The sequence below is a fragment of the Mucilaginibacter sp. FW306-07-L genome (assembly GCF_058782065.1).
This window is the reverse complement of the sequence record NZ_JBYSXI010000001.1, coordinates 1670541-1901226: the sequence shown is the minus strand read 5'-3', so window position 1 is coordinate 1901226 and position 230686 is coordinate 1670541. Positions and strand designations below refer to the sequence as shown.

Below are 230686 nucleotides of genomic sequence, written 5' to 3'. Positions count from 1 at the left end.
GCGGCAATTCGTGGCAATACTTGCCAATGCAGCCTGGTATGGGTATACCTTCGCTATTAACGTTGTGCGGATATTTAAATGCCCACATCCAATCAGGTGCCCAACTGAGCCAGTCTGGTTTTGGTGCAAGGTTGGTGATACCCCAGTCGCCATCACCAGCCATCTGGCAGCCAATACGGCCTACCGCGTAAGATAGCATCATGCCGGGGCCGCCAATATCAAGCATGGTTAGCGGTTTAATGCCATTTTTGTTGGCGATATATAGTACCGCTGCGCCGCCGCAAATTAACCCGCCATAAAAAGTTAATCCGCTGGTACCGATAAGCATCCCTACCGGATCGGCCATGAAAGCATCCCAATTTTCGAGCGCGTTAAACAGCTTGGCACCTGCAAAACCGAAAACTGCAGCCCAAAGCAAAATGTTACCCATTAACTCATGCGGATGCACCAATACCTGCTGCTGTACAGGTTGAGGCAGGCGTTGCTTTTTATTTTCGGCATAAGCCCAATAAACAAATACAGCGGCAAGTACTATACCCCCAAGCAAATTGCCGCGGGTAGAGAGCAGAAAGGTTTGCGTATCATTTACCAGGTCATGATAATTCAATATGGCATCTAAAACCTTGTAGCCGATAATAAAACCAAACACGCCATTCCCTACCATCTCCGCTAACGAAAGTGGTTCACCAACGGTTATTGTTTTTTGTATGGGATGTATCTGGCCAAGCGCTTCGCGGCGCTTAAATTCCTGAACAAAAGCCCAGTATGCAGCCATAAAGGCTATCGCTACAAAAAAACCAAAAGTTTGTATAGGTAATGGTGGTACGTTTAACCCGGTAAGATATTGTATCAGCTCGGATATGGTAGGAAACATAAGCAGTATTTTGAGGACGAATATATGCTTTTAATGCACTAATACCTCAACAGCTTCTGTAATTTCTACATCACCGTCCGGTGATATATTTGTTAAATGCACGGTTTTAAGTTCGTTAACCAATACAGGATCATACTTGGCCTTTACCTTTACATAGTTACGGGTAAAACCATGCATAAAGCCGTCCTTAATATCACCCTCAAACAATACCTCTTCGGTTTTATTGAGCTGGCCTTCGTAGAAGGCACGGCGTTTCTTGTCAGACAGGATATGCAGCATCTTGCTTCTGTCGGTACGGGTTGAGCCGGGTACAGCGCCTGTCATTTCGGCGGCAAGTGTGTTTTCACGTTCCGAATAGGTAAACACGTGCAGATATGAAATATCCATACCATTCAAAAAGTTATAGGTATCTACAAAATCCTCTCGGCTTTCGCCGGGAAAGCCCACAATAACATCTACACCTATGCAGCAGTCGGGCATTATGGCCTTGATCTTCGCTACCCTATCAGCATACAAAGCACGCTTGTAACGGCGGCGCATCAAGCCTAATATTTTATCAGAGCCCGATTGCAGCGGAATATGAAAATGCGGCACAAACCTTTTAGAGGTATATACAAACTTAATGATCTCGTCGGTAAGCAAATTGGGTTCGATGGATGAGATGCGTATCCTGTCAATCCCTTCAACCTCATCAAGCGCTTTTACCAGGTCAAAAAATTTATCTTCGCGCTGGCCATTACGGATACCAAAATCGCCAAGGTTCACGCCGGTAAGGACGATCTCCTTAACGCCTGACGCAGCAATTTGCCTTGCCTGCTCCAGTACATTCTTAATGGTATCGCTGCGGCTGGCACCACGAGCTAAAGGTATGGTACAAAAGGTGCATGAGTAATCGCAACCGTCCTGAACTTTAAGGAAAGTACGGGTACGGTCACCAAATGAATACGCCGGAACAAACTCATTAGCCTCAGAAACCGGCTGGTTATATACCAGCGCCTTCGGCTGCTTGGTAAGATCAGTAATATGATCGATGATCTGGAATTTCTCAGCAGCGCCAAGCACCATATCAACACCCGGTATTTCGGCTATCTCTTTGGGCTTTAACTGGGCGTAGCAGCCAACAATAGTTATGTAAGCGTTAGGTGAAACTTTTAAGGCCTCCTTAACTATTTTCTTACATTTTTTATCAGCATTTTCAGTTACAGAACAGGTGTTGATCACATAAACATCGGGCGTATCAGTAAAATCAACGGTATCATAACCCGCCTGGTTAAATAACCTGCCGATACTCGAAGTTTCCGAATAATTAAGCTTACAGCCCAGTGTATAAAATGCTACTTTCCTGTTCATTGTCAATCCGCAAAGATAATTATTCCTGATCAGAAATTACAGAATTAGGCAATTATCAGAATTTGATGACATGAATTACAAAAGCACTATTCCGTTCTCAAACTTTTTACCGGATTAGCCAAAGCCGCTTTTATAGCGTGCGAACTGATGGTAAGCAAGGCGAATAAAACAGCCACCCCACCTGCGATGATGAAAGCCCATACGTTAATACTTATCCGATAACTGAAAGACATCAGCCATTTATTCATGGCGTACCAGGCCAATGGCGAGGCGATAAGGATAGATATGATTACGAGTTTCAGGAAATCGCCTGTCAATAACGTAGTAATACCTGATACGCTTGCACCAAGCACTTTGCGAATGCCGATCTCCTTAGTACGCTGCTCTGCAACAAAGGCAGCCAGGCCAAACAAACCCAAACAGGCAACAAAAATGGCCAGTAATGAAAACGCCGTAATGGTGCTGGCGGTATTCCGTTCAGATACGTATAGATTTTGAATATAGCTATCCACAAACTGGTAATCAAAACTCGAATTAGGCATATCGGCTTTAAAAGCACGTTGTACCTGCTGCATAAAACCGGATAGGTTTTTAGCATCGTACCTGATCAGCAAGTTCTGTTGTGATTCGGGTGCTTTATTCATGCTATAGTACACATAACCGCCTATTTCGTTTTTTAAGGATTGGTAATTAAAGTTCTGAACAACGCCGGTTACTATAGCCCTTTTAAGCATTTCGGTACCAATATGTTTGCCGATAGCCTCCTGCGGAGATTTGAAACCAAGATATTTTAGCACGGCCTCATTGATCAGTACATAGCAATTGGTGTCGTCCTTAGCAAGCGTTTGCGGTAACGAACTACCGGCCAGCAGCTTTAATTGCATCGTATTCACTATCGATCCATCGGTATTACAGGTTTTTACCGGCAGGCTTTCTTTATCTGTAGATAATCTTTTGATACTTCTGCCACTCTCACCATCACCCGGAATAGCTTGAACCGCCGAAACGCTCTGAACACCTGACATACCGCGAAGGTCATTCATAAAGGCGGTTACCTGCTGTTTGTTCTCTGCTGATTTGATACTGACAGATACAATACCGTTAGGATTGTAACCCAGATCCTTATTGCGGATATATTGCATTTGCTGTAAGATCACGATCACCGAAATAATCAGCACGATGGATGATGCGAACTGAAACACCACTAACGAGCGGCGAAGTAAATCAGCGAAGGAGTTTTTTAGTTTTAGCTTATTCATTAAAACCAGCGGCGATATGCCCGACATAGAAAAAGCCGGATAACTACCTGCTATTAAAGTGACAAACAACCATATAGTTAACAAACTAAGTAAAACAGGTAGCGTTAAAAACGCTGCTGCACCCAGCTCAATACCGGTAATATGGGTTATAACCGGTGCCAGCACAACAGCCAGCAAGTAACCTATCACAATGGCAATTAAGGATAGCAAAGCTGTTTCAGTATAAAACAAGGCCAGCAAATGTTGCTTGTTGGCACCTAAAACCTTATTTACACCTACGCCCTTCGCGCGCTTTTGCGAGCGGGCAGTAGCTAAGTTCATGTAGTTTATACAAGCTATAAGCAGTACCAGCAATGACAAGAATATCAATGCCTTTACCGTAGTAATACTCCCCATACGGGATGAATAACCTTCTCTTGTATCACCGGAATAAAGGTGAATGTCAGCTAATGGCTGTAGTATAAATCGGCTAAAATATTTGTTATCCTTCTCAACATTTTTATCTATCAGCGCGGTAGCGGCGGCCTGTACCTGTGCAACGTTAGCTTTGGGTTGCAGCAGGCAATAAGTTTCGTAACTGGCATTGCTCCAGTACACATCTTTACCGGCCCACGTATCCATAATGTTATAGATCATGTCGCAATCAATAGTACTGTTATTTGGCAGGTTGGCATAAACGCCTGATACATGCAGTGTATCGCGATTATTTACGTAGATCAGTTTGCCAAAGGCCGCCTCTTTACCGTACAAGCGGTCTTTAGCCGCTTGCGAAATAACAATTGATTTAGGCTGTGCGAATGCCGTAACTGCATTCCCTTCAACAAAATTGATATCAAATATATTGAACACTGTTGAGTCGGCCATGTACAGCCCCTTTTCCGTAAAATTCTTATTATCTGTTTTGATAGAAACTGAGGCACCAAAATCGTGCTTGATAAGACGGGTAGCCGCTTTTACCTGCGGTATAGCTTGCGCAATGGCCGGCCCAACCGCATTAGGTATCTGCGCCCATACCTGGAAGTTGTAGGGCTCGGTGGTTTGCATGTTTACCCGGTAAATATTCTTTGAATTTTTAAACATGCGGTCGAAACTCAACTCATAGTTAATGCAGGCAAAAAGAGAGATACAAACACACATGCCTATGGCCAGGCCGGCTATGTTAAGCATGGTAAACAACTTATTGCTCAAAATGCTGCGCCAGGCCATTTTAAAATAATTCTGTATCATATCTCAATCAATATTAGTTTGTGTTTACTTGCAACTCAATTAAAGCTTCAAGCTATATATGCGGAATTTTCAAAATATATGCCGATTAAGCAAAAGTCTGTATCACATGCAGTTGCAAATTAATTATTTCAATACAGTGTTCGCTTTCGATACAGAGGATGTTCGGTTTTAAAAGTTATAATAAGTCAATTCATCAATAAAAAGCCCTTACCAGTTAGCTAATAAGGGCTTTTTATTAGATCAGAAAACGATCAATAGGTTTACTGTAATCAATGATAACGGTAAACATTGTTAAGCATGGATACGCCGTTATGGGTTTCAAAAGCATTGCGTACACCTGTATCAGGTGTGCGTACACCCCACTTGCCCCACATTATTCCGTTTGAGTTACGTACCGACCATGCCGCGGTAGCGTTATTATCCAGCCATTGGCCAAAGGTGCTTTGCAGGTTTGCGGACTCCACATAGATACATGCCCAACGTACAAAAATACCCTTAAAGCCCTGCGTATCGCCCGTGTCGTATTCATCAGGCAATATACCTGCCGAATTACACATGTTGTTCTTGGTGTGGTTCATCACATTATTAGCCATGGTAAGGTAGTTAACCGAGGGATAATCGTTGCGCAACACATCGCACGCGCCGATAAATGTACCCTGGGTATAAGTGCGCGTACCTTCAGTTATTACATTGGCAGCATTAACAGCACCCTTAACCTCACCGTTGGAGTTATAAAACTTACCTACCATCCAGTCCATAATCATTTTGGCCTTGTTTTTATAATCAACATTACCGGTAGCCTGATAGATCTTCATGGCGCAAATAACAGCCGGGGCGTTTACGCAAACGTTTTTAGATTGCTTGTCTGTTTTCCACCACAGGCCGCCACCAAGCTGGGTATCCCAGGCACGGTTCCAAACCAAATCAAAATTAGCTTTGGCCATATCCAGCATACCGCCATCATTAGTTATGGCATAAGCGCGTACACACATTAATGCTCCCCAAATAACATCGTCGTTAAATTCGTTATTAGCCCAGTTGGTGCCATAACCGTCGCGCATGCCGTTGTACAGGTAATGAATCTTATTCTTAAAGTCCTGACTTGGGTTGGCATCATAAGCATCAATAAACATTTCGATAGCCTCAGCCTGCGTCCAAAAGTCCATGCGGCCGGTATGGTTCTGATCTTTCCAGTAATAGGCTTTGAATGATGATCCGTAAGTGCCGTATTGGTTGTAAAAATTATTATTGTACACCTGCATTGCCACAAGTGCCTCGCTGAGTGTAGGTATAGCGTCAACACGTTTGTTTCCGTTCAAAGCTGATATATCCTCTTTGGCTAACGGTTCATTTTTCTTACAACCGACGGCGAATATAATGATTAATGCAAAACAAGATAACAGCAGTAAGATAGTTTGCTTTTTCATAGTTAGTAAATAATTGGTTGGTTGATAGAAGATCAAAGCCTTTCTGATAACCAAAAAGGCTTTGATCTAAAGTAATTATTGAATTTTTACAGATGTTACCAGATCGTTAGCGTTCGGCGAAATGGCTGTAAAATTGGAGTTGTTGGATGTAAGTGTCCATGATTGGCCTGTGGAATTATTATCCGCATACATGGTTACCGTCCAACCGCTTGGAATTTTTATGGATGATGCCCAGTCATTCACAAAACCAAATTTTTCAAGTTGGGTAAGTGAGTAGGTTCCTTTCGGAATTATACCTGTACCATAGCCACCGTAATTGGCATCCGCAAAAAAGCGCACACCGGTACCGATGCTGGTATCGTACACCGTAGCTTTGCCATATAACGGATTAGAGAAGCTTGACAGATAGGTATGCACATCAGTATTAGGCAAATTATACGCAAGGTAAATACCATAGCCATTGTTAACGGTTTGCGTTGCCAGGTTAGCGGCAACAGTTGAGCTGGTTTGTTGAATATCAATAGCTGCAGGGCCAAGGTTTGCTGTGCTTAAGCCCGGTACGTTTGGTACCGAATAAGTGCCATACATGGCATTCCAGCTATAGTTTATTTTTGAACCTACGGTAACACCATTGTATGACAAGCGTGATGCTGCCGGCCCGTAATAGTAAAACGAGATTATTTTGTTAGGCAACAATTGGCGCAATGCGGTTACCAGGTAAACAAATGAACTTGAGTTGGGTTGGCCAGTTCCGTTTGCTCCATAATCTGAATATTCGTCGTCAAAGTCAATACCATCTAAATTATAGGTATTAACTGCGTTGGCTAACTGCTGGGCAAATGCCTGAGCGGCTGCCTGGTTTGGAAAATTACAGATACCCGCCCCCTGGTGATTACCTAAGATGGATAGCAGCACTTTTATACCCCTGTCCTGCAAAGGCTGTACGTAGGTATTACGGTTGGCAAGTACATTGGTAACCTGCGGATTAAAGTAAAGCTGTGCAGTTTGGGTTGAGGTGTTGTAATTGATATTTGCAGCGAAGATGATACCAATATCAAACAACTGTTCGCCGGTTGATAGCTTGTAGTAACCTACGTTGCGCAGGTCATTATAATTCACTTCAACATAACATACACTTTTAGGGCCGCTGGCACCTAAAGCATCGGCACGTTTGGTTGGCTTGGTTTTAATTTGATCGGCTACGGGTGCAGCATCCTTTTTACAGGCAGAAATTAAGAGCATAAAAGCTCCTGATGCCGCGATCGCAGCACTTCTCAGCATTAAATTTGTTTTCATAATTTGGTTTTTAGGATTAATTGGTTTTTGTTACTAAAGAAGAGAACACGGTTTATCCATAGGCAAATTGATTTAGCGAACAATGCATAGCTATCCACCATAAGGGCGGATACAAAAAAAGAAGCACATCAACAGTTTAGGTGCCGGGCACCATAAGGAAGTACAAGTAAGTCCCCGGTTAAGAGAAACTTAATATTTAAATAATTGGTTATACCAAATATATAAAAGTTAATTGAAAAGCAATACCACTGCTGATTTTTAAAAAAAGAATGGCCGCTTGTTTTTTGACAAGCAGCCATTCTTTTTATAGATAGTCTTATTATTACAGTTCCCTAACCCATATATTACGATAGCTGATAGGCTCACTTGGATCGCCGTGCGATTGTAGTTTGATAGGTGCCGCGCCATGCGCCTTGTAGGCCGGCTGCCCGATGTAAGGTGTGTCACCTTTTAACGTGTAATTATTTTGCACCAATACGCCATTATGTATGGCCGTAACCCGAGCGGGAGATTTAAGGCTGCCATCATCGTTAAAACGGGGAGCCGTCCATACTACATCATAAGTTTGCCATTCGCCGGGTTTACGGGCGGCATTAGCCAGCGGGATAGATTGTTTGTAAATACTCCCCACTTGTCCGTTTACATAGGTTTTGTTTTGGTAATTATCCAAAACCTGCAATTCATAACCACCCGCGCCCCATGGCAAAGCCGCTAAAAAGATGCCGCTGTTGCCCCTGCCCTGCCCGTTACCATATATAACGGTTGGTATGCGGTATTCAATATGCAACTGGTAATCAGTAAACTTACGTTTGGTGCACAAATCGCCCAGCTTTTTATCAACCGTCATGGCACCGTCGGCCAGTTTCCATTTTTGGGTAGAGGTGCTGTCGTTTTGTAATATCCATTCGTCCAGGTTTTTGCCATCAAACAAAACAATGGCATCTGATGGGGCGCCGCCTAATACTTTGGCAGGCGTGATCACCTTTGGCTCAGGCGACCATACCTCGGTATCTTCCGGTTTTGCATTCTGCGCATTTACGGTTAACGCACACAGGCTGATAGCGCTCGCTATATAAAATATCTTCATGGCTTATCGTTATTATCAAGAGAGTTTATCCATAAGGCAATTTTGCGGGCATCTTCTTTAGGCACCTGCGGCATAGGCGGCATAGGTGTTGAATAATCCGGCCAATGCTCCGGTTTAGGCTCATGGATCAGGGCTATGATCTGCTCAACACTATATTTGCGTTTGGCTACATCAACATAAGCCGGCCCTACCTGGCGGGTATTAGCGTTATGGCAAGCCAAACAGGTGTTTTTGGTCAGTATTCCCTTTACATCGGCATAAGTAGGTACTTTATTTGAAGCAGCTTTGGTAGTCCCCGGATTAGCGGCGCTGCCTTTTGTAGCTTTTTTGGAAGCAACAGTTACTTTTTTAGCGGCTGTATTTTTAGTACTTACCCCGGCCATGCTTAATTTTTGGCCTTCGGGTATATTATTTAAAGTATAATATCCTGTAGGATGAACGAGTGAAAATGAATTTTCCACATCGCGCACGCCATCAATGGTAATTGTGTGAATGTAATAGCGGCGCAGTTTACTTACAATTAACCTGGCCTTCAACCCATCGGCGGAGACTTTAACGCCGAGTATAGGGCACTTTTGCTCGTTAACCGGCGGACTGCCATAAACGCTGTGATACTTGTAGATATAGCTTTCTACCGAGTATGAGGCAATATCCTCCGCGGTTTTCTTATCAACCGGTTTGGTGAATTCAATCTCGAAACCATCAGGCATGGCGCGGATGGCACGCATTTCAAAAGGCACTTTATTATTCCACACCAGGCGTTGTAAACCTTCAGTAGCTTCGCCGGCCGAACCCCAGCCGCGGTTGGTTTCACCCGCGAACAGCGAACCATCCTTACCCCAGGCCAGGCGTACCACACCCGATTGAAAACCGCTGCGGAAAGGCCATGCCGCTCCCTGGTATTCGCCGTTTATTTTTTCCATAAACACACGGCTTACCATGCTTTGGCCCTGATCGCCTACCAAAAGCTGGCCTTCAAACGGACCGAAAACACCTTGCGGTATTTTAACTATTTCGGAGTTTGATATACCCAGTATGCCATGAGGCAGCCAAACAGCAGGCAATTGCAATTGCGGAAAGCTCTGCTTCATTTCAAACTCGGTATTAAATTTTTCGTTAACGATGTTTTGGGGTTTAACCGGTTTGCCTGCCTTGTCAAACTCCTCACGCAATTTGTTTTTAGCAAAGAATTGTTCTGAGGTAATATTAACCGGTGAACCGGGTAAACCGGCCCATACCAAACTGGCCGGATGCCCCATGAAGGAGCCTTTTTTAACCGGCATTATACTGCCAGAGCCAACCCAATCACCTTGATTATCAGTATAAAAAAGTTCATCATCTATCATACTGATACCGCATGGCGAACGCATGCCCGCCGCCCATGGCTCTACGCGGCCATCCTCAAAAATATGCAGTGCCCAGCCACGCCATGGCACCATGCTTTTAGGTATCCACCAGGTTGGCGGAAAACCCAGGTTAAGCGTAACAAAGAAAGATCCGTCGGCAGCCAGTTTTGGCCCGAAGCTGTACTCATGATAATTACCCGATAGCGGCCAGGCGTAAATGGTTTTAAAGTCATCGGCAACGCCATCCATGTCGGTATCGGTCATTTTGGTAAGCTCGCCGCGCTGCACGCAGTATAGCGAGCCATTTTTGTAAGCCACACCCAGCACCTCGTGCAAACCCGATGCGAATTTGCGAAAGAACGGGCGCTGGCTTGATGGATTCTCCACTATAAAAATGTCGCCGCGGCGGGTTGATACGGCAAGGTTGCCGTTAGGCATCATGCAAAGGCCACCAACTTCCAGTATATTACCTTCCGGGGCAGGTACACGCATGATCTTAAAGTAATCATCTTCCTTGGCTGATTCTGCCTGAGCGAAACAGGTGGCCGGCACCATAAGGCTTAATAAACCTAATGAATGTATGGCTGTTACCTGCTTAATATATTTAAAAATACGGTTCATGTTCAGTTATTAAAATAGTATGGAATAGGTTACTTTTTTAGTGACAGGTACTATCAGCTCCTTTTTGCTACCGCTATCGCGGATGATGGGTTTACTGCTTTCATCATTTAAATGCAGGTAATAACCTTTGTCGTTAATTAAATACCAGCCTTTCCCCATGTCGTCTATTTTATTGGCTGTTAAAACTTTTAAATAAAGTTTGTCTTTGGGATCTGATACCTCAACAGTCCGTTCAATACCATGACCTTCCGCCAAAACGGTTGTTGCATCAGTAACCTGACTGCCATAGGTAGTGTACCTAAAAGTTGGCTTTTTATCTTTGTCCAGCGTGTAGCCACCGGGTTTATAACCGCTACCGGCCGTATCTGTACGCCAGGCCGCATCGGGTTTATCCAGCCGTTCAATAGCGGGCATGGCACTGCCAAATTGCAGCGCGTACCCAATAGCGCGAGATGAACCGTCGCCGCGCTCATGCCACATTGGGGTAGCATCTAAAAAGCCGCCGCGCCATAGCTGTACCAGCATGCCGTTATCGGCGTCATAAGTATAATGCACCTGTGCGCTGCTGCCTATATTAATGGCGTGGGTAACCCGCTTGCCATCTTCCAGGTCAATAAAACAACGCAGTAATGAATTTTTGCCGGTTACGTTGATCAGTATCGGGTCGATCATATCCGAAGAGGTAACATTTGCATCGCTGATGAGGTACTCGCGTACACCCGGCCCGGCTACTGCAAGCCCCAGCGCCGGTTTAGCCCAGTCAACCACCTTTGAGTAATACAGGTCAAACGGGGTTACGCCTGCTTTTAGCGTTACCTTACCTGTGCTGCGGTTATCGTTTAAAGGCACAACCACATTATTGGCAATGCGCATAACGCCGCTGCCGCCCGGAATGCTCAGGTTAAAGGTATATTCGCCGGGTTCAGCAACTTTTATATCGCCAGTGTAATGGATCAGGAAATCGTTTTGCAGCGTGCTTACGTTTGATGATAGTAAAACCGAAGTCCCTTTTGCTTCTGGCGCGGCTGTTTTATAATCAGGCTCGTTATCAAACCTGCCCTTGTAAACGGTGTAAGCAAGGTTTTGTAGTTCGGGCCGTGGTTTATCAAACACAGTGTAGCTAATATTTCGAAAAGCCACCGAACCATGATCGCCCTGCAAGCGTAAAGGCCCTGTAGCCGTTTCCTGGTTGCTTAAAGCGCCGCGCGTAGGCCCTGAAAGCTCTACATCCTCTTGTATCTTTATACCATTAAGCTCAACCGCTATTATTCGTGCGTTCTCTGTTTTTTTGCCGGAGGCATCAAACCGGGGTGCCTGGAATGATATTTTGATGTGCTGCCATAAACCCGGTGCACGGGTAACATTTTGGCGCGGCGCATGCCCCTCAAAACCTTTTTGCCCTTCGGGTTTAGCATCGTCCCAACGTTCGTAAATACCGCCGTTATCACCGGCTTTAACATCCGTAACGCCCCAACTGTCGGTAAGTTGTATCTCATATAATCCTTGCAGATAGATCCCTGAGTTTGATCCACGAGCCATCATGTAATCCATCTCCAGGTCAAGGTCGCCATGCTGAAGGTTGAATAACAGATCTTCCCCCTGTTTTTTGTCATTGGATGTATTAACGAGGATGCCTGATCCTTTTACTATACGTATATTATTTGGCTTATCGGGCTCCATAAATACATCGCCCGCTATTTGCCAGCTTTTGGCAGGCTTGAACGCCGAAAGATCACTCAACGGCAATTTGTTGAGTTGCCCGTTGGACTGGGCTTTAACAGCGAATGTGCCGCATAACCACACGGCCATGTGCACGCTAAATATAATGCGTTTGCTTTTATTCATTTGGTTTATAATAGTTTGTGCCGGAGGCTTACTGCAATCGATTGCTTTATATTACAAAGCAATTCAAGTGCTATAAAAGTGATTTTAATTATTCAAAACAAATTGTATTATTTTAACCTTTATCAATATTATATTAACAAATGTAACTATTTTAAAATGCGACTATCATCATATTGATTTATATGCATTTAGTACACATCTTAAATATTTATTGAGCAATAAATACCTGCTTGTTAGTATTTACGTTTTGGTAACAAATACATATATTTGAACTTACATCTAATCATTTAAAAAAGACAATGGTCAAACTATTTATTGGCGGGCATCCGCCGAATATGGATGAGCTGCAACTGGTGCAGCTTGTTAGCCCCTATGGCCAGGTTGCTACCATAAAAATGGTACGAGACAGGCAAACCAAAAAATCAAAAGGATATTCGTTTTTAGAGATTACAGATATTGAAGGTGCTGAACGTATTATGGAAGCACTACAAGGTACTGCCTACGGCGATAAGGAATTAAAGATAAATATTGTACCGCCTGAAGAAGCCGCGCCTGTTAGAAAACCACAAAGGCCGGGAGGTTTCAGGCCACCTACGTATGCCAAGGTGGAGCGCCATGGATCATCATCATACAGCAATGATGGTAACAAGCCAAAACGGCCACGCAAGCAGTTTTAAAAATCTTAAATAAAAAGAAATAGCCGCAATACAAATTGCGGCTATTTCTTTTTAATATTCAACCAATACATTAAAACCTAAGCCTCCAATACCTACCCTTTCCCATCTGGCCTGGCTGGTTTCGCGCCATATAAAGGGACCGCTCAAAAAGCTTGATGAAAACATGATGCCACCGCGTGCGGATTGTATCCACTCGAGGCTAACAAAAAAGTCGTCTTCTACATAAATATTGTATTGCTCCAAATCAATGCTGACCTGCTCATCATTTTTATGTACAGTAATAAATATGTTTTGATGCTGAAGTATCTGATCGGGCAAGCCATTTTTAATACTGTAAAAGTTAAGCCGTAGCTTTACTGAGTCTGCCGGGCCTGATGATATGGCGGCATTAAAACCTTTAATATAAGTTGGTGAACGCTTTATTTTTATAATTCGACCTAACTCGTGGCCCAACCTGCTACTTGAAAAACCGGAATTTGATGATTTTGACTTGGTTGTGTTACCTAATATGGCTGTCTTCCATTTTTTGGGCTTAATGGTGACTTCTTTGAGTTTGATATTGTCCGGCTCAAGTTGAAGAGATTTCCCCTGGTAGCCTGATGCAAACGAGGAGGATAATAACATTTTTGGTTGATAGCCGATCATTGATATCTTGACCGAATCATTCGTGCTGCCATTCAGGTCTATTTTATAATGGCCATTGTCATCAGTAACCGTACCTGCTGATTTGCCTATGATACCGACATTAACGTAGGCCAGTGGCTGCCCGGTTTTTGAATCGGCAACTGTACCCTCTACAACTTGTGCATAGGTAGCACTATAAATTAACAATGCCAATAAAAAGGTAAGGCTACATTTCATTAGTACAAATATGCATTAGTGCAATCCCTTGCGTTTTAATAAACCGCCGGTAGTATCCTCAATGCTTTGTAATACAATAAACGCTTTCGGATCGATCTCTAAAATAACCTGTTTAATAGAAGGTACTTCGAGGCGGGTGGCTACAGTAAAAACAATATCACGTGTATCGTTCATCTCGCCATCCTTACCATAACCGCTTTTACCCTGGTAAATGGTGACGCCACGGCCAAGCTGGTTGGTTATAATACGGCGGATCAGTTCGCTTTTGGTAGATATAACCGTAATGCCGGTGTATTGCTCCAAACCATTCAATATTACATCAATCATTTTTGATGCTGCAAGGTAAGTTAGGATAGAATACAGTGCCGACTCTACGCCCAAGAATTTAGCGGCTGTCAGGAAGATAACCACATTAAAGATCAGAATAACATCATTTACCTTAACTACCTGTGCTTTTTTACTTACCAGCAGGGCGGCGATTTCGGTACCGTCCAGCACTGCCCCGCCCCTGATTGCCAATGCGATACCCACGCCAATAAACAAACCGCCGAATACCGCTGTAAGTAATTTATCTGAAGTAACATCGGGCACATTGATAAAAGCCAACGCTAATGAAAGGCCGGCAATGGCAGCCGTACTTTTTATGGCGAAAAGCGTACCCAGTTTGTTATAGCCCAGCCATAAAAAAGGCACATTGATAACAAATATGAGTATGGCTATCGGTATGCCAAAAATATTGGAAAGCAACATGGAAATACCGGTAACGCCGCCATCAATAAAATGACTGGAAAGCAGAAAACCCTTTAGTCCGAATGTTGCTGAAAGTATACCGAGTGTAATGAGAATAGTGTTGGTGATAATGGTCCTTTTAGAGAAGGTTGACATTTTCTTCATTCTCAAATATACCTTTTTTGACCCTAAAAGCCATCCGGAATTTTTATTACCTTTGTATTAAACTACATATTAGGTACTTATGAAAGCATTGTTTTTAATTGCCGCCAGCTTGTTTATTACGATGGCAAGTTTCGCGCAAGACGAAATTATACCTGCCGCGCCGGGCGTTACTTATGGTGACAAAATTACTGCCGCCAACTCCATAGCCTTAACAGAATTGAATACCAAACTGGCTAAAGACTCGGTTTACAAAGGTAAAATTACAGGCAAGGTGGTTGAAGTTTGTAAAAAGAAAGGCTGTTTCATGACGCTTACCCAGACTAACGGTGGCTCTATAATGGTGCGCTTTACCGACTATGCCTTTTTTATGCCGCAAAACATAGTAGGCAAGACCGTTGTGGTTGATGGCACCGCAAAAGTAAAAACAGTAAGCGTTGAGCGCCTGCAGCATTTTGCAGCAGATGCAGGCAAAAGCAAACAGGAAATAGCTAAGATAACACAACCTAAAAAGGATATTCAAATAATGGCCGACGGAGTGTTGGTGATGGACTAATTGACATAAACACGTTAAACAAAATATGCCCGGTAATAATTACCGGGCATATTTTGTTTAACGAAGTACGTACTGTGCCGTATTCCGGCTTTGCTGCTCAAGCAATACTTCTTTTCCGTTGATGTATTGCTCTACAGAAAAGGCTTTGTAATGCCTTAATGTAAGTAAGCTTAGGCCATCGTTATATTTTACTTTGAATTGCTGATTCAGATCGTTTAATAATCGCTCTAATCGTTCGGCATTAAGATCAATACAAACAGAAAAACTTAACGCCGATGTTTGCAGCACATTGGTTTTTACGTGATGCTTGGCAAGCAAAGCAAATATACCGCTCAGGTGATCTTCGGTAATAAATGAGTAATCCTTAGTGGCGATAGAGATCAGCACCTGATCCTTTTTTACAATAACAACCGGCCTGGTGAAAATGGGTATTACACCTTCTTTTATAACTGTGCCCGGTTCACCAGGCTGATTAAATGATTTGACCAGCAACGGAATATCCGCGTTTTGCAGGGGTTTAATGGTTTTTGGGTGGATAACCGAAGCGCCATAATAAGTCATCTCAATGGCTTCATTATAGCTTAGTTCATCAAACTTAACAGTATCTGCAAACAGCTTCGGGTCGGCATTCAATATGCCGGGCACGTCCTTCCACGTTGTAACCGACTCAGCCTTTAGGCATGAGGCGAATATGGATGCGGTATAATCAGATCCCTCACGGCCGAGTGTGGTCGTGAAATTTTCAGACGTTCCACCCAAAAAGCCTTGTGTAACCACTATGCCTTTTTGCAATAATGGCGGTATGCCCTGCTCAACTGCTTCGCAGGTTTTTTGCCAGTCAACCACGCCCTCGCGGTAGGTATTATCCGTATGTACATAACTGCGTACATCCACCCATTTGCCGGCTATGTCTATTTGATTTAAATAAGCGCTTACTATCCTTGTTGATACGAGTTCACCGATAGAGACGATCTGATCATAAATAAAATCATAATCATCGTGCGGCTCATCCTCAATCATCCAGTCTATCTCTACAAAAGTATTCTGAATATCATCATAAACCGGATGCCCCGGCTCAAAAAGCCGGTTAATAATATTAAAATGATAGCTTTTGATATCGTCATAAATAGCATGCATATCATCATGCTGTTCAACATAGGCAAGGGTAAGTGCTTCGAGCGCATTGGTTGTTTTGCCCATAGCCGAAACTACAATAACCAATTGCCGGCCGGTATATTGTTTAACTATGTCGCCCAGATTAATGATACCCTCAGCATCCTTTACAGAAGCACCCCCGAATTTAAATACAAGCATTTACTATTTAACGTATTGTGTTATTACGGTATTAGGCCGTAACAGTGATTTGATTTGCGCGTATGGTATCAGCAATTCCGTTTGCCCTGCTGCATAAGGCTTTATCTCATATTGGTTATACAAAAACTTTAAGCCTATTGGTGTTGCTAAAAAATTGCTGTTAAGGGCGAATTTATTTCCGTCAAAAAAGTAATTAGTAGCCAATGATGACGTATCACTCAGTTTTTCCTCCTTACGGAATATCTTTTCGGCTATGGCAGTAAGCTTGCTGCTGTAACCATCAATAAGCAGATCATCCAATTTCAGATCCTTATTCGCTTTTGTATCCCAATTAATGTAAACCGTTGTACTGGCACCATGTGCCCCACCCTGAAATACATAACCCGCAACCTCGATAGCAACCAGGTTCGAGTCCTGGTGAACTACATTGGCGTGGCTATCCAGCTCAAAGTACATTTTGGTATCCGGGTTCTCCTTTTTAAAGGTTTCATATTCGCCTAAAAAGCGTTTAGCATACGCGGTTAAGCTACTATCAGCCTTACCATCATAAGCAAAAAGCACCAATAGTTTGTGTGCTATACTGTCGTTCAGTTTTTGCTGGCTTTCAAACTCCGGGTACTTTACCTCAAAATGTGTGCAGGTGCTGTCGGCTTTCTCGCCGCAGTCCTCCGCGCGTTGTTTTATGGTTTTGTAGGTATACTTCAGCGTATCCCTATAAACAGCGTCTTTGTTCTCAACATGATTATCCCCCCATTGGCATGATGCCAAAGTGGTTAGCAGGGCAGTAATTACAGTAAGGTAGCGTAATGTTTTCATGCTGATTATAACTTTAAAAACGCGTTAATTGTTCTTTACTTAACGATGCATTCAACCAGCCCGCCTCAATGGCGGCGTTATATTTATTGTAAAAATTAATAGCCGGTTCGTTCCAGTCAAGCACCTGCCAGCTCATGCCGTTAAAGCCAAGCTCCCGGGCTTCCTGCACTATGCGGTCAAACAATAGTTTGCCAAGTCCACGGCCGCGCATGGTTTCAGTTACATAAAAATCTTCCAGGTAAAGCCGGCAACCTTTCCAGGTCGAAAAACGAACATAATAAAGCGCGAAGCCAACAACCAATCCGTCAATCTCGGCTACAAAGGCCTTCCATACCGGTTTTACGCCAAAGCCTGCTTCCTCCAACTCCTGCAAGGTAATGGTTACCTCCTGCGGGGCACGCTCGTAAAGGGCAAGTTCATTAATCAGCTCTAAAATGCGGCGGCAATCATCCTTAACGGCAACTCTTAAATGCAGGTTCATAGCTTAATTGTTTTTCCAGTGTTTAATAACCCGGCTGCCAAATATGGTACTGCCTAAGCGCACCAGGTTACTACCCTGTTCAATAGCGATCTTATAGTCGGACGACATACCCATTGACAGTACGTTAAAGCTATCCTCTTTACGGAAAAAAGTCAGCTTAATACCATCAAACAGCGTGTGCAACTCATAAAATTCTTCCTTGATCTGCTTCTCACTGTCTGTATTGGTAGCTATACCCATTAAGCCACGAATGCGAATATTGCTCAATTCGGCAAACTCGGGCGACCGTAATAACTCTATCAGCTCTTCATACTGCAGGCCGAACTTGGTTTCCTCATCGGCAATATATACTTGCAGCAGGCAATCAATAACACGTTCATTTTTTAAAGCGTGTTTGTTGATCTCCTGCAAAAGTTTCAGGCTGTCAACCGCTTCAATCATGCTGATAAATGGCGCTATATATTTAACCTTGTTGGTTTGCAGGTGTCCGATCAGGTGCCACTCAATATCTTTAGGCAGTTGTTCATACTTCTCTGCAAGCTCCTGCACGTTATTCTCGCCAAACAAACGCTGCCCTGCATTATATGCCTCCATAATATCTTCAACAGGTTTTGTTTTTGATACGGCCAGCAATGCAACATTTATGGCATCCGTTTCGTTTTTTAAAGCGCGTATGTTATCTGCAATGCTCATATTTATACGTAATTTTGCTCAATTAAGCCGCTAAATTAAATAATGCGTAAATATATAGTCCTGTTTTTTTCAGCTTTAGCTGTTTTTTGTTCCTGCGGTGATAATAAACCCAACGGTATATTGGACGAAAAACAAATGGCCGATGTGCTGATCGATGTGCATAATGTTAATGGAACCATGTTTATGGTACCAAGTATACCGGATAGTTTGTATAAGTACGGACTTGGCAAATACCTGCTGGTATTTAAAAAACATGGCATAGATTCGGCGCAATTTACCCGCAGCTATAAGTACTACACCCGCGATGTTGAAAAACTGGTGGCTATTTATGATGAGGTAGGCAAAGGCCTGCAAAAAAGATCAGACTCGCTGAACAAGCTACTTATAAAGCAGAAAAAGAAACCACAAAAACTAAAACCGGTAAACCCTAAGCCGGTACAAACTTCCGACTCTGCCAGGCTACGCTCTCGCGGGTTGGTAAAAGATACAGTAAAAAGGATAAAGAGGAATGTTATACCCAAATAACAGTGCTGATAAACTCGGATTTAACGAGATTAAAGAACTGATAAAAGCACATTGCCTAAGTACCATGGGCCGCCAAATGGTGGACAAGATACAGGTGATGAACAATTATGATAATATCAAAAAGTTTTTAAGCCAGGCCGCTGAGTTTAAAAATATACTTACCAATGATGCCGCCCTGCCTATTCAGCATTTTTTTGATATAAAAACGCTGGCCAACAAGGCACGTATCGAGGGCACATTTTTAAGTGAGGAGGAGTTTTACCAGGTACAGGCATCCCTGTCAACCGTGTTCGCGGTGATCGCTTATTTTAATGAGCGTGAGGGGCAATACCCCAACCTGGAAGCCCTGTTTGAGCACTTGCCTATCGAGAAATCAATATTGAAAAAGATAAGCCAGGTAATTGACGAAAAGGGAAAGATAAGGCCTAACGCTTCACGAGATTTGATGGACATAACCAGCTCCATAACCAAAGCCGAGCAGGAAGCACGCCGCAAAATTGACCAGATATTTAAAAGCGCCGCCGCCAATAACTGGACGGCCGACGGATCACTCACCGTGCGCGACGGTCGCTTATGTATACCGCTATTAGCTGAAAATAAACGTAAGCTTAAAGGTTTTGTGCATGATGAATCGGCATCCGGGCAAACCGTTTATATGGAGCCCGAAGAGGTATTTACGTTAAACAACCGTGTTCGCGACCTTGAATTTGAGCGCCGCAGGGAAATTGTGAAGATACTTACGCAGCTAACCGACGAGCTTCGTCCCTATGTGCCGTTACTGCTATCCTATCACGGCCTGCTCACCAAGCTCGATTTTGTCCGGGCTAAGGCCTTGTTCGCTATTGATATTGACGGCTCGCTGCCTGAGTTAACTAACGATGCTTCTCTAAATCTCATAAACGCGCGCCACCCGTTACTCTACCTCAGTTTTAAAAAGGAACAGCGTACGGTAGTGCCGCTTAACGTTAACATTGATGAAAACTCCAGGGTGATCGTGGTATCAGGCCCTAATGCCGGTGGCAAATCGGTTTGTATGAAAACTGTTGGTTTGCTGTTGATGATGGTACAGGCCGGTTTACTTATCCCTGCTGATAGCAACAGCCGCATGGGGGTGTTTAAACAGTTGTTTGTGGATATTGGCGACGATCAGTCTATCGAAAGTGACCTGAGTACCTACAGCGCCCACCTCTCAAAAATGAAATACTTTGCCGAAAATGCCAACGGCAAAACCATGATACTGATTGATGAGTTTGGTACCGGTACCGACCCGCAATTCGGCGGCCCGATTGCCGAGGCTGTATTGGAATCACTCAACCATAAAAAGGTAAAAGGTATGGTTACCACCCACTACTCCAACCTTAAAATATTTGCCAGCAATACCGAAGGTTTAGAGAATGCTTCCATGTTGTTTAATAACGTGGAGATGAAACCGCTTTATATACTGGAAGTTGGCAAACCAGGTAGCTCCTACGCTTTTGAGATAGCTCAAAAGATCGGCCTGCCAACCAATGTGCTCAACCTGGCAAAAAACAAAATAAGCGCCGGGCAAAAAAAGGTGGATACCTTATTGGTTGATCTGGAGCGTGAGAAAAAAGAGATCTACGATACCCGTATCAAGCTGAACAGTCAGCAACAGAAGGTGAACACCTTATTGGCTGAGAATGCTAAACTTAAAGACTATCTTGAAGAAAACAAAAAGAACCTGATACGCGAAGCCAAGCAGCAGGCGCAAAGCATTATCCTTAACGCCAATAAACTGGTGGAAAATACCATTGCCGAAATTAAAAGCAGCAATGCTGATAAGGAAAAAACCAAAGCGCTGCGTGATAATTTAACTGTTGAGCTTAAAAAGAACACCGTTAAAACCGAACCAATTAAACCGGCCGTTAACAGTGAGGATATACAAAAAGGCGATTGGGTGAAATTTACCGACTCAGAAACTACCGGACAGGTTATCGAAATTAATAAAGATAACGTGGTGATTGCTATTGGTGATCTGCGTACGGTTGCCAAACGTAAGCGGGTGCAAAAGGTATCAAGTTCATCAATACCTAAAGAAGTTAAGCGCAGGTCGGCATCCAGCGTGGGCGATTATTCGAGTTTTAGTCCGGAAATTGATGTGCGTGGCATGCGCGGCGAAGAAGCATTGTATACGATAGAAAAAATGCTCGACCGTGCCCTGATGATGAGCGTTAACAGCATCAAGATACTCCACGGCAAAGGCGATGGTATTTTAAGAAAACTAATTCGCGATTACCTCAAAAAGTACGACCAGGTTGACCGCATGGAAGATGAACATGCCGACCGAGGCGGCGATGGCATTACTTATGTGTACTTGAGATAGATATTGTTTATGATGTCATTTCGACGAAGGAGAAATCTGCCCGCGTTCATTAGCAATACGACAGATCTATCCTAGTCACACGTTGAAATGACATGCATTTTATAAATTATCTGTTATAAGTATAGTTACCTGCTGATACATTGTAAGTTTTATAATCATTACCTGCAGCATTGGGTACGTTTACTATGGCTGTAGTTCCTTTTGGTACGGTTACCTTTAGGCTAAGCTTGCCGTTATCGATCTTCCAATCGCTGCTGATGGTGCCGTACACACTGTTAAAGCTGGCTTTCGCCCAAGTAAGGTTGCCCCCAATAATTGGTTTGATGATGATCTTTTTATAGCCCGGTTCGGCAGGTTGTATACCGGTGATGTTTTTATACATCCAGTTGCCAATAGCCCCGTAAGCATAATGGTTAAAGCTGTTCATTACCGGGGTTTGAAAGTTACCATCAGGCTTTATACCATCCCAGCGCTCCCAAATGGTTGTAGCACCCATTTTTACAGGGTATAGCCAGCTCGGAAAAGTATCCTGCAAAAGCAACGTATAAGCTAAATCAGCATAGCCATTATTGCTTAATACATGGCACAGATATGGCGTACCCACAAAGCCCGTAGTTAAATGGTTGTTGTATAATTTAACGTTTTCGGCAAGGTAAGCTGCCGCTTTTTTACGTGGTTCACCCTCCGGCAGCATATCAAATTGCAGCGCCAGTACGTAAGCGGTTTGCGTGTTTGACATCAGCCTGCCGTTACCAGTAACATACTCCTTATTAAAAGCGTCCTTTAGTCTTTTTAAAAGTGCTTCATAACGGGTAACATCATCCGTTTTACCCAATACCTTAGCCGCGTTTATCAATAGCTGTGTTGAGTAGGCAAAAAAGCATTGCGCTATCTGGTATTTATCAGTAATAGCCTCGGTACCATCGTCGTTACCCGGGCGATAGCTCAGCCAATCGCCGTAGTGAGTGCCGTAATGGTACAGGTTATCTTTATTGGTATGGCTTTCCATATATCCAACCCATTTCTTCATGCTTTCGTACTGGTTAACCAATATTTGTTTATCACCATATACCTCATACATTTCCCAAGGCACAATGGTAGCTACATCCCCCCACCCGGCTGAGCCAAACTCCCAGTTGCCTAATACGTTTGGTACTACGTGTGCTATAGCCCCATCCTCACGCTGATCGGCGGCGACATCCTTTAACCATTTGGTAAAAAATGGTTTAACGTTATAATTATACGCAGCCGTGCTGAAAAACGCCTGTGCGTCACCCGTCCAACCCAGGCGTTCATCGCGCTGTGGGCAATCTGTAGGTACATCTAAAAAGTTGCCGCGCTGCCCCCAGGTAATATTATGCTGCAACTGGTTCAGCAATGGGTTTGAGCACTCAAAGGTACCGGTGGGTTTCATGTCCGAATACAGGGCCACCGCCGTAAAATTTTCCGGCGTTATTTCGCCCGGATATCCTTCTACTTTAATGTATCTGAAACCATAAAAAGTAAAATGTGGTTCAAAACTCTCGCCGGCCGCATCGCCACTTAAAGTATATGTAGCTGTAGCTTTAGCGGCACGCAGGTTATCGGTATAAAAATTACCATCCCTGTCCAGTACCTCGGCATGTTTTATGGCTATACGGTCGCCTGCTTTACCTTTGGCCTTAACTACTACCCAGCCCACCAGGTTCTGCCCAAAATCAAGCACCTTTTCTCCTTTTGGGGTAGTGATTACCTTTAACGGCTTAAACGTTTCATGCTTTTTAACCGGCTCGTTATCTGTAGGAATCAAATTTTTATTATCGAACGTGGCCACCACAACCGGTTTCCAGGCAGCATCATTAAACGTCGCGCTGTGCCAGTTTTTTTGAGTCAGGGTATGATCTACCGCCTCTCCATCATATATTTCGTTACCCTGAATTTCTCCGTTAGCGGTTTTCCAACTGTTGTTCGTGCTAATGGTTTCTTTACTGCCATCGGTATAAACTACCTGTAGCTCGGCCAATAAGCCTAATTTTTTACCCCATCGATCTTTATTATCACCCCAGGCTAAACTGCTTCTGCTCCAGCCATTGCCTATAGCTACGCCAATAGCATTTTTACCTTTGGCAATCAGTGGCTTAACATCATATTGCTGATACTGTAGGCGTTTGTAATAGCTTGTCCAACCTGGGGTTAAGTAACTATCGCCAACACGTTTACCGTTAATACGCGCTTCGTATATACCATGCGAGGTAATGAATAAAGTAGCAGACTTTATTTTCTTTTTAAGATCAAAATTAGTACGGTAATATTGTGCCGGACGGTTAGGGGCTTCATCGGTCGACGTTTCAATCCAACTGGCTGTCCAGTTTACCTGTTTTTGCTGCGCGTGTAATACCTGTTGCGAGCCAAGCATTAATAACAATGCAGCTAAAGTTTTTCTCATCGGTTTATATCAAGGTTTATAATCCGCTAATTTATGTGATCTGAAAAAATAACTATCACGAACTGTCTGATGAATGGCAGGAATGAAAAAGCCCGAAGTAATGTTACTCCGGGCTCATCAATAATCTTATCGTCTATTTATCAAAGTCAACCCTGAAATTATCAAACTCCGCATTAGCTGCTGATGAACCTTTGTAATGCAGGCCAACACGCGGGCTCCTGTCCCATTGCGGCAAATTACTTGCTGATACTGATTTGGTTAACGGTAAAGCCAGCCAGTCTTTAGCACCTGTTTTATAGTAAAAAGTGCATTTGTGTTTTGCATCCACCCTCATCTGCACACCTGTTACTTTGGCAGCGGCTACTTGTACACCACCAGTTTTTTCCCATTTGTTATCATTAACTGTCCAACAAATTATACTGTCCCCTTTTACCCCAATGCCCAATGCCTCGTTAGCATCGCCATAGTAAGCCAGGCCTTTTAATTCATTGTTTTGGTTAACTACATCTACCGATGCATGGAATGCTGCCGAGTATGGACGCAAGGCTAATACTGTGCCCGTGTTATTGTCCGGCGTTACAGTACCGCTTAATTGCAGTTTACCATTGGATTGATTGTAACTCGGCACGCTATGCCTGAAATCCCACTGCCAGTATTGTGCAATATCATTGCCTGAAAAACTATCAGTAATGAATTTATTAACCGCGGTTACACCGGACATATTTTTAAAAATAGGCCATCCTGATTGTTTATCAAACTCAACAATTGATATTAAACCTTCTCTTCCGCTGAATGCTGTACTATATTTATTATAAGCATGATGTATGTAAATATATTTACCTGCCGGATCAGTAACGAATGTACCATGACCCATACATTTCCAATCGGTATTTTCATATAGTACCGGGTTTTTGGTGTATAACTCATAGGGCCCCTGTAGTGTGGTTGAACGTGCTACCCGAACATTATAGCTGCAATCAATTCCACAGCAATTGCCTGCCGAGTAAAATAGATAATAGTATTTACCAACCTTTAGTATGCTTTGTCCCTCAAGCCCGATACGCGCCGTATCTTTCAACATTGAGAAAGGCTCCCCTTCTAACTTTAAGCCATCGGCAGATATCTTGCTTCCTAATATTTCAATTGGCCTGTTATCTAAACCGTAAGCCTTAAAAGTGATATAAAGCTGACCTTTGTCTTTAAACAAAAACGCGTCTATCACCTCTTTACCAAAGCTCATTAACACGCCGTGATCCCTAAATCCACGGTCGGGGTATTTTGAGGTAGCCACACCGATACAGGAGATACCATCGGATTTACGGCGTGCAGTATAATAAATATAATAGGTGTCTTTTATCTTATAATATTCCGGTGCCCAAAACGAGCCGGATATCCATTCAGGTGTTTTATCAAACACATAGCCGGTTTGTTTCCAGTCCTTTAAGTTTGTGGATTGATAGATGGGATAATGCGGTGCCCATTCGGATGATGTAGCAACCGAATAATAAATATCGCCCACCCTGATAATGGAAGGATCAGCATAATCACCCGGTATAGCAGCCGGAATTTGCGCCACGCAAACGGTAGCGATACATAGCCGGAGCGTAAGCAACAGCCATGCCTTTTTTAAGTAAGTATAGTTCATTGGTAATTGGTATTACTGCCAAAAATAGCATTATACCTTGTTGATGCCACAAAAACATCGCAAAAACTATTTAATGCTAAAAACCAAAGGAGGCTTGCGGCCTCCTTTGGTAAACAAACTATATAACTAAACTGAACTATTCCCAACCGCCGCCTAAAGCCTGGTAAATATTTATCCGGGCATTTATTTGCTGCTTTTTGGTTTCTATCAATTCAAATCTGGCCTCTAACGCGTCGCGTTGGGTTAGCAGCACTTCCATGTAATCGGCACGGGTTGATTTAAACAAGTCGTTTGATATATTGACCGATTGCGCCAGCGCCTGCACCTGTTTTGATTTTAGGCTGTAGCTTTTCTCCAGGTTATCCATTTTTGATAACTGATTGGCAACCTCAATGTAAGCATTCAACACGGTGCGCTCATAATCATAAACCGCTTGTATTTGCTTGGCATTAGCGTTAACATATTCCGCTTTTATAGCATTCCTGTTAACTAATGGCGCCACTATATCGCCGCCAATTGAATACAATAACGATTCAGGCGTGTTTAGCAGGAACGATGGATTAAACGCCTGATAGCCTATTGAAGCCGAAATGCCCAATGACGGATAAAACCTTGCCTTTGCTGATTTTACATCGAGCTTTGCCGCGGCTATGTTTAATTCTGCCTGGCGGATATCGGGCCTGTTAACCAACAGTTGAGATGGCAAGCCTGACTGAACAGCCAGTGGCGGCAAAGTTTCAAAACCTTCGCTGCTGCGTGCTATAGGCTGCGGGTAGCGGCCCAGCAAAAAGTTAATGCGGTTTTGCGTTTCGACGATCTGCTGCTGAATATCATACTGTAAGCTCTGGGTGCTAAGCACCTGTGCCTCAAAACGGCGAACGGCCAGTTCAGTAACACGAGCGGCTTCCTTTTGCATACGCACTATTTTAAGCGCGTTTTGCTGTATAGCGATATTTTGCTTTACTATGCTTAACTGGTTATCAAGTGCCAGTAACTCGTAGTATGAATCAGCAATTTCGGTGATCAGGTGAGTCACCATAAAGTTACGGCCTTCAACCGATGCCAGGTAGCGTGATACCGCCGCTTTTTTGGCGTTACGCAGCTTGTGCCACACATCCAGCTCCCAGTTGGCATAGGCGGCAACCACATAATCCGGTAGTGGATCGGGCATTTCCTTTCCAGGTTTGATCTCGGTGGTTGCTTCGGATGCGCCGCGGCTGGTATAGCGTGCTACCTTATCTAACCCGGCACCGGCTTTAACACCCACAAACGGCAGGTATTCACCTTTACGGGCCTTGATCTCGTTACGGCTCATCTCAATTTCCTGAATGGTGATATTCAGCTCCTGGTTGTTTTTAAGCGCTGTATCAATCAGGTTTTTGAGGTATTGATCTTGAAAAAAGTTTCTCCATACCACCTTTGCCGTATTGGTGGTATCACTTAATGTATCCGTACCGAAAGCCGCAGGTACATTTTTATTGACTGCCCTCTCTGCTAACGGCGGTATGCGGCAGGCCGCGTAAATTAACGACAGCCCTGCAATACCTATATATCTGTATATTTTGCGTCTGCTACTCATGGTTATCATTATTTACTATTGCTGGTTGATCATTTTTTGATTTCAAGAACCATTTTTTCTTTTTGCGTTTGGAGTGTGTAAAGTCCTCGCTAAGCGGCACTTCATCCTCATCCCTTATCAGTTTACGGCCGGCGGCTATGCTGCCGAAAATATAGTATAGGCCCGGTACTATAATTACCCCGAACACGGTACCTAAAAGCATACCCCCTGCTGATGACGCGCCGATGGTACGGTTACCCAAGGCACCCGGCCCGGTAGCAAACAACAGCGGTATCAAACCGGCAATAAACGCGAAAGAGGTCATTAATATCGGGCGGAAACGCACTTTAGCACCCTCGATAGCGGCCTCCAATATGGTTGCGCCCTGCTCGTGCTTCTGAGCGGCAAACTCCACAATCAGTACCGCGTTTTTACCCAGCAAACCTACAAGCATTACCAAACCAACCTGGGCATATATATCATTAGAGAGCCCCATGATCTTGAGCAGCATGAATGCCCCAAATACACCTACCGGCAGTGATAATATTACCGACAGCGGTATAATAAAGCTCTCATACTGCGCGGCTAACACAAAGTACACGAATACCAGTACCACCAGGAAGATGTACAGCGCTTCATTACCGCGCCCAACCTCATCTTTTGACAAACCGATCCAGTCGATGCCATAACCGCGTGGTAAGGTTTGGGCTACTTCTTCAATAGCTTTAATGGCCTCACCACTGCTATAACCCGCCGCCGGCGCACCGTTAATGGCAGACGCAGTGTACATATTAAACCTCGTGATCTCATTCAGGCCCTGCTTTTTGACAATCTTCATAAAGGCTGAATATGGCACCATCTCGTCACGGTCATTTTTAACATATAACCTGAGCACATCGTCTGGCAACGCCCGGTATTCGGGCAAGGCTTGTACGTATACCTTAAAAAAGTTACCAAACCTCACAAAGCCCTGCTCATAGGTACTACCTATCAGGATGGAAAGGTTATTCATCGCTTTTTCAATACTCACGCCTTTTTGCATGGCGGCTTTGTTATCTATCTCCAGCTCATATTGCGGGTAGTTGGCCGCAAAGAAGGTGAACAAACCCGTAAGTTCCTTGCGTTTGCGCAGGGCAGCCATAAACTCGTCGTTCACTTTGCCGAACGCTTTATAATCTGAAGAGTTGGTTTGATCGAGCAAACGCAGCGAGAAACCACCCGCCGCACCATAGCCAGGCACTGCCGGCGGTTCAAAAAACTCAATGGTAGCACCCGGTATAACACGGGCTTTATCTTCCAGTTCTTCTACTATTTCTTTAGCCGTATGCTCCCTGTCCGACCAGTTTTTTAAGTTTATTAAACAGGTACCGGCGTTTGAGCCACGGCCCTCGGTAAGTACCTCATAACCGGCCAATGCAGAAACAGATTGTACCCCCTCAACATGCTCGGCTATTTTTTGTAGCTGTCGCGATACATCATTAGTACGTTCTAATGTCGATCCCGGAGGCGTTTGGATGATGGCATAAACCTGTCCCTGATCCTCATTCGGGATAAAGCCGGTTGGTAAACTGGTTGAGAGCAGCCAGGTACCCACACAAAACGCGATCAACATTCCAAAAGTTATCAGCCTGCGGCTAACTATGCGGCGTAGCAGATTGGTATAACTGCCAGTAACCCTTTCAAACCAGGCATTAAAAGCATCAATAACACGGTTTACCGGGGTACGTTTACGCGGCTGACCATGGGTGTTTCTTAATATCATGGCGCACAATACCGGGGTAAGCGTTAACGCTACTAAGCCCGATATAACGATTGATGTAGCCATGGTGATGGAGAACTGCCGGTAAAATATACCCACCGGCCCGGTCATAAAGGCAACCGGTACAAATACCGCCGTCATCAAAAAGGTAATGGCGATGATGGCCCCGCTGATCTCTTGCAATACCTGTTTGGTGGCTTTAAATGGTGACAGATGTTCCTCTGCCATTTTGGTGTGAACAGCCTCTACTACCACAATAGCGTTATCTACCACGATACCTATGGCCAATACCAGCGCGAATAGGGTGATCAGGTTAATGGTTAGCCCGAACAACTGCATAAAAAAGAATGCCCCGATAAGCGATACCGGAACCGCCAGCGTTGGTATAAGCGTTGACCGCCAATCGCCCAAAAACAAGAATACCACAATAGCCACCAGCACAAATGCCTCAACCAATGTGTGTATAACTTTTTCCATTGATGCATCAAGAAAGCTGGATACGTCATAACTGATCTGGTAATCCATGCCCGGCGCGAAAGATGATTTTTTGATCTCTTCCAGCTTTTCTTTTACTTCTTTAATTACATCGCTGGCATTACTGCCGTAGGTTTGTTTTAAGGTAATAGCCGCTGATGGATGGCCATCCATGTTTGAGTAAATATCATAAAACTCACTGCCCAGTTCAACATCGGCTATATCCTTCAGGTAGAGTAATTCGCCTTCCTTATTGGCACGTACAATTACATTTTTGTACTCTTCGGGCTTGTTGTAACGGCCTTTGTAGGTAAGCACATACTCTAATGACTGAGAGCGTTTACCCGTACTTTGCCCCAGCCTGCCCGGCGAGCCGATAACACTTTGCTGTGCCAGCGCTTCCATCACTTCATCGGTTGAAATGTTGTAGGCACGCATCCTGTCGGGCTTTAGCCATATACGCATGGCGTACTGGCGGCTACCTAATATCTTGGCGCTACCTACACCCTTTAAGCGGCTTAGCTCGGGTATAATGTTTACACCGGCAAAGTTGTATAAAAAGTTCTCGTTGGCTTTTGGGTCCTTACTGTAAAGGTTAACGTACATCAGCATGTTTGGCGAGGTGTAACTCACCACCAAACCTTCACGCTGTACCAGCTCCGGCAGCCTGTTGGTTACCTGCTCAATACGGTTTTTTACGTTAACTACCGCCTGGTTAGGGTCGGTACCTAAATCAAATACCACCTGGATGGTAGCCTCACCGGCGCTGGTCGCGTCGGAGGTCATGTACTTCATGCCGGGCGCGCCGTTAATGGCTTTTTCCATCGGGATGAGCACGGAGTTTACCAATACATCGGCACTCGCGCCCGGGTAGGCTACATTCACCACCACCATCGGCGGCGCGATGGATGGGAACTGCGACACGGGCAGCGTTTCGATAGCGATAGCCCCCATGAACATGATGACCAGTGACAGCACTATGGCAAGCACCGGCCTTTGAATAAATTTATTAAACATCTTTCTTAGTTTTTAATTGTTAAACTATTCTGACGGTAATCTTAACTGAGAAATGATCGATCTGAGGTTTTGATAGTTGTAAACTATTTTATCGTTGTTTTTTACCTTACGTAAACCTTCCAGCAGTATCTTATCATCTGCGGTAAGGCCTGCGGTAACTTCATACAGATCGTTCATCTCGGCACCGGTAGTAATTTCGCGTGCCTGTACACGGTTATCCTTGCCAACTATGTACACATACTTTTTCTCAAGCACCTCAAAGGTTGCCTTTTGCGGTATGATGAGCGCGCCTTTTAGCGGAACCTCAATTTGAACATTACCTGTTTCGCCGTGCCTTAACAAGCCCTGCGGGTTTGGAAAAGTAGCACGGAATGGAATATTACCGGTTTCGTTATCAAAATCAGCCTCAATGGTTTCAACCTTGCCTGGGTAGTTAAATACCTTATGGTTAGCCATCAGCAGGTTTACTTTGGATGCTTCTTTATTAGCTTGGGTTTGGTAATCCAGGTATTCAGCCTCAGGTACGTTGAAATATACCCACATCTTGCTATTATCAGCAAGGGTGGTAATCAAATCGCCCTCGTCAATAAGGCTACCCAGCCTAACCTGCAAGCGGTCAATTATGCCATCAAAGGGGGCACGTATCTCGGTAAATTGTAAGTGTGCCTTGCTTAAAGCAAGTTCGGCCTTTGCCTTTTTAAGTTTAGCTTTTGCCATGGCCAACTCGTTAGGAGCTACCACGTTGCTATCGGCGAGCTTTTTGGTGTTTTGATATTCTATCTCTGTGAAATTTACTTCGGCAGCGGCTTTGTCCTGCTCGGCACCATAAATTTTAGGCATTATTTTGAAAAGCAACTGGCCTTTTTTTACACGCTGGCCCTCGTCAACAAAGCTGCCTTCAAGGTAACCTTTTTCCTGCGCCCTAAGTTCAATATGGCGTATGGAGCGTATCTGGCCCACATAATCGTTAACTACGGTTGTATCCATTTTTAGCGGACTGGTAACCAATAGCTTTTCTTCTGTTTCTTGTTTTTCATTGTGAGATTTGCAGCTTGTATAGCACAACAAGGCACACAAACCCATAAGCATGAGTTTCATCTTCATGATAGTTTTGATATTACTGGGTGTGATTTATATGTTTAATTTTTGAGTAAATGATATGCAAGCAGAACATGCATCAACTGCCTGGAACCACACACGGAGCACCATAGCAGTAATTAGTAAAGAAGTTTATTGGAATGAAGATAGCAGAGGCTAACTGCCGTTGGAAAAATCACAGCCTGAATACCTTGAGGCTAAGGTATAGTTTGTTATCAGGAGAAAAGGAAAGGCACTTACCGGTATGTAAGCGCTTTGTTATGTATTGTAGGGATACAGCGTAATGGTAAGTTTGAAAAACGGCGGCCAAAAGATCCACCTGATCGGAAAGCTTTTCATGCCCAACCGATTCATCTATTTCTTCATCAGCCTCAACAATATAAACCTTGTGGCTGCCGGCCGGTTTGTGTTTGGTGGCAAACCGGGGTTGAATATGGGTGCCGGTATGATCTTTTTGTGTGGTTTGGCGTTGATGTACGGTGCCGGTAAGGTCAATATGCTTACTCCCGAACAGGGATGCAGCATGCGCAACATCGTGTCCGAAAGACACTAAGAATGTAAGCGACAGAAATAACCTAAATAACCACCTCATTTGCCGGGGCTAAAGTAAATAAAAAAGTGAATTACAAGTACAGGTTGCTATAAAAGTTAATGCTTAACTTTTTAATACTCTAACTATAACTCAATTATAATTATAATATTTTTAACAATCAGTAATTTTTATTAAAAAATTGATTGCAGAAATGAATAACAGGCAAATAATGAAAGTTATAAGTCACACTTAAACTATTCAATTTCAGATGCATATAGTGTATATCTTACAGTGTGAATTATAGTATCGGTTTAATTCAAAAATCTATGTGATATTTTCAAGATACTTGTAACCACTACCGGTATTTAGCAAAAGCACCCGCTCACCCGGTTTTACCCAGCCTGATGCACTTAGTTTTTTAAAAGCCACCCATAATGCTGCGCCTTCAGGTGCTATCAGCATACCTTCTTTGGCTGCTATGAGTTTAACGGCTGCGTTCATTTCCTCATCATTAACAGCAATAGCGTTGCCATGGCTTTGATACAATGCTTTTAATATTTCCTTATCGGCATAAGGCTTAGGTACACGTAAACCATTGGCTATGGTAAACCCGCTATCCTTAAATTCTGAAAACGATTGCCTGCCGTGAAACGCGGATACAATGCCATCACAACTTGTGGATTGTACGGCAACCATGCGCGGCCGCTCTTTGCCTATCCAGCCCATTTGCTCCATCTCGTTAAAAGCTTTCCATATACCTATAAGGCCGGTACCGCCGCCGGTAGGATAAAAAATTACATCAGGTAATTGCCAGTTGAGCTGCTCAGCAATTTCATAGCCCATTGTTTTTTTGCCGTCAAGCCGGTAAGGTTCTTTTAAGGTTGATACCTGAAACCAGCCGTTTTGCAGCGCGTGTTCGTTAGCCAATTTACCGCAATCGGCTATATTTCCGTCAACCTCAATTAGGTCGGCACCGTACAAACGGCATTCATCCTTAAATACTTTTGGGGTGAGTACCGGCATATATACTGATGCCTTTATCCCCGCCCTGGCACAGTAAGCAGCTAATGCGCCGCCCGCGTTACCCGCAGTTGGCGTAACAATATGTTTTATGCCCAGTTCCTTCGCCTTTGATACCGCCATACCTATGCCCCTTGCCTTAAATGATCCTGTTGGATTACCTGATTCATCTTTCCAGAATACTTCATTATCAGCCGCTTCATGTTTTAAATTGGCCAGCGGTAACAGCGGTGTAAAGCCTTCACCTAATGAAACAATGTTGACCGGGTCGATTATCGGCAGAAACTCATGGTAACGCCACATATTTGCCGGCCGACCAACTAAAAACTCGGTGGGTTTTAAATTACGAGGCAGTTCATATTCCGCAAAAAGGGTCGACTTGCAGGCATCGTTGCTGCATACGGTATTGATCTGCCCGGCATCATGTATTAAACCGCATTCGGGGCAGCGTAAATGTTTTAATAACGAGAATTTATGATTGTGATCAGTTGATAATAGCATGATAAATTTATTGCAGCATGAATTTAAGCCTAGCGGCCAAATTAGCTTATTTAGTAAAACTGATGTATTGAAAAATTATTATTTTTGCAGGGACAGATGAATACGGAATTTTTTATCAGCCTACTTACATTCTCTTGATCTGCCTTTCCACATTGATTTTGTTACACCGATTAATGGTTTAACGTAAAATCTCACCTTTAATATTTACTTACTCACTCACTAATGAGCAAATCTTCTATCCCGTTTTTCGACTTCTCTCAAAAAATAAACTATAAAAACGAAATCTTTGCCGGACTAACCGTCGCTATGACGATGATGCCCGAGTCGCTTTCGTTCGCTATACTTGCCGGGTTCCCCCCGTTAATGGGCTTGTACGCCGCATTTATTATGGGATTGGTTACCGCTATATTTGGCGGCAGGCCGGGTTTGGTATCAGGCGGGGCGGGTGCTACCGTGGTGGTGTTAATAGCATTGATGAAGAGCAACGGCTTGGAGTACGTTTTCGCAGCCGTAGCTTTAGCGGGTGTTTTTCAGATATTGGTTGGTGTTTTTAAACTGGGCAAATTTGTAAGGCTGGTACCTCAGCCGGTAATGTATGGCTTTGTTAATGGCCTGGCCATCATAATTTTTATGGCACAACTTAACCAGTTTAAAACCATGGTAAACGGCCATGAAACCTGGTTAAGCGGCACCCAACTGTATACAATGGCCGGCTTGGTTGCTTTAACCATAGCCATAGTTTTTATTTGGCCACGCATAACCAAAGCAGTGCCACCCTCGTTAGTAGCCATTATTATTGTTTTTGCTATAGTGTTAGGCTGTGGTATTGAAACCAAAACCGTACGAGATATTGCCGCGGTAAGCGGTGGCTTCCCCCCTTTCCATATCCCTAAATTTCCGCTGAATTTGGGTACACTGGAAATTATTTTCCCTTATGCGTTAATTATGGCAGGCGTTGGCTTAACTGAAGGATTGCTTACCCTTAACCTGGTTGATGAAATTACAGCTACACGCGGCAACGGCAACCGCGAATGTATTGCCCAGGGCAGCGCTAATATTTTAAACGGCTTTTTCTTTGGGATGGGCGGCTGCCCCATGATCGCGCAAACACTGGTAAACCTGTCTGCCGGTGCAAGGGCAAGGCTTTCAGGCATTATCGCCGCGCTTACTATATTGATGATCATTCTATTCGGCGCGCCGGTAATTGAGCGGCTGCCGATGGCCGCGCTCACAGGGGTAATGATCATGGTGGCCATTGGTACCTTTGAGTGGGTTAGCCTGCGCATAATTAACAAAATGCCCAAACAGGATATATTTGTTGGAATGCTGGTTGCCGTAATTACGGTTTGGTTGCATAACCTGGCATTGGCTGTGCTGATAGGTGTAATTATATCGGCATTGGTATTTGCCTGGGAAAGCGCCAAGCGCATACGCGCCCGTAAATACATTGACGAGAACGGAACCAAAAATTACGAAATATATGGCCCGCTGTTCTTTGGTTCGGTAATGGCATTTACTGAAAAGTTTGATGTAGATACCGATCCGGAGAAAGTTGTAATCAGTTTTAAAGAAAGCAGGGTTGCAGACATGTCGGGAATCGAAGCATTGAATAAACTTACCCAACGCTACCTCAAAGCGGGGAAAATACTCCACATAAAACATTTAAGCCAGGATTGCCAAAAACTATTAAAGAACGCCGAAAGTGTTATCCAGGTAAATATTTTGGAAGATCCGGCCTATCATGTAGCTACCGAAAAAGTCTGATTCGCAATAATTAATGACACAAAAAAAGGCATACCAAAACGGTATGCCCAAAATTAACTGACCATTAACGCAGGTGTATCGCACACCTGTTAGTGCAAGGCAAACGCTAAAAAGGCTTATTTAGCCAATTGAGTGGGATCGCCGATTAAAAAGATGGTACCCATTGAGAAGCTTAAACAGATAGTAACAATGATAGCGACATCGAATCCGTTCATTTCATTGTTCATAACGCGAAAGCTAAAACGGTTGATTGTTGTTGATAAATTTTTCATGTTGTATTGGAGTTTAATCAAGTTTAAGGTGATTGCAAAAAGCAATAATACCGGCCAGGGGAAACCGATGTTATCAGGCATACTTCAAAAAGCAAGCCATCAGTATAAACGGTAAATAGTTTAAATTTTTAGCAGCCCGGAAATTAGGTTAACAGGCTTTTGATCGCTCATGATGAGCGCTTTGCGAGGCGATAAAAGCCTCGTAATAATTCGCTATCCGTTCAATAATGCCATTTGATTAGGATAATGGCTATTAGCGTAAAATATGTTTTTGATAGCGATTTGAGTAACCGGTTTTATGATGTAATCCTTAACAAAAGCATACCCTTTTGAACGGTTTATATCCTCCGGATCAATCGAGGATGAAATAACGTACACCTCAATATGTTTCATAAACCTTTGGCTTAATTTTTTAAATCGCTCTAAAAAATCAAAGCCGCTTATGTCTGCCATGTGGATATCTAAAAATATCATATCAGGCAGGGCTTTGGTATTGTCGCTGTTTTGCTTTAAAAACTCAAGCGCCTTTACACCATTGTAACTGTGCATGGTATGCGATGACGCATCGGGCACATAAATATCCAGCATCTTATCATAAATAAGATGCTGGATAGGTTCGTCGTCAATAATAAGTAAGTTCATAACGTTATTATTTGATTTTTGAGGGGTTTGATTATTCGTACTGGTTCTTGATCTCATAACCAAGTTCTTTCAGTATGCGCTCTTTCTTGAACAGCGCCACGTCAGATTGTACCATGTCGCTTACCAGCATATCCAGGGTATATTTTATCTCCCAGCCTAATTTTTCTTTGGCTTTTGTCGGGTCGCCTATCAGTAGTTCTACTTCAGTTGGGCGGAAGTAAGCCGGATCAACAGCAACTACCTCTTTACCTACCTCAACCAGGTAATCAACGTTGCTGCAAGCTACTACGTAACCACGCTCGTTAACACCTTCACCTTTAAACTCAACCTCAATACCCAATTCAGAAAAGGCCATTTTAATAAAATCACGCACGGTAGTGGTTACACCAGTGGCAATAACATAATCTTCAGGCGTGTCCTGTTGTAAAATGCGCCACATAGCCTCCACATAATCCTTGGCGTGGCCCCAATCGCGGCGAGCATCAAGGTTACCCAGGTATAATTTGTTTTGCAGGCCTAAAGCTATTTTAGATACGCCACGGGTTATTTTACGCGTAACAAAAGTTTCGCCGCGCAGCGGGCTTTCATGGTTAAAAAGTATACCGTTACAAGCAAACATGCCATAAGCTTCGCGATAGTTAACGGTGATCCAGTAAGCATACATTTTTGCTACCGCATAAGGGGAGCGCGGGTAAAAAGGCGTAGTTTCTGATTGTGGTACAGCTTGTACCAAACCATATAATTCAGATGTTGATGCCTGGTATATCTTGGTCTTTTTATTAAGGCCGAGTATGCGGATAGCTTCCAGCAAACGCAGGGTGCCTATACCATCGGCATTGGCGGTGTATTCAGGCGTATCAAAGCTCACTTTAACATGGCTCATGGCACCCAGGTTATAAATCTCGTCAGGCTGTACCTGCTGAATAATACGTATGAGGTTGGTAGAATCGCTCAGGTCACCATAATGCATAATAAAATTTCTGTTTTCATCATGCGGATCCTGGTAAAGATGGTCAATACGCTCGGTATTGAACAATGAGCTACGTCTTTTTATACCATGAACCTCATAGTTTTTTGACAATAATAATTCAGCAAGGTATGCACCGTCCTGGCCGGTGATACCCGTGATAAGGGCCTTTTTTTTCATAATGTTTTAGTATTGTTAATGTATCAGAGCGCATGCATTAAAGCCGTACAGGCGTGCGGCAAGCAAATGCAAGTTTGGCATAGCCTAAGTAGCCATGCAGTATTTAAATAATTGAATGATTTTTTGTTAAGCCGCCTCGATATGCAGGGCTTTTTTAGGCCGTGTAAAAGATATTTCAGGCAAGCTGTACAAGTAGTTTGATGATTCGTACTCGTAAACTTTAACATCAGTGAGTACAACTTCCATGTTGTTATTTACTTCTGTTAATTTGCTAACTACACCATAAAAGGTCAGGTTCCGCTCTAAATCGGTTAAATAAACTTTAGTTAACTGAGCTTCGTCCATCGCCGTTAGCATAATATGGGGTATTGGTGTTACCCTGTTTTACGCATAAAGCTACAAAATGTTGGTATAGTTAGTTAAAAATTTGATCGCTGTATTTTACCGGTGCATAAGCTACGTTATATATGGTTTTCAAGCTCGTAATATTCAATGTGCTTGGTGGTAACTTGTGCCGGTTCAAAGCTTTCGTTACCTATTAACCCCATGATCTTGGTTAGGATATTATTTTTATCCAGATGGGTTTCAGCATAATTACGGCCGTTGATCTTTTCGGTAGTGGTATCAATTGTGCAGCATCTCAATATGGCCATCTCCAGCGATTGCAGATTTTCTGAAGGTATTACCACACCCATTTGGTTATCGTTAATTATTTCAAAAAGGTTGGTACCCGGCTCAGCAGTAATTAAGGCTAACCCACCTACCGCGAGTATGGTAGTTAGCTTTGATGGCATCACCAGGTCACTGGCATTCTTTTTTTGCAATACCAGGTGAACATCGGCCATGTTTAAAAAGTTATTAAACAAGTGCGGCTCCTGCAAAGGCAAAAAGTGCACGTTGTTCAGCTTTTGCTCTTTAGCACTGCGTATCAGTTTTTCCTTATACGGGCCGGTACCACATATCACAAATTTAATAAACGGTGAGGCTTCCAGATGCCTTGCAACACTCAATATACCGTCCAGTCCCTGCTTTTCGCCAATACTGCCTGAGTATAGTACGATCTTGTCATCTTCATGAAAACCCCATAGCTTTTTAAGTTCAGCGCTGTCATACAGCGGGCAGTAAGCTTCGGTATCTACCCAATTAGGGAAAAACAGCACTTCTTTGTCTGCTTTTTTAGATACCTTTTTCAGCATACCACTTGATATGGTGCTTACAAAATCAACACGTTGCAATATTTGCCTTTCCAAACCGAACAATACTTTAAAGGCCTTGTCTGATTTCAGCATTTGCAGTTCACGAGCTGCTTCAATCTGCAGATCCTGGATATGATACAATATTTTTCCGCCTTTAAAAAAACGGTATATCAATCCTAAAAAACCGATATGGAACGGCGGGGCAACGCAAAAGATATAATCCTTTTTAGGCTTAAATAACAGGTAAATTACCATTAGCAATGCCGAGCAAAAAAAGGTGAACTCATGGATCAGCCTTTTCATGCCGCTGGGTTGAGCCGGTACATACATCGGGCAGCGGTAAATGTTTATTTTACCATTTTTTAAGGTTTCCCTGGTATGAAACTTATTTTTATAAGGCTTTTGCACCTGCCAGTAAGGATAATACGGAAAACCCGTGACCATGCTGCAGTTAAAATTGTTTTCAACCAGCCAGTCAACCATCTCGCCCGTATACTTCCCTATTCCGGTAAGTTCAGGTGAAAAATTGATCCCAATCAGTAAAATGCTCTTCGACGGAGGTTCAATTTTACGCCGTTCGATCTCATGTAAGTTTTTTGCCATAGTATTGGTTTAATTAGCACACCCGGCAAGGTGTTAACAGTTAAATTAGAAGAGGATTTTTATTTAGATGCCTGCAACGTTAATGCTGCGGCCTGTTTATCAGTTGTTATCAGTGTATCGATAGATGGTACACTTGTTTTTTTGTACACATTGATCTCCCTCATTTTCATGATGATCATGTACTCGTAGTAGGATATATTGATACAATATGTTAAACCCTGTACACCCTCGGTAAAGCCAAGACTAAAAATATAAGTTTGTATAAACCTTAGGAGCGGCCAGCCCGGTACCCTGCTTAACCACGATTTTAAGGCCGGGTTACGTGTACTGCCATGTTTGCTGAATATATTTTTAAACGGCGGACGGTGGTTTAAACGAGCTACAGCCTCAAGCGTTGAGTAGCGATTATGGCGTTCTATCCAATGCGACCAGCCTTTTGAAAAGCCGTAATGCAGGTAGGGTTCTTTTAAGTATTCAGCTTTGCCTAATACGTGATCTTCTTTTTGCCCGTGCCCAAAATCGGTATAGGTTACTCTGCCCTTGCGCAACAGGCGTAACTGCCATTTCGGAAAATTGTCGCACCTTTTTAGCCAGCGGCCCTCAAGCATCATTTTCCAGCAGCAATAATATCCTGCCACACCATCCTGGGCAATACTTGTCGCTTTTAATACCGCATCCTTAAATTCAGGTGTTGCTACCTCATCAGCATCTAAAAACAGTATCCAATTATATTTAAGGCTGATGTTTTGTAAGGCGAAGTTGCGTTGCTTGCCAAAACTTTCAAAGGCGTTGGTAGTAACCGTTGCCCCGTGTTGACGGGCAACTTCAACCGTACGGTCGGTACTAAACGAATCAAGCACATGTACATCATCCGTCCATTGCAATGAGCGCAGGCACACCGGAAGATCGGCTTCTTCGTTTTTAGTAAGTATTATTACTGAGATCATTATTTAATTGATGTTAACAGGCTTAACTGCCTGTAACTGTTTCTTGAATGCTATTTTATTCGGCTTTTTGGTATGGCTCAGATGCCTTGAAAGCCTTACAGCACATGCGCCCAACATAAATGTTGGATTTGCCTGCCCTGATGTTGGAAATACCGAACTGCTGCATACATATACATTACGGGTACCCCAAACTTTTAAATCACGGTCAACCACGCCATCCTCTGGTGCATCTGCCATACGGGTTGTGCCGCATTGGTGCAATCCATCTTTCGACATGTTTTTTATAGCCTCAGGTAACTCCTCTTTGGTAAACCAGTATTTAAGCTCACCGCAGCCCGTGGCACGCAGCCATTTATCAAGTACATCATGCAGCTTAATAACTGATGATATGTCCGCATCAGTAAGCGAATAGTTGATGATCAGGCGCTCGCCATCTGCTCCGAGTTTCATGCTGTTGCCTTCAAAAGGTATTTGTTCGGCATGAAAATGCAGCGCGTATGTATTTTTAGGGCTGTATAAAAACACACCCGGTAACTTGCGTTTACTGATGTACCTTTTATAAAATATAGTAGCCGGTTTAGTGAACGACTTTGGTAAACCACGCGCTATATTGCTTAAATGCGCAGGTATGTTATTAACCCGGCCTTTGGTAATGGAATGCGCTATAGCAGGCGGTGCCAGTTTTTTACCTAAAACGGGCGTTATCATGGCTAAATACATAAATGACATAGCCCCGCTGCGATGTTTAGGATCAAAGTACAAAGGGTTATCTAACCAAAGCGCTGTGTTAAGTAAGTTGTTATTTTTTAAAAATTCATTGCTGAACTGAAAGCGCCTGCGGGTATATACCCCATCGGCATCTTTGATAAAGCCATAATCAGTTTTTTTAGGATCGCCATTAAACTGAACGGATGCTATTTTGCCTGATAAGTGCCCCTGGTAATATTTGCCCAAGGCATCAGGCACGCCGCCTATTTTGGTAAACAACTGCTTGTTACGCAATAGTATGCGGGTACTCTCCTGTGCCCCGGCTGCAAGTACAAACTTGTCTGCCGTTACTATTACCTGTTTTTGTGTGGCAACGTGGCGAAGTGTTAAAAATGATACATGATTTTTAGCGTTTGGCTTTTCAAAATCACGAGCTTCATAACCTTCAATCAGTGTAATATTTTTTTGTGCCGCTATATCGGCAGCGTACCTTTCGCCAAAGCGGGTAGGCATGCTGTAACGCTCCAACCGGCTATCAGTAACTATGCCTTGTTTAAAGCCTTCGGCTATAGGTTTTATTGAACCGTTGGTTATGGCTGAAAGATCAAAATCTGGCTCGCCGCATTCAAAGTATTCAGCAGCCGAGTGGGTATGCTCCTTTACATCTGCTAATACCGCTTTATCCCAGGTGCAATTGCCGTTCAGTACAGGCCTGTCTTCAAAATCAACGTCATCATACATTACACATCGGCCGCCCCAGGTTGCAGAGGTACCGCCTAAACCTTTATTGGTACACTCGTTAGGCTGATGGTGGTTAATGTTATTAGTTATCTCTATGGTGTTATCAAGTTGATTATCTTTCGGTTGTGATGAGCTTCCATATTCAACCAGCAACACCCTTTTATGCGGATTAAGCCGGGCATAATCCAGCGCCAGGATTATACCGGCGGGACCACTGCCTACAACACAGAGGTCATAAGCAGATGCTTCGTTATCAGTTAAAGGCATGGTTCAGGTTATTTATTATTTAGAAAATCGTTACGCTTTTTAAGTGGTTTAGCCGGATGCCCACCATACACCGTCCATGCCTCCAGGTTTGAGGATGTTACAGATGAGGCTCCCAAAACACTGCCTTGTTTACAATGAACACCCGGCAAAACAACTGCCTTTGAGCAAATCCATACATAAGGCTCAAGCACAATCTTTTTCATGATATAGGTAAAATCAGCCGTATTATAATCATGTGTGGCGCCGCATAAAAATGAGTATTGCGACAAGATAACATGGTGCGATAAATACACACCACCCGGATTATAGATCTCCACACCCGGCCCTATGGTAACTATCTCTTCCGTTTCAAGCAGCCATGGAGCCCATATTTTGCAATCAGGATAAATAATATTCTTATCCCCGATCTTTCCACCAAACATGCGAACCACAAATACACGCCAGCGGTGCAACGGATTAGGTGTCCACCGGCAAAGAATAAGCCAGGTCATGTTCCAGCAAAAGCGCCGTAATTTATTGGTAAAAGAAAATACCGGTCGTAAATAACCATCAGAACTATTAGCACTATGATATGAAAGCATACTGATCTATCAGTTTATGTTTTTGAGTTTTTGTTGAATTTGTATTGAGCAATACCTGAGTGAATGCATTGATGTTGGCTTGTACCGAGAAGTGTTCCTGGTAACATTCCAGCGCTTTTGCACTCATATTTTGCTTTTGGTTAACAGGTAGTTTGAACCACCTGTTAAGTGTGTTGAAAGTGCCTTCGGCTGTGTCGTCAGCAACCAATGCGGCACCGGCATTGTCAATTTCGCGCCAGATGTTTACCTGGTTTGATATCAGTACGGGTTTGCCGCAGGCCAAAGACTCAACAACGGCAATACCAAAATTTTCCTGATGGCTTGGCAGTATAAACGCCTCACATCCATAAAATGCTCCCCACTTGGCATCACCTGCAAGCATACCCGGGAAATACACCAAGCCTTTTAATACATCCGCCTGGTCAGCCATTTGCTGCAATTGCATACCGTAAGCAGTTTCGGCACCCGGCCCGGCAATTACTAAGTGTGGCAATGGTGTTATGTTGCCGGTACTTGCTACACGCTCCGCTAAACTTTTGTAAGCCTGAATTAACAGCTCGACACCTTTTTTTTCGTGAAGGCGGCTTAAAAAAAGCCAATATGGTTGTTGTTGTACGTCAGGTAGTTTTTCGGCAAATGCCACTGTCATTGCCTGTGTGTAAGCCGGAGGTGATTGCACCCCCAGCCCTACAACAGTTTCCCTTTTTGGTTTATATGGATTGAAAGGCTCTCGTGCAAGCAGCAATTCGGTTTCGCAGGTAAACAATAATTCATCTGCATTATTAATAACATTTTTTTCTATCAGCGCCCAGTAGGCTATGTTACGCAGCGCCTTTAAACGGCGGCCTTTTGCCCGTTGAAAATAAGGATCGAGCATACCATGCGGCATAACCATGAAACGAGGCAGCACTCCTTCGGCGTTTCGAGCTAACTGTTTAAGCGCTTTGTTAACAGCATAACCATGATACAACCACAAGCCATGTACAATAACAACATCAAACCGGGTTAAATTTTGCAATAACCATGGCAGCAGGTGTTTGCTGTGATACCACGGCCCTTTTTTAGGCCCCAGGGCATGCTGTGTAACCGCACTGCTGGTATGAAATATTTGGTCGTCAACACTTGCAATTTCGTTGTGGAAACCCGCTTCCGTTAATCCTTCAGCCAGTAAGCGTACCGCTTCGCACACTCCCCCGGTTTCGGGGTTCATGCTACTGATAACGTGAAGAACCTTCATTATTGAAATTGGGTTATAAGTGGTAATGACTGATCCTCGTGATTATTTGTAGCGACAATATCAAACAAGGCTTGCTTTACTTCCTGCACATTGATTGAGAGGATGCATTTTTTACGTTCCTCAACACACACTTCCAAACCGCAACCGGCACATTCAGGCAAGCGGTAAATTATACGGTTGTTACTGCCCCGCGGAAACCATTGCCCCGGCATGTTACGTGCCGAATAGATACCTATAGCGGGCGTGCCTACGCAGGCTGCCAGGTGCATTGGGCCGCTATCGTGCCCGATGAACACGGTAGCTTTTTTTAGAAGTGCCGCTGATACCCTTGGTGATGTTTGGCCGCAAAAATTAACGCCCTCTTTACCCCATACCTCAATGCACTGATCACCTGTTTGTTTTTCATCTGCCGCGCCGATCACCATCAGCATCCAGCCATTTAATCTGGCTGAAAGCTGCTGTAATAAAAGCTGCCAGTTATCCATACCCCAATCGTTAGCCGGGTTTTTAGTACCCAGCGAAATGGCCAGTATAGGTGCTGCTCCCGGTGTTAATGCTTCACTAAAGCAATTCGCTGTATTTATCTCTTTATTAGTTAGTTTAAGATCCCAGTATCGGTCATCATTAAGCGGTAATGAACCAAGTGAACTTATGCGGCGTGCCAGGCGTTTCGCCTCCCATTCGTTTATTCCGGTAGCCGGATCTTCGCATACCTCAAAATCTTCTTTTTGAGCATCGAAACCTATCAATTTTTTAACACCGGCGGCTTTAAAAAACAGGTAGTCGCGCAGTAATGACATCCTTGAGCGTGCAGGGTTGATGTTGACTACGGTATCAATTTTCAACAACCGTATCTGCATAATCAAATCCAACAATATGCGTGGATTTCGCGTGGCAACCGGGTAGTTAATAATACGGTTGTAAAAGTAATCACTGCCTAAAACAGCTTCAGCGGCGGCTGCTTTGGCCATTACCGGCTTATTAGTAAGCAGGGTTATATCAGCATCGGCAAAGCTTTCTTTTATTTTATGAAAGCAGGGTAACGCCATAATGGTATCGCCCAGGCTGCCCAGCCTGTAAATAAGTACATTTTTACCCGATGCCATGTTATTGTACATTGTGATAAGCCATATCTGCCTTTAACAGCCAGTCTTCCAACTCGTGTGCTAAAACCGGTGCGGTACCTAAATGGGCTACTACACAACCGGCCGCCGCATTAGCTAAACGTGCCGCTTCGGCAGAGCTGGCACCGCAGGCCAGGGCTGCTGTAAGTGTGGCTATTACCGTATCTCCCGCTCCTGATACATCGAATATCTGCCTGGCTACGGTTGGTAAATGTTCAACTACTTCGCCCTGCTGGCTGATAGCCATACCGTCGGCACCAAGGGTAACTATCAATGTTTCGGGATGATACATTTGGTGTATACGGCGACAAACTTCTTCGAGCGGGTATTTCTCACCCAATACAGGAGCAGGCAGTTCCGCGAGTTCCAGCGCTTCGTTACGGTTAGGTGTTAACAAACCTACGCCGCTAAATGATAGCCTGCGTGCCGGTTTAGGGTCTACCGCTACCAGCAAGCCAGGTATGTTTTTAGCGATCTTTAATACCGAGTCTAACAATGACTGGGTAATTACACCCTTTGCATAGTCGGACACAATAACGGCATGAACATCACTCATGGCTTTTTCAAGCACCTTTTCAAAATCAGGAGATGAATCAATAGCGTAAAACTCGCGCTGGCCTTCCCTGTCAATACGGCAAAGCTGCTGCGATTGTATAACCACACGGGTTTTTACAATGGTTGGCGATTGAAATAATACTTCGGGACACAAGTATTGCACTTGCTTCTCGGATAATATGTTTTGCAGGCGCTCACCGGCTTCATCCTTTATGCAATGCCCCATAATGCTGGTTTTTACACCAAGATTGGTCAGGTTTAGAGCCACATTAGCCGCACCGCCAGCGGTATAGCTATCATTAGCCACATGCACAACCGGTACCGGTGCTTCCGGTGATATGCGTGTTACGTTGCCCCACACATAATGGTCGAGCATCATATCACCGATCACCATAACTTTTACAGATCCCAGTTTTTTAAGCAAAAAGGTCAGGTTCATAAATTATTGTTTTAAACCGCTCCAGTCGGTAGTATCTAAATCCTCTAACCATTGGTGCAGTATAACGGTATGTACTTCCTGTACACGGGCTGTAATATTGCTTGGTACAATCAGTTCAATATCACAGGTATCTTTAATAGCACCGCCATCTTTACCCCCTAAAAATATAGTGGTTATGCCCAGGCGGGTAGCGTATTCAAATGCTTTTTTGATGTTCGGGCTGTTACCGCTGGTGCTAAAACCTACCAATACATCGCCTGGTTTACCGAGGCCTTCTAACTGGCGGGAATAGATCTGATCGAAACCATAATCATTACCTATACAGGTTATAGCGGTAACATCCGAATTAAGGCATATAGCGGGTAAACTGCGGCGTTCCGCTTTGTAGCGTCCAACCAATTCTTCCGAAAGGTGCAACGCGTCTGCCGCGCTGCCGCCGTTGCCACAGGTTATTAGTTTACCGCCATTCATTATTGAATGTTTTATTGCGGCAGATGCAGCCTCTATGCTTTCTTCAAGCTGAACGCTTGCGGATAAAACCTTTATTAGTTCATCAACCGATTGCTGGTACGATACCGCACCTGCTTCGGCAGCATAAACGCTTTGATTGTATAATGATTGGATCATGATGTTTTATTGAAATGTGAAGGGCTATTTGTTGCGTACCGGTGCTTTAAGCATTTTAGGGTCGGTATCGTCAAGTGTTTTTACGAGCCATAATTTGCGGTTTGGCTTACGCAGCGCCGCTACAATTAAACCACCGAGTATAATATCAAAACCTAACGAAGTTGGTTGCGCCCATTGGCCCTGCATAATAGCCAGTATACCTATACTGCAAATCATCCAAGGTAAAAAGTCGTTATCAGAGACGCGTTTAAAACTATCCCAGCCTATATCAATTACAAATATTACCCGGATGATAATAACAGCGAACCCCATGATAATACCCATTTCACCGATCAACCGCCCCCATTCACCTTCGGATATCAGGTATACGGTATGATCGCCCGCTATCAGCATACTGCCGACACTGGTGCCCATGCCGATGCCATACCCAAAAAACGGTTTCTCGGCCGACTCGATAATGGCGCCAATCATACCGCCCAGAAAGCGATCTACAAAAACACCGCTCACACCGCCCTCAGTTTCGTTAGCATTGGTAAACCTGTCGGTAAAAGCCGCTAAAGGCGTAGCCACAAATTTGGTTTGACTTAATAAGGCTATAGCGATAACCAACACCACGGCAGCCATAATGATCTTACCGATGTATTTTGGATTGCGTGACATGGCTATGATTGTAAATAGTATACAAGCCAGCACCAGCGACAGTAAGCTACGGCTGATTGACAAAGGAATAGCCATTAACAAACCCAGTGTTGCGCCTATAAGTACAAGGCGGTTAATGCTTTTTGGCGTTAGCCAGAAATAAAATATATAGGCCGATGCAAAACCGAAAAACAAGGCCGTTCCGTTAGTGAACGAGAAGGTTGCCGGTGGCCTGAAGAAGCCCATAGCTCCATCAAAACCGCCGCCTTTGGCATCCCCACCTATACCACGGTTTACCCACGCTGATTGCGGACTGTAAAATTGCATGGCTATCAGTATGGCCATGGGTATGGTAAGCCAGACCGTAAACTTACCTATCTTAATCACATCATCACGGTCAAACACCCGCCCAATCACAAATATCAGCGGGAAGTGAAACATAAGTATCCGGGCACCGTATATGGCTACGGCTATGTTTCCGTGCCCGAATGCCAGGGCGGTAATCACACCCAGAGCACCTACGATCATGATAACGGTTACATACAAGTTCGCCGGTAATAAATTACGTTTCCAGGCCATCAGTACCAGCCAAAGCGCTATCGGATCGCGCACTACAAGTAACGGTGTAGCTAAACCCGGCAGCACCCATTTACGCAACGCTCCTTCAAATATCAGTAGCAGAAAGTAAGCCCATATACCCCGTTTAAGCATAAGGTTGGCATCTTTCTCTTTTACCGGCTGCAACAGGTGCGTTTTGGTAAGATCAAGGCTATTGTACACACCCGCTAAAACTGAATTGTTAAATTGATTCATAGCTTAATGTGTATTGTTGGTTAGCGCGTGTATAATATTGTCGCCATAGTTTTCCCAGGTGTAGCCTGCTGCTTTGGATTGTGCGGCTTTACCCATTTCTGCCAATTTTTCCCGGTTTTCAGCAAACCAGCTTATCTTTTCGGCAATGGCTTGTGGTGAACGGATATCTACCAAAAAGCCTGTTTTGCCTTCATCTACCAAATCAGCACCGCCTGTATTAGCGGTTATAATAATAGGTAAGCCCTGGCTCATAGCCTCCTGCATTACTAAAGCCCGGCCCTCTACTATTGATGGCAAGCAAAATACATCGCATGAACGCATTAGTTCTAAAACCTGGTCATGTGAACGGCCGGGCTCATAAGTAAATTCAGCAAGCTGTTCCTTATAAAAATCCATAGGCGCGAGTAATGATCCCATTACTACCAGTTCAACATTTTTATTATTGAGTAACTTGATAGCCTTAAATAAGTCGCCAAGACCTTTACGCTGCCCCATTGATCCGGCAAACAATACACGTAGCGGCGCATTGGTGCTTTTTAAGGTATTTTCAATATTTTTAACCTCCGGCGAACCAAAAGGCGATACGATGATCTGTTTATTTTCAGCCCATTGAGGCAACGAATTCATTACAAATGAACCCGGGCCTACCACAACGTCCGCTAATTCTAACTCACGAGTTTTGCGTTCAAGTTTAGCTTCCGAATCATTAATGCCTCCGCCTAATGTAACTGCCCATTCGGGCATGCGCATAGCTTCTTCACTTAACAATTTTTGCGCTGTTTCCCAATAAGCTATCGGCAGATCATATATACATTTTAAGCCTAAGCGTTTAGCTTCTTTAAAGGTTGCCAAAGCGCCATCTTCATAGGCATAAACCGCGGTAACGTCCTTGCCTTTGGTAAACCATTGCAAGCGTTTAGCAGTAGCTTTATCCAGATCGTGATATATAGCATCAATGCTTGCCCATCCCTTTTCGTGCTCGGTACAACCTGCCATTCCCAACTTTGGCAAAGCCATGCGGGCCAGTTCAAGCATAGGGCGGGTGTACAAACTACCTACGGGTACCTCATACGACCTGCGCATCAGTCCTGCACGAACTTTTGCCGGCAGCAATTTTAACCAGGCCGAATTTTGATGTGTAGCCAGCGTAGTATTAAACGCGGCCAGCATATCTGTTTTGGCAAGGCTGGCTATAACTGCACGCACATTGCGGTTACCTGTTGGATGGGATATAACTATCTTCATCTTATTGTTTTATCCAGCTATACATGTCCAAAGCGATAGCTTCCCAACTGCGGGTAAGCCAAAACCATTGGTGTAATAATTGGCGGCGTTTTTCGCCTTCGGCGGTATTAACCAGTTTGTAATTTTCCATCAATTCCTGCGGACGGAACAGCGCATAACCCGGCGGTTCATCCAGTGAAAGTGGTGCTTCGCAAATTACCGGTACAGCGTGCGCGGATAACGCCGCGAACGTACCTGATTTACGCAGGCTATCAGCCGTTTGGCCAACTAACGCAGCCTCGGCAGAGAACATTAGAGCTGAAACTTGTTCGGGTTTTAAAACCCCCATCTGCACTAAAACATCCTCACCAATTTCTGTATTAGCCAGGTTGATCTCATTTTCTGCAAAAGCGTTATCATTTGGGCCGATGGCGTAAATTTTACTGATACCACCCTTTTGATACAACTGTTTTATCAGCGGCAAATGCTGCTGTAAAGTCCATAAGCGGGTATGCGCCAGCCCGAATATGATCCATTCGCCCTGGTTACGTGTACTTTTTAAACCATAAGCCTTATCGAACGGTAATATGTTGGCACCAACCATGCTTAAATGCACTTTTGGATTAACCAATACCGATTCCAGCTTTTGCTTCTGTTCATTGGTTACCACCGTAATACCATCAGCTTGTTTGCTGAGTTGCTTTACGGTGTATTTGGTGAATGCATCTATCAATTTATGATGTGGCTTCAGGTTTTTACCCCCATCCCATGTTTCATGGAAATACACAAATAATCTGTTTGATGGTGATGCCTTTTTAAATTTTCGCAGTGCCGACAAAAGCTTGAAAGGCAACGCGAATTTGGAATAACTTTTAGGGGTATAATTCAGCAATATGTCTGTTGGGTAATTGCCGTTGGTGCTATCAGTTACGAATTGCTGCCAATGATTTGTGCTGAGTTCAAGCGGTTTTTCGGGCTTTTGTTCAGAAAAATATTCAACCCCGATTTTTATATCAAGATAGTACTTTTTTAATGCCATCGCCGTGCGGAAAGCGTGATCGCTAACACCGCAAACACCCGGCGGGCAAGTTGGGGCAATTATAAGTAACTGCCTGTGGCTATCATTTATCATTTTAGTTGTTAGATTCTTGTAATTGAAGAGCCATGTTGTTATTAGCAACTTTTTTTACCGGCTCTTTATGAATTGGTGCAGCCTGCTTGGGCTTTCGCTTGGTTAAAAATTTCTTTTCAAACTTTTCGTAGGACAGATGCGCGATGGCTATTGTTATCAGTATTACTACGATCAGCTCTAATGCTGTTTTACCCGGAAAAGCGGGTATTTTGTCGCTGAAATTCAGCATAGCGAAAATCACTATTGGGTGGTATACATATATACCATAGGATATTTTGCCCAGATATTGCAGTATGAATGATCGTGACAGCGATAGTATACGGGCATTGCCTTTTTCAATAATTCCGGCTATAATAGCGGCACTGGTAAAGTTAAGCAGTGAATAACCCCAAACCCACTGATAGGCGTATGGTAAGTTGCTTGGCCAGCCCATGGATGCCAGGCGGTATGATGGTACAGATGCAACTAATATCAAGCCTGTGATTACCACAAGCGCCATTGAGGTGTAGATAACCTGTGGCTGACTTAAAAACCTGCGCACTTTTACCTTGCAAAGTAGTGCGCCAAATACAAACGCGTCAATGTGCGAAAATGGCAGCACATAAGGTGCGAGGGCTTTAGCGGTAGCATCGCCATTGTAACCTACCAGGTACGGCAGGTGCTCTGCTATCTCGTATCCGAAGATCCGGATAGCCATACTTAATGGCAGCAACCACAATAGTATAGTAGTGATACGCTTTTGAGGTACAAACCATAAAAAGAAAGGCCATACCATATAAAACTGCCACTCAAGCGCCAAGCTCCACAAATGCCCATAAACCATGTGGAAGGTGTAACCCTGAAATAACCATCTAAAGTTGAGGGTATAAGTTACTAACCACGGCCATTCAACATTGAACGTTTCAGGTTTGCCTGCAAAAAAGTTAAAAAGTGCAAGTATAGCTATATACCCAAAGTACAGTGGGAATAAACGTAAGGCCCGGCGTTTATAAAAATCCTTGAAAAACGCACTGGCTTGCTTACCTGCCGAAGCGGCGCGGTATTTTATTACAATGCCCGATATTAAAAAACCCGACAATACGAAAAAGAACTGTACCCCTATCCAACCGCACGGAAAAAGTGTGTAATGGTATGCTATAATGGCCAGTGCGGCAATTGCGCGCATGGCATCAAGCTGGTAATTATGTTTCATGTATCGGCTTGTGTGTAAAGTATCTGTCGGCTATAATTTATACAGTTACCTTTGCCCACTGCGCTACTTCCTTCAATCCCTCTCTCAATGTATAAACAGAATTAAACCCTATATTTTCCAGCTTGCTCACGTCTGCTCGCCAGTTAGCCGGATCACCTGTTGGTACCCTGCCATCAAATGTTATTTCTAAATCAATATTTAAACTTTCTATCAGGCAACGGGCTACATCAGCTACGGTACTTTCAATGCCCGATGCCAGGTTATACACCGCGTATTTCTCATCCTGCGACTGGCCAATGATGCTAGTAACAGCCCTGCACACATCCTGTACATACATAAAGTCGCGGCTTTCGGTACCTGTGCCAAAAAGCTGTATACATTTCTCACCTAACGCGGCAGCCTGAATAGCACGTTGTGTAACATCGTAAATTAACTGCTTACGCAAACCCGGCCCATAAACCGAAAATATGCGGAAGATAACCACCTGTATACCCAAAGCACGTGAGTAGTTCATCAGCAGGGTTTCGGCAGTAGCTTTGTGTATACCATAAGGCGATATAGGCATAACCGGTGTTGCCTCGGTTATCGGCAATGTTTTAGGATTACCATAAACTGCCGCGCTGGAAAAGAAAAGCATTTTAGCGGCAGGTTGTGCTTTAGCAATATATAGTGCCAAACGCGCGGTACCAGGTAAAAGGCTTGAAAAATCTCCGTAAGGATCATTAACAGAAGCAGCCACAGATGCCCCCCCTGCTAAATGACAAACAGCATCTATCTGATAACCTTTCAGAAGCTGATCCAAATCAACTGTTTCTAATGATGAGGTAGCGAACTTCTCCCACAAAGCAGGGCGAAGCGGTGCGCGCATATCAATACCTATCAGCTTATACCCTTGTTCGGCAGCTTCATCAGCCAGCCAGGTACCCAAAAAACCGGATGCTCCTGTTATTAGAATAGTTTTATTATGCTTCATTAAAAAATTGTTTAGGGTTGTTAAAACAGGTTCTCCAGCGATCGGCCATTACTTTATGCGAAAAGTTTTGATCGTAATAGTTTTTAAGCCTTGCCGGATCAAACGCTCCGGTTTTTATGTTTTCGATCAGCTTGGCTAAGCCTTCGCTTATGGCCTGTTGATTAGGCTCAACTAAAACGGTATCAGGATTATCTATACAGCAATCGCGTATCGCGCCAATATTAGTTGCCATAAACGGCAGGCCATAGGCCATTGATTCAAGCAGTACCAGCGGCAAGCCTTCCATTTCTGTTGAGGTAAGCACTAACCCATCATACGATGCCATTAGTTCCGCGCCCTCCCTATCAGCAGGGTAACCTCCTTTAAAACTTACTATAGATTGGATGTTTAATTTTTTTGCAAGGTTTTTAAGATTACCTTCTTCTTCACCCTTTCCCCACAGATCGAGTATTATATTCTGGCGGTCAGGCAATGTAGCCAGTGTATTGAATAATAACGGCAGCCCTTTATTACCTGCCAGCCTGCCAAAATAGGCTAACCTGATCTGCTGTTTGCCGCCATCATTTTGCTTGCGCAAAACACCGCTTACCGGCGGAGCCGGAAAACATGGCAACCAATTTACACCCGATGCATCGGTTAGGTTAGTTTTCCAATAATCGAGCATTGATGGTGCCTGTACCGCGATACCGTTAAAGCTGTCACGGCTTTTATTCCATATCTCTTCTTCTTTTGAGCGGTTGGCTATAAAATCCTGCGCTATCTTAAAACAATCGTTGCTTAAATAACGGGTTATAAAGTTTGATGAATTTGATAAACCGATGCTTACAAATACATCCGGATTAAAGCGCTTTGCCTGGCGTGCGGTGGTAAATAACGATTTGTATTTTTTTACCTTATCAACCAGTCCGGGGGTTTTGTGCTCAATACGGCCCAACACCAAAGCGGCATCGGCTGCACGGCCACCGTTTTCATCGTCTGTTATGTTGATCACTTTCAGGTTATGGCCTTCCGCCTTAACAAAGTCTATGAGTTCGCGGTAAGCAATTTGCGCACCGCCAAGGCCATCAACATGCCCCATCAGTAAAATATTTTTTTTATGGTTTGAACCCATTGGTTTAGATTAATAAAAGTTGATCCTGGTAAGTGGATCTATATACATTCGAGGTATGCCTTTGCAGCCTTATTCAGGTTATTCTGTGGAGTGATCTTACTCTTTGCGTTAAGTGCTTCCATCACATCATTTACTGATGTTGCCTGGAAGATGCCCAGCTTTTTCATTTCGGATTCCTGATAAGTTTTGTCAAATGCCGAGATCAAAACCGGGATGCCGCGCTCCATCCAGGCTATGGCGGCACCGCTTTTATTTATGCCATCAACAGGACTAGTAACTACGCCTATGTCAACTAATTGCATGCAACGGTTTATCATAGGTGCCGGTATAGAGCCGGTTTGCCAGTAAACGGCACCGGGGATGTTCTTCACAATGTCGGCAACGTTTTGTATGCGGCTGTGGCCTATCAGTAAAACACCCAGCTTTAAACCTGCTTGCTTGGCGGCCAGGTTGATGGTTTCCATCATCTCGGTTAAACCGGGACTATTATAACTGGTGCCAAAAAAACCGATGGTAAGCCAGCTTTCCGCAGTACCCGATAGCAGGGAGATATGTTTTTCAGAAGCAAGTTTTTGCCACTCCTTTTCATCTCCAAACTCATTAACGGGTATATTTCCAAAAATGGGTACAACATCAGCCTCCACATTTATCTCTTTCAGGTATTCGTGGTAAGGGTTTATGCTGGTGAAAATGCGCTGTGGTTTTAGGGTTGTGATCAGCGTTTTTAAAAAACGCTTTTGCAGGTTGCCTAAAACACGCTCTTTAATGCCGGCATTGGCAGCCATACCACACCAAAGCTCATGCAGCATAATGTGCAATGCCGCGCCACCCAATGCCTTACTAAAGTTTGATAGTATCTCAAACGGCAGCCCATACTTTTGAAAGCCAAAGCCAACGTATTGTAGGCTTACAATATCAGGTGCAAAGGCTTTTACCTTTTTGCTCAGCAATTCGTAACGCTCATGGCTGCTTAACGTTGCCGGTAACCTTAATACCGGTAATTGAATGCCGTTCAATTCCTGAACATCCTCTTCATATACCGTTATATGCTGATCTTTCAATGCCACAGCATTTACCTGATGGCCACTGGCTATCAGCATACATGCTAAGCGGCGCACATAATCACCCACCCCATCACTGCCCGTTTGCAGCGATCCGCATATAAAAAAGAACTTCATGTTGATTTAATATTTACCGGCTATACACCGGGAATATGTTTAAAGTACGCTGCGTTTAAGCTTAGTAAAGTAATGGCGCGTGCGTAACAAGCCTGGGTATTTAAACAGCAATGCAAAGTAGCTCGACAACCTGTTGTAAAGCCGCTCGCCCACATTCTCATACTCCCATTGGCTGATGTGTTTTTCGGGCAGCAATTGGTAGTAAAGTGCCGATTGCAATTCCTTTTTGTAGTTATTGTAAGCGGGGTTATTAAGCATTAAGTTGTAATGCTCTATCAATTCATCGGCCTTGCTATCACGTATTACTATTGTTTTTGAACTTGAATGATACCTGAAATGTACCAGCACATTCTGGTTATATATTACCTGCGGAAATTGCAGGAAGTATTTGGTGAAAAATATCCTGTCGAAATAATAGGAAGAACTCTCAGAGAACTTACCTGCCTGGCGGATGTTATTCATATCGCACCATATACCCGGCTGGTGAAAGGTGTCTTTCAGCGACAGAAAGTTATCTATAGAAAGGTCGCTGTTTTGAATGATATCCTTAAAAGCAGGATTGTCGTTATAAAAGTTGTGTACTTTACCGGCTACTGTAGCTCCTTTGGTAAAAGCGCGCGCTATATAAAATAACGACATTGGTGCCAGGTAATCATCACTGTTTATCCAGTTAAAAATATCACCGGTACATAACTCTATGCCTTTGTTTATCGCGTTAGCCTGTCCTTTATCTTTTTCGCTAACCCAATGGGTGATCCATTTATCGTATTTTTTGAGTATCTCAACACTCTCATCATTGCTACCCCCATCCATCACAATGTACTCCAGGTTAGGATAGTTTTGCAACAGGATAGAACGTATGGTTTCCTCTAAAAAAACACCCTGATTATAGCTTGGAGTAACTATGGATATTTTAGGCCAGTGCTTTTGTATACTATATATACCGGCATCAACCTCTTCTGCCCACGGCCAGCTTTTTTTATTGGCTACCGGTGGTAATTGCGCTAACAATGACATGGATTAATTTGTAGGTGTAACTTTATTTATCATCAGCACGCTAAATATCATGTGCATTACGGCTTCAAAACCAGCCACACATATATTCAGCATTAAAATGCCGCGTAGTGTTGATATATCTAAAAAATAGGCCGACAGGGCAACCGCTGCTATACTTAATGGTATGAGTATGATCGGCTTAATGGCCCAGCCACGGTGTGTGTATAGCGAGAATGATGAGCCGGCTATCAGCCCCAGGCAACTGCCTGTTATGTTTAAAAATAACTCGGTATGCAGGTTGGCGTAAGCCGGGCCCAGCGCCCATAAAATTTGTGTCGGAAACAACCATACTACAGCCAGCAGCAAACTCAGTATAAATAACATGCCCGCCGTAATCCGCAGGTAGTGGCCAAGTAGTATTCGTTTATCATTTGGCAGCCTTGCAAATCGCGGCGCTATTAAGGTTGAAAACAGTACGTTAAATATACTTAACACCATTACCAGCCTGCCTAAGGCCCCAACCTGTGCTACCGCGGTGGTTGAACCGAATATGGAGATCAACCAAATGGTTATCTGCCCTGATGCGCAGTAATATATAGCTCCGGGTAAAATACGTTTAACAAAAGTCAGTATCTCTTTGCTAATAACCGGATCAGGCTTTTGGTCAGTATCCGCGTAGCGTGATGATGTTTTGCGTAACTGCCAGTTTGCCCAAACCGGTGGCAAGCCCGAGGCAAGGATAGCCACATACGCCCACGGAAATGTAAATATGGTAAGCGACGTTAATATTAACCTTATTATATTGGTGTTGACCTGTATTTTTTGTAGCGGCGCTATGTCCTGCGTTAACTTTGGAGCTACCTCAAGCAATGTGCTTGATAGTGATGAAAAGAAGGCCGGTACAAGTGCCAGTGTAAGCAATGATGCCATGAGCCAGCTTGCACCATGATGAACCAGCAGGTAAAGCAACACGGGTACCGCTACAAGTAAACTGCCTACTGCGAATTTTCTACGCAGATCTAAACCGGTGGCTATTACCAGGCCCAGCTTGTGTTTGTCCTGCCAAACCTTGCCCCCTTGCGACATTACACCGGTAGATATGCCGCCATCGGCTAACAATATCATGGTACCCAACATGGTGTTTACCAGTGTATATAAGGCGTACTCTTGTGTAGGTAATAACCGGATAACAATTACGGCGCTAACAAAACCAATTAATTGTATAATTAACTGGGCGGCACCAGTAATCGTTACCAGTTTCCCTAATTGAATTAATTTTGAATATTTTGAAACCGGCAATGCCGTAGTCGTATCGGTTTTCATGTATAATAAGCACTTTAGAATATAGAAATGGCGTTTAAGCTAATTTCTTTTTGTGCTTTGTACTGATGTAATAGCTATCATCATAATTATAACCATAGCCGTATTTAGTACGCTGTATACCGTTAAACACAATGTTCAGGTTCGGTAACTGATCTTCCTGAATTACCTGTTTTATAAATTTCAGTTCAGATTTATCAGTGTAACCTTGTTTGATCAAGTATAAAGTAGCATCACAAACACGTGCCAATATGGAAGCATCAGTAACTAAGTGTAACGGCGGCGTATCTATCAATATATCATCGTACTCCTTACGCAGATTGCGTATCAATACATCCAGTTCATCGCCAATTAACAGCTCTGATGGGTTTTCAGGGATAGTTCCTGCTCCTATCACCGTGATGTTACTATGAACGGGTGATGATTGAATAATTTTATCAAGCGTAGCCTCACCTTTAAAGTAATCGCTTAAACCAGGCTTATTTGTATCAAATTTTAAGGTTTCTACTAACTTAGGCCTGCGCATATCCAATTCTAACACAATCACCCTGCGGTTTGTGGCTGCTAATACCGCCGCCATGTTACTGGTTACAAAGCTTTTGCCCTCGCCGCCAACGCTTGATGTGCACATTATTACACGGCCGGTTTTGTTTGTAAGCAACATTTGCAGATTGGTACGTAATACCCTGAACTGCTCGGCAATTACATAGCCTTTTTTATCAAACATCACTATGCCGTTACCCGCTTTTTCCTGGTTGATTTCAGCAATAACGGGTGCGGTTAAGGCCTTTTCTATCTCAGCACGGTTAACAACCTTGTTTTTGATCATATCCCTGCCGTATATAAACGCTGCCGGTAAACCTAAACCCAGTAAAAAAGCTAATACATAAGGTACTTGTTTTTTTGATTTTGGCGATATATAGTAAGGCTCCTCAACAGTGTGTATACCGGTAAGTGTAGAAGCATAACTTAATGATACTTCTTCCTTTTTTTGTAGTAGATAGATGTAAAGGTTTTCCTTGATACTTTGCTGCCTTTTTATGCTGATGTACTGGCGCTCCTGACCCGGAATATCCTTAATAGATGCCTCGAAACCTGAGTTGTTATTTTGTAACTCGCGCTGTATAGATACCAATGAAGATTTTATGCCCTTGATATTTTCCTTTACAGCTAATTTGGTAGCGGTAATCTGCCTGTTTATAGGTTCAAATATAGGGTTCTCCTCGGGTGTGGTAGCCAATAAACGGTCGCGCTGTAATTGCAGTTTTGATAACTGGTCAACCAAACTAATCAACCCCGGGTCTGAAATACCTAAAGTGGCCGGTACCGCGCCATCATTACTGGCTGAATTTACGTAACGCTCAATACCGTTAATAACATTCAGTTGTACATTCACTTCGCTAAGGCGTGTATCATTGCTCTGAACATTATCCAGGTAAAATTTTGATTTGGATGAAATATCAGTCAACCCGCGGCTGCTTTTAAAGCCTTCCACATCTTTCTCAACCGAGGTAAGTTCGCCACTTAATGATGATAACCTTACGTCTATAAATTTCAGTGTGCTTTGTGTAGCGCGTTTTTTATCCTCAATGCTTGATAGCTTATAGGCTTTTATCAATTGGTTTAAAAATGCTTTGCCGCGTTCGGGCACACCATCTTCAAGCTCCATCTCGATGATCGGCGCATCTTTATTTAATGATACCAATACCGTATTTTGATAATAAGTTATTACATCCTCGGGGCTTTGGGTGTTGATGCTGATCTTTTTTCCAATATAATCAGCCACATAAGGCGTAGCGGAAAGGCTCCATTTACCAAAGTTACTTTTAAGCGGGGTATTAAATTTATACGGGCCTGATTCCTCATCGCCGTTTATCAGCATAAAGCTATTGGCATCTTTTATCTGTATAGTAACGGATTGGTAAGTCGGGCCGTTTTTAGTAGCCAATAAATTTAAACGTACCGGTGTGGTAGCATAAATATCATCGTCACTATAGCTTTCTGCGGCTTTATAGTTTGTCCACAATTGCAGGTCATCCACCACCTGGCGTATCAATGGCCTTGAGCGTATAACCTCTAATTCGCTTTCAATATCCTTAGGCTGCCCGGCAAGGTCAATCTTTTCAAGCGCTGCTTGTTCGGCCGATGCGCTTTTATCATCCTTGATAGCCAGTTTAGCCTTTACATCATAAACGGGCTTGGTATTGCTTACATGTATGTAGGCTGCTACAAAAGCAAGCACCAGGCATGCTACAAAATATGGCCAGCTATGCAGGTACTTGGCAAACAGACCACGTAAATCCTTTGACGAATCGTCGCCGTTATCTACACTCGCTGTGGTTAAAAATAAACGATCGTTTTTCATCAGTATTAATTGTTAATGCTTGTAAGGATTATGGTTATTACCGATGCGGCGGAAAGTATTAAACTCGCGTTGCGGTAATTTCTGTCGCCTGAGTTTGATTTTGATTTATCAGGCTGTACATACAACACATCATTATTTTTAAGGTAGTAGTATGGCGATTTAAACAGATCGGCTGAAGTAAGGTCAAGGTTATAATACTGACGCTTACCATCATTTTCACGGATCAACAGCACATTGTTACGAATACCGGTTATGTTAAGGTCTCCGGCTAAACCTAATGCCTCAGGCACGGTAACCCGCTCATTTGGTATCTGATAAACATTTGGGCGTGCCACATCACCGATTACTGATATTTTAAAATTCAGTATCCTTACGTTTACTGAAGGCTGTTTAAGATAGGTAGTAAGTTTTTTCTGTATTTCCTTGCTAATCATCTCGGTAGTTAAACCAACTACCTTTAGCGAGCCAACAAGCGGCAATTGTATCTCACCACTTTGGTCAACACGGTAGCCTGATGTTTTATTACTTGAATCGCCCCAGGCTTCAGGGTTAAGGCTGCTTACAGTTATACCCAATATATCCTCGCGTTGTATAGTTAGCGGAGAAAAGTTATCTATACTTTCATTCAAATTGCTTCCGCGATTCACATTTTGAAAGTAAGGTATGTTCTTGTACGAATTGCACGATGTGCATAGAACGACCATAATTAGGACAAGGCATTTAAAAATTGTAGAATATTTCATCATTAAACAGAAGATTTCAGTACTTAAAAAATCGGGGAGAGAATTTTATTGATGTTAAAACCGAATGCAGAATCGGGTTCTCTTGTTGGGCTGCTGGTATAGCTTCGCCATTTCACTTACAGTGAGTTTATTCAAATAATTGATTCTTTTGAATTATTAGCGTCTTAAAAAAGACACTGTTTCTTTATTGAATCTTCAGCAAAAGTATGGTTTACAGTAGGTTAATTTTAATATCAATGGCTTGTTGTTACAAAATTGATACTTTATACAATAGTCACATGTGTATCAAAAACAAATGTGCATTTAAGTAAAGTAATGAGAAATAGTAAAGCTAATTGTGCGCAACTAAGCATGAATCGATGCTTCACACTTGGTTCTCGTTCTTGATATAAAATACTAGCCAATGTGAAACTCAGCTTCTCTATTGTGTTACATCAAATGTGTAGCTGATTGTAGTTTTCAATTTTTATTTTTAAAAGAAGTAATTATTATCAATGTCGCAGCACAATAACTCAATATTTAAATTTTATATAATATATTTTATATATATTCCATAAAGTTGTAAGTAGTTATTATTTAGTGTAGTTATATCATTAAAGATATGTGATGATATATAAAGGCACTAAAATGTGGTATGATAATTATATTATATATAGTCCCATGAAAAATACTTTAATCAAACCTACTAACACTTCTAAGCGATGGATGGTGGTATACACACGATCCAGATTTGAGAAGAAAGTTGATAAAAACCTTAATCAGCAGGGCATATATTCATTTTGCCCAATAGTTAAATCACAACATCAATGGGCAGACCGTGTTAAAACAGTAGATACCCCTCTTTTTTCCTCTTACATATTTGTTAATATCTCATTATCCGAAATTGAACGTGTCAAGCAAACATCGGGTGTAATCAGTTTTGTAGTTAACAATAACAAACCCGTAACACTGCATGATCACGAAATTTCGCGTATCGAGGAAATTGTTAAGAGCTATCAAAATATAGAGATTGTAAATGTTAACAGGCTTAATATTGGCGACAAAGTGCGCATTACCAACGGCCTGTTATATGATACCCATGGGATAGTACATACCATCTCCGGTAAATCAGTAGTTATGGCAATTGATCAGCTTAACTGTGTACTTATGGTAAAAGTTAAATCAGAGCACGTAGTGCCGGTATCAAGTATAGTAAATACTCTTTTATTAGCGTTTACATTGTTACATATCTTCATAATAGCCTCATTAACAGCGCAATTAATCTAATAAATTAACAAACTGTAAATCTTTGGCATTTTATGTAATTGCATAATTATGGAGGTACACCACGGTCAGATAATTGAGAGGGTAATAAGGCGGGAAGGATATAGCATCAGCGAAATTGCCAGGCTGACTAATGTAAACAGGCGTTCTGTTTATAATTGGTTCAACCAGCAGTTTTTAAAATCAGAGATTATATACAAAATTGGTGTCTGCATTAACCACGACTTTTCAGTTGAGTTTCCGCACTTATTTAAAAGCGACGATTTTAAGCGGAATACACAATCAAATAATAACGCACAGTATACACCACAAAATACTGAACAAAACAACAATCCACAGAACGCCGAATCGTACTGGAAAGACAAATACATAGCGCTTTTAGAAAAGTATAATGATGTATTAATAAGAAATGTTGAGCGAAACTCAGTTAAAATATCTGTTGAGGGCACTCTTAACCAATAATTTATTTATTGGTTATCAATACTTCTGTCCTTTCGATAAAATGCCTTGTATATAAAAGACTCCCAATTCATCATAGGGTAAATTTCTTTGGACTCTTTGAACCCCTTTAATGAATTTCTAAATGGCGATACAACTACTAATTGTAAATAAATATAGTATTGATTAATGAGATCGAAAAATATGGGCAATATACACCCCGAAATGGCGAATTAAATCCCCATAAAGAGAACATGATTCCACAATAATTCGTATAGGTTAATTTAACTGCTTTTAAAGGATTGCAACAGGAAAATTACCTAACAGTAATTTAGCTTCAACGGGCTAAGCAAAAGCTAAATATCATAAAATATTAAAAATAATATAGAATTAGCCCCCATTTAGCATTTCTATACAACCTAATATTTAGCTTATACGGGAACACCCTGAGCTATGTTTCAAAAAACTGAAAATATTTTAGATTGTTTTTTACTGACGGATTAAGATTCACAGCATCTACCACCTGGCGCATTGAGATGCGTTAAATACTTTTATTGGCGTTCAAGATACTACAATGAAGGCAATCTCCACCGCTTTCTGTATGCTATTATCCGTAAGGTAGAAATAATGATGATAGCTATAACCTGCGCTACCTCTTCACTTATTTGGTTAAGTAGAGCTATATATGTTATTCCGCCAATTATGCAAGGTGTAGCGTATAACTCTTTGTGAAAAAGCGCGGGTATGCGGTTTAGTAAAATATCTCTGATAACGCCGCCAAAACAACCGGTAATAGTACCCAATGTAATACAAATACCAGGCGACAGATCAATCGCTAAACCTTTTTTTATACCTATAATGGTAAAAAGCCCCAAGCCAAGGCCATCAAATAGTAACAATGTATTTTGCCAGTTACCAATACGGTTGCGAAAAAGCATAGCGATAACAACGGTGCCTAATATAATTAACAGGGTATTGATATCCTTTATCCAGGCAACAGGTGTTGCGCCAATTAATAGATCCCTAACCGTACCGCCACCAATAGCCGTAACAAAAGCGACAATGGTAATGCCAAAAACATCCAACTTTCTTTCCATTGAAGCGAATACCCCGGATATGGCAAAAGCCATGGTACCCAATATCTCTACAATTTGCGAAAAAGTTGACAGTGAAATATTCATGATCTATTCGTCATCAAAAATATAATAAAGCGACCGCTATTTTGCGAGGTAATTGAAATTGAGTCAGATCAATATATACTTACTGTTTTCGCGCCTGAGCCATTTGCCACTCACGGCCTGCTTCATCAACCCTAAAGGTTTCTATATTACCCTGATCCTGCAAGGTTACATACATGGTTTTACCATCCGGCCCGCCAAAGGCAACATTGGTTGGTTTTTGCCCGATGAGTTTAATTTCCTGCAATAGCTTACCCTTTGGCGAAACTTTAGCGACGGTACCTTTTCCGTAACGAGCCTGATAAATATTCCCTTTTACGTCGCAGCGCATTCCATCCATACCAAAATCAGTAAACTCAATCAGCAATCGTTTATGGCTTAACTCTCCTTTTTTTGATAGATCGTAAGCCCATATTTTTCTGAGTTCATTAACATACAATGTTTTATTATCCGGGCTAACATCAATACCGTTAACGGTTGCCATGCTATCCAACAGCAACGTTACTTTACCGTCAGTATCAATACGCCATACCCTGCCGGTACCGGCTTTCCAGTTCGGGTCGCTGGCATATAGCCTGTCGTATTTATCAATGGCGATATCATTGGGTTGAGTCATATTATCTTCATGAGCGAATATCTGCTGCTTTTTGGTAGCCATATCTACCTTAATAATATTATGGTGCGTATAATCGGCTATCAGCATATGGCCATGGCTGTTAAAGCGGATACCATTACCTATACTTCCGGCAGGCAATTCAATAAATACACTTGTTTTACCATCGGGGATAACTTTACCTATGGTACCGTTGTGATCAAAGTTGACAGCATAAAGGCTACCATCCTTATCAACAGCCGGCCCTTCTACCCCGGTAGTAAAACTATTAGGTGGTGTAAAAACTGAAGAAGTGAAAAGCGAATCCTTGTTCTGCGCGTTTACGGTAAAAACTGTAGCTATAAGTACCGGGGTAAATAATGTTTTTAGTAAGTAATTATGTTTTGAGAGCATGTTATTTCTTGTTAGGGCCCATTTTACGTACCATGGCAACTTCTGCCGGAGTTACAATTTCGGGTGTATTATTAAAGTTTGATTTGATATAGGTAAGTACCTCTGCTATCTGCGCATCGGTTAAAAAGCTGCCATGCGCAGGCATTACCTCGTTGTAAGGTAAGCCTTTTACGACAATTGGCCCTTGCAAGCCATTTAAAACAATATTAATCAGCCTGAACTTATCCCAATTTACCCATTCCGATTGCTCAAGCGGCGGAAAACGGTTGCCGTCTCCTTTACCATCGCGTTGATGGCATCCCACACAATAAGTTGCATAAACCGGCGAAGTTTTAGGGAGATCCTTAAACAGATTATCCTTCACCTCATCAGGCGTTTTTATGTTTGCCGCGGTTTGCTTACGCTTTTGCATACCCGCTAACTGCGCCGCGCCGAATGCTTTTTTGTCACCGGTATAGATCACGCGCCAGATCCTGCCTTTTTCGGTATCGCCAATATACAGCGAACCATCCGGGCCTTCGGCAAGCCCCATTGGCCGGTAAACCGCGTCACGTACACTTACTATCGGTTCGGTTTTAGCAAATCCATCCGCAAAAACCTCCCACTCGCCGGATGGTTTACCATTTTTAAACGGCACAAAGGCTATTATATAACCTGCCTGCGGATATGGTGAACGGTTGGTTGCACCATGAAAAGCGATAAAAGCCCCATTTTTATACCGTTCCGGAAATTGCTTGCCTTTATAAAAAAGCAGGTCATTAGGCGCGAAATGCCCCGGGAAACCAACTAAAGGCTTTTGCAGTTTAGCACCATTACCCTCTTTAATTTTATCACCGCCAAATTCAGGGTTCAGCAGCTTTTTACCTTTCATCTGGTCGTAATAATAATATGGCCAGCCACCATCAAGCCCTTTATTCACTTTAAAAAACTCTTCAGCCGGTAGCATAGCACTCTCCCAAGGCGAATAGATATCCGGCCATAACAACCGAAAATCGTCGCGGCCATGGTTTACGGTGTAAAGCGACTTGCTTTTCGGATCCCAATCCAGCGCGACAATACTGCGCAGGCCGGTTGCATATCGTGTACCATCCAACTGTGTTTGGTTCAGCTTATTGGCGTCAAACCGCCAGATGCCGCCGTGATCTTTTAATAACGGATTGCCGTTATCCGGCGAATATGGATCACCCACACCCTTTGAGCCGGGCACACGATTTTTTTCTTGCCCCGCGTTTGACCCTGCTCCCCATCCTACATAAATATGACCATCGTTATCAAAAGCTATGGGTTTGGTTTGATGCTCGTGGTAAGGCGGTACATCGGCAATTATGGTGTCTATCTTCTCTTCCGGAACCAAAGTTTTAGGATCGAGTTTCATACGGTACACTACCAGTTCCGAACTAAAATACAGGTAGCCTTTATGTACACGCATAGCTGTACCGTACGAACGCCCGTCGTATTTACCAAAAGGTTTCACCACATCCATCCGGCCATCGCCGTTCGTATCGCGCAGCGCTATATTGCCATAACCATCATTTAGATTATGAAAGCGGGCTTTTACGTAAACATCACCATTAGTATTTACCGCGATATGCCTGGCCTTTGCCTTTAAGCTATCCACCACCACTAAAGCCCTGAAGCCATCGGGTAAAAAAAGGCCGCCGTTATCAGCATCAGGCTGTGGTGTTTTATCATGATCTTGATACCATGTAAACGCCGTAAATATAAGCAGGCAACCCGTACCTATTACCTTCAATAAATTGCGGTTTAAAAACTTAAAATTACCCTGCACTCCCAAACCTGGTTTTAAAAGCTTCATTATATATTAGCGGTGGTTAGTAAATGGTTTATTGTAGAAATAGCAAAACTAAAATTGCTTTATATATAGACACACCAGCTACGCTAAACGACTAATCACAACAGGAAAAAATTACAACAATTATTTAGCGAGATAAAATTTCACATCACTATATACACTATAGGTTATATACCATTTTAAAAAATAGTATGTAAACACGCCTAATGTTTTAAAACAACATATTAATAGCTTATATTGGTAAGTTGAATATGCATACCAAAAGCTTATATAGTGCCGATGATAAGGAGCTGCTTGAACTGCTTGGCCAGGGCAGCAAGCATGCTTTTGATATTTTGTACGATAAATACTGGAAAAAGGTATACAACGCCGCTTATAAACGCCTTAATGATACCGTTTATGCACAGGATATAGCACAGGATGTTTTCGTTCAGTTATGGACTCGCGCCAGCAAAGCCCCGATTGATAACTTACCAGCATATTTGGCCGTATCTGCACGTAACGGGGTTTTTAAGCACATGGAGAAACAAAGCCGCTTTGCTGATCTGCCAGAAGCGCCGGTGCATATTCAAGGTATTGATAAAGCTGATGAGAGGATTCTATTTAGTGAATTTAACACAGCTTTTCGTCAATTGATCGAATCCCTGCCCTCTCAGCAACAAATAATTTTTAAAATGCGCTTTGAGGAAGACCTTTCCAGCACCGAAATTGCGCAGATACTTAACATTTCACCAAAAACCGTACGCAATCAAATAGGCAAAGCGCTTATAACTATAAAATCGTCGCTGTTAATATTGCAGATTGTAGTATTATTTTACCAACAGCGTTAAAATATTACCAATAAATTACTATTAAAACAAGTAATATTACACTAATTTAAATTTTTTGTATAAAAAATTTAAATAGAGATGGGCTATTTCAATTTTCGGGACTCATATCAATATAGATTTATTTAATGAACGATTTAGAGAAACGGTATTTCACCGATCTGTTAAAAAAATACCGTACCGGGCAGGCAACTGATGAGGAAGTAAACTTTTTAATTGCCTACTACAATGTATTTGAGATTAATGAAGATATTGTTGATGAAAGCAACGAAAAGGATTACCTGTCTGTAAAAGCAACTATTAAAAGCAATATTGATAAACGGATAGGATTTAAAGATAAAAACCATTTAAAATCGGTATGGTTGAGGTATGCCGCCGCGGCCGTTATTTTAATCGGTATAATGGCCGGCGGCTATGCCTTGCTGCTAAACAAACCAAACACGCAAACAGCCGGTGTTGTGCATGATGTAGCACCCGGCAGTAATAAAGCTGTACTTACCCTGGCTAACGGCCAGCGCATTGTGCTTGATGATAGCCGCAAAGGCGAAATTGCCAAACAGCCCGGCATCAGCATAACCAAAACCGCCGATGGGCAAATTGTTTATCAAATATCCGCTAAACCAGGTGATCGGGCTGTGCAAAATACCTTCAGTACGCCTAACGGCGGCCAATACAATGTTGTGCTGCCTGATGGTACAAAGGTATTTTTAAACGCGGCTTCTACCCTAACCTATCCTTCGTACTTTTCGGGTAATGAGCGTTTGGTCAATTTAACTGGCGAAGCTTATTTTGAAGTGGCTAAAAATAAAGCTATGCCTTTCAGGGTACGTTCAAACAATCAAACTGTTGAAGTATTGGGAACTCATTTTAATGTGAATGCCTATAACGATGAAAACACTATAAAAACCACCTTGCTTGAAGGTTCGGTAAAAGTGTTGAACAGCAAGTCATCAATAGTTATTGCACCGGGCCAGCAGGCTGTGGTAACGGGTGAAAGCATAACCAGGCAAAACGTAAATACATCCGGTGAAACCGCCTGGAAAGACGGCGTATTTGAATTTGAAAACGCCGACCTGAAATCAGTAATGCGGCAAATATCGCGGTGGTATGATGTGGATGTTGTATATAACGATAATTTACCTGACGATAAGTTTTACGGTGAAATATCCCGGCAAAGCAAACTATCAGAAGTATTTAAAATACTGGAACTTAATAACTTTAAATTCAGCATAAACGGCAAAACGGTAACCGTATCATATGCCGGTAAAAGCACTGTAAACTAAACCCTACATTAATTTAATTAACTGATTTTTTAACCCCAAACTAATCTGAATGAAAATACGGCTACATAAGCGATGTTAAACCCGATATGACATAAAAAAGCCGGAAGCCTCTCACCGCTCCCGGCTATAAAAAGGTCAGCAGCTATAGTTTACGCCATGCTGCTTTTATTAACCCTATTCTATTCAAAAGTATGAAATTAAAATTTCTTTACGGCTCCGTATTGCCCATACGGTGGGTAAAGTACAAACTATTATTGGTGATGAAACTCACTACTATATTGCTACTTATCGGAACATTACACCTCTCGGCGGCATCGTATTCGCAAACGGTTAACCTATCGAGGCAAAACACCACGCTTGAAACAATTTTTAAGGACATAAAGAAACAAACGGGCTATTTGTTTTTCTATAACGGAAAAATAAATACCAAAAGCCCCCGCCTTGATGTCGATCTTAAGAACGTAACACTTGACGAGGCACTTAGCTTCTGCCTTTCGCGCTACAACCTTACCTACACCATAGTTGATAAAACTATAGTAGTACGTAATAAAACACCCGAAGCTGCTGAACAGACAACCATAGCGGTTAAAGCAAAATTTCAGTTATCAGGCCGGGTAATTGCCGCGGACAATAAGGAAGGCTTACCGGGTGTAAACATTGTTGTAAAAGGCAACAACGCCGTCTGGGCACAAACCAACAACAAAGGCGAATTTAAAATAATGGCCGATGCCGGTGATATTTTAGTTTTTAGCTTTATAGGCTTTAAAACTAAAGAAGTTACAGTTACCGACGGCAAACCGGTCACCGTGTCGCTCGAAACACAGGTAAATACGGTAAGCGATGTAGTTGTAACCGGTTATCAAACTTTAAAAAAGGATACCTATACCGGTAATGCCATCACTATCACCGGCGAGGATCTGCGTAAATTTAACTCACAGAATTTACTTAAAGGCGTGGCCGCGTCTGATCCTTCATTCCGGATTTTAGATAACAATCTTGCCGGCTCAAATCCGAATAACCTGCCAAGAATTAATATTCGGGGCGCTACGGCCCTGCCATCAATAACCGATCAGATAGACCGGAATAACCTGTCGAGCACGTATAACCTGCCAACCTTTATTCTGGATGGTTTTGAAGTTTCGCTGCAAAAGGTAACCGACCTGGATATCAACCGTATTGAAAGTGTAACCCTGTTAAAGGATGCCGCTGCCACAGCCATATATGGTTCACGCGCCGCCAACGGCGTTATGGTAATTACTACCAAGGCACCGGTACCGGGCAGACTACAACTAACTTACAACTACGAGCTGAACGCTACCGCCCCTGACCTGAGCGGCTACCATGTACTTAACGCCGCGGATAAGCTGCGTTACGAGGAACTCTCGGGCTTATACATTAGCGGTGGTATATCAGGCGGATCGCAGGATGAACTGACAAATCAATATTACAACCGCCTTAAAAATGTGGTAAGCGGTGTTGACACTTACTGGCTATCGCAGCCACTACGCAATACTTATGGCCAAAAGCATGGTGTTTACGCGCAAGGCGGCGATTCAACCTTCAGGTATGGTGTCGACTTGCGTTACCAAACCAATCCGGGGGTAATGAAAGGATCAAACCGCGACCGCTATAGCGGCGGCATGAGCTTTACCTACAATCCATCTAAAAAACTGATCTTTCGTAATGATTTGACCATAACACAGGTTAGCGCTCAAAATTCAAAATACGGCGATTTTTCTACCTATGTGTACATGAACCCTTACTACCCTATTTATGGCGATAACGGGCAAATAATCCGTGAACTGGCTAACTGGAACGTAAATACCGGTGGAAAGGGTGAAGATCAGTATAAAAACAGGCCGGTTTTTAACCCGTTATACGAATCTACTTTGGGCAACTTTGATAAATCGTCTTACCTGGAAATTGTGGATGCGATGTCTGTTGACTGGTTTATTAATAAATCTTTACGGTTAAAAGGCCTTGTTAGTTTAAATAAGACAAAAAGCACGGCCGATAAATTCGCCTCTCCGCTTAATAACGAATTTTATCAGGGACCGATCAGCGAAATTAAAGACCGCGGACGCTACAATTATTCAAGTAATGATTTGCTGGGTATTGATGGTAACGTAAGGTTATTATATAACAAACTGATCGGCGACCATGCCATTAACTTTAACCTGGGTATCAACGTAACGTCTGACGATTATGATAACAAGAGTTTTGAAGCCCGCGGTTTTACAAATGACCGGTTTACTAACATCGGTTTCGCAAGAACTTACACACCGAACGCGGCACCGTTCGGCAGCATATCAACCAGTAGGCTGATCGGCTCATTCGCCTCATTAAATTACTCGTACAAAAACAAGTATTTGCTTGATGCCAGTTACCGTTTAGATGGTTCATCCGCCTTTGGCAGCGAACGTCGCTTCGCCCCTTTCTGGAGCGCCGGTTTGGGCTGGAATATTCACCGCGAAAGCTTTTTAGAAGGCAGTGTTATATCAAGGCTAAAAATAACGGGTACCGCCGGTTTAACAGGTTCGGTTGAGTTTCCGCCGTACCTTGCAAAATCTATCTATAGCTACCAAAGTTCAAACTGGTATTCAACAGGTATAGGTGCCGTTGTAAACGGTTATGGCAATGAGGGCCTGGAGTGGCAACGTACCAACGAGTACCAGGCACGCCTTGAACTGGGCTTGTTCAATGATAAACTGGTTGTTACACCTATATATTATTACAAGCTAACCAAAGGCTTGCTTACTGATATTAACCTGGCACCATCAACCGGTTTTAGTACCTATAAGGAAAACCTGGGTAACATGGCCAATGAAGGTTACGAGGTTTATCTGACCATGAACGCCTATAAAGCTAAAGACTGGAATGTTAACGTGGTTGGTAACCTGGCCCACAATACCAACAAGATTGTAAAAATAGCCAACTCGCTAAAAGCCTATAACCAGTCCATCGATGATTTTCAGCAAAACCCGGATAACAAACTGCAGGGCACGCCATTGCTGCGCTACAACGAGGGGCAATCGCTCAATACCATTTACGCCGTAAAATCATTAGGGATCGATCCGGAGAACGGTAAAGAGATCTATGTAAAAAAAGATGGCTCGCTTACCTATATCTACGATGTTAAGGATACCCAGCCTGTAGCGGATGCTACTCCTACCGTATCCGGCAATTTTGGTGGTAATGTAACCTATAAGCAATTTCAACTAAGCTTTAGCCTGTATTATACGCTTGGCGGACAGATCTACAACCAAACACTGGTTGACCGTGTAGAAAATGCCGACCCGCGCTTTAATGTTGACCGCCGCGCGCTTGAACAACGCTGGGTTAAACCGGGCGATGTTACCTTTTACAAAAACATTGCCGACTACAGCGTAACGCAGGCATCATCCCGCTTTATACAAAAGGAAAATCGCATTGAGCTGCAATCGGTATATCTGTCTTATGATATGAAGAAGGAAGTTGCCCGTAAGATCGGGTTGCAAAGCCTGCGCCCGTCAATCACTATGAATGATATTTTCAGGGCATCGTCTATCGAGATAGAACGCGGTATCAGTTATCCCTTCGCGCGTAATATCACCTTTGCATTATTAGCCACATTTTAATGATGAGTAAATGAAAAAATTGATCTATATATTAACCCTGCTCGCGCTAACATCTTGCAACAAATTTCTGGATGTAAAGCCCGAATCGCAAATAGACAGGGAGGAGCTTTTCACCACCGAAGAAGGCTATAAAGAAGCACTTAACGGTGTATATACTTTATGCGCGTCGCAATCTTTATACGGCGAAAACCTTACCTACGGAAACCTGGATATCATGGCCCAAAACTATGAATTTACTGATCTGGGGCTGCGCCGTATAGCCAACTTTGATTACCAATATCAGGATATGGTTAATTTCCGTAATACGGTATGGGCCAGCGCTTACCGTGCTATTGCAAATTGCAATTATATATTACAGGATATTGATGCCCGTAAATCGCTTTTTCGGGATAATAATTACCAACTGATAAAAGGCGAGGCACTTATCCTGCGTGCTTACCTGCATTTTGATATGTTGCGCCTGTTCGCGCCCTCATACAAAAGTAATCCGGCGGCTAAGGGCATCCCTTACGTTATAAAAGTATCAACCCAAAGCACACCGTTTTCAACAGTTAGCGAGGCGGCTGATAAGATCATAGCCGACCTTAACGAGGCGAAGGCATTGTTAAAAGATAGCGACCCGATCGTCTCCGGCTACCAGGTTGGCTATCCGGAAGACTTAGGTAACCCTGAGGTTAACACACCCGACCTGTTTATGCAAAACCGCAGGCACCGCATGAATTATTTTACCGCCTGCGGCGAGTTAGCCCGCGTGTATCTGTACAAAAACGATATGGTTAACACCTTGGCTAACACCCGTATCATTATGAATGCCAACCGTTTTCCGTGGACGGCGGAAGGTGATTTTTTTGAGCAGGATGTTACTAAGCGCGACCGCATTTTTTACAAAGAGCTGTTAAGCGCCTGGTATGTTAGTGATAATAATAGCATAAGAAGTAGGTTGATCTTTTTATTCTCCAACAAAAACCCCGCTTACGCACCCACTACAGAATTGATAGATGACATCTATCAAAAAGCACAAGCCGGGGCGCTTGACTGGAGGTACAAACAGTGGTATTTCCGTACTAAGATTGAATCCGGCGGCAATACGGAAAGATCGTTGCTGCAAAAATATGTAACCAATACCACCCCAACGCCAAACAGGCACCCGCTGGTAATGCCTGCGCTGCGTTTGAGTGAGATATACTACATAGCCGCTGAAGCAAGTTTTGACAGCGACCCCACCCAGGCGATAGCCTACTTTAACACCGTGCGGCGCAACAGAGGTATTGATGAAGCTATTAGCCCCCAAATAAACAAGGATGATTTTTTAAGCGAACTTGTAATAGACGCCCGCAAGGAATTTTATGGGGAAAGCCAACTATTTTATATGTATAAACGCCTTAACCGCGCGGTTAAAGTATCGGCAACTATAAACATTCCACCTTCTGACAGGATATTCGTATTGCCATTACCAACTGATGAGGAAGCTTACCGCAATAACTAATTTAACAATGATGAAAAAGAACTTACTGTTAATATTATTTGTCTGCCTTGCGTTTGCAGCCTGTAAAAAGGATGGAAAACTCACCTACAACTCGGCTGATAATATCTACCTGAATTATAAAACAACTGATCCGGATACGATAACCTACTCCTTCGCCTATGTACAGGGTGTTGACCGCGATACGGTATGGATTCCTGTAATTGTATCCGGCCATCGTGTAAACCACAACCGCAGTTTTGTGCTTAGTGTGGTTGATACCGCTACTACGGCTGTACCGGCTTTACATTACGAACCACTTAAAGACACCTATACCATGCCGGCTGATTCGGGCACGGTACGTGTACCGGTAATTATTAAGAATACAGATAAAGAACTGGAAAGCAAATCGGTTACGCTTACAGTGCGTGTAACCGGCGGACAAGATTTTGGTACTAATCTGCCGGATACCATCCGTAAAAAAACCATCATGTTCTCCAACCGTTTGGAACGGCCGCAATGGTGGAACTTTTGGGAGGGCGAACTTAAAACCTACAGCCGCAGCAAACACCAGCTATTTTTGATAACCTCCGGCACGCGGGATTTGGTTGACTTTACTACACCTGAATACTATCTGTATATACCACGCTGCCTGTTCTACATTGAAAATACCCGTACCTTTTTAAAGTATCCGTTTGATTGGGTAAGGCAACACCCGGATGCCGGCTATGTACTCACCAAAAGGAATGATAACAGCGGCGATTACGACTTTTACAGCGTTAACGCGCCTGATAAAAAGTTTTTGCTCAAGTATTTTAAAAGCGTAGATCAATACAAGTTTGTTGATGAGAACAACAAGGAAATAACCATGTAATCACCTTTTACTGATCAATAACATGAAATTTAAATATATTATATACATACTGGCGCTTACGGTGTTTGCCTCCTGTAAAAAGGATTTGGGTAATTATAATTACTCGCCGCCATCTGAGCCTGTACTGGTTAATTTTACCGATCGTACATTTGATGCACTGGTTGGTGATTCACTGATACTGCAACCTTATGTTGAACTGGATAGCGCCGACCCTTATAAGGACTTGATATTTGACTGGGAAATATTTGTTGACGAGGAAGCGCGTACGGATAAATACACCGGTTATCCGCTTAAAATAGTTTACAACCTTAGCCCTAAAACGCGCACGGCCAAACTAACCGTTACCGATAAGCGTAACCAAATGAAATACTTTTATCCTTTTAAAATCGCGGGTAATACGCAATTCACTAAGGGAATAACCGTATTAAGCGTTGATGCAGGAGTTACTAAACTATCATTCATAAAACCGGATAGCACGAGTATTTTAAGCAACCTGTACTTTTCGCTGCATAACGAAAACCTGCCCAATAACCCGGTGCAGTTATTTGCCAAACCCTACGCCTACCAGCCCGGCACTGCTGAAGACTATTGGGTAATAGCCAAGGATGGCGAAAAAAGCAGCGTTATAATTGATGGTAATACCATGCTGCGCAAAAGGTTTTTTCCGGAGCAGTTCTTTAGTCCGCCGGCAAATATAGTTACCGAGCGTTTCGAGGCTTCAAAAGGTTTTGCTACAGGCGTTATTAATGGTAAACTTTACCTGGCTGTTACCACCACCGCTCCTTTCGCGCCGGATTGGGGTAAATTTGCCAGTCCGCAAGATGGTGATTATACGCTTGCGCCATATTTTGGTAACACCAATAATTTCTATTTCGGGTTTGATACCAAAACCAAGGCGTTTGTATCATTCAGCAACACAGGCGGCTATACGGGTACCGAATACCAGGTAGATGGTAATGCTTTTAACCCCAAAAGCATCGGCATGAGCAATCTGCTGTTTATGCAGCCGTTGCCGGGCACCACTTACGCTTTTTTTAAGGATGATGCCGGTGTGGTTTATGAGCTAACATTCGGTATTGATATGAACGACTATTATACTAAGCGGATCATCAAACCATCTGCTAAAAAAGTATTTAAAGGTGCCTCAATGATCAATGCCGACACCAAATGGCAACGCTCCGGTACCGATCTTTTCTACTTTAGCTCAAATGATAAAATATACCGCTACAACCCGATCAATGAAGAGTTAAGATTATTAGACGCTAATTTATCAGGCAAAAAAATCAGTATGCTGAAGCTAAATGGCAACGTGCTTACCGCAGGTGTTGATGGGGCGCTGATATTTTTAGATGTAAGTGTTGGCAGCAACGGAAAACACATAAAAACTATTGAGGGTATACCTGGTGCACCGGTTGATTTTATTTCAAAAAACCTTTAAACCTTAACCAACATGAAACTCATTAAACATATAGCCACAGTAGCAGCCATCACCATCGCCATTGCCGCGGCATCGTGTAAAAAGTCTACAGTTAATAGTGAACCTAAACCTGACCCCGAAGGTGCTCCTCCAAAAACATGGAAGGAGCACTGGGGGTATCACCACCAAGTGCTTAACCGTGTTTATTATGATGACCATGTAGCCGTTTACTATGATAACCTGATGGACCCGTCGGTTACTTGGTTAAACAAAGCCATGTCCGACTCGTGGGCGTACGTAAAAAAGAATTATAGTGAATTTGGCCCCGACCAACGCCTGTATGTAATATGCCACCGCACAGTTGATACCACTAATAACCTTGGTGGCGGGCACCCGGCATCATGGCGTGACAGTACGCATGATAACCGTAACGTGATAGACAACGGCCTCGGCAGTTGGACTTACCCTACCGGTGAGCAAATCGGCTTACCTATCCATGAGATAGGCCACATTGTTGCTAATGCATCGCACGGGCGCAGTCATGAGGACGGCAATCTTTGGGGCGACAGTAAGTTTGCGGAGATATTTGTTTATGATGTGCTGTTGAACATTGGCCGTCAGGATGAAGCATCAAGGGTATATTATGAGTTGCAAAACGTGTCCGACGATTTTCCGCGGCCGGGCAGCCAGTGGTTCAAAAACTGGTTTTTCCCTATCTATAACAAATATGGTAAAGGCCAGGTGTTAAGCAAATACTTCGCATTAAAGGCTAAATACGAAACTCAAAACCGCGATATTAACTGGGGCGAATTTGTACATTTTTGGAGCGGTGCCGCCGGCGTTAATCTGAAAGAGCAGGCAACCATAGCCTTTGGCTGGCCTGACGAATGGGAGCAGCAGTTTAAAAAAGCACAAAAGGATTTTCCTGAAGTTAAATACCATTATTGATAAACAGAATTTACTACTAAATAAAAAAATGAAAAAAATCTTAGTTATTGCCGCGTTATTGCCGGTTATGGCATCGGCACAAAGCGCTAAATTTACTGTTACCGGTAAAATAGGCAACCTGAACAAGCCAGCCAAAGTTTACTTTGACTATATGGATAGCAATGGTGCCGGGCACGAGGACTCAGCCGCGGTGATTGATGGCAACTTTAAATTTACAGGTACACTTACAGGCATCGGCAACACCCGTATGTCACTTGATCATACCGGCGAAGGTAAACCGCACTCTATATACGCACCTGGTGCTGATGTTATTTATTTTTATTTTGGCAAGGAGAACATTGTTATCAGCTCAAAAGACTCATTAAGCAATGCCAAGTTCAGCGGCTCAAAGGTTTATGATGAGTTTCAGGCCTACAACAAAGTAATTGGCGGCACCATTATGGATCTGACAAAGGCGGCCAACAATGCCTTTTCAAAGGCAACCCCTGAGCAGCAAAAGGACAGTATATTTATGGCAGGGCTTAATGCCAGCTTCCGGAAGAATATTGATGCCCGTTCAGAAAAACAATATCAATTCGCCAAGAGCAATCCTAAATCCTACTTCGCGCTGGTTGGCTTATCAGAATCGGCCGGCAGTAGCGTAAACGTTAAAAAGATACAACCGGTATTCGCCTCCCTTGATCCAAAACTTAAACAACTGGATATGGGTAAAGAATTGCAGCAACGCATTGAAGCGGCGGGCTTAACCTCCATTGGTTCAGTAGCTCCGGCCTTTACACAAAATGATGTTAACGGTAAGCCGGTTTCATTAGCTGATTATAAAGGCAAGGTAGTATTGGTAGAGTTTTGGGCAAGCTGGTGTGTACCCTGCCGTGCGGAAAACCCTAACCTGGTAGAGCAATATAAAACGTATAAGGGTAAAGGGTTTGAAATACTATCAGTATCATTAGATAACAATAAAGCTGCCTGGCTTGCCGCTATTGAAAAAGACGGATTGCCATGGACACAGGTATCTGACCTGAAAGGCTGGAATAATGCTGTTGGCCGCTTATACGGTGTAAGGGCTGTGCCGCAAAGCTTTTTGGTTGACCGTGATGGCAAAGTGATAGGCAATACCTTGCGCGGCGAAACGCTTAATAAAAAGCTGGCCGAGTTAATGAACTAAGCACCAATTACAATACACTATACTTGCACCACCTTAAATGGTTAAACCATTTGGGTGGTGTTTTTTACTTATGAAGAAGATATTAATTGCCTGTTATATCATATTATTCACATCAACAGCATGGGCACAAAAGGTTGATGTAAAAAAGCTGGAATCAACCCTGCAAAAAGCTATCAGCAGCGCATACCTGCCCAGTGTACGTATGTGGGGTTATGACACCGCCGCACGCCAGCGAATGAGCGCGCAGTTTAGCGGCGTAGTAGTTACTGGCGATGGTTATATATTAACAGCCGCGCACGTAACCATACCAGGCAAAACATACAAGGTAATGTTTGCTGATGGCAAAGAAGCCATAGCTACCGCGCTTGGTAAAATTGAAATGGCTGCTGACCGTGCCATCCCGGATGTGGCATTGATGAAGATAATTACCCCGGGCAAGTGGCCATTCGCGCCTATGGCTACATCATCTGCCATAAAAGTTAACGAGCCATGCCTTAGCATAGCTTATCCAGAAACCCTGAACCAGTCTAAGCCTTCCGTACGTTTTGGACGGATAGCGGTTGTTAAAAACGACCGTGGCTTTATCCAGTCAACCTGTAAAATGGAACCAGGCGATTCCGGCGGGCCATTGTTTGATTATCTGGGCCGGGTTATCGGCATACATAGTGCCATAAATACCGACGAGGATAGCAATTTTGAAATCCCGGTTGACCTGTACCAAAAATACTGGCCGGCATTACAAAAGCAAGAGGTTTATACCGCATTACCCGCTGACAGCCAGTCTGTAAAATCAGACAATATAAAAGAGATATTAACCATACCAGGATTGGCGAATATGCCGGTTACAGCGGTTAGCCTTTTTAAAAAACTGAAACTTGATGGCACATTAGTAGAAATTGTAAGCACTGTTGATACGCCAAATACAAAGATATATGGAACTCTTTTAAACGTTAACGGCAATGCCACTTATATCGTTAGCAAAAGCTCGATGGTGGGCAATACCCCTACGTTAATTACTAATGGTAATAAAAGTGTTGCCGCGAAAATTATTGCAAGAGACAGGCCGAATGATCTTGTTTTATTACAGATAGCAGCACCCGCTTCAAAAGGCGTTAATCTATCCATTACCGCAAATAATGCCCCTGTAATGGGTCGCTTATTGATTACTCCATTACAAAACCAGCAAGGCATTGTAAGCATAACAGGCAGCGAAAATTTTAAATTAACACGCTTTTGGAGCCTGGGTTACCTGGGTGCGGCAATTGGCTACAGCGGAGAGCCGCCGGTACTTACTTACGTACAGCCCAACTCCCCTGCCGCTAAGAGCGACCTGCAGGTTGACGATCAGGTAATAAAGATCAACGATACTGAGCTTAAAAGAAATGAAGATTTTGGCCCGGTAATGCAGCAATACTGGCCGGGCGATACGTTGTCGTTTAAAATTATCCGCAATGGTACGCAATACACCAAAAGCGTGGTTTTAGGAAAAAAGCAATCCGGCGCGGCTAAACACCCGGCTGATATGTTTAAAGGCGGTAAAAGCAGCCGGAGAGATGGTTTTGATAATGTATTTACGCATGATGCAGCGTTATTGCCGGAGCAGTGCGGCAGCCCGGTTTTTGATATTGAGGGCAATTTTGCAGGTATTAATATAGCACGTTTCAGCCGTACTTCTACCCTTGTAATGCCTGTTGATATCATCAGTGAATTTGTATCAAAATACATATCCAATAAATAATATTAAGAGACTCTCTTAAACGAACAAAGTCCCGGCTGACCGGGACTTTGTTCGTTTTTAAAGCTTTATTGTAACTTAAATAAAATATAATTATTTAAGTTCAAACACCTGCTGGTCGCCTTCAAGTCCGTTAGCAGATGCCTTTAGGGTTGCTTTACCGGCTTGCTTACCTGCTTGAAGTATAACCTGGCAATGCCCGTTAAATAGCTTACGCTTCCAGTTGCCGTCCATTATCTTGTCTCCCTCGTGGCTGCTTGGGTCGCCGTTACCTACACCTATAATGGCTAAATTATCACTATTATTAAAGCTGATCTCGTTCATGGCATCAGGCACTTCAAGGCCTTTTTTATCCACTACGGATACATTAACCACAACCGCGTCCCTGCCATCAGCCAACAATATTTTTTTTGATGGCGTAAGCTTAATTTTATAGGCGGTGCCTGTTGTTTTAACTTCGCTTACCAGCTTTTTTTCGTTACGATAGCCGATGGCCTTTAAGGTTCCGGGGCGGTAAGCTACATTCCATTGCAAATGCCCATTGCGTGGCATATCTTTTTTACCTAAGCTCTTTCCATTTAAAAAAAGTTCAACATTGTCGGCATTAGCGTTTACCCATACATCAATGTTCTTGCCTTCCATACCTTTCCAGTTCCAATGCGGCGACACGTGCAGCACATCAGCATCGCTCCACCATGATTGGTAGTAATAGTAAATATTTTTAGGAAAGCCGCACACATCCATCATCCCAAAATGCGAGCTGATGTTTGGCCATTTGTAAGGGGTTGGCTCGCCACGGTAATCAAAACCTGTCCATATAAATCCACCCAGCCAGTAATCATTCACCGCGGCAAGCGGCCACCATTGCTCGGCACGGCTGGCCCACCACGGGGCGGTAATATCCTGATCGGGCAGGTAAGCCCTAACTGTATCCTTAACATAAATTCCGCGTGTAGTTACGGTGCTGCCCATCTCTGTACCAATAATGGGCTGCTGCGGATGATCCCGGTGATAGTCTGCCACGGCAAACTGCCGGTAATTAAAACCACGAACCGGTATTACCTCATTTACGCCGGTAAATACATTAGCCAGATCGGCCGCATACGTGCTTGTACGTGTTGGGTCGAGTTGTTTTTGTTTGGCAAGCAGCGTTTGCGCGATGCGCCTACCAAATCCGTTGGTTTGCGCATAACCTTCTTCATTACCAATCGACCACAGGAAAACACTCGGATGGTTACGGTCACGCTTAATGAGCCGCTCAAACTGATCCATATATTCCGGGCTGCTGTTAAGCAGGCGTTGCTCGTCAAGCACCAGCATACCCAGGCTATCACAGGCCTCTAACAATTCAGGCGTTGGCGCATGGTGGCTGGCGCGGTAAGCGTTTGATCCCATTTGTTTAAGCAAACCTACACGGTAGTATTGCAGGTAATCGGGCAGTGCGCTACCCACTCCTGCATGATCCTGATGATTGTTAGTGCCTTTTATTTTAATGTGCTTACCATTGAGGTAAACACCATCAGCTTTAATGTCAACAGTACGCACACCAAAGCGGATATCGCGCTTATCAACAACGGCGCTTCCTTGTTTTAGCACAGGCTCAATATGATAAAGGTATGGCTCCTCTAACGACCAAAGCATGGCCTTATTTAAAACAACCTGTTGTTTAATCAGCGTTGATGAATGGTTAGCTACAGTTACCTGTTGCTCCTCGGTTTTAGCCACAACTTTACCCGAACGGTCTTTTACTACCGCGTAAAAAACCGTGTTAGCAGGTTGTAAGCCATCATTGTTTACATTTGCTTCAATGTTAATAGCGGCCTTACTATCAGGCTGTACATGAGTATAAACAAACACGTCGTCAGCAATATGCATATTATCGTAGGTGTTAAGCCAAACATTACGGTAAATGCCGGCACCCTCATAAAACCATCCTTCTGATTGGGTGGCATCGGCTCTTACAACCAGTACGTTTTCTTTTTTAAAGTTGATATAATCTGTCACATCAACCGTAAAGCCTACGTAGCCACTTTGATTAGCTGCGATGTAAAAACCGTTAAGCCACAATTTCGCATCTCTGAAAATGCCATCAAATGTTATGCTGAAACGCTTGCCCGAATCGCTCGCGACAATGCTAAACTTTTTACGGTACCAGCCGATACTGTTTTCAGGGAATAAACCACCGAGGGCTTTGTAGCCATGATCTTTCAGGTCATCGTTATCCTTGAAAGCAAAGGGCAGTTCTACTGCCCAATCATGTGGTATTTGTACGGTTCGCCAGGCCGCATCATTAAAATCAACAGCTATAGCTGTTTTTTCAGCCTTACCTGTTTTCGCGTAAATGTTGGCTATGCCATAATTAAAATCCTTTTCGGCGTTAGCCGCATGGCCAATATGGAATTTCCAGTCATCGTTCAATAACTCACGCTTGCGCGGTTGCTGGGCAAACACCTGCGATGAGTAGAAAAGTATGATAAGGCAGATAATGCCGCGGTGCAAATGGTTCATTAATTTTAACATTATTTAGTTTCAAGGCTGATGCTTTCAATAGTCACTGTACTTTCTTTGGATGCATCGCCGGTAAGTAAAAGCTGTACTCTTTCTATGTTTTTTAAGGACATGCCCGCATTTTTTCCTGACGAAAACCCGAGCGCCTGGAAACCCGGATATGGCCGCGGTAACAATATCATCGAATCAGGCTTGAAAGCACTAAGCGGCATCGTAGCCTTGCCATCTGATAAATTAAACGTGGCACTCCACGAGTTGGCATCAGCATCAATCAGTACCAGTTTGGCGGCAAGGTTTCCTCCGGCTGTTACGGTGACATTTTTGCAGGCATCAAGTACCGCGCTATGGGCTATTAACTTATTTTTAATGTAAAGTTCCAGCCCACCCATCCGGTTATTTGTAGTTGGCTGATGGTTTAAACTGATGGCTAACCGGCCAGCCTGGTTAGTAACATATTCGTAGCTGTCGGTTTTCCATTCGGGCGAGTAAATGATTACATTATCCCTGTCATCGGCAGCGTTGTAAAGTTCAACCGGACTTTGCGGAGCCGCAATTAAGGTTTGATAATGATCCTGTGTAACATTATCCCAGCCAAACGGATCACCCTTGTGATTGCCTGGAAAGGCTATTTGTTTCTCACTTGGTTTGGCTATCACAATGCGATAATTCAACAGACCCGGTTTCAATAGTTCTGCCGGGACAGTGGCCTGATAAGTGTAAGCGCTTATAGCTTCCATTTTTAACGTGAGGTAAGCCCCTGTTAACCGGTTAAGCAATACAGATACACTATCCCCCTCGCCAAGCCCTGCTATGGTTGCCGTTATGGTAAAAGGCGTGTTAGCGGCAACACTTTTATAAGGCTGATGATTTACTTCTATTTTCAAACTATCATCCTGCGGAGCCACAAATTCAGCAATCTTAATGTTTCCGTTAACCAGCTCGTTGGCTTTATTGTAAGGCTTTGCAGATGCCGCGATACGATAGGTACCCGGCTTAATGATAAAGGAGCCTGCTGTAACTTTAGGTGTGTATTGATTACCTGCATTAAGCGGTGTAATGGTAAGTCCGTTATTTAAGCCAGGAAGATTCACGGTCATCTGCCTTTCGTTGCTAAAAATGCGCGTAACGTGTTTGGCCAATGATGCTTTAGCGAACGGATCGCTTACCATAACCGCGTCGGGCATTACCTCAAGCCGCCAACTGCCGTCGGCCAGTTTATCTAAAAAGTAGGCACCGCTTCCGTTATAGCTAACAATCGGCGACGAGCCTACCCCTGCTATATGCTGTAAAGCGGCCGGCTTAACCGGCTTTGTGCCGGTGGAGTTTGAATAATAAAACTCATTAGCACTGTTCATTTCGCTAAGCTGCTGTTTATAGCTTAACCTGAATGGCCCAAATATGGTATCAGCCGGAAAAGTGCCGTACGATTTAAATACCGGCACCGTTTTGAACACCTTGCCCGCGATCAATAAACTGATGGCTTTTGAGGGTGTGTAAGCCAGGTTCAGATAGTGCGTTTGATATTCTGTATTAGCGAACGCGTTGCCCAGCGGATCATAAGCGAACTGGGTAGCCCATTGAAAGCCTGCTCTCTTGAAGCTGCGTGCCATAGCCGGGTACATATATGGCTGCATTACATCGCCCGCGTCAAACTCATAAACCATACGGGCTTTGTTTTTAAACTCAGGGATGGTATCAAAAGGGATAACATAATGATCAACCTGCGGCAGTAAATTCCCTTTATGCTGATGCCCGGCAACTAAGCCCGTAGGGTACCATTGAAAGCTAAACCCATCAGCAACGGACTTAGCTACCGCGTCGGCATACCAGGGAGATTCGCTGATGTTGTAAAATACCGGCTTGTTCCATCCTGTGCTTTTTATAGCAGCAGCCATACGGTTTACATATTCGGTTGTGCGTGCTTTAGGGCCGCTATGGTGCGGCTCATTGTTAACCTCGGTAGCTACAACAAAAGCATCATTTACATAGGTTTTACCGGTGTAAGGGTTTACATGACTAAAAAATTGCTTCAGATAACGCTCCTGGGCAATGTAGGCCTTTTCCTGCACAAGTGCCCCGTCTTTTCCATAAACATCGCTAAAGCTGCCGGTGCGTTCATCCCGCTCCGGATAACCATTACCCCAAAAAGCTATCGGGGTAATGATAATGCGTATGCCCCGCTCCTCTAACCTGGCCAGCAAATAATCAAACAAGCGCAGATGCTCATTTTGTTTCAGGTTACCCAATGAATCGCTGATCTCGGTATCCCATACATGCACACGGAAAGCGTTAACACCAAGCCGCGCCAAGTGATATACATCTCTATCAATAGCCTGCTCTATATTAATACCCTGCGCCTGGTGCGAACGGTAACCATAGGCAAAAGGCAAGGTGTAATTTACACCGAAGTATGCCGCCTCTTTTTTATTCTTACTATAACGGATAATACCTTTCGCGTCAATATATATTTCATTGGCTGATTTTGTGGTGGCCTTGCGTTGGGCAAAGCCGGGCAAAACCACCAGCAGCATCAGGCTGATAAACAGGTCTATTCTCATCAATTAGTACTTTTCTATTAAAAATGCATCTAAAGCTATAGTCGGTTTTCCTTCAGTATCGAACGCGCCTAACCTATAGTTTTGCCAGTCGTTATAGGCTTGTGGTTCCCAATAGAATACACCCAACCCTTTTTTGCCATCCACACTATTGGTTTTTAAAATAATGTCGGTTAAAAACGCCTTCGAGGCAGCGGCATCTGTAGCCGGCATGCCAACCTCGCACAGCATAACTTCGCTGCCGTAACGGGCAACCATATCGTTCATGTTGGCAAGGCACTGCTTGTTCAGGTTTTGCCAGGTTGATGCCGTTGGATAAAGCGACATACCGATCACATCCCATTTGGCACCATTAGCTTTAAGGCCGTCAAACATCCAGCGGTATAAATCATTATCGTACCCGTTTGACAGGTGGACGATAACTTTACTGCTACTGCTGACGGATTTTACCGCATCGTACCCGGCGGTTACCAGTTCGGCAAAATTCTTCATACTTACTGATGCCTTACCATCATTCCATAGCATACCATCATTAGTTTCGTTGCCTACCTGTACCCATTCGGGAGTAATGCCTTTATCTTTCAGCGCATTCATTACGGCAACGGTATATGTGCCAACGGTGGTTTTAAGCGCTGCAAAACTCAGGTTAGCCCAGGCGGCAGGTTTGTTTTGGTTACCCGGATCAGCCCAGATATCGCTGTAGTGCAGATCGAGCATAACGCGGTAACCCGCGTTTTTAGCACGTACTGCTTTTTCGACCATATCAGCCGTGTTGTTATAGCCGTTCGTTGGATTTACCCAGGCACGTAAACGGATCGAGTTCATGCCTTTGCCTTTCAGGATGGTAAACAGATCCTGAGCGGCACCGGCGTTATTATAGAACTTGATACCGTCATCTTCCATTTCACTTACCCAGCTCACATCAGCACCTTTGGCAAAACCCGCGTTTATCGGCTCATCCGGAAACTGCGGCGCGCTTATATCCTTGGTACAACCCGCCAGTAAACCGGCACATATTAGGGCGGTCAGTATATAATTCTTTTTCATCTCGATTTTATAGTTTGGTGATAGAATAGGTATAGTTACCGGCTATGCTGAGGTTTAAAACAACGGTATACCTACCCGCTGAAGTAATCGGAATATCTTCGCCGTTTAATTTAAGGAAACCATTTGCAGGCTTGTTATCGCCGTAATTAATAGTCCAGTTTCCGTTAGCCCTGAATTTTAATTTACCTACCGCTAAATTCGCTGTTACCGTCCACTCCTTAGTTGTCGCGTTAAAGCTCATGTTGGTATCGTTATCCCATCCGCCCGGCGTAGCATCACCCACAATACCGAAGGTAGTTTTCTGCGCTTCCCAGGTATTATCTTTGGTATTGGCTTTTAACAGGTAATACCCTGTTGAAGGTACAAAAAGATTACCGTTCGCTCCGGCTGCAAAGGTACCACCTGCATAGCTATCGGTATTGGTGCTGCTTGCCCAGCCGTATGTAGTTGTCCAGTTTACATCGGTTGTAAATTTAAATATCAGGTTAGCGGCATCAGCAAAATTCACATAGCCTTCGTACTCTTTATTATCCAACACAGAGGCAACCTTTTCGGCAGTCGCAGGCGACCAGCCCTGGTAAGCAGCAGGTACATACAACGATGGATAATTTACAATAACCGCGTAAGGCGTAGCATTAACTTCGATCACGTTTGAGAACAGCGTATCTACATTGGTGCGCAGTTCTGATTTTACCCTTACTTCCAGCTCGGCACTTGCGCCCGGCGTAAAACCCATCAGCACAAGCGAATTATTAAGATCGCCAACGGTAAATTTTTGCTCGAGCGCCGCGGTGCCATCAAGCGCGTACTCGCGGGCAGCGGCAAACTTGTTGCCTTTTTTGTCTATCTGCAAAGTGTATTGCACAGCGGCGTTGTAGCCATAATCCGCCTTGTTCCAGGTAAAGGTTACGGCGTTATCATTAGCCGTTTCGCTGCTTAATTGCACATCGATAGTACTGGCTTTAAGGGTCGGCGCGGTACCCCCGGCTGCCGACCTTACTGTCACCGTATCCTTTTTGCAGGCCTGCAGTACCAGCACGGCCATCGCTATAAATAAGCTCTTGATTATATAGGTTCTCATTTAATTAAGGTTTAATAGCCTTGGTTTTGCACAAGGTTAGGGTTAGCATTTACATCAGATGAAGGTAGTGGAAAAAGTGCACGGAACGCCTCAACCGCGCGGCCGTTGCGTGCGCCGCCCTTCCATGGCCACAGGTAGCTGCTGCCGGTAAACCTGCCGTAACGGATCAGGTCACTCCTGCGGAAACCCTCCCAGTAAAGCTCGCGGGCACGCTCATTAAGCACATCGTTAAGTGTGTAGCTGCTTATATTACCGCTGTTGTTACCGTAGGCACGCTGGCGAAGCAAATTGATATAGCCGATTGCCGTAGCCTCCGAGCCGGAGCCGCCGCGTTTAACCGCTTCGGCATATACCAGGTACATTTCGGCAAGGCGAAACAACGGAAAATCGGTAGAAGTATATACACCATTGGGCGATGCCGGCGTAGCACCGGTTGACGTAATGTTACTAAACTTAGCTACCGCTAAACCATCAGTAAATACTGTAATGTCATCCATTTCGATTTTATTACCCGCAAACATGGCGCGCCTGTCGGTATTACCGCTGTAGTCGCCAAAGGTTTCGGGCAGGTTACGCGTACTGCGCATACCGCTCCAGCCGCCATTGGGTACACCAAAAGAGGCGGGGCCCATCGCGCCGCTCACAGCGGCATTGATCAGGTAAGTGGTACCGCCATAGGTTTGTGAGTTTACGCCATCATAGTTAATAGCGAAAATGGTTTCGGTATTATTAAGGTTATTATTACCCAAAAACAAACTACGGTATGAAGCATTAAGTGAATAAGCAGAGTTAATTACCCTCTCCGCGTAAGTTATCGCATCGTTATACTTATTGTTACCTGATCCAAGGTATACTTCGGCATTCAGGTAGATCCGGGCAAGCAGCGCCTGGGCGGCAGCCTGATCCACACGTCCATACTCGTTTTGTTTAGCCGCCACCAATTCCGGTTCAATCGCTTTTAATTCGCTTTCGATATAATTGAACAGGTTGGCGCGGGTAGTTTGGGGCGGGGTGAACTTACCAATCGGGTCATTCTCGGTTACAAACGGCGGATTGCCAAACAGATCCATCAGTACCCAATACTCAAACGCACGCAAAAAACGCGCTTCGGCACGGTAGCGGCGAATATTATCAGCTTCGGTGCCGCTGATATTGCGCGAGGCGATCTTTTCGTCGGTTGATTCACGGATAAACTCGTTACACGCTGTGATATGATACAAACAACGGCTGTATAATCCGCGGATCATTACGTTGGTTGATGTCCAGTTCATTACATGGAAATCCTGCAATCCCGGGTCGTTCCATACAATGGCGGCTTCATCGGTAGTAAGCTCCTGCAGGTTCCAGAACAATCGTAAAAAGTCCGACGTGCCCTGGTCAATACCGGCTATATCTCCTTCACCGGCATCGGGGCCGCCGTTACCGGTAAGCGCGAATGCTCCGTAAATTTTCGCAAGCGATTGCTTGTAGCCTTCAGGCGTGCTGTACACCTTATCGGCAGTGAGTGCGTTTGTGGGCACCCGGTCCAGATCCTTATGGCAACTGCTTATTATTGCTGCCAGCATCAATAAACCTGTAATATATTTAAATGCTTTCATGTTCGTAATTAAAAATCAAGGTTAACACCTAAAACGAATGTGCGCGGGCGCGGATAAAAGTTATTATCGATACCGTTAGCAATTTCCGGGTCGAGGCCGGTGTAATTGGTTATTACAAAAACGTTCTGGCAATTGGCATTAATACGTAAACCTACCTTATCACCAAATATTTTACCGGCATTGTAGCCTAACCCCAGGTTATCCATCCGCAGGAATGAGGCATTCTCCAGATAGTAATCGCTCAGGTACTGGTTATTATCAAAACCCGATTTGAATATCTCGGTACTGGCATTACCCAAATAACCGGCAGGGTTAAGTATACCACGTGTTACACCAACATTAGCTTTAGTGTTGTTGTAAACATAGTTGCCCAGGTTTGAGCGCAGCACGGTTGAAAGTGACCATTTTTTATAATTAAGCTGCGTGCTGAAGCCGAGTATGAAATTCGGCATGGCTGCTTTTACACGGTACAAATCCTTTTCGTTAATGATGTTATCTCCGTTAAGATCCTCATAAATACCTTCCTTTGGTTTGCCGCTGGCATCATAAACCTGGCGGTACAGGTAAAACGTTTGCGGCCTGTAACCAACCGAGTTGATCTGCACGGTATTTCCTGTTCCACCTGAAATGCCGCCTACCTGGTCGCCCGGATAGGTTGGATTGTTAACCGCGGTAAGGTTGGTGATACGGGTATTATTATAGGTAAAGTTGAAACCCATATCCCAACTAAACACCTTATTTTTTATAGGTGATGCATTGATGCTGAACTCAACACCCTTGTTTTCGATATTACCCACGTTGGTGGTAATAAAGTTGCTGAAGTTTGAACCAAGCGGAGACGGGATCCTATTCAAAAGATCTTTGGTTTTTTTGAAATACACATCAACCGCGCCACTGATACGCCCGTTCAGGAAACCGAAATCAACACCGGCGTTATAGGTTGCGGTTTGCTCCCATTTTAACGATCTGTCATAAGCGGCCGGGGCGTACATGTTGTAAAATGTATCACCTAACTGATATTTGGCCGATGCAACACTAAGCGCGTAAGTTGGCAGGTATGAATAAAACGGAATGCCATCCTGCTGGCCGGTGATACCGTAGCTCAGGCGTAACTTCAGATCGCTTAACGTATTTGACTCTTTCAGGAACGACTCCTGGTTGATGCGCCAGGTTAATGCCACCGATGGGAAAACACCCCAGCGATTTTCGGGCGCGAATTTAGATGATCCGTCTGTACGTACCGATGCCGCTAAAATATACTTATCGGCAAGGGTATAAATTAAACGGCCGTAGTATGATATCAATGTATTCTGAGGCTTATCAAACGGAAACAATGGCTGCGAACCGGCAACAACCTGCCCATTTGCATTTAAACTTGGATAGTAGTATATCTTAGTTAAAAAATCGTAGTAACCATAACCGGCCGTAGCGTTGATATTACTGTTGATGGATTTCAGATCCTTGGTATAGTTCAGGTAAAACTCCGCCACCTTATTGGTTACATCCTGCTGGTAACGATTATCAACACCCCCTACGGCAAAACTTTGAGCCGCAATGGCAGGCACATTGGTTGTTCCCTTACCGTTTGATATATCGTAACCGAGGTTCAGGTTAGCGTGCAATTCAGGTAAAAAATGCATACTATAATCAAACTGGGCATTGCCATAGCTCCTTTTCACCTGGCTTTTACCCGTATTTTGCGCCAGTAACGCTACCGGGTTGCGAGGCGCGTTGGGGTTTGGAATGGCGTTGCCCACATTATCAACATTAGTCCACTCAAAGTAGTTACCAAACGTATTTTTAGTATATACCGGTTGGGTGGGATCAAAAAACACCGCCGAACCAATTGCGCCCTGGTTAGCAAAGCGGGTATCGGTTAGCGCGCCTTTAAGGTTAACATCAACCTTTAAATGGTTATCCAAAAACTTAGGGTTAAGTGTTATGGCACCGGTTGTACGCTGCAAATTATCAGTAACCAATATACCTACTTGTTTAAGATAACCTGCAGACACGCGGTAAGGAATATTTTTGTATGAACCTGCTACACTGATATTGTTATCAGTACCCAATGAGGTTTGGTAAATTTCGTCCTGCCAGTTAGTATTGGCCTTGCCCAGCAACGCTTTCTGATCGGCATTGCCTTTCTCATTTACGTAAGCCCTGAACTGGTCGGCAGTGAGTACATCAACCTTTTTACCAACTTTATAAGCGGATAGCTGCGAGCTGAAATTGACTTTAGGTGCACCCGATGCACCTTTTTTGGTGGTGATCAGGATAACACCGTTTGACGCACGCGAACCATAAATAGCCGTTGCCGATGCATCTTTCAGCACCGTGAATGATTCAATATCATTCGGGTTGATCAGGCTTAGTGGGTTTGAAGCGCCGGATATAGCATTATTACTCAACGGCACCCCGTCAATAACAATCAGCGGATCATTACTCGCGGTAAGTGAAGCACCGCCCCTTATGCGGATTGTGCTACCCGCGCCTGGCGCGCCGCCATTTGGTGTTATGGTAACACCCGGTACCTTGCCTGCAATTAACTGCTCGGGCGTGGTAATGCTACCTTTCTGAAAATCCTTTGAAGTAACGGTAGAAATAGCACCTGTTACACTCTTTTTTTGCTGGCTGCCGTAACCTATGATTACCACCTCGTTTAAAGCTGAGGCAGCGGCGGGTTTCAGGTTAAGGGTTACGCCTTCGCTACCGGCGTTAAAGCTTTGCGATAGTTGCTGGTAACCTAAAAAGGTAACGGTAACGGTGGTAGCACCGGCGGGCAAACCTGTAAGTTTAAACTTACCGTTTACATCAGTAGCTGTTGAGCGTGTGCCGGCCGTAACAGAAGCGCCCGGCAGCGGCTGGCCTTTTTCATCAAGCACCTGCCCGCTAATACTGCCGGTTTGCGCAAACGCAAAATTTACGGCCATAGCAAACAAGAGCAACAGAGTTGTTCGTAAATAAAAATTTCTCATTTAATAATGGTTTATTGGTAACGCGACGTTTATAATCGGGTTACAATAATAGGTTATAGCAGGCTTTAAGCGTTTGTTCAATTCATCATATTAGTTGTTCAATTCAACATATTTTATGCTAAAACAGCGCAATAAGCTATTATTTTAAAATTCTCACACATCACTCCCGCCTATGCGCTATTTATATTAAGATAATGTTACTTACTTTAGGCCCGTTATAAATCCATGCCATTATTCGTATCAAAAAAATTGCTGATTAATACTGCACGCTGCGCTTATGTGTGGGTGGCTTTTACTATAGCCGTTGGTACGGCTAACGCGCAGGATATGGCCTTTAACCACATCGGCAATAACGAAGGGTTATCAAATAGTACCATCCAGGCTATTACCCAGGATCACCGTGGATTTATTTGGATAGGCACACGCGACGGGCTTAATTTATATGATGGGCGACAGATCTCGGTTTTCAGGAACATACCCGGCAGGCTGAACTCTATAAGCGATAATTATATTACCTGCCTGTATACCGACCGTGCTAACAACCTATGGGTTGGTACCAGCAACGGGCTAAACAGGTATAATGCACCAACACGAACCTTTACCAACTATACAAGCCGAAGCCAGTCGGCCATCGCGTTACACGGCAATCAGGTTAATTGTATTTTTGAGGATGCACAGTCGCGTATTTGGGTAGGAACCAACATCGGGCTCAACCTGATGAATACTACCGATGGTACTTTTAAGCTGGTTTACGCGGCAAGCGCGGTTAACAGCATTTATCAGGATAAAAGCAAAAATATTTGGTTAGGTACAGACAAGGGGCTTGACACCTACCCCACCCAAAACACCCCGCTTTTTAAAACCCCCATAAGCCAGATACAGCAGGATGATGCAGGAAACCTGTGGCTCGCTACAAAAAGTAAGGGACTGATAAGTTATAACCCCGGCACACGCTCCACAGTAACTTACCGGCATAACGATGCTGACGCGAAAAGCCTGGGCAGCGACCTGGTATTAGCTTTACTTGCCGACCGCAAAGGCCATATATGGGCAGGCACTATCAACGGCGGACTTAATATTTTCGATCCGGCGAAAAATGGCTTTAAAAAATACACCTACATGGCCGGGTTTAATGATGGCCTGTCGCAACGTACAATCAGCGCCTTATTTCAGGATAAGCAAGGCAATTATTGGATAGGCACACACCGCGGCGGCATTAACATATACTCTCCCATAGCGCGCAAGTTTAATGTATACCGACAGAAGCCCGCAGTCGGTGGTTTAAGTTATAATGATGTAAAGTGCTTTGAGCAAGATCATGACGGCCGGATATGGATAGGCACGGATGGCGGCGGGTTAAACCTGTTCGATAAAAAACGTAATAATTTTACCGTATACCAAAACCGGGTAAACGATAAAGCCAGCCTGGGATCTGACGCGGTGCTTGACCTGACCGAAGACGACCAAAAGCGCCTCTGGATCGCTACCTGGGGCGGCGGATTAAACTTATTAAATAATACCGCGGGCAGCTTTACCCGGTTTGTAAATATTCCGGGTGATAGTACATCCTTGTCGTCAAACTATGTGCAAAACGTATTTCAGGATAGAAAAGGCACGTTGTGGGTAGGCACCTATTTTGGCGGCCTTAACCGTTTTGATGCCGGCACGAAAAAATTCAGCCGTATTATTAAAGGCAGCGGTTCGGCATTCAGAGGAAACAATGTGGTGGCTATTAATGAGGATGCGGATGATAATTTATGGATCGGCACTGATGATGGTGGGCTTAACCGTTATAACCGGCGTAACAACAGCTTTAAGCATTATTTTACCGCTGAAGCCAGGATGCCGGATATACGGGTGATTTTTACCGACAGCCGCAAAAATTTGTGGGTTGGCCATGCCGGGCTTTATCAATACAACAAAAAAGCGGACACATTTGCCCTCGTCACTAAAAAGGCGGGGCTCGACCACCTGTTCATCAAGGGCATTACTGAAGACAGGCAAGGCCGCCTTTGGATATCCACCTCGAACGGATTGATCCGTTATAATCCTGTTAACAGCCAAGTAAAAACTTACAATACGGCAGACGGGTTGCAGGCGATGGAATTTGAGGTAAACGCCTTTATGAAAACCCGCGATGGCGAGATGTATTTTGGCGGCATTAACGGCTTTAACACATTTTATCCCGATGAGATAAAGGCTAACCCTTACAAACCGCCTGTGTATATAACCGGGTTTCAAATTTTTAACAAGGATGTAGCTATAGGCGCAGCCGGTGCCCCGCTAAAGTCAGATATCAGTATAACAAAAAAGGTGGTGCTCAATTATCAGCAATCCAGCATCTCTTTCACCTTTGCGGCACTTAATTATATAGCTCCGCAAAATAACCGTTACGCCTACCAACTTTCAGGTTTTGACAAAACCTACGTTTACACCCCAAACAACAAAGCGGTATATACCAACCTCGACCCGGGAGAATACACCTTTACCGTTAAGGCTGCCAATAATGATGGTTTATGGAATAACAAAGGCGCAAGCGTAATTATTGTTATTACCCCCCCATGGTGGCAAACCTGGTGGTTTAAAATATTAGCGGCACTATGTGCCGTTGGCGCTGTATATGCTTATGTAGTATATCGGCATAACCGGCAACTCAAGGTGCTTGAAGAGGAGAAAAAAGAAGAAATACATCAAACCCAGTTGCAGTTTTTTACCAATATATCTCACGAGTTTCGTACCCCGCTAAGCCTGATACTGGGGCCTTTGGAAAGGATCATGACAGGAAGCACTGCGCAGCAGCCTGATGAGGTAGAACATGCACACCATACCATTTACCGCAATGCCAAACGCCTGATGCACCTGGTTAGCGAACTGATGGATTTTAGAAAAGCCGAAGCCGGAGCCTTAAAACTTAAAGTAGCACAGGGCAATATCAACCTATTTTTAGATGAGATGGCCGGTGAGTTTTCGGCATGGGCACAACAAAAAGGTATTACTTTTAAAGTGGAAGCTGCCGCCAGTGATCAACTGGTGTTTTTTGACCGGCAGGTACTCGAAAAAATATTGCTTAACCTGATTAATAACGCGCTGAAATATACCCACGCCGGGGGCGAGGTGGTTGTCAGCCTGTATTTTGACAAGTCTGCTTTCACCCCCCGCTACGCTTATGAACTGAATATTGAAAGTGATTTTACAGGTGACAGGTATATGTTTATTGTAGTATCAGACACAGGTATAGGTATTACGGCCGAATCAATGCCTAATTTGTTTCAGCGCTTTTACCGCATTACATCATCTCACCTGGGCTCCGGCATTGGGTTAGCTTTTGTAAAAACGCTTACGCTGTTGCACAAGGGCTACATCAAGGTTTACAGCGAACGCAATAAAGGGACTGATATATTGGTAGCCCTGCCTGTTTCGCCGGAAGATTATACAGTAACCGAACGCTGGGATAGCGGCAATAACGAAGCGGCCGATATATTCAGCAACGATAACTATTACCAGTACACCGAAGAAACTATTACAGATTCAGCTACACCCGTACCGGCAAAACAGTTCAACAAAAACATATTGCTGGTTGATGATAATATTGAACTTCGGAATTTCCTAAAGGACTCTTTACAAAACAGCTACAACATTAAGGTAGCCAATAACGGCCAGGAAGGCTTGCAAATGGTTAAAGCCCATCACCCTGATTTAATAATAAGCGATGTGATGATGCCCGTAATGGATGGCATTGAGTTTTGCCGGCAGATCAAACAAGATGAACATCTCCAGCATATCCCGTTTATTATGCTCACTGCCCGCAATGCCCTCGAAGCGCAGTTAGAAGGTGTAGGTTCAGGCGCTGATACCTATCTTCCGAAACCGGTAAGTATCAATTTGCTTACGCTAACTATCAATAATATTTTTAACAGGCAGCAAAGCCTCAAACAACGCTACATGGGCGATTATGAGATTGATGCCAAGGATGCCGCCCGTACCGAAAAGGATAAGCAATTTATTGAAGACCTGATCAGGATCATTGAAGATAAAATTGCCGACCCCATGCTGGATGTACAATATGTGTGCGACAGGCTGAATATGAGTCGTACCAAACTTTACGAACTCATAAAACAGCTTACAGGGCAATCCATTATCGAATTTATACGTACCGTTCGCCTTAACCGTGCCCGCCAGATCATGGCTAACGAGGATGTATCTATTGCTGAGGTGATTCTACGGGTAGGTATACAAACTCAGGCTTACTTTACAAAGGCGTTTAAAAAGGAGTTCGGCAAAACACCATCACAATACTTGAACGAGCTGAGCAAAAAACAATAAAGCGATGATCATCTTTTTATGAATGCTTGGTCCGCCGGCACCGTTCCGAACAATACTTAACCTCGTCCCAAACGGCCTCCCATTTTTTGCGCCAGGTAAACGATTTGTGGCAAACCACACATAGCTTTTGTGGCAGGTGCTGCTTTTTAACGCCCTTCATTTAGTTCAATACCTGAATGCTATACCGATGAAGTAATTATCGCCTGCATCTTTTTGCAGGCCATGGTTTAAGCCCGCGTCAATCTTTAAATCTTTCACTAATTCATATTCCAAAGCGGCATCAACATAGTTGTGCATCAAGTGGTGCTTAACATCATAAGCGTAATACGTTTCGCCCATAATTTCCAGTTTGTCAAACAAAACCTTACTTAATACTAAGGATTGTAATAGCTCGCCATGCCGCCCCGGTTCCTCATCATTACGCAAATAGTCGGCTGCTACCTGAAAGCCGATCTTCCAATCGTTAGGTAATTTAACTGTTGCCGGTATCATTAAACCGGTTTCGTACAACCGGTTATCACTGTACCGGTTGGTGGGAAAAGTTACATAAGGCATCAACGCGATACTGAAATTACCCTGGTAATTACCATACAGAGATTGTTTTAACCGAAGCGTTAAATCACCGAACCCATGGGTACTAACAGACGGCTCCCCTTTTTGAACCAGGGTTTGCACACCATAGCTTTCAAATATAATATGCAAACTGGTGTTGGGCAGTAAACCCAGTTTCAGGTTAGCATGATTAACCAGCCAGGTACGCTGCAATCCTGTTTCTGTTTGTTTACGCTCCAGGTTAACTAGTGATGCTTCATATTGTATATGCCCAGCATCTACCGTATAGGGCGTTTCTGTTACATTCGGCCTGTCGGTTTCCATTTCTTCACGAAGGCTATCTTTAGGTACCGGGTGAAAAAGCGAGTAATGGGAGTTTTGCGCGTAAACGCCAAAAGGTATAATAAGGGCAAAAATTGATGTAAATAATTTTCTCATAGATGTGATTGAGTTGTTGGAATAAAACCTTGCAACATCAGGTTAAGCAAAAGGTTTACATCGGGAGTGTTTTCACATCTGAGAAATACAACTTACACCTCCTTTTGAAAGAATAATTGCCGGCGATATTGACCGGGCGTTAAATCCGTCAGCTTTTTAAATATTTTAAACAAATGCGGGGCGTTACAAAAACCTGTTTTCTCCGCTATCTCTGTAAAAGACAGGCGTGTGGTCATGATAAAGAATTGAGCTCGCTCCACCCTTTTTCTGTTAATATAGGTCGATGGCCGCTCTCCCGTTAGCTGCAAAAAAAGTTTAGAAAAATGATCCGGATGCAGGTTTACCCGAGTGGCCAGTTCAGCGATAGACAGGTCGTTACTTAAATTGAGCTGGATATGTTCAATTACATCCACAATGCGAGATGATTTGACATCGTGATTTTTATGATCAAAATTTTCGGCCGCCAAAAACCGCGAAACCAGTTGCATAATAATCCCCTGGGTTTCCATAAAAGTACTTACATCCTGTTTATTGTTCAGGTTTTCATATTCCTTGTAAAATATAGCCTTCTCATACATTTTAGGGTTATCTGAACGATTGATCTTCCGGTCAGGGTTCAGTTCAAGCAGCCGCTTAAAATTGGATAGATCCCTGTCAGCCGCCTTAACTTTAAGTACTGTTTTATGGTTCTGAAAAAGCGAAGTGCCGTTATTCGTATTTTCAAAAAAATGCAAAAAGTATTGCCTCATGTAGGTTTCGCAACGCAGATCACACAAAGTGAAACTTGGTATTATATACAGGTATCCGGGTTTAAGCTCCCATTTACCCTGGGATGTTACAATAGTACCGCCACCATCATCAATCAAGTACAAACGAAAGTAAGGACTTAGCACATTTTGATAGTTCCATCGCTCACCTAGATGAACGTGATCCACGTTCATCAATGTAAAAGCATAATTCAGCAGCCGCCTGTTCATAATGCCAACAATGTACCATTATTAATAACGGATTTATATAATATAAAGTCGCTTTTAAATAAAAAAAGCATATCAACGCATAATACCTTTGGCATAACCAGTCACTCATCATGGGGGTGGTTATTGTAAAAGCTCTAATAAACTATATTATAAATGAACAGAAGAGATTTGATTAAAAGCACAGCATTGGCTACACTGTCCGTTGTGTTAAAAAACCAATCTGTATTTGCTGCGTCAGCTTTGAGCAGTAACGAATTGAAAGGCCCGTTTAAACCAACATGGGATTCATTGCAGCAATACCAAACGCCTGATTGGTATAAGAACGCGAAATTCGGTATCTGGGCACACTGGAGCGCGCAATGTGAGCCCGAGTATGGCGACTGGTATGCAAGGGGCATGTACCAGGAAGGCAGCGATCAATATAAATATCACGTTGAAAAATATGGGCATCCGTCAAAATTTGGTTTTAAGGATGTAATTAATGAATGGAAAGCCACCAACTGGAACCCCGAAGAGCTTTTGGGCTTATATAAAGAAGCCGGTGCGAAATACTTTGTAGCCCTGGCTAACCATCATGATAACTTTGATAATTACAAGAGTTCTTACCAGCCGTGGAACTCGGTGAATATGGGCCCTAAAAAGGATATTATTGGCGGCTGGGCAAAGGCCGCTAAAAATCAGGGCCTGCATTTTGGCGTAAGCGTACATGCCGCGCATACCTGGCGATGGATGGAAGTTGCTCAAAGGAGCGATAAAAACGGCAGCATGAAAGGTATTCCGTATGATGGAAAGCTTACCAAAGCAAACGGTAATGGCAAGTGGTGGAATGGCTATGACCCGCAGGACTTGTACGCTCAAAATCACCCGCTTAGCGCGAACAGCCTTGACGACGGATCAATACACGGGCAATGGGACTGGGCAAATGGCGCAACGCTGCCTTCAAAAGCCTATTGCGAAAAGTTTTATAACAGAACCGTTGAACTCATTGACAAATACAAGCCAGACCTGATCTATTTTGATGATACCGTTTTACCGCTCTACCCTATAAGTGATGCTGGCCTGCGCATTGCGGCACACATGTATAATAGCAGCATTAAGCGCCATGGTAAGCTGCAAGCGGTTATTAATGGCAAAATACTGAATGAGCAACAGCGTAAATGCATGGTATGGGATATTGAGCGCGGGCAAAGCAATAACATTGAGCCCGAAACATGGCAAACCGATACTTGTTTAGGTAACTGGCATTATGATAAACGCGTATTGGAAAGGCACCAATATAAAACCGCAAAAACGGTTATACATACATTGGTTGACGTAGTGAGTAAAAACGGCAACCTGCTGTTAAGCATCCCGGTTAAAGGTGATGGTAGTATTGATAACGATGAAAGAGAGATATTGGCCGGTATTACCAAGTGGATGAAGGTTAATAGTGAAAGCATTTATGATACAAGGCCTTATGATGTTTTAGGTGAAGGCCCCGCTATGCAGGCAACCGCGGCTTTAAGCGCCCAGGGCTTTAACGAAGGCAAAGGCAAACCCTTTACCGCAGAAGATATCAGGTTTAACAAAAAGGGAAATACGCTGTACGCTACAACAATGGGCATCCCAACCAGCGAAGTGCTTATAAAAACCTTGAAAGGAAAAAAAGTGACATCAGTAAACTTATTGGGTTATAACGATAACCTGAAGTGGACGAACACAGAGAATGGCTTATTGATCAATTTACCGGAGCGTATGCCTACTGATATTGCCTCTGTGTTCAGCATTAATGGCGTTATATAATCTGTTAAAATTATATACATGAAAATACTGACCTGCTTAGAGCCCGGAACTTTGGTTTATGGCGAAGCTCCGATGCCTGCTGTTACTGAAAACCGGGCGATTATAAAAATAAAGCGTATTGGTGTTTGCGGTACCGACCTGCATGCCTACCAGGGTAACCAACCCTATTTTCAATATCCGAGAGTGTTGGGCCATGAGCTTTCGGGAGAATTGGTTGATAATACCTATGCGCCCGGTTTTGAAAACGGAGAAGCCGTTACCTTTTTACCCTACTTTAACTGTGGTAACTGTATTGCCTGCCGTAGGCAATTACCTAATTGCTGCGCGCAATTAAAGGTATTTGGCGTACATATAGACGGAGGAATGGCCGAATATATTTCGGTACCTGCCGATAAGCTGGTGCATGGCTGCGGACTAAGTTTTGATGAATTGGCTATAGTTGAACCGCTCGCTATCAGCGCGCATGCGGTGCAGCGTGCACAAATAGATGCTGGCGAGTTTGTTGTAGTAATGGGTGCCGGCCCTATTGGTTTGGGCATAATGGAATTTGCACAATTAGCCGGAGCGACAGTTATAGCTGTAGATGTGAGTGATACACGGCTTGAGTTTTGTGCTGGCCAGGTTGGCGTTAAACATACTATAAATGCCGGTAAAGAAGATGTGGCGGAACGAGTTAAGGCTATCACTAATGGTGATTACGCTACCGTTGTGTTTGATGCCACCGGCAACCTGAACGCCATAAACAACGGCATAAATTACCTTGCCCATGGCGGGCGCTATGTGTTGGTTGGCTTGCAAAAGAATGACTTCAGCTTTAATCACCCTGAATTTCACAAGCGTGAAACCAGCCTGCTAAGCAGCCGTAATGCTACCCGTCAAGATTTTGAGGCGGTTATTCATGCTATTAAAACCGGCTCCATTTCACCGGGAAAATATATTACACACAGGGTTGCTTTTGATGAAGTGAAAGACAATTTCAATCAGTGGATCAATCCTGCAAATGGGGTAATAAAAGCGATGATCAACGTTGACTGATAAACACGATATTTATTACTCCGTACGGGCTAACTGATAATTATGAACTGTTTTGCCCGTGTTTGATACCACCAATACGCCATGTACATAATCAGCTTCCTCACCCTTGCGGTATTCAATAGCAAAGCCCTGCCTGCATTTGGTAACATAATATAAATAGGCCTTATCAGGCGGTAAAGCCCATAATATTTTGCCGGTATTAACATCAATACGCTGAATACTCGTCGGCGGGTCAGGAGCCGCGGTTGTATTCACCACGATCAGCAGGTTATCATCATCCTGGTAAAGTATCGCCGGGCTAAAGTATTTTCTGCCCGGAGTAAGATCCCGCTTCACTTGCTCACCGGATCCTTTAACATACTTTACCTCAATTAACTGGTTTACTTTATCCTGATTAAAATAATCGCCCAGGTAGCCAAATTCAAAATACTTGTCTCTGGTAAACGCCTGCTTCCATAGCGTATTCACTTCATCTTCCGTTTTGGCGAGTTTTTTAAGGGTCGGAAAATAATTATAACTTTCCCCCTCGTTATTCATCACATTGATCATCGGCTTGCTATAATCAAAATCAAGCTTAGCTATGCCCGAGCTAAGTTGCGGAAAGTCCTTAAAAACGCTTTTAGTAACATCATTCAACTTGTTATTTCTGGTATCTACCTCAAGTAAAATGCTGTTACAGCCTATGGCGTAGATCATCTCGGCAGAATAGGTTTTGAAAGATAATGAGCAACGGTTTTTACTCATCACATCTTCCGTAATAATATGATCCGCTAATAGTTTACCGTTTAAAGCATTGTTAAACTGTGCATGCAATTCCTGTTCAGATACATTGTTGCCTTTATCAATATAATCCGTACCCATCCGCAAATAAACCGGATCGCCGGTTGCACTGTTGGTATACACAAAACTGCTGTAATATGAGCGTGGTGGCTTATAAGTGGCAAAAGTATTGTTGTATGATGTTTTTTTAGGTTGAAATAAATTAGATACCAAATAAACAACTACGATGAACGCGACAGCACCTAACAGAATATAAACGGGCAGCTTGGTATTGCCCGGCGGCGCTGAACTTTGCACCGGCACTACCCGCTCATGGTGATGAAAAACATGCACATCATCACTATCTATAAAATATTCAGTTCCACAGCTTTCGCATTTATAATAGTCAGGCTTAATTTCATGCTTATCTGTACTGCCGCACTTTGGGCACTGTATCGCTTTAATATTTTTAGCCATTTGGTGTGTTAAACATTTAGCAGGCAACTCTGTTTGGTTTGCATGAAATCACAATTAAATAAATACACCTTAATTGGGGCGTTAACCTTGTTAATAGTTAGTTTTGCCAGCCAGTTTTCGTCAGCCCAATCGCAAACGGCGCTTAATATGAAAGCTTACGGCGACTACCAAAAGGCCGACAAGGAACTTAATGTAGTATACGGTAAAATTTTAAAGGAGTATGCCGACCAGCCTCTGTTTGTTAAAAAACTTAAAGTTGCCCAACGCTTGTGGGTACAGTTAAGAGATGCTGAATTAGCCGCAAAATACCCGGAAAGCGGAACCTACGGATCAGCCGCCCCGATGTGTGAATCTATTTACCTGGAAACACTGACCCGTGAAAGAACTAAGTTTTTGAAAGTATGGTTAACCGGTATTGCCGAAGGAGACATATGTATCGGTTCTGTAAAATCCAGCTAAATACAATTATGGTTGCTTGACAATATATATAATAGAAGTGCTTAATCTCAATAACTATTTAAGCACTTCTACTACATATTTATTCCACAACAACTTGGCATGTTGACTAAAAACAACGGTGGCTTTGTCAAAATCGTTACTTGTTATAACGCCGCCATCCGGTTGTAATCTATTACTGATTTTTAGTTTGCCCTCACCTCGCATCGCGTATTTTGTTGATCCCTCGTGCATGATAATTTTAAGCTCACTCGGGCTTACATCGCCCTTACAGGCCAGGCGGTAAGCTAACCATACTTCTGCCCTGCCATTTTTATCCAGATCGGTAAACGTAAGTGAGCCGGGCACAAATTCTGTGGTCATATCCAGGTTGCACTCGGTTACAAAATCATGCAACTGCCATACCAGGGCAGGCGCTCTATTTTCGCCTAACTGATAAACGTAGGCATAAAGATGGGCTTGCTTAAATTCCTCATCATCACCTTGCGGCTGTTCGCCTGTTTGGGTGCTGAGCGCCAGGTAATTCCCCGTTTTGTCCTGAAACTTTACTGCATGTACCGGTTTACCTTTATACGTGATATTTTTAGGCAAAGCCGTGTTTGCAATTAACTGGCTTTTCACCTGCGCATTTACTGACAGGCTGGTCAGGAAAAAAATTATACAGAACCCTAAATTTCGCATAATACATGGATTATAATTGAAGTGATAAACAATTGATCGGAAAAATGTTTGGTACAGCGGCAAACCAAATAATTTTAAAACAGAAAATTACATACGCTGTTGGTAATGCAACTTTACTTTATACACTATGTCGTTAAAAAGCCTTTCCAAAACCCGGTGGAAGATCGAGCCTGATCGTGTAACTGTTTATCCTTTTGGCGTATTTTATGTATTTACCGGCATTGTAGCCGTAATATTTGCCGGCCTGTTACTGGTTTACCTGCGCTATCAAAATACTACGATTGCAGATTCGTTGCCTATCGTACTTTTCTACCTGTTTATGGTGGTCTTGTTTTGGGGATATGCCGGTACTTATATAGAGTTTGATAACCGTAAAGGCCGGATGCGTAAAATGCTGATGGGTTTTATTCCTACATCAAATATTCCTTTTTCAAAGCTTCAGGGAATTAATGTGATCAGCAATACTGCCGGCACTTACAACTATCGCCTTTTTCAAAAGGATGCCAGGTATGGTAAAGGCATAATAGTTTCATCCAGCTATACAAAAAACAACGACCCTAACGCTATTGCTTTTGTAGAAGAAGCGGTACCCATTATACACGGTTATTTTGACCTGCATGATTCACCGGCCGACAACATCATCGCTCCTATAACATCATACAAATTTTTTACTGAAGATACTACCGGTGTTTATAGTATTAAAAGCAAAAAAGTGGGCGCTATTATTTTTGGTTTGATATTCTTAGTGATAGGATTTTTTTTATTAACGATGGAAGGCAATAGCCTGGTAGCCAAAGTGACTATAGTGGCGATTGTTGTTTTTTTAGCGCTTGTATTTTTTAACGCGGCATATACCAAAATCACTTTTGATACCCATACGCAAACCATACAGAGAACGGGCGTGTTAAAGTTTCTTAACCGTCAGTATAACTTTGGTGCTTTTGTGGGTATACAAACGCTGCGCAGGTCAATCAACTTTGTGTACGCGGGTACTGATATTAATATGTACTTTGAGGTACCCGGCAAAAACGGTAAGCAAGACCTTTTTACGGTTTCATCCCTAAAAAAGAGCAGCGACATTGAGCGTTTTATACAGGAGCTATATCAAATTATGGGTATTTAATATTATTACATGCACTGTGTAAGCAGCCTGGCTAATTACACAGCGCACCGGCAAAATCCTTAGTTTGATATGCTTTATAAATTTTAGTACCGGCAGCCTGCTTTTCAGTTGCCTTACTATCCGCCGGGATGATCTTGTTATCCTCCATCTCTCTTAATAAACGGTTGTTTTTGAAATTGTAACGGTACTTTGTGGTGGTAACCTTACCTATAGCAGGCCCGCCTACAATGGTTTCAAAACAAAACACTAATTGCCCGGCTTTATAATAATATTCATTTGACCAACTACCATCACCTATTGATCCTGACTCGGTGATCTTAACGATCTCCTTATTATTCAAAAAGTAATTCACCACACCTTCTTCCACGCAGCCCGAACTCTCATATTTAAACTGCTGTTTGGTTAACTTGAGCTTATTAATATCCTGATAAATCGTCCGGATAACAGTAATATCATCCTCAACCGCTTTTTGATTTGAAGGCTTTAAACTGCCTGATTGCGCAAATATTTGACCTGTTAACAGCAAAAAAAACAGAATTGAATAAGTACTTTTAAGGTAATTCATAAGTATTCAGGATATATGAGTTAGCAACTTTGAATAGCCTAATTTACATATTTAAAGCATCAGCCAATATTTTATATGATTTAAGCCGCGCATCCTGATCATAAATGTGTGATGATGCCATGATCTCCTGAACTCCGGTTCTGTGAATAAAATCAGCCAGTTGTGATTGAATAGTATTCTTGCTGCCGATGAAGGAATAAGCGAGCATTTGCATGGCTGCCTCACGTTCGTAGGCGCTCCAAATACCATCCATACTTTCAACAGGCGGTGGCAAAAGCTGGCGTTTGCCGGTAATTATACCACGAAATAGTTGCTTTAATGATGTTGCCAAACGTTGTGCTTCACTATCGGTATCAGCGGCTACCACGTTTACACATGCCAGTACGTAAGGCTCCTTTAAATGGATGGATGGTTTAAAGTTGTTACGATACAGCTCAATAGCCTGTAAAAAATAAGCCGGTGCAAAATGGCTCGCGAAGGCATACGGTAATCCCTTAGCAGCGGCAAGCTTGGCACTATCCAGGCTTGAACCCAGTATCCATATCGGGATATCCAAACCCTCACCCGGTACAGCGCTCACTCCGTTAGGATGGTCGCCTTTAAAATAACGTTGTAATGATTCTACATCCTGAGGAAAATGAAAGGCGGCATTCATATTTTCGCCGCGGATAGCCAGTGCAGTAGTTTGATCGCTGCCCGGCGCACGCCCTAAACCTAAATCAATACGACCGGGGAAAAGTGTTTCCAGCGTGCCAAATTGTTCGGCAATAACCAGCGGGGAATGATTAGGCAGCATAATACCGCCGGAACCTACGCGTATTTTTGATGTATGTGCCGCAACATAACCAATAACCAAACTGGTTGCAGAACTGGCTACGTTGATCATGTTATGATGCTCGGCAAACCAGTAGCGGGTGTAACCCAATGCCTCGGCCTGCTGCGCGTTTTTAACGCTGCTGTTAAAACTATCTGCTATGGTGTGCCCTTCAACAACGGTTGCAAGGTCGAGTACTGAATATTTAATAGATGCCATAACTCAAAGGTACATCCCTTAAAAACTATTAACTGTCAGCATAAACCCATTTTAAATTGATGTTGACAAGCATAAACTTTAATTAAATGAGGTAATATTTAATTATGATGTGAAAATATACTGAGAAAAATGAGGCGTATAATCAGTTTACTTTGAAAAAGTATTCTGACCATGCATAATTATTAAGCGAAGATTTATTCATGAAAACTATTGCTAAAAGTCTTAATGTAATCGCATTTATCAGCCTGTTACTGGTATGCTATCAGAGTGCTTCGGGTCACCTTATATCTGTTGATTCAATAAAACCGGTATCCAAAAAGCAGTTATTGCTTCCTGAAAAAATCTGGCGTGTTCCGGCCGGCAATAATTTCAGTAGCGATACCAGCGAATTCAGCTACAAGCGCATGGTACAGAATGACAACTTGGCTATCTTCTGGTCTAAAAGCTTTGGTGCAGACCCCATGTCGAACACAAACATATCCGATCGGTTTGACGTAAATGACGTGCTTAAACAGTGTGAACGCTTTTATAATTTCTATGTCGATTCATTAAAATTTGTAGAAAAAGGCAAATCAGTAACTGATAAATACAAAATATTGATTTTTATAGTAAGCGGGAATGATGGCACTGCTTATGGCGGCGGCGAGGATAATAAGATCGGTATATTATGGGCACCGCCTTCGCGCATCAACAAGCCGCCGTACGGTGCAATAGCGCATGAGTTAGGCCACTCATTCCAGTACCTTGTACATGCAAACGGTTCACAGGCTTTTAGTTCATCGCCAAAAGGCGGCGGCGGGCAGTCTATTTATGAAATGACCTCACAATACATGCTATGGCAGGTAGAGCTGAAGTGGATCATATTTGAGAATTACCATCTAAAGGATTTTTTAAAGCAAACACATTACGCCTTTTTGCACGAGATCAATCAGTATCACTCGCCATTTGTGTTAGAATACTGGTCTGAAAAACATGGGCTGGATTTTATAGGCAAGTTGTGGAATCAGGCTCAGGCCGGAGAAGATATAGTTATGGCTTACAAGCGTATAACCGCAACATCTCAACAAAAATTCAATGATGAAATATTTGATGCCGCAAGGCGGTTTGTTACTTGGGATTTAAAGCGGGTGCAAAATATTGCTTCGCAGTATGCAAACCAGCATGCAGCTAAATTAGATAAAATAAATGCTGGCGAGTACCGGATAGCGGCAAACAATTGCCCGCAAAATTACGGCTACAACGCTATCAAACTAAATGTACCGGCATCCGGCAGCAAAGTAAAACTACATTTTGAAGGTATCGCAGGTACGAAGGGATTTCGGCATATCAATACCGAAAGTGCCGGCTGGCGTTATGGTTTTGTAGCAGTAAAAAAGGATGGCGGCAGGCTGTATAGTAAAACATGGTCGAAAGCTAAAAACGATGTTCGTTTTACCGTACCTGCCAATACGAATATTTGTGGTTGGTAGTTAGCGGCGCGCCTGACAAGCACTGGCAGCATATCAGTGATGGTAATGCCGATAATGATGAACAGTGGCCTTATCAAATTAAGCTTACCGGCACTTCGCCCGATGAAAGTTTTATCAGCAAATAGTTTTGTAGAGAAATCAATTGATTCTTACAATCAACAGTAAGCGGTGCGGCGAACAGTGTATTTTTCTGAAAAAATGCCTTACTTTGAGGCATGAAACATGAAGACGTTGTTGCGGCATTAAAAATAGTTGCCGAAAAAGGTACGGCTGCTAACATAAGCGCGGATGACCAGCAAAACCTGATACAGTTTAATCTGATAAGCATTAGCACTACCGAAAAAAAAGCAGGTCAGCCTGTTGTTGAATTGACCAAAAAAGGGCGTGTAATGCTTAAAGCTAACTCCAAATCATAATTCGATAAGGCTCCATGATTTATTGAGCGAACGCAGGCTCGTCGCCTGTTCATTTATTCCTGAACTATAGTGTAAAACCCTACTGATAGGGTTTTTGTATTTTACGGGTATTTCCCTACAGCATTAATAACGAATGAAAATTCATCATTCAGTTAATTACGGGTAACTTTTATTGCTTATATTGTTCGCAACCATAAATTAAACAATGTAACTCAAGGGTTTGCCTGGCAAAGCCATGTATGCATGTTGCAACAATCTGACCATGAACAATTATTTTAAACCGCTCCTGCTGACGTTAACCATCGTCGCGAACTTCAATTTCTCATCTTTTTCGCAATCTGCAAAGCTGCCCACACAGTGGACAAAACAGGCTATGGATGCAACCGTACCTTTTCCGGAATATCCGAGGCCGCAGTTAGCGAGGGATGAATGGCTGTGTTTAAACGGCAAATGGGATTACCAGGGTGGGAAGAACGAGGTTAACGCGCTTAATCCGGCAAAGCCTGTATCCTTTAATGGCAAGGTTGATAAAATACTGGTGCCGTATTGCCCGGAGTCGGTTATATCAGGTATTCAACGTAACCAGGAAATTAACATGTGGTACAGGCGCACTTTTGAGGTGCCTGCTAAATGGAACAATAAACAGATAATTATCCACTTTGACGGTGTCGATCATGATGCCACCGTTTTTATTAACGGACAAAAAGCAGGTTCACACGCGGGCGGGTATGATGCGTTCAGCTTTGATGTTACCCCCTATCTTAAAAAGGGAATAAACACTATTATTGTCGCCGCTTATGACCCTAACGATGGCAAGGCACCTTCAGGTAAGAACGGCCCGCGTGGCGATTATACCTTTTCATCAGGTATATGGCAAACTGTATGGCTGGAGCCGGTTAACAAAAACCACATTAAAAGCATTAAGCTATTGCCTGATGTCGCCAATAGCCGCTTAATAATTACCGTGAACGCCGATGCGAATGCCAAAGTTTTGGCTACAGCGCTTGATGGCGGCAAAGTAGTTTCGCAGGCGAATGGCATTGGTGGCAAAACATTTTATCTGCCGATTAAAAACCCCAAACTATGGTGGCCCGATGAACCGTTTTTATACAATTTGAAACTGACACTTAACAACGCTGATGGCAGTGTAACTGATGAGGTAGCCAGTTACTTTGGAATGCGAGATATTAAACTGGGCAAGGTTGATGGCGTGGTGCGCCCGCTGATCAATGGTAAGTTTGTGATGCAGATAGGCCTGCTCGATCAGGGTTACTGGCCGGACGGCATCCTGACCGCCCCTACCGAAGCCGCCTTGAAGTTTGATGTAGAATACACCAAAAAGGCCGGCTTTAACCTCATCCGAAAACACATGAAAACCGAGCCCCAAAGGTTTTATTACTGGGCTGATAAACTTGGCCTATTGGTTTGGCAGGATATGCCCGCTATATGGTATCAAAATGAAGATACATTGAAAACGCGCAAGGTTTTCCGCAAGGAGTTAAAAGCGATCATGGACGATCATTACAATTCACCATCCATCATTACCTGGGTGCCGTTTAATGAAAACTGGGGAGCGTTTGATGTTAAGAGCATTACCAATTGGGTTAAACAGTATGACCCTTCGCGACTGGTTAACGGCAATTCCGGTTTCAATAATAATCCATCCTACCAAAAAGCTTATGGCGATCCGCTCAATGGCGATTATGTAGATACCCACATTTACGTTGGCCCGCGAGATGCTTCGGTACCCGACCATCGCGCGGCATCATTAGGCGAGTTTGGCGGTGTGGGATTATTTGTGCGCGACCACATGTGGCCGGTTGAAAATAATGCCTACGATTACGAACCTACCAAAGCGGCACTTACCGACCGCTACATATTTTTGCTTGACCAGGTTGAACAACTGATGAAATATAAAGGCCTGAGCGTAGCGGTGTACACGCAAACTACTGATGTTGAACACGAAGTAAACGGTGTATTAACCTATGACCGTGCCGTAGAAAAAATGGACACCGAACGTGTAAAAGCTGTAAATGAAGCGGTATTAAAAGCAGGCAATGAATTGAATAAATAACTTTGCATAAAGATCAAAAAATAGTCCCGGAGTAAATTACCCCTGGACTATTTTTAGTATTATAAGTTCATATCAAACATTCCATATTATCAGCAACTATGGAATCAACCGCTCATCCCGAAGGTTGTTAAATAGATCAAAAAAGGATGCACGCGTATCCTGGTAAACCATGAAGCCCAACTTGCGGCTTTTGGTCATGTCGGTCATAACTTCAACCGGCCGCCCAAGGTCAAGATCAGTGTGCCAGGCAGAGGCAAGCCGGTTAATATCCGGTTCCTTTAAATTGTATTTTTCGGCTATGTCGCGCCACAAGCCTTCGCAACCGCTTAATTCCATTTCAAGCGATCGGATCGTTCCGTCAAAGCCCTCAGCTTCAACACCAAACCAATCGGCCAGTTTATACCATAACCATTTCCACCTGAACACTTCTCCATTGGTAATATTAAATGCCTGGTTACGGGCAGCCTCTGTAGTGGAAGCCCAAATGAGTTGCGCTGCCAGCACGCGCGCATCGGTTACATCGGATAAGCCATTCCATTGCGCTTCTGAACCCGGAAACCGAAAAGCTTTGCCGGTTTCCTTACATATACTGGCATACACGGCAAGCGTTGTACCCATATTCATCATATTACCAACTGCTTTGCCAATTACGGTATGTGGCCGGTGAATGCTCCACGTAAAGCCGTCACGTGCTGCCGCATTGTACACTTCGTCCTCCTGCGCGTAATAAAAATTCTCTATCTCAAGTCGGGGATGCTCTTCCCTAACCGGTGTTTCGGGCAATGTACCCGCCTGTGCATAAGCTTCAAACGGGCCGAGGTAATGTTTTAAACCGGTAACCAGCGCAACATGCTCAACACTCTTTTTTGGCGATAGTACATCCAACAGGTTGCGTACCATCAGGCTGTTTACCCGGATGTTCTCCGCCTCTGTATCATTGCGCATCCAACTGGTAATGTACACATGGGTCGGGTTAATATCCGCTAACGCGGCATTCAGGTTTTCAATATTTAATAAATCAGCCGCAACAGGCTCTAATTCTTCAATTTCCTTATTGGGCTTTCGTGCCAAACCGTACATTCTCCAGCCTTTCGCTATCAGCGCTTCAGCCAGATTGCTTCCGGTAATCCCGCTTGCCCCTACCACTAATGCTATCTTTTCCATACCCAACTAATATAAATATGGCCTAAATGTTTGCATTAGGGTTATAGCTGTTTGTAATACCTAACATAACAGCTATAAGCATCACAAAAAAATAGTTCATGCTTCGCTATTTCAACTCATTACTTTTAAAAAGTATACCTGGCCCCTATTTGCATTTGCCATCTTGAAGCCAGCGGATCTACAGAATATGGTTTGCCCGGATCAACAAACCGGTACAGTGGATAACCTTGCGAAGATTTAGCCGGTATGTAAGGCACCAAGCCTACACTCGAAGTTGAATTGTAGGTATTTGGCGAGAAATATACCTTGCCCCAGTTTTTATTGATCAGGTTAGTTACATTCATAATATCTAAACTGATAGTAAGGGTATGTACCGCTGATGACTTTTTACCGGCATTAAAGATAATATCCTGCCCGAAATGAAAATCGGCATTGTTATTCCATGGTGTGCGGGCCGCGTTGCGCTCGGTAAAGCCTCCCCTGCGCGAACTTAAATAGCTGTTCGCGTCAATAAAACTATCAAAAATATCAGCCTGCTGCTGCGCGGTTTGAGTTGCTGTAGAAGTAAAAAAGTTTACCGTTTCGCCCTTCGCGGGTATATAAGCCAGGCCTACTTGTTGTGGCGTGTTTTGCGGCGTGTAGTTAACAAAGCCATAAGTAAACGGACTACCTGACTGGGCGGTTATAAATAACGAAAAACTGCTTATCCACTTGTCATTCCAGGCTTTACGATAGTTTGCACTAAGCACAATGCGGTTACGAATATCAAAGTTGGAGTTTGCCAATTGCGGATCATTAGGATTGAGTGCCTGGTTTAACTGCCAGTTTGATTCAAAAGAATTGCGGATGCCGTTTGATACATCCTTTGATTTACCATAAGTGTAAGCCGCGGAAAAACCAAAGCCATTATCAAAATTCCGGGCTACCTGGCCGGTTATACTGTACCTGTAACCCTTTGAGGTATTAGCCATTTGGTAAGCATTGGCAAATTGCGGGTTACGTGAGTTTTGCCCGGCAAAAACCGGCTGTTTACGGTTGGTGGCCGCAGTGTCATAAGCATAATACGTTGGGTTATCGGTAAGGTTTACCTGCCTGAACATTACATCCTTTATGGTTTTGGTATAGATGCCCTCAATGGTGTATTTAAAACCCTGCTGATCTTTATAATCCAACGCCAGGCTTCCGCGCAAAACCTGGGGCATCACAAAATCATTGTCAATCACATCAACCTGTGTTTTACCCGCATTAACATTGTTGGTGATCTGTCCGTTTTGGCCTGCAAAGCCGCCTATGCCGGTACCCGGCTGATGTTTAAGCGGATCACCGTTAAAAATATAAGGCTGGCTGCCGTCCGTCCTTTGGTCATACGCGCCAAAAGTATCGCCGTTGTTGTAAAAAGCATAACCCAGCCATGCGAACGGGATGCGTGAGGTGAACATACCTAACCCACCGCGCAAAACTAATGTTTGATCGTTATAGGCATCAAAGCGAAAACCAAAACGCGGAGATATCTGAACCTTGCCAAGATAATTCCCTGTTATTTGATTTAGCGGTGTATAGGTATAAGTTGTGCCAAAATATGGGTCGGTAAACGCGTTACGTGTTTTATCACTCAGTGGTTGTTTATTAGGTACATCCTGATAATCAAACCTCAAACCAGGTGTGATCCTGAACCTGTCCGTAACCTGTATCTCATCCTGAATGTAAGCGCTGTAAAAATTTATATTGAACTTAGCGCCAGGGTTTGACAGTAAATAATCACGGCTGTTATCGGTATAATTATAACTGCCCTGCACTCTTTGCGGCTTATTGCTTAAAAAGTCTTCAATATTTTGGTAAGTAACCCGGCCGTTCCAGGCGTTTACAAAACCATAATTAATTTTATAAAGCTCATTATGCGTACCAACCGTTAACGTATGCTTACCCAAATTCCACACCAGGTTATCTGTGATCTCAATAGTGCTTTGCTTCATGTTGAATATGGATGCTTCACGGTCTGTACCAAAAAATATGGTACTCCCCGGCGTACGGCCAACTATTTGCACCTGCGGAAAAGATGGATCTCCGGTTGGGGTACGATAATCATGTATGGTACTATAACCGATGAGCGCGCTGTTTGAAAAATTATTGTTAAACCTTGTCTTCAGTTCAGCAACCGTAGAATTCTGGTTATTATTTTGCTTGTACGCAATGCTGCCAAACCTGAAATTCAACTGGTCTCGCTCCATATTGACAGCGTTTGACCGGATGTAATTGTTGCGGATAGCCAGTTGATTCTTGTCGTTAATATTCCAATCCAACCGGTTAAAAAACTTTACTGAGTTTGATGATGCGCTGTACTGCCCTGCAGTACCGGGATCAAAACTGTAATTAGCTATTGAATAGTCCATTATTTTTTGCGCATCAGCCGCGCTGAGTATGCCCGAAGCCGCGGGGCTGCCCGCTACCTGTAAAACCGGATCACGGCGGCGGGTAATCTCTTCATTGGTAAAAAAAAACAATTTATTCCTTATCAACGGAAAACCCAGCCTGAAACCCGACTGATAATCGTAAAATGCTGAGGGTAGTTTTTTGGTCAGTTCGGTACCTGTATGGTCAGGTCCAACCAATGCGGCGTTTCTCCCAAAACCATAAACCGAGCCATGTACGGCGTTGGTACCTGAACGGGTAACGGCGTTAACACTGCCGCCGGTAAAGTTACCTATCTTAACATCATAAGGAGCCAGGTATACCTGGATATCCTCGATCGCGTCTAACGATACCGGGTTGGTACGTGTTGAGGAGCCGGGCATACCCGAAGCACCTGTTTGCCCGCCGGCCGACGGACTAAAACCAATGGCATCATTATTTACAGCACCATCAATAGTTACGTTATTGTACCTGAAGTTAGTGCCTGCAAATGAGTTATCCTTTGATCCTTGGGGTACCAACTTGGTAATATCGGTAATGCTGCGGCTTATGGTAGGCTGATTGCGGATCTGCCCGCGCGAAATGTTTTGCCCCGTACCATAAGTATTTGTTTTAGGCCCTGACCGCTGCGCCTTAACTACCACTTCGTTAAGTGTTTTTGTGTTGTTGCTTAATATAAAATTAAGGGTTAAGGCTTCACCCAGGCTTATTTTTTCGATAGACCTGTTTTCGGTAACCATGCCTAAAAATTTAACTTCTACAGCGTAGGGTCCCCCTATACGCAAACCGGGTAAATTATAGCGCCCATCAGCTCCCGTTGATGTTGAATAACGCGTACCGGATGATGTATGAATAGCCGTAACCGTAGCACCCGGCAAAGTTTGGTTTTGTGCATCCAAAACCTGCCCGCGCAGTCCACCGCTTGTTTCCTGGGCATTAACATTCAAGGTAACAAGGCAGGCCATTGCCCATACTAAAAGCACAAAAAGCCCCCTGTAAGTAAATGTATATTTCATTTAAGTATTTATTTAAGTGCCTTTTATAGCATCTGATGAATCAAATTATTAACTGATTACAGCACAAAAGCCTGGTCAACTATATGCAAAACGCCGTTAGCCGCCATAATGTCCGGCTGTGTAATAAAAGTTGGTGCAACATTGCCGCGCGTGATGATAGATATGCCATCGGCCCTTACATAAGCCATATCGCCGAACAAAGCGTACCCGCCTTTAAAATCGGCCGTGAACTTTACATCCCTACTGATGTACTGGCCAAGCCAATTTTGCAGTTTCGCCGGATCTTCGTTGTAGATATCCGCAGTTGAGCGATAACCCATTTTATGCCAGGCCTCATCATCCGGGGCAAATACGGTAAATGGCCGCCCGTCGGCAGATAAGGTAGTAAGCATAGCATCATTACCGGTATGTTTTAGCACTGCTGTAAAAAGCGAAAGGCTTGGTGTGCCGGCAATGGTTTCAAACAGGTTGCCCGCAGGTACCAATGGCAGGCGTTGCAATTCGTGCACTATGCCATCATTTAAACTGATGCTTCCACTTGCCAAAACAGGTATACCATTAAAAAATATACCATAATAATTTTTAGTTATCGTAGGCTTATATGCAGGGTTAAGGCCGTTTACTGACTGACTGTAAAAGCCCAGCAGGCTGGTGCTGCTAAGTTTGCCATACACTATACTGTACTTCAAAATTCCGGCTAACTGGGCCGGATCATATTTTTCAATAACGGCCAAACTTAACCCCGCTTTAATAAAAGCGCTGTCAAGCGGAATAAAAACAGTAAATGGCCCGTCGTCACTAAAAGTTGCGGCAGTATACATATCCGCACGCTTTAATGCCGCACGGTATAAGCCAAAATGCTTGCTGGTATCAATATACTGGTAAAGCGTTGGCGTTGCCTGGTTAAAGCCTTCGGGTGAATTTTTTTTACAGCCCGCTAATAACGCCAGTAAACACACCAGGCTGATACATGCCTGATATACATTAAGCGGTTTATATATATTTGATATGCTTTTCATATTCAGATAGTTATTGGATTAGTACCCTGTCAATAATATGTACAACACCGTTGCCACAGGTAATATTTACATTGATAGTTGTTGGGTTTGATGGTGATGGCGGCATGATTTGAGCAGCCTGGGCATTTGCCATTGTAGCGGTAAATGTTATTGATTTGAAACCACCTTGCAAGCCGCCAATACTTACTTTACCGCCGTTAAGCATACTGACTGCTCCGTTGCTATTGTTTAAGCGAAACAGGTCATTATCAAAATACCGGCCTTTAAGCAGGTGGTACCTTAATAGCGTGGCGAGTTTGGCTGGTTGAGCATGTGTTATACTATCAAGCGTACTTACACCCAGGTTTAACCCCAGCTTAGCCGATTGTTGGAATGCCTGATTTGAAGGAGCAATCACCGTATATGCATCATTGCTGTTAAGCAGATCGGCGCTTAAACCTGAGCGTTCCATAGCCGCGTTAAACAGCGTAAGTGATGTATCGGCCCTTAAACAGGCGGCTACTTTGGTATATACTTCCGGATTTACTAACTGAGGTATAACCTGTATAAGGCCATTTGATGCCGGGTTATCCATGCTAACTACCTTTACCCCGTTAATTGTGATAACGGTATCAGCCCCGGTTACATATTTACTGATGTATGCATTACCCCCGCTCAGCGTTTTTACAACTTTATTATCTGTTAAGGGCAATTGTTTAAGCTCCAGTTTTTCATTAACAATGCCGTATTTCATCAAAGCGGAAAGTTGGCTGTTAGTATATAGCGACAGCCTGGAGATATCATAAATATTAACTAATAAAAAGGCGTTGTTATTAGGTACAAACATCGTATACGGGCCTTTTTCAGCTAATATATTATTTGTGCCGGTATTATTAACCGCGGCATAGGCCGTGCTGAAATTGAAATTATCACCCAATACAAAATTTAGTGTACTGCCGTCCTCATCGGTTTTTTGTGTGTCGGTTGAATCTTTTTTACAACCTGTTATAACTGTGAAAAGCATTATCGCCAGCAGAATATTTATCCCGGCGGCTATGTGAGATACAGATAGTTTTTTCATATAATATTACTTAGCGGCCGGATAAAAAAGTTTATCAACTTTTATGAGTGTACCGTTTAATAAATTGAGGCTGTTAACTGGTTGGCTGCCCGTAGCGTTATGTGGAATGCGATATAGCGGCTCCGCCGGATCGTCTGTCCATTTTACGTAAGCATCGCTACCGTTTTTTGAAAACAAAAGCGGCTCGCTGAATTTTAATTCATAATCATTTAATGGCCCGCCCGGACCGAAGTACGTATTATACTTTCCGTTATTGACCGATGGATTAAGCAGGTCACTGTAAAAAACCCGTACATTAGCTGCAAGATCATATCTTGTATATAATACATGCCTCTTGATTACGCTATCAAGCTTTGAATAAATAAAATAGGTGAAAGTTTCCAGGTCATAACCTACGTAACCGCTTGTAGCAAAATTTCTTATATCATCCGCATTATGAAATCCGGCATCATTAAATGCCTTATTGGTTGGTGCGAAAACTGTTGGATTAAAGCTTGATACGTTGTCGAATGTATATACATCGGTTATCAACTTATCATTATAGCCGAGACCGGCCTGGCGTACACTATCACCAATCAGCAGCGACTCATAATAAAGGCTTAGATCCGGATCTGATTTAATTACCTGCAGCAATGTGCGGCCGTTAAATGGCTTAACTATTCCGCCAATCGGATAGATGTAACCGTTTGATGCTTTAATGATGGTTTTACTTATTCCTTTGGCATCCCCATTCAGGTAAACAGAACCGCTTATCCGGGCAAAAATCTGGTTATTACGTATGGTTGTTCCATTGTTAGCCGTTGGTATGGTATCCTTGTTCAGGGTATTAAGGCTTATGCCTGTAACCGCGTTTTCGAGCGATGCCTTGTCAACCGCGCCAATCGCTATATGCATCGTGATCAATCTGCGCAGATCACTCGCCGACATACTGCTAATGGCTTGTGCGGTAATACCGGCCGCATTGAACGCCGAATCGGTTGGCGCAAAAATGGTGTAGCCTGTATTTGCATCTAACTGGCCGGCCAGGGATAACCGGTTGAATGCCTGGTTGAAGATGGTCAGATTACTTTCGGCTGCCAATGCGCCTGTCAACTCTTTATCCTCATACCTGATAGGCATCGATGGAGCGATAACGGCATCGGTAGATTTAATACAGCCGCTCAACACCATCAAACTACCAACAAGTATGGTTAGTTTAAAAAACATTGCTTTTGTGTTCATTTTGTATTGATTAAGGCTTGAGTGCATAATCGGGTGTGATAAGCAAATTATTTATCCCATGCACTATACCATTTGTGGCCAAATGGTCGGGAGTTGTAAACTGTATCGTATTCGGAAAATAAAAAGGGTCAACCTTATCAGGTATTAGCTGAAAGCTGAAAGAATAATAATCTATCTGCAGCAGGTAATCATCCCCCCTTACACCCCTGGGCCCGTTAGCGGTTAACGGCGCGTCGTCCATGTCAGACTTGAAGAAAAACTTGCCGGGCAACACATAAGGCGCGAAAAGAAACTTCTGATAAGTGAGTGTATCAAGCGCGGCTATAGTGCTTTCATCTATGCCATTTTGCATAAATACGTCATTAGTGGGGGCAAGTACTACAAAAGGGCCTGTTTTATCTAATTGATCAAATAACCCAAACTGCTTTAACGCCTGCACAAACAAACTATACTCGGGATTATCACTCAACATTGATTTAACTGACACGGTTGGTTGTGCCAGCACATTTTCCATTACGTGTATTACTCCGTTGGATGCGATCACATCTGTTTTTTTCGCGGTAACGCCATTAACATGCAACAACTGCGGCCTGTTGGGCCTGAATAAGTCGGGCAGGGTAACTGAAAAATAAATTGGCTGATCGGTTAAAGTGGTAAACTGATAATCCACCGTTTGCGGAATTTTATTGTAGGGCAACAGGTTTTTGATGATATGATATCCGATCATCTTTCTCAGTGTAGCCGTATCCATTGTTGATATGCTTTGGGTAGTTATACCCGCCTTTGCGAAGGCATCATTATCAGGCACAAGCAAGGTGTAATTTCCGCCACTGCTTATCTCCTTATCTAAGCCGAGCCGTTTAAGCGCCTGGTTAAAAAGACTAAAGCTGTAGTTATTATCCAATAGGGTTGTCAGAGGCCTTTGCTCAGTAGCAGGCTCAGGCTGGTTAGTAACATTCTTTACGCAGGAGGCCAGCATGAAAGGTATCAGAACCACGAGGAGTAAAATATTATATTTCGCGTTTTTCATGATTAATTAATTTTGAGGTACCTGGTCGATACCGCGTTTAATCTGCATCAGGTAAACTCGGTTGTAAACCATTTCAAAAATGTTGAGTGTGCTGTATACCTTGAATTGGTTGCCGCTGTTTATGGCCAGGTTTAAATTGGGTGTATTATTAACATCAACCGGATCGCCAAAGCAGCGCACTGTGTAACTTGGCGTAGTAAGCGGCAGTTCCGCATCTAACAGGCTAAAAGAAAAATAAGGCATCGTACCTCCTCCATTATCCGGTTTGGAGTAGGTGCGTAATGCTCCCTGATAAAAAAACTCGCTTTGCGGCAACATCGGCAAGGGTAAATAAGATACCGACTGATCAAACTTTGAATCGAGCGTGGTATAATAAGTATTATTGTAGCCATCAAGCGGGAAATAGTATGTATTGCCGGCATTTGATGCCGGGTCATTATGGATATTATACGTACAGTTGATCCGCACCTTTTCAGGGAAGTAGTAACCTGTGCCGTATTTGCTTTGCTCCGGCTTTTTACCCGATAAATTTACAAAGCCTGCATAGATCTTATTTTCATCATAAGCCTGGTGTATAAATTCTTCCTGGCGAATATATAGCCCGTACTTATCATTATCCAGGTCACGCGATACTACCTGGAGTGTGTACACCTCTCCTTTTTCAAGGTTGATAGTGGTATCCAACAATATACTGCCGCGCTGTACCTCACCCAGATCCTTAAACGCGGTATTGCTTTGCGGCCTTACCACAAAAACAAACCGGTGCTTACCCGAGGGTATTTGCGCCCATGACGAAAGATCGAACCCATTAATGACCGGTGCCGTTAGCACATGCGCGTTGCCCGGATATTCATAATTTACCGGATATCCCAGCGGCTGACCAGTCTGGCCGCCAGTCTGGTTACCTGTACCGTTACCAACCGAGCTGTTACCGGCGTTAATAGGGTATGAAATACTGTATAGCTGCCTCGTGCCTAAATAATCACCAATTATGGCCGCGTTATTGGGTACCCCATTACCATCAACCTGCGGGTCCATTAAAAAGGTAAGAAAAGGTGGTTTTTGCTTGTTATTTAAAAAATCTACCGAGAAGGTGAGATTATTAAATACCCTGATATAGGCCGCATCCTGAACAAGCGGTTTAAGCTCATATTTTTTGCATCCCGAAACTAACATGTTTAACAGGAGAGGCAGTAAAAAAAACAATCTGTATAATTTCATCGTTTTTTACTTATTATGTTTTATTACGATCAGTTTTGCCCTGTTTTCATTTGCCGAGCCGGTTAGCGCACCAACAAGCGCTACCGTGTATACACCTGTTTCGGCGCTTATAAATTGCGGAAATATATATAGCGCCTTGTTAGCGATGAATGCATCATTTACCCGGATAGGCACTACCCGGGTTTCAAGGCTGCCGGGCACTTCGGCCGCCGGCGTGGGTTTAGAGCTGTAAACCCGCAATAAGTCTGGCAGAAATTGTTTCTCGGTATTGCCAAACGCAACAACTGTACTTGCCGGTGAATAATTTGGCAGCGAATAAATAACAGATGCATTTCTTAACGGCATACTACCCGGCGATAAGTTTACATAAGCGCTGAAATACCTGATCGAATCCTGAAGGTTAGGCCCGAATGCCGGTAAAAGCAACTGATGGTCATTAGTAAAGGTTGCGTATGGCAGATCAGCACACAGGTTTATAAACCGTGATTGCAGCGCGTAAGGAAACTTTATAAGCCGTGCCGGACCATTTGTACCATCATCAGGGATAAAGGGGCCGTTAGGGTGATAGGTGCTGGAGTACAACGTGCCCGACATATCATTAGGTTGAAACGCCAGTTGGTATTTACCCTTGTTATTATATAACCAAATGGTATAGTTATCATACGGATATAGCGTAAGATCAGCCTCGGCAAGCACGCTGCCGTTTTCATCCTTAGCCACAACATGGTGTTTTCCCTGTACGTAGATCTGGTAAGCGGCCTGATATGCTGTAGTACCTGTATTTTTTCCAATGTAAGGATGTGTGCCCCCAAGTGCCTGCCCGTCAACATTAACCGATATGGTTTTACCCGGAACAGCGTTTATGGCTTGCATACGGGCAAAGGTGCTGTTAACGCCGGGGTTCAGTTCAGTAATTACACGGTACGAATTCGCATAGATACCCGAAGGCAATACCCTGTCACAATCTTTAAACAAACTGTGCAGATTTTCAGAAACCAACAGCGTATATACTCCGCCCGGTTTAAAGGTTCGTACCCGAGTATTTATACCTTGCTGCGGATGAAAAGAAGGGTTACAGGGGTCATAATAAGCTGTGGTAGGCACATCTGCAAGTTGCCTGGCAACGTCTATACCGGCACCATTGCCAATAAACATCTTAAACTGGTAAGTGCCATAAGGGATCTCAATATAATCAGACGATCCGCCTGGCGCGATGTTGCTTAAACGCTGATCTACTATGCTGCCATCGGCATACGTTAGCGTCACAGGCCCCTGCAGATCCAAAAGGTTACCTTGTGCAATGCTGCCCAGGTTTAGAATACGTATCTTAAAGTTTTGCGGGGTAGCCGGCTGAATGTTGTTACGTTCAACCACACGCAGATGGCCATTGGCTAAACGGTAATAATCTTTAGGGTGTTCTACATCATTAACAATTGTAGTATCCAATGAACCGATTATAAAATGGGCTTTACCGTTTTTATCAAGCAAGCTGTTGGGTAAGGTAAAAGGGCTGCCGTCTTCACCGGCTAACCATTTGCCCGATGGAAATATGGCCAGGCCAATATCAGTATTAACCTGGTTTTGACTATTGGTTTGCCGGCTCGTTAACGGAATATTGTTAACCGTTACATCAGTTGAGCTATACAGGTTAAACAGGCGTATGGATGATGCGGACGCATTACTCACCTCGGTTTGAAGAGGCTTGCCATCCAGCTTATCCTTTTTACAGGCAACAAGGCATGCCATAGCACCCAGCAGCGTAAAAAAGAGCCTGGTATATTTTGTTGAGAAGTTTTGTTTCATAACGATCAGAATAATTTATAAGTAAGCCCCAGTGAAAACTCCGCCCCTCTATGATAGCTGCGGTATATGTATTCGCTGCCATAATATTTTCCGTTTTGGCCGGGGCTGGTGTATACCTGTTTATATGCCGGGTCAAAAAGATTTTTGGCAAAACCTTTAATGATCCATTTAACACCAACCTTTTGACTAAAAACCAGGTCCATGGTCGGTGCAGGCCGGTCATACAGATCGGGTGTGCCATCCAACTGAACCTGGATAAGCCTTGGCCCTACTACATTGAAACTCGCTGTAATATTGGTACCGCTGCGTGTATTGGCATAATCAAGATAGGTGTTAATGGCGTATGGAGCCTGCTCAAACACAGGGCTGTTTTCGGGCGAACGGCGGTCGATAATGCGGGCGGCATCCAAACGTTCAGGGTTTTTTTGGATACTGCTTACATTAAATAACAGGTTGGTTCCAAAGAAAAGGTATTTAAGCGGCTCGTATATTTTACCGAGATCGCGCCTGGCTTCTAACTCAACACCGTACACCTTACCGTTATTCGGGTCATTTTCATAAATAATCAACGGAAACTCCGGCGCGGTTGACAGGTTACCCTGTGAAGCGTACCTGAATACCCTTTGCAGCGGGTTCTCAATTATCTTATTAAAAAACGAGGCCGAAAGTATCTCTCCAGGAGCATCAAACCACTCCCACCTTAGATCAGCACTTCTGGTTAACTGGTTGATCAGGTTTGGATTACCACCTATAACCGCGAACTGAAACGGATCAAACTCAAAGATATTGGTTAGCTCACGCAACTCCGGCCTAGCCAGCGACGTACTGTAAGCCAGCCTGAAATTCATGTTCTTTATTTTTGAGTAGGTAATATTTACCGAATAATAAGGCCGGTAATTTTGGGAATAACGGGTATTAGGCATCGTAGTATTATAACCTACCTTTTCTGTCGGAAGCCCGGTAATGGTATTCAGGTTAAGTGGCACAAATACATTGGCCGTATCAACCTGCGCCCTGATGTCGGTAGACTCGAAACGAACGCCACCAGCTATACGTAGCGCTTTAATTACCTCACCATCATACATTCCGTAAAAAGCACGTGTTTCATACGAGCCTGTATAATTGTTGGGCGCTTTTCTGATCTGGTATAAAAACCCACCTACAAGCGGCTGGCCTTCGTTATCATACTGCGACGGTGGCAATAGCCCGATGTTAGCCGGAGATACTAACTGGTTAATATCGCCTTTTACATTATTAAGCAACTGCGCGTTGCCGCCGGTAAGTGTTGAGCCCGGTAATCCTAAAATATTCTGGGTAAAATCCCTGTCGCGTTTTAAATAATTTACGCCCGCTTTAAAAGCCTGCTGCAGTTTGCCCAGTTTAAATGGCTGGGTTACATCAACTTTTAAATTGTAGTTGGTTTCATCAAGTTTACGGTACTGGCGGCCATTGGGGTCGGCAACAATAACATTGTTTACATCGGCCCCGGCGCCATGTACCAAGCCACTTACAAACGAATAGGTGTTGGTACCTATACCCACTCCGTTCGGGTCCTGGTATTGTATGGTACGCAGATTGGCTACGTTGGTTGAGCGAAAATCCGGATCGTTTTGAGAGCTGTTTGAACTGCTGAAATTGTAGTTGATCTTTGGCGACCATGCCTCATCAACCAATTTATGTTCACCCTGCAAATTAAAGGTATTGAACGTGCGGTAAGTATTACGCAATTGGTTTACAGTATTGTAAACCGGGTAGTTCAACCCTGTATTTTGCCAGGCTCCAGTCAGGGTACTCCCTTCGGCTTCAGCACCCCTACTGCCAATGTATTGGAATTGTATTTCGTTACGTTTGTTAAACTGATAGGTTAGCCCGATCAACCCGCCATAGCTCAGTGTTTTGTTGCCAGTATTTTCATTATAAGTAATGTATTTACCTAACCGCGGATAATTAGGGCTGATGGTACCCGGTATACGCAACGAGTTATAAATTAACGGCGAACCGGTAACTACGCCCTGGTACAGGCTGTACTGATTGCGTTCACCGTTATAAATATCAGTTGTGCGCTGGTAGTAGTTGGCGTTAACAATTACGCCCAGCGTATGGCCACCAAGCACCTTGTACGAGTTACCGAATGATACCGTATAAACCTGGTTTGGCAATGCTGTACGGTATCCGGTAGTAAGTACAGGGTCAAGGCTTTGCATTACCTTGCTTACCCGCAACGCCTCTGCCATTAAGGCCGGGCTGTTACGGCTTTGAATAAACAAATCCTGAATTTGTACTAAACCACCGGGATACTGCTTGCTTAGGTTGAGAAAATCTTTACTTAGGTTATGTTTGTTAACGTTTTCACCAAAAAATCCCGGATCGCCGTTGTAAAAACTGTTGTACCGCCCGCCTAAGCCAACGTTTGAGTTGAAACCGGTTTGCGCGGTAATATCAAACACCAGATGCTCGGGCACTGATTTTGTTTTTAACTCTATTAAACCGGCAGAAGCATCTGCGGGCCTGTCCGGACTGGCGGTTTTATAGATATTAATATTATCCAGCAGTGCGGCAGGCACAAGGTCAAGCGGCACGGTACTCCGCTCGGGGTTGGCTGATGATAGCCTCGCACCGTTTAATTGCGCAATAACACTACGATCACCCAGGCCTCTGATGGCCACATATTTATCATCAGTAATGGTAACACCGGTTACACGCTGCAAAGCCTGTGTGGTGGTTATACTTGCCGTTTTTTCAATGTTTTGTGCTGATATACCATCTGTTACCGAGGCTGAATTTTTACGGTCATTCAATAAAACAACTTCATTACCGGCCCTGCGCCTGGCTTCAATTTTAACTTCGCCAAGTGCTGTTGATGATGCCTGTAACGATACATTTAAAGTGGTTACCGTGGCTGATTTTACAACTACACCATTTATGGTTTTAGGATCATAGCCGATATACCTCGTTTCAACAATGTAAGTACCCGGCTCAATGCTTATTTTGTAATGGCCGTTAGCATCTGTTGGGTATGAGCGGCCGGCAACAATTACAATCGCTCCTATAAGGGTTTCCTTAGTTTTGGCATCATAGACGGAGCCTTCTATAACGCCGGGCGGCGGGGGGATGGGTTTCCGGTCAATAGTTACAAAGCCATTAACTATCCGGTACCGTAAAACAGTATTTTTCAAGATGGATTCAAGCGCGTCCTTAATAGTGACGTTATTGCTGTTGATTGATATTTTTTTATCCACCGATTTTAAAAGGCCGTCATCAAATAAAAAATTGATGTCGCTCAATTGCTGTATCTTTTTCAGGCTTTCCTTTACGCTAACGTTTTCTAAGTGAAGATTGATTTTTTGATCAAGGGTTTGACTTTTGGCTGTAGCAGCATAAAGCATACTCAAAAAAGTAAGTTGAACAACAAATACAATTAGCGAACATTTCATAAAAAACAGGATACATTTAGCAGGTTGTGATCCTTTTTTGATAATTTTACATCGGTTATGGTCTATTTTCATTTTGGACATAGGCTGTTACTTCCATAAGTTTTCACTTAGGGATTAATTCGTGAATAAGCCAAACAGGGGTTCCAATCCAAAGGCTTTAATTAAAGAATTGCCGTCCTGTTAATAGCAGGGCGGTTTTTTTGTAAGTATCTTTTACATAAATTCCCTTTCGTTTTTTTATTTAATAGTGATTTGCCGGCCCTCAATTGTATAAGCAAAATGCTCCATAGTACTTAAAGCCTGCAGTATTGAGGTAATAGATGTAGTGGCCGCGTTAAGCCGGGTAGTTACTTTTAAACGCTTTTTTGCATTGCCGTTAATGTTGATCTTTACGTTATACCATCGTTCTAAAACCGCTGTTAATTCGCTCAGGGCAACGCCGTCAAATACCAGGCGGCCATCTTTCCAACCTGAAATATCATTAACCGGTACAGTACTTGTCACCAGTTTATCGTTCTTCCATTCAGATTGCTGGCCGGGCAGTAAACGGGCTAACACACGCATCTTTTTACCTTCCGGATGTTCAATGCTTACTTCGCCGGTTGCCAGGGCAACGGTTACGCTGCGGTTTTTAAAAGCGGTGATCTTAAATGAGGTACCAATGTCCCGTGTTTGCAGGTTCCCGGTATGCACTATAAATGCCTGGCGCGGATTATGCTTAACATCAAAAAAAGCCTCACCTTCAAGGGTAATATCCCTTTTGTTATCTGCAAAATTTTCCGGAAAACTGATCTTACTGCCTGCACCCAAATAAACAACAGAACTATCGGGCAAAGTAATAATTGACCTTTTTCCATGCGGATTAATTATCTCACGCATCGCTATGGCTTGGTGTGTATTAATTTGTTTTTTCTGTGTTAAAAAAATCGCCAGCCCGGCAACAACCGCTATGGATATACCGGCATACCGAAACAAGTTTGACCGGAAAAGGTTAATCACCCTATTTCTGCCCGTTTTATCAATTCGTTGGTAAAGCTCCGTATTAAATTGAGCCAGTTGTATTTCAGTTAACTCATTTTCGCCTGTGGTAGCGTTCCACTGTTCCTGTAACACTTCATCAAAGAGGCGCTTACCCTGATCCGTATTTAAAGCCGCTATAACCAGTTGCTTTTCAGCCTCGGTACATTTATCGGCTAAAAATTTAATGATTAATGTTTTGATTATAGTTTGTTGCATAGCTTGCCTCTTATTCAGGTAAACAACTATTACAGGCAGCAGTACTAATGCAAATCAAAAAAAATTTCAATTCAGTAAAATAAAGGGGGATGAGTAAGCTTGATCCGCCTACCAGTGCTTTAAGGCAGTTAAAAAAGAAAGAAGCGGAAGCAATAAGATAGTTAATTCATTCAAATGCTCACGAAAATATTGTATAGACGCGCTGATATGGTTCCTGACCGTGTTGACAGAGAGATTTAAACGGTCGGCAATTTCAGCGTATGACATATCCTGCTCCCTGCTCATGCGGAATACCTGTTTACGCTGCGGGCTTAGTTTATTAAGTTTATACTGATATAGCTGCTGAAGCTCCTTATAAGCGATCTCACTATCGGTTGACAGGGCGGATGGCTCTGAAGCATCTGCTATATCATCAATTGATCCGGTAACAATCTGTTTGCGTTTCCAATGGTTGTATAAAGCGTTTCTGATGGATTGATACAGGTACGGCGAAAGATCACCGGTTACCTCAACCCTGCCCCTGTTTTGCCAAAGCCGGATCATAACATCCATGGCAAGCTCCTTAGCAACATCACTATCATGCACAGAGGATTTAGCAAAGGCGTAAATTTTACGGAAATAGCGAAAGAAAAGCGCATCATAAGCTTTTGTATCGTTATCACGAAATTTTTCAATAAGAATATGATCCGGGAGATCTGTATGCGCCATTGCTGTTGCTTTATGCGCTATAAAAGTATACAGCCTATGATACCTTTACATTAGGCTAATATTAAGCAATTATAAACACACATTAAGCTGAGCAACACTAATGCTAATTAGCATTTTAATAACAAGAATTACATAGTTTAATAATTGAAACGTTTATCAGAATAACCAAAATATCATCAATTATTTTCCTCTCTGCAATATGCTAAGACGGGCGTAGAGCTCTGCTATACAGGCTTCATCTAAAAGCCATTTAGGTTTACTCAGTTCATCAGCCTTAGGTAGCCAGCTATGCGTTGTTAAGCCGTATTTATCACGAGAGTTTTTCCAGGCATAGTTAAGGTCATGTTCTATGGCGGCAATGTATTTGTAATTGCCGTCAATTTTATACAAAGCCTCGTAACCCCTAAACAGCACAGTTACAAACCATGGCAAATCAATATGCAATACTAAATTTTTATCGTGCGAAACCGTAGTGTAATACTTATAACTATCTGCCGCTAACTGCTGCGCCTGTTGCAGGTATTGTTTATTGCCGGTAAACTGGTAAAGCATAACGGCCGCCTCTAACAACGACCCGGTATTATAGGTCCAAAATGTACGATTTTGCTTACCATCCAGCTTCACATCATTGGTGATGATGCCGGTGGTGCTATCACGCAAAGCGTTATACATCCAGGTGTAAAACCGCATACCTTGCTGCAAATAGTACTTATCGCCACTGCCTTGATAAATTTTAAGTGCGGTTAGTGTGGCCATACCGTTTGTACAAGCCGGTTTTTGATCGTTATGCCCTTCAAGCCAGGTAACACCGCCGCCCACATCCTCATTCCATCCGCTTAAAATAAATTTAAATACAGCTTTGGCGCGTTGCAGGTAAAGCGCGTTTTTAGTATTCAGGTACGATTCCATATAGTCAATACCTACCAAACCATTATCGTCATAATACCGGTCGGCCTTTTCAAACTTTACCGGGTAAGCCTGGTACCCTGCTGGTTTGCGCACCGTATCCTTGTATTGTTCAATGCCAATTACCAAAGTATCCTGATAAGTTTTGTATTTGGCCTTTGGCCCGGGCACCCGAATCAAAACATTAGTAGCCGAAAATACGCCGGAAAAGGGCCATAAAAAGCTCACCTCTTTCTCTTTAACACCATCGCCCTGAAAATAATTGAGCGTATCTTTTTTATTGGATGGATAATTTTCGGCGAATAAGCCTTTATGTGCCGGTACCCGGTAACGCTTCCATATATTGGCATACATCTGTTCAGCACGTTGCCTGTAAACGGTGGCATTAGCTTTTTGCTGCGCGATACATGGCTGTAGTAATCCCGTAAAAAGCGCGATAAAAAGCCCAAACCGTAAATAGCTATTCCTATAATTCATCTTAGTTATTTATTTCAGCCGTTTATTGTGCTGATGGTGGTGGTGTTTTTACCCCCCAATTGGTGTTTGGCTGGCTACCCATTGTAAACGTTAGCTTGCCGCCTTTCATCAGTTCATCGCGGTACAGCCAGCAGTTATCAAGCAGTGCTCCATTAAATTCTGCGGATTGAATGTAAAGATTATCTTTTGAATTATTTATGGTTTGGATGATGAGCGTTTTGCCGTTACCCAAAGTAATGGTGGCTTTATCAAACAATGGGCTGCCGAGTTGAATGATCGGCCGCAGGTCAGTAAAGCCCTTTACATCAAACAAGCCAAGGGCATTAATTACGTACCACGAGCCTAACTGGCCCTGGTCTTCATCCTGCCCGTAACCATAACCGTGTATAGGCTCGGTACCGTAAAAGTCTCTGCCGATAAGCCTTGTCCATTTTTGGGTTAACCATGGCTTGCCCGAGAAGTTGAATAACCAACTGATATGCAAGTTAGGCTGATTACCGTGATTATAAATAGAGTTGATACCTGCAAATGCATCAATGGTTTTGCCACCGCCAAATCCCAGTTTTTCAGATACGGTGAAGATACTATCCAGCCGCTTGTTAAAATTATCCTTACCTATCGCTTCTATTAAACCTGCGGGATTTTGGGGCACATAAAACGTGTATTGCACCGCGTTGCCTTCCTGAAAGCCTCTCCATGGCTGATATGGATCAAATTTTTCAATGAATTGGCCGTTAGCCCGCTTAGGCTGCATCAGCTTATTTAGCGGATTAAACATCTGCCGCCAGCCATTTGATAGTTTTATGAGCTGATTATAATCCTGAACCTTACCCATTGCTTTGGCCATCTGCGCGGCGGCAAATGCACTGTAACTGTATTCAAGCGTATGCGAACCTGCAAAGTTTGAACCAGTAGAATCGGTTACAAAATCACGACCTGTCTGATCAAAAAACGGCACATAACCGTGGTCGACAAATGCCTTGGTATCCAGCTTGCCTGATCCTATTAAACGGTTTTTGTAGCTTAACTCATTGGCTTTTACCGCCTCGTAAGCCAAGTTAACATCATAATTGCGGATGCCTGCATTATAGGCTGCGGCAACCGTAAGCCCAACAAAATTGGTACCTACACCGGAAACATATTCACTGTTGGCAATACCATCGCCAAACCAGCCCCTGTCCTTATACAACTGCAATTGTGTATTAACAAAGCTGCCATACCATTCCGGGTACGATAACGACCATAGTTGGGTAATATTCCAAAACCCGCCCCATATCGCATCGGTATTAATAAATTCGGCTTTAATGTTTTTGTCTGTTTGTGCAGGTAGGCGGCCGGTTTGACCACCATGTTTAGGATAATCGCCATTAACATCGCTGGCTATGCCCCTGCCTAATAACGCGTGGAACAAACCGGTATAAAACTTGGTCTTATTCTGCACATCCGTATCCTCAACCGCTATTTTGCTTAATTGCTCCTCCCATATTTTTTGAGCCTGCGCTTTAGCTTTTTCAAATGATAAGCCGTTTGCTTCGGCATCAAAGTTTTTCCTGGCGTTGGCGTTTGATGTGTAAGACAGGCCTGTTTTTACCTCGATAGTTTCATGATCAGTTGTTTGGTAATTGAGCACGAGGCCTGCCCCTTTGCCGGAGGCATTGTTTTCATTTTCGATTGTATTATCTGCTGTAAACGCGGTAACGGTTGCCGGCTTTTTACTAAGCTCGCCGTAAAAATACATGGCTACTTTACCCTCCGGATCATAGATCTTAACATATTTAGGGTAGGTTATTACATAACCTTCAAAGTGCGTATCGTCCAGCATTTTTATACCGGCATCAGTAACAATATCGCTTTCGCCCTGCTTGTTGCCAATATCTAATACGATGTGCGATTGCGCATTCTTTGGGAAGGTATAACGCTGGAAGCCTACCCTTTTAGTCGCGGTAAGTTCGGCTGTAATACCATAATCATCAAGTAATACTTTATAGTATCCCGGTTCGGCAACCTGGTTCTTGCGGTCAAATTTTGATCGATAGCCGGTATTAGTCCCTTCCAGGTCACCCGGTTTGGTTTTTACAGTGCCGGTAGTTGGCATGTAACTTACACCACCCACCTGCCACTCATGAAAGTGTACAAAACCCTCTATTGAGTTTTGCCTTGTATCATACCCAACAGCCTCCCAGCCGGATGGATTACCATAGTGCCCGTTTGTTGAAGGTGCCAGTTTAGCCATACCATAAGGTACCGCGGCAGGCGTATAAAAAAACCAGCGACTATGCGCTGTGCCTATATTGGGGTCAACAAATTTTGAAACACTTTCGCGCTTAACGCTACACCCGGCTATGGTTACAGCCAGTAAGGCAGCGCCTAAACTTATCTTGATTTTTGTGTACATGTTTATAATAGTAGTTTGAGCCTGCGGCTATTTTTTGTCATACATCGCCATCATTGCCTGCACACGCTGCATCCAGGCCTGATCTACGCCCTCAATTTCGGGCGAACGGTTTGAGCCATCAAAACTCGCGAAAAAATAGTACGCCTTTGAATCGGCGTTACGAGTTGCTTTATTTAACGCCGCAATGTTATTACGGGCAAAAGTAAGCCACTTTTCATCCTTATCCTCCTGGTGTAGCCTGATCATACCCTGCGTACCCCAACCGCACCAGGCCGGATTAACACGTGTTTGCGTAGGGTCGGTATTAAAAATATATCCTTTGTATTGTGAATTCCATAACACGGCATTCATGGCATTACCAATGGCTTGTGCCTTGGTTAGGTAGCTAGCATCATTAACAGCCTTACCATATAGAATATCGGCCTCTAACATTACAGCGTTATCATAAGTAAATTTTTCAAAATGTTTTGTACCTGCACCCGAGCCATCAATTTTCCAAATGTACAGGCCGCTGGCCGAATCGTACATGGTATTACGTAACCAATTATTAGTTTTTGTAGCCCAATCGCGGTAAGTAGTTTCGCCGGTGATGGTGTATAATTTGGCAAAGAGCTGCATAGCCACACCGTTTGATTGCGTTGGTTTATCGGGCTTTGCCGTGTTCCACCAAAAGCCGCCGCCATAGGTATTATCCCACAGGTCGCTGTTGATCAGCCAGTCCGCACATGCTTTTGCTTTGGCTAAATAAGCCGCTTTATCCGCACCGCTGGTAACTTCATAAGCCTCCAGGTAAACCATACCGGTTAAACCGTTATCATCAACATATTTATCACCACCCGCGCCTGTACCATTCAGATTTACGGATGCGAAGTAACCGCCCCGCAAATCGGCTTTATCCCAAAAGCCTTCCATAAACTTAAAGGTATTATTCATGTAAGGCAGTGCCGATGCATCACCCGCGGCTATTAAAGCAGCATCAGCATATATCTGGCTAACGTTATACCACTCGTAACAGGCATTTGCGCCTGTGGTTGTATTTGCCCGGTAACTAAAGCTTGAGGTAAGCAGGTTGTTACTGATAAAATTACGCGTCTCTTTGGCTAACTGTAAATAATTTACGGTAGTTACAGGAGGCACTACCGGTGGCTTGGTGCCACCACCTCCCCCATCATCCGGTGTTACATCTTTACTCTTACTGCACGATGCCGCCATTATAGTAGCAACGGCCATCAACCCTAATAATATTTTTTTCATGATGATGATGATTTAAAACAGCACCCGTAGCATACCACGGGTGCTTAGTTTGCAACGATTATAAAACCGTTACTTTATGTGTATAAGCATTAGGCTGGAACATAACATCAACCTTAACATTCTTTCTATCGGCCGACGGATCAAATTTGTAGGTGTTGTTCCATTGATCGTTAGTAACTGTTAACAGGTAGAAATATGATGCCGGTTTACCCGCCGGCTGATCGTTATTAACTGCGCTGCTACCCATATATTCAAGGCCTGCCGCTGTATGCACAATAAATTTATAACGTTCGTCACGGCCCCAATCAAACTGGTAAAACTCTACTGCTACTTTTGGTGCTTCAAACACACCGTTACCAATGTAATTCAGCGTACCTATCTCTTTACCATAAGCGGACATATATAAACTTACCGACTGGATCTCCAAAGATTTAGAGGTAGCCGATGTAAAATCAAAATTTAAACGGTAGGTTTTTTCTGAACCGCTTACAGTTACCGGTGTAGATCCTTCTTTAATGATGCCGTTATCAATGTAATATTGTTTACCGCCATCGGTATTTTTATCGGTGATGATATAATTGCCTGCTTTTAAAGAGGTATACACTTCAAATAAGCCTTCTTCGTTCTTTTTAAACTTAACCGCTTTGCTCAGGTCGGTACCGCCCTCGGTGGCTGTACCGGTGATAAACAATTCGGCAGGGTTTTCGGCAAAACCGGCAGGCCGCTCCAGTTGTAACATGCGCGATGCCGATGCCGGTTTGGCATTGGTACCTTTTGATGCGATAACGGTCCATTTTAGTTTACCGGTGCTTGATGCACTAATGCCCGCGGCATTGGCGATCTTGTTCAGATCCTTATGCGTTAGTGTAACTTGTGTTTGTACGCCTGCACCGTTTGACATTACTTTATAAACCGGTTTACTAAAATCACCGTTTTCTTTATCAAAGGCAACTTCGTACAATATAACACCGCCATCATCAGTAGATGCGGCATCCCATTTAAACAGCACATCTGCTGAACTGGTTGGGTCAAGCTTTACATCGGCATTATCATTAGGCGTTGCCAACGCACCCACCGGGTTAAAGTTGAGATCTATCGAGCGGGTATCTTTTTTGCAGGAACTTACTGCAACTACAGCCAGCAGCATTACAACTGCCAGCCTGATTATCTTTTTCATATCGTTATAATTTAAATTGGTTTTAATTGGTATAACCAGGGTTTTGCTTGAGATTTTTATTCAGGTCAATATCATGCGCCGGTATGGCCCACAAGTAATCTCTGCCAGGGTTAAACTTGCGCAACTGCACCCTGATGTAACCATTATCTGTACTTTGATCTGATGAGAATTTTGCACCGTGGATATAGCCGTTCATTACTGTTTCAGCAACTTTCCACCGGCGGATGTCATCAGGACGAATGCCTTCCATGGCCAACTCTACCCTTCTTTCGCGGCGAATGATGTTCGTCATATCACCTGAGCCCGGGTAGTTTAAGGCACCGGCTTCAGTAAAACCGGCCCTTGCACGTAACGCGCCAATAGTTTTGGCCCATACGGTTGCATCCATTTGCCCCAGGCTTTGTTTGGCTTCGGCATAATCAAGCAATACCTCGGCATATCTTATTAAGTACAGGTTATTGCCTGATACAAAATTGGCCAGTGCGCTTGGGTCATAATATTTACGCCAGTAATAAGCGGTTGCCGATGCAGCCTGCGAACCGGCGTTATACTCATCCAAACCCGGCTGAACAGGATCAGTACCCGGCTTGATATAAATGGTTTTGGTTGAATTATTTGCATTTACCCAGGTATAACGATCGTACACAATGGTAGCGGTTAAACGCGGATCGCGGTTTACATAAGGGTTGTTTTCTACATACCCGGAACCGCTTTCCTTAATGCCTTTTCCGTTCAGCATAATGTAATCATCAACCAATTCCTGGGTTGGTGCCATATTGCTTACACGGCCGCCCACTGTGCGGGGGGCAAAATCCCAAAAATTTTGCCAGGTGCGCAGCGTTGGTACATACTGTAAAGAAAGGATACTTTCGTTGGTATTTTTATTCACATTCGGATCGCTGAACAAGGCGCTGTAACTGCTCTCAAGACTATAAGTTCCGTTAGTGCTTTGTTCATTCATCAACTTTTCGCACAGGCTCACTACATCTGCCATGCGGTCGCCTTCATATAATAACACCCGTGCTTCTAATGCCAGGGCGGCACCTTTAGTAATACGGCCGTTTTCTGAAGCGGGTATAGCATTTTTAGATGGCAGACCGTTAGCGGCAGCTTCTAATTCATCCACCACAAATTTGATGACCTCGGCTTTAGGCGAACGGGCTATGGTTTGTGCTTCTTCAGGTGTAGCGTCATGGTCAACTATAGGCACATCACCATACCATTTAGCCAGGTTAAAGTGCTCAAAAGCGCGTATAAAGCGGGTTTCGGCAATCAGCCTGTTTTTTGTTTCGGCCGGCAGTGTGGTATTCTTATCAATATTCGCTAAAAATATATTGCATGATTTTATGGCCGAGTAGTAGTTATTCCAGTCGCCGGCAAATTTGCCTGTTTGCGATGTGGCATTACCACTGGCAATAAGATTCAGATCGCCTGTTGGCGAGTAAGCATTATCAGATATCGCCTCGGCATCAAAATATAATCCGCTGTTATATATCAGGCTGTAGTTGTTGTAAAGGGCATTGTAAACGTTCGCGTCAACCTGCCAAAAAGTAAGGTCAGAGAATCGGTCTGTTGGCGCAATATCGAGTTTTTTACACCCCGATGCTGCCACAACAGTAACAGATACGATCAAAAGCTTTTTTAAAAATTTCATTGCTGTATGTTTTAAATATTATCTGTTTAAAAGGTTACATCAAGGCCTGCACCGTAAAATACCGGCAGCGGATATTGCCTTGCACTGTTTGAAGCCGAACCCGGGCTCAGGTTATTACCAAATTCCGAAGTTTCAGGATCGATAAATTTCAGCTTGGTTAGCGTAGCCAGGTTTTGGCCGATAAGCGAAATTCTGAGGCGCTGTATACCCAGTTTTTTAGTGATGTTACTGTTAAAGCTGTAGCCTATGTTTACATTTTTTAACCGCGCGTAAGCCGCATCATATTTATAAAGGTCAGAACCGGTGCGCCAGTTGTTGGTGTTTGATGCCGAACCAATGTTTGCCAGTATCGGGTACCTTGCATCCGGGTTGTTTGGCGACCATATATCGGTTTGATGATCGTAAACAGTGGCACCGTAACCGTAGTGGAAAGGCTCCACCAACTCGCCGCGTAAAAACTGATCGCGCTTGCCAACACCTTGTATAAATAACGACATATCAAAGCCTTTATAAGCTACACGGTATGTAAAACCAAAGGTGTAACGCGGGAAAGGGTTACCTAATACGGTTTTATCCTTTTCATCAACAAAGCCATCGCCGTTGCGGTCTTTAAATTTAAGATCACCGGGCTGCACGCTGTTGCCTGCAATTTTTGGAGAGTTATCAATATCCTGCTGGTTTTGGAAATAACCATTGGTTTCATAGCCATAATACTGAGTAATTGGCTCACCTACCCGCCTGATGAGTTGGAATACATCCTGGTTGTAAATAGTTTCAGTAGCGCTGCCTGTTAACTTTAACAGTTTATTTTGGTTATCGGCAATGTTTACGCTAAAGCTTTGGCTAACCTCTTTGCCTTTCAGGTTATAAGTTACTGATGCTTCCCAACCGGTGTTGCGTACTTTAGCTACGTTATAGTCCGGAGATCCTGCGCCGAATATAAACGGCACATCGGCCCGTGGCGCCAGTATATTACTGGTTGTAGCACGGAAGTAATCAAACGTGGCGGTTACCTTATCGTTAAACAAGCCTGCATCAAAACCAATGTTTAATTTAGCCGACTTCTCCCAGGTAATATCACGGTTAGATATATTGGTGCCTGCGCCGCCAACAATATTATTTCCAAACCCGTAGGCATTGGCATAATTAAAGTAAGTTGTTTGATATTGATAATTACCCACATTTTGGTTACCTACCACACCGTATGATGCCCTTAATTTAAAAGTGCTCAACGTGTATTTAAGAGGCTCCATAAATTCTTCCTGCGTTACAATCCAGCCAACGCTTGCTGATGGAAAGAAACTGCCCCTGTTGCCTGCGGCGAATTTTGAGGAGGCATCTTGCCTGAACATAGCTTCAAAAATATACTTATCCTTGTAGGAATAGTTAGCACGACCAAAAGCAGACAGCAAGCTTGTTGAGTTAACCGCTATACTGTTATTTGAATTTTGGGTATCTACAATAGTACCCGTAGTAGGTGTTCCTAATAAAGGATCGGTTAAGGTTTTTTGTAACTGAAAACCGCGCTGGTTATAGCTTTCGCTTGATACACCTAACTGAACTTTAAAGTTATGATCGCTTATTTTTTTACTGTATTCAGCATAAACCTTAGTATTTAATAATAATGATTTGCTGTTACCATCTAAAACCGTCAGGTCATTACCGTACACTCCTGCCGGCAAATAATCAACCCGGGTACGGCGAAAAAAGGTACCGTTGTTTTGGATGGTACCGCCAAACTCGCCGGTTAGTTTCAAATCCTTAGTGACATTTAACTGGCCGCTGAATGCGCCAAATATTTCATCATTATCAGCCTGGTTAAAACCACCTTTTTCAAGTACACCATACTCGTTATACTGCGATGCTACGGGATTGGTTAAATAATTACCATTCTCATCTTTCCAGTTATAATTGTGCGGTACACGGTTAGCATCGGCAAATATGTTGTTATCGCCAACGCTGTTGGTTTTATTGCGTGTTTTAGTATAGTTTAAAATAATGTTGGTTCTGAATTTACCTATAAGCGAAGTTTGGTTTAATCTTAAATTGTATTTCTGATAACCAAAATCGGCGCCTGAGCCACCATTACCTATCAGGTTACTACCTTGGTTTTGATAACCGGCTGATATATAGTATGAGTTGGTTTCGCTGCCACCGGTTATGCTGAGGTTGTGCGATTGCAGCGGTGCTGTTTTTAGTAAATGCTCAATATCCCAAGTACCATTACCCGCGTCCTTCAATGCCTGTATCTGATCCGGCGTATAGGCCGGTGGCAAACCGGAATTTATTAACGACTGATTTTTGTAATAGGCATTATCCCAGGCATCAACTTTATGTACTAATACCTTAGCATCCTGCAAACCATAGCTGCCATTATAGCTAACCGTAGGTTTTCCGTTAAATTTACCGGCCTTGGTAGTAACTAAAATTACACCATTAGCGGCGCGTGATCCATAAATGGCAGCCGAACCTGCATCCTTTAATATGGATACGCTCGCTATATCATTCGGGTTGATGGTGTTTAAGTTTCCACCAATAATTCCGTCAACAACAACGAGCGGGGTATTATCGCCAAGGCTGTTGATACCACGAATATTAACTACCACATCACTACCCGGATTAAGGTTAGTTTGTTGTATAATTAAGTTTGGCGATTCGCCTTGCAGCGCCTGGTAGGTGTTTAATACCGGTTTATTTTCAATATTTTTCGAGCTGATCGTACCAACCGCCCCGGTAATATTAATACGCTTTTGAGTGCCGTAACCTACTACTACCACCTCATTAAGGCTGGTATTGTTAGCTTTAAGGCTCACATTAATTTCGGTTTGGCCGGCAATGGCTACATCCTGTTTTAAAAAACCTATGAATGTGAAACTTAAACTGCGGCTTGCATATTCTTCGGGTATATTAAGTTTGTAACGGCCATCAGCATCAGTAACAGTGCCGATAGTGGTGCCTGCTATACTAACGTTAACTCCGGGTAAGGGTTGGTTGGTATCATCCAATACCCTACCGGTAATGCTTATATCAAACGTTTTGGTAATTAAATCATGATTTAAATTTGCAACCGCGGCATAAGCAGTTGTGTTTAACGCGGCAACGCCGAGCATACCGGCTACCAACGGCCTGCTGTAAAGCCGTTTTAGTTTTTTTAACTTGTGTAATAGTTTTAATCTCATAATTACGGGTTCTATTGGTTTTATTTTTGGTTTTTTATTGGTTAATGGGCTGCATAAGGCTATGCTTTGGATTTGTAGGTTTCTTTCCAGTAATTCTCTATATTTTCGAGCGAGCGGCCCTTGGTTTCGGGTATCAACTTCCAGGTGAGCCACAAGGCAGGCGAACAGCAGATGGCGAACAGCCAGAAAGTCCATGATGAGCCAAGGCCTTCCAGCATAACGGGTGTTAACTGCCCTACTAAAAAGTTACCGATCCAAAGAGACAGTGTTGCCAATGCCATGGCTTTGCCACGTACCGCATTCGGGAATATTTCGCCCACTACAACCCAGCATACCGGACCGAATGAAAAGGCGAAACACGCGATAAAGGCTAAAATAAACATGAGTATCCACGGGCCTGATGTAACGCCTAATGAAAATAGCGCGCCTATAATAATAAGCGAAACAACTGCACCGCCTACGCCCACGTAAAGCAGTGGCTTACGGCCCCATTTATCAATGGTGAAAATGGCTACAAAGGTAAACACTACGTTTACCAAGCCTATGGTTACCTGGCCGCCAAGGGCATTGTTAAGCGTAAAGCCTGCCTGCTCTAATATGCGGGGGCCGTAGTAAATTACCGCGTTTATACCGCACACCTGCGACAGGAACGGCAACAGCAAACCTATCCACAAGGCTTTGCGATAAACCGGTTTAAATAATTCCTTTAACGAGGTATCATCGCTGTCGGCCTGCTCCTTAAATGCTTTAACTTCAGCATCGGCGGCATCTTCTCCATCAATTTTAACAAGGATGGCATGTGCTTTATTTTCATTACCCTTTAGCATCAGCCACCTTGGCGACTCGGGCACCATAAATAATGATACCAGAAAGATAGCCGCAGGTACCGCGCCCAGGCCAAGCATAGCACGCCACACCTCGTTTGAGAATATCACCTGTAAAGTGCCAGACGCATAAGCATCATTAGCATGATTGGCTAAATAAGCGTTAGAAAAATACGCCAGTACAATACCTATTGTTAAAGCAAGCTGGTAAAGTGAAACCATCATGCCCCGGTAGCGTGAAGGAGAAAATTCTGAGATGTATAATGGCGATACCATTGATGCCACGCCTATACCCAAGCCACCTATCAACCTAAAAATAATTAATTCAGTAAATGAGCTTGTAAGCATGCATCCTAATGCCGATGCTAAAAACAATACTGCCGAAATAATCAAAACTATTTTTCGGCCGTATTTATCGCTCAGCTTACCCGAAAAGCTTACACCGATAATGCAGCCTAACAGCGCGCAGCTTACAAACCAACCTTCGCTTACGGCGTTAAGGGTGAAATCATTTTTCACCAAGCTTACCGTACCGGAAATTACCGCCGTATCAAACCCGAATAAAAATCCGCCTAGGGCGGCCACCAGGCAAACCAGGTACAGGTAGGTGCTGCTTTTTTTAATGCCGGTATAATTTGTTGTGTCCGTCATATCCATTATTTTAAGAATGCTTTAACAACTTTTGCACGCCCCTTACCCAGGTTAGTAAGTGTGTATGAACCGGCAGCGGCAGGTATTACAAATGTTTCGGCATAAGCGAACTGCTGTTTGGTACCGTCGGCGGTTTCCAGTAATACTGATTCGCCTTCAACCAGCATCATCACATGGCATACGTTGTTAGTTTCAACAGATGCCTTGCTATCAAATTCAATACGGTGCACATCGTAAAAATGCTCGGCGTGGGTTGGCACATGTACCAGTTGGTAGCCCTCAACCTGTTCAATTACCTGCGGTTTAGAGATCAGTTCCTTTTGAACCTGTTCGCCTTTGCGGTTAAAATCGAGATTATTAAAGGCATGGTCGATATTGATAGGCCGTGGGTTGCCCTCAAGGTCAAGGCGAACCCAATCATACATTTTAAAGGTAAATATGTACGGCGTGGCACTTATCTCAAGCACTAAACTGCCCGCGCCGGCACTGTGTACGGTACTGTTAGGTATTAAAAACAGATCGTGTTTATTAGCTTGGTGAGATTGTACGTATTGCTCAATATCTATCTCCCGGCCTGTTTCCTGGCTGTTTTCCAAAGCGGTTCTAAAACCATCAGGATCAACACAATCCTGAAAACCCAGGTAAACGCGCGCGTTGTCGTCGCAATCTAAAATGTAATAAGTTTCATCCTGCGTAATGTTCTCTCCAAAATTCTCCTGTATATATTTTAATTTGGGATGGCATTGAATGGACAGGTTTCCTCCTTCGTAGGTGTCTAAAAAATCAAACCGTATAGGAAACTCGTCACCAAACCTATCAGCATGTTTACCCAGGATATTTTGATTGTGGGCGAACATCAGGGTATCAAATGATACTTCTAACAGGTTGCCATCACTTTCAAAAACCAATCCATTTTCAGGCACGATCAGCTCAAACGACCAGGCAAGATTAACTACATCAGTATTTAAGTTTTTGATGTGTTTTTTCATCCATTGCCCGCCCCAGGCACCGGGTTCAAACCACGGGCGTACACGCAGTACCGATTGGCTTAGTTTATGAAGGGCAGCTTGCAGATCAGCCTTATACATCCAGTTAATGGTATCAGGCCATTGGCCATCAGCCATAACGGTTATCTTATTCAGCAGGGCTTTTTTATGGTTGTTGAGCATTACCCAATCCACAAAATAAAAGCGCTTATACATTTGGAATGGTTCGTTCACCCCATCAACACCCAAATTGGTAATGCTACCAGCCCGCATCCTGAACTGGATCTCATTTTTAGGGATGTCAAAATAAATTACCGGTGCATCCCAGCCGCATAACGCCGCGCCGGTACCAATAATTATATTGATGTCGCTGTTTTCATCAGTAACCTGGGTAGTTAATTTTTCGTCATACAGGTCAATTAACGACAGGCTTGTTTTTGTACCCCATACAGATGAGTACTCACCTAAAAAAGGCTGAACAAGCGCTTCTATTTCATCAGCGGGCTTTAACAGTTCACTGGTTTTAATCCAGTTAACGCTCACGTTTGCTTCAGCAAAGCAATCTTGCAGGCCGGTTTGTATCCTGTCCCATAATATGCCTACGTAACCATCAATCACAACAGTTTTTTTAGTGATGATGTACCTGGCAAGTGAATCAAACCCGTTAAATATTTTACCACTACCAATTGATTCAGCAGGATATATATTATAACCCTCGGTGCTAATAGTATCATCTAAATGCGCTGGCATTATAAATTGTGAGGTCTTCCTGATTTCAGTATTGATGCTTGTTGACGGCATAAAAGTTTTGTTATCAATCTTCATTTATATTGTAGTAATGTATGTACATATTAACTGCGACATAAATATACCTATGTATAGTTTTTATTGGCGCTAAGTATTAATTTGTAAGTGGTTGATTGGTTATATAATGTACAAACATATTAACAATAAATACAAAAGCAAATTTTTTATAAAATATATTTAACACAGTGTAAAGCATACACAGTTAGGCTAATTATGGAATTTGCATCGAAACACATGTGTATACAATTGCTGTAATCAATGTAAACGCTTATTATTGCATTTATAACAACCTTATGAAATATTCTATCGATCATAAAAGCCCGATCCCCCTGCACATACAGGCCGAAGAACTTTTAAGAAAGTTAATTGCTGAAGAAGAATTTCAGAATGGTAAATTGCTGCCTAACGAGGTTGACCTGGCCAAAATATTGGCTATATCACGTACTACCCTGCGCCAGGCTATCAACAAACTGGTTTACGAGGGCCTGCTCATCCGTAAAAAACGCACCGGTACTAAAGTGAACCAGGCTACAGTAAGTTCAAAATCAAACAACTGGCTCAGCTTTTCGCAGGAAATGAAACTGCGCGGTATCACCATTAACAATTTTGAGTTACATGTTACCTGGGTTTATCCGGATGAAATATTGGCTAATTTTTTTGAGATAAAGACTGATAGAAAGGTTTTAAAGATGGAACGCGTGCGCGGCAAGCCTAACGAGCCGTTTGTTTACTTTATCTCCTACTTCCACCCGCGGATAGGGTTAACGGGCGATGAGGATTTTAAACGCCCGCTTTATGAATTACTGGAGTCAGATTATTCTACGGTGGCTACCTTATCAAAAGAAGAGATCAGTGCTCATGCTGCTGACGATGAAATTGCCGATAAGTTGCGCATTAAAAACGGCGACCCGGTATTGTTTCGGAAACGTTTTGTATTTGACCAGGGCGAGCGCCCGCTCGAATACAATTTAGGGTATTACAAGGCTGATAGCTTTATATATACAGTAGAAAGCAGGCGATAAACAAAAACGCCCCGTTAATTAAAACGAGGCGTTATTTATAATCTTATTTATTCGATCGGATCAGGCAGCGAAGGTTTGGCCGGGTCATAAACCGCTACACACACCCTTGAATCGGCTGCACCATAATACAAATACCATTTCTTTTTAAAGTAAACAAGTCCTTCTAAAAAAACGGTTCCGGCTGGGTACTGGCCACTTTTTTCAAATGATGCCATCGGGCGCATAAACGGTACGTCCAGCCTTTCCTTAAAATTCAGCGGATCGTTTTTATCAAACAAGGCCTGCCCTGCACAATAGCTATTCAAGGTAAAGCGCGAATCACCATCGCCGTTACTTTTATTTTTTCCGTTATAGAGTAATACAATGCCTTTATCTGTCATTACCGCGGGCGGACCGCATTCCGTAAGTTCACTATCAAAGTAGCCCTTGCGTGGCGAAAAAAGCGCTTTCAGGGTTCCATCACTGTTCACTACAGGTGTCCAGTCAACCAGGTTGGTAGAGGTTGCGGCATACACACTCAACTCCCCCCAATACATCCAGTATTTACCTTTTATTTTGGCAATTACCTGTTTGCCGTTAACCAGTTTAGTTATTATTGAGGCTGATTTATGCGGAATATTTACAAACTTACCTTTATAGGCATCCTCAAATATAGGCCCGTGTTTAGTCCACTTTTTCAGATCCTTTGAGGTTGCCACGCCAAGCCTGGGTGTATGCCTGTTCCATTGCGTGTAAAAAACCACGTAAGTACCGTTTGCTGTAACCGCTACCCGCGGATCTTCACAACCGCCCGGCCATTCATACTTTTTCTGACTATCGTTAGCCGGATAAAACACCGGTACCTTGCTGCGGGTAAAATGCAACCCGTCGGTACTGGCCGCGTAGCCCAGGCGCGAGGTACGGTAGCCGATCCCTACGCCTGATTTATCTTCGGAACGGTAAAGCACCACTATTTTTCCGTTATGTACGGCAGCCCCGGGGTTAAAAGTATCGTTAGACTCCCACCCTACCAGTTTCTTTAAAACCGGATCAAAAAACCGTGTAGTGGTGTCCGGCGAAATAATAGGGTTAGTATTTTCGGGCCGGGCAAAGCCTCCCAAAGCCCAGTCGGGCAAGCGGCTAACTTTGTCCTGCGCAAAAATATAATTAGCTGATAATAAAAGTATAAAAGCGAGTTTTATTTTGATGAGCGTATTTTTCATTTATAAAATTTATAAGTTAATCAGGCTTTTCCATAGTGTAAATTGACAGAACTTCCGCATCAGATAACGCTTTATTGTAGAAACGGATATCATCCATATCTCCCTTAAAATAAGCCGGCCCCCAGTAATAAAACGGACTGCTTTGATCACTGAAGTTGAGAATGCCTTTCGGAAGGCTTTGACCAATCACCAAATTAACAGGAGTACTTAATGTTACCGGTGTACCGGTTACCTGCGCGGTTTTTACCAGCTTATCGTTAACATAAAACTTCATAGTACCGTTGGTATAAGACACCGTGGCAAATGTCCATACATCTTGCGGAATAACACCCGGATTACTGTCAACATCTTTGTAACCGTTATCAGCATGTATGGTCAGGAATAAGAAGTTGTTACCCTGCAATTGAAATTTGAATCCATTGTAAGTATTTAACGAGAACATGTAGTTATCATTGAAGGTTACCCTCCTTCTGATCCATAGACTGATGGTAAAAGCCTTAGGATTAAGATCAGCGGTATAAGGCACCTCAACATAAGCGCCGTTATCAAACTCCAGGGCGCTGTTTGGCTCATTAAAACGATCGGTAATTAACCGGGGCAGTGTTTTACCGTCAACCGGGGCGGTACCGGGGCCAATTATGCCGGTCATCAATGTACCATTGTGGCCATTGCCCGATGCATCATCGGCATTACCGGTAAAGCGCCATTGCGCGATCAGGTTTTCGGCGGATACATCCTGAATTAAGCGGGACTGAAAGGCCGTCATAGCACGTGTAAGGTTAGCTGTCGCGTTATCTATCTCACGCTGTGTATAAGTACCGGCGTTCTTTACCGCTGTGGCCAGGTCTATAGCCTTTTTCAGTTCGGCTTTTGAGCCTACCGCGTAATTGCCCGCCATTTTGCCTTCAACAGCGCCATCATAAAGTTGCGTGGCTGAGGTTATGGCCTCTGTAACCGTAGTTACACTGCCAGGTGTGGTATCCCGCTTTTCGTCCTTTTTACAGCCTGATATAATTAGTAGTACAGCCATTATCCAAACGGCTATATTTAAGTTGCTTTTAACTGTTGTCATCATCTTATAATTATCTGCCTAACAATTTATTGGTTTGACGTTCGCTTTCCGGTATCGGGAAAAACTTATGCTGTTCATAGCTAAAATTAGGGATATCCTTTAACGCGTTGGTAGCATAAGCGCTGCCATAACGAATGATATCGAAGAAACGCCCGAATTCAAGCGCCAATTCTGAGCGGCGCTCCCTGCGGATAATAGCACGTAAATCTGACTGACCAGTAGTAGTAACGTCAGGAAGCAAACCGGCCGGAACAGTGGTACTGCCCAAAGTGCTGTCAAACAAATAACTTTCACGGGCACGTTTGCGAACTTTGTTTAACGGCACTAATGCCTGCGCGCTTTTGCCCGACTCGTTCAATGCTTCTGCCTTAATCAACAACACATCAGCAAAACGCAGCACTTCGGTGTTCAGGTCGGCATCGCCTTTGGTAGCTAACGGAATTTCAGACAACGGCTGAATTTGTTTTTTAGTAAGATAACCGGTAGCCGTCCAGCTTGGGTCAAACGTTGAATCAAAGTATGGATGACCTTCGCGCGCTACGGTATAATCCAACCGTGGATCAACAACACCATCGGGTGATTTTTCAAAATTATCAACCAGGCTTTGTGTGGGTTGAAAGAACCCGTAACCATTAAGCGCGCCACGTGGCGCAAAGGCCTGGTTTAAACCGTTGCCTTGTTTAGGGCTTAAACCGGCAACATGCTGAACGGCGAATATTACCTCTGTATTATTCTCTGTTTTAGCATTAAAGTTATCGGTAAATTTTTCTGTTAACTGATAGCCAAGTGCCTCAACCTGCTCTGCGGCGGTTACTGCGTCGTTATATTTTTTCTCGAATAAATATACTTTTGAAAGTAATGCCAGCGCGGCCCCTTTGGTAGCCCTGCCCTGATCAACTCCTGACCACGTTTGCGGCAAAGCCTCAGCGGCCTCTTTGCAATCCTTCTCAATCTGTGCATATATCTGTGCCTGGGCAACGGCCGGCGACTGTAAATTATCAGCAGTTGCAACCTCCAGCCTTAGCGGAATATCGCCATAGCTATTGGTAAGTATAAAATAGTAGTAAGCCCTTAAAAATTTAGCCTGCCCAATAATGGTCGCCTTATCAGCATCAGGCACTGCCTTATTATCGGCGGTAAGCCCTTGTATAACAAAATTCGCTTTTGATATGCCATCGTAATAACGTGCCCAAACACTCTCAACAGCAGCATTATTAGTGAGAATGTTAAAATTATTTATAGCGTCTATATCGGCCTGATCGCCGGGTAGACCACCTTTTACGGCATCATCTGAAGCAACATCGCCCAAAACCCAAAGTTGGTTTGAGAAAGCATCGCCAAAATTAAGTGGCACATAGGCCGCATTTACAGCCGCCTTAGCGTTGGCTACCGAATTAAAATAGTTATCAAATTCGTAGTTGCCTAAAATTTCCTGATCAAGCACTTTATTACAACCAGCAGCCGGCAACAACAACCCTGCTGCCAATGCTATGTATATATATTTTTTCAACATGATTGTTTTGAATTAAAAGTTAGCATTTATACCTACAGTGAAAGTGCGTGCAGACGGATAGGTTCCCCAATCGATACCCACTGCCCTTACACCATCGCCCTGTGAGTTGCTATTGGTATATATTTCCGGATCGATGCCGGTGTATTTGGTGATAGTGAACACGTTTTGCGCACTTACAAATAAACGTACGGATGATAATTTGATGCTTTTCAGCACACGATCATTAAAGGAGTATCCTAATTGTACATTCTTTAAACGCAGGTACGAACCACTCTCCAGAAACCGGGTTGAAGGACGCTTGTTATTTGCTGCCCCATCCCATGATAAACGCGGAAACTCATTGGTTGAGCCTTCACCATTCCAGCTTTGTGTCGCAACCCGTTCAGTAATATTAAAAGCACGGTAAAAGCCTTCAATATCTGTGTTTATCTGGTTATACAATTTATTACCCTGTACACCCTGGAAGAATAAGCTTAAATCAAAGCCACTATATGATAAATTAGCTGTTAAACCGTAAGTAAATTTAGGTATTGAACTGCCCGAATAGGTACGGTCATACTCATCAATTACGCCATCCGGTGTTCCGTTAGGGCCGCTGATGTCCTTATATTTCACGTCGCCGGGTTTAATGCCGGGGCCTTGATAAGCATGTGTAAAAATTTCCTGCTCATTTTGAAATATTCCATCTTTTTGCAACAGGTAAAACTCTCCTACCGAATGCCCGACAGCGGTACTGGTAGCAAAGTAGTTATTATCAATACGGCCGCCAACCAGCGCAGCACCGCCCGCAAGCGAGGTTACTTCGTTTTTGTTTATGGTAAAATTACCAATCAATTCGTATTTGAATTTTTGTTTAGCCGGGCTACGGTAACTCAACTCAAATTCAAAACCCTGATTACGCATTTTACCTGCATTTATATAGCCAACAGCAGCGCCACCTGCACTGTTTGGCCGCTCTGGTCGTAACAACATACCAGAGGTGTTTTTAATATAGTAATCAACCGTGATATTAAACGCGTTATCAAATAAACCCAGATCGATGCCAGCATCAGTTTGCGTACTGGTTTCCCAGCGGACTTTAGGGTTACCCAACTCCCCTATGGAATTACCCACGTTGCTCATTCCTCCAAAAGGATAATAGCCGGATGGGCCAACAAGTGTGGCATAATTGAAATTACCAATCTCCTGATTACCTAACTGACCTATACCTGCCCTAAGCTTTAGGGCGCTGATCGGGCCTGAATTTTTCATGAATTCTTCCTGGTCAATACGCCATCCTAATGATCCGCCATAAAAACTACCGTAACGGTTTGACGGGATCAGCCTTGATGAGCCATCACGCCGGAAATTAAACGTAGCCAAGTATTTACTATCGTAGCTATAATTAACCCTGCCAAAGAGTGACAATAATGACCAATGGGTTTGGCCGCCGCCATTTTGCATAATACCTAAACCATTATCGAGATATTGAAAAGACTCTCCCTGATCAGAAAACAGTGTGCGTGAGGCACCTAAAGTACGTACGTCAGTTTTCACAATCTCTGTACCGGCAAGAAATGTAAATGCATGCTTATCCAGTTTAAGATCATACGTGGCAGTGTTAGTCCAGTTGTAATTAAATTGATTGGTATTTGATTGCGCCAAACTATTAGGCGTATTTAAAAAACGATCAACACCCCAGGTAGCAAAAAACTGTTTGTAATCGGTTATCAAAAAATTGGTGCCAAAGTCGGTACGCAGTTTCAGGTTCTTAACCGGCCGCACTTCCAGAAACACATTGCCTAAAACGGAGTAATCATAAAAATTTCGATTATAGTTGTCGGCGAAACCAACCGGGTTTAAACCATCACCAAAAAATTCAGGGTTTTGCGGAATATCAACAAACTGCCCGTCCGGACGGTACACCGGTGTTGCCGGTGTACGGAACAGCGCATAACGTAAAACACTTGCCCCCGGATTACCCGCGCCAAAGCCATCGCCCGAAGTACCTACCTGCCGGTTTTTTGAATAACCCAGGTTGACGTTGGTACCTACCGTTACATAGTTTGACAGATTACTGTTAATGCTGGTGCGCAGGTTAAGGCGGTCAAACGATGAGTTTTTGATCAGGCCATTTTGTTTAAAATAATTGGCTGATACAATGTAGGTAGTATTATCGCTGCCGCCGCTTATTGATGCCTGTATATTACTTATAGGAGCAGGTTTCAAAACCTCCTTCTGCCAGTTTACATCAGCCAAACCGCCGTCAATAATACTTTGAGGGATAGGTGTTCTGCCATCTGCCGCGGCAGCGGTATTGTAAGCTGCAACATACTGGCTGGTATTGGCCATCTTTATTAAATGCTGAGAAGTTTGCACCCCTGTGTAAGCGTTAACGTTTACTTTCGGCTTGCCGTTTTTACCTTTTTTAGTAGTAACGATCACCACACCGTTTGATGCCCGTGCGCCATATATAGCGGCAGATGATGCATCTTTAAGCACGCTGATGTTTTCTATGTCATTAGGCGAAATTTGGTTGATACCATCCTTAGTAGGTATTCCATCAATTATATACAGCGGACTGTTATCATTAATGGTACCTATACCACGAATACGCACATTGATACCATCACCCGGCGCACCTGTTGATTGCGTAACAGTTACACCCGCGGATTTGCCCTGCAATATCTGGTCGGCACCGCCTACGGGTAAATTGGCAATATCACTGCTTTTAACGCTGGATACCGCTCCGGTGAGATCAGCCTTTTTTTGAGTGGCATAACCCACAACCAATACTTCGGTAAGCGCGCTGCTTGTGGGTTGCAGCTTTACTACCAATGGTTGCCCGGCTACTGGCGTAACCGTTTGTGTAGCGTAACCAATACTCTTAACCTCAAGTACCGCGCCCGGCGTAACCGATAGTGTGAACTTGCCATCAATATCAGTAGCAACGCCCGTGGTAGTACCTTTAACCTGTACCGTTGCGCCTACCAGGGTTTCGCCTGTATTGTTATCAGTTACAGTACCGGTTATTGATACATTTTGCGCATAGCCGGGCAGGCACGCGCAAAACAGAAGCAGGATGCTGCACAGGGCAGCCCTTCGCCAGATTGTTTTTGTAAAATTTGTCATAATAGGTATAATAATTTTTTTGGTTTTTAATGGCGTGATAATGCCGCCCGAACATAGAAACTCATCATAATATCCTTTCCATAGGCAAAAAAGATTTAAAACATAAATAGATGATAATGAATAATATTCCACACCATTGCTTAGCCTTTAAACAGAATAAGCAAGCCATTGGTTTATAATTGTCCGTCAAACCTATTAAAACTAAACGGGTTTAGCAAATTATTTTTAAATTTTGATTAGCACTACACTATATTTGCAACGCACCATTTCACTATTAACCAAAGGCTTTATGAGGAAAAAGATATCAATGGACGATATTGCCCGGGATCTTAATATCTCTAAATCAACTATTTCCTTTATTATAAATGGTAAAGCCAAGGAGATGCGTATCAGCGAAACCCTTACCAACAGGGTGCTTGATTATGTAAAGGAAAAGAACTATAACCGCAATACACTTGCGCAAAGCCTGCGAACGGGCAAATCAAATATTATAGGTTTAATTGTTGAGGATATAGCGGATGCCTTTTTTTCGAGTGTGGCGCGCCTGATCGAGGAAAGGGCTTACAAGAAGGGTTACAAAATAATTTATTGCAGCACTGAGGATGACCCTGAAAAGACCGCTGAACTTATTAACATGTTTAAAAGCCGCCATGTAGATGGCTATATTATTACCGCCCCGAAAGGCATTGACCAGGATGTGGCTTTGCTTTTAAATGAAGAAACACCCTTTGTATTATTTGACCGGTATTTACCTGAAATACCAACCGACTATGTAGGTATAGATAATTACTGGGGTGCAAAAATAGCGATAGAGCACCTCGCCGCGCAGGGGTTTAAGCAAATTGCCTTTGTAACGCTTGACTCGGATCAAACGCAGATGATTGACCGGCTGAACGGTTACCAGGCCGCTGTTACTGAGGCATCCCTCCTGCCCTATGTACTAAAAATACCTTTCGCGCTAACCCCGGCGCAGGTGGTACAAAATATTAAAAAATTCCTGAAGGATAATCCGTCAGTCGACGCGATATTATTTGCAACCAACTACCTGGCTCTACAGGGCTTTGAAGCGTTGCACAAACTAAAACTGCGCATTCCGGCTGATGTGGCCGTGATCGGTTTTGATGACCATGCCTTTTTTAAAGTTTTTAACCCGCCTATAACCGCGGTTGCCCAACCCATGAAAGCCCTATCTGAAAAACTGATCAGCATACTGTTTAAACGCATGGGTGACGAAGACCGTAAACGCACCAAGCATTTTCGCGAAGTATTAAAACCTGAACTGATCATTCGGGAATCATCAAAACGCACGCGGTCAGCCTAAGTCCCCCGCATCCGGCTGACTGATTTGTTAAGATCTATATTCAAATAAGTTCGCTCGTCCAACTGTGTTACCTGGTTTAAGCGATGTGCGACAGCGCTTAACAAAGCAACATACTTTTTACACCACTATATTTTTACTTGGGTTATATTTAGGGCACTTAAAATAACCAATATGATTAAACAAATTACCAGCATCATTTTGTTCGCGATGCTTTGTGTGGAGGTAACTGCTCAAACCACTCCGCCGGCATCAAAACGTCAGAACACCCAGCGCAGGCGTAACCAGCCACGTGCTTTTACTTTGACCGTTAACGACATAGCCAACACTAAAATTGATACCGCAAAATTAGGCGCGGCTTTCAGAAACGCTTACCCGCCTTTTGCCTATGCGGACGGCTACCGTACCCAGCGCGAAGTAACCATGCGAATAATAGATACGGCCAAAGGATTTACCCTGAAAGCTGTTCCGGGCGAAATTGTAGCGAACGGCAAATGGTTAAAAAATAAAAAGAACCTCGCCGGTTTTGAGCAAGCTTTGAATGATGCGCTGCATAAAAACTGGTCATCAGTTGATACCATTAAAAAAGATGGCTATTCGTTGGTATTCATCAATAAAAATTCACAGTTTGATGCTACCATCCAAAAAAATCTGATTGAAACTTACTTTGAAGTTTATCCTAAACTGGTGGGTATGTTCAATAACAAAGCGACCCATGACGTAGTATTTGTTACCGACACAGCGTACAATGGTGTAGCCGAGGCATCAGGCAACCGCATTTTATTTGCTACCAAATACATGAACAAGTTCCCCTACGATGTGGATGTGGTAACCCATGAAGGTATGCACATTGTACAGGGTTATGGCTACAACTATGGCCGCGACCTAATTTGGCTAACCGAAGGCATTGCCGATTTTATACGCTATAAATATGGTGTGGATAATGTAGGCTCAAAATGGTTTCTGCCGAATTTCCATGCAAAAGATCAGGGGTATAAAGACAGCTACCGTGTAACCGCCCGCTTTTTTGAGTGGATAGATCAAAAAGTTAAACCCGGTGTTATTGTACAGATTGATAAAGAACTAAGAAACGGCACATTTAAAGAAAGTACCTGGGTTGATTTATCCGGAAAAACACTGGATGAACTTTGGGCCGCCTATTCAGCCGCGCCTGCGCTTCATTTGGTATACAGCAGCAAGAATTTTTAATATACTATTTGTAAGTATGTGGCTGTACCTAATGGTATAGCCACATCTTAGTAAAATCTATATCCTGATTAACAATAATATATCCGCGATTGCTTAAACTATAACAAACCTTTTTGCAGCATTTGCGCTAACCAGGCTATTTTTTCCTCGCTTTGCGGAAACTTGCCGAATATCAATACCTCCTGCTCAAAGCTTCTGAAAGCGGCATTCAGTGTTTCGGCCAAAAACTGCACATCCTCATCCGGTAGTTCGGCAATATCTTTATTTTCTATTCCCCATTTAATGATCTGTTTCACGATGTTTACTTCCTCACCTGTATAACGCCTAAATTTGAACATAAAACCCGATGGATCTAAACGCAGATCATCAATAGCAAGTTTATATTTAGAAACCACCTGCCGCAGATTTTTCAGCTTGGTGCTATTAAATGACTCAATATTAGCCGAAAACGACCGCCTTTTGCTAATAGTGGCCTCGCTTTCTTTCAGGCAATGGCTAAACAACCGGTAGCAAACGGCATCTAAAACCTCTTCCTTGTTTTTAAAATAATGATAGAGCGTGCTCCTGCCTTTTTTGCATTCGTTAGAAATATCCTGCATGGATACGCGCAGATAACCATAACGTTCAAATATCGTATCAGATGCTTCAACTATCTCATCCCTCACTTTATCATCCTCTATTTTTTTCATAGTTCGACAAAAATACAAAAATTGTTCACCAACTAAACTCTTCTTTAAAGCTTTTTTGTACAACACAGACGAATCATTAACAGTTTGTGACAATCAGATTAGAAAATATGTAAAAACAAATAATGTATATTTGTCGAAAAAATATTTTTGATCTGATTATAATATACATGCAACTATAAATCAGGTTCATTTAATAATATAAAGAATTAAACGACTTGCGTTGCAATTCGACAAAAAAACAATAAATGTTCAATAAATAAGATGAAAACAACGATCACCCTGGCCGGAGCAGTAGTAACTGCCTTATGCATTACCGGCTGCTCAAGCAATTCAAAGTTTAAGCCCGGTACAGATACACTGGCAGTAAAGGTATTTAACTTAAACGCTGAAACCGTAGCGGATAATGATCATATAATTTATGATGGTACCCTTGAAGCTGAGAAAACCATCGACCTGAGCTTCCAGGTTTCAGGCACCATCTTATCGTTCCCGGTACAAACTGGCGATTACGTAAAAAAAGGCCAGTTGGTTGCCGCGGTTGATGAAACCACCTATCGCAACCAATATAATGCGCAGCTTGCGCAAGCCAAACTGGCACAGGAAAACTATACTCGGGTAAACGAAGTATTTAAAAAAGGCAGCGTGGCCGAAATAAAAATGCTGGAAGCAAAATCAAATTATGAGCAAGCCAGCGCCGCCGCCCGTGCCACTTACCAAAATATAGCCCATACGCACCTCTACGCCCCTGTCAGCGGCTACATTGGTGATAAAAAAGCTGAAGCCGGGGCGGTTGCCAATCCCGGGCAGCCTGTATTGCAACTGTTAGATACACGATCTGTAAAGGTATTGGTTGCCGTACCAGAAAGTGAAATTAACCGGTACAAGGCTGGTACGCCGGCAATGGTTAAAATTGATGCCTTGAGCAATCAGCCCTTACAGGGTAAAGTTACTGAAGTAGGTGTTATCGCGTTAAACGGTAGCGCTAATTACAATTTAAAAATAGCCTTGCCTAATACCGGTATGATGCTGAGGCCGGGTATGCTTTGTAAAGTTTCCTTTAACACATCAGCCAACCAAACCGCCAAAAACGATACTGTAAAACAAATTATTGTTCCAGTACAGGCCGTACAGGTGGACGAAAAAGGAATTAACTTTTTATACATAGTTAACAGCCAAAACAAGGCTGTAAGAAAAGAGGTAACTACCGGCCAGCTTTACAGCAACGGTATTACGATCAAACAAGGCCTGTCGGGTAACGAGCAGGTAATTACCTCCGGCTACCAAAAGCTTGCCGACCAAACGCCTGTAGTTATCAGTAAATAAGCGCTCCCATCATGAAAAAGAATTCCAACTTAATTGAATGGGCCATGGAGTACCATGTGTTCCCGCTCGCGCTATCGGCCATATTTGTGTTGCTTGGGCTGTTCGGGCTTTTTAATATGCCCCGTAATGAATTTCCGGACTTTACCATCAGGCAGGGCCTTATTGTAGGGCAATACCCGGGTGCATCCTCAAAACAGGTAGAGGAACAGCTAACCAAAAAGGTAGAAGAATACCTGTTCAGTAACAACGAGGTGAACAAGAAAAAAACCTATTCCTTTTCGCGGGATGGTGTGATGTACATTTTTGTAGAAGTAGCCGATAACCAAAATGCGATACAAACCAAAGCATTTTGGAACAAGATAAAGAACGGCATGATTATACTTCAAAGCCAACTCCCTAAGGAAGTAAAAGGCTTTTATATTGACAGTGATTTTGGTAATACCTCTGCATTGTTAATGGCGGTTGAATCAAAAACACGCCCTTATAAAGAACTTTTGCGTAATGTGGAAGATATTGAGGCCGAGTTAAGGCAAGTACAGGATGTTGCCAAAATATCGCACACCGGCAACCTTAACGAGCAGATCACGGTTTATGTAGATAATAACAAGCTACTGCAAAAAGGGGTATCGGTTAGCAATGTAATGCAGGTGCTGCAAAACGAGGGTGCCATAAACGCTACCGGTAAGGAAGAAGGTGCTGTTGTGGATCAGCCGATACATTTAAGCACTTACTATAAAACTGAAGCCGAACTTGCCGATCAGATCATCAGGCAGGATGTTAACGGTAACTCTGTTCGCTTACGCGATGTGGCTACGATTAAACGCGAATACGATGAACCCGACAGCTATGTTACCTCTAACGGAACAAAGTCTATTGTGATATCGCTGGAGATGATCACCGGCAAAAATATTGTACAGTTCGGCAAAGAGCTGGAAGAACATATTGAGAAAGTAAAAGAACACCTGCCGCCGGATATCCAACTGGTCAAACTGGCCGATCAGCCGGAAGTAGTGGATGATTCCATTAGCCATTTTATGAAGGAGTTTGCCTTCGCGCTTATCGGCGTGGTATGTGTGGCCTTGTTACTTCTGCCTTTCAGGGTTGCAGCGGTAGCGGCAGCAACTATACCTATCACTATAGCCGCAACGCTGGGGATCATGTACATGGCCGGTATTGAACTGGACACCGTTACCCTTGCAGCGCTTATTGTGGTTTTAGGTATTGTGGTAGATGACCCTATTGTGGTTATTGATAACCATGTAGAAAAACTGGATCACGGCATGTCTGTTTGGGATGCGGCCATCAGCAGCGCTAAAGAATTATTTCCTTCTGTTTTTACAGCTACGCTGGCTATTTCGGCGACCTTTGTGCCGCTCGCCTTTTTCATGACCGGTACCGCCAAGGATTTTATCCGCCTGTTCCCGGTAACCATAATGATAGCGCTCACGCTGTCGTTGATCATCTCTATGATGATCGTGCCTTTTTTCAATACCCTTTTTATCAAAAAAGGCCTGTTGCACAATAAAAAAGAAGAAAAGCGATCTTTTTTGGACCGCCTGCAGGATTTTTTTAACAGCCACATCGGCAACGCTATGAAACACTATAAGCTCACCGTATTTTTCGCGGTAATGGCGGTGGTGCTTGGTATAGCCATTATGGGTTTATTGCCGCAGCAATTGTTCCCTAAGGTTGAGCGTAACCAGTTTGCGATGGAGATCTACTTACCTTCGGGCTACCGTTTATCACAAACTGACAGTGTGGTAAAAGGCATGGAAAAAATACTAAAACAAGACAAACGGATACTTAACTATACCAGCTTTATCGGTAGCAGTTCACCGCGTTTCCATTCAGTATACGCCCCTAACCTTCCGTCAAAAAATTACGCGCAAATACTGATCAAAACCGAATCAGAAGATGCGACCGCGGAAGTAATTGTTGATTACCAGCACAAATACAGCAATATTTTTCCGTCTGCCTATGTGCGGATGAAACAGTTGAACATGATCAATGCGCTGGCACCCATCGAAGTAAGAATCAGTGGGAATGACATTCCGGCTTTAAAGCAAGTGGCCAACCAGGTGTTAGCCATCGGCAAAAAACATAAGGAGGTAACCTGGGCCCGTACTGATTACAATGAGATACAGCCCACGCTTAAACTGGATATAAAAACGGCAGAAGCCTCGCGCCTCAGCTTATCCAAAAGCGATATTGCCAACGCCGTAGCCATGCATGCCGAAGGCATTACAGCTACCCAACTTTGGGAAGACACCTATGCGGTTGATGTGAAGATTAAATCACCAAAAGAATCCAGAAGTGATATTGCCGCACTGCGCGACCTGAATATCGTTTCGCCGCAAACCAAATCTGTTATACCGTTAAGGCAGGTGGCTGATATTACTACGGACTGGAATGACGGCCAGATTACCCGCAGAAACAGCGTACGCACATTAACCGTACGCATGGATGTTACCCAGGAAGCGGTAGCTAACGCGGTTTTGGCAGACCTGCAACCCGCTATCGAAAAAATAAAACTACCCGCGGGTGTTGAACTTCGTTACGGCGGGGAACTGGAACTGCAAGGCGAAAACCAGGGGCCGATGGGTACAGCGCTTGGCGTAAGTATCATCCTGATATTCCTGATCTTACTGTGGCACTTTAAACATCTTAAACATGCCCTATTGAGTATTACCACCATGCCGCTGAGTTTGCTTGGCGCATCATTCGGCCTTTTCATTATGGGCTATCCGTTTGGGTTTACCTCATTTTTAGGGTTGCTTGCACTTTGCGGTATTGTGGTGCGTAATGGTATCATCCTGATAGATTTTGCCGAAGAGTTGCGTTTGCACGAAGGTAAATCAGTATTTGAAGCGGCTAAACTTTCTGCCGAGCGCAGGATGCGGCCTATCTTCTTAACATCTGCGGCGGCAGCGGTAGGTGTTATCCCGATGGTGATCAGCCGGTCGTCGCTATGGGGGCCGTTAGGTACGGTGATCTGTTTCGGTTTACTGGTATCTATGTTACTTACCCTATTTGTGTTACCCACTTTATACTGGTTGTTCTTCCGTAAAGAAGATCATAACAAACCGGATAGTGATAATAAAACTGCGGAACCTGTAACCGCATAAGCTTGAGATCATGAAATCATTTATCATATTTATATGTGTTTTAGCTTGTATACAGGCTAAGGCGCAACAACACGTAATATCATTAGACGAAAGTAAAAAAGCCGCCCTTGCTTACAGTTATGCCATCAAAAACGGCGAACTGCGGGTAAACTCGGCAAAAGCAGGTGTATCAGCCGCAAAATCCGATTACTTGCCGTCTGTTAGTGGCACAGGTATCGGCCTGTTAGGTTTTAAAGACTTTGTACCCGCCATACCCAATGTTTTAGAAAAAGGCATCAACAATGTTTACATGCTGGGCGTAACCGGCACCCAGACAGTTTATGCCGGCGGCAAAATAAAAACAGGCAACCAACTGGCAAGTTTACAATTAGAGGTAAACCAGATCAGAAAAAAGCAGTCGGCAGATTCTGTGATACTGCTTACCGAGCAAAAGTACTGGAACCTGGTTAACATACAGGAACAGCAAAAAACCTTACTGGTTAACGAGGCATTGCTTAACTCTGTGCTTAAAATGCAAAAGGATATGCTGGCATCGGGCTTAATTGCCCGTAATGATCTGCTTAAAGTTAAAGTGCAGCTAAGCCAGTTGCTGGTTAACAAGAGCAAACTGCAAAATGGCCGCCGGGTTGCCCTGCTTGATTTTTCGGTTTACACAGGTATGCCGTTTGACTCGTTGATGGTGATGCAGGATACACTTAACCAAAAAGGTACGCCAGTATTGCCCGCCATGCAGCCCGATACCTCACTCAACAGCAATGCCGATTACCTGCTGTTAACCAAACGCATGGCAGGTGAGAATTTGCAAACACGCCTGGCCAATGGGGACAACCTTCCAAGTTTAGCCGTTGGATTGAGCGCGGCACAAGTGGGCTCGTTTAACAGCGGCATAGGCAGCACCTTTTCGCCGGCCGGCTTTGTAACGCTGAGCATACCGATATCAAACGGATTGTGGGGCCGCAACAAACACAAAATAAGCCAGCGGAAGATAAGCGAGGAGATAGCCCGTAATGATTACCGCGACGGCCATAACCAGTTAAGGGTAGGCATTTTGCGTTACTGGTATGATATGCAGGATCAGCTTACACAGATCCGCTACGCTAAAGAGAATATGGAACAGGCTACCGAAAATTTAAAAGTAAACCGGGATAACTACAAGGCAGGCTTAGCCACCATATCCGAAGTACTGGATGCACAGGCGGCTTATCAGCAGGCATCAAGTACGTTAACAACGGCATTTGCTGATTTTAATGTACGGGCAGCTATTTACCGTTACGTTACCGCCAAGGCTGATATTCAGAAGTAGGTGGATACTATACATCAGCAATACCGGTAATGATTGATAAAAAAGATCAGCTTATTGAACAGGCGACTGAATTATTTTCAAGGCATGGTGTCATCAGTGTAACCATGGATGACCTGGCCAGGTTTGGCGGTGTTTCAAAAAAAACGGTATACCAGTATTTTGAGAACAAGGCTGTAGTTGTTGAAGCAGTGGTTGACGTAATCATTGCGAGGTGGAAGTCAATTATAACGGCTAATGAGCAAGCGGCAAGTAACCCCGTTGAGGAACTGTTATTACACCGAAACCTTTTTAAGGAATGGATAGCGCTGCGAATTATTTTTAACGATACGATGCTGAAGCGCTTTCCACGGGCACACCGAACCTTTTTGGATTTTAAAACCGGTTATTTTAAAACCGCAATAAAAACCAACCTGGAGGAAGGCATAGCCGGGGGCTTTTATTTACCTGCACTGGATTTACAGAGCGTTGCAGATATATACCTATCCGTAACGGATGATTTTATATTTCATAGTTTAAAAACTTACCATGAAGTATATACAGCGTTACGGTTATTTATCAACGGCATTACGGTGGCGGCTGCACGCAGCCTGGTGGATAAGTATAGTGAAGATACAGAATCCCAGGAGTTCCGATAGGATCTTCTAATGATCTACATTCGAAAGGATAAACATAAAGCGGCACCATTAAATTTAACGGTGCCGCTTTTACGTTTACAAGATTTTTACTCAGCGTATTTACTTCGGGATAATTGCTTTAAAAAGTACTATCTTACACTATCTAAATTAAAATACTTTGCAACCATTTTTATTTATAATACGCTGCACGGCTGCCTTGATATTGCTTGCGGTAAGCCCTTACGTAGTTTTCGCTCAGGGTTTAAAGGAATTCGATAACAAGCAATGCGTTGTGGTTTTAACTTATGATGATGCTATTGATATCGACCTTGATAACGTAATACCCGCGCTTGATTCGGTAAAACTTAAAGGAACATTTTATCTTATCGGCTCCTCTCCTGTTGTTAATAACCGATTAAATGAATGGCGGCTCGCGGCAAAAAACGGCCATGAGTTGGGCAATCATGGCCTGTTTCACCCTTGCGATGGCAGCCTACCCGGCCGCAGCTTTGTTAACCCCGACCATGATCTGAGCAAATACACCGTTAACCGCGCGGTAGATGAAATACGGCTTAATAACGTGCTTTTAAAAGCTATTGATGGCAAAAATAAACGTACCTATGCCTACCCTTGCGGAGATATGACCATTGATGGCATAAAGTTCTATGATAAGCTGCGTAACGATTTCGCAGGCGCGCGCGGTGTTACCCCTATCCCTCAAAAACCGGGCGAGGTAGACCTCGACAATATCAGTGGTTTTCCGATAATGGATAATTCAGGCGAACAGATGATCCAATTAGTTAAGGATGCACAGAAAAAGCATACGGTGCTGGTTTTCCTGTTTCATGGTGTAGGTGGCGGCCATAATATCAATGTGGGATTAAATGAACACAGGCTATTGCTTAAATACCTCAAAGCCAATCAAAAAGATATTTATATCTCCACCATGGTAGATGTTGCCGAACGGATAAAAGCCTCACGGCCTGCCGGTAATAAACATTGATAAACAGCTCAGTCTCCTATTAGCGAACTACAATACTTAATACCAATGATAAGTATTGATGCGCAACATTTTGGGCTGAACCGTTGTTCTTATTAATGATGGCTGAGGCAAAAAATAATATCCTGTTTTATTTCGCGATCGTACTGTTGATCCCGCTATGTTTTGTAGTATGGGCCTCGACAGCAAAAATACTGGCAGTTTTTTCAACTCACCGGGATGATTACGTTGTTACTAATGCTACCCTGATTGAAAATGTTAACCGCAAATATGGCGACCGTGCAACTTTCCGCATTAACTATAACGGACAAAGCATTACAGGCCGGGATCAAAGCTTATTTTGGGCATCTCCGGGTGATGTGGTAAAGGTTTACTTCAATAAAAAGGATGTTTATGATAACGGTATCATCCGGCAACTCATTACATTCACTATCGGCCAATGGCTGTTCTTTATAGCTTTGGTCGCCTACATCACAGTGAAAGTAAAAAACAATTACCGTAAAAACACCCTTCAGTAATTATGAAACGATCTATCTTAACAATCATCATTTTAGCAATGCTGTGCTTGGCTCACCAGGCTAAAGCCCAGCAAGCCAAGGCCTACGAAACTATCCGTTACATTGCCAAAGCAGAGCAGGTGGTTTACAGGCTTGATTATGCCGATGGATATATTGGTGCAAGCGTAATTAAGTTTAAGCCTAACAAACAAACGGTTACATTAACACCAACAAGCGGCACTACAGAAACAAATGGCGAACTTATTTTTCGAGGACCTGATAAACATGAGATCGTTCTAAAAAACATCAATGAAGAAAAAACTGCGCCAGAAAAGATCATGGGTATTTATAAAATAAAAGGAGGCTCCGTTAAATTATCGTTTTCTCAACAACATTAAGATCATCTAACTATTGGGTTGAACCCTGCTTGCCGGTATGTATAAATTCGCGCCAATGCCTTGTAAGGTGCGCCATTTATTCTTATTGAAAAATTGCAGATTTAGGCGCTTTATTGCCGCGTTAAAAAATTGCTTTAGCATTTGCTGCTTCTCTTTGTCTTCCTTTAAAAACAAATCGCCATCTGTAAGATTGATCTTCCTACCGTGCGTTAATATGATGGTTAATAATACTTGCGATTTTTTGCTTGTATTGTAATCATGCATATAAATGCCTGCTATATCTTTTTGCAACAGTCTTTCAAATTGGCCATCGGTTTTAGTAATAAACATCGATTTTTGGTCAAAATAAATTACCACAGTTTTAGTTTGTGTTTTGATGATAAGCATCATCACCAATATCATAACACCCAGGGAAACCGGCAGGCCGCCACGAAAAAACAACGGACGTATTACCCCAATAAAAAACAAACCGGCAACAACCGCGGCAACAGCAGCAATCAAATAAATGCTGTAATAGGGGCGCATCATCACCTTGCTAAATACAAAGTCCTGCGTGCAATACTTACGGTTGCTGTCCATCTACCTTAATTTCATATTGCAGATAACTCATCTAACACTTGTCGTATCTGCTGGTTTACTTTCTGTACCGCCGCTTTATCCGCGGATATATCCTGCTGAACGGCATCCTGCATTAACTGATAGCTTTTTACACGCAGCCTGCAGTACTTTATCAACAATCCATTTCTTTGATGTATACTTTGCGATAGCTCCAGTCGGTCTAATTCCCGCATCAGGTTAACCCCTTGTTCCCAATACGCCATGCCTTGTTTTAAAGCAGGGAGTGATTCGGCAGCCGGAGCGTTCTGTTTATCTTCTACTACCTTAATCGCTTTCTCCTCCAGCTTATAAAAGCTTTCCATACGTTTAAAGTACACAACACGGTCATTACCGGCCATAACAGCGCAAGCAAATATTGAACCTATGACAACTATGACGATTGTTCCGGCAATCGTAAGATTGTTGAGTTTACCGTTATCCGGCTTTCTTAACGCCGGTAAAAACATAAAACCGACAACAATACCGCTCAAAAGCCCGCCAATATGTGCCGCGTTATCAATACCATGTTTCATGCTGCCGTAAACCAGGTTATAGATCACGAACATGCCAATGTTGGCTAAAAGCCCGTTGCGCATGGAACGTTCAATATGGTTGGTACTTAGTATTGCCAAAAACACGCCATATAGCCCGAATATAGCGCCCGATGCCCCCGCGCTAACCGTATAATCATGCCACCAAAGACTGATAATACTGGCGGCTATACCCGTTAAAATATAAGCTACTATAAACTTGGTTTTACCTACAAAAGGCTCTAATAAAAAACCTACGAACACGAGCGCGTACATGTTAAGTAACAGGTGAATGAGGCCAAAGTGGATAAAACAACTGGTGAGCAGCCGCCACCATTGCCCGGTAAGGGTAGTAATAGTTGAGTTAGCGCCCCAGCCCAACATGCTTTCGGCATCCGGGTCAAATACGGACATGCCGCTGCAAACCATGATGATATAGATCAGTACATTGATCAAAACAATGATCGGCGTAAAGAAATAATTTTTTGAAGGTTTGAAATACGACCAAAAACTGGTGAGGTTACTAAATTCGGGCCGAGTGTTGGGTTTTAAGGTATCTTCATACGGGTGCATAAAGTCCTTTTCGTAATCCTTATACAGTTGGCGTATTTCATCATCAGTAAAACTGCCTTTAACTTCTTGAAAAGTTGTTACGTATTGCTTAACCGCGTTATCGGCATGCCCAAAATCATTTACCATGGCCGACAACGGAACGCATTTTATACTGGCTGCTTCGCCTTTTATGGTTACTGTAACTTCGCCGTTCCATGAAAATTCGCCATTATCAGTATAGGCGATCAAACCGGCATCAGATATAAAACGGATACGCCATCCCAAGGTTTTCGCTGTTTCAAATAGATATACTACAGCTTCTTTAGAACTTAATCCTGTTAAGGAGATGGTGGTCAATGGTTTATCCATGTTATAGGTTACAGGTGTGTAAGGGCCTTGTTGTTATCAACACTTAACATCATACACTGATAAGTTGTTTAACGTTATGTGCACAACTTACAAACCGTTTCGGGCTATGCCCGTTATAGTACAACAAAACCAATGAGCACCTACCAGAAAACCAGCCTGATATCAGTTGATGAAGCCATAGCCAAAGGCCGCCAGATGCTGTTGTTGCCACGTATATTTATGATAGTCGGCCTGTTCTTTTTTTTGTTTCCTATAGCGCTTTTCGTGATGGCGCTGATGGACGGGCCGCCGTTTACACGTGGGGTATGGCTGGTGTTTGGCGGAGTTATGCTGTTTTGCTTTGTGGTGTTCTTTTTTCTTCCGTTTTTATTCTGGAGCAAACGCACTATACGGTGGAAGCTATGGGCCTTTGATAATGTTGATAATGTGCATGAATTAAAGATAATGGCTTCAGAAACCAACCTATGCCCTGCCTATGGCACCGTAATGGACAAGCTGCAGATCCATTCAGCCGCAGAAAGGGAACAATGGCGTGAATTGCAGAACCGCTTTGATTTTCCGGAAGTATTTATTGACGACCCCACTATTTCGGCTGAAACTATCATCTATTTCTCAAAAGCGCAACAGATCGCCGGAATAATCTTCGGTCTGTTTTTAATTGGCACAGGCATCATGCTGGTTTATTTTGTAAGCAAAGGAGATCATTCCGCATACCTGTATATTGTAGGCTTAGTAATCGCCTTAGCTCCTACGGCCATGATCTTCATCGCTGTTAAACGTATGATAAACAAAGAGCCGCAATTAATTCTTAATAACAAAGGCTTTTACAGTAAAGCAACCGGCTTTCTTAACTGGGATGTTATATACAATGTAAAGGTAAAAAGTATTGTTCGGCCGCGCAGGGGCACCCAGTACATACTCAATTTTCAACATCCGGGCGGGTTGGAGAACATTGATATAACTGAATTTAATATTAATAAAGGGCCGTTAGAAAGACTGATACGGTTTTACAAGGGGCGGTATAATACGCGGTCGATATAAAAATAATATACAGGCAAAGTTTTTATGGCTTTTTAACCGATCTAAACATCTTTCTTAAAAAGTTTGATTGACTCCATTTCAAACTTTAACTTACGCCATTATAAACTCAACCTGATTGCTATGATCAAAACATACTATGCCATAGTTTTATGCTGCGCGCTTTTTTGTGGTTGTTCGGGCGGAGCCAAAATGGCGGGCTCTGATAATAACGGATGGAAAACATTATTTAATGGTAAGGATACCAAAGATTGGATAGTTAAAATTCATCATCACGATGTAAATGTTAATTATGGTAACACCTTTCGTGTTGAGGATGGGATCATTAAAATAAGGTACGACCAGTATGGCGATTTTAACGATCAGTTTGGCCATTTGTACTATAAAACGCCCTATTCACATTACCATTTGCGGTTTGAGTACCGGTTTGTTGGCAAGCTGCAAAAGGGAGCGCCTGATTACACGCTGCTTAACAGCGGCGTAATGTTTCACTCACAGGACCCGCGAACGATTTTAAAGGAACAGGATTGGCCAATATCCATTGAAATGCAACTTTTAGGCGGCTTAGGCGATGGAAGATCAAGGCCAACGGGCAACATGTGTTCGCCGGGTACTGATGTGGTTTACAAAGGCGAAGTTTCCCGCGATCATTGCATCAGCTCAAGCTCAAAAACATACGATGGCGACCAATGGGTAAAAGGAGAACTGATTGTTGAGGGCAATAAAAAGATAACGCATGTTATTAACGGCGATACGGTGCTACAATATTCAAACCCGACCATTGGCGGCGGCGTTGCCAATGGCTATGATAAAAAATACAAGCAGGATGGCAAAGCGTTAACCAGCGGTTTTATCGCTTTACAAAGCGAAGGCCAACCTGTAGATTTCAGAAACATTGAAATAAAGGTACTGCCGGGTAATAAATAATCCGCGTATGCAGATGTACCGTTGAATATTCAGATAAAAAAAGGCACAGAATATCGAAATATTCTGTGCCGTGATCAGTTTAAAAATCTATTTCTTTTGGAGGCCTTCAATTACGCCTATATAAGCCGGTTTCCTGATGTACCCTTCCGTCCACAAGCCTATAGGTTCGCCTGCACGCCAGGATGAACTGGTCGGACTATCCAGCGGGCTCCAGATAGTAATACCGTATTGCTGCGCTTTCGGAATGATCTCAAAATATTTATCGATCACGAATTTATACATATCCTTTTGCGCGGCATAATCCGCCGGGGTTGCCTGTGGGGTTTTAACACCACCGGCTATGCCCATATCCAGCTCAGATACTTTGATGAGTTTGCCGGTTGCGGCGAGTAAATTAAACATTTCAACAATTTTATTTCTGTCGGCATCAGCATTAATGTGCATTTGCGTACCAATGCCATCAACTTTAGCACCCTGGTTTTCAATGTATTTAACATATCCTATTAAACCACGGCATTTATCCAGGCTGTATTCAAGGTTATAATCGTTAATAAAATGAATATCAGTAGCATTGCCATATTGCCGGGCCAGTTGAAAAGCTTTAACCGCGTAGTCTTTACCCATATAATCCTGCCAATAAAATTCATCGGCAGCCAGCGTACGCCCGATACCGGTTTTTAACTCGTATAGTTTGCCATCGTCCATAGGTTCATTTACCACGTCCCAAACCTTTACATGGTCTTTAGTAGCGGTAACTATCCCTTTGATCCAGTTTTCCATAGCCTGCGTTATAAGGGTTCGCTTTTCTTCGGGCGTTTTTTCTACGATGATCTCGCCCCCTTTTTCGTTGTATTTTTTTAGCGTTATGTTATCAAAATAATAAGTAGTTGCGTTTTTGCCCATGTTAAAGGCGATGGCTCCGCTGGTTGCCATATCTTTAGTAATTGTTATTCGCCTGGTATAGGTTGTCCATGTGGTTGTTGCCTCAATGGTACCAAAAAACTCCCAATGCTTATAGCTATAGGGCACTGTATGCGCCTGTGTACCAAATGATGCCGCTGCATCAGCACGCACCTGCATACTCAGTTCATACTGTTCGCCCTCAACCACCGCCGGAGAAAATTTCAGGAAAAACTGCGCTTCCCAATCATTAGCACGAACAGTTTCATTGGTAAGCTTTATTGCCCTGCCGGTTCCGTTAGCCCCCTGGCCCGCTGCTGTAAAACCGGCGGTTAATGTTGTGGTGTACTGGTAATTTGGTGCATTATCTGTTTCAAAATCAGCACCGGTAACCAGCTCCCAGCCCGGCTGGCCGGTTGATGGTATAACCGTTGGTGCTATTAACCCCCTTAAATAAGCGGCATTTTGGTTAGTATGCCAGGCCAGCGTATGCCCGTATACAGTAATACCCGCTTTTGTAGCGATGTCTATCAGGTTGGTTACCGGCTTTAAGGATAGCTCGCCGTTAGCCTGAACTACTGCACCATGTTTCATCTCGTAACCAAGAGTTATCTCATCAAAATTTGAGTTTACCAGGCGGTACATAACGCCTTTACTGCTATAATCGTTCAATGACACGGCCGCTCCTAATTTAAAACCCGGATTAGCTGCCCTGTTGATGTATGATTTTAGAGGTTCATAAGCATCTATCTGCTCCTGCCCGACAAATGAGGCAGGCTTTGCAACCTGATATTCCAGTGCTTCATATTTTGTACATGAACTCCATATTACCGACCCGGCAAAGATCAGTGTTAGTTTAAAAAACTGTTTCATTATGTTTTGATCTAAGGGTAAGTGTTATTTAACGGGGTTAAAGGTTTCCATTTTAACCCCACGGTCACGCAATACCAGCGTATCAGTAGTAGTAACCCGCATATCACTTAACTCTACACGGTAGTTTAAGTACAGCGCATCGCGGTCAGTAGCACCCCAGCTATTCTTTTCGCCTTTTTTAATAAACTTGCCGGTGCCGGTGGCCGTAAAGCCACTTGCCGCTGCTGATATGGTACTATTACCTTCATCATCAAAAGTTAACAGTAACGGGCAATTTACATCAACGTTACCTGCCCCCTTATACACCACCTGGAAAACACTTTGCTTGAGCGATTGAGTGGTTAATGCCTTTACTTCATCCCGTTCAACATATTGATTATGTCTTAAAGTAGTTTTGTTCAGCTCGGTATTGCCATTTTTGGCTTCCATTATATCCTTACCCCTGCGCAGGTAGTTGCCTGTCCACATATTAATATATTTTATGGCATATAAGGTGTAATTCTTCGCTCTTAAAATGGAGTCGGCATTGGCTACGTTTGTCATAGTTATCGGGATAACATAGGTAACTTTTGTAGATAGCGGATCAGCAAAATAAGCGTCGGTAAGCTGTACCTCAACGCCGCCGGCAATTTTACCTTTTGGAATAATTATTCTATCCGATGCCAGGCGGTAATAACTGGAAGGCATGGGTAAAACATCGCCGCTATAATCGGGCGGGTTAAACTTCAGCCCATCAGTGAGTGAATTATTTACAATAACCCCTATCATTACATCATGCTCGTTTGAATAAACGCCCCCTGTAGTAGCCATTATCTGGCATTTGTGCTGATTGTCAAGCGAGGTATCAAAAATATCTTCGCCCAACGTAATGGTACGTACCGGATACTGATAGGCAAAATATACTGCCTGTACACCATAATCCGGAAAATCCCAATCACTGTTTTTGCACGAGGTAAATGCAAGCAGTGTGATAAGAGATATATTTATTAATTTTTTCATGTTCAATTTTTTAAAATAATGTTATAAGCCTTTGTTTACCATCCGTTATTTTGCTGCAGGGCTCTGAACTTTAATATTTCGCTGTACGGCACCGGGCCATAATGCATGAAATCTGCAAATGCACGGGGCTCAACCGTAATTGGCGTATAGGTGTTTTGCGTAATATTTACACCCGTTGCGGGTTCGTTCAAATTAGCATTCCAACGGCGCAGATCCCAAAATCTGAAACCTTCAAAACAAAGCTCCAATCTTCTTTCATTCCGGATGAGCGTACGCATGGCCGCTTTGTCACCTTTTATTGATTCGAGATAAGCATCTCCATTATTTAAACCCACACCCGCTCTCTGCCTTATTTTTTTGATAACATCATACGCTGAATAGGTGTGCCCGCCCGTAGCCAGCGGCCCCCATGCTTCGTTGGCTGCCTCGGCATAAATAAGGTATAGTTCTGTATACCGTATGTGTGGTACATAGTGTTTTTGGTTACTGATAGAACTTGAGTTACGGTTAACATCCTGCCGTAAAAGCTTGCGCATGTAGTAACCGGTACGTGTTGATGTTTCTACCTTGTTAAGCCCGTCATTGGTGTTCCTGTCCGGCGCGGTATATATAACAGATGATGAAGGCCCTGCCGTGCTGCCATTAACTATAATGTAGGCAGTTAAACGTGGATCGCGGTTAGTATAAGGGTTTGCCTCGGTGTAATTACTGTTCGCATCTGATATCGGATAACCATTTAAAGCAGGGAAAGCGTTAACCAGGTTTTGAGTGGGATTAAGTCTGCCCCTGCCCGATAAGGTAGGCGGAAAATGATCCAGTTCAAGATCACTGTTTTGCCCAATGGACGTACGCCACATAACTTCGGCCGGGTTAGCGCCTGAGGCTAAGCCATCAATCTGGTTTCCGCTGCCGCCGGCATACCATGTAAATCCGTTTGTTGCAATACCATTAACACCACCGTTCAAATCCAGTACATCAGCAGCGTAATTAGCGGCGTTTTCCCAGGTTGTGGTTGAACCTTCGGCAAAGGCAGGGCTTGCCGCCATTAAAGCCGCCCTGGCACGTATGGCCTTCGCAATGCGCCTTGTCATCCGCTGGGCAAATAATTTACCAAACACCCTGTTGTAGGTTTCGGTAGCTACTCCGTTGTATTTCACCGGAATATCAGATGTTGATGAAATATCCTTGTAATCAAGCGGAAGCAGCTCTTCTGCCTGGTCAAGGTCGTTGTATACCTGCTTCATGCAGTTCTCAAACGTTGCCCTGGGTTGGTCAAAGTCTGAAGTTGGGGTTTCTGGTTGTAAAACCAACGGAAAACCATATAACTCTCCCCCGGCCTTACCGCCATGCGCCTGTAGCATGTAAAACATAAAAAGCGCACGTAAACCATAGGCTTCGCCTTTCAGGCGGTCTTTAAACATGGTGTTTAACAAAGGGTCGGCCGTGTCAAATGTTACCTTATCAGCCTCTGTCAAAAACATATTCAGGTACTGAATGGCGGCCTTTGAGTTTGTCCACTGGTCAAGCGGGTTAAAGCTGGCCGTCCATTGCCCGGTTGCAATTTTTGATAGCCCGCTATTTACATCATTGGTAACGGCGTTATCAGTAGCCACATCGCTAAAAGACCATCCGTTAGTCGGGATACGTGTATAGCCATTTAGCAGCAGCCCATGCGCCAAAAGCGGCTCATCGTATATATTTTCAAACTTGCCGTTGTTTTGAGGCGCGGGCTCCACAAACTTTTTGCAGCCACACAAGGCAAGAAGCGTTATAAATAGTAGTGAAATTTTTTTCATGTCGTTAATCATTTATCAACCTTAAAATCCTGCTTTTACACCGAGGTTGTAAAACCTGGTTTGGGGCGCGCCACCTATTACCATTTCCATCAATCTTCTTTCCTTGGCAACAGTGAGCAGGTTGAAACCTGCCACATACATACCTATGTTTTTAAGCAGCTTACCCTTCAGTATCTCTTCCGGAAGGTTGTATGATATCTGCACTTTTGTTAAATCCAGCCGGTTGGTACTGAATATCCAAAAATCAGAATTGCGAAAGTTGTTATCGCTGGTAAGCGTTGTCAGCCTTGGGAATGTGGCGGAATTTTTGGTTTCCTCTGTCCAGCGCCCGCGTACCACCTCTGAGTATTTATCCTGACCGTCTACCCAGAAATAAGAGTTATTTTTGATCGCCTTTGCACCAAACCGCCCGGTACCCAGTACAAAAAATGTAAAACCCTTCCATTTTGCAGTGAGGTTAAGGCCAAGCGTTAGCGGAGAGCCATACCAGCCGCCTTTACCCAGGTAAACCTCATCCTGCGTGTTAATAATACCATCGCCATTGATGTCCTTATACTTAATGTCGCCGGGTTTAACCTGCCCAAAAGCGGGCTGAGGCACACCATTTCCGCTATTGGCGGCGGCGGCTTCGGCAGCGTCCATATAAAAGCCATTACTTTGTAAACCCCACAGCGCGTCAAGCGGCTTTCCCTGGCGATACTGATATTGGTCGGTATAATATTCCGCACGTTTGGTAGCCTTTGTGCTATAGTAAGTAGCAATGGCACCAATTGTCCAGTTTACTTCTCCTGTACGCTGGTTGAGGTGCAGATCCAGATCAAAGCCGGTACGCTGATCGCCATTAAAATTAACGTACGGAATGAACGATGAGTTAAACACCGAAAAATAACTGGGGAATAACGAGGTACTTTGGGTAGCCATATCAACCAGCTCGTTTCTGAACACATTGGCTGATAATTGTATTTTGTTACCGAAAAAAGCGCCATCAATACCCAGGGCTATTTCTTTACGCCTGGCAAATGTCAAATTAGGATTGCTTCCTCGGCGCGAATCAGTTGTTTGGGCCAGCGTTCCATCATTCCAACTGTAGTATGAACCTTCGCGTTGGGTATATATACTCTGATAAAGATAATAGTCAGCAACATCCAGGTCAGTAACCAATATACCTGCCGATGCGGTTAATTTTAAATTATCAATAAACGAAGCATTTTTCAGGAATCCCTCTTCGCTGAGCCTCCAGCCGAGTGATACGGTTGGCGAAACACCGTAACTTTTATCATCCAAAAATTTAGGAGAATATACCAGCGCGCCGGTAAAATCAGCATAGTATTTTTGCTTATAATTATAGGATAGCTGTAACCCTGAGTTTGAATTGGTTACATTTTGATAGATCTCCGATTGTGACTGGCGGTAAGCGGCACCCATAAGAATGGCTGAGATGTTGTGGTTTTCCCTGATGGTTGTACGGTAATTAAGCTGGCCGGAAAAGGATATGGTTTGCCTGTACCAGCTATCTGATATATTTTCGATGCCTGACCGGGTATCGGTACCAAACGGTGTTAACGAGCTTATTACATCTTTACCATTATATGTTGTCCAGTTGGGCTGATAAATAGTATAACCGTTATTATAACCCTGGTTGTACCTGTTCAGGTAATCAATACCCATGCTGGCATTAAAGGTCAGCCCCTTCAACAAGCCTTTTAGGTCAGCCTCTATACCCGTTGTGAACTGAAACTGGCGGCTTACGAATTTGGTGTTGCCACCGGCATATATTGCCGCGAAGGGATTGGTTTGATCAAGTTGTGTGCCACCCAATAGGTACTTGCCGTCAATAATGTTGGCACTGCTGTTCGCTATTATTTGCGATGGCTCATCGCTCTGCTCAATAAAACTTAAAGGGATAAGCGGCGTAAAGCGGTTAGGCCTGATGGTTGAGGCACTTGCCCAATAATCGGTATTTACACCCTGGCCGCTGTAGAATACAGCGCTTGCATCAACAGTGGCTTTAAGTATGCTATTAAGCTTAACGTCAACATTACCACGTATGTTAAACCTATCATTAGTATTATTATTTTTAGCCATGCCAAAGTTAAGCAGTGAACCGGCAGACCAAAAGCCCAGGTTAGTATAGTAGCGCGCACGCTCATTGCCGCCCGTAATTTCGGTGGTTACATCATATCGCGCATAGCTGCTTTTTAAATAGTCTGCCGAGTAAAAATCAACATTAGGATAACGGTACGGGTTAGTACCTGATGCATGGTTGTAAATGGTTTCATCGGAGTATAAAACCCCCAATCCGTCATTCTGCCGGGCTTCGTTATACAAGGTCATATACTCCGCCGAGCCCAGATATTTTGGATACCCTTTCGGAACATTTAGACCGGCATTGGCGCGTACTTTTATTTGCTGCCCGCTGTTATTGCCACGCTTGGTAGTTATTAATAATACGCCTTTTGCACCGCGGCTGCCATAAAGCGCTACGGCCGAGGCGCTTTTTAAAAATGTAACCTGATCTATTTCTGAAGGCATAACATTATCTACCTCGCGGGGTACACCATCAATCAGCACCAGGTAGCTGTCCATACCCCATATATTACCGTGAAAGCCTGGTGCCAGCGCCTCCATCCCGTCCAAGGCATAGGTTAAATAGTTTTTTTCAAATACCGATTTAAGATCAACGGTTGAAACACCGCCAAGCAGATCCTTTTCAGAAACCTTTTTAAAGGCGACCTGTACCAGTTGCTCATCCTCTGCAAGGTTTAATGTTTTTAAGGTATCAGTAACAATTACCGGCAGTGGTTTATACCCGTCTGCTGTTACTGTAAGCAATGTAAGGGGTGCAACCTCCATTGAAAACTCGCCCGCGCTATTGGTGCTGGTTGTTTTGGTGCCCGCTTTATTATTTACTTTAGCTCCTTTAACAGGCGCGTTGCGCAATCCGCGTACGGTTACGTTTATTTTTATGGCGGCTGTATCCTGTGCCCTTATGGTGCTTGTAATAAGCGCAAACAGAGCACACAATACCATTCCTATTTTTGAATACTTCATTGTCAATGTGTTTAATAATGTGCAGATCAATGCGCTACCAACCCGGGTTTTGTTTAAATTCAGCATACATGCTTACATCAGCACGCTTTAAAGGGAGCCAGTAGTGTTTCTCGCTAAATGGCCTTTGCAATATGGTTCGCTCTCGCAGGTTAACTACCCTATTATCCTTAGGGTCCTTTGACGGATCAAGCACCGCAGCCCTGTCAAACTCTAATGATGTTTTTAAGGTATAGGGTAGCTCGATGAGTTGTAACCAACGGCGCAGGTCAGTAAACCGGTGCCCCTCGAACGATAGCTCAACCGCGCGTTCCCGCCTTACTTCTTTCATAAACTCATCCGCCGAGCCTAAAAACCTTGCGGCTACATGGCCTACTCCTGCCCTGTCACGTATCACATTGATCGCGTCAACCGCTGATTTGGCATACGCCGGATCTTTTGCAGCGGCTGAACCATAGCCGGCGGTAACCGCTTCGGCATACATCAGGTAAATATCAGCCAGCCTCATATAAGGCACTTTGATGTTAAGGTTTTGGCCGTAAGCATAGCCCTGATCAAATTTATTAGAGGTTATCGGCGTGAATTTGTATAACAGGTAGCCTGTTCTGCTGCCCACACGTTCGTCGCGGCAACTGCCGCCGGTATACAGGTTAGCATACCTGTTAAATTCCGGAACGCTTGAAGGCAGTGAGCCTTTAACCAATTTTATCCCGTCAAACACAATGTCGTTATAAAACCGGGGGTCCCTGTTGCGCCATGGATACTGCGGATCGTAGCCTGACTCCGCATCGGCTTGCGTCGCGTTGGTTATTGGTAAGCCATTCTTCATCCCGTAATTGTTTACGTAGTTGGCTGTAGGCGTAAATACCACGTTTCCCTCTTCAATAACCGGCCCTGGGGTGTATTGCTTCGCGGTACCGTAGGTTGAGCCATGTGCATCCCAATACGGCCCCCTGAATATGGCCTCCAAACCATCTGATCCGCTGCCGCCGGGCATTTGCCAGTTTTGGCCGAAGGTGTAAAAATTGGTATAGTATTTAGCAAATGGCAGCAGCCTGTAAGGCGTTTGGCCGCTTTCGCTCAGGCTTAACAGTTCGGCAAAGGCGGCAGCCGCTTTTTTACTAAGCTCAACGTTATAAGTACGGCTGCCGGTTGACTCATAGTTCATTAGCGGACTGGCCGCCCACAGGTAATTTTTACCCAGGTAACCCAGCGCCATAGTTTTATCAATCCGCAACTGGTTTTTGCCTGGCGTTCTGCCACCAGGGCCGGTATTGTCCCAATTTAGAGGCAACAGGTTGGCGGCCTCCCTAAAGTCGGCAGCAGCCTTTTCGGCGCACTCCTGATACTTTAGCCTTGGCGATCTCAAGTCCTGATCTGCCGGTAATACCTGATCAATATAAGGTAAGCCACCAAAGTATTGCATCAATTGAAAATGAAACCACCCCCTGAAAAACAATAGTTGCCCCTTTATCAGGTTGCGCTCTTCATCAGTAGCATTAGTTAAAAGGTTCATGTTTTCCAGCCCGAGGTTAGCCTTTCGGATGCCGTACCAGGCCAATGGCCATAGGCCCTTGCTAAAACGGTCGTCATTGGTATTGGCGTTATTCACATCCATCCACCCTGCTCCCCAGCCGTCAAACTCGCGTTGCCAGCCCCAAAAGTCACCATTATCAATTTTGTTTACAAAGTGAAAGTTAAGTGCCGATGACTGTATCTCATCATCACCCCAGTTCCAGCTATTTGTCCAGTAGCGGTTGGTAAAATCTGGGATGCAGTTATAAAGTTCCTCTGTATAACCCTGAAAGTTGGTAAAATCTTTAAATGCTGTTTTTTCGGATATGATGGATTCAGGACTTTTATCTAAATATTTTTTGCAAGAAAGCGTTCCGCTCACAAACGAAATTGTTCCCCATAACACTATATTTCTTATTATTCTTTTCATAACAATTTGCAATTAGAAGGTGATGTTTGCGCCGATGTTATAGCGCTTGATGGTTGGATAAGCCCCCTGCGAAGCCCAGGCCTGGCCACCCGCACTCTGAAAGTTTGATTCACGGTCATCGGGCATCTTTGTCCAAACAAAAAGGTTATTACCGTTGAGAAATAGACGCAGGCTTGACATGCCCGCACGCTTTACCCAGCTTTGATTAAATGTATAGGCTATCTCCGCATTTTTAAGCCTGATGTACGAGGCATCAAACATATACCTGTCAGCAGCCTGGTAGCCGCTTGGCGTTGATGCCCAGCGTGGTATAGGCACATCACCGTTAATATTGGTTTTTGACCAGTAGCTACCCTCGTTAAACGCTATAGTATTTTGCGAGCCAAATGTGGTGAGCACAACCTGGCGTGTTACATTGTTTACCCCATAGAACTGAGCAAAAACACTAAAGTTCTTCCAGTCGAAACCGATGGTAGCGTTATACGTATTTTGCGGATTGCCTGTGTGGCCGTATGGTATATTATCGCTTGCATCAATTACACCATCGGCATTATAATCTATCAGGTAATAATTGCCCGGTAGTTTTTGGTTATCATTATCGGCATGCGCGGTGCTGGCATATAATTCATCCCAGGTATTATAATAGCCGGCGCTAACGTAAGAGTTGGTTTGAAAGATCTGCTTACCTGTTGTTTTTTGATAATCAGGCAATAGTTCAGGTATATCTGCTTCAATTACCTTATTCTCGGCATGTGTAAAGTTTATGTTCGTCCATAAACGTAAATTGGGCGATAAACGCTTGTTAAACCTCAGGTCAACCTCGTAGCCGCTGGCATTTACTTTACCCTTGTTAGCTGTTGGTGCCACAGCACCGTAATATGACGGGATCGCGCGGTTTGCGCCTGAGCTCAAAATATCAGTACGTTTATCACGGAAAAAATCAACGCTACCAGTCAGCATATCGTTAAATAAACTAAAGTCTACCGCGATATTTGACTTTTCAACCTTTTCCCAACGTACATTGGGGTTTCCAACGGTTGTTTGCCTATACCAGTTATATATGCTCTGCTCAGCAGGTATGCCTGATGTTCCGAGGCGGGTTCTGCCGCCAAATGCCCACTCAGAAAGGTAGGCAAACCTCGGCGAACCGCTGTCATCGCCTATGGTTCCGTATGAACCGCGGAGTTTAAGCATGCTTATAAACCCTAAAGGTTTCATAAACTTTTCTTCAGACAACATCCAGCTTAACCCGGCTGATGAAAAATATGCGAACCGGTAATCAGGTGCAAATTTTTCAGACCCGTTATAAGCACCGTTATATTCAAAGTTGTACTTACCGGCATAGCTATACGTGGTTCTGAAAACCCACTCTTCACGGTATGATGGTATTACGCTGCCCCTGGCTGTCTGGTCGCGATTCCAGAGCCCCATAGCGGTAACATCGTGCTTAGTGCCTATTTTGGCAAGATAATTCAGTTGTACCTGCGAAAACATCCTGCGCTGTGTGGCACCATCGTCAACAGCGCCCGCGCTGGCAAGCCAGCGTTCGCTCTCCTGAAAGGCGAATTGTGTACTCGGGTCCTTATCAACCGCGTAACTTACGTTTCCGGTAAGCGGATCTATGTATTTTCTCTGCGTAGGATTATTAGCATCATTAATACCCCTGTTATTTTCAATAAAGGTATTATCAATTGATAAGGTTCCCTTTACGCTGAGGCCTTTAAGCAACGCGCCCAGGTTTTGCTCAAGGGTAAAATCAGTAGTTATCCTGGAGGTTGTCAGTATCTCTGATCCGCTTGTTGCTAATATCTGTGCCGAGTTGGTACCCTGCCCGGTGTTGGGGGCGTAATAGCCCCATGTGCCATCACTATATTGAGGCAAAAAAAGGTTAGGTGCGGTGTAATAAGCAGCCCCCCAGGTATTATATTCGTTTATATTGATCCAGGGCCTTTGGCGTACCCCTCTTGAACCGGCTATATTAGCACGCAGTGTTGTAGATGGGGTTATTTGAAAATCAAGGTTGCTGCGTATGTTAAGGCGATTAAAGCCATAACCCGCGGTATAGCCCCTGTTACTGTTAAAGGTTTTAAAAAGGTCACCTTCTGTCTGATAATCGGCACTGGTAAAATATTTAACAAATTTGGTACCGCCTGCAATGTTCAGGTTAGCGTTATATGACAGTGCCTCATCCCGGAACAGGGTGCTCACCCAGTCAACATTAGGATAACGCTCACGCTCCATCTCATTTTCCGGAAAGCGATATTTTGAAATGATGTCTTGCGGCATGTAATCGTTCCATGCGGTTGGCCTTAACGACAGTTCGTTCTCAATAGCCAGGTTACGTATCTTGAACATGTCATACGAATCGTATTTATTAGGCAGTTTTGATACCGATTTCATCACTGTGTTTACAGATGCCCTTATTTCGGCCTTGCCCTCTTTACCTCTTTTAGTAGTAACCAATATTACCCCGTTGGCACCACGCACACCGAAAACCGCTGTTGCTGATGCGTCCTTGAGTACGGATACTGAGGCTACTGAACCGATGTCGATATTGTTGATGGAGCGCTCAACACCATCCACTAATATCAGCGGGCTGGCGTTGTTCCAGGTGCTGCGTGCGCGTATTAAAATCTGTGGGTCTTCTTCGCCGGGCATACCGGTACTTGCAGTAGTAACCACACCGGGCAGGTTACCGGTTAAAGCGGCACCTAAACTTGAAACACCACCCGTACGTTCAAGCGTTTTACTATCGGTTTGCACAATGGCACCTACAACGCTTTGTTTACGTTGCTGCCCGTAAGCTACGTTTACAATAACTTCGCTAAGCTGTGAAACGTTGTCCTTCAGGTTAACTACAACGTAATCCCGGTCTGCAACATTTACCTCCTCGGTAAGCATGCCTACTACGTTGATCACCAAAATTGGCGAATTGCCGCTTACCTTAATGGTAAACTCTCCCTTGGCGTTGGTTTGTGTACCTGTTTTAGTGCCCTTAACTGTTACGCTTGCACCTATTACAGTATTTTTTTGCTGGTCAAACACTTGCCCTCGTATGGTACGTTGTACTTGTGCACCTGCTACTTGTATAAGAGAGATCAGCACCAGAATTGTTAAAAAAATATTATTGACCGGGCGGCAATGGCGATAATACCGGCCATTGCTTGTATGCACTTTGGTATTTGTTTTCATCATAAAAATATTTTTTAAGGTTATAGCATATTGCCAAACACCATCCTTATTTCAGGCCGAAAACTCCATTTATAAAATAGCTTGAATACTCAAATTTTTCCCTGTGGGCGTGCAGTAAAGTTCTTTTCATAATTTGGTTTTGATTATTGATGGTTAGTGGGTTTATTAAATTGGCGGATGTGCAACTTCAATACCCGATACGGTATAAATAACGCGGCTTACGAGGATGCCCCCGATTTTGTAAAGTTGTTATCATGTGTTAAATGGTTATATGATTGTGTAATTGGTTTTGCTGTTAATTAAACTGGCTGCTGCTTTATGCAACACACCCTATTTACAGGCATTGCAGTACGGTATTCATTAAAAAAATTTATACAGGTTTATAAAGCTTCTGATCAATGATCTGTAGCCGATTAGTAAGGCAGTTGCGATATAGTAATGTCGATATATACTTTTACAATAGCGTTCAACAATTTATTGCTGCACGAATGAATGCGCCTTAAATAATGGTTAGTTCAGATAATTGTATAAGAAACAATAATTCAGGTTCCCTAAGGAGTTTACAAAAGCGAAGCTATCGCCAAACGAGTGGGTAGTACTCTATAAATGTTTAGAAAAATAGCACTTATGTTAACTGCCAGATAATACGATGCTGTTATACTAATTTTAACTATTGAACTAAAATTTAACTTTAACACTTTATATAAGTTAACATTTGTACTATAAATTCAGGATAATTATGCGATAGCTAATCTTCACATTATATAACCTTTGCTACACGCCAATACCGCTATACACCTACTATAAATTACATTTAATTATGAAAAAAGTATCCCGACTTACCGCCCTATTAGTTTGCATGAACTTATTTTTACCGGTAACATTTACTTATGCGCAAACCATAGTGAAACAAGCGCCGGCAGGGTTTGATGATCTGCAACCAAACATAGCGCATGGTAAAATTGATACCATCATCTACCCTTCAACAACTGTGGGTACTGAGCGAAAAGCATTGGTTTATACGCCTCCGGGTTATAGTAAAACAAAAAAATATCCGGTGCTTTATTTACTGCATGGTATAGGGGGAGATGAAAAAGAATGGCTTAACGGTGGTAAACCGCAGGTTATTTTGGATAACCTGTATGCGCAACATAAGTTAACTGCCATGATTGTGGTATTACCCAACGGGCGTGCCATGAAAGACGACCGCGCTACCGGTAACATTATGGCACCTGATAAGGTTGTCGCGTTTGCCACTTTTGAAAAAGACCTGTTAAATGACCTGATACCTTATGTAGAAAAAAATTATGCTGTGAACACCAAACGCGAAAGCCGCGCTATTGCCGGGCTATCAATGGGCGGTGGCCAGGCACTTAACTTTGGTTTGGGCAACCTTGATAAATTTGCCTGGGTGGGCAGTTTCTCGCCTGCTCCTAATACACGAAAACCCGAAGAGCTTGTTCCGGATGCTGAATTAGCTAAAAAACGGCTTAAACTATTATGGATATCCTGTGGTTCAAGTGACGGTTTATTATCATACAGCCAACGTACACATGCATACCTTACCGAAAAAAAGGTGCCGCATATTTATTACATTGAACCTGGAGGGCATGATTTTAAAATTTGGAAGAACGGGCTATATATGTTTTCGCAACTCATATTTAAACCTGTTGATACGAAGAGTTTTGCCGGTTACAGCTACGAGGATGCCAAACATGACTAATGAGGTCGGCTTAAACCACGTATGAGTTATACCGGCTTAAACCACCTAATAGTTTAAATATCATAATTACCAGATTTTAAGCAGCTTTAATCACATCAATCATTATCAGTACGGAATGGTGATGCAGGCAAGCCTTCCTGGTTGTATAAATTAGCGCCATCTGGGTTATCAGCCCAGGCATATCTTACATATTTGGGTTCAGCAACATCAGGGCTGGAGGCAATTACGTTTTTGCCATCAATAACAGCATCCGCCCATACAAACCGCTTATCAGCACCGGCAATAGCAAAATGGTTTAACTTTTTGCCTTTTTTGATGATCAACCCGCCGCCTGTATTTGTAAATGATATAACGATCCGGTTACCTATAATTACGGCAGTGCTAAACAATGGCCCTGAACTTACAACCGTTTTATCATGGTAAGCAATTTTTTGCGCGGCAAGCGCCAGACGTTCGCCAACATCCTTTTTATTTAAGGGATGAATATCGTTCCATTCTCCCGCATCTATGGTTACGGCTAAAGCTGTGTTATTTAAAGCAAGTGCCTGTAGCTGTGCTTCGCGTAACACTGCCCATGAGCTTTCGGCCGGTGAATATTCAACATCTCCATACCCGGGCAGTTGCGCTATAATAAAGGGTAATCGCTCATCTTTCCAATAGCTGCGCCAATCATTAAATAAGTGCTTGAGTAATTGTCCATATTCGGTATTGCCAACACTACTCTCACCCTGATACCATGCCACTCCCCTAATAGCATAGTTGGTGGCAGGATATACCATGGTATTAAATAAGCCCGTAGGTTCATTTTGTGCAGAGAACCCCTTCGCCGCATCATGCATCCCGCTTGAGGGTGGTGTAAATACCTGCCCCACTTTGTACAACCAATCACCCCGGATATCAATATGATGCACACCATCTGTAAGTTCGTAACGCTTATCCGGAACAAACCCGCCTTTACCTTTGTAACTGGTTACACGTACTACTATTAAATTTTTGCCGCTCTTCAGTATCCCCGCCGCAATATTATAACGCCTCGGCGGATATTGGTAAGAGATACCTCCTAATTTTATACCGTTCACATAGGTTTCATCAGCATCAATTATACGGCCCACGAATAATTTAGCGGGCTTACCGGCCATTTCTGCCGGCACGTCAATCTCTTTTCTGAACCAAACAACGCCATTCAAATTGCGTACGCCCTGATCAGCCCAATAGCCGGGAAGCCAAAACCTTTTCCAATCCTCAGTTACCAATGCAGTATCGTACCATGTTGGTTTTGAGATTAACCCTTCATCACTAACTTTTACCTGCTGTTTATCAGCTGATTGCTTTGTTTTTTTTAAAGTTTTTCTTTCCAGCGTATCATTCAGATTTTTCAGGCGTTGTATAAACTTCGGAAAATTCTTCAATGCCCCCGTACTCATCCAGGCCTCAATGGGTGTTCCGCCTACGCTTGAGTTAATAATACCGATCGGTACATGGTATTTAAGGTAAAGTTGCCTGGCCATAAAGTAGCTCACCGCTCCAAAGTTCATCACATTTACAGGGTCAGCCTTTTTCCATTCTCCCTTGGGCAGATCATTATGGAGCGACGAGATATCGGCTGCCGTAGGTACAAAAAAATTACGTATTTGCGGAAAGTTTGCTGACGCGATATCGTCCGGATATTTTTCTTTTACACGTTCCATCGGTGTAACCATGTTTGACTGCCCGGCACAAAACCATACATCACCGATCAAAATATCTTCTATTGATAAATGGTTACTGGCATCTATTTTCATAATGTAAGGGCCGCCCGCTTTCATAGCCTTGATGTCTATCTGCCACACACCATCTTTATCTGCCGAAGTATGATAGGTACGATTAACAAAATCAACCGTGATCATTTCACCGGGCGATGCCCAACCCCATATCCTGATTGGTTTATCTCGCTGCAAAACCATGCCGTTACTTATCAATTGCGGAAGCCTGACCTGAGCAAAAACAGATATCTGAATAAGCGCCAGCAAGAGTAGGAAATAATAGGTTTTGCAATAGTTCATTGGTATGAATTGTTAGTGAAATGCACAGCCCTGTTTTCGGCAAATGGACTTGTATAAAGTTAATTTTTCACAAATCCACAGATGGCATATTTGTTTAAATTGCAGCAACTTTTGTTAAAAGGCATCTCCTTAACAGTAACTATGTATTAAACCCGTAGCCGCTAAAGAGTTCAGTTATTGAACATTTGCGCTATATATTTAAACATTGATTACAGTAACAGGCTATGCTTTGTTGTATTATTACAATTCCCTAAAATATAAGCCAATATCCTGATTTTTATCTTGTACTGCATTATGAGATCTATATATGCCTTATTAATATTCAATTTGTTTTTTTTAACTGCCAAAAGCGATAATGGCTACCGCCTTTGGTTACGTTACGATGCTGTAAGTGACAAATCACTGTCCCGCTACTATCGCCAGCAGATGGCATCAGTAATATATCAAACCGGCAATACTCCCGTTATTGCCTCAGCGCGAAAGGAGCTTCAGGCAGGCTTACAAGGGCTTTTAAATTATAATCTGGTTACAGCTAATTATCCACATACTAATGGTTCTTTCTTGCTTTTTGTTAGGGGTAAAAGTAATTTACTATCGCCTGAAATCAACCAGTCTATCAGTACCACAGGTGACGAAGGTTACCTACTGCGCTCAGTTATCATCAACAAAAAACCATGCCTTGTAATTGGTGCCGCAAATGATAAGGGAATTTTATATGGAACCTTCCATTTATTACGGCTTTTACAAAGCAGGCGGTACCTCAATCAACTGAATATAATTGAAAAACCCAAAATTCAGGTCAGGATTCTAAATCACTGGGATAACCTTGACCGGACGGTGGAGCGCGGTTACGCCGGTTTTTCTATCTGGAACTGGCATAAGTTGCCCGATTACATTGACCCGCGTTACATAGATTATGCACGTGCAAACGCATCAATAGGTATTAACGGCGCGGTTATAAACAATGTAAATGCAAATTCGCTGATACTTACAGCCGATTATCTGCAAAAAACAGCCGCCCTGGCTAAAGTATTCAGGATGTACGGTATAAAGGTATATCTTTCTGCAAAGTTCAGTTCGCCGATGGAGATAGGCGGATTAAAAACTGCCGATCCGCTGGACCCTGAAGTAAAGCAATGGTGGCAGCAAAAGGCCGATGAAATATACCGCTATATTCCTGATTTTGGCGGCTTCCTGGTAAAGGCCAATTCTGAAGGGCAACCAGGACCACAAAATTACGGGCGTACACATGCCGATGGTGCCAATATGTTGGCCAATGTATTAAAGCCGCATGGCGGTATAGTGATGTGGCGCGCGTTTGTTTATGATGACAAGACCCCGGATGACCGTGCTAAACAGGCATACAACGAGTTTAAAACGCTGGACGGAAAATTCAGAGACAATGTAGTGATCCAGGTAAAGAATGGGGCGGTAGATTTTCAGCCGCGTGAACCGTTCCATCCATTATTTGGTACCTTGAAAAAAACACAGGTATTTCCGGAGTTTCAAATCACACAGGAATACCTGGGTTTTTCAACCCATCTGGTTTACCTGGCTCCTTTATTTAAAGAATGCCTGGATGCGGATACCTACAGCTCCGGCAGGGGTTCTACCGTGGCCCGGCTAATCAGTACGCCTGTTAACTCATCAGCAACCGGCATAGCCGGAGTAGCCAACATTGGTACTGATGTGAACTGGTGCGGCCACCCCTTTGCACAAGCCAACTGGTACGCCTTCGGGCGGTTGGCCTGGAACCCGGGTTTAAGCGCAGAAACCATAGCACAGGAATGGTTAAAAATGACGTTTACGAATGACCCCGGATTTGTACAACCGGTAACAGCCATGATGCTTTCATCCCGCGAAACCGCTGTTAACTACATGACACCGCTTGGCCTGCATCATATTATGGGTACACACTCCCATTACGGTCCTGCTCCGTGGGTTGATAATTTAGCCCGTGCTGACTGGAACCCGGTATATTTTCATAAAGCAGACTTAGCAGGTATCGGGTTTGACCGGAGTGCATCCGGCAGTAACGCTATAGCGCAATATTATAACCCGTTGCATGACAGCTTGAACGCCATTAACACCACACCTGAAAAATACTTGCTATGGTTTCATCATGTACCTTGGTCATACCGTTTAAAAAGCGGCGAAACGCTATGGAATGAACTCGTAAAACATTATTATAAAGGAAGTTTCGATGTAGTAGTTATGCAGCAAACATGGCGATCAGTAAGAGGTAAAGTAGATACTTCCCGCTATAACGAGGTAGAAGAGCTTCTTGCCATACAGGCTAAAGAAGCCGTTTGGTGGCGAAATGCCTGTGTTTTATATTTTCAAGCTTTCTCTAAAATGCCTTTACCGGCGGGCTATCCTAAACCCGATCATGATCTGCAATATTATAAGGAATTGAAATTTAATTATTTGCCATAAACCTTTTAGATATAAGCTATATATTGATACCGTATGAAAACCTATTCTGTATTAAAAAGCATTGTTATATGCTGTTTAACTATAACACTTTATCAACCAAGCACTACAGCACAGGTTGCTAAAAACCCCATTATCAATGCAGATGTTCCGGATATGTCCATTATTCGTGTTGGCAATACCTATTACATGAGCAGTACCACCATGCACCTGAGCCCCGGCTTACCCATCATGAAATCAAAGGACATGGTTAACTGGCAATTGGTTAGTTATGCTTATGATGCGCTTGATACTACCGACGAGTTGACTTTAAGTAACGGAAAAAGCACTTACGGTAGAGGCTCATGGGCCAGCAGCCTACGCTTTCATAATAATACGTATTATGTTTCTACATTTTCGGGCACTACCGGCACTACTTACATCTACTCCACCAAAAACATTGAGCACGGGCCGTGGAAGAAAACAGCTTTTAAACCGTCGCTACACGATCATTCCTTGTTTTTTGATGATGATGGCAAAGTTTACATGGTATATGGCAGTGGCAAAATTATGCTCGCTGAACTTGCTGATGACCTTTCGGGCATAAAGCCCGGTACACAACCGCAGGTCATCATTGAAAATGCGGACCTGCCTACCGGTGCGAATGGTGGTTTGCCTGCCGAGGGTTCGCAACTTTTTAAAGTGAATGGCAAATATTATTTGTTCAACATTAACTGGCCGCGCGGGGGTATGCGTACCGTAATTTTACATCGCGCAGCAAATATAAAAGGCCCTTATGAGGGGCGTATCGCCTTGCAGGACAAAGGTGTAGCCCAGGGCGGTATTGTGAATACGCCTGATGGCAAATGGTATGCTTACCTGTTTCGTGATGCCGGGGCAGTAGGCCGTATCCCCTACCTGGTACCTGTAACCTGGAAAGATGAATGGCCAATTTTAGGCACGGATGGCAAAGTGCCTGATACGCTTGATTTGCCGATTAACCGCAGCATTATATCTAATATTGTTAATAATGATGAATTCAATAAAAAACATACCCCGCTTATGCTGCCCTGGCAATGGAATCATAACTCCGACAATGAACTTTGGACATTAACCGAACGGCCGGGCTACCTTCGCCTGAAAACCGGCAGGATAGACACCAGCGTAGTAATGGCACGCAATACTTTAACACAACGCACATTTGGCCCTACATCATCAGCGGTAACGGCTATTGATGTTTCGCACCTGCGCGATGGTGATTGTACCGGGCTGGTTTTGCTTCAAAAAAATTACGGTTGGGTAGGCGTAAAAGCACATCAAAACGGTTATACTATTGTTATGGTGAGTGGGGAAAGCGGTTCAGCTATTGAAAAGGCGCGGGTGTCGGCACAAAGCAAAACCATATTTTTCAGGGCTGATTGTGATTTTAGCAACCGTACCGATAAAGGCTATTTTTATTACAGTTTAGATTGCAAAACATGGACTTCAATTGGGGAACCTATAAAAATGGCTTACACCATTCCTCACTTTATGGGTTACCGCTTTGGTTTATTTAACTTTTCAACTAAAAAACCGGGCGGTTATGCTGACTTTGATTTTTTTCACATTAGTGACAGCATACTTAAACGCTGATATAGCCCTTTAACAAAGAAACGGCTGAGCATTAATGTTCAGCCGTTTATCTGTATTAAAAATTATTTACCAGGCTGATGGTGATCGCCTAACAATTCGAGCATTTTTATACCATAACGCTTTCCAAGCATCCGATAACCGGCTGCATCGAAATGAAGCTTATCGTCAGCGGCTGTGCACCCTGCGGATGATATAACATGCGCGTTGGGTATTACTTGCGGAAGTGTGTTTATAATTTTGTTCATACTCGCGCAAATCCCTCCCTGGTCCCCATTCACCAACTCGCCCGCCAATAGCGGAACTGATTGCGGTTTGAGTTTCAAATCCTTGATCAACCTGTCATAAACAAGCTTTACTTTTTTAGTCCACAGTGTATCGCCGGTATTTGATTCTCCCTGATGTAAAAGGATACCTTTTATAACACCGGTTAATTGTGCAACCCTCCCCAGTTCAACCAATCGCGCATAAGGATCGCCGTTATAATCAGCAATCATGGCTTTCATCCAATCAGGCGCGTGTGCCGTATATGAGCGGGTGCTATCCCGGTTAAACAATTCTATTTTTGAACCGGCTACAGATACATTAATAACGCCAACTCGAATATCAGCAGGCAAATTAGCTATTAGCGTTCTGCCAAAGTAGTCGGCCGGGGTAAGCCCGGTATTACAACGGCATAAAGGAGGCGTAGCTGTATACCACGAAAATTGTTTACGCCCTTTTTCAGGACAGTCTACAGCCTGAAGTACCCGAAAACGATTATCCACTATGGTATCCTGCGCCTCAAATTTCGCATTACCCTCCATGTTCGATTGACCAAGACAAAGGAAAATATACAATTTAGGGTCTTGCGCAACAGCCGAAGCAGCATACATAAGCATCATGCCAACCGTATACATTAGTATTCTTTTCATATATTCACTTCAATTGGAAACAGATAGCGCTTAATTATTTTCGTAAAACTTTATGCTACTAAGGTATAAGCGCCTGGCTGCCGCCGATGGAAATTTGATAAAAACATCGTGCTGGCCTTTAATGCCGCTTACAGTAGTTTTAAATGCTTTAGGCTTAGCTGCGGATGAAACAGGTATTTTAGCTATTAATTTTCCTCGTTTTAAATCATCAAGCCATATTTCAATATTTCCGCTGCCGCTTGCAGTAGCAACCAGTTCAACCGATGTTGGTGAATTACCCAGATCAACACCCGAAAGCATCAGCCACCCACCATAATCAGAGGTATTGGTAACATAGCTTCCGGCTTGTTTTGTTACCTTTTCGATACCGTAGTAATTGCTGTACCCGGCAACAGGCAGTACCGAAAGGCCATCCTTGCATATAAAGAAATCAAAATCTGCCGGTTTACCTTCGGCAAATAAACCAACGCTTGTACCCACCCATGAGTTAAAGTTAGGTTGCGCTTTATCCAGATTTACGGCACTTACAGGCTTGCCAACCGGTGTCCACTGCTTACCGTTGCCGCTGCAAAAGGCTTTTAATACATGTGCTGAACGCTCCAGTTTTAGCCACACCGTATTACCAAAACGGTTAGGTATTGTCTGTATAGTCGAATCTAAATCAAATACTATTTGCTTGCCGCCGTTATAACCGGTGTACAAGCGCACTGTTACCGTTTGATTTCCATTGGTAAGGTAAATACCACCTTTATCAGCACCGGTAACCGCATCAAGATCAACCTTGGTAACCGCAGTATAAAAATGATCTGTTTCCTTTTGCATTAAATGCGTGCGGTTGGTATCAGGTGTTAGGCGTATCCATCCTTTTCTATCAGTCAATGAAAATCTTGCTGATGCTTTTTTATTTAAAAAATGCCACCATAATTCCAGCTTGTTTCCGCTAAATTGATCTGACTTTACGCTGCGCCATGGCATATCAGTTTCAGGTAAATCAGGCTTCAACACCGGCTGTGTAGTTGGGGCTACTCCCCATGGCCTGTCTCCTTCCCAAACCACCTGATATAAACCGGTTTGCCTGCCCATGCCCGACCAATCATCGGCATCATATTTTTCATAGCTCTGCCCTATCGTCCACCAGGTACCGTCACTTAACTTAAAGGGTGCCGATATGTGATTGGGGCGGCGGAAACCAACCTTAGCATCGGTAATGGGCTTAAAAAAGTTACCCAAACGCTCCCACTTTGTTGAATCGCTGGTTAACGCGGTGCCTCTCAGCACATACTGTCCGCCCGATACATCACCAGCCGGAAAATAATAGTAATAACCGTTACGCCTGCACATTACAGGTCCTTCTGCCCAACTGTATTGTAATTTAGCATTAACCCAATCCAGATTAATTACCGTATCTGCCAACTGCCCGTCACGGCTCAAAGCCTGTAAGCGGTTTACTTTTTGCCCGTTTTTGATCACCATATAGGGCTTGCCATCGTCATCAACAAAAATTGAATTGTCATACCCCAAATTACCCGTGGTTGAATTGCTTTTTACTTCTACCGGATCTGACCATGGCCCTGCCGGTGATGATGCCTTACAAAACCACTGTACGCCGGCTGAAAAGTATATCCAGTAACTGCCGTAAAAATAAGTGATGGCTCCCTGCCATATACCACCCGAAGGCCTGTCGCTTACCCATGCTGCCTTTGAAACAGGTAATACCCGGCTAATAATATCCCAATGTATAAGATCCTTAGAGTGGTATACAGGCAGATACGGATTAAAATGAAAGGTTGACCCGCAATGATAAAAATCATCACCAACTTTTAACAGCGTCGGATCGGGATGATCGCCGGGCAAAACCGGGTTTACATAAGTACGTACGCCTTGATAATATGATGATGAATCAATATTGGTTAATTGCTGCGCTATAGCAAATGGCCTGGTTATAACTAACAAAGTAAGGGCGGTTGCAAGCCGGTAAATATGCATCATAAGCAGTTTGGGTTGATAATATATAATCAAGTTCAACAGGTTACAAAAATGTGGTAAACGCCGTAGCGTTGCTACTGCAATTGTCTTTTTTTATAGCACAAATGTTAACGGCCATTTGAAAATATCGAAATAACACCACTGTAACACATTGTATATTAATTAAATACTGCATACAATAGTTAAATTAGTTCCCATTTGAGCCCGATGGGCACTTTTAATAATCACTATTTATACTTAATTTTATTTATCTAACCAATGTGGCATCCTGCCTGCCTGAAGATGATAAAGAAAGCCATGCAACATATACTGTTGCTATTGATTATTGTATTATTTAATCCGTTTTATTTACAGGCTCAAACCGCACAACTAAATTTCAGTAACCTAACCGCTAAGGATGGATTATCGTCAAACACGGTATATGACATTCTTAAAGACAAGTATGGTTTTGTATGGATGGCTACAGAGGACGGACTGAACCGTTTTGATGGCACAAACTTTAAAATTTATCGTTATGTTGCCGGTGATGCCTCAAGCATTGGCGCAAACCATGTTACCGCGTTATATGAAGATGACCGTGGCACATTATGGGTGGGAACCAATGGCGGCTCATTAAGTGTTTACAACAGGCATACCGACTCGTTTTTTAATTTTAACTCGTTATCGGATAATCCTATTGGTGGCGCAATAACAGCAATATGCGGCGATGGCCGCAATAACGTGTGGGTAGGATGTTATGACGGTTTATATGTAATTGATATTGTAACCCGCAAAGCAAAGCGTATACCCACCGGGTTCAACACCGCCGGAAAACCGCAGATAAGGGTTTGCCTTTCTATTTTCAGGGACAGAAAAAATGTAATGTGGATAGGTACCGACAAGGGCTTGTATACGTACAACAACCACAACGGCAGCTTTAAACTTTACAAACCACAAAACAACGATGACAATTTGGCAAACAGCCTTATACTATCTATAAATGAGGATAATAAACATAACCTATGGGTAGGAACTACCGGCGGGCTGAATATGTTAAGCCCTGACCGTAAATTATTACGTAATTACCGCCATAACCCACAAGATAACCGCAGCATAAGCAGCGATGTTGTTTACGCTATAGCCGCTGATGCTGACAATAGTATATGGTTAGCTACCGAAGAAGGCCTCAATATACTTAATCCCCTAACGGGTTTTATAAATAAATATAAACCGGATAAGCGCGATAAAAGCAGTATTTCAAGCAAATCGGTACGTTCAATTTATATTGATAAGCTTGGTATTTACTGGCTCGGTACTTTTCAGGGCGGTGTAAACAAGTATGATAAGAACTTCAGTTTTTTTAGCCGAAAAGAAAGCAACCCGTTTGATGTAAAGGGATTACGCGCATCAGTAGTTACCTCATTTGCAGAATGGAAGAGCAAAGGCGTATTTGTTGGAACAGATGGCGGCGGACTTAATTTTTACAATCCCAAAAGCGGGTTATTTGATCATGTAAACCTTAAATCAAAGCATTCGGTTGAACATTCAGCCCTGGCAATACTGGCTTTAGAAATGGCCCGCAATCAGCAATTGTGGATAGGCACTTACTTTGACGGGCTTTTTATGTATGATCCTTCAAACGGAAAGTATCGCCAGTTTGTAAAAGGCCCCGGTAAGCTTGACCTTAACTTTAACGATGTATTTTGTGTAAAGGAAGATAGTAAAGGCAAGATATGGATTGGCACTAATGGCGGCGGCATAAATATATACGACCCGCAGCGGGAAGTTATCGATAAAATAGTGAACGATTTTTATGCTGCTAATGATGCACGCTTTCCGGTAAATAATATCATAAGAGCTTTTGAGGAAGACCGCAATGGGAACATGTGGGTAGGAACTTTTGGCGGAGGCATATCCGTGTGGAACCCTAAAACCCGGCATTTTAAGTTTTATAATAAAACAAACAACAACCTGCCTAATGACTATGTACTTTCAATACTGCAGGATACTCGCGGAAACATTTGGGCCGGTACCAGCGGCGGCGGACTGAGCCTGCTAGATAATGTGAATGATAAGTTTGTAACCTATTCAGAAAACGATGGCCTTGCTAATGATGTGGTACAAAAAATATTAGAGGATAATCAAGGAAAAATATGGCTTAGCACCAACCAGGGCATCAGCACATTTAATATTAAAAGTAAAAATTTTATAAATTACACCTATCATAACGGATTGCAAAACAGCCCGTTTGTGTTGGGTGCCGGCATTCGCACCGTAAATGGCGACTTGTATTTTGGCGGGCAGGAAGGCTTTAACCACTTCAACCCTCTTGCTATGAAAATAAACAGGAATGTGCCGCCGGTAATTATTACGGAGCTCAAAATTGATAACAAAAAGGTAACACCATCTGAGGATGGCGCTATTAAAGAGTCTGTTTTGCTTGCTAAAGAGGTAAATTTAGATTATCAGCAAAGTTTTTCGCTCAGTTTTGCGGCTCTTAATTATACTAACTCACAACAAAATAAATACAAGTACCGGTTGTTAGGTTTTAACAGCGACTGGGTGCTGGCCGGAAAAGAACATACAGCATCCTATACCAATCTTAATCCAGGCAAGTATGAATTTCAGGTTTTGGCAAGTAATAATGATGGTATCTGGAATACGAAAGGCCGTACAATAAAAATTATTGTGGCACCACCTTTCTGGCTATCTGTATATGCTTTTATTATTTACCTGGCCGTAGGTTTGGCTATATTATTCTATATCCGTTATCGCGGTATACGAAAATTAAAAATGGAGTTTGCCCTGCAACAGGAACGGCAGCAGGCAAAACAGGCCATGGAAAACCAACGCAGGCAAGCTGAACATGTGCGCGAACTCGATCAGCTCAAAATAAAATTTCTAACTAATCTGAGCCATGAATTTCGCACCCCTATATCGCTTATAGTAGGCCCGGTAGATAACCTGCTGGCAAAAATAAGCGAACCTGAGCTATCAGGCCAGCTCGGGCTTATCAAACGCAATGGCAGGCGCTTGCTCAACCTGGTAAATCAACTGCTTGATTTTCGTAAAATGGAAGAGGATGAGCTAAAATTAAATGTTACTAAAAGCGAGATAGTGAATTTTGTAAGAGAAATTACCGACTCGTTTACCGACCTGGCTGAAAGAAGGGGCATATCGCTTAAATTTATAGCGGAAGAGCGTGGTGTTTATGCCTTATTTGATGCTAATAAAATAGAAAGAGTATTATTCAACCTTTTGTCAAACGCGTTTAAATTTACACAAGAAGGCGGACATATATCCGTTGAACTATTTGCCCGCGAATTACCAGGTACAGACAAAATTAATATTTCCTGTAGCGTTACAGATACCGGCATAGGCATTCCGCAACATGCATTGCCATTGGTTTTTGACCGTTTTTTTCAAACAGATACCGGCCCTACAGTACTTAACCAGGGTTCGGGTATCGGGCTGTCAATCACCAGGGAGTTTGTTAAAATGCATGGGGGTACCATACATGCTGAAAGTGAGCCTGAAAAAGGCAGCCGGTTTGTTTTTGATATACCGTTAACACGGGTAACGCCGGAGACATCGGCTTTAGCACCAGACACTACAGATGTTATTAAAACAGAATTACCTGCCGAAGCCGAACAGTTAACAGAAAATGAGATAAACGATGTATCCAAAATGCCATCCATCCTGATAATTGAGGATGATGAGGATTTTAGGTTCTATTTAAAAGATAACCTCAAATTAAGCTATCGCGTTTTTGAGGCATCCAACGGGAAGGAAGGCTGGCAGCAGGCCCTGTCACGCCACCCTGATATAATTGTTTCGGATATCAGTATGCCGATAATGAACGGCATTGATCTGGGGAAAAAGATAAAAAGTGATAAACGCACCCTGCACATTCCGCTTATATTACTTACCGCTTCAAACAGTGAGGCTGATCAGATACGCGGCCTCGAATCAGGCGCTAACGACTTTATTACCAAGCCATTTAACTTTGCGGTATTGCAGGTAAAAATAAAAAACCTGCTAACGCATAACCGTACCACTAAAGAAACGTATTCGCGCCAACTCCAGGTAACGCCCGGTAATGTGGTAATTGAATCAGAGAACGAGAAGTTTTTACACAAAGTTATGCGCTACATTGAAGATAACCTAAATGACCCTCAACTTTCAGTTGAAGGGTTAAGCCGCGAACTGGTTATCAGCCGGGTATCATTGTACAAAAAAACGCTTGATATTACGGGCATGTCACCGGTTGAGTTCATCCGTTCAGTAAAGTTGGAAAAAGCCGCTTTGCTGCTCGAAAAGAGCGATATGAACATCGCTCAAATAGCTTATCAAACAGGCTTTTCTACGCCTAATTACTTCACCAAGGCATTTAAAGAGAAGTACGGCATGGTACCATCTGAGTATATTGAAGTGAAACGAAAATTACAGGAAGTATAAAAACATATCACATCAAATCATTCTTCCATTTAACTGTTGCGGCTTATAACGGCTAACAATAAATGAAAGAATGATCAATATAATTCTATTTGATAAATGGGTCTATCAAAGCTATTGAACCATCCGGGTTATGGGTCAAGGCGGTTACTTTAATATTACGCAGATGCGTTTTGCCTGAAAGTTCAGTATCATGATAAAAAATGTACCACTTGCCTTTTAACTCAATTATAGAGTGATGCGTGGTCCACCCTTGTACAGGTTTCATAAAAACACCTTTATAGGTAAATGGGCCCATGGGTGAATCGCTTATGGCATAACACAAAAAATGAGTGTCACCGGTAGAATAACTTAGGTAATATTTTCCATTATCCTTATGCATCCACGCTCCTTCAAAAAAGCGCCGGTCATGGTCATTGGTAAGCAGGGGTTTGCCTAAACTATCCACTATTACGGCATCTTTAACCTCTCCGTCAAACTCCTTCATATTGCTTTTTAAGGGCACTACTTTGCAGGAGAGCGCAGGTGCTGTCTCGTTTTTAGAATCGGTTTTTGAGCTGTTTGCATGTTTGCCGTTAACCCATTGCTGCAGTTGCCCGCCCCATATTCCGCCAAAATACATATAGGCCTTTCCATTGGTATCAACAAATACAGCCGGATCAATGCTATAACTGCCAGCTATTGGTTTAGGGTCAGCCTTGAACGGGCCCGCCGGATTTGTAGAGGTGGCCACGCCTATCTGAAAAATATCCTGCTTATTTTTAACCGGGAAGTATAAATAATAAGTACCATCCTTATAAGCGGCATCAGGTGCCCAAAGCTGCCTTCCGGCCCAGGGAATATCTTTCACATCCAGCGCAACACCATGATCGGTTACAGGTCCGCCAATACTGTCCATCGAGAATATATGATAATCTTTCATCGCAAAGTGGTCGCCGTTATCATTCTCCTTGATACCGGCATCAATATCGTGCGAAGGATAGATATAAATTTTGCCATTGAATACATGCGCGGATGGGTCGGCCGTATAAAGATCCTTGATGAGCGGAGCTGATAAATATTTTACCGGCTTAGTTGTATCTGCAAGATGTGATGATGAATCACTATTGTTACTACTTCCTCCTTCAGACGAACAAGAGATCAAAACAAACAATGCAGCCGCATAAAACGGCAAACAACGCGCAGCTCTGTTTTTTATCATAATTGGCGTTTATTATTGGTTTATAACTTTGGATTGATAAATATCTTCTTTAAAAATTAACAACAGACCAATAAGCCTTTTTTCTATCAAGATGCTCATCAAAAAGCAGCGGATAGGCTTTAAGGATAATGCGTTTGGTTTGTTCGCCGGCAGCGGCACCACCGGCCAGCCCTCCCCTGCGGGCATCAAGCCAGCTATATTTGTCTGACAGGTTCCAGAAAGTTACGTTGGTGATCACATTTTTGTATTCCCGAAAAATCTTAAAAATTTCGGCATACCTGTCCGCCTGTTGTTGCGCAAGCGCCGGTGTTAAGCCAGAATCAGCCGGTAACTGATTATTGCCATTAAACCGCTGTCTGCCGCGTATGGTCATATCAAGTTCTGTTATCTGTAATTTTAATCCAAGCGATGCATACCTGTCCAGCGCTTTACGCAGCATTTCGGGCGAAGGGTCATGCAATTTCCAGTGCCCCTGCAAACCAATGCCATGTATAGGTACCCCTGCATCTTTTAATGATTTGCATAGCTTATATATCTTTTCGCGTTTTGATTCATCTTCACTGTTATAATCATTATAATACAACGCGGCCGATGGATCAGCAGCATGTGCATATTCAAAAGCTTTGGCAATAAAATCCTCGCCGCATATTTTATACCATAAGGTATTACGCAGGTAAACATTCGGATTATCATCAATGGCTTCGTTAACAACATCCCAGGCGTATATTTTACCTTTATAACGATTAACAACCATTGTAATATGCTCCTTTAGCCGGGCAAGTAAAACAGCCTTGGTTACCTGGTTGCCGACACTATCCTTAAACATCCAGGCGGGTGCCTGGTTATGCCATAACAGGTTGTGCCCTCTTATACGTACATTGTTTTTTACCGCAAAGTCAACAATAGCATCCGCACGGCTCCAATCATACTGATTTTCCCCGGGATGCAAAGGCCCCATTTTCATGTCATTTTCAGCAGTAATACTGTTAAATTCTTTTTTGATAAGTTCGGCTTCCGGGCCATGCAACACAGCCATATTAACAGCCACCCCTATCGGGAAATAGCTTTTATAATAATCTTTTAAACCTTTATCTGTACCGGATAGTTGCGAAATAGCTGTTTTTCCTGGTAAATTTTTACGAGCCGAACACTGTAATAATACCCATGCAAATACCAATATAACAGTAACTAATAAAGTGGTTTTGAGCTTTTGATTTGTTTTTAAATATATATACATACTTAGCCGATAATTATTAATGAACTAAGGGTAAAATTGTCAAAATAAACTTCGTGTACCTTACAAATTTGGTGATTAAAATAGTTCAAATGTTAAAATAAGGCACTGCTAAGGAAGCATCAATGATAATCCGGTCTTTAAAATAAAAAAGGAAAGTAAAGTTACTATTTCATGATGGGTGCCGATTAGACAATTTAATTGCTCATCAATAAATGATATCCGCTGGCTATAGTATTTGAGTAATGCCTTTAACGTTTTTTAATAAAAGCCGCTGTTTGTATAATGGGTTATAAATATTACTGCTTTATCTCGCTGGGCAAAATGCCGTAATACTTTTTAAAAGCCTCTGATAAGTGCGATTGATGCTTAAATCCTACCTCATAGGTAACCTCACGCACAGTCAGTTTTTTATCGATCAGTAAATGGCGGGCATGCTCCATTTTAAGGCGGGTTACATAGCCATAAATAGTGGTGCCAAAGTAAGCTTTAAAACCACGCTTCAACTTAAATTCATTTAACCCTACTAACCGCGAAAGCACCGGCAGCACCGGTGGATTTACAAACTGTTCATCCAGCAAGTCGCGGGCATGTTCAACCTTTTCCTGTTCTAAGGGTGTAAAGGTATTGGTTTCGTTAAGCTGATCGTTTTGTATCTGCTCCATTTGCAGCATCAGCAGCTCCAGTATCTTGGCTTCGGTAAACAGGCGTTTAATCTCACCCACTTTACGGCACTCTACAATATCATTGATAATCTGCCGCATCTCGTGCGATACCAACAGGTCTTTAGCTGATATGGAGGTGTATTTACCGTTTTTGATCTCCTCTACAAAATCAGCATGAAGAATAGAGTCTTTATTAATCAGATGAAAATAATATTCTTTTGATAGCACCACCAAAAAGTAACTGTAATTTACCCCTTTGGTCAGTTCGTACTTACCTGATAGCGATGGGATATACCTGATGTTATGCCGCGCGCCGCCGCGCATTTTTTTGCTGCCTTTGTCATCAGTTGCAGGTACATTTTCGTAAAATATAAATTGAGAGTTGATGGTTTCGCCCTCTATCTCAAAAAGGATTGTGGCCTGTTCGTCAAACTGCATTTTGGCATGCATCACAAACATACCACCCGAGCTGAGCATATAATTAGAAAACTCATGCACCGGCGGCCGCTTAATGGTCATGCGCTTTTCGGCCAATGGTGTGTTAGCGTTAAATGTATCGGGCAGTTCTTCAATGAACAGCCAGTCTTCAAATCCCTCTAATTTTGATTTTATGTACATTAAGCAATTTGTGCCTGGCGCGCCTGTGCCTAATATTAAGCACAGACCCGCAGGACTTTCTTTTTTTGTTGTGACTTGAGGTTATGTATGTAATTAAGTATTAATCAGTAACCGAGATGGTACCTATTAATGGCGTAATTGACGACGCAGCACCGTTAACTGTTAAATTCACGCTCCTTACAATAGTGCCCGGATAATCAACAGGCAGGCGTACTTTAATTTCGGTATCAGTAATTCTCAATAGGTCCACTTCAACAAAATCTCGCCGTGCGTAATATATTTGTGCCTTGGCATCAATACCATCACGATAATATTTAATTGAGTTGTTTGTATTCACTAAAATAACTTCTTCGCCACGTTTAATAGTTTGCTGCTGAAGTTCAAGTTGTAATATTGGTGGGCTTATTTTTATCGGCCCTTTAGTAATATTGTATGTTCCGCTTACCACACGCACTTTATAACTACCGGTATCAATACCGGCAGGAAACGGGCCATCAATGCGCGACGCGGTAAATTCACTAAAGGTAGATGCAGGCACTCGTATCTCTTTATTTTGCGCGTCAACAAAAAACACTTTTGTTTTATTGGTATCGGGTAATATGTACTCCCCCTGTATTGAAAAACCATAGTCTAATTGCGTATCACCAATCTCAAAAATTGGCGTAGGCTGATTAACTAATGCTTTTAAAATATATGTTTTTGTGCTGCCATCAGCAGCCTTAACTTCAAATGTTATACCGTCCTTATACTCAACCTCGCTGCCCGAAGCCGGGATTACTGTCGCCCCCTCTGATACGGTTATCACCGGCTTTATTTTATTGGGCACTGCTTGAAAAGGCGGATAATAAACTATAATGATGTTACCATCAATTGATGCCTTTATATCATTACCGGCGGCATCCTTAATGGTAAATTGTTCAATATCGTTATAGGGTAATGCCGGGTATTCCTTTTTACAGGATGACATACCGGCCATCACCATTATTACTAAAATTAACAGGTAAAAATTGCTTATAAAAGTGTGGCGTTTAATGAGAGTCATTTTATATTGAATGTTTCAAATTTTTTGTGCTTTGCACGTTAAGCAGGCAGACCCTGTTTAGGGTCTGCTTTTTCATAAATTGCTTATTACAGGTTGTTAATTACGCCTGTTTTAATAGTATAAACACCCCTGTTGCTGGTAGCAGTACCATTACCTGATGCAGCAGTTACCTGCAAAGCGTAAGGACTGCCTGATGCAGGAGTGATCAAAATAAAGTAACCTGCAATTGGCGTAACGCCACCCGGTGCAGCATAATTGTACCAGCCGTTTGGTGTAGCTGTGGTTGAAGTATTACGGCCAACACTGGTTACGGCACTGCCAGTAAAATCAGAGATTTTTAGTGTAGCGAATGTTTTAGAAGTATTATACAGCGTTTTCAGTGTAGAACCTAATGGTACCTGGATAACCGAGTTATTGGTACTGGTAAAGTGTACATCAACACCACTAAAGGTTGCTACGCTATCCTGATCGCCATTGGTCAGGTCAACATAAATGGTACCATAGCCGGCAGGGCCTAAAGCCGGGTTGGCATAACGGCCGTAAATGGTATACGTAGCGCTGCTTGGTACCGCGTTGGTAGTTAAGTTTGATTGCGCTGATGCTGATGACTCAGGCACGGCGCCATCTTTTTTACATGATACGGCAACAATAGCGATGGCTGCAATTGCAGTTACTGACCTTACGGTGCTTAGGAATTTGTTTTTCATTGTTTTTAGATTAAAAATGTAAATAGATTGTGATGTATGTTAGTCGCTCTCCGTACGCTAAAGCGGATTAACCATTGTTGTATATATATATGCTTATTTTGATGTTACCGTTAACGCGCCAACTTTAGTTATTACCGGCCATCCTTCAAACTCAAAGTTGTAAGTGGCGGTATAATTGTACACCCCAACCGGCATATCCTCAGGCATTTTAAGGGTCATCTTCAACCTATCAAAGCTCACTACCGTTAACGGGTAGGTTTGGCTGTTAACCGTAACCGATGCAGCTTTAAGGCCAACAAACACACTGTTAAAGGCATCAAAACTTATCTCGCCACCTTGCTTAACCTCGCGGCTTGGTATCAACAAATCGGGTTGCTGAAATGTAATATGCACCGGCTTGGCAAGTTTAGCGGTATGGCCGGCAAAACCTACGGTAACATCATAATACCCGGTATCAATTGTCGCGGTTATCGGCACATTGAACAGTGTATAATCATTACCCTCGGTTTGCATTCCGGCGGCATCCATTAACAGGTTCACCTTTTGCCCCGAGCCACGCCTGGTAAGCTCAATACTTGCCGCCTGCGCGTTACGGCTCTGAAAATTGCCTTTTATTGTCGGCAATACCCCTACCGGGCTGGTTATCTGCTCATCGGCTGTTAGCCAGTCAACTTCCAGCGAGGATATAGACTGATTAACTATTTTTAACGAATAAGTATTGATACTGCCATCAGCCGCTACAACGGTATACTTTACATCCTGCGCGTTTACTGATACCGGCTGCGCCCTTTCGCTCAGTTTCGCCCCGTCAGACAGGGTAATTTCCGGATCGATAACCACCATGTTATAGTAAAATGGAACATACACGGTTATGGTTTTCTCTACATTATCAATAGCGCCATAAATTACCGTATCAGCCAGGTTAACCACTTTGTACGAGGTGATCTTGTTTTGGGCCACACCAGGCAGGTCCATCGTTTTTGTGCACGATGTTATACCTGCTACCGTTATTATCAGTAATAAAAATTGTATAAGTTTCGGTTTCATTTCAGTTTGTCTGCGGCAGTTATTTTATCTCGAACTTGGTACTGCCTTTAGGTACAAGCACATATTCAAAAGTGAAATACATGTGCGGGGTATCTTTAAACCACAAGTCGGGCGTAAAGGCATCTTTATAGCAACTGATCATCTTGATTTTAGCCAGATCACCTGATGCGGTGCGCACTACCAGCGTGCGCGACTCAGGCATGGCATAGGCCACGTGCTTTTTTTGCTCGCTGCCATCACCGCGGATGGTTCCTGCAAAATCATACAGGTACCAACCTGTACCATCGCCAAAAGCACCCAGTTTATCTGTACCGTAACTTGCTGAAGTTGAGAATTCGGTATCAGCCGGTACATTGGTTACGTCCTCAAATGGTTGCTCTAATATTAAAATACCCCCAACTCCGTTAGCGCCATAGCCTGGGTTTTTTTCGTCCTTACCATTGTTTGAACCTATAAAGCTGTTGTATAAACTACCAAAGCTGATATCCCAGTGGGCAGTGGTTTTAAATTCTGCGGCTATCTCCTCCTTATTTTCCAGGCTGAAATAAACTACCGGCGGCGGCGTGGTTGGCTGGGTATCATCAATTGGAGCCAAAAAATTCTCAATACGCTGTATTTTATAGTAAGGCACTGTACCGTTCGGATTAGGTGTTTCAGTTCCGGTTTCATCCTCATCAGGCACAACATCATTATCCTTAGAGCATGCTGTAAATAGTACGCTGATAACTGTTAGCATATAAAACCATTTCCCTGAAATTTTTAATAATGATCGCATCATGTTTTTGTATATGTGTTTGTTTATTAATAAATTATTGATCTTTTGTTGAGAGGTTACGGCTGCCATCCTGCTGCACGTAATACCTGAAGGTAAAGTATGGCGATGGCCAGGTCAGATCGGTAACCACAGCCGGTGCGCCTTTGTACATGCTCACCATTTCCAGTTTAGCATACTTGCCGTCGGCGGTACGCAAAACATAAGTGCGGTTTTTAACCGGTATGGCTATGTGTGTTTTTAAATCGTAAAAATACCAGCCGTTGCCATTGCCACTATCCCAACCCGCGGCGGTAATACCGTTCTTAGCAAACTCCTTGTCAGACGGTGCGGTGGTCAGTTTATCATAATTTTGATTAACGGCGATAAGCGTTCCCCTGCCCGGCCCGCCCAAGCCAAAGCTCGATTCGTTGGTGCCATTGTTTATCGATATATACGAGTTGTATTCCTTTGCAAAAGCGATATCCCACTTAGTGGTTTTTTTCTCGCTGCTGTCAACCTTGGTATTGGTTTTAAGGCTGAAATAAAATGGTGTAAACGGTTTGCCGCTGCCCACGGTATTACCAATATCGCCGGGCAGATCTGCCACTACCGTGCTTTTACCATCGGCCAGTACCGGCTTTATCTGCTCTTTGGTACAGGCGCTCATTGCCGTTACCATAAGCAAGCCTGCTACCATATTTCTGAATTTTATAAGTCGATTTAGTTTCATACACATTGATTAAAAGAAGCGGTAATTAATACCCAGCATCACCGTAAGGCCCGAATTTGCAGGCATAAGCTCATGCCGGTAATTCATGATGTTATCAAGTATTACCTGTACTGATAAATGCTTTTGCATCAGGCTTTTTTGTATTGATGCGTTCAGCAAAAAATAACCGGGTACATAGGTATCGTACAGGTCAAGAAAATTATTGGAACGACCGGCTTCCATAAAGCCATACTTACCACGATAATTTACCCTGAATGTAGCCGTGATATCCCTTGGCTCGTACTCGTAAACAAACCGCACATTAGCCATATGCCGGGAACGGTTGGTAAGGCCAAAATAGTCGGACGTGGTGGAGCGCCTGTCTGTAGCGGTTTCGGGATTGTGGACGGTGGCGAAGTTGCCGGTTCCGGCTTTTATAGAATCAATTACGCCCCTGTCCTTTGCATACAGTAACTGGTAACCGACTGATATGGTTAACCCTTTGGCTGCTTTAATACTGCTACCAATTTCAAGCCCGGTTAAAAACACCTTATCAATATTAAAGTATGAAAATACCTGCTGCCCATTGGTTTTTGAGGCCACCTGCTCTGTATTTATAAAGTTGCTTACATTGTTGTAAAAGCCGTTTACCTGTATGCTGAGCTTAGTATTGGGAATGTAATTGAATCCGGCACTGTATGATACCGACCGCTCGGCCTTTAAGTTGTTTACCCGCCCGGCATTCGGGAATACCGACGTTATTTCACCGGCATCCTGCAAGCGTTGCAACTCCTGCTCAAATACCTCGTTACCTAAAACAGTATAACCACCACCGGCAAAATTGGTGAACACCATATACAACTGCCTGAAATCCGGTGTTTTAAAGCCCGAAGCCACAGCGGCCTTTAAAGTTAAGGCACTCCCTATTTTGTGATCAATACCCAAACTTGGCGTAAGGCTGCTGCCATACCGGTTATGATGCTCAAACCGTAAACCGCCTATCATGGTTGTTTTGGCGGTGAGCCTCCAGTCGCCTTGCGAATAGGCAAAGCTGTTTTGCTGGTTGCGGCTACCACCATACAGTGAATTATCCATGGTTTCATACTGCGTACCCGCCCCTCCTGTAAGCGTAAAAGCGTTTTGCCACGACCTTGATACCTGCACCTCGCCACGGTGCAGGTACTGCGTAAAATCATTCGCAGTTAAAATTTGGGTAGATGTAAGGTCGGTATTGTTTTGGCGGTTAGCATATCTGGTTATATAATATTGGGTTTTTAAGCGTAAGCCGCTTTTCAGGTTAGTGTTCAGCACTGCTGACGCGTTCAGATCATCCTCACTCAATGCGTCGCGCTGTAGCGCGGTACCGAATGATTTATCGTTTACTGACTCACGCGAGGCGAACCTTCCGGTAAAATTCAGCGAGTTGGTTTCATTTAGCGAATAGCGTCCCCGGCCCTGTAAAGTAAAGCTGCTGTATGGGTAAACTGTCTTTCCTTCAGTTAAATATGGGTTGGCATTAAAACCATCTGTGCGGTAATAGTTGGCACCAATATAACCCGAACCTTTACCCCCCGCGAAAGGCGTTTCGCCTTCCAGGTTAGCATCAACCACATTAAAACTACCATACCGTACTGATGCCATGCCCTGGCTTTGCGATATACGCTGGCGCGTTACAATATTAATGGCACCGGCCATAGCCTCGCTGCCAAACAGGCATGATGACGCCCCCTTGATGATCTCGATACGCTCTATGTTAGCTACCGTTATGCGCGACAGATCAAAGTTGCCGGAGTTACGGCCCGTCATGGGTTGGCCGTCAATCAGTATCATGGTATAGCCACTGTCAAACCCCTGCATCTGCAAGCCTACAGCCCGCGGCCCGGCACCAATATCACTCACTATGGCTAGGCCGGTTTGCTCTTTAAGTACTTCATCAAGCCTGCGGCTACCCATCTGGTCTATCTGCTTACGGGTTATCACCGTGGATGGCATGGCGGTGCGCTGGAAATCGATCAGATTATCAGGATTATAAGGTTTGGTGTTTATACTCACCTCGTTCAAGGCATTCACATCCGCCTCAACAGAAACGGACAGTGTTACCTGTTGCCTCTGTTTTACACCGGCTTTAACTACCAGCGGTTTAAAGCCCACACCACTAACGCGTACATGGTAATTGCCTGCGGCAACGCTATTTATAGTAAACTCGCCATGTTCGTCAGTTGCCGTGCCCTGCCCCGTTTGTATAATGGTTATTGCTATCCCCGCTACCGCGTTGCCCTTTTCATCAGTTACAGTACCTCCTAAACGCCCCGCAGGGGTTTGAGCGTAAACTGTATGGATGGTTAATGTGAGCATAGTAAACAGGGAGTACAGATATTTCATTAAATTTAGTCAATGCTATTTTTAATCAGTCTAAATAACAACAAAACAAAGGTGTGCAGTTTAATTGATAGTTTATTACCGAAATCGGGATTATTTTTTACGACTTTAGGATAGAATTTCAGGTAAACGAAGCGATTTATTCCGTAAACCAACCGCTTAAAACCGTATAACCATCCTTGTTAATGGATTGATTTAAAGGAAATTAAAGCAATCCATTAACCTCAGTTACATTAATACATCAGCTAACAATCATCCATCCTGATTCCATAAGGGCAAGCCGCCTTATTTGGAATGCTTATAAATAAGAGGTTCATTTGCGGTATGAAATCATCTACAAAAATTGTGAGCGCATGCCTTTGTTTAACATTAGGTTTATTGCTGTTCGCAAACATGAGCCTTTTAGCACAGGATGTTAAAGTGATAAAGGACTTACAAGCTACATCAAAAATTTACTTCAGCTTTGATAGCGGGTCAACAGTAGCCGGAGCGGATACGGCAACAAACAGATGGGACATAGCCATACAACGCACCAATATATTTGTAAACAGCGGTACCAGCGGCAACGGCACAACTACTGCCATGCTGTTAAAAAACACATCCTTTGATAAAGTGAACACGGCACCGGCCAGTGGCTATGTTGAAGATTCGGCACAGGCTAAGGCTGTTCCACCAGGCACCGGCCAGGGTTGGTATTTGTATGATATGAATAGCCATACCGTTAACCCTGCTCCCGGCCGCATCATCATAGTAAAAACATCGTCAGGCAATTATGCCAAAGTTGAGGTATTGAACTACTACAAAAATGGCGACGGCGATCCGGGTTATTATACTTTCAGATACGCGTTCATCAACCAGGCCAACTAAATAACATGAAAAAACAGATCATTATATTAAGCCTGCTGTTGGTAACCCTTCAGGCAGCCATCGCGGCATCACCCAAACGTATTATCACTCTTAATAATACCCTTACTGAAACGGTTGACGCGCTCGGCCTTGGCAAAAATTTAGTCGCGGTTGACGTTACCAGCACCTATCCTGCCTATGTTCAAAAATTACCAAAGGCAAGTAAAAACCGCTCTGTTTCAGCCGAAGGGTTGTTGTCTTTTAGTCCGGATATTGTACTGGCAACCGAGGGCAGCGTTAATAAAGAGGTTGAATACCAGCTTACGGCTGCCGGTATAAAGGTGGTGCAGATAAAACAGGTATACTCTGCCGCAGGCACCTACCAATTAATAAAAGATGTGGCGGCAGCCCTGCAAGTACAAGCAAAAGGCGCTGCACTTATAATGGCCCTGCAAGCAAGAGTAAATAAAGCCACAAGCTTTGTAAAGCAACATCCTAAAAAAACCAAGGTATTATTTATTTACGCCCGCGGCACAGGCGTAATGATGGTAGCCGGAAAAAACACCAGTATTGATGCCATAATAAGCCTGGCAGGCGGACAAAACGCGGTATCGGGTTTTGATGATTTTAAACCTTTTACCACCGAGGCCCTTGTAGAGGCTAATCCGGATATGATACTGATGTTTGATTTTGGCTTTAGCAGTCTTGGCGGTACCGAAAGTATTTTAAAGATACCCGGTGTGTTGCAAACTAACGCGGGTAAAAATAAACGCATAGTACAAATGGATTCAAACCTGCTGGTTGGCTTCAGCACACGGCTGGATCACGCTATACTCCAACTCCACGGTAAGCTCTGATGAATAAAAAACTCTTTTATACCTTGTTAATAACCGGTATCGTGGTATCTGGTATATTATCCATCGGCCTGGGGGCGGTAAGCATTCCGCCGGCAGAGGTGGTAACACTGCTTTTTAACAAAACTTTTAGTGTGAATGATGCACAAGCGAATTTACAGCATGAGGCCATTATAACCATAGTACGCTTACCACGCTTGCTGCTTGGCCTGCTGGCCGGTGCGGCACTGGGCATCTCGGGCGCTGCTATACAGGGCATATTTCGCAACCCGCTGGCCGAGCCGGGGCTGATCGGTGTATCAGCCGGCGCATCATTAGCGGCGGTAGCGGTTATCGGGCTTGAGGGTATATTGTTTGCCGGGTTGAGCAACCTGCTGGGTTACTACCTGCTGGCATTCGGCGCGTTTGCCGGAGCCGGGGTTACAGCGCTGATCATCTACCATATATCAAAACACGAGGGGCGGCCAAACATTACTACCATGTTGCTGGCAGGCATTGCCATTAACGCTTTAGCCGGAGCTTTAACCGGCCTTATCACCTACCTTGCTACCGAGCAGCAGTTGCGTAACATTACCTTCTGGATGCTTGGCAGCCTGGGTGGCGCTACCTGGCAAACTATAACCACATTGGTACCTTTTGTGTTGATACCGGCCCTTTTACTGCCATTATCGGGCAAGGCGTTGAACGCCTTTTCGCTTGGTGAGGCGCAGGCGGGCTATTTGGGTATTGATGTAGACAAGGTAAAAAAACAGGTGATACTGCTGTCAACCATGGCAGTTGGTTCGGCGGTTTCATTAACGGGCATAATTAGTTTTGTAGGATTATTGGTACCGCACATTGTCCGGTTAATTATCGGGGTTGACAACGCGCACGTATTGCCGGCCTCAGCATTGCTGGGCGCTTTAATATTAACCCTTGCCGATTTAATAGCCCGTACCATTATCGCCCCTATTGAGCTGCCTATTGGCGTAATAACCGCGCTGATAGGCGCGCCGGTATTTTTGTACATACTGATACGGGATAAACGTAAACTTATTATTTAAGGCATGCTTACCGTAAACAACCTATCGTTTTATGCAGGCCATCGTACCCTGGTGAGCGATATATCATTCAGTATAAGGCCGGGTGAAATGATTGCCTTGTTGGGTGCTAATGGCGCAGGTAAATCAACCTTGCTAAAAATGCTGGCGGGTATGCACAAACCGGGTAAAGGGCATATAGTATTTAATGGCAAGGCCCTCAGCGAATATGCAATAACCGAACTGGCTAAGCACCGCGCGGTACTTAACCAGCAAAATAACGTGAGCCTGCCCTTTACGGTTGGTGAACTGGTAATGATGGGGCGCTACCCTTACTTTAAAAACCTGCCATCAAAAAATGATGAGGCTATTGTTAAAAAGGTGATGGATGCCGCAGGCATTACCGCTATGGCCGAACGCTCATACCTTACCCTTTCGGGTGGCGAGCAGCAGCGGGTACAGTTGGCGCGTTCACTGGCACAATTATGGGAGCAAAAAAAAGCTTTGCTGCTAATGGATGAACCTGTTACCGGTATGGATATACTGTATCAGCAGCAAACCCTGGCTATACTTAAAGCTATGGCGCGCAAGGGGCACATGGTGGTATGCGTGCTGCATGATATGAACCTGGCCTCGCACTATGCCGACCGTGTGTTGATGCTGAAGAATGGCCGCAAATGGTATGACGGTACACCGCAGGAGATATTGCAGCCCAAGCCTGTGTACGAAATTTTTGAGGTTGAGGCAGATATCGTGATCAACCCATCAACATTAAAACAAATGATTATGCCGCGTGAAGTGGTATTTAACTATGAACAACAAACTTTAAACCCTACGGATATGGAAACCACACTAAACAACCTGAAACAACGCTACACTGAATACAAAGCCGAAAACCCTAAGAAACGCATACGCGAAATAGCTGCCGACCTTAATGTGAGCGAAGCCGAACTGGTAGCCACCGGCATTGGCGAAACAGCCATCCCCCTGAAAAAGGATTTTGAAAACTTGCTTAAACGCGTGCATGACCTGGGTTATGTAATGGCGCTTACCCGTAATGAATATTGCGTGAGCGAACGCAAAGGGGTGTACGAAAAAATATCATTCACCCCACACGCTGGTTTGGTTTTGGGTGAGGATATTGACCTGCGCCTGTTTATGCACACCTGGCAGTTTGGCTTTGCCGTTAATGAGAATGACAGGCATAGCCTTCAGTTTTTTGATAAAACAGGAATGGCGCTGCACAAAATTTATTTGACTGATAAAAGCAACGAAGATGCCTACCAAAGTTTATTGAATGACTTTACCGACAACACCCTGCAAACCATTGCCATTACTGCTAAAGAGAACAAAACTAACAGCGAAATGCCTGATGATGCCGTACAGATAGAGGATTTCCAAACCGCATGGAAAGGCATGGGCGACAGCCATGAGTTTTTCGGGTTGCTGAGAAAGTTCAACGTATCGCGCACGCAGGCTTTGCGCCTTGCACCCGAGGGGTTTGCCCGTAAGATAAGTGCTGAAAATTTCAGGAAGGCTTGTGAACTATGCTCGGAAGGAAATGTACCTGTTATGATATTTGTGCCCAATCATGGCTGTATACAGATACACACCGGCAACATTAATAAACTGGTTGAAATGGGCCCGTGGTATAACGTGCTCGATCCGGAGTTTAACCTGCACCTGCGCATGGATGCCATTGCCGAAACATGGCACGTTATAAAACCATCAACCGATGGTGATGTTAATTCCATTGAACTTTATGATAGGAATGGTGATATGATATTGCAGATGTTTGGTAAACGCAAGCCCGGCCTGCCGGAATTAACCGAATGGCGCGAAGTAGTTAGCGGCCTTGAAACCGTTACCGAACCAATCAGTTGATCAGGAAGCTTTTTTCGGGTGTAAGCTCCTGCGTTCGGATACGGGAGAAAACCATACTTCCGGACACAGAGCTTACGCCTTACTCTGAATCTTGGCAATGGTTTATACAGTATTTTGATGCCGGATTTTTCGATAGCTATCAGCATTTATATATTACTTTTGCAGATGATGGAACAGCAAGCCAATAATCCGCTTCACGGTAAAACTTTAGAAGTTATATTAAATGAACTCGTAGCTTTTTACGGATGGCCTGAACTGGGTGCTCGCATTCGCATCAATTGTTTTAATGATAACCCAGGCATTAAATCAAGCCTGAAGTTTCTTCGCAAAACCGACTGGGCCAGAAAAAAGGTGGAAGACCTGTATGTTTCCACCTCATTTTAGATATTAAAGACAACATATCAGTGATATTAATCAGGATATAAGCTACTAATGCTTTTTCTTATTATTCATTTTAGCTTTTAAACCAGCCCTGTAGTTATAGGTTTTAGCATTACTGGCTTTCTTTTCGTGAAATGCTGCTCCCGGGGCATCATCATCTGCTTTTGCTTTCTTTTTTACATCTTCGGTAGATGAGCGTTCTTTTTCAAAGATTAATTCTTCCGGCAAATCGCCCAATGGAATTTTCTGACCGGTGGCTTGCTCAATTTTTTTGATCTCGGATAGTTCAATGTCCGTGGCGAAGGTGATGGCCATTGTCTCATTTTCAACATCCGGCGAATCATTGATCATTCGGCCAATATATGTTTCCTTATTAACCGGTAATTCAAAATGAATCAGAAATGGAATATCATCCAGATCAAGTTGCTGTTGGTCATCATTAACTACAATCAGTACACGGGTACCGGCATTTTTAAAATCATGCAGCGATGTAAAGCCATCCATTTCAAAAGACCATGGATTTAACAAAGCAACTATAATATTTCGTCCGTGCAGGCTTTTATAAAGTTTTTCGGCCGTTGGGCGTGTGTTTACAAACAACACCACTTTGGTAAACAGGTCTTCATCCTGCATAAACAGGTTCAACAAATTTACCTTTGTACCAAAATTAGGCAGCAGGTATAATATCTGCTGGTGCGTATCAAACTGCGGCTCTCCTATCTCTTCAACCTCAACAATGCCCGGTTGCTTCATAAAGGGTGCTATCATTTTTTTTAAACGCTCATGCAGTACTTCTGTAAAAACCAGGTGCTGGCATTTAGGAATGCTATCAGCCAGTTCGGTAACCGGTAATTGCAAGCCTTGCTTAACAATCAGTTCAGCATCATCAATAACCAGCAATTCAATTTTATTTACATCCAGGCCAAGTTTAAGATAAATAGCACGCGCCCTATCGGGCGTTGCAACTACAATATCGGCACCATCTGCCATCGCATCCATCTGGGCTTCTGTGCCGGGGGTAGCAAACAACGGCACTATAGCAAGCGTTTTGTTTTTGTTTAGCTGCCCTATCTTAGCAACAACCTCTTCAACCTTTTCTTTATCGGGCACCAGTATCAAAACCTTTGGCACACCATCAGGCGTATAATTAAACTTATTTAGCGCGGCTAATATATAGGTGGTAGTTTTGCCGCAGCCTTCGGGGCCAACCGCTATCACGTCCTGACCGCCGTTAATACGCGTCAATGTTTTTTGCTGAATTTCTTTAGGAGCTATGAAAGCTGCTTCACTTAAAGATTTTACTAACCCTTTTTTCAGCTTTAATTTGTCTGACCACGTCATATTTATACATTAAAAATTCCCAATGGGACGACAAATTTATCCTTTTTAAGCCGCATTAAGCTTAACCAATTTTAAAAATGACAGTATTTACCATTGCAATGCTGATGTACAATTGCCGGTGTAAGCATTTTGGCTCATGAGCTAACCATAAAAAAGAGACTTAAAATTAACCTGCCTGAATTTACTTTAAGCAAACAGAAAATAATATTGACATAAAGCTATTGCGTTGTTTAATTTCCGGTTTACTTTTATACATGGCTAAATGTGGCCGATACAAATAAGTAACCCATGAAAATTTTAAAGGCGGTTTGTTGCTCATTATTTTATTTGATGGTGTGTTCGTCAACTTCCGCTCAGCACCAGCCGGCTACCATCAACGTTGACCTTTCCAAAGAAATTGGCGATATGACACCGGTTTGGGCATGGTTTGGCTACGATGAGCCAAATTATACTTATATGAAGGACGGCAAGAAATTACTTAGTGAGTTGGCGAAACTAAGCCCGGTACCGGTTTATGTTCGTGCACATAGCTTGCTTGTAAGCGGTAACGGCGAAGCTGCCCTGAAATGGGGATCAACCAATGCCTACACCGAAGATGCCAACGGTAAACCTGTATATAACTGGCATATTATTGACAGTATATTTGATACTTATGTAAAACGAGGCATGAAACCACTGGCGCAGATAGGCTTTATGCCGGAGGCACTTACCACCAATCATGCTAAACCTTACCGGCACCACTGGAAACCCGGCGACCCTTATAAGGATATTATCACAGGTTGGGCCTATCCTCCTAAAGATTACAACAAGTGGCGTGAACTTGTATACCAATGGGTTAAACATTCTGTAGAACGCTATGGGCAAAAGGAGGTGGAGAGCTGGTATTGGGAGGTTTGGAATGAGCCTAACGGTGATTACTGGATGGCCTCGCAGGAGGAATTCTTGAAATTATATGATTATGCTGCAGACGGGCTTAAAAAAGCACTTCCAACTGCGCGTATTGGCGGCAACAATATCGCGGGTACATCCGGCAGCCGGTCGCAGGAGTGGCTTAATAATTTCATAAACCACTGTATATCGGGTACTAACTATGCTACAGGCAAAAAAGGATCACCTTTAGAAGCTATACTTTTTCATGCCAAGGGGTCGCCGCGTTTAAAAAATGGTGTAGTGGTTATGAATATGGGTACTCAGCTTCGCGATATAGCTGCAGGCTTTAAAATAGCAACCTCCTACCCCCAAACCAGTAAACTACCGGTAATTATAGGTGAATCTGACCCGGAAGGCTGTGCGGCGTGCGGCATGGCAACCAACCCTGAAAATGCATATCGTAACGGCACCATGTACTCAAGCTATACTGCGGCATCATTTGCACGAAAATATTTATTAGCTGATGAAACAGGAGCAAATTTCCTCGGTGCCGTATCCTGGTCGTTTGAATTGAAAACCAGCCCTGGTTTTACGGTTTTCGTGATTTAGCAACTAATGGCGTTGATAAGCCGGTACTAAACGTTTTCAGGATGTTTGGCAAAATGTCAGGCAAGCGTGTACTTGTAAAGGGCAATAGAATGTATCCATTACAAACAGTAGTTGATTCCAGCGTACGAAGATCATTTACAGATATAGGCGCTACAGCTTCAAATGATGCAAAAAAAGCCGCCGTTATGATTTGGAATTATCATGATGAAGATATAAAAGCCGCAGCAGAACCCATTAATATAAGTATAGAAGGGCTCAAAGTAAAAAAAGTAAAAGTTACCCAATATATTATTGATAGTAAATACAGTAATTCGTACGAAGTCTGGAAAAAGATGGGATCTCCGCAATCACCCTCCGCACAGCAAATAAAAAAGCTGGAACAAGCCGGGCAACTGGCAACATTAGGCAAACCAATTACCCAAACTGTAAAAAACGGAATTTTAAACCTTGATGTAAACCTGGAAAGGCAAGCTGTGATGCTAATAAAGCTTGATTGGTAACATAAATACAGTGCTTAAACAGGCTACACAGCTTGCAGGATATAATGGCATACTGCTATAAAAATCAGAGAAAGAATATTACTGCGATGCAGTTATTTATTACCAAATTATTTTTTTATAAACTACTTGAAGTGCCATATTAAGAGGAGATAAAAGGTAGATAACCCAACAAAAACGCTTGAGCAGCTAACCGGCAAAAATGTGGCTTATTTTGCCTACCCTTATGGCTTGTGGAATAAAGAGTTATTGCCGGAGTTGAAAAAGCATCAGTTTAAGGCAGCGTTTCAATTAGCGGAAAAACGTGATCCGAATGAACCGCTATTTACTATTCGCAGAATAATCGGTAGCGGATACTGGTCAGCCGCGGGATTGAACCATGCAATGAAGAAAAGTTTTAAATAATTTACCGAGATAACATATACGTTTATAACGAGACGGACTTCAATAGCCTGTTTGATGTTACCACATTAAACATGTGATCTTACATTGTTCTATTAACTATGAGAGAAAATTAAGCCCTTTTAACAACTTACTGCGTTTAAGTAAATAAAGCACATTTATAAGATATCAGAACTAATTGGGGAATTTACTATTCAGAATGGCCGGTGATAATCTTTCCTTGCATGCTCGGGTTCAAAGTGAACACCGGGAGTTAACAAAAAAGCAGTATAATCCTGGAATATTGAAAGGTAAAAGGCCAGCACAAAAATGCCGGGATCAGTGTTGCTGCCAAATAAACCCATGGATCCCAGCTATGGGTAAACACATAGGTTGCCATTGCAAAGGCAACCATAATGGCTACATTCATGCCATAGCTTACAAACATTGCCACATAAAAATACCCCGGTTCTATCTCAAACTGAAAATTACAGTGCGGGCACCGGTCATTCATCTTCTGCCCAAAAACACTCAGAGGATTTGTAGCAAACATGTTTCCCGTGCGGCATTTCGGACATTTGCCGTGTAATGCCGCTTTAAATTCAGACCGCACGTAAGGTTGTTCTGAATTCATATTGCTGATTTCCGTTTCCATAATTAATAGAGATAGATTTTAATAGTTAGTATTACCACGTGTTTAATACCACATTCTCTGCGGCGTATTTATTAATCAGTTCATTTAGTTGCGGCATCTTCTGGATGCAAGGCGGGCAAGCGGTAAACCAAAAATTGAGTATAACTACCTTGCCTTTCAGCCGGCTTAAAGTCCAACTCTTACCTTTTAAATCCTTCAGCGTAAAATCGGGCGCCTGCTTGCCAAGCAACGCTTTCATTGATCTTTCGCTTTTTTTTCAATTTCCGCAAGTATACTGGCCATTTCAGGGGTCATCTTTATCAGGTGCATGACGTGATTTTTATCATCTTCTTTATTGTGCTGAAATAATATACGTTCAACATTCCATGCTTTTTTTAAACTGTCTATCTTATCTTCGGTAATCGACCTACCATCAGGTAATAAATATTGGGTTGCAGGTACTTGCTGGGCATACACCTCTGGCGAAAATTTTATTAAGAAAATGATAATGATGCTGATTTGATGATGTAGTTTCATTTTTATACTTTTTGATTTTACAAAGTTTAACCATTAAAGCTGATTGATTTTGTTGCTTGTTAAACAATCTGCTTAATGCTGATACCAAGTAAAATTCCTGATTTAATTTATGAATTACATTCACATAGGTTAATAAATGCAACAAGGTTCTAACCACCCGGTATTATCGTGCTGAAACTTTAACAAATAAATCTCTCCCCACTGTAATCAACCGCCAAAACTACCTGCGAACCTGGCGGCAATACCTATTATTCAACCATATATGAGGTGCGAAGATTTAGATTGACAGGCAATAAGTAGACACAAATATACCGGTTACAGGATGTCAAGGTTTCGAGCTACATAATAACTGGGTACCAGGGGCCGATAACCGATCTTTCTGATCTTAGATGTATCTAAAATACCCTCAAAAGGATCCACTAAACGACCTTGTTCGGTCCCGAAAGTTTCGTTGGCTTTACCAAAGCTATCGGCCAGTTCATAAAGGCTGATTGGCGCATCGTCAGCGATATTGTAAATCTCTCCATTAAGACCCTCAAGCGTCAACAGCAGTTGTATGCCTTGAGTCACATCCAGGTGATGCCCCATGTGCATGCGCCAGCCGGGATGGCGTTTCCATTTTTTTAAAAGGGGCAGGATTTCTTCGATATGTGGGTCTTTATCGCCGTACACAAAAGGCAAGCGCAGGATACGGACATCCAGGTCTTTCTTCAGGAGTTCCTGCTCGGCAGCGATCTTGCTGGCGGAATAAGCCCTCGGATCATTCGTGTTTAGTACTTCATCTTCTTTGGCGGGATGCCCATAACCGGAACCGTAGACATTACCGGTGCTGGTGAACACGAAACGTTTGACCCCAGCAGCTACAGCAGCATCTGCTAAAGCAATGGTGCCGTTATGGTTGGTTTTGATGATACCTTCATCATCCGTAAACGTGCGAAACAGCGCGGCCAGATGAACGACTGCCTCAACCCCGGTTACGGCAGGTGCCAGGCTGGTCGGATCAAAAAGATCGCCGACAACGATCTCGGCACCGGCCGGTGCTTTCGAGGCATCTCGCACCAATACACGTACTGCATAACCTTTGGCAATTAAACGTGGAACTAAACGGCTGCCGACCTTGCCGGTAGCACCAGTGACTAATATTTTCATGCCTCAAAGGTCGGTCGGCAAAAAAATACCAGCAAACGAAAATCAAACCAATAAGTATGATAATCAAACCTGACGGAAAAATTTTGGCGTAGCTCCGGTGATCCTTTTGAAATAATTATTAAAATAGGTTGGGTAGTCAAAGCCCAGCGCATAAGCGATATCTGCCACGTTCCAGTCGGTATGCTGTAGCAGTGCTTTCGCTTCTGCTACTATCCGCTCAGAAATATGAACCGAAGTGGGTTTACCCGTAACTTCTTTAACGGCCCGATTAAGATAATTAATGTGTACCGCAAGTTTCGCGGCAAAATCCTGCGGCGTTCGCAGCTTCAGCGGTGCGGCAGTATGTTCAATCGGAAATTGCCGTTCCAGCAGATCGAGAAACGAATAGGTGAGACGAGAGGCACCATTCTTCGAATTCGGCAAAAGCGGCTGTATGACCAGTGCCTCATGAATGATCAGTTCGATACAGCTTTTGATCACGTCGCCCTTGTAGTTATAATCGCTGTGATGAACAGCCAGCATCTTCTGAAATATTGACCGAATAAAAGCCGCCTGCTCCTCGTTCAGTGAAATCATTGGGTTCTCACTGGCGTTCCACAGCGGTGACTTCTTTACAATCCCCGGCATAAAAGCTTCCGTAAAGATACAGGCATAACCGGCAGTGTTTACGGAGCGCCGCACCACGGACCGCATACCCGTGGGTTCACAAAAAACAGTATCGTGCCGTTCAGTTGCAGTAGTTCTCCGCCGTAGCTGATCGTCATCTCACCTGTGACAAGGCCCATCTTATAAAAATCTCGCCGGCCGTGAACCGCGGGTACCTCTACAAAAGCCGGCAGTTTGTGCACCTTGAAGCCCTGCAAGCGCAGTTCAGCCATATTGACGCCCGGAATTTCATTGACCATGCCGCAAAGTTAATAAAATCAAACCTGAATTTTCTGCTAAACATATCGGGCCAGATAAGGCGCGGTTCGGCTTGATCTAACCTTGGCGATATCTTGCGGCGTGCCGGCCGCTACGATCCGTCCGCCTGCTTCGCCGGCACCGGGGCCAATGTCAATCACCCAGTCGCTCCCCGCGATCACCTGCATATCATGTTCAACCAGGATCACCGTATTACCAGCATCAACCAGGCGATTGAGCTGTAGTAGCAATCTTTCAACATCAGAAGGGTGCAGACCCGTGGTCGGCTCATCCAGGATATAAAGCGTTTGCCCATGCTGGGCGCGCTGCAATTCCGTCGCCAGTTTGATCCGCTGGGCCTCGCCGCCGGAAAGTTCCGTGGCGGGCTGGCCCAGGCGCAGGTAACCCAGCCCTACCTCACGCACAACTTCCAGCGCACGGCTTACAGCCGGTTCCTCGTCAAAAAAAATAGCGGCTTCATCTACCGTCAGGCCCAGCACTTCAGCGATATGCTTATCCTTATAACGGATCTCCAACGTCTTTTGATTATAGCGAGTACCGCCGCAGGTAGGGCAAGGTGTGTATACACTCGGCAAAAATAACAATTCAACCATAACCATGCCTTCGCCTTCGCAATGCGGGCAGCGGCCTTTAGCTACGTTGAAGGAAAAACGCCCGGCATCATATTTCCTGGATCTCGCCACAGGTGTAGCGGCAAATAATTTACGCACATGATCAAACAACCCGGTGTAAGTGGCCAGGTTGGAACGCGGTGTCCGTCCGATCGGTTTTTGGTCCACGACGACTAACCGTTTGATGGTTTTCATGCCCGCGGTGATTCGCCCGCCTAAGGTCATCACTTCTTCGTGTTCCAGCGGATCTGCCTCGTTATCCCCTGAAATATCGATCTGCACACCTAATTGTTCAGCTACCAGTTCGACAAGCGCCTGGCTTACCAGCGTGCTTTTGCCCGAGCCGGAAACCCCTGTCACGCTGGTGATTACCCCTAAAGGAAATTTGGCATCCAGCTTATTTAAGTTATTTCTGGTAACACCATACAGTTGTAGCCAGCATTTGGGAAGGCGAGGTTCCCCGGAAGCCTTTACTTGCTGTTCATAAAGATAATGACGGGTCAGGGATGCTTCCACTTCTTTCAACCCGGCCGGCAGGCCGCTATAGAGAATATTGCCTCCCTGCTCACCGGCTGCCGGCCCCACATCCACTATCCAGTCTGCATGGCGGATGACATCGATCTCATGTTCGACCACGAACAATGAGTTGCCTGACGCTTTGAGTTTGTCCAGTGTCCGCAACAAGGCTTCGGTATCCGCCGGATGTAAACCGGCAGAAGGTTCATCCAGTACATAGACCACGCCAAATAAATTAGAGCGCACCTGTGTAGCCAGTCTTAATCGCTGTAACTCGCCTGGCGACAAGGTAGGCGTGCTGCGCTCAATGGTCAGGTAACCTAATCCCAAGTCCAGCATAACCTGCAGCCGAGCCAAAAAATCTTCAGCTATACGCCGGGCAACCACCACTTTTTCCGGGTATTTCGCAGCCAGCTTTTTTAAAGCGGGCGCGGAGCCGTTGGCATACAGCTCAAAAATGGCTGCCAGCTTATTCAATGCCAAACCCGATATCTCAGCAATATCATAATCGGCAAATTTAACGCTCAAGGATTCTTGCCGCAGCCTTTTACCCCGGCACAACGGGCATTCACTGCTCCGCATATATTGGCTGACCCGCTTTTTCATCAGCGCGCTTTGGGTATGCGCAAAGGTGTGCTGTACATAACGACGTGCACCGGTGAAAGTGCCCATGTAATCCGGCTGCCTTTTGTTCTTAATAAAGCGCTTGATCTCTTCATGACTGTAGCCCGAATATACCGGTACTACCGGCTGCTCGTCAGTAAACAAGATCCAGTCGCGGTCTTTTTTCGGAAGGTCGCGCCATGGTACATCAATATCATAACCCAGGGTGGTCAGGATATCTCGCTGGTTCTGCCCCTGCCATGCCGACGGCCAGGCCGCGATCGCTTTCTGCCGGATGGTCAGGTTATCGTCAGGCACCATCGTTTCTTCCGTAATCTCATACACTTTTCCCAAACCATGACATTCCGGGCAGGCACCTTCTGGCGTGTTCGGTGAAAATGATTCGGCGTAAATAATATCCTGCCCCGGCGGATAGTCGCCGGCGCGTGAATAAAGCATGCGCAGTAGGTTGGACAATGTGGTCACGCTGCCAACCGATGAGCGGGTGCTGGCCGCGCCACGCTGCTGCTGCAACGCAACCGCGGGCGGCAAACCTTCTATCTCGTCAACTTCAGGAATAGCCATCTGGTTGAACAGGCGGCGCGCATAAGGCGAAACGGATTCCAGGTAACGCCGCTGCGCTTCCGCATACAAAGTTCCAAAAGCCAGCGAGGATTTGCCCGAGCCGGAAACACCGGTAAAAACCACCAGCGCATCCCGCGGTATCTCCAGGCTTACATTTTTTAAGTTATGTTCCCTGGCGCCCCTAACCTTAACAAATCCATTTAAGTCCATATATTTTTAACAGCCGCCCGGCAGGCATTGTTTGTACCCTAAGCAGGCCACAACTGCCGGTCAAGTACGCCCGGTTACCGCTTTTCCGTATAGCCGGTCATTTCTCGAATCATCGTGCCCGGCTATTCACCATACAGCCAACTCCGCTTTATTGCCTGCCTTAGATTGATATCCCTTTAATCATTTGTTTGCATGGTTGATATAATATTATTTTCAGGATTTGTCAGTAATCCGGCAACGGCGGCACATAATGCATCATTATTAAATGGTTTATCCATGATCAGGTCGGCACCATAATCCCCTAAAGAATCTAACACTTTACCATAACCGGATAAAATTATGACCGGTAAATGTGATGTGCGGGTATCGCGCTTAATAGCTCCGCAATATTCGCCCCCGTTAATTGCCTCAAGTATATAATCTGTAATAATCAGGTCTGGTTTGATATCTACAACCGTTTTTACAATGTCAACTGATTCTACAATTGCTATCACCTGGCAATCATCATTCGTCAAGATCGTCTTTAATATTTCTGTAATATCCGGATCATCTTCTATGATCAAAATCTTTTTCTTTTCCATTGGGTATGTGTTTCAGCCTTCAAGCCAGCTTTAATTACAACTTGATTGCCTGCACAATAATCATGCTATTCAATATAAATATTTTAATCTAAAGTGCAGTTATAACCTTGGCAATCCTGGGCAAAAGCAGTTTTCATAAGTTAATTTTTTAAATAGATGTATATTCTTATTTAAAAAAATGTTACAGGAGAACAAAGATTTTCTCAAGACTTAGAACAATAGCAAAACCAATGTGTTTAAACAACAGCCTACTTTCATCACAATCATGTAAGCCGTTCCCAATTCCTTTCTAAACATTAATCTAATATTTTAAAAAACAAACCATGAGTAAAGAAACAGGGGAACCTAAATTCAGCACAAAAACATCACCTAAAGCCGAACCGGCTTTACTGGAATTATTTACCGATGGCATTAAAGATATTTATTGGGCCGAAAATCATTTAGTAAAAACGTTACCTAAAATGATAAAAGCTGCCACATCTGCAACGCTGGCGGCGGGTATTGAAAAGCACCTTGAAGAAACCAAAAATCATGTTTCCCGCCTGGAACAGGTATTTGAGTTACTGGGCGAAAAGGTACAGGCACAAAAATGTGATGCTATGGAAGGCTTGGCTAAAGAAGGAGAAGGCATTATTGAAAGCACCGAAGCAGGTACAGCAACCCGAGATGTTGGTATTATACTGGCTTCGCAAAAAGTAGAGCATTATGAGATAGCCACCTACGGCGGGTTAAATCAACTGGCCATAACCTTGGGTTTAAATGATATAGCCGATTTGCTGGCTCAAACATTGGCCGAAGAAAAAGCAGCCGACCAACAATTGACCGACGTTGCCGAAAAAGATATTAATTACCAAGCAGCCGAAGAGGCATAACCTATGAGTAAAAAGAAACCATCGCCCAAAATGGGTACAGAGCCGGCTATAGATAAAAAACTGGCACCGCAGCCCGAAAATGATAAAACCATGCAACTGGCAGCCCACACGCTTGATGCTGCCGGCGAAAAAATGCGCACAAATACCGGGTTATATATTAACGATGACCAAAACTCCCTAAAAGCGGGCGACCGCGGCCCTACCCTACTGGAAGATTTTATTCTGCGTGAAAAGATAACCCATTTTGATCATGAACGCATTCCTGAACGGGTAGTACATGCACGAGGGTCAGGAGCACACGGCGTATTTAAACTATATGAATCATTGTCGCCGGTTACTAAAGCTGCTTTCCTGAATGAGGTAGATAGAGAAACGCCGGTATTTGTTCGGTTTTCAACTGTTGCAGGCTCAAGAGGATCTACTGATCTGGCACGTGATGTACGTGGCTTTGCCGTGCGCTTTTATACTCCTGAAGGTAATTTTGACCTGGTAGGTAATAACATGCCGGTTTTTTTTATACAGGATGCCATTAAATTCCCTGACCTAGTACATGCCGTAAAACCCGAACCGGACAATGAAATTCCGCAAGCGGCATCGGCACACGATACTTTTTGGGATTTTATATCACTTACGCCCGAATCATCACACATGATTATGTGGGCCATGAGCGACCGTGCGATCCCGCGTAGCTACCGTATGATGGAAGGCTTTGGTGTACACACCTTTAGATTAATTAATGCCGAAGGTAAAGCCAGCTTTGTAAAATTTCATTGGAAACCGTTATTAGGCGTACATTCTGTTGCCTGGGATGAGGCGCAAAATATCTCAGGTAAAGACCCTGACTTTCACCGCCGCGACTTATGGGATTCCATTGAAAGTGGTGCCTATCCCGAATATGAGCTGGGTTTACAAATCATCCCTGAAGAGGATGAGTTTAAATTTGATTTCGATCTGCTTGACCCTACTAAAATCGTTCCGGAAGAACTGGTGCCTGTACAACTTGTAGGTAAATTAACACTTAATCGCAATCCGGATAATTTTTTTGCAGAAACCGAGCAAATTGCTTTCCACTTAGGACACATTGTGCCGGGTATTGACTTTACTAATGATCCGCTGTTACAGGGACGATTATTCTCTTATACTGATACACAGCTTACCCGCTTAGGCGGACCTAATTTCCAGGAAATCCCCATTAACCGCCCTATCGTACCGGTGTATAACAACCAGCGCGATGGCTTTATGCGCCAAACAATAAATAAAGGCAAAACAAGCTACGGGCCAAACGGCATCAGCAATAATGATCCGCAGCAGGTAAAAGAAGCTGACGGCGGTTTTGTAAGTTACCAGGAACGTATAGAAGCACGCAAGATAAGAGCGCGAAGTAAAAGTTTCTTTGATCATTTCAGCCAGGCACGACTGTTCTTCAACAGCCAGTCTGACCCAGAAAAAAATCACATTGTTGATGCTTTGACCTTTGAATTAGGTAAAGTTAAAATGATAGCGATCCGGGAGCGAATGCTGGGCGTACTGGTACAAATTGACAAGGGGCTTGCTACACAGGTGGCCTACGGCTTAGGTTTGCACTTACCTGAAGTATTGCCAACTAATCAAAACGTTCCTGCCGACGCAAATCCGGCTGATTATGCTTCAATACAGGTGGAAGGAGCATTAGCTGAATCATCAGCGTTAAGTATGGCCAACACTATAAAAGATACAATAAAAAGCCGCAAGATTGCCATACTGGCTGCCGATGGCGCTGATGCAAAATCTATAAGTGCAGTTAAGGCAGCATTGGAAGCTGAAGCCGCAGTTGTGGAAATAATAGCGCCAAAGCTTGGTTTTATTATAGCATTAGATGATACACAATTTGAAGTAGACCAAAGCTTTTTAACCGCCGCTTCGGTATTATTTGACTCAGTATATGTAGCCGGTGGTACTAACGCGGTTGCAACCTTAGAAGCAGAGGCCAACGCCGTGCACTTCCTGAACGAAGCGTTTAAACACTGCAAGCCAATTGCAGCACATAATGATGCTATGCAAGTACTGGAAGCCACGTACTTTAGTAAAAAATTGCCGTCTGATTTTAATGAAGATACTGTTTTAAGTGAAGGTATTTTAGTTGGCGATGCCGACAAAGGCTTTAACAGCCTTTTTGCTAAAATGATTGCGCAGCACCGCTTTTGGGAACGCGAGAAACCACGATTTATACCTGCATAAGCATGGACGATATAATTAAACAACTGACAGGTGCCGCGAGAAGCGGCAACCTCTCTGCTTTGAATTCAATATTGGCAATGGGCGTAGATATTAACGCAAAGGATGAAAAAGGTTATACACCGCTAATTATTGCCGCCTATAACAATCAGGCTAACGCGGTAAAGTTACTGTTAAACGCGGGTGCCGATGTGAACTCGGCGGACTTTGGCGGTAACACTGCATTGATGGGAGTTTGTTTTAAGGGTTATCCTGAGATAGCAGAAATACTTATTGCAAATGGCGCAAATCTCGATCAGCAACATGGCAACGGCGGTACAGCCCTGATGTTTGCAGCTATGTTTGGCAGAAACGAACTTGTTAAACTATTGGTGGATAAAGGTGCGGATCGTTATGTACTTGATGCACGCGGGCTATCAGTTTTTGACCTGGCCGCCCAGCAAGGTAACGAAGATGCTATAGCAATACTTGAAGCTTAGTGACAAAATAAGATAAACCTAAATACTAGGTAAAACACTATACGCATTTCGGTAATCAGCATTGCTAAATTGGTTATTATTTAGAACCCAATAAACTTACTTATTCATAAATGCAATGCGCTTTGTGTTAACATTTTGGTTTATAGTCAGCCATTATTAAGCTGTAAAGTTCAGATTTCAGCGGAGTGGACATTGTTCACTCCGCTGTCTTGATCATGTTATTATTGCCTTTATTGATATTGGAAAACCCAAGGTAAATGCTTAATGCGGTAACTTGGTTTTAAGCAATCCATAGAGGTAGGTGCCAATCAAAGCCCCCAATACAACTATGAACATCGTCAAAAAGCCGTAACCAATATTAACAAACATAGAACCAGGACAGGAGCCGGCAAACGCCCACCCTAACCCAAAAATTGATCCGCCTAAGATGTATTTGATCCAGCTTTTATCTTTATCAGGTATGATAATCGGGTTGCCCTGCGAATCTTTTACATTAAAGCGCTTTATCAGATACACCGCAAGCACGCCGATAGCAACTGCTGTGCCTATGATGCCATACATATGAAATGATTGAAAACGAAACATTTCCTGGATGCGATACCAGGATATCGCTTCTGATTTGGCCATGATTATACTGAAAGTAATACCGGCCAGAATAAATTTAAATCCTTTCATGAGTTAAAAAATCAAGGGTAAAAGTAAATGGGTCATGATGAGCCCGCCTGCAAAGAAACCAATAATAGCAACCAGTGGTGGAAGCTGAAGGTTAGACAGTCCGCTGATAGCATGGCCTGAAGTACACCCGCCTGCATAACGCGAGCCAAAACCAACCAACAAACCGCCAAAAAGCATGAGTATAATGTTTTTTACCGATAACGCCTGAAGGCTAAACAACTGCGATGGATTGAGCTGTCCGTCAAAATGAATACCTAACGTACTCAGATCTTTAACTGTGGCAGGTGCGAGTTGCAAAGGTTGGCCGCTATTAAGCAAGGTGTACGAGATCACACCTCCGATAACTGATCCTACAATAAACAACGAGTATGAAGTAGCCAGCATCGGCGTGGTGCCGAAAAGATAGACCAGCACCGGAACCGTCATGATAGAGCCACCTCCGCCGATAAGGCCAAGAGAAATTCCGATGAGTGCTGAAGCTATGTAGGCGATAATTTCCATGTGCGTAAAATTTATACACACAAAATTCGCCATGAAGGGAGCGCGCAGACGGTGACTTATGTCACGCTGCGAATTATTTCTTCCACTCGATATAATTGCGGTGCAAAACGATGTCGCCCCGCTATTCCATTTTCTTTAATAAACGGGATATTAACTCGCGTGAAGAGTTGAGGTCAGCAGCAATTTCACTATGAGTGATCTTCAACTCCCGGACATTTAGTTTTTTATATTGGTTTTGCAAATAAAAGATCAGCCGCTGATCCATATCTTTGAAAGCGATATGGTCGATCACAACCAGTAATTCTTCATACCTCGATCGGTAGGTTTCCAACACAAAGTAATACCAGGTCTTATAAGTGGTCATCATGGAATCATCAAATTAATGGGTACTGAAGCTAATCCAATGATTTATCTTCTTGTAGTAAGTAGATATATTTAGGATATACGATAAACATACTAATTTGTTAGCTTATGACTTTGTTAACTCCCGAACGCATTAGTGCCTAATCCTGATGCTTTTACCACCTTATCCGGATCGGTAATATTATCCGGGGCAGCCTTACATAGCTGAACGCCTGACTTATAACATCACAAAAAAATTTCATCTATACCTGTAAGGTTATCATCCGCAGCCCGACCAAGTAAATAAATAAACAACGTATCAAATGAAAACATTCCTTTCAAAATCCTTGAGTATCGCAGTAGCAGCGATATTGTTTTTATCTCTTAACGGTCAAGCTCAGGATAAAATGAGTAAGATGAAAAAAGACACCTCTAAAATGTCTAAAATGGATCACAAAAAAGACCATGGTAAAATGGACAAGATGAAAAAGTCGGACAAGATGGATAAAATGAAAAAGGACACCAGTAAAATGTAATTCACTCAGCCCGGCGGGTTGTCGCCCGCCGGCTTTTTAACGCACTTAAAATGAATTTGACCATCGTAAAAATATTTATCATCATCGGCATCGCCGCAACCTCACTCTTCGCGGCTCTTCCGCTTAGGGCAGCCGTTTTTACTACAAGCATTACCGATACGCTTAAAACACAGCCCTATCCCGAAAAGGCATCAGACATCAGCCCATTGCTGATCGGCGAAAGCATTCCGGTGATAAGCTTACCTGCGGCCAACGGCAAGGTGTATGACCTGAATGCAGCCGTGGCCCAAAAACCCATTATCCTGATATTTTATCGTGGTGGCTGGTGCCCGTTCTGCAACAGGGAACTGGCAGGCATACAAGGTATACAGGCTGATCTGGTAAAAATGGGTTATCAGATCATTGCGATCAGTACCGACAGTCCTGAAAACCTGAGCAAATCTGCCGAGAAAGCACAGTTGAGCTATACTTTACTGTCTGATGCCGATCTTGCTCTTTCTAAAAAGATGGGACTGGCTTTTAAAGCACCTGCTGCTTACAGCAAAACGCTGGAGACAGGATCAGGGAGTAAAAACGTAGACAAATTATTACCGGTTCCTTCTGTATTCATCCTGGACAAAAAAGGTGTTATTCAATTTGAATATATCAACCCGGATTATAGCCAGCGTATCAGTCCTGAACTATTGATGGCTGTTGCCGGAACATTCATGAGCAGTATAAAATAAAGATGATCTTAAATACTCATAAAGTAATAAAGCCAGTTTAAGCATTACTTTTTTGATAAGCCTTCTTTCAGATACTTTTTTCCAACACCGGTAAACAGTAAAAATATTATCTATCTTTTGTAAGGAATTGTTGTATAGCCCGACTAAGGCAAAAACAGCAAGCCCCTGGCTAATGACGCAAAGTTTAACGAACCATAATACAACCGACCAGAGCGGTAAGCCACTGCTTGAGCCACGGCTTTGGGTAGAGCGGCATGCCGACTATTTGTATAGCTACGCTTTTGCGCGACTGAACAACGATGAACAATGCCGTGACCTGGTGCAGGATACATTTTTGGCCGCCCTGCAAAAAACAGATAGTTTCCGCGGAGACAGCAGTGAACGCACCTGGCTGACCGCTATCCTGAAATATAAGGTGATCGATGTTTACCGCAAGCGTTCAGGTGCCTTTAACCCTAAAGATACAGACGCCATATCCGCCGATGAGGAAGAATTTTTTGACCAAGACGATAACCACTGGAAGCAAGAGCACTGGCCCACGCTTTTCGGTGTGGAGGACAAAGACCCTTTGCATAACAAGGAGTTCATGAGCATACTGCAACAGTGCCTGCAGCGCCTGCCGCCTTTATGGATGTCGGTATTTCGCCTAAAGCACCTCGATGATGAAGGCACGGAAACGATCTGTGAGCAAATGAGAATATCCCCGGCCAACTTTTGGGTGATCATTCACCGTGCTAAGGTAAACCTGAGATCATGTTTGCAGAAAAATTGGATATAACATGAAAAGAATATTTAAAACAGAACTGGAGCGCATCGCTTATAACTGCCGAAAAGCTACTTTCCTGATCGAAAAGAAACAGGAAGCAACGCTTTCCACACGTGAAAAGCTGGAATTAAAATTTCACCTGGCAGGTTGTTCCATCTGCCGGATCTATCAACGGCAGAGCATACTGATCAATAACATGATGCAACAATTGTTTAAAGCAACGCCGGGCGAACTGAAACTGGATAGTAGCTTTAAAACAGGTTTACAACAAAAGATCAACAACCGTTTGTTAAGTAATAATTGATCCGGATATAAAAAAGCGTATGAAGATCATCAAAGAAAAACATTCACTGGCCATGCGCTGGGCCCACTGGGTAAATTTCCCGCTCTTGGGTATCATGATCTGGAGTGGCTTGCTGATCTATTGGGCCAATGATGAATACCATATCACGCTTTTTGGCCATCAGTTCGTCCGGTTCTTTCCGGAATGGTTTTACAATCTGCTGCACATACCGCACCGGCTTTCTGAGGGCATGGCCTTTCATTTCCTTTTTATGTGGTTCTTTACGCTCAATGGTATATTTTACATTACATACACCCTAATCTCCGGAGACTGGCGGCACCTCTGGCCGAACAAGAATTCATTTAAAGAAGCATGCTTGGTATTGTTGCATGACCTTCACCTTCGCAAAACAGCGCCGCCGCAAGGTAAGTATAATGCGGCTCAGCGCATCGCCTACTCCGCTATTATATTGATGGGGGCCGGTTCGGTGCTGACCGGGCTTGCCATTTATAAGCCGGTGCAATTTAACTGGCTGGCTTGGGTAATGGGTGGCTATCACCTGGCCAGGATCTGGCATTTCGTGCTTACCCTTGGTTATGTACTGTTTTTTATCATACACGTTATTCAAGTCATACTCGCGGGTTGGAACAATTTTCGGTCCGTTGTTTCCGGTTTCGAGGTGTTGGATGAGCCTGCTAATCCTATAGTGCATGAAAAAGAAAAGAACTAAACAGCCGCTAACGATCGAGCAAAAGATCAAACGCCGGAACTTTTTGTCCTTCGGTATCTTCGGTGCTTTGGGCACAACTGCTTACGGGGGCTGGCAGTGGCTTTACCACTCGCCCGAGGAGAAGCCAGGAGTAACCGCGGGCGCCCGTGTTCCATTACGCCGGGCGTTAAACAAAACAGAGCTTTTTTTTCGACGGCTGGCGTTTAATGAAAATCACCTGGTAAAGACTTACCCGGTGGAGCAGGCGGCAAAAACCGTGAGGCACAATTCAGATATCGGTTCGGAGGGTGATATCAATATCGATCAATGGCGGTTAAATATCGTCAGGAAAGACAAAAGCATCCTTCAGATCACTTATAAACAAATACTCGCCTTACCCAAAACGGAGCTGGTATTTGACTTTAAATGCGTTGAAGGCTGGGATCAGATCCAGCACTGGGGTGGCTCACGCTTTAAAGACTTAATAGAACACTTTGATTTACAAGAGGAAGTCAAGCTCGGTTATGTTGGTATGATAACCCCGGACGAGCAATACTATGTCGGGTTGGATATGCCAAGCGCCCTGCACCCGCAAACAATACTGGCTTATGAGATGAACGGCAAGCCATTACCAGCGCAACATGGCAAGCCACTACGCCTTATCATCCCGGTTAAATACGGGATTAAAAACCTGAAACGTATTGGTACGATAACCTTCAGCGATCAACGCCCGCCCGACTACTGGGCCGAACAGGGTTATGATTACTACTCAGGTTTGTAGTAACCGTAAAATATAATTAACCATCTTGTAAGTTTCCGGCGTTTTTTCCGACCAAGGGAAAAAACAACATGATGAATTTTACCAAAGCCGGCTACACGCTTGGCATCATTGCAACAATCATTGTTCTTTTATGGATCGGTCTTTTCAAATTCACTCCTAGCGAGGCAATAGCCATTAAGGGCTATGTATCCAACAGCTTTTTAATGAGTTGGCTGTACCGCATTACGTCCGTACAAGGCGCTTCCAATATCATCGGTATTTACGAAATTGTGACCGCTATTTTCCTGATCGCCTCTTTTTGGAATAGTAAATCAGCCCTTATCGGCGGCTGTCTAACTATCTCTATTTTTCTTGGCACATTGAGCTTTTTACTTACCACGCCGGGCATCTGGAAACTCAGCGACGGGGTGTTGACCACAGATTTTTTTGTATTGAAGGATATCGCTTTCCTGGCGGTCGGCCTTCAGGTGATAGGGAGAGCAAGATAGCATGCAGATTGACAAAAAAGCATTAATGTTAACTTTGCAGTAAACTACAAAAGGGTAGTTCAGATCCTACATCTTTGGGAAAGAGCGCAGTGGTGACACCGCCTTTATATTTTTTTGGTCGTTTTAAATAAGTTTTTTCTAACATAAAAATAGATTTTATGGTGAATAAATATCAAAATGCAATAGAAATTTATTAAGATGAATGGCATTAAAATATTGTATATCAATATATTACATAAATTATGGTGAGTCAATTGCGTCACTAAGTAGGTGACTACACGAATGACTCACAAAATTATTAATGCTTTTTTGAAAATTTTGCGTAACCCTTAAAATCACAAAATCCTGTAAATCAATCGATTTACAGGCTTTTGTTGTTGTTTTTTATCACTATTGGCGGTGAGGGAGGGATTCGAACCCTCGGTACAGTTTCCCGTACGTCAGTTTAGCAAACTGATCCTTTCGGCCTCTCAGGCACCTCACCATTTATTTAAGTACGCCTCTTTTTTTGAGGTCTGCAAATATAGCAAAAGTGCATACCTGTCAAAAAAAAAAGTGAGGTTTTTTAATATTCTATCCGCACATGGTAAATGCTCATCAGCATTCGTTTAAAAATAGTTTTAATGGTTTCTATGTCCTTTAAGGTTATGTTGCTGTCTTTCAGTTGATCCTGATCCAGTTTGTATTTCACAATACGGTCAACCAGGTCGCTGATGGTTTTTTGATTAGGCTCCTTTAACGAGCGAGATGCAGCCTCTACAGAGTCGGCAAGCATTAAAACACCCGTCTCTTTAGAGAAAGGTATAGGCCCCGGATATCTGAAAATGTTCTCATCGATGAATTTTTCAGGGAAATTTTTTAAAAAAGACTGGTAAAAATAGTCCACACGGGTATTGCCATGATGGGTACGTATAAAGTCAGACACGATATCGGGCAGGTTCGATTTACGGGCCATATCCAGCCCTTTGCTTACGTGCCTTATAATAATCTGTGCGCTCTCATCATAAGGCAGCTTGTCATGCGGATTAAATGAGGAGGTTTGGTTCTCGATAAAAAAAAGCGGATTCTCCATTTTACCAATATCATGATACAATGCCCCTGCCCTAACCAGCAGCGCGTTGCCGCCTATAGCATAAATAGCGTTCTCGGCCAAGTTGGCTACCTGTAATGAGTGCTGAAAGGTACCCGGCGCTGTAAAAGCCATTTCGCGCAGCAAGGGCGAGTTGGTATTGGTCAGTTCTATCAACGTAATATCTGACGTAAGGCCGAACAGTTTTTCAAACGCGTAAATTAACGGGTAAGCTAACAAGGTTAGCAGCACGCTTACTGTAAAGGGTATAAAGTCCAGCCAATCAATGGTAGTTAAACTTCCCTGCCTGATGAATGATATACCCAAAAAAGCCACCAGGTAAGTAGCGGTAATAATTAAGGCTGAGGTTAAAAATTGTTCACGGCGTATCAGGTTTTTGATGGTATAAATAGCCACCATGCCTGCCGTAATTTGATAATAGGCGAACTCAAAGCTGTTGGGCACAAAAAAACCGGCTATCAGTACTACCAGCAAATGTATATAGAGTGCCAAACGGGTATCAAACAAAATCCTGATAATGATTGGTACAATACAATAAGGTATATAATACAGCGTAGGTATTTGCAGCATAATGGCAATTGAAAGCGTTGCTAACATGGCTGTAACTACCATTAAAATTAAACCTACCAAGCGGTTATCGCCATATATATCCCGCCTGAAGAGGTACAGGAATACAATCAGCAAGGTTATAGCCAGCCCCACCAGCAAAAAACGCCCCAGTAATACCAGATTACCGTCGCCCTCAATACGGGCATTATCCTCAAACGCTTTTTTGTACGATTGCAGCTTTTGAAATATATCATCATTCACAACCGCCCCTTTGGCCACAATGGTTTCGCCGCTTTGCACCATACCGCGGGTTACCGACAGGTTGTCTAAAGCCTCTTTTTCAAGTTTAGCGGTCAGCTTTTCGTCGTAGGTAAGGTTAACCATCAACCGGTCGCTGATCAAATCAAGCAGAAAAGCCTTGTCCACATCTTTACGGACATTCAGTTGCTGCTCGCAATAGTTTAGCGCACGGTCGCGGGTAAACAGATCATTGATGTTTTTTTCTACAGATACATTGTTATTCAGCACGCTGATGTTAAGTGCTTCGCTGCGCTGATGCTTTTGGTTTACCTTGACAATCCCCTTGTTATAAACATCGGTCAAAAGGTTTATACTAATAGCCTGGTATTTTTCCTTCTGATTATCAGGTAAACCGGCGGTATGCCATTTTATTTCCAGGTCATTTTTAAACCCTTCAATTTGTTGCTTGCCTAAGTCGCGGTCAAAACGATAGATAGGTGTAATACTGGCCAGTGCCGTTTTACGGTCATTCTCAATCTCCTGCGGGGTTTTAAGTATGGCAAAGCTGTAGGGCGATACCAGATCCTTTTGGTTCCATATCCTCCCCTTTTCAAATTCGTACCTGAACTGGGCCTGCTTGGGTAACGCCGCCACAATAAGGCATATACTGCCCAGTATCATTAAAAACTTAATGTTACGGGCGTATTTACGCCATAAAGCCTTGCGCCGGGATGTAGAGATTTGCACCATTTATGTAGTTAACCTCTCAAAAATAATATAAGTTTCTGTGTTGCGTGTTTTTTCTTGCATTTATCAAAAGGTATTTGATATCTTTATGATATCAAATTAAAATCAAAACCAACGTCATGGAAAACGAAAAAATTATTAATCCACCTTCGGGATATGCCACCTTTGCCTTGTTTTTGGCCCTCATTGCCGTGTCAGGCGTATTGATATGGCAAAACATACCTGCAATAGGTGTTATTATACTAATACTTGATTTTTCACTTGTGCTGCCGGGGCTGGTAATTGTTAATCCAAATGAATCAAAGGTCCTAACCCTGTTCGGCAAGTATACCGGCACCGTAAAAAAGGACGGCTTTTTTTGGGTTAACCCTTTCACGGTAAAAAAGAAGATCTCGTTACGCGCCTTTAACCTTAATGGCCAGCAACTTAAAGTTAATGATAAGGTGGGCAATCCTATTGAAATTGCGGCAGTTATAGTTTGGCGTGTTAAGGACACCGCCGCGGCGGTATTTTCAGTTGAAAACTACACCCAATACGTAAACATACAGAGCGAAGCCGCGGTACGCCACCTGGCAAACTCATTCGCTTATGATAATTTTGAGGACGAAGGTGCTTCAATAACCCTGCGCGATGGTGCCGAGCATGTAAGCGTGCTGCTTGAAAAGGAGCTGAACGAAAGGCTTGCCCGTGCCGGTATCGAGGTGTTAGAAGCCCGCATATCTCACCTGGCGTATGCACCCGAAATTGCCAATGCCATGTTGCAGCGCCAGCAGGCTACAGCCATAATAGCGGCCCGCAAGCAAATTGTTGAAGGCGCGGTAGGTATGGTTGAGATGGCGCTTGACAGGCTATCGGCTAAAAACATTGTTGAGTTGGATGAGGAGCGCAAAGCAGCCATGGTAAGCAACCTGCTGGTGGTGCTTTGCGGCGAACGCAACGTAGCCCCGGTTGTTAATACAGGCACCCTTTATCATTAATCAAAAAAGCCATGTTTGCCAAATTTGACAACAGGAATATCAATAAGCTATACATGCAAAGGCATGGCTGGCTTAAACCGGAGTATGAACTTAGTGATGATGTGCGCAGCTACGGAAAGCTAACATTTAAAACCATTTCCCTTAAACATGTTGGCTGGGCCGAACTGGCTGATGGTACACTTAACTTTAAGCTCAATGGTTTTTGGCGCAATCAAATTTCGGTTACAGATAGCAATGAGGCCCTTATCGGAACACTCAAAATAAAGCCGTTCAGTTCTACATCGGTTTTTACTTTGGCTAATGGCACCCAACTGTTACTTAAAAAAACGTCGTTCTGGAAGTCAAGGTACCAGTGGGAAAGCACCATGCATGGCCCATTGCTGCAT

The 230686-nt window shown here is 43.5% G+C and carries 174 protein-coding genes, 1 tRNA gene and 2 pseudogenes (2 of these 177 only partly in view); 59 read left to right on the top strand and 118 right to left on the bottom strand.

Annotated features, from left to right (window positions below; genetic code table 11):
• From AC3WJC_RS08330 to AC3WJC_RS08295, 8 genes are all read right to left on the bottom strand, one after another.
• Positions 1-874: the 5' portion of a prolipoprotein diacylglyceryl transferase gene (locus AC3WJC_RS08330; protein WP_492398618.1), read on the bottom strand. Its footprint begins 284 nt before the window's first position; the window shows 874 of its 1158 coding nt (coding positions 1-874); the start codon lies at positions 872-874; the stop codon falls past the left edge of the window.
• 30 nt (positions 875-904) lie between these two features.
• Positions 905-2224: a tRNA (N(6)-L-threonylcarbamoyladenosine(37)-C(2))-methylthiotransferase MtaB gene (gene mtaB, locus AC3WJC_RS08325; protein WP_492398617.1), complete on the bottom strand. Its 1320-nt coding sequence runs from the start codon at positions 2222-2224 to the stop codon at positions 905-907.
• 86 nt (positions 2225-2310) lie between these two features.
• Positions 2311-4710, bottom strand: a complete 2400-nt coding sequence (locus tag AC3WJC_RS08320) for an ABC transporter permease (protein ID WP_492398616.1) — start codon at positions 4708-4710, stop codon at positions 2311-2313.
• A gap of 269 nt (positions 4711-4979) precedes the next feature.
• Positions 4980-6137 carry a glycoside hydrolase family 76 protein gene (locus AC3WJC_RS08315; RefSeq protein WP_492398615.1) on the bottom strand — a complete coding sequence of 386 codons (1158 nt, stop codon included), beginning with the start codon at positions 6135-6137 and terminating at the stop codon, positions 4980-4982.
• Between the two features lie 75 nt (positions 6138-6212).
• Positions 6213-7433 carry an endo-beta-N-acetylglucosaminidase H gene (locus tag AC3WJC_RS08310; protein WP_492398614.1) on the bottom strand — a complete coding sequence of 407 codons (1221 nt, stop codon included), beginning with the start codon at positions 7431-7433 and terminating at the stop codon, positions 6213-6215.
• Positions 7434-7755: 322 nt separating this feature from the next.
• The gene (locus tag AC3WJC_RS08305; protein WP_492398613.1) at positions 7756-8520 is read right to left on the bottom strand and encodes a 3-keto-disaccharide hydrolase; all 765 of its coding nucleotides are present in this window, start codon (positions 8518-8520) and stop codon (positions 7756-7758) included.
• Positions 8517-10487 carry a c-type cytochrome gene (locus AC3WJC_RS08300; RefSeq protein WP_492398612.1) on the bottom strand — a complete coding sequence of 657 codons (1971 nt, stop codon included), beginning with the start codon at positions 10485-10487 and terminating at the stop codon, positions 8517-8519. The genes AC3WJC_RS08305 and AC3WJC_RS08300 overlap by 4 nt, the downstream gene beginning before the upstream one ends.
• Positions 10488-10496: 9 nt before the next feature.
• Positions 10497-12332: a 3-keto-disaccharide hydrolase gene (locus AC3WJC_RS08295; protein WP_492398611.1), complete on the bottom strand. Its 1836-nt coding sequence runs from the start codon at positions 12330-12332 to the stop codon at positions 10497-10499.
• A gap of 299 nt (positions 12333-12631) precedes the next feature.
• On the opposite strand from AC3WJC_RS08295, the gene AC3WJC_RS08290 reads away from it, so the two are divergent.
• Entirely contained in the window at positions 12632-13009 is a 378-nt protein-coding gene (locus AC3WJC_RS08290; RefSeq protein ID WP_492398610.1) for an RNA recognition motif domain-containing protein, read from the top strand.
• A gap of 51 nt (positions 13010-13060) precedes the next feature.
• Here the strand turns inward: AC3WJC_RS08290 and AC3WJC_RS08285 are convergent, their stop codons facing one another.
• Together AC3WJC_RS08285 and AC3WJC_RS08280 are read right to left on the bottom strand one after the other, a co-directional pair.
• Positions 13061-13870 (bottom strand): carboxypeptidase-like regulatory domain-containing protein, encoded by an 810-nt coding sequence (locus tag AC3WJC_RS08285; protein WP_492398609.1) that lies wholly within the window; start codon positions 13868-13870, stop codon positions 13061-13063.
• Positions 13871-13885: 15 nt separating this feature from the next.
• Positions 13886-14764, bottom strand: coding sequence for a YitT family protein (locus tag AC3WJC_RS08280; RefSeq protein WP_492398608.1), 879 nt, complete (start codon positions 14762-14764; stop codon positions 13886-13888).
• A 79-nt stretch (positions 14765-14843) separates the two neighbouring features.
• Here AC3WJC_RS08280 and AC3WJC_RS08275 point away from each other — a divergent pair, with 79 nt between their 5' ends.
• Entirely contained in the window at positions 14844-15317 is a 474-nt protein-coding gene (locus AC3WJC_RS08275) for a DUF4920 domain-containing protein (protein ID WP_492398607.1), read from the top strand.
• A 57-nt stretch (positions 15318-15374) separates the two neighbouring features.
• Here the strand turns inward: AC3WJC_RS08275 and AC3WJC_RS08270 are convergent, their stop codons facing one another.
• Genes AC3WJC_RS08270 through AC3WJC_RS08255 form a run of 4 tightly spaced genes read right to left on the bottom strand, consistent with a single transcriptional unit; the run spans position 15375 to position 18621 of the window.
• Positions 15375-16631 carry an aspartate kinase gene (locus tag AC3WJC_RS08270; RefSeq protein ID WP_492398606.1) on the bottom strand — a complete coding sequence of 419 codons (1257 nt, stop codon included), beginning with the start codon at positions 16629-16631 and terminating at the stop codon, positions 15375-15377.
• 3 nt (positions 16632-16634) lie between these two features.
• Positions 16635-17447, bottom strand: a complete 813-nt coding sequence (locus AC3WJC_RS08265; protein ID WP_492398605.1) for a DUF3298 and DUF4163 domain-containing protein — start codon at positions 17445-17447, stop codon at positions 16635-16637.
• A 13-nt stretch (positions 17448-17460) separates the two neighbouring features.
• Positions 17461-17928 carry a GNAT family N-acetyltransferase gene (locus AC3WJC_RS08260; RefSeq protein WP_492398604.1) on the bottom strand — a complete coding sequence of 156 codons (468 nt, stop codon included), beginning with the start codon at positions 17926-17928 and terminating at the stop codon, positions 17461-17463.
• A gap of 3 nt (positions 17929-17931) precedes the next feature.
• A complete protein-coding gene (locus AC3WJC_RS08255) occupies positions 17932-18621 on the bottom strand; it encodes a YggS family pyridoxal phosphate-dependent enzyme (RefSeq protein ID WP_492398603.1) in 690 nt (229 codons plus the stop codon).
• Positions 18622-18663: 42 nt separating this feature from the next.
• Here AC3WJC_RS08255 and AC3WJC_RS08250 point away from each other — a divergent pair, with 42 nt between their 5' ends.
• Positions 18664-19146 carry a DUF4296 domain-containing protein gene (locus tag AC3WJC_RS08250; RefSeq protein ID WP_492398602.1) on the top strand — a complete coding sequence of 161 codons (483 nt, stop codon included), beginning with the start codon at positions 18664-18666 and terminating at the stop codon, positions 19144-19146.
• Positions 19130-21490: an endonuclease MutS2 gene (locus AC3WJC_RS08245; RefSeq protein ID WP_492398601.1), complete on the top strand. Its 2361-nt coding sequence runs from the start codon at positions 19130-19132 to the stop codon at positions 21488-21490. The genes AC3WJC_RS08250 and AC3WJC_RS08245 overlap by 17 nt, the downstream gene beginning before the upstream one ends.
• Before the next feature lie 106 nt (positions 21491-21596).
• Here the strand turns inward: AC3WJC_RS08245 and AC3WJC_RS08240 are convergent, their stop codons facing one another.
• The 7 genes from AC3WJC_RS08240 to AC3WJC_RS08210 form a co-directional block, all read right to left on the bottom strand.
• Positions 21597-23915, bottom strand: a complete 2319-nt coding sequence (locus AC3WJC_RS08240; RefSeq protein WP_492398600.1) for an alpha-L-rhamnosidase — start codon at positions 23913-23915, stop codon at positions 21597-21599.
• A gap of 133 nt (positions 23916-24048) precedes the next feature.
• The gene (locus AC3WJC_RS08235) at positions 24049-25560 is read right to left on the bottom strand and encodes a family 43 glycosylhydrolase (RefSeq protein WP_492398599.1); all 1512 of its coding nucleotides are present in this window, start codon (positions 25558-25560) and stop codon (positions 24049-24051) included.
• Between the two features lie 136 nt (positions 25561-25696).
• Complete coding sequence (locus AC3WJC_RS08230) at positions 25697-27139, bottom strand: TolC family protein (protein ID WP_492398598.1); 1443 nt, start codon at positions 27137-27139, stop codon at positions 25697-25699.
• On the bottom strand, positions 27132-30368 hold the full coding sequence (locus AC3WJC_RS08225) for an efflux RND transporter permease subunit (protein ID WP_492398597.1): 3237 nt from the start codon (positions 30366-30368) through the stop codon (positions 27132-27134). The genes AC3WJC_RS08230 and AC3WJC_RS08225 overlap by 8 nt, the downstream gene beginning before the upstream one ends.
• Positions 30369-30392: 24 nt before the next feature.
• On the bottom strand, positions 30393-31472 hold the full coding sequence (locus AC3WJC_RS08220) for an efflux RND transporter periplasmic adaptor subunit (protein ID WP_492398596.1): 1080 nt from the start codon (positions 31470-31472) through the stop codon (positions 30393-30395).
• 169 nt (positions 31473-31641) lie between these two features.
• Positions 31642-32058, bottom strand: coding sequence for a hypothetical protein (locus AC3WJC_RS08215; RefSeq protein WP_492398595.1), 417 nt, complete (start codon positions 32056-32058; stop codon positions 31642-31644).
• Between the two features lie 264 nt (positions 32059-32322).
• Positions 32323-33519, bottom strand: a complete 1197-nt coding sequence (locus AC3WJC_RS08210; RefSeq protein ID WP_492398594.1) for a threonine synthase — start codon at positions 33517-33519, stop codon at positions 32323-32325.
• A 222-nt stretch (positions 33520-33741) separates the two neighbouring features.
• Between AC3WJC_RS08210 and AC3WJC_RS08205 the strand changes: the two genes are divergently transcribed.
• Positions 33742-35283, top strand: a complete 1542-nt coding sequence (locus AC3WJC_RS08205) for a SulP family inorganic anion transporter (RefSeq protein ID WP_492398593.1) — start codon at positions 33742-33744, stop codon at positions 35281-35283.
• Between the two features lie 116 nt (positions 35284-35399).
• Here AC3WJC_RS08205 and AC3WJC_RS08200 read toward each other — a convergent pair whose 3' ends face one another.
• The 23 genes from AC3WJC_RS08200 to AC3WJC_RS08090 all read right to left on the bottom strand — a co-directional run bounded on the left by AC3WJC_RS08200 (position 35400) and on the right by AC3WJC_RS08090 (position 59959).
• Complete coding sequence (locus AC3WJC_RS08200) at positions 35400-35636, bottom strand: hypothetical protein (RefSeq protein ID WP_492398592.1); 237 nt, start codon at positions 35634-35636, stop codon at positions 35400-35402.
• Positions 35637-35768: 132 nt separating this feature from the next.
• Positions 35769-36197: a response regulator gene (locus AC3WJC_RS08195; protein ID WP_492398591.1), complete on the bottom strand. Its 429-nt coding sequence runs from the start codon at positions 36195-36197 to the stop codon at positions 35769-35771.
• 31 nt (positions 36198-36228) lie between these two features.
• Positions 36229-37344, bottom strand: a complete 1116-nt coding sequence (gene gmd / locus AC3WJC_RS08190; RefSeq protein WP_492398590.1) for a GDP-mannose 4,6-dehydratase — start codon at positions 37342-37344, stop codon at positions 36229-36231.
• Positions 37345-37470: 126 nt separating this feature from the next.
• A complete protein-coding gene (locus AC3WJC_RS08185) occupies positions 37471-37701 on the bottom strand; it encodes a hypothetical protein (RefSeq protein WP_492398589.1) in 231 nt (76 codons plus the stop codon).
• A 104-nt stretch (positions 37702-37805) separates the two neighbouring features.
• Positions 37806-39143, bottom strand: a complete 1338-nt coding sequence (locus AC3WJC_RS08180; RefSeq protein WP_492398588.1) for a WcaI family glycosyltransferase — start codon at positions 39141-39143, stop codon at positions 37806-37808.
• Between the two features lie 59 nt (positions 39144-39202).
• Positions 39203-40090, bottom strand: coding sequence for a glycosyltransferase family 2 protein (locus AC3WJC_RS08175; protein ID WP_492398587.1), 888 nt, complete (start codon positions 40088-40090; stop codon positions 39203-39205).
• 3 nt (positions 40091-40093) lie between these two features.
• On the bottom strand, positions 40094-41806 hold the full coding sequence (locus AC3WJC_RS08170) for a GMC oxidoreductase (RefSeq protein WP_492398586.1): 1713 nt from the start codon (positions 41804-41806) through the stop codon (positions 40094-40096).
• 8 nt (positions 41807-41814) lie between these two features.
• Positions 41815-42297 carry an LbetaH domain-containing protein gene (locus AC3WJC_RS08165; RefSeq protein WP_492398585.1) on the bottom strand — a complete coding sequence of 161 codons (483 nt, stop codon included), beginning with the start codon at positions 42295-42297 and terminating at the stop codon, positions 41815-41817.
• Positions 42298-42370: 73 nt separating this feature from the next.
• Positions 42371-43624: a glycosyltransferase gene (locus AC3WJC_RS08160; protein WP_492398584.1), complete on the bottom strand. Its 1254-nt coding sequence runs from the start codon at positions 43622-43624 to the stop codon at positions 42371-42373.
• A complete protein-coding gene (locus AC3WJC_RS08155) occupies positions 43624-44742 on the bottom strand; it encodes a glycosyltransferase family 9 protein (protein WP_492398583.1) in 1119 nt (372 codons plus the stop codon). The genes AC3WJC_RS08160 and AC3WJC_RS08155 overlap by 1 nt, the downstream gene beginning before the upstream one ends.
• Positions 44732-45742 carry a bifunctional heptose 7-phosphate kinase/heptose 1-phosphate adenyltransferase gene (locus tag AC3WJC_RS08150; RefSeq protein WP_492398582.1) on the bottom strand — a complete coding sequence of 337 codons (1011 nt, stop codon included), beginning with the start codon at positions 45740-45742 and terminating at the stop codon, positions 44732-44734. The genes AC3WJC_RS08155 and AC3WJC_RS08150 overlap by 11 nt, the downstream gene beginning before the upstream one ends.
• A 3-nt stretch (positions 45743-45745) precedes the next feature.
• Positions 45746-46369 (bottom strand): D-sedoheptulose-7-phosphate isomerase, encoded by a 624-nt coding sequence (locus AC3WJC_RS08145; RefSeq protein WP_492398581.1) that lies wholly within the window; start codon positions 46367-46369, stop codon positions 45746-45748.
• A gap of 24 nt (positions 46370-46393) precedes the next feature.
• A complete protein-coding gene (locus tag AC3WJC_RS08140; protein ID WP_492398580.1) occupies positions 46394-47821 on the bottom strand; it encodes a hypothetical protein in 1428 nt (475 codons plus the stop codon).
• Between the two features lie 3 nt (positions 47822-47824).
• On the bottom strand, positions 47825-49066 hold the full coding sequence (locus AC3WJC_RS08135) for a glycosyltransferase family 4 protein (protein ID WP_492398579.1): 1242 nt from the start codon (positions 49064-49066) through the stop codon (positions 47825-47827).
• Position 49067: 1 nt separating this feature from the next.
• Positions 49068-50177, bottom strand: a complete 1110-nt coding sequence (locus AC3WJC_RS08130) for a hypothetical protein (protein ID WP_492398578.1) — start codon at positions 50175-50177, stop codon at positions 49068-49070.
• Between the two features lies 1 nt (position 50178).
• Positions 50179-51369, bottom strand: a complete 1191-nt coding sequence (locus AC3WJC_RS08125; protein ID WP_492398577.1) for an acyltransferase family protein — start codon at positions 51367-51369, stop codon at positions 50179-50181.
• Positions 51370-51406: 37 nt separating this feature from the next.
• Complete coding sequence (locus AC3WJC_RS08120) at positions 51407-52342, bottom strand: NAD-dependent epimerase/dehydratase family protein (protein WP_492398576.1); 936 nt, start codon at positions 52340-52342, stop codon at positions 51407-51409.
• On the bottom strand, positions 52332-53453 hold the full coding sequence (locus AC3WJC_RS08115; RefSeq protein WP_492398575.1) for a glycosyltransferase: 1122 nt from the start codon (positions 53451-53453) through the stop codon (positions 52332-52334). The genes AC3WJC_RS08120 and AC3WJC_RS08115 overlap by 11 nt, the downstream gene beginning before the upstream one ends.
• A 38-nt stretch (positions 53454-53491) precedes the next feature.
• Entirely contained in the window at positions 53492-54631 is a 1140-nt protein-coding gene (locus AC3WJC_RS08110; RefSeq protein ID WP_492398574.1) for a glycosyltransferase family protein, read from the bottom strand.
• 39 nt (positions 54632-54670) lie between these two features.
• On the bottom strand, positions 54671-55648 hold the full coding sequence (locus tag AC3WJC_RS08105) for a glycosyltransferase family 2 protein (RefSeq protein ID WP_492398573.1): 978 nt from the start codon (positions 55646-55648) through the stop codon (positions 54671-54673).
• A 3-nt stretch (positions 55649-55651) separates the two neighbouring features.
• A complete protein-coding gene (locus AC3WJC_RS08100; protein ID WP_492398572.1) occupies positions 55652-56950 on the bottom strand; it encodes an MATE family efflux transporter in 1299 nt (432 codons plus the stop codon).
• Positions 56951-56984: 34 nt separating this feature from the next.
• Positions 56985-59312, bottom strand: a complete 2328-nt coding sequence (locus AC3WJC_RS08095; RefSeq protein WP_492398571.1) for a GumC family protein — start codon at positions 59310-59312, stop codon at positions 56985-56987.
• A 5-nt stretch (positions 59313-59317) separates the two neighbouring features.
• Positions 59318-59959: a polysaccharide biosynthesis/export family protein gene (locus AC3WJC_RS08090; RefSeq protein ID WP_492398570.1), complete on the bottom strand. Its 642-nt coding sequence runs from the start codon at positions 59957-59959 to the stop codon at positions 59318-59320.
• 756 nt (positions 59960-60715) lie between these two features.
• Here AC3WJC_RS08090 and AC3WJC_RS08085 point away from each other — a divergent pair.
• Positions 60716-61321 (top strand): UpxY family transcription antiterminator, encoded by a 606-nt coding sequence (locus AC3WJC_RS08085; RefSeq protein WP_492398569.1) that lies wholly within the window; start codon positions 60716-60718, stop codon positions 61319-61321.
• Between the two features lie 48 nt (positions 61322-61369).
• Positions 61370-61780, top strand: coding sequence for a helix-turn-helix domain-containing protein (locus AC3WJC_RS08080; RefSeq protein ID WP_492398568.1), 411 nt, complete (start codon positions 61370-61372; stop codon positions 61778-61780).
• 545 nt (positions 61781-62325) lie between these two features.
• On the opposite strand, the gene AC3WJC_RS08075 is transcribed toward AC3WJC_RS08080, so the two are convergent.
• The 3 genes from AC3WJC_RS08075 to AC3WJC_RS08065 form a co-directional block, all read right to left on the bottom strand.
• The gene (locus AC3WJC_RS08075) at positions 62326-62937 is read right to left on the bottom strand and encodes a trimeric intracellular cation channel family protein (RefSeq protein ID WP_492398567.1); all 612 of its coding nucleotides are present in this window, start codon (positions 62935-62937) and stop codon (positions 62326-62328) included.
• A gap of 79 nt (positions 62938-63016) precedes the next feature.
• Complete coding sequence (locus AC3WJC_RS08070) at positions 63017-63940, bottom strand: SMP-30/gluconolactonase/LRE family protein (RefSeq protein ID WP_492398566.1); 924 nt, start codon at positions 63938-63940, stop codon at positions 63017-63019.
• Between the two features lies 1 nt (position 63941).
• Positions 63942-65756, bottom strand: coding sequence for a PQQ-dependent sugar dehydrogenase (locus tag AC3WJC_RS08065; protein ID WP_492398565.1), 1815 nt, complete (start codon positions 65754-65756; stop codon positions 63942-63944).
• A 248-nt stretch (positions 65757-66004) separates the two neighbouring features.
• Between AC3WJC_RS08065 and AC3WJC_RS08060 the strand changes: the two genes are divergently transcribed.
• The 9 genes from AC3WJC_RS08060 to AC3WJC_RS08020 all read left to right on the top strand — a co-directional run bounded on the left by AC3WJC_RS08060 (position 66005) and on the right by AC3WJC_RS08020 (position 79084).
• Positions 66005-66583: an RNA polymerase sigma factor gene (locus AC3WJC_RS08060; protein WP_492398564.1), complete on the top strand. Its 579-nt coding sequence runs from the start codon at positions 66005-66007 to the stop codon at positions 66581-66583.
• 125 nt (positions 66584-66708) lie between these two features.
• A complete protein-coding gene (locus AC3WJC_RS08055) occupies positions 66709-67863 on the top strand; it encodes a FecR family protein (protein WP_492398563.1) in 1155 nt (384 codons plus the stop codon).
• Between the two features lie 191 nt (positions 67864-68054).
• Positions 68055-71480 (top strand): SusC/RagA family TonB-linked outer membrane protein, encoded by a 3426-nt coding sequence (locus AC3WJC_RS08050; RefSeq protein ID WP_492398562.1) that lies wholly within the window; start codon positions 68055-68057, stop codon positions 71478-71480.
• A 10-nt stretch (positions 71481-71490) separates the two neighbouring features.
• Complete coding sequence (locus tag AC3WJC_RS08045) at positions 71491-72966, top strand: RagB/SusD family nutrient uptake outer membrane protein (RefSeq protein ID WP_492398561.1); 1476 nt, start codon at positions 71491-71493, stop codon at positions 72964-72966.
• A 7-nt stretch (positions 72967-72973) separates the two neighbouring features.
• Positions 72974-73816, top strand: a complete 843-nt coding sequence (locus AC3WJC_RS08040; protein WP_492398560.1) for a DUF4843 domain-containing protein — start codon at positions 72974-72976, stop codon at positions 73814-73816.
• A 22-nt stretch (positions 73817-73838) separates the two neighbouring features.
• Positions 73839-75254 carry a PKD-like family lipoprotein gene (locus AC3WJC_RS08035; protein ID WP_492398559.1) on the top strand — a complete coding sequence of 472 codons (1416 nt, stop codon included), beginning with the start codon at positions 73839-73841 and terminating at the stop codon, positions 75252-75254.
• 12 nt (positions 75255-75266) lie between these two features.
• Positions 75267-76181 carry a hypothetical protein gene (locus AC3WJC_RS08030; RefSeq protein WP_492398558.1) on the top strand — a complete coding sequence of 305 codons (915 nt, stop codon included), beginning with the start codon at positions 75267-75269 and terminating at the stop codon, positions 76179-76181.
• Between the two features lie 28 nt (positions 76182-76209).
• Positions 76210-77346: a redoxin domain-containing protein gene (locus AC3WJC_RS08025; RefSeq protein ID WP_492398557.1), complete on the top strand. Its 1137-nt coding sequence runs from the start codon at positions 76210-76212 to the stop codon at positions 77344-77346.
• Positions 77347-77416: 70 nt separating this feature from the next.
• On the top strand, positions 77417-79084 hold the full coding sequence (locus AC3WJC_RS08020; RefSeq protein WP_492398556.1) for a S1C family serine protease: 1668 nt from the start codon (positions 77417-77419) through the stop codon (positions 79082-79084).
• A 90-nt stretch (positions 79085-79174) separates the two neighbouring features.
• Here AC3WJC_RS08020 and galA read toward each other — a convergent pair whose 3' ends face one another.
• The 6 genes from galA to AC3WJC_RS07990 are packed head-to-tail and all read right to left on the bottom strand — an operon-like array spanning position 79175 to position 90800.
• Positions 79175-81589: a beta-galactosidase GalA gene (gene galA, locus AC3WJC_RS08015; protein ID WP_492398555.1), complete on the bottom strand. Its 2415-nt coding sequence runs from the start codon at positions 81587-81589 to the stop codon at positions 79175-79177.
• 11 nt (positions 81590-81600) lie between these two features.
• Positions 81601-84147, bottom strand: coding sequence for a cellulase family glycosylhydrolase (locus tag AC3WJC_RS08010; protein WP_492398554.1), 2547 nt, complete (start codon positions 84145-84147; stop codon positions 81601-81603).
• 3 nt (positions 84148-84150) lie between these two features.
• Positions 84151-85191, bottom strand: coding sequence for a glycoside hydrolase family 53 protein (locus tag AC3WJC_RS08005; protein WP_492398553.1), 1041 nt, complete (start codon positions 85189-85191; stop codon positions 84151-84153).
• A 7-nt stretch (positions 85192-85198) separates the two neighbouring features.
• The gene (locus AC3WJC_RS08000; protein WP_492398552.1) at positions 85199-86272 is read right to left on the bottom strand and encodes a SusE domain-containing protein; all 1074 of its coding nucleotides are present in this window, start codon (positions 86270-86272) and stop codon (positions 85199-85201) included.
• Between the two features lie 11 nt (positions 86273-86283).
• Entirely contained in the window at positions 86284-87870 is a 1587-nt protein-coding gene (locus AC3WJC_RS07995; protein ID WP_492398551.1) for a RagB/SusD family nutrient uptake outer membrane protein, read from the bottom strand.
• An 8-nt stretch (positions 87871-87878) separates the two neighbouring features.
• On the bottom strand, positions 87879-90800 hold the full coding sequence (locus AC3WJC_RS07990) for a SusC/RagA family TonB-linked outer membrane protein (RefSeq protein ID WP_492398550.1): 2922 nt from the start codon (positions 90798-90800) through the stop codon (positions 87879-87881).
• Between the two features lie 270 nt (positions 90801-91070).
• Here AC3WJC_RS07990 and AC3WJC_RS07985 point away from each other — a divergent pair, with 270 nt between their 5' ends.
• A complete protein-coding gene (locus tag AC3WJC_RS07985; protein WP_492398549.1) occupies positions 91071-95168 on the top strand; it encodes a hybrid sensor histidine kinase/response regulator transcription factor in 4098 nt (1365 codons plus the stop codon).
• Between the two features lie 16 nt (positions 95169-95184).
• On the opposite strand, the gene AC3WJC_RS07980 is transcribed toward AC3WJC_RS07985, so the two are convergent.
• The 3 genes from AC3WJC_RS07980 to AC3WJC_RS07970 form a co-directional block, all read right to left on the bottom strand.
• The gene (locus AC3WJC_RS07980) at positions 95185-95328 is read right to left on the bottom strand and encodes a DUF2256 domain-containing protein (RefSeq protein WP_492398548.1); all 144 of its coding nucleotides are present in this window, start codon (positions 95326-95328) and stop codon (positions 95185-95187) included.
• Positions 95329-95333: 5 nt separating this feature from the next.
• Positions 95334-96158: a transporter gene (locus AC3WJC_RS07975; RefSeq protein WP_492398547.1), complete on the bottom strand. Its 825-nt coding sequence runs from the start codon at positions 96156-96158 to the stop codon at positions 95334-95336.
• Between the two features lie 92 nt (positions 96159-96250).
• Entirely contained in the window at positions 96251-97099 is an 849-nt protein-coding gene (locus AC3WJC_RS07970; RefSeq protein ID WP_492398546.1) for a helix-turn-helix domain-containing protein, read from the bottom strand.
• 189 nt (positions 97100-97288) lie between these two features.
• Here AC3WJC_RS07970 and AC3WJC_RS07965 point away from each other — a divergent pair, with 189 nt between their 5' ends.
• Together AC3WJC_RS07965 and AC3WJC_RS07960 are read left to right on the top strand one after the other, a co-directional pair.
• Positions 97289-98917: an alpha-L-fucosidase gene (locus AC3WJC_RS07965; protein ID WP_492398545.1), complete on the top strand. Its 1629-nt coding sequence runs from the start codon at positions 97289-97291 to the stop codon at positions 98915-98917.
• 18 nt (positions 98918-98935) lie between these two features.
• Entirely contained in the window at positions 98936-99952 is a 1017-nt protein-coding gene (locus AC3WJC_RS07960; RefSeq protein ID WP_492398544.1) for a zinc-binding alcohol dehydrogenase family protein, read from the top strand.
• A 15-nt stretch (positions 99953-99967) separates the two neighbouring features.
• Here the strand turns inward: AC3WJC_RS07960 and AC3WJC_RS07955 are convergent, their stop codons facing one another.
• Positions 99968-101188 (bottom strand): hypothetical protein, encoded by a 1221-nt coding sequence (locus AC3WJC_RS07955; RefSeq protein WP_492398543.1) that lies wholly within the window; start codon positions 101186-101188, stop codon positions 99968-99970.
• Between the two features lie 42 nt (positions 101189-101230).
• Here AC3WJC_RS07955 and AC3WJC_RS07950 point away from each other — a divergent pair, with 42 nt between their 5' ends.
• The gene (locus tag AC3WJC_RS07950) at positions 101231-101647 is read left to right on the top strand and encodes a lysozyme inhibitor LprI family protein (protein ID WP_492398542.1); all 417 of its coding nucleotides are present in this window, start codon (positions 101231-101233) and stop codon (positions 101645-101647) included.
• Between the two features lie 54 nt (positions 101648-101701).
• On the opposite strand, the gene AC3WJC_RS07945 is transcribed toward AC3WJC_RS07950, so the two are convergent.
• A complete protein-coding gene (locus AC3WJC_RS07945) occupies positions 101702-102325 on the bottom strand; it encodes a M949_RS01915 family surface polysaccharide biosynthesis protein (RefSeq protein ID WP_492398541.1) in 624 nt (207 codons plus the stop codon).
• A 127-nt stretch (positions 102326-102452) separates the two neighbouring features.
• On the opposite strand from AC3WJC_RS07945, the gene AC3WJC_RS07940 reads away from it, so the two are divergent.
• Complete coding sequence (locus tag AC3WJC_RS07940; protein ID WP_492398540.1) at positions 102453-103448, top strand: hypothetical protein; 996 nt, start codon at positions 102453-102455, stop codon at positions 103446-103448.
• 31 nt (positions 103449-103479) lie between these two features.
• Here AC3WJC_RS07940 and AC3WJC_RS07935 read toward each other — a convergent pair whose 3' ends face one another.
• Together AC3WJC_RS07935 and AC3WJC_RS07930 are read right to left on the bottom strand one after the other, a co-directional pair.
• Complete coding sequence (locus tag AC3WJC_RS07935) at positions 103480-104013, bottom strand: hypothetical protein (protein WP_492398539.1); 534 nt, start codon at positions 104011-104013, stop codon at positions 103480-103482.
• Positions 104014-104056: 43 nt separating this feature from the next.
• The gene (locus tag AC3WJC_RS07930; protein ID WP_492398538.1) at positions 104057-105046 is read right to left on the bottom strand and encodes an LLM class flavin-dependent oxidoreductase; all 990 of its coding nucleotides are present in this window, start codon (positions 105044-105046) and stop codon (positions 104057-104059) included.
• Positions 105047-105246: 200 nt separating this feature from the next.
• Here AC3WJC_RS07930 and AC3WJC_RS07925 point away from each other — a divergent pair.
• From AC3WJC_RS07925 to AC3WJC_RS07915, 3 genes and pseudogenes are all read left to right on the top strand, one after another.
• A pseudogene (locus tag AC3WJC_RS07925) lies at positions 105247-106640 on the top strand (DUF6055 domain-containing protein).
• 90 nt (positions 106641-106730) lie between these two features.
• Positions 106731-106931 (top strand): hypothetical protein, encoded by a 201-nt coding sequence (locus AC3WJC_RS07920; RefSeq protein ID WP_492398537.1) that lies wholly within the window; start codon positions 106731-106733, stop codon positions 106929-106931.
• Between the two features lie 262 nt (positions 106932-107193).
• Positions 107194-109005, top strand: a complete 1812-nt coding sequence (locus tag AC3WJC_RS07915) for a glycoside hydrolase family 2 protein (protein ID WP_492398536.1) — start codon at positions 107194-107196, stop codon at positions 109003-109005.
• Positions 109006-109101: 96 nt separating this feature from the next.
• Here AC3WJC_RS07915 and AC3WJC_RS07910 read toward each other — a convergent pair whose 3' ends face one another.
• The 19 genes from AC3WJC_RS07910 to AC3WJC_RS07820 all read right to left on the bottom strand — a co-directional run bounded on the left by AC3WJC_RS07910 (position 109102) and on the right by AC3WJC_RS07820 (position 140654).
• The gene (locus tag AC3WJC_RS07910) at positions 109102-110169 is read right to left on the bottom strand and encodes an SDR family oxidoreductase (RefSeq protein ID WP_492398535.1); all 1068 of its coding nucleotides are present in this window, start codon (positions 110167-110169) and stop codon (positions 109102-109104) included.
• A gap of 125 nt (positions 110170-110294) precedes the next feature.
• A complete protein-coding gene (locus AC3WJC_RS07905) occupies positions 110295-113594 on the bottom strand; it encodes a TonB-dependent receptor (RefSeq protein ID WP_492398534.1) in 3300 nt (1099 codons plus the stop codon).
• A gap of 56 nt (positions 113595-113650) precedes the next feature.
• Positions 113651-114613, bottom strand: a complete 963-nt coding sequence (locus tag AC3WJC_RS07900; RefSeq protein ID WP_492398533.1) for a fasciclin domain-containing protein — start codon at positions 114611-114613, stop codon at positions 113651-113653.
• 10 nt (positions 114614-114623) lie between these two features.
• Positions 114624-115673 (bottom strand): fasciclin domain-containing protein, encoded by a 1050-nt coding sequence (locus AC3WJC_RS07895; RefSeq protein WP_492398532.1) that lies wholly within the window; start codon positions 115671-115673, stop codon positions 114624-114626.
• A 6-nt stretch (positions 115674-115679) separates the two neighbouring features.
• Positions 115680-116894 (bottom strand): fasciclin domain-containing protein, encoded by a 1215-nt coding sequence (locus tag AC3WJC_RS07890; protein ID WP_492398531.1) that lies wholly within the window; start codon positions 116892-116894, stop codon positions 115680-115682.
• Positions 116895-116904: 10 nt separating this feature from the next.
• Positions 116905-117924, bottom strand: coding sequence for a fasciclin domain-containing protein (locus AC3WJC_RS07885; RefSeq protein ID WP_492398530.1), 1020 nt, complete (start codon positions 117922-117924; stop codon positions 116905-116907).
• A 6-nt stretch (positions 117925-117930) separates the two neighbouring features.
• Positions 117931-119100 (bottom strand): hypothetical protein, encoded by a 1170-nt coding sequence (locus tag AC3WJC_RS07880; RefSeq protein ID WP_492398529.1) that lies wholly within the window; start codon positions 119098-119100, stop codon positions 117931-117933.
• Positions 119101-119151: 51 nt separating this feature from the next.
• A complete protein-coding gene (locus tag AC3WJC_RS07875) occupies positions 119152-120948 on the bottom strand; it encodes a hypothetical protein (RefSeq protein ID WP_492398528.1) in 1797 nt (598 codons plus the stop codon).
• 5 nt (positions 120949-120953) lie between these two features.
• Positions 120954-124334, bottom strand: coding sequence for a carboxypeptidase regulatory-like domain-containing protein (locus AC3WJC_RS07870; protein WP_492398527.1), 3381 nt, complete (start codon positions 124332-124334; stop codon positions 120954-120956).
• Between the two features lie 285 nt (positions 124335-124619).
• Positions 124620-125618, bottom strand: coding sequence for a FecR family protein (locus tag AC3WJC_RS07865; RefSeq protein WP_492398526.1), 999 nt, complete (start codon positions 125616-125618; stop codon positions 124620-124622).
• A 108-nt stretch (positions 125619-125726) separates the two neighbouring features.
• Positions 125727-126326, bottom strand: coding sequence for an RNA polymerase sigma-70 factor (locus tag AC3WJC_RS07860; RefSeq protein ID WP_492398525.1), 600 nt, complete (start codon positions 126324-126326; stop codon positions 125727-125729).
• A gap of 180 nt (positions 126327-126506) precedes the next feature.
• The gene (locus AC3WJC_RS07855) at positions 126507-127709 is read right to left on the bottom strand and encodes a glycoside hydrolase family 76 protein (RefSeq protein ID WP_492398524.1); all 1203 of its coding nucleotides are present in this window, start codon (positions 127707-127709) and stop codon (positions 126507-126509) included.
• Between the two features lie 22 nt (positions 127710-127731).
• Entirely contained in the window at positions 127732-130104 is a 2373-nt protein-coding gene (locus AC3WJC_RS07850) for a GH92 family glycosyl hydrolase (protein ID WP_492398523.1), read from the bottom strand.
• Positions 130105-130131: 27 nt separating this feature from the next.
• A complete protein-coding gene (locus AC3WJC_RS07845; RefSeq protein ID WP_492398522.1) occupies positions 130132-131358 on the bottom strand; it encodes a glycoside hydrolase family 76 protein in 1227 nt (408 codons plus the stop codon).
• 58 nt (positions 131359-131416) lie between these two features.
• Positions 131417-132535, bottom strand: a complete 1119-nt coding sequence (locus AC3WJC_RS07840; RefSeq protein ID WP_492398521.1) for a SusE domain-containing protein — start codon at positions 132533-132535, stop codon at positions 131417-131419.
• 22 nt (positions 132536-132557) lie between these two features.
• Positions 132558-134189 (bottom strand): RagB/SusD family nutrient uptake outer membrane protein, encoded by a 1632-nt coding sequence (locus AC3WJC_RS07835; protein WP_492398520.1) that lies wholly within the window; start codon positions 134187-134189, stop codon positions 132558-132560.
• A 26-nt stretch (positions 134190-134215) separates the two neighbouring features.
• Complete coding sequence (locus AC3WJC_RS07830) at positions 134216-137368, bottom strand: SusC/RagA family TonB-linked outer membrane protein (protein ID WP_492398519.1); 3153 nt, start codon at positions 137366-137368, stop codon at positions 134216-134218.
• 59 nt (positions 137369-137427) lie between these two features.
• Complete coding sequence (locus AC3WJC_RS07825) at positions 137428-138843, bottom strand: sugar porter family MFS transporter (RefSeq protein WP_492398518.1); 1416 nt, start codon at positions 138841-138843, stop codon at positions 137428-137430.
• Positions 138844-138848: 5 nt separating this feature from the next.
• Entirely contained in the window at positions 138849-140654 is a 1806-nt protein-coding gene (locus AC3WJC_RS07820; RefSeq protein WP_492398517.1) for a class I mannose-6-phosphate isomerase, read from the bottom strand.
• Positions 140655-140929: 275 nt separating this feature from the next.
• On the opposite strand from AC3WJC_RS07820, the gene AC3WJC_RS07815 reads away from it, so the two are divergent.
• Positions 140930-141658: a GntR family transcriptional regulator gene (locus AC3WJC_RS07815; RefSeq protein ID WP_492398516.1), complete on the top strand. Its 729-nt coding sequence runs from the start codon at positions 140930-140932 to the stop codon at positions 141656-141658.
• A gap of 47 nt (positions 141659-141705) precedes the next feature.
• Here AC3WJC_RS07815 and AC3WJC_RS07810 read toward each other — a convergent pair whose 3' ends face one another.
• Genes AC3WJC_RS07810 through AC3WJC_RS07795 form a run of 4 tightly spaced genes read right to left on the bottom strand, consistent with a single transcriptional unit; the run spans position 141706 to position 148556 of the window.
• Complete coding sequence (locus tag AC3WJC_RS07810; RefSeq protein WP_492398515.1) at positions 141706-142860, bottom strand: beta-1,2-mannosidase; 1155 nt, start codon at positions 142858-142860, stop codon at positions 141706-141708.
• A gap of 16 nt (positions 142861-142876) precedes the next feature.
• Positions 142877-143890, bottom strand: a complete 1014-nt coding sequence (locus tag AC3WJC_RS07805) for a LamG domain-containing protein (RefSeq protein ID WP_492398514.1) — start codon at positions 143888-143890, stop codon at positions 142877-142879.
• A 52-nt stretch (positions 143891-143942) separates the two neighbouring features.
• Positions 143943-145445 carry a RagB/SusD family nutrient uptake outer membrane protein gene (locus AC3WJC_RS07800; RefSeq protein ID WP_492398513.1) on the bottom strand — a complete coding sequence of 501 codons (1503 nt, stop codon included), beginning with the start codon at positions 145443-145445 and terminating at the stop codon, positions 143943-143945.
• A 12-nt stretch (positions 145446-145457) separates the two neighbouring features.
• On the bottom strand, positions 145458-148556 hold the full coding sequence (locus AC3WJC_RS07795; RefSeq protein WP_492398512.1) for a SusC/RagA family TonB-linked outer membrane protein: 3099 nt from the start codon (positions 148554-148556) through the stop codon (positions 145458-145460).
• A gap of 289 nt (positions 148557-148845) precedes the next feature.
• On the opposite strand from AC3WJC_RS07795, the gene AC3WJC_RS07790 reads away from it, so the two are divergent.
• Positions 148846-149877, top strand: a complete 1032-nt coding sequence (locus AC3WJC_RS07790; RefSeq protein WP_492398511.1) for a LacI family DNA-binding transcriptional regulator — start codon at positions 148846-148848, stop codon at positions 149875-149877.
• Between the two features lie 171 nt (positions 149878-150048).
• On the top strand, positions 150049-151083 hold the full coding sequence (locus tag AC3WJC_RS07785; protein WP_492398510.1) for a basic secretory protein-like protein: 1035 nt from the start codon (positions 150049-150051) through the stop codon (positions 151081-151083).
• A gap of 98 nt (positions 151084-151181) precedes the next feature.
• Here AC3WJC_RS07785 and AC3WJC_RS07780 read toward each other — a convergent pair whose 3' ends face one another.
• Complete coding sequence (locus AC3WJC_RS07780) at positions 151182-151772, bottom strand: TetR/AcrR family transcriptional regulator (RefSeq protein ID WP_492398509.1); 591 nt, start codon at positions 151770-151772, stop codon at positions 151182-151184.
• A gap of 261 nt (positions 151773-152033) precedes the next feature.
• On the opposite strand from AC3WJC_RS07780, the gene AC3WJC_RS07775 reads away from it, so the two are divergent.
• The 7 genes from AC3WJC_RS07775 (at position 152034) to AC3WJC_RS07745 (ending at position 160032) form a co-directional block, all read left to right on the top strand.
• Positions 152034-153095, top strand: coding sequence for an efflux RND transporter periplasmic adaptor subunit (locus tag AC3WJC_RS07775; protein WP_492398508.1), 1062 nt, complete (start codon positions 152034-152036; stop codon positions 153093-153095).
• 11 nt (positions 153096-153106) lie between these two features.
• The gene (locus AC3WJC_RS07770; RefSeq protein WP_492398507.1) at positions 153107-156220 is read left to right on the top strand and encodes an efflux RND transporter permease subunit; all 3114 of its coding nucleotides are present in this window, start codon (positions 153107-153109) and stop codon (positions 156218-156220) included.
• Between the two features lie 10 nt (positions 156221-156230).
• A complete protein-coding gene (locus tag AC3WJC_RS07765; RefSeq protein WP_492398506.1) occupies positions 156231-157523 on the top strand; it encodes a TolC family protein in 1293 nt (430 codons plus the stop codon).
• 29 nt (positions 157524-157552) lie between these two features.
• Positions 157553-158158: a TetR/AcrR family transcriptional regulator gene (locus tag AC3WJC_RS07760; RefSeq protein ID WP_492398505.1), complete on the top strand. Its 606-nt coding sequence runs from the start codon at positions 157553-157555 to the stop codon at positions 158156-158158.
• A gap of 157 nt (positions 158159-158315) precedes the next feature.
• Entirely contained in the window at positions 158316-159140 is an 825-nt protein-coding gene (locus AC3WJC_RS07755) for a polysaccharide deacetylase family protein (protein WP_492398504.1), read from the top strand.
• Positions 159141-159235: 95 nt separating this feature from the next.
• Positions 159236-159655: a hypothetical protein gene (locus tag AC3WJC_RS07750; protein WP_492398503.1), complete on the top strand. Its 420-nt coding sequence runs from the start codon at positions 159236-159238 to the stop codon at positions 159653-159655.
• A 2-nt stretch (positions 159656-159657) separates the two neighbouring features.
• On the top strand, positions 159658-160032 hold the full coding sequence (locus AC3WJC_RS07745) for a hypothetical protein (RefSeq protein ID WP_492398502.1): 375 nt from the start codon (positions 159658-159660) through the stop codon (positions 160030-160032).
• Between the two features lie 6 nt (positions 160033-160038).
• Here AC3WJC_RS07745 and AC3WJC_RS07740 read toward each other — a convergent pair whose 3' ends face one another.
• Together AC3WJC_RS07740 and AC3WJC_RS07735 are read right to left on the bottom strand one after the other, a co-directional pair.
• Positions 160039-160611, bottom strand: a complete 573-nt coding sequence (locus AC3WJC_RS07740) for a hypothetical protein (protein ID WP_492398501.1) — start codon at positions 160609-160611, stop codon at positions 160039-160041.
• An 11-nt stretch (positions 160612-160622) separates the two neighbouring features.
• Positions 160623-162080, bottom strand: a complete 1458-nt coding sequence (locus tag AC3WJC_RS07735; RefSeq protein ID WP_492398500.1) for a rhomboid family intramembrane serine protease — start codon at positions 162078-162080, stop codon at positions 160623-160625.
• Positions 162081-162212: 132 nt separating this feature from the next.
• On the opposite strand from AC3WJC_RS07735, the gene AC3WJC_RS07730 reads away from it, so the two are divergent.
• Both AC3WJC_RS07730 and AC3WJC_RS07725 read left to right on the top strand, forming a co-directional pair.
• Positions 162213-163121, top strand: coding sequence for a hypothetical protein (locus AC3WJC_RS07730; RefSeq protein WP_492398499.1), 909 nt, complete (start codon positions 162213-162215; stop codon positions 163119-163121).
• Positions 163122-163241: 120 nt separating this feature from the next.
• The gene (locus tag AC3WJC_RS07725) at positions 163242-164045 is read left to right on the top strand and encodes a 3-keto-disaccharide hydrolase (protein ID WP_492398498.1); all 804 of its coding nucleotides are present in this window, start codon (positions 163242-163244) and stop codon (positions 164043-164045) included.
• An 87-nt stretch (positions 164046-164132) separates the two neighbouring features.
• Here the strand turns inward: AC3WJC_RS07725 and AC3WJC_RS07720 are convergent, their stop codons facing one another.
• From AC3WJC_RS07720 to AC3WJC_RS07695, 6 genes are read right to left on the bottom strand one after another with little or no spacing between them, the layout of a single operon-like run.
• Entirely contained in the window at positions 164133-165818 is a 1686-nt protein-coding gene (locus tag AC3WJC_RS07720; protein WP_492398497.1) for an endo-1,4-beta-xylanase, read from the bottom strand.
• 24 nt (positions 165819-165842) lie between these two features.
• The gene (locus tag AC3WJC_RS07715; RefSeq protein ID WP_492398496.1) at positions 165843-166817 is read right to left on the bottom strand and encodes a DUF5627 domain-containing protein; all 975 of its coding nucleotides are present in this window, start codon (positions 166815-166817) and stop codon (positions 165843-165845) included.
• A 35-nt stretch (positions 166818-166852) separates the two neighbouring features.
• Positions 166853-168613 carry a RagB/SusD family nutrient uptake outer membrane protein gene (locus AC3WJC_RS07710; protein WP_492398495.1) on the bottom strand — a complete coding sequence of 587 codons (1761 nt, stop codon included), beginning with the start codon at positions 168611-168613 and terminating at the stop codon, positions 166853-166855.
• A gap of 21 nt (positions 168614-168634) precedes the next feature.
• Positions 168635-171664: a SusC/RagA family TonB-linked outer membrane protein gene (locus tag AC3WJC_RS07705; protein ID WP_492398494.1), complete on the bottom strand. Its 3030-nt coding sequence runs from the start codon at positions 171662-171664 to the stop codon at positions 168635-168637.
• A gap of 34 nt (positions 171665-171698) precedes the next feature.
• A complete protein-coding gene (locus tag AC3WJC_RS07700; RefSeq protein WP_492398493.1) occupies positions 171699-173606 on the bottom strand; it encodes a RagB/SusD family nutrient uptake outer membrane protein in 1908 nt (635 codons plus the stop codon).
• 12 nt (positions 173607-173618) lie between these two features.
• Positions 173619-176801, bottom strand: a complete 3183-nt coding sequence (locus AC3WJC_RS07695; protein ID WP_492398492.1) for a SusC/RagA family TonB-linked outer membrane protein — start codon at positions 176799-176801, stop codon at positions 173619-173621.
• Positions 176802-177618: 817 nt separating this feature from the next.
• On the opposite strand from AC3WJC_RS07695, the gene AC3WJC_RS07690 reads away from it, so the two are divergent.
• The gene (locus AC3WJC_RS07690; protein WP_492398491.1) at positions 177619-178521 is read left to right on the top strand and encodes an alpha/beta hydrolase; all 903 of its coding nucleotides are present in this window, start codon (positions 177619-177621) and stop codon (positions 178519-178521) included.
• Positions 178522-178616: 95 nt separating this feature from the next.
• Here AC3WJC_RS07690 and AC3WJC_RS07685 read toward each other — a convergent pair whose 3' ends face one another.
• Positions 178617-180563, bottom strand: a complete 1947-nt coding sequence (locus AC3WJC_RS07685) for a sialate O-acetylesterase (RefSeq protein ID WP_492398490.1) — start codon at positions 180561-180563, stop codon at positions 178617-178619.
• A 294-nt stretch (positions 180564-180857) separates the two neighbouring features.
• Between AC3WJC_RS07685 and AC3WJC_RS07680 the strand changes: the two genes are divergently transcribed.
• On the top strand, positions 180858-182999 hold the full coding sequence (locus AC3WJC_RS07680) for an alpha-glucuronidase family glycosyl hydrolase (RefSeq protein WP_492398489.1): 2142 nt from the start codon (positions 180858-180860) through the stop codon (positions 182997-182999).
• Between the two features lie 33 nt (positions 183000-183032).
• Positions 183033-184607: a glycoside hydrolase family 43 protein gene (locus AC3WJC_RS07675; protein ID WP_492398488.1), complete on the top strand. Its 1575-nt coding sequence runs from the start codon at positions 183033-183035 to the stop codon at positions 184605-184607.
• Between the two features lie 62 nt (positions 184608-184669).
• On the opposite strand, the gene AC3WJC_RS07670 is transcribed toward AC3WJC_RS07675, so the two are convergent.
• Both AC3WJC_RS07670 and AC3WJC_RS07665 read right to left on the bottom strand, forming a co-directional pair.
• Positions 184670-185518: a sialate O-acetylesterase gene (locus AC3WJC_RS07670; RefSeq protein ID WP_492398487.1), complete on the bottom strand. Its 849-nt coding sequence runs from the start codon at positions 185516-185518 to the stop codon at positions 184670-184672.
• A gap of 30 nt (positions 185519-185548) precedes the next feature.
• Positions 185549-187507 carry a family 43 glycosylhydrolase gene (locus tag AC3WJC_RS07665; RefSeq protein ID WP_492398486.1) on the bottom strand — a complete coding sequence of 653 codons (1959 nt, stop codon included), beginning with the start codon at positions 187505-187507 and terminating at the stop codon, positions 185549-185551.
• Positions 187508-187786: 279 nt separating this feature from the next.
• On the opposite strand from AC3WJC_RS07665, the gene AC3WJC_RS07660 reads away from it, so the two are divergent.
• Positions 187787-191941 (top strand): hybrid sensor histidine kinase/response regulator transcription factor, encoded by a 4155-nt coding sequence (locus AC3WJC_RS07660; RefSeq protein WP_492398485.1) that lies wholly within the window; start codon positions 187787-187789, stop codon positions 191939-191941.
• An 85-nt stretch (positions 191942-192026) separates the two neighbouring features.
• On the opposite strand, the gene AC3WJC_RS07655 is transcribed toward AC3WJC_RS07660, so the two are convergent.
• From AC3WJC_RS07655 to AC3WJC_RS07615, 9 genes are all read right to left on the bottom strand, one after another.
• Positions 192027-193139, bottom strand: coding sequence for a glycoside hydrolase family 43 protein (locus tag AC3WJC_RS07655; protein WP_492398484.1), 1113 nt, complete (start codon positions 193137-193139; stop codon positions 192027-192029).
• Between the two features lie 49 nt (positions 193140-193188).
• On the bottom strand, positions 193189-194376 hold the full coding sequence (locus AC3WJC_RS07650; RefSeq protein ID WP_492398483.1) for an endo-1,4-beta-xylanase: 1188 nt from the start codon (positions 194374-194376) through the stop codon (positions 193189-193191).
• Between the two features lie 296 nt (positions 194377-194672).
• Complete coding sequence (locus tag AC3WJC_RS07645) at positions 194673-195656, bottom strand: AraC family transcriptional regulator (protein WP_492398482.1); 984 nt, start codon at positions 195654-195656, stop codon at positions 194673-194675.
• Positions 195657-195756: 100 nt separating this feature from the next.
• Positions 195757-196698 (bottom strand): SGBP N-terminal domain-containing protein, encoded by a 942-nt coding sequence (locus tag AC3WJC_RS07640; protein WP_492398481.1) that lies wholly within the window; start codon positions 196696-196698, stop codon positions 195757-195759.
• Between the two features lie 86 nt (positions 196699-196784).
• On the bottom strand, positions 196785-197405 hold the full coding sequence (locus AC3WJC_RS07635; protein ID WP_492398480.1) for a Vmc-like lipoprotein signal peptide domain-containing protein: 621 nt from the start codon (positions 197403-197405) through the stop codon (positions 196785-196787).
• A 93-nt stretch (positions 197406-197498) separates the two neighbouring features.
• Positions 197499-198452: an SGBP N-terminal domain-containing protein gene (locus AC3WJC_RS07630; protein ID WP_492398479.1), complete on the bottom strand. Its 954-nt coding sequence runs from the start codon at positions 198450-198452 to the stop codon at positions 197499-197501.
• A gap of 19 nt (positions 198453-198471) precedes the next feature.
• Positions 198472-199188: an HmuY family protein gene (locus AC3WJC_RS07625; RefSeq protein ID WP_492398478.1), complete on the bottom strand. Its 717-nt coding sequence runs from the start codon at positions 199186-199188 to the stop codon at positions 198472-198474.
• A 73-nt stretch (positions 199189-199261) separates the two neighbouring features.
• Positions 199262-199936: an HmuY family protein gene (locus tag AC3WJC_RS07620; RefSeq protein WP_492398477.1), complete on the bottom strand. Its 675-nt coding sequence runs from the start codon at positions 199934-199936 to the stop codon at positions 199262-199264.
• A 9-nt stretch (positions 199937-199945) separates the two neighbouring features.
• Entirely contained in the window at positions 199946-202270 is a 2325-nt protein-coding gene (locus AC3WJC_RS07615; protein WP_492398476.1) for a TonB-dependent receptor, read from the bottom strand.
• A gap of 417 nt (positions 202271-202687) precedes the next feature.
• On the opposite strand from AC3WJC_RS07615, the gene AC3WJC_RS07610 reads away from it, so the two are divergent.
• The 5 genes from AC3WJC_RS07610 (at position 202688) to AC3WJC_RS07590 (ending at position 207281) form a co-directional block, all read left to right on the top strand.
• Positions 202688-203161 (top strand): HmuY family protein, encoded by a 474-nt coding sequence (locus tag AC3WJC_RS07610; protein WP_492398475.1) that lies wholly within the window; start codon positions 202688-202690, stop codon positions 203159-203161.
• Between the two features lie 5 nt (positions 203162-203166).
• Positions 203167-203997, top strand: coding sequence for a heme/hemin ABC transporter substrate-binding protein (locus AC3WJC_RS07605; protein WP_492398474.1), 831 nt, complete (start codon positions 203167-203169; stop codon positions 203995-203997).
• The gene (locus AC3WJC_RS07600; RefSeq protein WP_492398473.1) at positions 203997-205037 is read left to right on the top strand and encodes a FecCD family ABC transporter permease; all 1041 of its coding nucleotides are present in this window, start codon (positions 203997-203999) and stop codon (positions 205035-205037) included. The genes AC3WJC_RS07605 and AC3WJC_RS07600 overlap by 1 nt, the downstream gene beginning before the upstream one ends.
• A 3-nt stretch (positions 205038-205040) precedes the next feature.
• Complete coding sequence (locus tag AC3WJC_RS07595; protein WP_492398472.1) at positions 205041-206897, top strand: heme ABC transporter ATP-binding protein; 1857 nt, start codon at positions 205041-205043, stop codon at positions 206895-206897.
• A 117-nt stretch (positions 206898-207014) separates the two neighbouring features.
• Positions 207015-207281: a VF530 family protein gene (locus AC3WJC_RS07590; protein ID WP_492398471.1), complete on the top strand. Its 267-nt coding sequence runs from the start codon at positions 207015-207017 to the stop codon at positions 207279-207281.
• A 45-nt stretch (positions 207282-207326) separates the two neighbouring features.
• Here the strand turns inward: AC3WJC_RS07590 and AC3WJC_RS07585 are convergent, their stop codons facing one another.
• On the bottom strand, positions 207327-208619 hold the full coding sequence (locus AC3WJC_RS07585; RefSeq protein ID WP_492398470.1) for a DEAD/DEAH box helicase: 1293 nt from the start codon (positions 208617-208619) through the stop codon (positions 207327-207329).
• A 288-nt stretch (positions 208620-208907) separates the two neighbouring features.
• On the opposite strand from AC3WJC_RS07585, the gene AC3WJC_RS07580 reads away from it, so the two are divergent.
• The 3 genes and pseudogenes from AC3WJC_RS07580 to AC3WJC_RS07570 form a co-directional block, all read left to right on the top strand.
• Positions 208908-210098 (top strand): GH39 family glycosyl hydrolase, encoded by a 1191-nt coding sequence (locus tag AC3WJC_RS07580; protein WP_492398469.1) that lies wholly within the window; start codon positions 208908-208910, stop codon positions 210096-210098.
• A complete protein-coding gene (locus AC3WJC_RS07575) occupies positions 210059-210598 on the top strand; it encodes a GH39 family glycosyl hydrolase (RefSeq protein ID WP_492398990.1) in 540 nt (179 codons plus the stop codon). The genes AC3WJC_RS07580 and AC3WJC_RS07575 overlap by 40 nt, the downstream gene beginning before the upstream one ends.
• A 174-nt stretch (positions 210599-210772) precedes the next feature.
• Positions 210773-211000: pseudogene (locus tag AC3WJC_RS07570) on the top strand (polysaccharide deacetylase family protein); the annotation flags it as partial.
• A gap of 250 nt (positions 211001-211250) precedes the next feature.
• Here AC3WJC_RS07570 and AC3WJC_RS07565 read toward each other — a convergent pair.
• From AC3WJC_RS07565 to AC3WJC_RS07530, 8 genes are all read right to left on the bottom strand, one after another.
• Positions 211251-211631, bottom strand: coding sequence for a DUF983 domain-containing protein (locus tag AC3WJC_RS07565; protein WP_492398468.1), 381 nt, complete (start codon positions 211629-211631; stop codon positions 211251-211253).
• 31 nt (positions 211632-211662) lie between these two features.
• Positions 211663-211869 (bottom strand): peroxiredoxin family protein, encoded by a 207-nt coding sequence (locus AC3WJC_RS07560; RefSeq protein WP_492398467.1) that lies wholly within the window; start codon positions 211867-211869, stop codon positions 211663-211665.
• Positions 211866-212147 carry a hypothetical protein gene (locus AC3WJC_RS07555; RefSeq protein WP_492398466.1) on the bottom strand — a complete coding sequence of 94 codons (282 nt, stop codon included), beginning with the start codon at positions 212145-212147 and terminating at the stop codon, positions 211866-211868. The genes AC3WJC_RS07560 and AC3WJC_RS07555 overlap by 4 nt, the downstream gene beginning before the upstream one ends.
• A 315-nt stretch (positions 212148-212462) precedes the next feature.
• Positions 212463-213296: an NAD-dependent epimerase/dehydratase family protein gene (locus tag AC3WJC_RS07550; RefSeq protein WP_492398465.1), complete on the bottom strand. Its 834-nt coding sequence runs from the start codon at positions 213294-213296 to the stop codon at positions 212463-212465.
• Between the two features lie 63 nt (positions 213297-213359).
• The gene (locus AC3WJC_RS07545) at positions 213360-213923 is read right to left on the bottom strand and encodes a helix-turn-helix domain-containing protein (RefSeq protein ID WP_492398464.1); all 564 of its coding nucleotides are present in this window, start codon (positions 213921-213923) and stop codon (positions 213360-213362) included.
• A 38-nt stretch (positions 213924-213961) separates the two neighbouring features.
• A complete protein-coding gene (locus AC3WJC_RS07540) occupies positions 213962-214201 on the bottom strand; it encodes a hypothetical protein (RefSeq protein ID WP_492398463.1) in 240 nt (79 codons plus the stop codon).
• 36 nt (positions 214202-214237) lie between these two features.
• Positions 214238-216745 carry an excinuclease ABC subunit UvrA gene (gene uvrA / locus AC3WJC_RS07535; RefSeq protein WP_492398462.1) on the bottom strand — a complete coding sequence of 836 codons (2508 nt, stop codon included), beginning with the start codon at positions 216743-216745 and terminating at the stop codon, positions 214238-214240.
• A gap of 176 nt (positions 216746-216921) precedes the next feature.
• A complete protein-coding gene (locus tag AC3WJC_RS07530; protein ID WP_492398461.1) occupies positions 216922-217326 on the bottom strand; it encodes a response regulator in 405 nt (134 codons plus the stop codon).
• Between the two features lie 323 nt (positions 217327-217649).
• Between AC3WJC_RS07530 and AC3WJC_RS07525 the strand changes: the two genes are divergently transcribed.
• From AC3WJC_RS07525 to AC3WJC_RS07515, 3 genes are read left to right on the top strand one after another with little or no spacing between them, the layout of a single operon-like run.
• Positions 217650-218198, top strand: a complete 549-nt coding sequence (locus AC3WJC_RS07525; RefSeq protein ID WP_492398460.1) for a YciE/YciF ferroxidase family protein — start codon at positions 217650-217652, stop codon at positions 218196-218198.
• Positions 218199-218201: 3 nt separating this feature from the next.
• Entirely contained in the window at positions 218202-220415 is a 2214-nt protein-coding gene (locus AC3WJC_RS07520; RefSeq protein ID WP_492398459.1) for a catalase, read from the top strand.
• A gap of 2 nt (positions 220416-220417) precedes the next feature.
• A complete protein-coding gene (locus tag AC3WJC_RS07515; RefSeq protein ID WP_492398458.1) occupies positions 220418-220891 on the top strand; it encodes an ankyrin repeat domain-containing protein in 474 nt (157 codons plus the stop codon).
• Between the two features lie 261 nt (positions 220892-221152).
• Here AC3WJC_RS07515 and AC3WJC_RS07510 read toward each other — a convergent pair whose 3' ends face one another.
• The 3 genes from AC3WJC_RS07510 to AC3WJC_RS07500 all read right to left on the bottom strand — a co-directional run bounded on the left by AC3WJC_RS07510 (position 221153) and on the right by AC3WJC_RS07500 (position 222434).
• Complete coding sequence (locus AC3WJC_RS07510; protein WP_492398457.1) at positions 221153-221566, bottom strand: DUF6691 family protein; 414 nt, start codon at positions 221564-221566, stop codon at positions 221153-221155.
• 3 nt (positions 221567-221569) lie between these two features.
• Complete coding sequence (locus AC3WJC_RS07505) at positions 221570-222067, bottom strand: YeeE/YedE family protein (protein WP_492398456.1); 498 nt, start codon at positions 222065-222067, stop codon at positions 221570-221572.
• 121 nt (positions 222068-222188) lie between these two features.
• Positions 222189-222434, bottom strand: coding sequence for a cyclic nucleotide-binding domain-containing protein (locus AC3WJC_RS07500; protein WP_492398455.1), 246 nt, complete (start codon positions 222432-222434; stop codon positions 222189-222191).
• Between the two features lie 561 nt (positions 222435-222995).
• On the opposite strand from AC3WJC_RS07500, the gene AC3WJC_RS07495 reads away from it, so the two are divergent.
• The 6 genes from AC3WJC_RS07495 to AC3WJC_RS07470 all read left to right on the top strand — a co-directional run bounded on the left by AC3WJC_RS07495 (position 222996) and on the right by AC3WJC_RS07470 (position 226697).
• Positions 222996-223670: a peroxiredoxin-like family protein gene (locus AC3WJC_RS07495; protein ID WP_492398454.1), complete on the top strand. Its 675-nt coding sequence runs from the start codon at positions 222996-222998 to the stop codon at positions 223668-223670.
• Between the two features lie 172 nt (positions 223671-223842).
• Complete coding sequence (locus AC3WJC_RS07490; RefSeq protein WP_492398453.1) at positions 223843-224448, top strand: sigma-70 family RNA polymerase sigma factor; 606 nt, start codon at positions 223843-223845, stop codon at positions 224446-224448.
• Position 224449: 1 nt separating this feature from the next.
• A complete protein-coding gene (locus AC3WJC_RS07485) occupies positions 224450-224740 on the top strand; it encodes a zf-HC2 domain-containing protein (RefSeq protein ID WP_492398452.1) in 291 nt (96 codons plus the stop codon).
• Positions 224741-224759: 19 nt separating this feature from the next.
• Positions 224760-225449 carry a cytochrome b/b6 domain-containing protein gene (locus AC3WJC_RS07480; protein WP_492398451.1) on the top strand — a complete coding sequence of 230 codons (690 nt, stop codon included), beginning with the start codon at positions 224760-224762 and terminating at the stop codon, positions 225447-225449.
• Positions 225430-226209, top strand: a complete 780-nt coding sequence (locus AC3WJC_RS07475; protein WP_492398450.1) for a molybdopterin-dependent oxidoreductase — start codon at positions 225430-225432, stop codon at positions 226207-226209. Before AC3WJC_RS07480 ends, AC3WJC_RS07475 begins: the two co-directional genes overlap by 20 nt.
• 68 nt (positions 226210-226277) lie before the next feature.
• Positions 226278-226697 carry a DUF417 family protein gene (locus AC3WJC_RS07470; RefSeq protein ID WP_492398449.1) on the top strand — a complete coding sequence of 140 codons (420 nt, stop codon included), beginning with the start codon at positions 226278-226280 and terminating at the stop codon, positions 226695-226697.
• Between the two features lie 394 nt (positions 226698-227091).
• On the opposite strand, the gene AC3WJC_RS07465 is transcribed toward AC3WJC_RS07470, so the two are convergent.
• Positions 227092-227181: transfer RNA gene (locus AC3WJC_RS07465), tRNA-Ser, on the bottom strand.
• Positions 227182-227262: 81 nt separating this feature from the next.
• Positions 227263-229326 (bottom strand): HD family phosphohydrolase, encoded by a 2064-nt coding sequence (locus AC3WJC_RS07460; RefSeq protein WP_492398448.1) that lies wholly within the window; start codon positions 229324-229326, stop codon positions 227263-227265.
• 116 nt (positions 229327-229442) lie between these two features.
• Between AC3WJC_RS07460 and AC3WJC_RS07455 the strand changes: the two genes are divergently transcribed.
• Entirely contained in the window at positions 229443-230300 is an 858-nt protein-coding gene (locus AC3WJC_RS07455; protein WP_492398447.1) for an SPFH domain-containing protein, read from the top strand.
• 11 nt (positions 230301-230311) lie between these two features.
• Positions 230312-230686 carry the 5' portion of a hypothetical protein gene (locus AC3WJC_RS07450; protein ID WP_492398446.1) on the top strand. Its footprint extends 144 nt past the window's final position, so 375 of the gene's 519 nt are visible here — the first part of the coding sequence; it begins with the start codon at positions 230312-230314; its stop codon lies beyond the right edge, outside the window.

Excerpts from the sequence above, each read along its gene's own strand:
- mtaB (WP_492398617.1), bottom strand. The coding sequence starts at position 2,224 with ATGAACAGGAAAGTAGCATTTTATACACTGGGCTGTAAGCTTAATTAT.
- AC3WJC_RS08320 (WP_492398616.1), bottom strand. The coding sequence starts at position 4,710 with ATGATACAGAATTATTTTAAAATGGCCTGGCGCAGCATTTTGAGCAAT.
- AC3WJC_RS08315 (WP_492398615.1), bottom strand. The coding sequence starts at position 6,137 with ATGAAAAAGCAAACTATCTTACTGCTGTTATCTTGTTTTGCATTAATC.
- AC3WJC_RS08310 (WP_492398614.1), bottom strand. The coding sequence starts at position 7,433 with ATGAAAACAAATTTAATGCTGAGAAGTGCTGCGATCGCGGCATCAGGA.
- AC3WJC_RS08305 (WP_492398613.1), bottom strand. The coding sequence starts at position 8,520 with ATGAAGATATTTTATATAGCGAGCGCTATCAGCCTGTGTGCGTTAACC.
- AC3WJC_RS08300 (WP_492398612.1), bottom strand. The coding sequence starts at position 10,487 with ATGAACCGTATTTTTAAATATATTAAGCAGGTAACAGCCATACATTCA.
- AC3WJC_RS08295 (WP_492398611.1), bottom strand. The coding sequence starts at position 12,332 with ATGAATAAAAGCAAACGCATTATATTTAGCGTGCACATGGCCGTGTGG.
- AC3WJC_RS08290 (WP_492398610.1), top strand. The coding sequence starts at position 12,632 with ATGGTCAAACTATTTATTGGCGGGCATCCGCCGAATATGGATGAGCTG.
- AC3WJC_RS08285 (WP_492398609.1), bottom strand. The coding sequence starts at position 13,870 with ATGAAATGTAGCCTTACCTTTTTATTGGCATTGTTAATTTATAGTGCT.
- AC3WJC_RS08280 (WP_492398608.1), bottom strand. The coding sequence starts at position 14,764 with ATGAAGAAAATGTCAACCTTCTCTAAAAGGACCATTATCACCAACACT.
- AC3WJC_RS08275 (WP_492398607.1), top strand. The coding sequence starts at position 14,844 with ATGAAAGCATTGTTTTTAATTGCCGCCAGCTTGTTTATTACGATGGCA.
- AC3WJC_RS08270 (WP_492398606.1), bottom strand. The coding sequence starts at position 16,631 with ATGCTTGTATTTAAATTCGGGGGTGCTTCTGTAAAGGATGCTGAGGGT.
- AC3WJC_RS08265 (WP_492398605.1), bottom strand. The coding sequence starts at position 17,447 with ATGAAAACATTACGCTACCTTACTGTAATTACTGCCCTGCTAACCACT.
- AC3WJC_RS08260 (WP_492398604.1), bottom strand. The coding sequence starts at position 17,928 with ATGAACCTGCATTTAAGAGTTGCCGTTAAGGATGATTGCCGCCGCATT.
- AC3WJC_RS08255 (WP_492398603.1), bottom strand. The coding sequence starts at position 18,621 with ATGAGCATTGCAGATAACATACGCGCTTTAAAAAACGAAACGGATGCC.
- AC3WJC_RS08250 (WP_492398602.1), top strand. The coding sequence starts at position 18,664 with ATGCGTAAATATATAGTCCTGTTTTTTTCAGCTTTAGCTGTTTTTTGT.
- AC3WJC_RS08245 (WP_492398601.1), top strand. The coding sequence starts at position 19,130 with ATGTTATACCCAAATAACAGTGCTGATAAACTCGGATTTAACGAGATT.
- AC3WJC_RS08240 (WP_492398600.1), bottom strand. The coding sequence starts at position 23,915 with ATGAGAAAAACTTTAGCTGCATTGTTATTAATGCTTGGCTCGCAACAG.
- AC3WJC_RS08235 (WP_492398599.1), bottom strand. The coding sequence starts at position 25,560 with ATGAACTATACTTACTTAAAAAAGGCATGGCTGTTGCTTACGCTCCGG.
- AC3WJC_RS08230 (WP_492398598.1), bottom strand. The coding sequence starts at position 27,139 with ATGAGTAGCAGACGCAAAATATACAGATATATAGGTATTGCAGGGCTG.
- AC3WJC_RS08225 (WP_492398597.1), bottom strand. The coding sequence starts at position 30,368 with ATGTTTAATAAATTTATTCAAAGGCCGGTGCTTGCCATAGTGCTGTCA.
- AC3WJC_RS08220 (WP_492398596.1), bottom strand. The coding sequence starts at position 31,472 with ATGAAGATGAAACTCATGCTTATGGGTTTGTGTGCCTTGTTGTGCTAT.
- AC3WJC_RS08215 (WP_492398595.1), bottom strand. The coding sequence starts at position 32,058 with ATGAGGTGGTTATTTAGGTTATTTCTGTCGCTTACATTCTTAGTGTCT.
- AC3WJC_RS08210 (WP_492398594.1), bottom strand. The coding sequence starts at position 33,519 with ATGCTATTATCAACTGATCACAATCATAAATTCTCGTTATTAAAACAT.
- AC3WJC_RS08205 (WP_492398593.1), top strand. The coding sequence starts at position 33,742 with ATGAGCAAATCTTCTATCCCGTTTTTCGACTTCTCTCAAAAAATAAAC.
- AC3WJC_RS08200 (WP_492398592.1), bottom strand. The coding sequence starts at position 35,636 with ATGCCTGATAACATCGGTTTCCCCTGGCCGGTATTATTGCTTTTTGCA.
- AC3WJC_RS08195 (WP_492398591.1), bottom strand. The coding sequence starts at position 36,197 with ATGAACTTACTTATTATTGACGACGAACCTATCCAGCATCTTATTTAT.
- gmd (WP_492398590.1), bottom strand. The coding sequence starts at position 37,344 with ATGAAAAAAAAGGCCCTTATCACGGGTATCACCGGCCAGGACGGTGCA.
- AC3WJC_RS08185 (WP_492398589.1), bottom strand. The coding sequence starts at position 37,701 with ATGCTAACGGCGATGGACGAAGCTCAGTTAACTAAAGTTTATTTAACC.
- AC3WJC_RS08180 (WP_492398588.1), bottom strand. The coding sequence starts at position 39,143 with ATGGCAAAAAACTTACATGAGATCGAACGGCGTAAAATTGAACCTCCG.
- AC3WJC_RS08175 (WP_492398587.1), bottom strand. The coding sequence starts at position 40,090 with ATGATCTCAGTAATAATACTTACTAAAAACGAAGAAGCCGATCTTCCG.
- AC3WJC_RS08170 (WP_492398586.1), bottom strand. The coding sequence starts at position 41,806 with ATGCCTTTAACTGATAACGAAGCATCTGCTTATGACCTCTGTGTTGTA.
- AC3WJC_RS08165 (WP_492398585.1), bottom strand. The coding sequence starts at position 42,297 with ATGACCTGGCTTATTCTTTGCCGGTGGACACCTAATCCGTTGCACCGC.
- AC3WJC_RS08160 (WP_492398584.1), bottom strand. The coding sequence starts at position 43,624 with ATGAAGGTTCTTCACGTTATCAGTAGCATGAACCCCGAAACCGGGGGA.
- AC3WJC_RS08155 (WP_492398583.1), bottom strand. The coding sequence starts at position 44,742 with ATGTACAATAACATGGCATCGGGTAAAAATGTACTTATTTACAGGCTG.
- AC3WJC_RS08150 (WP_492398582.1), bottom strand. The coding sequence starts at position 45,742 with ATGAACCTGACCTTTTTGCTTAAAAAACTGGGATCTGTAAAAGTTATG.
- AC3WJC_RS08145 (WP_492398581.1), bottom strand. The coding sequence starts at position 46,369 with ATGATCCAATCATTATACAATCAAAGCGTTTATGCTGCCGAAGCAGGT.
- AC3WJC_RS08140 (WP_492398580.1), bottom strand. The coding sequence starts at position 47,821 with ATGAATCAATTTAACAATTCAGTTTTAGCGGGTGTGTACAATAGCCTT.
- AC3WJC_RS08135 (WP_492398579.1), bottom strand. The coding sequence starts at position 49,066 with ATGAAGATAGTTATATCCCATCCAACAGGTAACCGCAATGTGCGTGCA.
- AC3WJC_RS08130 (WP_492398578.1), bottom strand. The coding sequence starts at position 50,177 with ATGATAAATGATAGCCACAGGCAGTTACTTATAATTGCCCCAACTTGC.
- AC3WJC_RS08125 (WP_492398577.1), bottom strand. The coding sequence starts at position 51,369 with ATGAAACATAATTACCAGCTTGATGCCATGCGCGCAATTGCCGCACTG.
- AC3WJC_RS08120 (WP_492398576.1), bottom strand. The coding sequence starts at position 52,342 with ATGAAGCATAATAAAACTATTCTAATAACAGGAGCATCCGGTTTTTTG.
- AC3WJC_RS08115 (WP_492398575.1), bottom strand. The coding sequence starts at position 53,453 with ATGGGTTCAAACCATAAAAAAAATATTTTACTGATGGGGCATGTTGAT.
- AC3WJC_RS08110 (WP_492398574.1), bottom strand. The coding sequence starts at position 54,631 with ATGAAGTTCTTTTTTATATGCGGATCGCTGCAAACGGGCAGTGATGGG.
- AC3WJC_RS08105 (WP_492398573.1), bottom strand. The coding sequence starts at position 55,648 with ATGTCATTGTTAGCGCAATTACCACCGGTAGCCAATAAAAAAAGCTGG.
- AC3WJC_RS08100 (WP_492398572.1), bottom strand. The coding sequence starts at position 56,950 with ATGAAAACCGATACGACTACGGCATTGCCGGTTTCAAAATATTCAAAA.
- AC3WJC_RS08095 (WP_492398571.1), bottom strand. The coding sequence starts at position 59,312 with ATGAAAAACGATCGTTTATTTTTAACCACAGCGAGTGTAGATAACGGC.
- AC3WJC_RS08085 (WP_492398569.1), top strand. The coding sequence starts at position 60,716 with ATGAAAAATACTTTAATCAAACCTACTAACACTTCTAAGCGATGGATG.
- AC3WJC_RS08080 (WP_492398568.1), top strand. The coding sequence starts at position 61,370 with ATGGAGGTACACCACGGTCAGATAATTGAGAGGGTAATAAGGCGGGAA.
- AC3WJC_RS08075 (WP_492398567.1), bottom strand. The coding sequence starts at position 62,937 with ATGAATATTTCACTGTCAACTTTTTCGCAAATTGTAGAGATATTGGGT.
- AC3WJC_RS08070 (WP_492398566.1), bottom strand. The coding sequence starts at position 63,940 with ATGCTCTCAAAACATAATTACTTACTAAAAACATTATTTACCCCGGTA.
- AC3WJC_RS08065 (WP_492398565.1), bottom strand. The coding sequence starts at position 65,756 with ATGAAGCTTTTAAAACCAGGTTTGGGAGTGCAGGGTAATTTTAAGTTT.
- AC3WJC_RS08060 (WP_492398564.1), top strand. The coding sequence starts at position 66,005 with ATGCATACCAAAAGCTTATATAGTGCCGATGATAAGGAGCTGCTTGAA.
- AC3WJC_RS08055 (WP_492398563.1), top strand. The coding sequence starts at position 66,709 with ATGAACGATTTAGAGAAACGGTATTTCACCGATCTGTTAAAAAAATAC.
- AC3WJC_RS08050 (WP_492398562.1), top strand. The coding sequence starts at position 68,055 with ATGAAATTAAAATTTCTTTACGGCTCCGTATTGCCCATACGGTGGGTA.
- AC3WJC_RS08045 (WP_492398561.1), top strand. The coding sequence starts at position 71,491 with ATGAAAAAATTGATCTATATATTAACCCTGCTCGCGCTAACATCTTGC.
- AC3WJC_RS08040 (WP_492398560.1), top strand. The coding sequence starts at position 72,974 with ATGATGAAAAAGAACTTACTGTTAATATTATTTGTCTGCCTTGCGTTT.
- AC3WJC_RS08035 (WP_492398559.1), top strand. The coding sequence starts at position 73,839 with ATGAAATTTAAATATATTATATACATACTGGCGCTTACGGTGTTTGCC.
- AC3WJC_RS08030 (WP_492398558.1), top strand. The coding sequence starts at position 75,267 with ATGAAACTCATTAAACATATAGCCACAGTAGCAGCCATCACCATCGCC.
- AC3WJC_RS08025 (WP_492398557.1), top strand. The coding sequence starts at position 76,210 with ATGAAAAAAATCTTAGTTATTGCCGCGTTATTGCCGGTTATGGCATCG.
- AC3WJC_RS08020 (WP_492398556.1), top strand. The coding sequence starts at position 77,417 with ATGAAGAAGATATTAATTGCCTGTTATATCATATTATTCACATCAACA.
- galA (WP_492398555.1), bottom strand. The coding sequence starts at position 81,589 with ATGAACCATTTGCACCGCGGCATTATCTGCCTTATCATACTTTTCTAC.
- AC3WJC_RS08010 (WP_492398554.1), bottom strand. The coding sequence starts at position 84,147 with ATGAGAATAGACCTGTTTATCAGCCTGATGCTGCTGGTGGTTTTGCCC.
- AC3WJC_RS08005 (WP_492398553.1), bottom strand. The coding sequence starts at position 85,191 with ATGAAAAAGAATTATATACTGACCGCCCTAATATGTGCCGGTTTACTG.
- AC3WJC_RS08000 (WP_492398552.1), bottom strand. The coding sequence starts at position 86,272 with ATGAGAACCTATATAATCAAGAGCTTATTTATAGCGATGGCCGTGCTG.
- AC3WJC_RS07995 (WP_492398551.1), bottom strand. The coding sequence starts at position 87,870 with ATGAAAGCATTTAAATATATTACAGGTTTATTGATGCTGGCAGCAATA.
- AC3WJC_RS07990 (WP_492398550.1), bottom strand. The coding sequence starts at position 90,800 with ATGGCCGTAAATTTTGCGTTTGCGCAAACCGGCAGTATTAGCGGGCAG.
- AC3WJC_RS07985 (WP_492398549.1), top strand. The coding sequence starts at position 91,071 with ATGCCATTATTCGTATCAAAAAAATTGCTGATTAATACTGCACGCTGC.
- AC3WJC_RS07980 (WP_492398548.1), bottom strand. The coding sequence starts at position 95,328 with ATGAAGGGCGTTAAAAAGCAGCACCTGCCACAAAAGCTATGTGTGGTT.
- AC3WJC_RS07975 (WP_492398547.1), bottom strand. The coding sequence starts at position 96,158 with ATGAGAAAATTATTTACATCAATTTTTGCCCTTATTATACCTTTTGGC.
- AC3WJC_RS07970 (WP_492398546.1), bottom strand. The coding sequence starts at position 97,099 with ATGAACGTGGATCACGTTCATCTAGGTGAGCGATGGAACTATCAAAAT.
- AC3WJC_RS07965 (WP_492398545.1), top strand. The coding sequence starts at position 97,289 with ATGAACAGAAGAGATTTGATTAAAAGCACAGCATTGGCTACACTGTCC.
- AC3WJC_RS07960 (WP_492398544.1), top strand. The coding sequence starts at position 98,936 with ATGAAAATACTGACCTGCTTAGAGCCCGGAACTTTGGTTTATGGCGAA.
- AC3WJC_RS07955 (WP_492398543.1), bottom strand. The coding sequence starts at position 101,188 with ATGGCTAAAAATATTAAAGCGATACAGTGCCCAAAGTGCGGCAGTACA.
- AC3WJC_RS07950 (WP_492398542.1), top strand. The coding sequence starts at position 101,231 with ATGAAATCACAATTAAATAAATACACCTTAATTGGGGCGTTAACCTTG.
- AC3WJC_RS07945 (WP_492398541.1), bottom strand. The coding sequence starts at position 102,325 with ATGCGAAATTTAGGGTTCTGTATAATTTTTTTCCTGACCAGCCTGTCA.
- AC3WJC_RS07940 (WP_492398540.1), top strand. The coding sequence starts at position 102,453 with ATGTCGTTAAAAAGCCTTTCCAAAACCCGGTGGAAGATCGAGCCTGAT.
- AC3WJC_RS07935 (WP_492398539.1), bottom strand. The coding sequence starts at position 104,013 with ATGAATTACCTTAAAAGTACTTATTCAATTCTGTTTTTTTTGCTGTTA.
- AC3WJC_RS07930 (WP_492398538.1), bottom strand. The coding sequence starts at position 105,046 with ATGGCATCTATTAAATATTCAGTACTCGACCTTGCAACCGTTGTTGAA.
- AC3WJC_RS07920 (WP_492398537.1), top strand. The coding sequence starts at position 106,731 with ATGAAACATGAAGACGTTGTTGCGGCATTAAAAATAGTTGCCGAAAAA.
- AC3WJC_RS07915 (WP_492398536.1), top strand. The coding sequence starts at position 107,194 with ATGAACAATTATTTTAAACCGCTCCTGCTGACGTTAACCATCGTCGCG.
- AC3WJC_RS07910 (WP_492398535.1), bottom strand. The coding sequence starts at position 110,169 with ATGGAAAAGATAGCATTAGTGGTAGGGGCAAGCGGGATTACCGGAAGC.
- AC3WJC_RS07905 (WP_492398534.1), bottom strand. The coding sequence starts at position 113,594 with ATGAAATATACATTTACTTACAGGGGGCTTTTTGTGCTTTTAGTATGG.
- AC3WJC_RS07900 (WP_492398533.1), bottom strand. The coding sequence starts at position 114,613 with ATGAAAAGCATATCAAATATATATAAACCGCTTAATGTATATCAGGCA.
- AC3WJC_RS07895 (WP_492398532.1), bottom strand. The coding sequence starts at position 115,673 with ATGAAAAAACTATCTGTATCTCACATAGCCGCCGGGATAAATATTCTG.
- AC3WJC_RS07890 (WP_492398531.1), bottom strand. The coding sequence starts at position 116,894 with ATGAACACAAAAGCAATGTTTTTTAAACTAACCATACTTGTTGGTAGT.
- AC3WJC_RS07885 (WP_492398530.1), bottom strand. The coding sequence starts at position 117,924 with ATGAAAAACGCGAAATATAATATTTTACTCCTCGTGGTTCTGATACCT.
- AC3WJC_RS07880 (WP_492398529.1), bottom strand. The coding sequence starts at position 119,100 with ATGTTAGTTTCGGGATGCAAAAAATATGAGCTTAAACCGCTTGTTCAG.
- AC3WJC_RS07875 (WP_492398528.1), bottom strand. The coding sequence starts at position 120,948 with ATGAAACAAAACTTCTCAACAAAATATACCAGGCTCTTTTTTACGCTG.
- AC3WJC_RS07870 (WP_492398527.1), bottom strand. The coding sequence starts at position 124,334 with ATGCTTTATGCTGCTACAGCCAAAAGTCAAACCCTTGATCAAAAAATC.
- AC3WJC_RS07865 (WP_492398526.1), bottom strand. The coding sequence starts at position 125,618 with ATGCAACAAACTATAATCAAAACATTAATCATTAAATTTTTAGCCGAT.
- AC3WJC_RS07860 (WP_492398525.1), bottom strand. The coding sequence starts at position 126,326 with ATGGCGCATACAGATCTCCCGGATCATATTCTTATTGAAAAATTTCGT.
- AC3WJC_RS07855 (WP_492398524.1), bottom strand. The coding sequence starts at position 127,709 with ATGAATTATAGGAATAGCTATTTACGGTTTGGGCTTTTTATCGCGCTT.
- AC3WJC_RS07850 (WP_492398523.1), bottom strand. The coding sequence starts at position 130,104 with ATGTACACAAAAATCAAGATAAGTTTAGGCGCTGCCTTACTGGCTGTA.
- AC3WJC_RS07845 (WP_492398522.1), bottom strand. The coding sequence starts at position 131,358 with ATGAAAAAAATATTATTAGGGTTGATGGCCGTTGCTACTATAATGGCG.
- AC3WJC_RS07840 (WP_492398521.1), bottom strand. The coding sequence starts at position 132,535 with ATGAAAAAGATAATCAGGCTGGCAGTTGTAATGCTGCTGGCTGTAGTT.
- AC3WJC_RS07835 (WP_492398520.1), bottom strand. The coding sequence starts at position 134,189 with ATGAAATTTTTAAAAAAGCTTTTGATCGTATCTGTTACTGTTGTGGCA.
- AC3WJC_RS07830 (WP_492398519.1), bottom strand. The coding sequence starts at position 137,368 with ATGAGATTAAAACTATTACACAAGTTAAAAAAACTAAAACGGCTTTAC.
- AC3WJC_RS07825 (WP_492398518.1), bottom strand. The coding sequence starts at position 138,843 with ATGACGGACACAACAAATTATACCGGCATTAAAAAAAGCAGCACCTAC.
- AC3WJC_RS07820 (WP_492398517.1), bottom strand. The coding sequence starts at position 140,654 with ATGAAGATTGATAACAAAACTTTTATGCCGTCAACAAGCATCAATACT.
- AC3WJC_RS07815 (WP_492398516.1), top strand. The coding sequence starts at position 140,930 with ATGAAATATTCTATCGATCATAAAAGCCCGATCCCCCTGCACATACAG.
- AC3WJC_RS07810 (WP_492398515.1), bottom strand. The coding sequence starts at position 142,860 with ATGAAAAATACGCTCATCAAAATAAAACTCGCTTTTATACTTTTATTA.
- AC3WJC_RS07805 (WP_492398514.1), bottom strand. The coding sequence starts at position 143,890 with ATGGCTGTACTACTAATTATATCAGGCTGTAAAAAGGACGAAAAGCGG.
- AC3WJC_RS07800 (WP_492398513.1), bottom strand. The coding sequence starts at position 145,445 with ATGTTGAAAAAATATATATACATAGCATTGGCAGCAGGGTTGTTGTTG.
- AC3WJC_RS07795 (WP_492398512.1), bottom strand. The coding sequence starts at position 148,556 with ATGACAAATTTTACAAAAACAATCTGGCGAAGGGCTGCCCTGTGCAGC.
- AC3WJC_RS07790 (WP_492398511.1), top strand. The coding sequence starts at position 148,846 with ATGAGGAAAAAGATATCAATGGACGATATTGCCCGGGATCTTAATATC.
- AC3WJC_RS07785 (WP_492398510.1), top strand. The coding sequence starts at position 150,049 with ATGATTAAACAAATTACCAGCATCATTTTGTTCGCGATGCTTTGTGTG.
- AC3WJC_RS07780 (WP_492398509.1), bottom strand. The coding sequence starts at position 151,772 with ATGAAAAAAATAGAGGATGATAAAGTGAGGGATGAGATAGTTGAAGCA.
- AC3WJC_RS07775 (WP_492398508.1), top strand. The coding sequence starts at position 152,034 with ATGAAAACAACGATCACCCTGGCCGGAGCAGTAGTAACTGCCTTATGC.
- AC3WJC_RS07770 (WP_492398507.1), top strand. The coding sequence starts at position 153,107 with ATGAAAAAGAATTCCAACTTAATTGAATGGGCCATGGAGTACCATGTG.
- AC3WJC_RS07765 (WP_492398506.1), top strand. The coding sequence starts at position 156,231 with ATGAAATCATTTATCATATTTATATGTGTTTTAGCTTGTATACAGGCT.
- AC3WJC_RS07760 (WP_492398505.1), top strand. The coding sequence starts at position 157,553 with ATGATTGATAAAAAAGATCAGCTTATTGAACAGGCGACTGAATTATTT.
- AC3WJC_RS07750 (WP_492398503.1), top strand. The coding sequence starts at position 159,236 with ATGATGGCTGAGGCAAAAAATAATATCCTGTTTTATTTCGCGATCGTA.
- AC3WJC_RS07745 (WP_492398502.1), top strand. The coding sequence starts at position 159,658 with ATGAAACGATCTATCTTAACAATCATCATTTTAGCAATGCTGTGCTTG.
- AC3WJC_RS07740 (WP_492398501.1), bottom strand. The coding sequence starts at position 160,611 with ATGGACAGCAACCGTAAGTATTGCACGCAGGACTTTGTATTTAGCAAG.
- AC3WJC_RS07735 (WP_492398500.1), bottom strand. The coding sequence starts at position 162,080 with ATGGATAAACCATTGACCACCATCTCCTTAACAGGATTAAGTTCTAAA.
- AC3WJC_RS07730 (WP_492398499.1), top strand. The coding sequence starts at position 162,213 with ATGAGCACCTACCAGAAAACCAGCCTGATATCAGTTGATGAAGCCATA.
- AC3WJC_RS07725 (WP_492398498.1), top strand. The coding sequence starts at position 163,242 with ATGATCAAAACATACTATGCCATAGTTTTATGCTGCGCGCTTTTTTGT.
- AC3WJC_RS07720 (WP_492398497.1), bottom strand. The coding sequence starts at position 165,818 with ATGAAACAGTTTTTTAAACTAACACTGATCTTTGCCGGGTCGGTAATA.
- AC3WJC_RS07715 (WP_492398496.1), bottom strand. The coding sequence starts at position 166,817 with ATGAAAAAATTAATAAATATATCTCTTATCACACTGCTTGCATTTACC.
- AC3WJC_RS07710 (WP_492398495.1), bottom strand. The coding sequence starts at position 168,613 with ATGAAAAAAATTTCACTACTATTTATAACGCTTCTTGCCTTGTGTGGC.
- AC3WJC_RS07705 (WP_492398494.1), bottom strand. The coding sequence starts at position 171,664 with ATGAAGTATTCAAAAATAGGAATGGTATTGTGTGCTCTGTTTGCGCTT.
- AC3WJC_RS07700 (WP_492398493.1), bottom strand. The coding sequence starts at position 173,606 with ATGAAAAGAATAATAAGAAATATAGTGTTATGGGGAACAATTTCGTTT.
- AC3WJC_RS07695 (WP_492398492.1), bottom strand. The coding sequence starts at position 176,801 with ATGATGAAAACAAATACCAAAGTGCATACAAGCAATGGCCGGTATTAT.
- AC3WJC_RS07690 (WP_492398491.1), top strand. The coding sequence starts at position 177,619 with ATGAAAAAAGTATCCCGACTTACCGCCCTATTAGTTTGCATGAACTTA.
- AC3WJC_RS07685 (WP_492398490.1), bottom strand. The coding sequence starts at position 180,563 with ATGAACTATTGCAAAACCTATTATTTCCTACTCTTGCTGGCGCTTATT.
- AC3WJC_RS07680 (WP_492398489.1), top strand. The coding sequence starts at position 180,858 with ATGAGATCTATATATGCCTTATTAATATTCAATTTGTTTTTTTTAACT.
- AC3WJC_RS07675 (WP_492398488.1), top strand. The coding sequence starts at position 183,033 with ATGAAAACCTATTCTGTATTAAAAAGCATTGTTATATGCTGTTTAACT.
- AC3WJC_RS07670 (WP_492398487.1), bottom strand. The coding sequence starts at position 185,518 with ATGAAAAGAATACTAATGTATACGGTTGGCATGATGCTTATGTATGCT.
- AC3WJC_RS07665 (WP_492398486.1), bottom strand. The coding sequence starts at position 187,507 with ATGATGCATATTTACCGGCTTGCAACCGCCCTTACTTTGTTAGTTATA.
- AC3WJC_RS07660 (WP_492398485.1), top strand. The coding sequence starts at position 187,787 with ATGATAAAGAAAGCCATGCAACATATACTGTTGCTATTGATTATTGTA.
- AC3WJC_RS07655 (WP_492398484.1), bottom strand. The coding sequence starts at position 193,139 with ATGATAAAAAACAGAGCTGCGCGTTGTTTGCCGTTTTATGCGGCTGCA.
- AC3WJC_RS07650 (WP_492398483.1), bottom strand. The coding sequence starts at position 194,376 with ATGTATATATATTTAAAAACAAATCAAAAGCTCAAAACCACTTTATTA.
- AC3WJC_RS07645 (WP_492398482.1), bottom strand. The coding sequence starts at position 195,656 with ATGTACATAAAATCAAAATTAGAGGGATTTGAAGACTGGCTGTTCATT.
- AC3WJC_RS07640 (WP_492398481.1), bottom strand. The coding sequence starts at position 196,698 with ATGACTCTCATTAAACGCCACACTTTTATAAGCAATTTTTACCTGTTA.
- AC3WJC_RS07635 (WP_492398480.1), bottom strand. The coding sequence starts at position 197,405 with ATGAAAAACAAATTCCTAAGCACCGTAAGGTCAGTAACTGCAATTGCA.
- AC3WJC_RS07630 (WP_492398479.1), bottom strand. The coding sequence starts at position 198,452 with ATGAAACCGAAACTTATACAATTTTTATTACTGATAATAACGGTAGCA.
- AC3WJC_RS07625 (WP_492398478.1), bottom strand. The coding sequence starts at position 199,188 with ATGCTAACAGTTATCAGCGTACTATTTACAGCATGCTCTAAGGATAAT.
- AC3WJC_RS07620 (WP_492398477.1), bottom strand. The coding sequence starts at position 199,936 with ATGAAACTAAATCGACTTATAAAATTCAGAAATATGGTAGCAGGCTTG.
- AC3WJC_RS07615 (WP_492398476.1), bottom strand. The coding sequence starts at position 202,270 with ATGCTCACATTAACCATCCATACAGTTTACGCTCAAACCCCTGCGGGG.
- AC3WJC_RS07610 (WP_492398475.1), top strand. The coding sequence starts at position 202,688 with ATGAGCCTTTTAGCACAGGATGTTAAAGTGATAAAGGACTTACAAGCT.
- AC3WJC_RS07605 (WP_492398474.1), top strand. The coding sequence starts at position 203,167 with ATGAAAAAACAGATCATTATATTAAGCCTGCTGTTGGTAACCCTTCAG.
- AC3WJC_RS07600 (WP_492398473.1), top strand. The coding sequence starts at position 203,997 with ATGAATAAAAAACTCTTTTATACCTTGTTAATAACCGGTATCGTGGTA.
- AC3WJC_RS07595 (WP_492398472.1), top strand. The coding sequence starts at position 205,041 with ATGCTTACCGTAAACAACCTATCGTTTTATGCAGGCCATCGTACCCTG.
- AC3WJC_RS07590 (WP_492398471.1), top strand. The coding sequence starts at position 207,015 with ATGCCGGATTTTTCGATAGCTATCAGCATTTATATATTACTTTTGCAG.
- AC3WJC_RS07585 (WP_492398470.1), bottom strand. The coding sequence starts at position 208,619 with ATGACGTGGTCAGACAAATTAAAGCTGAAAAAAGGGTTAGTAAAATCT.
- AC3WJC_RS07580 (WP_492398469.1), top strand. The coding sequence starts at position 208,908 with ATGAAAATTTTAAAGGCGGTTTGTTGCTCATTATTTTATTTGATGGTG.
- AC3WJC_RS07565 (WP_492398468.1), bottom strand. The coding sequence starts at position 211,631 with ATGGAAACGGAAATCAGCAATATGAATTCAGAACAACCTTACGTGCGG.
- AC3WJC_RS07560 (WP_492398467.1), bottom strand. The coding sequence starts at position 211,869 with ATGAAAGCGTTGCTTGGCAAGCAGGCGCCCGATTTTACGCTGAAGGAT.
- AC3WJC_RS07555 (WP_492398466.1), bottom strand. The coding sequence starts at position 212,147 with ATGAAACTACATCATCAAATCAGCATCATTATCATTTTCTTAATAAAA.
- AC3WJC_RS07550 (WP_492398465.1), bottom strand. The coding sequence starts at position 213,296 with ATGAAAATATTAGTCACTGGTGCTACCGGCAAGGTCGGCAGCCGTTTA.
- AC3WJC_RS07545 (WP_492398464.1), bottom strand. The coding sequence starts at position 213,923 with ATGCCGGGGATTGTAAAGAAGTCACCGCTGTGGAACGCCAGTGAGAAC.
- AC3WJC_RS07540 (WP_492398463.1), bottom strand. The coding sequence starts at position 214,201 with ATGGTCAATGAAATTCCGGGCGTCAATATGGCTGAACTGCGCTTGCAG.
- uvrA (WP_492398462.1), bottom strand. The coding sequence starts at position 216,745 with ATGGACTTAAATGGATTTGTTAAGGTTAGGGGCGCCAGGGAACATAAC.
- AC3WJC_RS07530 (WP_492398461.1), bottom strand. The coding sequence starts at position 217,326 with ATGGAAAAGAAAAAGATTTTGATCATAGAAGATGATCCGGATATTACA.
- AC3WJC_RS07525 (WP_492398460.1), top strand. The coding sequence starts at position 217,650 with ATGAGTAAAGAAACAGGGGAACCTAAATTCAGCACAAAAACATCACCT.
- AC3WJC_RS07520 (WP_492398459.1), top strand. The coding sequence starts at position 218,202 with ATGAGTAAAAAGAAACCATCGCCCAAAATGGGTACAGAGCCGGCTATA.
- AC3WJC_RS07515 (WP_492398458.1), top strand. The coding sequence starts at position 220,418 with ATGGACGATATAATTAAACAACTGACAGGTGCCGCGAGAAGCGGCAAC.
- AC3WJC_RS07510 (WP_492398457.1), bottom strand. The coding sequence starts at position 221,566 with ATGAAAGGATTTAAATTTATTCTGGCCGGTATTACTTTCAGTATAATC.
- AC3WJC_RS07505 (WP_492398456.1), bottom strand. The coding sequence starts at position 222,067 with ATGGAAATTATCGCCTACATAGCTTCAGCACTCATCGGAATTTCTCTT.
- AC3WJC_RS07500 (WP_492398455.1), bottom strand. The coding sequence starts at position 222,434 with ATGATGACCACTTATAAGACCTGGTATTACTTTGTGTTGGAAACCTAC.
- AC3WJC_RS07495 (WP_492398454.1), top strand. The coding sequence starts at position 222,996 with ATGAATTTGACCATCGTAAAAATATTTATCATCATCGGCATCGCCGCA.
- AC3WJC_RS07490 (WP_492398453.1), top strand. The coding sequence starts at position 223,843 with ATGACGCAAAGTTTAACGAACCATAATACAACCGACCAGAGCGGTAAG.
- AC3WJC_RS07485 (WP_492398452.1), top strand. The coding sequence starts at position 224,450 with ATGAAAAGAATATTTAAAACAGAACTGGAGCGCATCGCTTATAACTGC.
- AC3WJC_RS07480 (WP_492398451.1), top strand. The coding sequence starts at position 224,760 with ATGAAGATCATCAAAGAAAAACATTCACTGGCCATGCGCTGGGCCCAC.
- AC3WJC_RS07475 (WP_492398450.1), top strand. The coding sequence starts at position 225,430 with ATGAAAAAGAAAAGAACTAAACAGCCGCTAACGATCGAGCAAAAGATC.
- AC3WJC_RS07470 (WP_492398449.1), top strand. The coding sequence starts at position 226,278 with ATGATGAATTTTACCAAAGCCGGCTACACGCTTGGCATCATTGCAACA.
- AC3WJC_RS07460 (WP_492398448.1), bottom strand. The coding sequence starts at position 229,326 with ATGGTGCAAATCTCTACATCCCGGCGCAAGGCTTTATGGCGTAAATAC.
- AC3WJC_RS07455 (WP_492398447.1), top strand. The coding sequence starts at position 229,443 with ATGGAAAACGAAAAAATTATTAATCCACCTTCGGGATATGCCACCTTT.